This is a genomic window from Lelliottia sp. F153 (assembly GCF_002870005.1).
GTDB classification, from domain to species: Bacteria; Pseudomonadota; Gammaproteobacteria; order Enterobacterales; family Enterobacteriaceae; genus Enterobacter; species Enterobacter nimipressuralis.
Window position 1 is genome coordinate 115,344 of sequence record NZ_PKFT01000003.1, and the last position, 230,686, is coordinate 346,029.

Annotated in this window: 194 protein-coding genes, 4 tRNA genes, 4 pseudogenes, 1 riboswitch and 1 other annotated feature (1 of these 204 running past the window's edge); of the genes and pseudogenes, 92 read left to right on the plus strand and 110 right to left on the minus strand. The window is 55.3% G+C overall.

Annotation, left to right across the window (positions count from 1 at the left end):
- The 14 genes from murG to leuO all read right to left on the minus strand — a co-directional run.
- Positions 1-595, minus strand: partial view of an undecaprenyldiphospho-muramoylpentapeptide beta-N-acetylglucosaminyltransferase gene (gene murG / locus F153LOC_RS10280; protein ID WP_102104596.1) — the 5' portion only. 470 nt of this gene lie to the left of the window's left edge; the window shows 595 of its 1,065 coding nt (coding positions 1-595); its start codon is at positions 593-595; its stop codon lies beyond the left edge, outside the window.
- The gene (gene ftsW, locus F153LOC_RS10285) at positions 592-1,836 is read right to left on the minus strand and encodes a cell division protein FtsW (protein ID WP_102104595.1); all 1,245 of its coding nucleotides are present in this window, start codon (positions 1,834-1,836) and stop codon (positions 592-594) included. The genes murG and ftsW overlap by 4 nt, the downstream gene beginning before the upstream one ends.
- Positions 1,836-3,152 (minus strand): UDP-N-acetylmuramoyl-L-alanine--D-glutamate ligase, encoded by a 1,317-nt coding sequence (gene murD, locus F153LOC_RS10290; RefSeq protein ID WP_100777625.1) that lies wholly within the window; start codon positions 3,150-3,152, stop codon positions 1,836-1,838. Before murD ends, ftsW begins: the two co-directional genes overlap by 1 nt.
- A gap of 2 nt (positions 3,153-3,154) precedes the next feature.
- A complete protein-coding gene (gene mraY, locus F153LOC_RS10295; protein ID WP_095280770.1) occupies positions 3,155-4,237 on the minus strand; it encodes a phospho-N-acetylmuramoyl-pentapeptide-transferase in 1,083 nt (360 codons plus the stop codon).
- A complete protein-coding gene (gene murF / locus F153LOC_RS10300; protein WP_102104594.1) occupies positions 4,231-5,589 on the minus strand; it encodes a UDP-N-acetylmuramoyl-tripeptide--D-alanyl-D-alanine ligase in 1,359 nt (452 codons plus the stop codon). Before murF ends, mraY begins: the two co-directional genes overlap by 7 nt.
- Positions 5,586-7,073 (minus strand): UDP-N-acetylmuramoyl-L-alanyl-D-glutamate--2,6-diaminopimelate ligase, encoded by a 1,488-nt coding sequence (murE, locus tag F153LOC_RS10305; RefSeq protein ID WP_100777627.1) that lies wholly within the window; start codon positions 7,071-7,073, stop codon positions 5,586-5,588. The genes murF and murE overlap by 4 nt, the downstream gene beginning before the upstream one ends.
- The gene (locus F153LOC_RS10310) at positions 7,060-8,826 is read right to left on the minus strand and encodes a peptidoglycan glycosyltransferase FtsI (protein WP_100777628.1); all 1,767 of its coding nucleotides are present in this window, start codon (positions 8,824-8,826) and stop codon (positions 7,060-7,062) included. The genes murE and F153LOC_RS10310 overlap by 14 nt, the downstream gene beginning before the upstream one ends.
- Before the next feature lie 15 nt (positions 8,827-8,841).
- The gene (gene ftsL, locus F153LOC_RS10315; protein ID WP_014068894.1) at positions 8,842-9,207 is read right to left on the minus strand and encodes a cell division protein FtsL; all 366 of its coding nucleotides are present in this window, start codon (positions 9,205-9,207) and stop codon (positions 8,842-8,844) included.
- Positions 9,204-10,145, minus strand: coding sequence for a 16S rRNA (cytosine(1402)-N(4))-methyltransferase RsmH (gene rsmH, locus F153LOC_RS10320; RefSeq protein ID WP_100777629.1), 942 nt, complete (start codon positions 10,143-10,145; stop codon positions 9,204-9,206). The genes ftsL and rsmH overlap by 4 nt, the downstream gene beginning before the upstream one ends.
- Before the next feature lie 2 nt (positions 10,146-10,147).
- On the minus strand, positions 10,148-10,606 hold the full coding sequence (gene mraZ / locus F153LOC_RS10325; RefSeq protein ID WP_100777630.1) for a division/cell wall cluster transcriptional repressor MraZ: 459 nt from the start codon (positions 10,604-10,606) through the stop codon (positions 10,148-10,150).
- Between the two features lie 601 nt (positions 10,607-11,207).
- Positions 11,208-12,212 carry a catabolite repressor/activator gene (gene cra, locus F153LOC_RS10330; RefSeq protein WP_100777631.1) on the minus strand — a complete coding sequence of 335 codons (1,005 nt, stop codon included), beginning with the start codon at positions 12,210-12,212 and terminating at the stop codon, positions 11,208-11,210.
- 179 nt (positions 12,213-12,391) lie between these two features.
- Positions 12,392-12,883 carry an acetolactate synthase small subunit gene (gene ilvN, locus F153LOC_RS10335; RefSeq protein WP_100777632.1) on the minus strand — a complete coding sequence of 164 codons (492 nt, stop codon included), beginning with the start codon at positions 12,881-12,883 and terminating at the stop codon, positions 12,392-12,394.
- Complete coding sequence (gene ilvI / locus F153LOC_RS10340; RefSeq protein ID WP_102104593.1) at positions 12,883-14,607, minus strand: acetolactate synthase 3 large subunit; 1,725 nt, start codon at positions 14,605-14,607, stop codon at positions 12,883-12,885. The genes ilvN and ilvI overlap by 1 nt, the downstream gene beginning before the upstream one ends.
- A gap of 383 nt (positions 14,608-14,990) precedes the next feature.
- A complete protein-coding gene (gene leuO / locus F153LOC_RS10345) occupies positions 14,991-15,935 on the minus strand; it encodes a transcriptional regulator LeuO (RefSeq protein ID WP_102104592.1) in 945 nt (314 codons plus the stop codon).
- Positions 15,936-16,568: 633 nt separating this feature from the next.
- On the opposite strand from leuO, the gene leuL reads away from it, so the two are divergent.
- The 5 genes from leuL to leuD all read left to right on the plus strand — a co-directional run bounded on the left by leuL (position 16,569) and on the right by leuD (position 21,427).
- Positions 16,569-16,655, plus strand: coding sequence for a leu operon leader peptide (leuL, locus tag F153LOC_RS21870; protein WP_100777635.1), 87 nt, complete (start codon positions 16,569-16,571; stop codon positions 16,653-16,655).
- A 90-nt stretch (positions 16,656-16,745) separates the two neighbouring features.
- Complete coding sequence (gene leuA / locus F153LOC_RS10355) at positions 16,746-18,317, plus strand: 2-isopropylmalate synthase (protein WP_100777636.1); 1,572 nt, start codon at positions 16,746-16,748, stop codon at positions 18,315-18,317.
- Entirely contained in the window at positions 18,317-19,408 is a 1,092-nt protein-coding gene (gene leuB / locus F153LOC_RS10360; RefSeq protein ID WP_100777637.1) for a 3-isopropylmalate dehydrogenase, read from the plus strand. The genes leuA and leuB overlap by 1 nt, the downstream gene beginning before the upstream one ends.
- A gap of 2 nt (positions 19,409-19,410) precedes the next feature.
- Positions 19,411-20,811 carry a 3-isopropylmalate dehydratase large subunit gene (gene leuC, locus F153LOC_RS10365; protein WP_102104591.1) on the plus strand — a complete coding sequence of 467 codons (1,401 nt, stop codon included), beginning with the start codon at positions 19,411-19,413 and terminating at the stop codon, positions 20,809-20,811.
- A gap of 10 nt (positions 20,812-20,821) precedes the next feature.
- Positions 20,822-21,427 (plus strand): 3-isopropylmalate dehydratase small subunit, encoded by a 606-nt coding sequence (gene leuD / locus F153LOC_RS10370; RefSeq protein WP_102104590.1) that lies wholly within the window; start codon positions 20,822-20,824, stop codon positions 21,425-21,427.
- 32 nt (positions 21,428-21,459) lie between these two features.
- Here leuD and F153LOC_RS10375 read toward each other — a convergent pair whose 3' ends face one another.
- Positions 21,460-22,638: a sugar efflux transporter gene (locus F153LOC_RS10375; protein WP_102104589.1), complete on the minus strand. Its 1,179-nt coding sequence runs from the start codon at positions 22,636-22,638 to the stop codon at positions 21,460-21,462.
- A 120-nt stretch (positions 22,639-22,758) separates the two neighbouring features.
- Entirely contained in the window at positions 22,759-22,911 is a 153-nt protein-coding gene (gene sgrT / locus F153LOC_RS10380; RefSeq protein ID WP_100777656.1) for a glucose uptake inhibitor SgrT, read from the minus strand.
- Between the two features lie 87 nt (positions 22,912-22,998).
- Here sgrT and sgrR point away from each other — a divergent pair, with 87 nt between their 5' ends.
- The 4 genes from sgrR to thiQ all read left to right on the plus strand — a co-directional run bounded on the left by sgrR (position 22,999) and on the right by thiQ (position 28,080).
- Positions 22,999-24,654, plus strand: coding sequence for an HTH-type transcriptional regulator SgrR (gene sgrR / locus F153LOC_RS10385; RefSeq protein WP_102104588.1), 1,656 nt, complete (start codon positions 22,999-23,001; stop codon positions 24,652-24,654).
- A gap of 36 nt (positions 24,655-24,690) precedes the next feature.
- A riboswitch (TPP riboswitch) is annotated at positions 24,691-24,791 on the plus strand.
- Positions 24,792-24,822: 31 nt separating this feature from the next.
- Positions 24,823-25,806, plus strand: a complete 984-nt coding sequence (gene thiB / locus F153LOC_RS10390; protein WP_102104587.1) for a thiamine ABC transporter substrate binding subunit — start codon at positions 24,823-24,825, stop codon at positions 25,804-25,806.
- Positions 25,782-27,392: a thiamine/thiamine pyrophosphate ABC transporter permease ThiP gene (gene thiP, locus F153LOC_RS10395; RefSeq protein ID WP_102104586.1), complete on the plus strand. Its 1,611-nt coding sequence runs from the start codon at positions 25,782-25,784 to the stop codon at positions 27,390-27,392. Before thiB ends, thiP begins: the two co-directional genes overlap by 25 nt.
- A complete protein-coding gene (gene thiQ, locus F153LOC_RS10400) occupies positions 27,376-28,080 on the plus strand; it encodes a thiamine ABC transporter ATP-binding protein ThiQ (RefSeq protein WP_102104585.1) in 705 nt (234 codons plus the stop codon). The genes thiP and thiQ overlap by 17 nt, the downstream gene beginning before the upstream one ends.
- A 57-nt stretch (positions 28,081-28,137) precedes the next feature.
- On the opposite strand, the gene F153LOC_RS10405 is transcribed toward thiQ, so the two are convergent.
- Complete coding sequence (locus tag F153LOC_RS10405; RefSeq protein ID WP_102104584.1) at positions 28,138-28,905, minus strand: DedA family protein; 768 nt, start codon at positions 28,903-28,905, stop codon at positions 28,138-28,140.
- A gap of 128 nt (positions 28,906-29,033) precedes the next feature.
- On the minus strand, positions 29,034-29,876 hold the full coding sequence (gene araC, locus F153LOC_RS10410) for an arabinose operon transcriptional regulator AraC (protein WP_100777662.1): 843 nt from the start codon (positions 29,874-29,876) through the stop codon (positions 29,034-29,036).
- A gap of 337 nt (positions 29,877-30,213) precedes the next feature.
- Between araC and araB the strand changes: the two genes are divergently transcribed.
- From araB to rluA, 6 genes are all read left to right on the plus strand, one after another.
- The gene (gene araB, locus F153LOC_RS10415) at positions 30,214-31,923 is read left to right on the plus strand and encodes a ribulokinase (RefSeq protein ID WP_102104583.1); all 1,710 of its coding nucleotides are present in this window, start codon (positions 30,214-30,216) and stop codon (positions 31,921-31,923) included.
- 10 nt (positions 31,924-31,933) lie between these two features.
- On the plus strand, positions 31,934-33,436 hold the full coding sequence (gene araA / locus F153LOC_RS10420) for an L-arabinose isomerase (protein ID WP_102104582.1): 1,503 nt from the start codon (positions 31,934-31,936) through the stop codon (positions 33,434-33,436).
- An 82-nt stretch (positions 33,437-33,518) separates the two neighbouring features.
- Positions 33,519-34,214, plus strand: a complete 696-nt coding sequence (gene araD, locus F153LOC_RS10425) for an L-ribulose-5-phosphate 4-epimerase (protein ID WP_100777665.1) — start codon at positions 33,519-33,521, stop codon at positions 34,212-34,214.
- Between the two features lie 131 nt (positions 34,215-34,345).
- Complete coding sequence (polB, locus tag F153LOC_RS10430; protein ID WP_102104581.1) at positions 34,346-36,703, plus strand: DNA polymerase II; 2,358 nt, start codon at positions 34,346-34,348, stop codon at positions 36,701-36,703.
- A 129-nt stretch (positions 36,704-36,832) separates the two neighbouring features.
- The gene (gene rapA / locus F153LOC_RS10435; protein WP_102104580.1) at positions 36,833-39,739 is read left to right on the plus strand and encodes an RNA polymerase-associated protein RapA; all 2,907 of its coding nucleotides are present in this window, start codon (positions 36,833-36,835) and stop codon (positions 39,737-39,739) included.
- Between the two features lie 12 nt (positions 39,740-39,751).
- On the plus strand, positions 39,752-40,411 hold the full coding sequence (gene rluA / locus F153LOC_RS10440) for a bifunctional tRNA pseudouridine(32) synthase/23S rRNA pseudouridine(746) synthase RluA (RefSeq protein ID WP_102104579.1): 660 nt from the start codon (positions 39,752-39,754) through the stop codon (positions 40,409-40,411).
- A gap of 30 nt (positions 40,412-40,441) precedes the next feature.
- Here the strand turns inward: rluA and djlA are convergent, their stop codons facing one another.
- On the minus strand, positions 40,442-41,263 hold the full coding sequence (gene djlA / locus F153LOC_RS10445) for a co-chaperone DjlA (RefSeq protein WP_102104578.1): 822 nt from the start codon (positions 41,261-41,263) through the stop codon (positions 40,442-40,444).
- 239 nt (positions 41,264-41,502) lie between these two features.
- Here djlA and lptD point away from each other — a divergent pair, with 239 nt between their 5' ends.
- From lptD to apaH, 6 genes are read left to right on the plus strand one after another with little or no spacing between them, the layout of a single operon-like run.
- The gene (gene lptD / locus F153LOC_RS10450) at positions 41,503-43,851 is read left to right on the plus strand and encodes an LPS assembly protein LptD (protein WP_102104577.1); all 2,349 of its coding nucleotides are present in this window, start codon (positions 41,503-41,505) and stop codon (positions 43,849-43,851) included.
- Between the two features lie 53 nt (positions 43,852-43,904).
- Positions 43,905-45,191 (plus strand): peptidylprolyl isomerase SurA, encoded by a 1,287-nt coding sequence (surA, locus tag F153LOC_RS10455; protein WP_100777671.1) that lies wholly within the window; start codon positions 43,905-43,907, stop codon positions 45,189-45,191.
- Complete coding sequence (pdxA, locus tag F153LOC_RS10460) at positions 45,191-46,177, plus strand: 4-hydroxythreonine-4-phosphate dehydrogenase PdxA (protein WP_102104576.1); 987 nt, start codon at positions 45,191-45,193, stop codon at positions 46,175-46,177. Before surA ends, pdxA begins: the two co-directional genes overlap by 1 nt.
- Entirely contained in the window at positions 46,174-46,995 is an 822-nt protein-coding gene (gene rsmA / locus F153LOC_RS10465; protein ID WP_100777673.1) for a 16S rRNA (adenine(1518)-N(6)/adenine(1519)-N(6))-dimethyltransferase RsmA, read from the plus strand. The genes pdxA and rsmA overlap by 4 nt, the downstream gene beginning before the upstream one ends.
- A gap of 3 nt (positions 46,996-46,998) precedes the next feature.
- Positions 46,999-47,376: a Co2+/Mg2+ efflux protein ApaG gene (gene apaG, locus F153LOC_RS10470; protein ID WP_100777674.1), complete on the plus strand. Its 378-nt coding sequence runs from the start codon at positions 46,999-47,001 to the stop codon at positions 47,374-47,376.
- Positions 47,377-47,380: 4 nt separating this feature from the next.
- Positions 47,381-48,229 carry a bis(5'-nucleosyl)-tetraphosphatase (symmetrical) ApaH gene (gene apaH / locus F153LOC_RS10475; protein ID WP_100777675.1) on the plus strand — a complete coding sequence of 283 codons (849 nt, stop codon included), beginning with the start codon at positions 47,381-47,383 and terminating at the stop codon, positions 48,227-48,229.
- A gap of 90 nt (positions 48,230-48,319) precedes the next feature.
- On the opposite strand, the gene folA is transcribed toward apaH, so the two are convergent.
- From folA to F153LOC_RS21770, 17 genes and pseudogenes are all read right to left on the minus strand, one after another.
- A complete protein-coding gene (gene folA, locus F153LOC_RS10480; RefSeq protein ID WP_100777676.1) occupies positions 48,320-48,799 on the minus strand; it encodes a type 3 dihydrofolate reductase in 480 nt (159 codons plus the stop codon).
- A 114-nt stretch (positions 48,800-48,913) separates the two neighbouring features.
- On the minus strand, positions 48,914-50,779 hold the full coding sequence (gene kefC, locus F153LOC_RS10490; protein ID WP_102104575.1) for a glutathione-regulated potassium-efflux system protein KefC: 1,866 nt from the start codon (positions 50,777-50,779) through the stop codon (positions 48,914-48,916).
- Complete coding sequence (gene kefF / locus F153LOC_RS10495; RefSeq protein WP_102104574.1) at positions 50,772-51,302, minus strand: glutathione-regulated potassium-efflux system oxidoreductase KefF; 531 nt, start codon at positions 51,300-51,302, stop codon at positions 50,772-50,774. The genes kefC and kefF overlap by 8 nt, the downstream gene beginning before the upstream one ends.
- 96 nt (positions 51,303-51,398) lie before the next feature.
- Positions 51,399-52,250 (minus strand): 4Fe-4S binding protein, encoded by an 852-nt coding sequence (locus F153LOC_RS10500; RefSeq protein ID WP_102104573.1) that lies wholly within the window; start codon positions 52,248-52,250, stop codon positions 51,399-51,401.
- Complete coding sequence (locus F153LOC_RS10505; protein ID WP_102104572.1) at positions 52,250-53,074, minus strand: DmsC/YnfH family molybdoenzyme membrane anchor subunit; 825 nt, start codon at positions 53,072-53,074, stop codon at positions 52,250-52,252. Before F153LOC_RS10505 ends, F153LOC_RS10500 begins: the two co-directional genes overlap by 1 nt.
- The gene (locus tag F153LOC_RS10510) at positions 53,067-53,696 is read right to left on the minus strand and encodes a DMSO/selenate family reductase complex B subunit (protein WP_102104571.1); all 630 of its coding nucleotides are present in this window, start codon (positions 53,694-53,696) and stop codon (positions 53,067-53,069) included. Before F153LOC_RS10510 ends, F153LOC_RS10505 begins: the two co-directional genes overlap by 8 nt.
- The gene (locus tag F153LOC_RS10515) at positions 53,683-56,079 is read right to left on the minus strand and encodes a DMSO/selenate family reductase complex A subunit (RefSeq protein ID WP_102104570.1); all 2,397 of its coding nucleotides are present in this window, start codon (positions 56,077-56,079) and stop codon (positions 53,683-53,685) included. The genes F153LOC_RS10510 and F153LOC_RS10515 overlap by 14 nt, the downstream gene beginning before the upstream one ends.
- 119 nt (positions 56,080-56,198) lie before the next feature.
- Positions 56,199-56,432, minus strand: a complete 234-nt coding sequence (locus F153LOC_RS10520) for a YgdI/YgdR family lipoprotein (protein WP_100777684.1) — start codon at positions 56,430-56,432, stop codon at positions 56,199-56,201.
- A 208-nt stretch (positions 56,433-56,640) separates the two neighbouring features.
- Positions 56,641-59,865 carry a carbamoyl-phosphate synthase large subunit gene (gene carB / locus F153LOC_RS10525; protein WP_100777685.1) on the minus strand — a complete coding sequence of 1,075 codons (3,225 nt, stop codon included), beginning with the start codon at positions 59,863-59,865 and terminating at the stop codon, positions 56,641-56,643.
- An 18-nt stretch (positions 59,866-59,883) separates the two neighbouring features.
- Entirely contained in the window at positions 59,884-61,032 is a 1,149-nt protein-coding gene (carA, locus tag F153LOC_RS10530) for a glutamine-hydrolyzing carbamoyl-phosphate synthase small subunit (RefSeq protein WP_102104569.1), read from the minus strand.
- A gap of 454 nt (positions 61,033-61,486) precedes the next feature.
- A complete protein-coding gene (gene dapB, locus F153LOC_RS10535) occupies positions 61,487-62,308 on the minus strand; it encodes a 4-hydroxy-tetrahydrodipicolinate reductase (RefSeq protein ID WP_100777687.1) in 822 nt (273 codons plus the stop codon).
- Between the two features lie 246 nt (positions 62,309-62,554).
- Positions 62,555-63,505, minus strand: a complete 951-nt coding sequence (ispH, locus tag F153LOC_RS10540; RefSeq protein ID WP_100777688.1) for a 4-hydroxy-3-methylbut-2-enyl diphosphate reductase — start codon at positions 63,503-63,505, stop codon at positions 62,555-62,557.
- Positions 63,486-63,956, minus strand: a complete 471-nt coding sequence (gene fkpB / locus F153LOC_RS10545; RefSeq protein ID WP_095280714.1) for an FKBP-type peptidyl-prolyl cis-trans isomerase — start codon at positions 63,954-63,956, stop codon at positions 63,486-63,488. Before fkpB ends, ispH begins: the two co-directional genes overlap by 20 nt.
- Positions 63,957-64,064: 108 nt before the next feature.
- Positions 64,065-64,565 carry a signal peptidase II gene (gene lspA, locus F153LOC_RS10550; protein ID WP_102104568.1) on the minus strand — a complete coding sequence of 167 codons (501 nt, stop codon included), beginning with the start codon at positions 64,563-64,565 and terminating at the stop codon, positions 64,065-64,067.
- Positions 64,565-67,381 carry an isoleucine--tRNA ligase gene (gene ileS, locus F153LOC_RS10555; RefSeq protein WP_102104567.1) on the minus strand — a complete coding sequence of 939 codons (2,817 nt, stop codon included), beginning with the start codon at positions 67,379-67,381 and terminating at the stop codon, positions 64,565-64,567. Before ileS ends, lspA begins: the two co-directional genes overlap by 1 nt.
- A 37-nt stretch (positions 67,382-67,418) precedes the next feature.
- A complete protein-coding gene (gene ribF / locus F153LOC_RS10560; protein WP_102104566.1) occupies positions 67,419-68,357 on the minus strand; it encodes a bifunctional riboflavin kinase/FAD synthetase in 939 nt (312 codons plus the stop codon).
- A gap of 7 nt (positions 68,358-68,364) precedes the next feature.
- Positions 68,365-68,586: pseudogene (locus F153LOC_RS21770) on the minus strand (DUF2575 domain-containing protein).
- A gap of 98 nt (positions 68,587-68,684) precedes the next feature.
- On the opposite strand from F153LOC_RS21770, the gene rpsT reads away from it, so the two are divergent.
- A complete protein-coding gene (gene rpsT / locus F153LOC_RS10570) occupies positions 68,685-68,948 on the plus strand; it encodes a 30S ribosomal protein S20 (RefSeq protein WP_100777693.1) in 264 nt (87 codons plus the stop codon).
- A gap of 58 nt (positions 68,949-69,006) precedes the next feature.
- Here the strand turns inward: rpsT and nhaR are convergent, their stop codons facing one another.
- The 4 genes from nhaR to dnaK all read right to left on the minus strand — a co-directional run bounded on the left by nhaR (position 69,007) and on the right by dnaK (position 74,472).
- Complete coding sequence (gene nhaR, locus F153LOC_RS10575) at positions 69,007-69,909, minus strand: transcriptional activator NhaR (RefSeq protein WP_100777694.1); 903 nt, start codon at positions 69,907-69,909, stop codon at positions 69,007-69,009.
- Between the two features lie 60 nt (positions 69,910-69,969).
- On the minus strand, positions 69,970-71,148 hold the full coding sequence (gene nhaA, locus F153LOC_RS10580; protein WP_100777695.1) for a Na+/H+ antiporter NhaA: 1,179 nt from the start codon (positions 71,146-71,148) through the stop codon (positions 69,970-69,972).
- 172 nt (positions 71,149-71,320) lie between these two features.
- The gene (gene dnaJ / locus F153LOC_RS10585) at positions 71,321-72,466 is read right to left on the minus strand and encodes a molecular chaperone DnaJ (RefSeq protein ID WP_102104565.1); all 1,146 of its coding nucleotides are present in this window, start codon (positions 72,464-72,466) and stop codon (positions 71,321-71,323) included.
- A gap of 86 nt (positions 72,467-72,552) precedes the next feature.
- A complete protein-coding gene (gene dnaK, locus F153LOC_RS10590) occupies positions 72,553-74,472 on the minus strand; it encodes a molecular chaperone DnaK (protein ID WP_100777697.1) in 1,920 nt (639 codons plus the stop codon).
- A gap of 294 nt (positions 74,473-74,766) precedes the next feature.
- Here dnaK and satP point away from each other — a divergent pair, with 294 nt between their 5' ends.
- The 5 genes from satP to F153LOC_RS10615 all read left to right on the plus strand — a co-directional run bounded on the left by satP (position 74,767) and on the right by F153LOC_RS10615 (position 79,877).
- A complete protein-coding gene (satP, locus tag F153LOC_RS10595; protein WP_100777698.1) occupies positions 74,767-75,330 on the plus strand; it encodes an acetate uptake transporter in 564 nt (187 codons plus the stop codon).
- A 117-nt stretch (positions 75,331-75,447) separates the two neighbouring features.
- A complete protein-coding gene (locus tag F153LOC_RS10600; protein WP_102104564.1) occupies positions 75,448-76,698 on the plus strand; it encodes a chloride channel protein in 1,251 nt (416 codons plus the stop codon).
- A gap of 256 nt (positions 76,699-76,954) precedes the next feature.
- Positions 76,955-77,956, plus strand: coding sequence for a FecCD family ABC transporter permease (locus F153LOC_RS10605; protein ID WP_369804796.1), 1,002 nt, complete (start codon positions 76,955-76,957; stop codon positions 77,954-77,956).
- A complete protein-coding gene (locus tag F153LOC_RS10610) occupies positions 77,956-78,729 on the plus strand; it encodes an ABC transporter ATP-binding protein (protein WP_102104562.1) in 774 nt (257 codons plus the stop codon). Before F153LOC_RS10605 ends, F153LOC_RS10610 begins: the two co-directional genes overlap by 1 nt.
- A gap of 29 nt (positions 78,730-78,758) precedes the next feature.
- A complete protein-coding gene (locus tag F153LOC_RS10615; RefSeq protein WP_100777702.1) occupies positions 78,759-79,877 on the plus strand; it encodes an ABC transporter substrate-binding protein in 1,119 nt (372 codons plus the stop codon).
- Here the strand turns inward: F153LOC_RS10615 and F153LOC_RS10620 are convergent.
- From F153LOC_RS10620 to tal, 3 genes are all read right to left on the minus strand, one after another.
- On the minus strand, positions 79,864-81,165 hold the full coding sequence (locus F153LOC_RS10620) for an MFS transporter (protein ID WP_100777703.1): 1,302 nt from the start codon (positions 81,163-81,165) through the stop codon (positions 79,864-79,866). The genes F153LOC_RS10615 and F153LOC_RS10620 overlap by 14 nt on opposite strands.
- A 120-nt stretch (positions 81,166-81,285) precedes the next feature.
- On the minus strand, positions 81,286-81,873 hold the full coding sequence (gene mog, locus F153LOC_RS10625; RefSeq protein ID WP_100777704.1) for a molybdopterin adenylyltransferase: 588 nt from the start codon (positions 81,871-81,873) through the stop codon (positions 81,286-81,288).
- A gap of 116 nt (positions 81,874-81,989) precedes the next feature.
- On the minus strand, positions 81,990-82,943 hold the full coding sequence (gene tal, locus F153LOC_RS10630) for a transaldolase (protein ID WP_100777705.1): 954 nt from the start codon (positions 82,941-82,943) through the stop codon (positions 81,990-81,992).
- 376 nt (positions 82,944-83,319) lie between these two features.
- Between tal and F153LOC_RS10635 the strand changes: the two genes are divergently transcribed.
- Entirely contained in the window at positions 83,320-84,750 is a 1,431-nt protein-coding gene (locus tag F153LOC_RS10635; protein ID WP_102104561.1) for a sodium:alanine symporter family protein, read from the plus strand.
- Between the two features lie 66 nt (positions 84,751-84,816).
- Complete coding sequence (gene yaaA, locus F153LOC_RS10640; RefSeq protein WP_102104560.1) at positions 84,817-85,590, plus strand: peroxide stress protein YaaA; 774 nt, start codon at positions 84,817-84,819, stop codon at positions 85,588-85,590.
- A 67-nt stretch (positions 85,591-85,657) separates the two neighbouring features.
- Here the strand turns inward: yaaA and F153LOC_RS10645 are convergent, their stop codons facing one another.
- The 7 genes from F153LOC_RS10645 to yjjY all read right to left on the minus strand — a co-directional run bounded on the left by F153LOC_RS10645 (position 85,658) and on the right by yjjY (position 92,464).
- Complete coding sequence (locus F153LOC_RS10645) at positions 85,658-85,954, minus strand: DUF2502 domain-containing protein (RefSeq protein WP_102104559.1); 297 nt, start codon at positions 85,952-85,954, stop codon at positions 85,658-85,660.
- A gap of 239 nt (positions 85,955-86,193) precedes the next feature.
- Entirely contained in the window at positions 86,194-87,480 is a 1,287-nt protein-coding gene (gene thrC, locus F153LOC_RS10650; RefSeq protein ID WP_102104558.1) for a threonine synthase, read from the minus strand.
- Positions 87,481-87,483: 3 nt separating this feature from the next.
- Complete coding sequence (gene thrB / locus F153LOC_RS10655) at positions 87,484-88,413, minus strand: homoserine kinase (RefSeq protein ID WP_102104557.1); 930 nt, start codon at positions 88,411-88,413, stop codon at positions 87,484-87,486.
- 1 nt (position 88,414) lies between these two features.
- A complete protein-coding gene (thrA, locus tag F153LOC_RS10660) occupies positions 88,415-90,877 on the minus strand; it encodes a bifunctional aspartate kinase/homoserine dehydrogenase I (protein WP_102104556.1) in 2,463 nt (820 codons plus the stop codon).
- A gap of 23 nt (positions 90,878-90,900) precedes the next feature.
- Positions 90,901-91,019 (minus strand) — a sequence feature (Thr leader region).
- A complete protein-coding gene (gene thrL, locus F153LOC_RS21525; RefSeq protein ID WP_107704209.1) occupies positions 90,958-91,026 on the minus strand; it encodes a thr operon leader peptide in 69 nt (22 codons plus the stop codon). It overlaps the preceding feature by 62 nt.
- A gap of 211 nt (positions 91,027-91,237) precedes the next feature.
- Positions 91,238-91,924 (minus strand): tRNA/rRNA methyltransferase, encoded by a 687-nt coding sequence (locus F153LOC_RS10670; protein WP_102104555.1) that lies wholly within the window; start codon positions 91,922-91,924, stop codon positions 91,238-91,240.
- A 399-nt stretch (positions 91,925-92,323) separates the two neighbouring features.
- Positions 92,324-92,464, minus strand: a complete 141-nt coding sequence (yjjY, locus tag F153LOC_RS10675; protein ID WP_001303782.1) for a protein YjjY — start codon at positions 92,462-92,464, stop codon at positions 92,324-92,326.
- Positions 92,465-92,559: 95 nt separating this feature from the next.
- Here yjjY and arcA (F153LOC_RS10680) point away from each other — a divergent pair, with 95 nt between their 5' ends.
- Positions 92,560-93,276, plus strand: coding sequence for a two-component system response regulator ArcA (gene arcA / locus F153LOC_RS10680; protein ID WP_006174002.1), 717 nt, complete (start codon positions 92,560-92,562; stop codon positions 93,274-93,276).
- Positions 93,277-93,321: 45 nt separating this feature from the next.
- Here arcA (F153LOC_RS10680) and creD read toward each other — a convergent pair whose 3' ends face one another.
- The 4 genes from creD to creA are packed head-to-tail and all read right to left on the minus strand — an operon-like array spanning position 93,322 to position 97,330.
- The gene (gene creD / locus F153LOC_RS10685) at positions 93,322-94,674 is read right to left on the minus strand and encodes a cell envelope integrity protein CreD (protein WP_102104554.1); all 1,353 of its coding nucleotides are present in this window, start codon (positions 94,672-94,674) and stop codon (positions 93,322-93,324) included.
- A 57-nt stretch (positions 94,675-94,731) separates the two neighbouring features.
- Positions 94,732-96,156: a two-component system sensor histidine kinase CreC gene (creC, locus tag F153LOC_RS10690; RefSeq protein WP_102104553.1), complete on the minus strand. Its 1,425-nt coding sequence runs from the start codon at positions 96,154-96,156 to the stop codon at positions 94,732-94,734.
- Positions 96,156-96,845: a two-component system response regulator CreB gene (creB, locus tag F153LOC_RS10695; RefSeq protein WP_100777715.1), complete on the minus strand. Its 690-nt coding sequence runs from the start codon at positions 96,843-96,845 to the stop codon at positions 96,156-96,158. The genes creC and creB overlap by 1 nt, the downstream gene beginning before the upstream one ends.
- 14 nt (positions 96,846-96,859) lie before the next feature.
- Positions 96,860-97,330 carry a protein CreA gene (gene creA, locus F153LOC_RS10700; protein ID WP_100777716.1) on the minus strand — a complete coding sequence of 157 codons (471 nt, stop codon included), beginning with the start codon at positions 97,328-97,330 and terminating at the stop codon, positions 96,860-96,862.
- A gap of 211 nt (positions 97,331-97,541) precedes the next feature.
- On the opposite strand from creA, the gene robA reads away from it, so the two are divergent.
- Positions 97,542-98,411: an MDR efflux pump AcrAB transcriptional activator RobA gene (robA, locus tag F153LOC_RS10705; protein ID WP_100777717.1), complete on the plus strand. Its 870-nt coding sequence runs from the start codon at positions 97,542-97,544 to the stop codon at positions 98,409-98,411.
- Here the strand turns inward: robA and gpmB are convergent.
- On the minus strand, positions 98,408-99,055 hold the full coding sequence (gpmB, locus tag F153LOC_RS10710; RefSeq protein ID WP_100777718.1) for a 2,3-diphosphoglycerate-dependent phosphoglycerate mutase GpmB: 648 nt from the start codon (positions 99,053-99,055) through the stop codon (positions 98,408-98,410). The genes robA and gpmB overlap by 4 nt on opposite strands.
- A gap of 50 nt (positions 99,056-99,105) precedes the next feature.
- Here gpmB and yjjX point away from each other — a divergent pair, with 50 nt between their 5' ends.
- Entirely contained in the window at positions 99,106-99,621 is a 516-nt protein-coding gene (gene yjjX, locus F153LOC_RS10715; RefSeq protein ID WP_100777719.1) for an inosine/xanthosine triphosphatase, read from the plus strand.
- A 93-nt stretch (positions 99,622-99,714) separates the two neighbouring features.
- Here the strand turns inward: yjjX and trpR are convergent, their stop codons facing one another.
- Both trpR and sltY read right to left on the minus strand, forming a co-directional pair.
- A complete protein-coding gene (gene trpR / locus F153LOC_RS10720) occupies positions 99,715-100,041 on the minus strand; it encodes a trp operon repressor (RefSeq protein WP_100777720.1) in 327 nt (108 codons plus the stop codon).
- A gap of 56 nt (positions 100,042-100,097) precedes the next feature.
- Complete coding sequence (sltY, locus tag F153LOC_RS10725) at positions 100,098-102,035, minus strand: murein transglycosylase (protein ID WP_102104552.1); 1,938 nt, start codon at positions 102,033-102,035, stop codon at positions 100,098-100,100.
- Between the two features lie 226 nt (positions 102,036-102,261).
- On the opposite strand from sltY, the gene ettA reads away from it, so the two are divergent.
- Positions 102,262-103,929 carry an energy-dependent translational throttle protein EttA gene (gene ettA, locus F153LOC_RS10730; protein ID WP_100777722.1) on the plus strand — a complete coding sequence of 556 codons (1,668 nt, stop codon included), beginning with the start codon at positions 102,262-102,264 and terminating at the stop codon, positions 103,927-103,929.
- 83 nt (positions 103,930-104,012) lie between these two features.
- Here the strand turns inward: ettA and F153LOC_RS10735 are convergent, their stop codons facing one another.
- On the minus strand, positions 104,013-104,912 hold the full coding sequence (locus tag F153LOC_RS10735; protein WP_102104551.1) for a LysR family transcriptional regulator: 900 nt from the start codon (positions 104,910-104,912) through the stop codon (positions 104,013-104,015).
- Positions 104,913-105,018: 106 nt separating this feature from the next.
- On the opposite strand from F153LOC_RS10735, the gene F153LOC_RS10740 reads away from it, so the two are divergent.
- The gene (locus F153LOC_RS10740) at positions 105,019-106,020 is read left to right on the plus strand and encodes a zinc-binding alcohol dehydrogenase family protein (RefSeq protein WP_102104550.1); all 1,002 of its coding nucleotides are present in this window, start codon (positions 105,019-105,021) and stop codon (positions 106,018-106,020) included.
- 62 nt (positions 106,021-106,082) lie between these two features.
- Here F153LOC_RS10740 and nadR read toward each other — a convergent pair whose 3' ends face one another.
- From nadR to serB, 3 genes are all read right to left on the minus strand, one after another.
- Complete coding sequence (nadR, locus tag F153LOC_RS10745; protein WP_100777725.1) at positions 106,083-107,315, minus strand: multifunctional transcriptional regulator/nicotinamide-nucleotide adenylyltransferase/ribosylnicotinamide kinase NadR; 1,233 nt, start codon at positions 107,313-107,315, stop codon at positions 106,083-106,085.
- A 67-nt stretch (positions 107,316-107,382) separates the two neighbouring features.
- Entirely contained in the window at positions 107,383-108,765 is a 1,383-nt protein-coding gene (gene radA, locus F153LOC_RS10750; protein ID WP_100777726.1) for a DNA repair protein RadA, read from the minus strand.
- Positions 108,766-108,776: 11 nt separating this feature from the next.
- Entirely contained in the window at positions 108,777-109,745 is a 969-nt protein-coding gene (gene serB, locus F153LOC_RS10755; protein WP_100777727.1) for a phosphoserine phosphatase, read from the minus strand.
- Between the two features lie 117 nt (positions 109,746-109,862).
- On the opposite strand from serB, the gene F153LOC_RS10760 reads away from it, so the two are divergent.
- Positions 109,863-110,507 (plus strand): YtjB family periplasmic protein, encoded by a 645-nt coding sequence (locus tag F153LOC_RS10760; protein WP_100777728.1) that lies wholly within the window; start codon positions 109,863-109,865, stop codon positions 110,505-110,507.
- Between the two features lie 38 nt (positions 110,508-110,545).
- Positions 110,546-111,562, plus strand: coding sequence for a lipoate--protein ligase LplA (gene lplA, locus F153LOC_RS10765; RefSeq protein ID WP_102104549.1), 1,017 nt, complete (start codon positions 110,546-110,548; stop codon positions 111,560-111,562).
- Positions 111,563-111,632: 70 nt separating this feature from the next.
- On the opposite strand, the gene deoD is transcribed toward lplA, so the two are convergent.
- The 4 genes from deoD to deoC form a co-directional block, all read right to left on the minus strand.
- Positions 111,633-112,355 carry a purine-nucleoside phosphorylase gene (deoD, locus tag F153LOC_RS10770; protein WP_100777730.1) on the minus strand — a complete coding sequence of 241 codons (723 nt, stop codon included), beginning with the start codon at positions 112,353-112,355 and terminating at the stop codon, positions 111,633-111,635.
- A gap of 103 nt (positions 112,356-112,458) precedes the next feature.
- On the minus strand, positions 112,459-113,682 hold the full coding sequence (gene deoB / locus F153LOC_RS10775; protein ID WP_100777731.1) for a phosphopentomutase: 1,224 nt from the start codon (positions 113,680-113,682) through the stop codon (positions 112,459-112,461).
- A gap of 60 nt (positions 113,683-113,742) precedes the next feature.
- Complete coding sequence (deoA, locus tag F153LOC_RS10780) at positions 113,743-115,065, minus strand: thymidine phosphorylase (protein WP_102104548.1); 1,323 nt, start codon at positions 115,063-115,065, stop codon at positions 113,743-113,745.
- 162 nt (positions 115,066-115,227) lie between these two features.
- Positions 115,228-116,007 (minus strand): deoxyribose-phosphate aldolase, encoded by a 780-nt coding sequence (gene deoC, locus F153LOC_RS10785; RefSeq protein ID WP_103947176.1) that lies wholly within the window; start codon positions 116,005-116,007, stop codon positions 115,228-115,230.
- 261 nt (positions 116,008-116,268) lie between these two features.
- Between deoC and F153LOC_RS10790 the strand changes: the two genes are divergently transcribed.
- Positions 116,269-117,816 carry a YjjI family glycine radical enzyme gene (locus F153LOC_RS10790; protein ID WP_102104547.1) on the plus strand — a complete coding sequence of 516 codons (1,548 nt, stop codon included), beginning with the start codon at positions 116,269-116,271 and terminating at the stop codon, positions 117,814-117,816.
- Complete coding sequence (locus F153LOC_RS10795) at positions 117,791-118,651, plus strand: YjjW family glycine radical enzyme activase (RefSeq protein ID WP_102104546.1); 861 nt, start codon at positions 117,791-117,793, stop codon at positions 118,649-118,651. Before F153LOC_RS10790 ends, F153LOC_RS10795 begins: the two co-directional genes overlap by 26 nt.
- On the opposite strand, the gene F153LOC_RS10800 is transcribed toward F153LOC_RS10795, so the two are convergent.
- From F153LOC_RS10800 to F153LOC_RS10835, 8 genes are all read right to left on the minus strand, one after another.
- Positions 118,646-119,428, minus strand: a complete 783-nt coding sequence (locus F153LOC_RS10800; RefSeq protein WP_102104545.1) for a TatD family hydrolase — start codon at positions 119,426-119,428, stop codon at positions 118,646-118,648. The genes F153LOC_RS10795 and F153LOC_RS10800 overlap by 6 nt on opposite strands.
- A complete protein-coding gene (locus F153LOC_RS10805; protein ID WP_102104544.1) occupies positions 119,425-120,477 on the minus strand; it encodes a patatin family protein in 1,053 nt (350 codons plus the stop codon). Before F153LOC_RS10805 ends, F153LOC_RS10800 begins: the two co-directional genes overlap by 4 nt.
- Before the next feature lie 143 nt (positions 120,478-120,620).
- A complete protein-coding gene (locus F153LOC_RS10810) occupies positions 120,621-120,782 on the minus strand; it encodes a DUF1328 domain-containing protein (protein WP_002887716.1) in 162 nt (53 codons plus the stop codon).
- 83 nt (positions 120,783-120,865) lie between these two features.
- Positions 120,866-121,483, minus strand: a complete 618-nt coding sequence (gene osmY, locus F153LOC_RS10815) for a molecular chaperone OsmY (protein ID WP_102104543.1) — start codon at positions 121,481-121,483, stop codon at positions 120,866-120,868.
- Positions 121,484-121,788: 305 nt separating this feature from the next.
- Positions 121,789-123,378 (minus strand): peptide chain release factor 3, encoded by a 1,590-nt coding sequence (gene prfC / locus F153LOC_RS10820; protein ID WP_102104542.1) that lies wholly within the window; start codon positions 123,376-123,378, stop codon positions 121,789-121,791.
- A 91-nt stretch (positions 123,379-123,469) separates the two neighbouring features.
- Positions 123,470-124,147 (minus strand): pyrimidine 5'-nucleotidase, encoded by a 678-nt coding sequence (gene yjjG, locus F153LOC_RS10825; protein ID WP_100777741.1) that lies wholly within the window; start codon positions 124,145-124,147, stop codon positions 123,470-123,472.
- Between the two features lie 17 nt (positions 124,148-124,164).
- Positions 124,165-124,608, minus strand: a complete 444-nt coding sequence (gene rimI, locus F153LOC_RS10830; RefSeq protein WP_102104541.1) for a ribosomal protein S18-alanine N-acetyltransferase — start codon at positions 124,606-124,608, stop codon at positions 124,165-124,167.
- A complete protein-coding gene (locus F153LOC_RS10835; RefSeq protein ID WP_100777743.1) occupies positions 124,577-124,990 on the minus strand; it encodes a DNA polymerase III subunit psi in 414 nt (137 codons plus the stop codon). Before F153LOC_RS10835 ends, rimI begins: the two co-directional genes overlap by 32 nt.
- 102 nt (positions 124,991-125,092) lie before the next feature.
- On the opposite strand from F153LOC_RS10835, the gene rsmC reads away from it, so the two are divergent.
- The 4 genes from rsmC (at position 125,093) to F153LOC_RS10855 (ending at position 126,600) form a co-directional block, all read left to right on the plus strand.
- The gene (gene rsmC, locus F153LOC_RS10840; protein ID WP_102104540.1) at positions 125,093-126,121 is read left to right on the plus strand and encodes a 16S rRNA (guanine(1207)-N(2))-methyltransferase RsmC; all 1,029 of its coding nucleotides are present in this window, start codon (positions 125,093-125,095) and stop codon (positions 126,119-126,121) included.
- 156 nt (positions 126,122-126,277) lie between these two features.
- Positions 126,278-126,364 (plus strand) — tRNA-Leu (locus F153LOC_RS10845).
- Between the two features lie 29 nt (positions 126,365-126,393).
- Positions 126,394-126,480, plus strand: a tRNA-Leu gene (locus F153LOC_RS10850).
- Between the two features lie 33 nt (positions 126,481-126,513).
- Positions 126,514-126,600 (plus strand) — tRNA-Leu (locus F153LOC_RS10855).
- Between the two features lie 42 nt (positions 126,601-126,642).
- Here F153LOC_RS10855 and F153LOC_RS10860 read toward each other — a convergent pair.
- Positions 126,643-126,912 (minus strand): DUF1435 domain-containing protein, encoded by a 270-nt coding sequence (locus F153LOC_RS10860; RefSeq protein WP_102104539.1) that lies wholly within the window; start codon positions 126,910-126,912, stop codon positions 126,643-126,645.
- 216 nt (positions 126,913-127,128) lie between these two features.
- Between F153LOC_RS10860 and F153LOC_RS10865 the strand changes: the two genes are divergently transcribed.
- Together F153LOC_RS10865 and fhuF are read left to right on the plus strand one after the other, a co-directional pair.
- Positions 127,129-128,193 (plus strand): GGDEF domain-containing protein, encoded by a 1,065-nt coding sequence (locus F153LOC_RS10865; RefSeq protein ID WP_102104538.1) that lies wholly within the window; start codon positions 127,129-127,131, stop codon positions 128,191-128,193.
- A gap of 98 nt (positions 128,194-128,291) precedes the next feature.
- Positions 128,292-129,080, plus strand: a complete 789-nt coding sequence (gene fhuF / locus F153LOC_RS10870) for a siderophore-iron reductase FhuF (RefSeq protein ID WP_102104537.1) — start codon at positions 128,292-128,294, stop codon at positions 129,078-129,080.
- 83 nt (positions 129,081-129,163) lie between these two features.
- On the opposite strand, the gene F153LOC_RS10875 is transcribed toward fhuF, so the two are convergent.
- Entirely contained in the window at positions 129,164-130,507 is a 1,344-nt protein-coding gene (locus F153LOC_RS10875) for a PTS sugar transporter subunit IIC (RefSeq protein WP_100777747.1), read from the minus strand.
- 328 nt (positions 130,508-130,835) lie between these two features.
- Between F153LOC_RS10875 and F153LOC_RS10880 the strand changes: the two genes are divergently transcribed.
- Positions 130,836-131,294 carry a YbaK/EbsC family protein gene (locus F153LOC_RS10880; protein ID WP_100777748.1) on the plus strand — a complete coding sequence of 153 codons (459 nt, stop codon included), beginning with the start codon at positions 130,836-130,838 and terminating at the stop codon, positions 131,292-131,294.
- 46 nt (positions 131,295-131,340) lie between these two features.
- Here F153LOC_RS10880 and bglJ read toward each other — a convergent pair whose 3' ends face one another.
- Entirely contained in the window at positions 131,341-131,964 is a 624-nt protein-coding gene (gene bglJ, locus F153LOC_RS10885; protein ID WP_102104536.1) for a DNA-binding transcriptional activator BglJ, read from the minus strand.
- A gap of 11 nt (positions 131,965-131,975) precedes the next feature.
- Entirely contained in the window at positions 131,976-132,698 is a 723-nt protein-coding gene (locus tag F153LOC_RS10890) for a response regulator transcription factor (protein WP_100777750.1), read from the minus strand.
- Between the two features lie 400 nt (positions 132,699-133,098).
- Between F153LOC_RS10890 and F153LOC_RS10895 the strand changes: the two genes are divergently transcribed.
- The 9 genes from F153LOC_RS10895 (at position 133,099) to opgB (ending at position 140,588) form a co-directional block, all read left to right on the plus strand.
- Complete coding sequence (locus tag F153LOC_RS10895; protein WP_100777751.1) at positions 133,099-133,875, plus strand: threonine/serine exporter ThrE family protein; 777 nt, start codon at positions 133,099-133,101, stop codon at positions 133,873-133,875.
- Positions 133,866-134,339 (plus strand): threonine/serine exporter, encoded by a 474-nt coding sequence (locus F153LOC_RS10900; RefSeq protein WP_100777752.1) that lies wholly within the window; start codon positions 133,866-133,868, stop codon positions 134,337-134,339. Before F153LOC_RS10895 ends, F153LOC_RS10900 begins: the two co-directional genes overlap by 10 nt.
- Before the next feature lie 65 nt (positions 134,340-134,404).
- Positions 134,405-135,046, plus strand: a complete 642-nt coding sequence (locus tag F153LOC_RS10905) for a TetR family transcriptional regulator (protein ID WP_102104535.1) — start codon at positions 134,405-134,407, stop codon at positions 135,044-135,046.
- A gap of 41 nt (positions 135,047-135,087) precedes the next feature.
- Complete coding sequence (locus F153LOC_RS10910) at positions 135,088-135,540, plus strand: MarR family winged helix-turn-helix transcriptional regulator (protein WP_100777754.1); 453 nt, start codon at positions 135,088-135,090, stop codon at positions 135,538-135,540.
- Between the two features lie 84 nt (positions 135,541-135,624).
- A complete protein-coding gene (locus tag F153LOC_RS10915; RefSeq protein ID WP_100777755.1) occupies positions 135,625-136,053 on the plus strand; it encodes an organic hydroperoxide resistance protein in 429 nt (142 codons plus the stop codon).
- A gap of 124 nt (positions 136,054-136,177) precedes the next feature.
- Positions 136,178-136,717: a primosomal protein DnaT gene (gene dnaT, locus F153LOC_RS10920; RefSeq protein ID WP_100777756.1), complete on the plus strand. Its 540-nt coding sequence runs from the start codon at positions 136,178-136,180 to the stop codon at positions 136,715-136,717.
- A 1-nt stretch (position 136,718) separates the two neighbouring features.
- The gene (gene dnaC / locus F153LOC_RS10925; protein ID WP_100777757.1) at positions 136,719-137,456 is read left to right on the plus strand and encodes a DNA replication protein DnaC; all 738 of its coding nucleotides are present in this window, start codon (positions 136,719-136,721) and stop codon (positions 137,454-137,456) included.
- An 83-nt stretch (positions 137,457-137,539) separates the two neighbouring features.
- Positions 137,540-138,025 carry a DUF2501 domain-containing protein gene (locus tag F153LOC_RS10930; RefSeq protein ID WP_102104646.1) on the plus strand — a complete coding sequence of 162 codons (486 nt, stop codon included), beginning with the start codon at positions 137,540-137,542 and terminating at the stop codon, positions 138,023-138,025.
- Between the two features lie 271 nt (positions 138,026-138,296).
- On the plus strand, positions 138,297-140,588 hold the full coding sequence (gene opgB / locus F153LOC_RS10935) for a phosphatidylglycerol--membrane-oligosaccharide glycerophosphotransferase (RefSeq protein ID WP_102104534.1): 2,292 nt from the start codon (positions 138,297-138,299) through the stop codon (positions 140,586-140,588).
- A 94-nt stretch (positions 140,589-140,682) separates the two neighbouring features.
- Here the strand turns inward: opgB and tsr are convergent, their stop codons facing one another.
- The gene (gene tsr / locus F153LOC_RS10940) at positions 140,683-142,353 is read right to left on the minus strand and encodes a methyl-accepting chemotaxis protein (protein WP_102104533.1); all 1,671 of its coding nucleotides are present in this window, start codon (positions 142,351-142,353) and stop codon (positions 140,683-140,685) included.
- Positions 142,354-142,592: 239 nt separating this feature from the next.
- Here tsr and F153LOC_RS10945 point away from each other — a divergent pair, with 239 nt between their 5' ends.
- The 5 genes from F153LOC_RS10945 to F153LOC_RS10965 all read left to right on the plus strand — a co-directional run bounded on the left by F153LOC_RS10945 (position 142,593) and on the right by F153LOC_RS10965 (position 148,031).
- Positions 142,593-143,495: a YafY family protein gene (locus tag F153LOC_RS10945; RefSeq protein WP_102104532.1), complete on the plus strand. Its 903-nt coding sequence runs from the start codon at positions 142,593-142,595 to the stop codon at positions 143,493-143,495.
- A 211-nt stretch (positions 143,496-143,706) separates the two neighbouring features.
- Positions 143,707-145,860 carry a carbon starvation CstA family protein gene (locus tag F153LOC_RS10950; RefSeq protein WP_100777761.1) on the plus strand — a complete coding sequence of 718 codons (2,154 nt, stop codon included), beginning with the start codon at positions 143,707-143,709 and terminating at the stop codon, positions 145,858-145,860.
- A 97-nt stretch (positions 145,861-145,957) separates the two neighbouring features.
- Positions 145,958-146,161 carry a YbdD/YjiX family protein gene (locus F153LOC_RS10955; protein WP_100777762.1) on the plus strand — a complete coding sequence of 68 codons (204 nt, stop codon included), beginning with the start codon at positions 145,958-145,960 and terminating at the stop codon, positions 146,159-146,161.
- Between the two features lie 10 nt (positions 146,162-146,171).
- Positions 146,172-147,125 (plus strand): GTPase, encoded by a 954-nt coding sequence (yjiA, locus tag F153LOC_RS10960; RefSeq protein WP_102104531.1) that lies wholly within the window; start codon positions 146,172-146,174, stop codon positions 147,123-147,125.
- A 360-nt stretch (positions 147,126-147,485) separates the two neighbouring features.
- Complete coding sequence (locus F153LOC_RS10965; protein WP_100777764.1) at positions 147,486-148,031, plus strand: YfaZ family outer membrane protein; 546 nt, start codon at positions 147,486-147,488, stop codon at positions 148,029-148,031.
- 59 nt (positions 148,032-148,090) lie between these two features.
- Here the strand turns inward: F153LOC_RS10965 and F153LOC_RS10970 are convergent, their stop codons facing one another.
- The 3 genes from F153LOC_RS10970 to F153LOC_RS21685 all read right to left on the minus strand — a co-directional run bounded on the left by F153LOC_RS10970 (position 148,091) and on the right by F153LOC_RS21685 (position 152,495).
- Positions 148,091-150,631 (minus strand): penicillin acylase family protein, encoded by a 2,541-nt coding sequence (locus F153LOC_RS10970; RefSeq protein WP_102104530.1) that lies wholly within the window; start codon positions 150,629-150,631, stop codon positions 148,091-148,093.
- Positions 150,632-150,847: 216 nt separating this feature from the next.
- Entirely contained in the window at positions 150,848-152,218 is a 1,371-nt protein-coding gene (locus F153LOC_RS10975; protein WP_102104529.1) for an NAD-dependent succinate-semialdehyde dehydrogenase, read from the minus strand.
- 136 nt (positions 152,219-152,354) lie between these two features.
- On the minus strand, positions 152,355-152,495 hold the full coding sequence (locus F153LOC_RS21685) for a hypothetical protein (RefSeq protein WP_164971804.1): 141 nt from the start codon (positions 152,493-152,495) through the stop codon (positions 152,355-152,357).
- A gap of 401 nt (positions 152,496-152,896) precedes the next feature.
- On the opposite strand from F153LOC_RS21685, the gene xapA reads away from it, so the two are divergent.
- From xapA to F153LOC_RS10995, 4 genes are read left to right on the plus strand one after another with little or no spacing between them, the layout of a single operon-like run.
- Complete coding sequence (xapA, locus tag F153LOC_RS10980) at positions 152,897-153,730, plus strand: xanthosine phosphorylase (protein ID WP_102104528.1); 834 nt, start codon at positions 152,897-152,899, stop codon at positions 153,728-153,730.
- A 44-nt stretch (positions 153,731-153,774) separates the two neighbouring features.
- Positions 153,775-154,974 carry an MFS transporter TsgA gene (gene tsgA / locus F153LOC_RS10985; protein WP_102104527.1) on the plus strand — a complete coding sequence of 400 codons (1,200 nt, stop codon included), beginning with the start codon at positions 153,775-153,777 and terminating at the stop codon, positions 154,972-154,974.
- Positions 154,975-154,994: 20 nt separating this feature from the next.
- On the plus strand, positions 154,995-155,930 hold the full coding sequence (locus tag F153LOC_RS10990) for a LysR family transcriptional regulator (protein WP_233210362.1): 936 nt from the start codon (positions 154,995-154,997) through the stop codon (positions 155,928-155,930).
- A gap of 47 nt (positions 155,931-155,977) precedes the next feature.
- Positions 155,978-157,249 carry a DUF445 domain-containing protein gene (locus F153LOC_RS10995; RefSeq protein ID WP_102104526.1) on the plus strand — a complete coding sequence of 424 codons (1,272 nt, stop codon included), beginning with the start codon at positions 155,978-155,980 and terminating at the stop codon, positions 157,247-157,249.
- Between the two features lie 26 nt (positions 157,250-157,275).
- Here the strand turns inward: F153LOC_RS10995 and F153LOC_RS11000 are convergent, their stop codons facing one another.
- The 8 genes from F153LOC_RS11000 to F153LOC_RS11035 all read right to left on the minus strand — a co-directional run bounded on the left by F153LOC_RS11000 (position 157,276) and on the right by F153LOC_RS11035 (position 168,530).
- On the minus strand, positions 157,276-158,904 hold the full coding sequence (locus F153LOC_RS11000; protein WP_102104525.1) for an alpha-glucoside-specific PTS transporter subunit IIBC: 1,629 nt from the start codon (positions 158,902-158,904) through the stop codon (positions 157,276-157,278).
- Positions 158,905-158,937: 33 nt separating this feature from the next.
- Positions 158,938-160,026 carry a glycoside hydrolase family 105 protein gene (locus tag F153LOC_RS11005; RefSeq protein WP_102104524.1) on the minus strand — a complete coding sequence of 363 codons (1,089 nt, stop codon included), beginning with the start codon at positions 160,024-160,026 and terminating at the stop codon, positions 158,938-158,940.
- Positions 160,023-162,410 (minus strand): hypothetical protein, encoded by a 2,388-nt coding sequence (locus F153LOC_RS11010; protein WP_102104523.1) that lies wholly within the window; start codon positions 162,408-162,410, stop codon positions 160,023-160,025. The genes F153LOC_RS11005 and F153LOC_RS11010 overlap by 4 nt, the downstream gene beginning before the upstream one ends.
- Positions 162,411-162,660: 250 nt before the next feature.
- Positions 162,661-164,334: a hypothetical protein gene (locus F153LOC_RS11015; RefSeq protein WP_102104522.1), complete on the minus strand. Its 1,674-nt coding sequence runs from the start codon at positions 164,332-164,334 to the stop codon at positions 162,661-162,663.
- Between the two features lie 69 nt (positions 164,335-164,403).
- Positions 164,404-165,471 (minus strand): DUF2955 domain-containing protein, encoded by a 1,068-nt coding sequence (locus tag F153LOC_RS11020; RefSeq protein ID WP_100777774.1) that lies wholly within the window; start codon positions 165,469-165,471, stop codon positions 164,404-164,406.
- Positions 165,461-166,528 (minus strand): HlyD family secretion protein, encoded by a 1,068-nt coding sequence (locus F153LOC_RS11025; protein ID WP_100777775.1) that lies wholly within the window; start codon positions 166,526-166,528, stop codon positions 165,461-165,463. The genes F153LOC_RS11020 and F153LOC_RS11025 overlap by 11 nt, the downstream gene beginning before the upstream one ends.
- A 2-nt stretch (positions 166,529-166,530) precedes the next feature.
- Complete coding sequence (locus tag F153LOC_RS11030; protein WP_102104521.1) at positions 166,531-166,995, minus strand: MarR family winged helix-turn-helix transcriptional regulator; 465 nt, start codon at positions 166,993-166,995, stop codon at positions 166,531-166,533.
- Between the two features lie 125 nt (positions 166,996-167,120).
- Positions 167,121-168,530, minus strand: a complete 1,410-nt coding sequence (locus F153LOC_RS11035; RefSeq protein WP_102104520.1) for an aldehyde dehydrogenase family protein — start codon at positions 168,528-168,530, stop codon at positions 167,121-167,123.
- A gap of 99 nt (positions 168,531-168,629) precedes the next feature.
- Here F153LOC_RS11035 and F153LOC_RS11040 point away from each other — a divergent pair, with 99 nt between their 5' ends.
- The gene (locus F153LOC_RS11040; protein ID WP_102104519.1) at positions 168,630-169,532 is read left to right on the plus strand and encodes a LysR family transcriptional regulator; all 903 of its coding nucleotides are present in this window, start codon (positions 168,630-168,632) and stop codon (positions 169,530-169,532) included.
- Here F153LOC_RS11040 and F153LOC_RS11045 read toward each other — a convergent pair.
- Positions 169,519-169,998 (minus strand): carboxymuconolactone decarboxylase family protein, encoded by a 480-nt coding sequence (locus F153LOC_RS11045; protein WP_100777779.1) that lies wholly within the window; start codon positions 169,996-169,998, stop codon positions 169,519-169,521. The two genes, F153LOC_RS11040 and F153LOC_RS11045, sit on opposite strands and share 14 nt — an antisense overlap.
- A gap of 101 nt (positions 169,999-170,099) precedes the next feature.
- Here F153LOC_RS11045 and F153LOC_RS11050 point away from each other — a divergent pair, with 101 nt between their 5' ends.
- Both F153LOC_RS11050 and F153LOC_RS11055 read left to right on the plus strand, forming a co-directional pair.
- Entirely contained in the window at positions 170,100-171,491 is a 1,392-nt protein-coding gene (locus F153LOC_RS11050; protein WP_102104518.1) for a PLP-dependent aminotransferase family protein, read from the plus strand.
- 105 nt (positions 171,492-171,596) lie between these two features.
- Positions 171,597-171,851 carry a DUF4282 domain-containing protein gene (locus F153LOC_RS11055; protein WP_102104517.1) on the plus strand — a complete coding sequence of 85 codons (255 nt, stop codon included), beginning with the start codon at positions 171,597-171,599 and terminating at the stop codon, positions 171,849-171,851.
- 45 nt (positions 171,852-171,896) lie between these two features.
- Here F153LOC_RS11055 and F153LOC_RS11060 read toward each other — a convergent pair whose 3' ends face one another.
- The gene (locus F153LOC_RS11060; protein ID WP_100777782.1) at positions 171,897-172,067 is read right to left on the minus strand and encodes a DUF1127 domain-containing protein; all 171 of its coding nucleotides are present in this window, start codon (positions 172,065-172,067) and stop codon (positions 171,897-171,899) included.
- Between the two features lie 176 nt (positions 172,068-172,243).
- Between F153LOC_RS11060 and F153LOC_RS11065 the strand changes: the two genes are divergently transcribed.
- Positions 172,244-173,659, plus strand: a complete 1,416-nt coding sequence (locus F153LOC_RS11065; RefSeq protein ID WP_102104516.1) for a PLP-dependent aminotransferase family protein — start codon at positions 172,244-172,246, stop codon at positions 173,657-173,659.
- Between the two features lie 40 nt (positions 173,660-173,699).
- On the opposite strand, the gene foxA is transcribed toward F153LOC_RS11065, so the two are convergent.
- From foxA to F153LOC_RS11095, 5 genes are all read right to left on the minus strand, one after another.
- Entirely contained in the window at positions 173,700-175,808 is a 2,109-nt protein-coding gene (gene foxA, locus F153LOC_RS11070; RefSeq protein ID WP_102104515.1) for a ferrioxamine B receptor FoxA, read from the minus strand.
- A gap of 121 nt (positions 175,809-175,929) precedes the next feature.
- Positions 175,930-176,901, minus strand: coding sequence for an AraC family transcriptional regulator (locus tag F153LOC_RS11075; protein WP_102104514.1), 972 nt, complete (start codon positions 176,899-176,901; stop codon positions 175,930-175,932).
- 85 nt (positions 176,902-176,986) lie between these two features.
- Positions 176,987-178,108, minus strand: coding sequence for a cupin domain-containing protein (locus F153LOC_RS11080; protein ID WP_102104513.1), 1,122 nt, complete (start codon positions 178,106-178,108; stop codon positions 176,987-176,989).
- Positions 178,109-178,638: 530 nt separating this feature from the next.
- Positions 178,639-179,244, minus strand: coding sequence for an ATP-dependent Clp protease proteolytic subunit (locus F153LOC_RS11090; protein ID WP_102104512.1), 606 nt, complete (start codon positions 179,242-179,244; stop codon positions 178,639-178,641).
- A 64-nt stretch (positions 179,245-179,308) separates the two neighbouring features.
- Positions 179,309-180,079, minus strand: a complete 771-nt coding sequence (locus tag F153LOC_RS11095) for a DeoR/GlpR family DNA-binding transcription regulator (RefSeq protein WP_102104511.1) — start codon at positions 180,077-180,079, stop codon at positions 179,309-179,311.
- A 268-nt stretch (positions 180,080-180,347) separates the two neighbouring features.
- On the opposite strand from F153LOC_RS11095, the gene F153LOC_RS11105 reads away from it, so the two are divergent.
- Positions 180,348-180,734 carry a VOC family protein gene (locus F153LOC_RS11105; RefSeq protein WP_102104510.1) on the plus strand — a complete coding sequence of 129 codons (387 nt, stop codon included), beginning with the start codon at positions 180,348-180,350 and terminating at the stop codon, positions 180,732-180,734.
- A 101-nt stretch (positions 180,735-180,835) separates the two neighbouring features.
- Positions 180,836-181,654, plus strand: coding sequence for a GNAT family N-acetyltransferase (locus F153LOC_RS11110; protein WP_102104509.1), 819 nt, complete (start codon positions 180,836-180,838; stop codon positions 181,652-181,654).
- Here F153LOC_RS11110 and F153LOC_RS11115 read toward each other — a convergent pair.
- Positions 181,639-182,061 (minus strand): FosA family fosfomycin resistance glutathione transferase, encoded by a 423-nt coding sequence (locus F153LOC_RS11115; RefSeq protein ID WP_102104508.1) that lies wholly within the window; start codon positions 182,059-182,061, stop codon positions 181,639-181,641. The genes F153LOC_RS11110 and F153LOC_RS11115 overlap by 16 nt on opposite strands.
- Positions 182,062-182,265: 204 nt before the next feature.
- On the opposite strand from F153LOC_RS11115, the gene trpS reads away from it, so the two are divergent.
- The gene (trpS, locus tag F153LOC_RS11120) at positions 182,266-183,270 is read left to right on the plus strand and encodes a tryptophan--tRNA ligase (RefSeq protein ID WP_102104507.1); all 1,005 of its coding nucleotides are present in this window, start codon (positions 182,266-182,268) and stop codon (positions 183,268-183,270) included.
- Between the two features lie 38 nt (positions 183,271-183,308).
- On the opposite strand, the gene F153LOC_RS11125 is transcribed toward trpS, so the two are convergent.
- The gene (locus tag F153LOC_RS11125; RefSeq protein WP_102104506.1) at positions 183,309-184,703 is read right to left on the minus strand and encodes an MFS transporter; all 1,395 of its coding nucleotides are present in this window, start codon (positions 184,701-184,703) and stop codon (positions 183,309-183,311) included.
- A 45-nt stretch (positions 184,704-184,748) separates the two neighbouring features.
- Positions 184,749-185,837 carry a cellulase family glycosylhydrolase gene (locus F153LOC_RS11130; RefSeq protein WP_102104505.1) on the minus strand — a complete coding sequence of 363 codons (1,089 nt, stop codon included), beginning with the start codon at positions 185,835-185,837 and terminating at the stop codon, positions 184,749-184,751.
- Positions 185,838-186,034: 197 nt separating this feature from the next.
- On the opposite strand from F153LOC_RS11130, the gene F153LOC_RS11135 reads away from it, so the two are divergent.
- The 7 genes and pseudogenes from F153LOC_RS11135 to F153LOC_RS11170 all read left to right on the plus strand — a co-directional run bounded on the left by F153LOC_RS11135 (position 186,035) and on the right by F153LOC_RS11170 (position 191,825).
- Positions 186,035-187,045, plus strand: coding sequence for a LacI family DNA-binding transcriptional regulator (locus F153LOC_RS11135; RefSeq protein ID WP_102104504.1), 1,011 nt, complete (start codon positions 186,035-186,037; stop codon positions 187,043-187,045).
- A gap of 211 nt (positions 187,046-187,256) precedes the next feature.
- Positions 187,257-187,367, plus strand: a pseudogene (locus tag F153LOC_RS21775) (restriction endonuclease); the annotation flags it as partial.
- 252 nt (positions 187,368-187,619) lie between these two features.
- Complete coding sequence (locus F153LOC_RS11150; RefSeq protein ID WP_004131894.1) at positions 187,620-187,877, plus strand: YjhX family toxin; 258 nt, start codon at positions 187,620-187,622, stop codon at positions 187,875-187,877.
- A 7-nt stretch (positions 187,878-187,884) separates the two neighbouring features.
- Complete coding sequence (locus F153LOC_RS11155; RefSeq protein WP_102104503.1) at positions 187,885-189,525, plus strand: class I SAM-dependent methyltransferase; 1,641 nt, start codon at positions 187,885-187,887, stop codon at positions 189,523-189,525.
- Positions 189,526-189,651: 126 nt separating this feature from the next.
- Positions 189,652-189,903, plus strand: coding sequence for a zinc ribbon domain-containing protein (locus F153LOC_RS11160; protein ID WP_102104502.1), 252 nt, complete (start codon positions 189,652-189,654; stop codon positions 189,901-189,903).
- Between the two features lie 62 nt (positions 189,904-189,965).
- The gene (locus tag F153LOC_RS11165; protein ID WP_233210361.1) at positions 189,966-190,343 is read left to right on the plus strand and encodes a VOC family protein; all 378 of its coding nucleotides are present in this window, start codon (positions 189,966-189,968) and stop codon (positions 190,341-190,343) included.
- 542 nt (positions 190,344-190,885) lie between these two features.
- A pseudogene (locus F153LOC_RS11170) lies at positions 190,886-191,825 on the plus strand (glycosyltransferase).
- 167 nt (positions 191,826-191,992) lie between these two features.
- Here F153LOC_RS11170 and F153LOC_RS11175 read toward each other — a convergent pair.
- The gene (locus F153LOC_RS11175) at positions 191,993-195,508 is read right to left on the minus strand and encodes an AAA domain-containing protein (RefSeq protein WP_102104501.1); all 3,516 of its coding nucleotides are present in this window, start codon (positions 195,506-195,508) and stop codon (positions 191,993-191,995) included.
- Between the two features lie 255 nt (positions 195,509-195,763).
- Between F153LOC_RS11175 and F153LOC_RS11180 the strand changes: the two genes are divergently transcribed.
- The 9 genes from F153LOC_RS11180 to F153LOC_RS11220 all read left to right on the plus strand — a co-directional run bounded on the left by F153LOC_RS11180 (position 195,764) and on the right by F153LOC_RS11220 (position 212,155).
- Complete coding sequence (locus F153LOC_RS11180) at positions 195,764-196,381, plus strand: DUF1819 family protein (protein ID WP_102104500.1); 618 nt, start codon at positions 195,764-195,766, stop codon at positions 196,379-196,381.
- Positions 196,378-196,980, plus strand: coding sequence for a DUF1788 domain-containing protein (locus F153LOC_RS11185; protein ID WP_102104499.1), 603 nt, complete (start codon positions 196,378-196,380; stop codon positions 196,978-196,980). The genes F153LOC_RS11180 and F153LOC_RS11185 overlap by 4 nt, the downstream gene beginning before the upstream one ends.
- 12 nt (positions 196,981-196,992) lie before the next feature.
- The gene (gene brxC, locus F153LOC_RS11190; protein ID WP_102104498.1) at positions 196,993-200,607 is read left to right on the plus strand and encodes a BREX system P-loop protein BrxC; all 3,615 of its coding nucleotides are present in this window, start codon (positions 196,993-196,995) and stop codon (positions 200,605-200,607) included.
- Between the two features lie 49 nt (positions 200,608-200,656).
- On the plus strand, positions 200,657-204,316 hold the full coding sequence (gene pglX, locus F153LOC_RS11195) for a BREX-1 system adenine-specific DNA-methyltransferase PglX (protein ID WP_102104497.1): 3,660 nt from the start codon (positions 200,657-200,659) through the stop codon (positions 204,314-204,316).
- Entirely contained in the window at positions 204,316-205,437 is a 1,122-nt protein-coding gene (locus F153LOC_RS11200; RefSeq protein ID WP_102104496.1) for an AAA family ATPase, read from the plus strand. The genes pglX and F153LOC_RS11200 overlap by 1 nt, the downstream gene beginning before the upstream one ends.
- A complete protein-coding gene (locus F153LOC_RS11205) occupies positions 205,431-206,000 on the plus strand; it encodes a hypothetical protein (protein ID WP_102104495.1) in 570 nt (189 codons plus the stop codon). Before F153LOC_RS11200 ends, F153LOC_RS11205 begins: the two co-directional genes overlap by 7 nt.
- Positions 206,000-208,597, plus strand: a complete 2,598-nt coding sequence (gene pglZ / locus F153LOC_RS11210) for a BREX-1 system phosphatase PglZ type A (protein ID WP_102104494.1) — start codon at positions 206,000-206,002, stop codon at positions 208,595-208,597. Before F153LOC_RS11205 ends, pglZ begins: the two co-directional genes overlap by 1 nt.
- Before the next feature lie 10 nt (positions 208,598-208,607).
- Entirely contained in the window at positions 208,608-210,683 is a 2,076-nt protein-coding gene (brxL, locus tag F153LOC_RS11215; RefSeq protein WP_102104493.1) for a protease Lon-related BREX system protein BrxL, read from the plus strand.
- A 122-nt stretch (positions 210,684-210,805) separates the two neighbouring features.
- A complete protein-coding gene (locus F153LOC_RS11220) occupies positions 210,806-212,155 on the plus strand; it encodes a phospholipase D-like domain-containing protein (RefSeq protein ID WP_102104492.1) in 1,350 nt (449 codons plus the stop codon).
- 302 nt (positions 212,156-212,457) lie between these two features.
- Here F153LOC_RS11220 and F153LOC_RS11225 read toward each other — a convergent pair.
- The 5 genes and pseudogenes from F153LOC_RS11225 to rraB form a co-directional block, all read right to left on the minus strand.
- Positions 212,458-213,720: pseudogene (locus F153LOC_RS11225) on the minus strand (tyrosine-type recombinase/integrase).
- Positions 213,721-213,918: 198 nt separating this feature from the next.
- Positions 213,919-214,003, minus strand: a tRNA-Leu gene (locus tag F153LOC_RS11230).
- Between the two features lie 106 nt (positions 214,004-214,109).
- Positions 214,110-214,841, minus strand: coding sequence for a topoisomerase II (locus F153LOC_RS11235; RefSeq protein WP_102104491.1), 732 nt, complete (start codon positions 214,839-214,841; stop codon positions 214,110-214,112).
- A gap of 27 nt (positions 214,842-214,868) precedes the next feature.
- Positions 214,869-215,627 carry a tRNA isopentenyl-2-thiomethyl-A-37 hydroxylase MiaE gene (miaE, locus tag F153LOC_RS11240; RefSeq protein ID WP_102104490.1) on the minus strand — a complete coding sequence of 253 codons (759 nt, stop codon included), beginning with the start codon at positions 215,625-215,627 and terminating at the stop codon, positions 214,869-214,871.
- A 182-nt stretch (positions 215,628-215,809) separates the two neighbouring features.
- Complete coding sequence (gene rraB, locus F153LOC_RS11245) at positions 215,810-216,235, minus strand: ribonuclease E inhibitor RraB (protein ID WP_100777805.1); 426 nt, start codon at positions 216,233-216,235, stop codon at positions 215,810-215,812.
- A 164-nt stretch (positions 216,236-216,399) separates the two neighbouring features.
- Between rraB and argF (F153LOC_RS11250) the strand changes: the two genes are divergently transcribed.
- Positions 216,400-217,404: an ornithine carbamoyltransferase gene (gene argF / locus F153LOC_RS11250; RefSeq protein WP_102104489.1), complete on the plus strand. Its 1,005-nt coding sequence runs from the start codon at positions 216,400-216,402 to the stop codon at positions 217,402-217,404.
- A gap of 153 nt (positions 217,405-217,557) precedes the next feature.
- Positions 217,558-218,316, plus strand: a complete 759-nt coding sequence (locus tag F153LOC_RS11255) for an IclR family transcriptional regulator (protein ID WP_100777807.1) — start codon at positions 217,558-217,560, stop codon at positions 218,314-218,316.
- Positions 218,317-218,320: 4 nt separating this feature from the next.
- Here the strand turns inward: F153LOC_RS11255 and F153LOC_RS11260 are convergent, their stop codons facing one another.
- The 5 genes from F153LOC_RS11260 to F153LOC_RS11280 all read right to left on the minus strand — a co-directional run bounded on the left by F153LOC_RS11260 (position 218,321) and on the right by F153LOC_RS11280 (position 225,232).
- Positions 218,321-219,940: a glycoside hydrolase family 43 protein gene (locus F153LOC_RS11260; RefSeq protein ID WP_102104488.1), complete on the minus strand. Its 1,620-nt coding sequence runs from the start codon at positions 219,938-219,940 to the stop codon at positions 218,321-218,323.
- A 12-nt stretch (positions 219,941-219,952) separates the two neighbouring features.
- Positions 219,953-221,335, minus strand: coding sequence for an MFS transporter (locus tag F153LOC_RS11265; RefSeq protein WP_100780771.1), 1,383 nt, complete (start codon positions 221,333-221,335; stop codon positions 219,953-219,955).
- 354 nt (positions 221,336-221,689) lie between these two features.
- Positions 221,690-223,657 carry a YjhG/YagF family D-xylonate dehydratase gene (locus F153LOC_RS11270; RefSeq protein ID WP_102104487.1) on the minus strand — a complete coding sequence of 656 codons (1,968 nt, stop codon included), beginning with the start codon at positions 223,655-223,657 and terminating at the stop codon, positions 221,690-221,692.
- A 14-nt stretch (positions 223,658-223,671) separates the two neighbouring features.
- On the minus strand, positions 223,672-224,580 hold the full coding sequence (locus tag F153LOC_RS11275; protein ID WP_102104486.1) for a dihydrodipicolinate synthase family protein: 909 nt from the start codon (positions 224,578-224,580) through the stop codon (positions 223,672-223,674).
- 199 nt (positions 224,581-224,779) lie between these two features.
- Complete coding sequence (locus tag F153LOC_RS11280; protein WP_100777811.1) at positions 224,780-225,232, minus strand: YhcH/YjgK/YiaL family protein; 453 nt, start codon at positions 225,230-225,232, stop codon at positions 224,780-224,782.
- A gap of 675 nt (positions 225,233-225,907) precedes the next feature.
- Between F153LOC_RS11280 and arcA (F153LOC_RS11290) the strand changes: the two genes are divergently transcribed.
- The 4 genes from arcA (F153LOC_RS11290) to F153LOC_RS11305 all read left to right on the plus strand — a co-directional run bounded on the left by arcA (F153LOC_RS11290) (position 225,908) and on the right by F153LOC_RS11305 (position 230,610).
- Positions 225,908-227,128 carry an arginine deiminase gene (arcA, locus tag F153LOC_RS11290; RefSeq protein ID WP_100777812.1) on the plus strand — a complete coding sequence of 407 codons (1,221 nt, stop codon included), beginning with the start codon at positions 225,908-225,910 and terminating at the stop codon, positions 227,126-227,128.
- A 10-nt stretch (positions 227,129-227,138) separates the two neighbouring features.
- Positions 227,139-228,050, plus strand: coding sequence for a carbamate kinase (arcC, locus tag F153LOC_RS11295; protein ID WP_102104485.1), 912 nt, complete (start codon positions 227,139-227,141; stop codon positions 228,048-228,050).
- Positions 228,051-228,154: 104 nt separating this feature from the next.
- Positions 228,155-229,159, plus strand: a complete 1,005-nt coding sequence (gene argF / locus F153LOC_RS11300; protein WP_102104484.1) for an ornithine carbamoyltransferase — start codon at positions 228,155-228,157, stop codon at positions 229,157-229,159.
- A gap of 47 nt (positions 229,160-229,206) precedes the next feature.
- Positions 229,207-230,610 (plus strand): YfcC family protein, encoded by a 1,404-nt coding sequence (locus F153LOC_RS11305; protein WP_100777815.1) that lies wholly within the window; start codon positions 229,207-229,209, stop codon positions 230,608-230,610.
- Positions 230,611-230,686 lie beyond the last annotated feature (76 nt).

Sequence of the window (230,686 nt, forward strand, 5' to 3'; positions counted from 1 at the left end):
TCTGGTTCAAAATCCGCGCGCCCTGAGAGCCGCCGACAACCAGCACCCGCACCGGGCCTTCGCGCCCGATCAGGCGTTCCTGCGGCAACGGGAGCGCCAGCACATCCACGCGCACCGGATTACCCACTACGTCTGCGTCAGGAAACGCCCCCGGGAAAGCCTGCATCACTTTGGTGGCAATTTTTGCCAGCCATTTGTTGGTCAGCCCGGCGATACCGTTCTGCTCATGGAGTACAACCGGGATCCCAAGCGACCAGGCCGCCAGCCCACCCGGGCCGGAAACATATCCGCCCATCCCCAGCACCGCATCAGGCTTAAAGCGCTTCATGATTGCACGCGCCTGACGCCAGGCATTGAAGATACGCACCGGAGCCAGCAGCTGCGCTTTGATGCCTTTGCCGCGTAAGCCTGAAATCCGAATAAAGTCGATCTCAATACCGTGCTTCGGCACCAGATCGGCTTCCATGCGATCGGCGGTTCCCAGCCAGCGCACTTGCCAGCCTTGATCCATTAAATGGTGCGCAACCGCAAGCCCCGGGAAAACATGTCCGCCGGTACCGCCTGCCATCACCATTAACCGCTTCGGTTGATTCATCGTGAACCTCGTGTAAACGCCTGGGCTTTTTCCAGACGCGTCTCATAATCTATGCGTAACAAGAACATAATCGCCGTCGACATAATCAACAGACTCGAACCACCGTAACTGATCAACGGCAACGTCAGGCCCTTCGTCGGCAGCATACCTGCTGCGGCGCCAACGTTGACCAATGCCTGGAAGCTAAACCAGATACCAATTGAGCAGGCCAGGAAACCTGAGAAGCGGTGATCGATTTCCAGCGCTTTTCGGCCAATCGACATAGCACGGAAAGCGACGAAGAATACCATTAAAAGTGCCAGTACCACACCGATATAACCCAGTTCTTCCCCAATAATGGAGAAGATGAAGTCCGTATGCGCCTCGGGCAGATACTCCAGTTTTTGAACTGAATTGCCTAAACCCTGGCCCCACACTTCACCGCGACCAAAGGCCATCAAAGACTGAGTCAGCTGATAACCGCTGCCGAACGGATCTTCCCAGGGGTTCCAGAAAGAGGTCACACGGCGGATACGATACGGCTCGGCGAGGATCAGCAGGACCACGGCCGAGATGCCCATGCCGATAATCGCGATGAACTGCCACAGCTTGGCACCCGCCAGGAACAGCATCGCCAGCGTGGTGACGAACAGCACCACCACCGTACCGAGGTCCGGCTGCGCCAGCAGAAGCACTGCCAGCACCAGAATCACACCCATCGGTTTTAAGAAGCCGCGCAGGTTATTTCGCACTTCATCAACCTTGCGCACAAGGTAGTTAGCGAGATAGCAAAATAGCGACAGCTTGGTGAATTCCGCAGGCTGAATACGCAGCGGGCCAAAGGCGATCCAGCGCGATGCACCGTTAACGGAGCTACCCACCACCAGCACGATCAACAGCATAATAATGGAGGCGATCAGCATCGCGGTACTGTGGCGCTGCCAGAACTCCATTGGCAGACGCAGCGTAATCAACGCCAGGCAGAATGCCAGGATGATGTACAAACCGTCACGCTTGGCGAACAGGAAAGGATCGTTCGCCAGACGCTGCCCAACGGGCATTGAAGCCGAGGTCACCATGATAAAACCGACGGCCGCCAGACCCAGCGTGAACCACAGGAGCGCACGGTCGTACATGACCAGGCTATCGGAATCTTTCGTCCGCGAGCCCATCACCCAGCCTTTCAGCGCCGCAAACAGCCAGCCCAGGATTCGGGACCCCGGCATGCGCGGCATTCTCAGGCGAGGGAGAGATAAACGCATCAGCCTAACTCCCTCGCGAGGCGGGTAAACAGATCACCACGCTGTTCGAAATTCTTAAACTGGTCGAGGCTGGCACATGCCGGAGAGAGCAGCACCATATCACCCGGTTTAACCTGAGGCGCGATGAGGCGGATAGCCTGTTCCATCGTTTCAGTTTGTTCAGCAATTTCCGGGCGCAGCTCCGCCAGCTCAGCGCCGTCACGGCCAAAGCAGTACAGGCGGATGTTATCGCTCATCAGATACGGTTTCAGGGACGAGAAATCCGCCGATTTTCCATCGCCGCCCAGCAACAGATACAGCGTGCCATCGACGCGTAATCCTTTCAGTGCAGCTTCGGTGCTGCCCACATTGGTTGCTTTTGAGTCGTTAATCCAGCGCACGCCGTTGTGCTCCAGCGCCAGCTGGAAACGGTGCGCCAGACCGGTAAAGGTTGTCAGCGCTTTGAGGCTGGAGGCACGCGGTAAACCTGCGGCATCAGCCAGCGCCAGCGCCGCGAGCGCGTTGGTGTAGTTGTGCTGCCCGGAAAGGGTCATCTCTTTCACATTCAACACTTTTTCGCCCTTCACACGCAGCCAGGTTTCGCCCTGCTGGTGATTCAGGTGATAGTCACCCATATTCACGCCAAAGCTGATGCAACGTTCGTCCGCACCACGCACCGGCATGGTCAGCGCATCGTCCGCGTTCACCACACAGACTTTCGCATTTTCATAGACGCGCAGTTTGGCCGCGCGGTACTGCTGCAGGCCAAACGGATAGCGATCCATATGATCTTCAGTCACGTTGAGGATCGTGGCTGCCACGGCCTGCAGACTAGAGGTGGTTTCCAGCTGGAAGCTGGACAGTTCAAGCACATACAGCTCGCGAGCCGGATCGAGCAGCATCAGTGCAGGCAGGCCAATATTGCCGCCGACGCCGACGTTAACGCCCGCCGCTTTCGCCATATCGCCGACCAGCGTCGTAACCGTACTTTTGCCGTTAGAGCCGGTAATCGCCACAATCGGCGCCTGGGCTTCACGGCAAAACAGTTCAATATCGCCGACAATTTCAACGCCCGCATCTGCTGCCGCGCTTAATGACGGATGCGCCAACGCCATCCCAGGGCTGGCGACAATCAGATCGGCATCGAGCAGCCAGGTATCATTCAGACCACCAAGGTGGCGTTCAACCTGTTCTGGCAGCTTGTCCAGACCAGGCGGAGAAACACGCGTATCCATCACACGCGGCGTAACGCCGCGCCCGAGGAAAAAGTCCACGCAGGAAAGGCCCGTTAGGCCTAACCCGATGATAACGACTTTTTTACCCTGGTAATCTGCCATGATTAACGTACCTTCAGCGTGGCCAGGCCAATCAGGACCAGCATCAGCGAAATAATCCAGAAGCGCACAATCACGCGCGGTTCCGGCCAGCCTTTCAGTTCATAGTGGTGGTGAATCGGCGCCATACGGAAGATGCGCTGACCGCGCAGCTTGAAGGAGCCGACCTGCAAAATTACCGAGAGGGTTTCAACCACAAACACGCCGCCCATAATCACCAGCAGGAACTCCTGACGCAGCAGTACGGCGATAATGCCGAGCGCGCCGCCCAGGGCCAGCGAACCGACGTCGCCCATAAAAACCTGCGCCGGATAGGTGTTGAACCATAAGAAACCGAGGCCCGCGCCGACAATTGCCGTGCAGACAATCACCAACTCACCGGCGTGGCGCAGATAAGGAATGTGCAGGTAGCTGGCAAAGTTCATGTTACCGCTCGCCCATGCCACCAGCGCAAAACCACCGGCGACAAACACGGTTGGCATAATCGCCAGGCCATCGAGACCGTCAGTCAGGTTAACGGCGTTCCCCGTTCCGACAATCACGAAGTAGGCCAGCAGGATGTAGAACAGGCCCAGCTGCGGCATCACATCTTTAAAGAACGGCACCACCAGCTCAGTCGCCGGCGTGTCTTTCCCTGCCAGATAGAGCGCAAATGCCACGCCGAGGGCAATGACCGACATCCAGAAGTATTTCCAGCGAGCAATCAGGCCCTTGGTGTCTTTGCGCACTACTTTGCGATAGTCATCGACAAAACCGATAATGCCGTAGCCGATAAGAACGGTCAGCACGCACCAGACGTAAGGGTTTGACGGGTAAGCCCAAAGCAGAACAGAAACGACAATCGCGGTGAGGATCATGATCCCACCCATAGTCGGCGTGCCGCGTTTGCTGAAGTGCGATTCCGGACCGTCGTTACGCACGACCTGGCCAAAGGAGAGTTTTTGCAGACGGGCGATCATGCGCGGGCCCATCCACAAAGAGATGAACAGCGCGGTCAGCAGGCTGACGATGGCGCGAAACGTCAGATAGGAAAAGACGTTAAAGCCTGAATAATATTTGACCAAATGTTCGGCCAGCCAAACTAACATGTTCCGTTCTCCTGTAATGCGTGCACGACCTCTTCCATGGCGGCACTACGTGAACCTTTCACTAAAACCGTCACAATTTGGTGTTCTTTAACAAGCGTTTTAAGGCGCTCAATCAGCGCTGTTTTTTCTGCGAAATGCTCACCGACACCGCTCGCCTGGCTAATTGCCTGGCTCAGCGTCCCAGCGCTCAACACCCGATCGATGCCAGACGCTTTTGCCGCTTCACCGACCTGGATGTGACAGGCTTCGCTTTCAATACCAAGCTCAGCCATGTCGCCCACCACCATCACGCGGTAGCCGGGCATTTCTGCCAACACCTGCACAGCGGCAGTCATGGAACCGACGTTAGCGTTGTAAGAGTCATCCAGCAGCAGTTTGTTTTCTGCGAGCTGAACCGGGAACAGACGCCCCGGCACCGCTTTCAGATTCGCAAGACCCGCTTTGATCGCCTCATGCGTGGCCCCCACCGCCATCGACAGCGCGGCAGCCGCCAGTGCGTTGGCGATGTTGTGGCGTCCCGGCAGTGGCAGTAAAACGTCCACGCCACCCGTCGGGGTCTGCAGCGTAAATTCAGTCCCGTGAGAGGTCACGTGGATGTTGGTCGCGGTGAAATCGCTGTTGGCCGCATTTGGCGAGAAACGCCAGGTTTTGCGAGAACCAATCACGCTTTTCCAGTTCAGCCAGTCGTTGTTATCGGCATTCATAATGGCGATGCCGTCTTTCGGCAGACCGGTGTAGATCTCACCTTTGGCTTTTGCCACGCCTTCCAGCGAGCCAAAGCCTTCAAGATGTGCGGCGGCGAGGTTATTCACTAACGCCGCTTCAGGACGCGTCAGGCTGACGGTCCATGCAATCTCGCCCTGGTGGTTGGCGCCTAATTCGATCACGGCGTAATCGTATTCTTTCGTCAGACGCAGGAGCGTCATCGGTACGCCGATATCATTGTTCAGATTGCCTGCGGTGTAGAGCGTATTGCCGCACTGGCTCAGAATGGCCGCCGTCATCTCTTTTACAGAGGTTTTACCGGAAGAGCCGGTCAGTGCCACAACGCGTGCCGGAACCTGCTGACGCACCCAGGCCGCCAGCTCGCCAAACGCCAGACGGGTGTCTTTCACCACAATCTGCGGCAGGTCGATATCCAACTTACGGCTGACCAGCAGGGCGCCGGCCCCGTTTTCTTTCGCCTGATCGGCAAAATCATGGGCGTCGAAGCGCTCGCCTTTTAGCGCCACAAACAGACAGCCCGCAGTGATTTTGCGGGTGTCGGTAGTTACGGCATCAATAGTCAGATCCTGGCCCAGCAGCTCGCCCTTGAGTAAAGAAGCAGCCTGGCTTAGCGTTAAGCTAATCATGCCACCACTCCCAGCAGGCGTGCCGCTGTGACGCGATCCGAGTAATCCAGGCGACGTGCGCCGACGATCTGGTAATCTTCGTGGCCTTTACCGGCCAGCAGCACAACGTCGTTTTCTTTAGCCTGCATGATGGTATTCGTCACCGCTTCAGCACGGCCTTCCATCACACGAGCACGCCCGGCATCGAGCATACCCGCGAGAATATCGTTGATAATCGCGCGCGGCTCTTCGGTACGCGGGTTGTCATCTGTCACCACCGGAATATCCGCGAACTGCTCGGCAATCGCCCCCATCAGTGGACGCTTACCTTTGTCTCGATCGCCGCCACAGCCAAACACGCACCACAGTTTACCGGTGCAGTGCAGACGGGCCGCCTGCAGCGCTTTTTCTAGCGCATCCGGGGTGTGAGCGTAATCGACGACAACCGTGGGTTTGCCCGGTGCGCTAAACACTTCCATGCGGCCACAAACGGGTTGCAGACGCGCGGCGGTTTTCAGCAGATCGGCCAGCGGATAACCCAGCGCCAGCAGCGTCGCCAGCGCCAGCAGCAGATTGCTGACGTTAAACGCGCCCATCAGGCGGCTTTCGATTTCGCCTTCGCCCCAGGTGGAGTCAAAGCGAATCGTTGCGCCGCTATCGTGATACTTCACGTCCGTCGCTTTCAGCCAGCGGCCATGACAGTTCGGATTAATGTGGTCTTCCATCGACACAGCCACCGCATCCGGCAGCTTAGCCAGCCAGCGGCGGCCCACTTCATCGTCAGCGTTAACAATCGCCTGGCCGCAGTGGTGCGTGGAATAAAGCAGCCATTTCGCGGCTTCGTAGCTTTCCATGTCGCCGTGATAATCGAGGTGATCGCGGCTCAGGTTGGTAAAGACCGATGCCGCAAATTTCAGGGCGGCCACGCGGTGCTGGACCAGACCGTGAGAAGAGACTTCCATCGCAGCAAAGGTCGCGCCCTGCCCTGCCAGACCGGCAAGTACATGCTGCACGTCTACTGCAGAACCGGTGGTGTTTTCCGTCGGGTTTACTTTACCCAACAGACCGTTGCCGACGGTGCCCATCACTGCACTGGTTTCACCCAGCAGCTCGGCCCACTGCGCCATCAGCTGCGTGGTGGTGGTTTTACCGTTGGTGCCCGTGACGCCAACCAGACGCAGCCGATCGGACGGCTCATCATAAAAACGTCCCGCAAGGGCCGAGAGACGCTCGTTTAACTGGCTGAGATAGATGACCGGTACGCCGTGCATTTCACGGACTTCGCCGTCGGTTGCCTCATCTTTTGCCTCAGCAATAATGGCAGCTACACCTTGCGCTATCGCCTGCGGGATATACCGACGCCCGTCCGCCTGATGACCGACTACTGCTACAAAAAGATCGCCCGACGCAGCCATACGGCTGTCGAGTACCATCTCCCGCAGTTCTCGCGCGGGCAGCGTTTGCACCCACGGAGCAAGAAGGTCGCGCAAATTACGATCTGCCACCTGTTCCCTCGCCTTGATTAGTTACAAATTCATTTTTATCGCCCGTGGCCAGCGCATCAGGCTCGATGTTCATGGTGCGTAACACACCGCCCATGATGGCACCGAACACTGGCGCGGAGACGGCGCCGCCGTAGTATTTACCCGCCTGTGGATCGTTAATGACGACCACCAGCGCAAAACGCGGATTGCTGGCAGGCGCGACGCCTGCGGTGTAAGCAATGTATTTGTTGATGTAGCGGCCGTCCGGCCCCACTTTTTTCGCGGTACCGGTTTTAATCGCGATACGATAGCCCTTGATGGCGGCTTTTACGCCACCGCCGCCCGGCAGGGCGACGCTCTCCATCATGTGCACGACGGTACGCACGGTGGCTTCCGGGAAGATACGCTCGCCGGGAACCGGTGGATCAACTTTGGTAATCGACAGCGGTCGATAGACCCCGTAGCTGCCAATCGTTGCGTAGACTCGCGCTAACTGTAACGGCGTTACCATTAGCCCGTAGCCGAAAGAGAAGGTGGCCCTCTCTATGTCAGACCACCGTTGTTTTTGAGGATATAAGCCACTGCGTTCTCCGACCAACCCCAAATTGGTCGCCTTTCCTAGCCCAAAACGTGAGTAAGTCTCTACTAACGCTGAGGACGGCATCGCTAACGCCAGCTTTGAAACACCGACGTTACTCGACTTCTGCAAAACCCCGGTCAGGGTCAATTCGCTGTAACGCGCCACGTCTTTGATTTCGTGACCGTTAATTCGGTAAGGGATCGTATTCAGAACGGTATTTTCGTTGACGATGCCACGCTGAAGCGCAGTCATCACCACCATCGGTTTGACGGTCGAACCAGGCTCGAAGACGTCAGTGATGGTACGGTTACGCATCACATCTTTTTGCGTCCCCGTCAGGTTATTTGGGTTATAGGACGGGCTGTTGGCCATCGCCAGCACTTCACCGGTGCTGACATCCACCAGCACGGCGCTGCCGGATTCGGCTTTGTTGAACGCCACAGCGTTGTTCAGCTCGCGGTAAACCAGCGCCTGCAGACGTTCATCGATACTCAGGGCCAGGTTGTGCGCGGCCTGGCTGTCGGTTGAGGAGATATCCTCAATCACGCGGCCATAGCGATCTTTACGCACCACGCGCTCACCCGGCTGACCCGTTAGCCATTTATCAAAGCTCTTTTCGACCCCTTCGATCCCCTGGCTATCAACGTTGGTGAAGCCAATGAGGTGAGCGGTCACTTCTCCCGACGGGTAATAACGGCGTGATTCTTCGCGCAGATGGATGCCCGGCAGTTTCAGTTTTTTGATGTAATCGGCCATATCAGGGTTCACCTGACGCGCCAGATAGATAAAGCGCCCTTTCGGGTTTGCGTTAACGCGGGCCGCCATCTGATCGAGCGGCATTTTCAGCGCATCGGCGAGCGCCTTCCAGCGGTTGTCGAGGGTGACCCCTCCAGCGTCATGCAGCTCTTTCGGATCGGCCCAGATCGCTTTCACCGGCACACTCACCGCCAGCGGGCGACCAGAACGGTCAGTGATCAGCCCGCGCGAAGTGGAGACCTCCTGCACGCGCAGGGATCGCATGTCGCCCTGACGCACCAGCATGTCCGGTGCAATGATCTGCAACCACGCCGCACGGCCCAGCAGGAACACCAGCGCCAGTAAAATACAGCCACAAAGCAACGCAAAACGCCAACTCACAAAGTTGGCCTGTTCTTCCTGACGTTTCGGTTTTTGCGTTTTCGCCGCTGCTCTCATGCGTCGCGTGTTCCCTTATTTTTGTACTACAATATTTTCCTGCGAAGGATCAACATGCTGCAGCTGCAGCTTTTCCGTTGCGATCCGTTCAACCCGGCTGTGATCGCCGAGCGCGTTTTCTTCAAGAATCAGGTTTCGCCATTCGATATCCAGCGCATCGCGTTCCAGCACCATCTGCTCGCGTTGCGCGGTCAATAAACGGGTATGGTGCGCGGTGGTCACCACCGTCACAGCCGTCACAATGATGCAAATGAACAGGCAGAGTGGCAGCTTCCCAAACCGCAAGAGATCGTCGCCGATCACGCCAGGCAAGGCATGGCGCTCGTTGCTTCCTAACGATCCTTTAACCTTGCTTAAGGTCTCTGTCACTCTGCTGATCATGCGTTCGTCCTCTCTGCAATGCGCAGCACTGAACTACGGGCACGTGGATTCTCTGCCACCTCTTCTTCGCCCGGCATCAACTTGCCTACTACTCGCAACTGACGGCCACCCAGCTTCCTGAGTTGCTCTTCCGTCATCGGCAGTCCAGCGGGCACCTGAGGACCGCGGCTTTGTTCACGCATAAAGCGCTTCACAATACGGTCTTCCAGCGAGTGGAAGCTGATGATGGATAGCCGCCCACCTGGGGCCAGCACGCCGAGCGAGCTTTTTAGCGCCTGCTCTATCTCCTCCAGTTCACTGTTTACCCAGATGCGCACCGCCTGGAAGGTACGGGTCGCGGGATGTTTGAATTTGTCTTTGACCGGCGTTGCCGCGGTCACAACTTCTGCCAGCTCTTTGGTACGCGTCATCGGCTCGATGCGGTTACGCTCCACGATGCCGCGGGCGATACGCTTGCCGAAACGCTCTTCGCCGAAGGTTTTGATCACCCAGGCGATGTCAGCTTCGTCAGCCGTTTGCAGCCATTCTGCCGCAGACTGACCGCGAGTCGGGTCCATACGCATATCCAGCGGCCCGTCACGCATAAAGGAAAAACCGCGTTCTGCATCATCAAGCTGTGGTGAAGAGACGCCAAGATCGAGAAGAATGCCGTCGATCTTGCCCGTCAGGCCGCGCTCGGCGACATAGTCCGCCAACGCAGAGAAAGGTCCATGGACGATGGAAAAGCGTGGATCATCGATGGTCTTCGCCACGGCAATTGCCTGCGGATCGCGATCGATTGCCAGTAAGCGGCCTTCCGCTCCCAGTTGGGAGAGGATCAGACGCGAGTGACCACCGCGACCAAAGGTTCCATCGATATAGATGCCATCAGGACGAATATTCAGGCCGTTAACAGCCTCATCCAGTAGCACCGTTGTATGTTTATAATTTTCCATCATATTTATAGAGACAAGTCCTGCAATCGATCCGACAACACTGCGGATTCAGACTGCTCAGCGTCGATATCTTCCTTGACCTGTTGATACCAGGTCGTTTCATCCCACAGTTCAAACTTATTGAACTGCCCGACCAGCATCACTTCTTTTGTCAGACCCGCATGCTGGCGCAACACAGGCGCTATCAATAATCGCCCTGCGTTATCCATCTGACATTCACTGGCATGTCCCAATAACAACCGCTGTACGCGGCGTTCCTGCGGATTCATGCTCGACAGTCGCGACAGCTTTTGCTCAATAATTTCCCATTCGGGCAAGGTGTAAAGCAGCAGGCAGGGGTGGTTGATGTCAATGGTGCAAACCATTTGACCAGACGCGTTTTCGATCAGCTGATCGCGATATCGGGTTGGTACCGATAAACGCCCTTTGCTGTCGAGATTGACCAACGCCGCCCCACGGAACATGCCAGCCTCACCCCTTATCACCACTTTAACCCACAAATTCCCACATAAAGGAGTTTACGGAGCGAAGGAAAAGCTTGTCAAGCCAGGACTACCGCGATACAGGACGGAAAGCCCCCTATTTACGGACATAACCCAACTTGATTAATTACTGCACAACTGGCGAGGCAAAATTAACGTCATGAATATTTGTAAGAAAAAAAACAGATATGCATTCGAATGTTAAAAATCACTCCATACCACCACGGGCAAATATAAAGTGTCAGTTTGCGACGCGGGCGGCATTTTAAGACATTACGCACGGGGATAACAGCGCCAGATTCACCGGAGAAGCGTGAATACACAAGACCTGGCACGCAGGTGGGCATCAAAGAAGAAAAAATGGCTGATAATTCAGCATGAGAGGAGGCTTTGTAACAAAACAATACAAAAAAGAGTGCTTACTGTTGCCGAAATAACCTTAAAAAGCCTCCGATGAATGCGATATGAATTAATAAGAATAGCAGGCTATGAATCTTAGAGAATTATCCTAATTTTAGTCCGGATATTATTTGCCGTGATAATGAGAAACAATCAGGGCAGTTGACCTGCCCTAAAATGATAATTAACGACGATTCAATACACCGCGTCGATAGAGATTACGTTTGATACGCGTCAGCCCTGGTTTTGGCTTGCGCGGTTCATCCAGACTCGCCAGCACAATCTCCAGTACGCGCTCAGCCACGTCACGATGACGCTGGGCTACGGCCAGCACCGGACACTGCAGGAAATCGAGCAGTTCGTTATCCCCAAAGGTCGCAATAGCCAGCTCAGAAGGGAGTTTCCCTTCGCGGCGCAGCGTCACGTCCATCACGCCCTGTAACAGCGCGAAAGAGGTAGTGAACAACGCCTGAGGCATCGGGTGCGTCTCGAGCCATTTCTCAAACAGCTGCGCCGCGGCTTCGCGCTCGTAGCTGTTAGCGTAGAGATAGTGCACTTCACGCGGATCGTCTTTCCAGGCAGTACGGAACCCCTGCTCGCGCAGGAAGCTGACGGACAGCTCCGGCAATGCGCCAAGATAGAGCACGGTTTCTGCCGGGAAGGTACGCAGCTCGGCGGCCAGCATCTCGGCATCATCCTGATCGGCGCCCACGACGCTGGTGAAGTGCTCGCGATCCAGCGCACGATCCAGCGCGACGATCGGGAACGAGCCATTCGCCCAGCGCTGATAGAAGGGGTGCTCTGGTGGCAGAGAGGTGGAAACAATGATCGCGTCGACCTGGCGCTGGAGCAGATGCTCAATGCAGCGCATCTCGTTATCGGGTTGATCTTCCGAGCAGGCGATCAGCAGCTGATAGCCACGCTGGCGCGCCTGACGTTCGAGATAGTTCGCAATACGGGTGTAGCTGGTGTTTTCCAGATCCGGAATAACCAGACCAATAGATCGGGTGCGCCCGGCACGTAGCCCGGCCGCGACAGCATTCGGATGGTAGTTATGCTCACGAACCACCGCCATGACTTTTTCAACGGTTTTGTCGCTAACACGGTACTGCTTTGCTTTACCGTTAATCACATAGCTCGCCGTAGTTCGTGACACGCCGGCTAGCCGGGCGATTTCATCCAGTTTCACAATTGCCCCTTAAACGAAATAAAAGAGTCCATGGCCTTGTCAGGTTTATGGTTATATCTTTTAACATCTAAACGCAGAATAGTCGTTGCGGCAACCGCTTTTCTCTTCCTTAGGGTCCGTTTAGGCAAAAAAAACCCGGCTTTGCAGACCGGGTCGAAAGAGGCGAACTTTTTTGACGACTAACGCATAATTTTATCGCCGCGAGACAAGCCCACGACACCCGAGCGCGCCACCTCAACAATTTTGGCGACATCACGCACGGAGGCCAGAAACGCATCGAGTTTATCGCTGGTTCCGGCAAGCTGAACAGTATAGATAGAAGGCGTCACGTCGATGATCTGCCCACGGAAAATATCCGCGTTGCGTTTGACCTCCTCGCGTCCGTATCCGCTGGCCTGAATTTTGACCAACATCACTTCGCGCTCAACGTACGCCCCCTGCCCTAATTCACTCACTCGCAGCACATCCACTAATTTATGCAGCTGCTTTTCAATTTGCTCAAGGACTTTCGCATCACCAACGGTCTGAATGGTCATCCGCGACAGCGTCGGATCGTCCGTCGGTGCCACGGTCAGGCTTTCAATGTTGTAACCGCGCTGGGCGAAAAGCCCAATGACGCGCGATAACGCGCCCGATTCGTTTTCCAGAAGAACAGATAATATCCGGCGCATCAGGTTCTCTCCGTTTTGCTCAACCACATTTCATCCATACCGCCGCCGCGAATATGCATTGGGTAGACGTGCTCCGTCCCATCGACAATCACATCCACAAAGACCAGGCGGTTGTTCCTGACGTGCTCCAGCGCTTCGCCAAGCTTCGCTTCCAGTTCATTCGGATCGCTGACACGCATGCCGACGTGGCCATAGGCCTCCGCCACGCGCACAAAGTCCGGCAGCGATTTCATGTACGACTGGGAGTGACGACCGGAATAGATCATGTCCTGCCACTGCTTCACCATGCCCAGGTAGCCGTTATTCAGATTCAGGACCAGCACCGGGAGATCGTACTGCAAGGCGGTAGAAAGCTCCTGAATGTTCATCTGGATACTGCCATCGCCGGTCACGCATACGACGATCTCATCCGGGAGCGCCAGTTTGACGCCCAATGCAGCAGGCAGCCCAAACCCCATGGTGCCCAGACCGCCGGAATTTATCCAGTGGCGCGGTTTATCAAACGGGTAGTAGAGGGCGGCAAACATCTGATGCTGGCCTACATCCGAGGTGACGTAGGCATCCCCTTTTGTCAGTCGCCAGATCGTTTCGATCACCGCCTGCGGCTTAATGTGTTCGCTTTGCGTGTCATATTTCAGGCATTGACGTCCACGCCACTGCTCAATCTGCTGCCACCAGTCGCGAATGTCATCCAGCGGCTGCGCGGCAGGCTCTTGCGCCAGCAGATCCAGCATCTGTTCCAGCACCTGCAGCGCATCGCCGACAATCGGCACATCGGCAGGCACCGTTTTGGAAATAGAGGTCGGGTCGATATCAATGTGCAGCACCGTCGCATTCGGACAGTATTTCGCCAGATTGTTGGTGGTGCGATCGTCAAAGCGCACGCCGACGGCAAAAATCACATCGGAATTGTGCATGGTCATATTGGCTTCATAGGTGCCATGCATACCCAACATACCCAGCGCCTGAAGATGCGTGGCCGGAAAAGCACCCAGCCCCATCAACGATGAAGCCACAGGCAAGTTTAATTTTTCGATTAATTCGCGCAGCTGCGTGTGACAGTGGGCATTCACAGCACCACCGCCGACATAGACCACCGGTTTTTTCGCCGCAATCAGCGTTTGCAGCGCGCGTTTGATTTGGCCTTTATGCCCCTGGGTCGTTGGATTATAGGAGCGCATGCTCACGGAATCGGGCCAGACGTAAGGCAGTTTATTGGCCGGATTCAAAATATCTTTTGGTAGATCGACCACCACCGGGCCAGGACGCCCGCTGGCCGCCAGCCAGAAGGCTTTTTTCAGCACCCCTGGAATGTCTTCCGTTTGTTTAACCAAGAAGCTGTGCTTCACCACCGGGCGGGAGATCCCCACCATGTCACACTCCTGAAAGGCGTCGTAACCAATCAGCGAGGTGGCAACCTGTCCGGATAAAATGACCAGTGGGATGGAATCCATGTAGGCGGTGGCAATGCCGGTAATGGCGTTGGTTGCCCCAGGCCCTGAGGTGACGAGCACCACGCCCACCTCGCCGGTGGCGCGTGCCAGACCATCAGCCATATGCACAGCGGCTTGCTCATGACGCACCAGCACATGATCGATACCGCCGACGGTGTGTAACGCATCGTAAATATCGAGGACCGCGCCTCCGGGATAACCGAATACTTGCTTGACGCCCTGATCGATAAGTGACCGGACGACCATTTCGGCGCCAGACAACATCTCCATGGTTTGCCTCCAGGCTTCTTGTTATAGACGAACAGAGGAATTCATTTCCTCGCCGTCTTGCTTTCCAGGGTTTCCCCTGTCTTTCATTTTTGCAGAGTGACCTTCACCTTAACCGCTCCCCATGAGGCAGGCAATCAGCAAACGGAGGCGCGAAAAGAGGCGTAAAAGCAGAATACACAGGCATTATGACAAGATATGGTGAATTCCACTGGAATAGACTTTTGTGATGATGGTTCATCGCTTAAATAGGCGGGGAATCAGTAATTCATCTATTTTTGCATGGAAAAAAGCGAAAGGAAAAATTCAATTCAGAATAAAATACTACCCATTAAAAAAATAACAGGATAAACCGGATGCATTGCACCGATTTATCCTGATGGGGATTAGCGCCGACAAACACTGACTAACAGCTCTTCCATCCACTGATGGCCTTTATCTCGCCCGGCCGCTTCGTGCCACGAAAGATAACACGTTCGGCTATTGAGCTTCAGCGGCAGCGATAATATTTGCAGATTAAGCTGGGCAGAGAATTCTTCCGCCAGCCAGCGCGGAGCAATAGCAACAAGTTGAGTCTGCGAAACAATATTTAATACGCTCACCATGGCCATCCCCTGATACGCCACGCAGGCTTGTTTATCCGGTGTGTCATACCACGGCTGGCTAAATGAAGCATATCTGTCGAGTGCCACAACCGCGTGCTGCTCATTATAAACATCATTTTCCAGTAATGGCCCGTTGATGCGCGGGTGAGATTTACTGGCGACTAACACCATTTCATCGTTAAACAGCGGCACACAAGAAAACTCCGGACGGCGAAACTCTTCGTAACCCAGAACAAATTCCGTTTCCTGATAGCGTAACTGATGTTCAGTATTGTGGTTTAAGGAGGACTTAAATATGAGATGAATATTTGGGGCTATTTCTTCCACTTTATTATAGATAACGGAAGTCAGGTAATTATCCAGCGGACTGCACACGCAGAGATGAAAAACGCGCTCGCTACTTAAAGGTTCGAAACCGGACCCCGGCAGCTCATTCTGCACCAGTTGCAACGCCTGGCGAACAGACGCAAAAAGCTGATAAGCCCTTGCCGTAGGCTGGATGCCGCGGCCATATCGCACGAATAGCTCGTCGTTAAACATTATCTTCAGCCTGGCGACGGCATTACTCACTGCAGGCTGGGACATTCCCAACGCCTGTGCGGCTCTGGTAATATTTTGTTCCTGCATAACAGCATCAAAAACGGTTAATAAGTTAAGATCCACCGTACGTAGCTGAGGCCTGTTTGCTTCAATGGCGTGAGGCCGTTCATTTGTTTTTTCTAACATATCTAACTCCACTGTCACGCTAAACTCCCTTTGACTTGGCGCAATAATAACTTTTAAAAATATTATTTATCATGCAGATAAAACCAGACAAAGAGAAAAGTTTAAAATTCGGAATATATAAACACTCACGCCAAATAACAGGTGCAGGTATACACAAGCTCAAGCGTTAAAAATTTAAAAGTAATAACTAAAACATTAGGAATGGAATGAAACCATAAATCCAATGAATAAACAACAAGCCTACAGGTAAACAATTATTTAAGTTTTCTTAAACTAATCCATCCTATCAACGATTGTCCGTTAACATGTCATTATCATTGCTTGATCTTCATTCACCATTACCGCAACCAGACAGAATCCAACCTAATGATTTCAATGGATTTAATAACCACGCCCTTTAAATTTCAGAAAATAATTAATTGAAACCAATTATATTAAATTTATTCCGGAAACGGTTTTAAAGTCCAAAATTAGACAATTTAAATAACGCCGTAGGGAAAACCTAGCACAATACGCTAAAGAACCAGGACCACAGTTATCATGGATCGCGGACGTTTTTCGCCTCAGGGGTTGACTTGATTCCGCATATCCAGTACCACTAAAAGCATAACGCATTCATCTGGAGCCTGATTCATGATTCGTACCGTTCGTTTCCTCAGCCTACTACTACTAAACGCATCCACTGTGCGCGGTAGGCTGGCGGGCGAAATTCAACGTTGAATCGTCTCCGGTAAACAAAAAACCCGCGCCATTGCGCGGGTTTTTTTATGCTCGTAGCAAGGCGCCCCAGGACAGACAAGGACCAAACCCATGAGCCAGCAAGTCGTTATTTTCGATACAACTTTACGTGACGGTGAACAGGCGTTACAGGCAAGCCTGAGTGTGAAAGAGAAACTGCAGATTGCGCTGGCCCTGGAACGTATGGGTGTCGACGTAATGGAAGTGGGCTTCCCGGTCTCTTCACCGGGTGACTTTGAATCCGTCCAGACCATTGCGCGCACCATCAAAAACAGCCGCGTGTGTGGTCTGGCCCGCTGCGTCGAGAAAGATATCGACGTGGCCGCCGAATCCTTGAAAGTGGCTGAAGCCTTCCGAATTCACACCTTTATTGCCACCTCCCCGATGCACATCGCAACCAAACTGCGTAGCACCCTGGATGAAGTGATCGAACGCGCGGTGTACATGGTGAAACGCGCCCGTAACTACACTGACGATGTCGAATTCTCCTGTGAAGATGCTGGCCGCACGCCGATTGCCGATCTGGCCCGCGTAGTAGAAGCCGCGATTAACGCGGGTGCCACTACTATCAACATCCCGGACACCGTCGGTTACACCATGCCGTTCGAGTTCTCCAACATCATCACCGGCCTGTATGAACACGTGCCGAACATTGATAAAGCCATTATTTCTGTCCATACCCACGACGATTTGGGCCTGGCCGTGGGCAACGCCATTGCCGCAGTCCACGCCGGGGCTCGCCAGGTGGAAGGCGCCATGAACGGCATCGGTGAACGTGCCGGTAACTGTTCACTGGAAGAGGTGATCATGGCGATCAAAGTGCGCAAAGACATCATGAATGTGCAGACCCGCATTAATCACAACGAAATCTGGCGCACCAGCCAGACCGTCAGCCAGATTTGCAACATGCCTATCCCGGCGAACAAAGCGATTGTCGGCACCGGCGCCTTCGCCCACTCCTCAGGTATTCATCAGGACGGCGTGCTGAAGAACCGTGAAAACTACGAAATCATGACCCCGGAATCCATCGGTCTGAATCAGGTGCAGTTAAATCTGACCTCCCGCTCTGGCCGTGCGGCGGTGAAACACCGCATGGAAGAGATGGGTTACAAGGAAAGCGACTACAACATGGATCACCTGTACGACGCGTTCCTGAAACTGGCCGATAAAAAAGGCCAGGTCTTCGACTACGACCTGGAAGCATTAGCCTTCATTAATAAACAGCAGGAAGAGCCAGAGCACTTCCGTCTGGACTACTTCAGCGTGCAGTCCGGCTCCAGCGATATCGCGACCGCCTCGGTCAAACTGGCCTGCGGCGATGAAGTTAAAGCCGAAGCCGCCAACGGTAACGGCCCGGTAGATGCGATTTATCAGGCGATCAACCGCATCACCGACTACAACATCGAGCTGGTCAAATATGATTTGAGCGCCAAAGGTCACGGCAAAGATGCGCTGGGTCAGGTCGATATTGTTGTCACTTATAACGGCCGTCGTTTCCACGGCGTTGGCCTGGCGACAGATATCGTCGAATCCTCAGCCAAAGCCATGGTGCACGTCCTGAACAACATCTGGCGCGCCGCAGAAGTCGAGAAAGAGTTACAACGCAAAGCTCAGAATAAAGAGAACAATAAGGAAACCGTGTAATGTCGAAGAATTACCATATTGCTGTGTTGCCGGGCGATGGCATTGGCCCGGAAGTGATGACACAAGCCCTGAAAGTCCTGGAAGCAATCCGCGCCCGTTTCGCGATGAAAATCACCACCAGCCACTACGATGTGGGCGGTATTGCGATTGATAACCACGGCACCCCGCTGCCGAAAGCCACCGTTGAAGGCTGCGAAAACGCCGATGCGGTCCTGTTTGGCTCCGTCGGCGGCCCGAAATGGGAACATCTGCCACCCGCAGAGCAACCTGAACGCGGCGCGCTGCTGCCGTTGCGTAAGCATTTCAAACTGTTCAGCAACCTGCGTCCGGCGAAGCTGTATCAGGGGCTGGAAGAGTTTTGCCCGCTGCGTGCCGACATTGCCGCCAACGGCTTCGACATTCTGTGCGTGCGTGAATTAACCGGCGGGATCTACTTCGGCCAGCCGAAGGGCCGCGAAGGCAGCGGTCAGCACGAGAAAGCATTCGATACCGAGGTTTATCACCGTTTTGAAATCGAACGTATTGCCCGCATCGCGTTTGAATCTGCGCGCAAACGTCGTCACAAAGTGACCTCTATTGATAAAGCCAACGTCCTGCAATCCTCGATTCTGTGGCGCGAAATCGTCAACGAGATCGCCAAAGAGTACCCGGACGTTGAGCTGGCACACATGTACATCGACAACGCCACCATGCAGCTGATCAAAGACCCGTCGCAGTTCGACGTGCTGCTGTGTTCCAACCTGTTCGGCGATATTTTGTCCGATGAATGCGCGATGATCACCGGCTCCATGGGCATGCTGCCCTCCGCCAGCCTGAACGAAGAGGGCTTTGGCCTGTATGAGCCTGCGGGCGGTTCCGCGCCGGATATCGCCGGTAAAAATATTGCGAACCCGATTGCACAGATCCTCTCCCTGGCCCTGCTGCTGCGCTACAGCCTGGACGCGAACGACGCGGCCGATGCAATCGAAAGCGCCATTAACCGCGCATTAGAAGAAGGTATCCGCACGGGCGATTTAGCGCGCGGCGCGGCGGCCGTCAGTACCGATGAAATGGGCGATATCATTGCCCGCTATGTCGCTGAAGGGGTGTAATCATGGCGAAGACGTTATATGAAAAATTGTTTGATGCGCACGTAGTCTACTCGGCACCAAACGAAACCCCGCTGCTGTACATTGACCGTCATCTGGTGCACGAAGTGACATCACCGCAGGCCTTTGACGGTCTGCGCGCGCACAATCGTCCCGTTCGCCAGCCGGGTAAAACCTTCGCCACGATGGATCACAACGTGTCGACTCAGACCAAAGACATCAACGCGTCGGGCGAGATGGCGCGTATCCAGATGCAGGAGCTGATTAAGAACTGCAACGCCTTCGGCGTTGAGCTGTACGATTTGAACCACCCGTATCAGGGCATCGTCCACGTAATGGGTCCTGAGCAGGGCATCACTCTGCCGGGAATGACCATCGTCTGCGGCGACTCCCATACCGCCACGCACGGCGCGTTCGGTGCGCTGGCGTTTGGTATCGGAACCTCCGAAGTCGAGCACGTTCTGGCGACGCAAACCCTGAAACAGGGCCGCGCGAAAACCATGAAAATCGAAGTCAAAGGTCAGGCGGCGGCAGGTATCACCGCGAAAGATATCGTGCTGGCGATTATCGGTAAAACCGGCAGCGCAGGCGGAACCGGTCACGTGGTGGAGTTTTGCGGCGATGCTATCCGTGCATTGAGCATGGAAGGCCGTATGACCCTGTGCAACATGGCGATCGAGATGGGTGCTAAAGCCGGTCTGGTCGCACCGGACGAGACTACTTTCAACTATGTGAATGGCCGTCTGCACGCGCCGAAAGGCAACGATTTTGACGAGGCGGTGGAATACTGGAAAACCCTGCAAACCGACGACGGCGCGACATTCGATACCGTTGTCACCCTGCAGGCAGAAGATATCGCACCGCAAGTTACCTGGGGCACCAACCCAGGCCAGGTGATTTCCGTTAACGACAACATTCCCGATCCGGCCTCCTTTGCCGATCCGGTGGAACGCGCAAGCGCCGAAAAAGCGCTGGCGTACATGGGCCTGAAACCGGGCATTCCGCTGACCGACGTGGCAATCGACAAAGTGTTTATCGGCTCCTGCACCAACTCTCGCATTGAAGATTTGCGTGCAGCGGCGGAAATTGCCAAAGGCCGTAAAGTCGCGCCCGGCGTGCAGGCGCTGGTCGTGCCAGGCTCTGGCCCGGTGAAAGCCCAGGCTGAAGCTGAAGGGCTGGATAAGATCTTTATCGAAGCCGGTTTTGAGTGGCGCTTACCGGGCTGCTCCATGTGTCTGGCCATGAACAACGACCGTCTGAACCCGGGCGAGCGCTGCGCCTCCACCAGCAACCGTAACTTTGAAGGCCGTCAGGGCCGGGGTGGACGTACCCATCTGGTCAGCCCGGCAATGGCAGCGGCTGCCGCTGTGACCGGCCATTTTGCTGATATTCGTGGTTTGAAATAAGGAGACAATCATGGCAGAGAAATTTACCCAACATACGGGTCTGGTTGTCCCGCTGGATGCGGCGAACGTCGATACGGACGCCATCATTCCCAAGCAGTTCTTACAGAAAGTGACCCGCACAGGCTTTGGCGCGCACCTGTTCAACGACTGGCGTTTTCTCGACGATCAGGGCCAGCAGCCGAATCCCGAGTTCGTTCTGAACTTCCCGGAATTTAAAGGCGCATCGATCTTGTTAGCCCGCGAAAACTTTGGCTGTGGCTCATCCCGCGAACACGCCCCGTGGGCGCTGACGGACTACGGTTTTAAAGTGGTGATCGCCCCGAGCTTTGCCGACATCTTTTACGGCAACAGCTTCAACAACCAGTTGCTGCCGGTGACGCTGACCGACGAACAGGTCGATGAGCTGTTCGCGCTGGTGAAGGCGAATCCGGGCATTTCGTTCGAAGTGGATCTGGAAGCGCAGGTGGTGAAAGCGGGTGACAAAACTTACAGCTTTAAAATCGACGACTTCCGCCGTCACTGCATGATCAACGGCCTCGACAGCATTGGTTTGACCCTGCAGCACGAAGCCTCCATTGCAGCCTACGAAAACAAACAACCGGCGTTTATGCGCTAACGAAAAAGGCCCGCGCAAGCGGGCCTTTTTGTTTAACTCTCTTTGACGCGAAGCGTCAGCGCCAGCGTCACCAGCGAGATCCCCGCAATCACCCAATACACGGCAAAGTGACCATAGCTTTGCGCCAGCGCCCCCTGAATCACCCCCGCCAGAATCACCCCGGTCGAAATACTGTTGGTGAATAACGTCGTGGCTGAGCCCGCCCGTCCGGGCATCAGGTCCTGGAACCACAGCATCCCAATCCCGGCGACAATGCCGATAAAAATCGCGTTAAACAGCTGCAACGCCAGCAGCGCTTCGCGACTGTGAAACAGGATCAATCCCAGGTAAAACAGGACGCCAGCCGCCACCGCAACCACCATCATCCGGCGTTTGCCAAAGCGCTTCACGTAAAAGCCCGCGAGGATCATTGCCGGGATTTCCAGCCCGGCGGCGGTACCCATTAAGATCCCGGCGAGCTTATCCGGCAGCCCCAGATCGCTGCTGATCCACAGGGGCATATCGATGATATACATGGTGTTGCAGGTCCACATCAGCGTCGAGGCAATAAACAGCATGCGCACGTTTTTATTGTGCCAGCCGCTCACCTGGGTGACGGGCGTATCCGCCGCCTGCTCCACCCGGGCGACCGACGGCAGCACAAAGGCGATCAGCGCCAGGCTGATGGCAAAAATCCCGGCCGCAATGGAGAACATCACCGTAAAGCCGTAATTCAGCGCCAGCATAAAGGCCAGCGGCGGGCCGATCACCCACGCCAGGGAGAGCTGTGCACGCATCACCGAGCTGAACATCACCACTTCCCGCGCCGAGCTGTCCGCGTACTCACGGGCGAGCGCAAAAAGCTGCGGCATGGCGGTATTGGCAAGCGAGGCCAGCAGCACCCCGCAGGTGAGCAGCGTCAGATAGTGACGGTTGAAGGCAAACAGCAGAGCGTTGCCGATGGCCATCGCGCAACAGAACAGAATTAATTTGCGGCGATCGCCCTGGCTGTCGGATCGTTTTGCCAGCCACAGGCTAACCAGGATCCCGGCAATGGCGTTGACCGTGTAAAACAGGCCCACCCAGAAAGGCTGTGCGCCCACCTCACGACTCAGGAACAGGCTCAGGGTCGGCGCCTGTAGCGCCCCCGCGACGCCCATCATAAAGGCCACCAGCATAAAAGCGGCATACACGCCGTTCAGGCGGCGGCCCATCGTCATCAACCAGAGCATGCGCAGTTCCTTGTCAAAGAGGAGCGAAATGGAGAGGCAGTGTAAACGAAAAAAGCCAGCAAAAACATTTTGCTGGCGGGTGATAAGCACCAATACTCAGTCACACATGGTCGAGGCGAGTCAGCGGTCAGAGGTCGATTTCGTAACGTCCCACTGCATCAGATCTTCAAGCATTTTCAGGCGCTGTTCTGCGCACTGGCGGGCCAGCCAGGACACTCCCTTTGTCGCTGAAAAGTAGTGCTGATAAAACTGACGTGCGGTAGACCTCTTCATATTTACCTCCTCACTTCAACAAGGAGGATTATTGGCTTAATATGAGGATTAATAAATTGCTGATTTTTTGTCAGGAGTTCCCCTTTTATGCCGTCTGGTCGTCTGCAACAACAATTTATCCGCCTCTGGCAGTGCTGCGAAGGCCAGTCAAAAGAGACCACGCTGAACGAGCTAGCGGAACTGCTGAACTGCTCGCGCCGCCACATGCGCACGCTGCTGAACACCATGCAGCAGCAGGGCTGGCTGAACTGGGAGGCGGAGGCAGGGCGCGGAAAGCGTTCGCGCTTAACCTTCCTGTATACCGGTCTGGCCTTACAACAGCAGCGCGCTGAAGACCTGCTGGAGCAGGACCGCATCGATCAGCTGGTGCAGCTGGTGGGCGATAAAGCCGCCGTCCGCCAGATGCTGGTCTCCCATCTGGGCCGCAGCTTCCGCCAGGGAAAGCACATCCTGCGCGTGCTCTACTACCGTCCGATGAAAAACCTGCTGCCGGGCACGGCGCTACGCCGCTCCGAAACGCACATGGCGCGACAAATCTTTAGCGGCCTGACGCGCATAAATGAGGAAAACGGGGAACTGGAAGCCGACATCGCGCACCACTGGCAGCAACTTTCTCCGCTGCACTGGCGCTTTTTTTTGCGTCCCGGCATCCATTTTCACCATGGCCGCGAGCTGGAGATGAACGATGTGATCGCTTCTCTGCAGCGCGCCCGCGGGCTGCCGCTCTACTCCCACATCGCACACATTCACTCCCCCACCGCCTGGACGCTGGATATCGAGCTTTCCGAGCCTGACCAGTGGCTGCCGTGGCTGATGGGCTATGTCCCGTCGATGATTTTGCCTCATGAATGGGAGAGCATGCCCAGTTTCGCCAGCCAGCCCGTCGGCACCGGCCCTTACGCCGTGATGCGCAATAACAGTAACCAATTGAAAATCCGCGCCTTCGATGACTACTTTGGCTACCGCGCGCTGATTGACGAGGTGAATGTCTGGGTGCTGCCGGACATCAGCGAAGAGTTCAGCCCCGGCCTGACGCTGGAAGGCCCGACCGAAGGCGAAAAAGCCGTCGAAAGTCGCCTCGAAGAGGGCTGCTACTATCTGCTGTTTGACGCCCGCACCCACCGGGGTGCCAGCAGCGAGGTGCGTCAGTGGGTCAGCCAGATCCTCGCCCCCGCCAATCTGATCTATCAGGCGGAAGACCAGCACCAGACCTACTGGTTCCCGGCCTACGGGCTGCTGCCTCGCTGGCACCACGCCCGTCCTGGGCGCGGCGAAAAGCCCGCCGGGCTGGAAACCATTACCCTCACCTATTATCGCGAACACGTTGAGCACCGCTTTATTGCGCGCATTATGAGCAAACTGCTGGCCGCGGAAGGCGTGACGCTGGAAATTCAGGAGGTGGATTACGATGAATGGCATCGCGGCGAAGCGGTGAGCGATATCTGGCTCAACAGCGCGAACTTCACTCTGCCGCTCGATTTCTCACTCTTCTCGCACCTGTATGAGATCCCGCTGATCCAGCACTGCATTGCCCGCGACTGGCAGCAGGACGCCGCTCAGTGGCGCGCCGGAGAGATGAATCTGGCGGTCTGGTGCCAGCAGTTGTTGTCCCAGCAGGCGATGGTACCGCTGATCCACCACTGGCTGATGATTCAGGGACAGCGCAGTATGCGCGGCTTACGCATGAACACGCTCGGCTGGTTTGACTTTAAATCCGCCTGGTTTGCGCCGCCGGAACCATAACACTTTCGTAATATTCACCAAATCATTACAATACCGCCGTTCTCAACGGGGTGCTGCATCGATGATGTGCGCTGAGATAATACCCGTCGAACCTGATCCGGATAACGCCGGCGAAGGGATTTGAGGCTGTCGCTCAAAATCCTTTGCCACTCAACTTTGAGGTGCAAAGTGTTAAAAAAAGTTCTCCCCCTGCTGGCGCTCTTCGCGCTGCCTGCGTTTGCCAAGCCCGTTTTAACGGTCTACACCTACGACTCCTTTGCCGCCGACTGGGGCCCAGGCCCGGTGGTCAAAAAAGCCTTTGAAGCCGACTGTCACTGCGAACTGAAATTCGTGGCGCTGGAAGATGGCGTTTCGCTGCTCAACCGTCTGCGGATGGAGGGCAAAAACAGCAAGGCCGACGTGGTGCTGGGCCTGGATAACAACCTGCTGGAAGCGGCCTCGCAAACCAAACTCTTTGCCAAAAGCGGTATCGCCGCCGATGCGGTGAACGTTCCGGGCGGCTGGAAAAACGACACCTTTGTCCCCTTCGATTACGGTTACTTCGCCTTCGTCTACGATAAAAACAAGCTGAAGAATCCGCCGAAAAGCCTGAAAGAGCTGGTCGAGAGCGACCAGAAATGGCGCGTGATTTATCAGGACCCACGCACCAGCACACCGGGCCTTGGTCTGCTGCTGTGGATGCAAAAAGTGTACGGCGACAAAGCGCCGGAAGCCTGGCAAAAACTGGCGGCGAAAACCGTCACCGTCACCAAAGGCTGGAGCGAAGCCTACGGCCTGTTCCTGAAAGGCGAAAGCGATCTGGTCCTGAGCTACACCACCTCGCCGGCCTACCACATTATCGAAGAGAAAAAAGACAACTACGCCGCCGCTAACTTTGCCGAAGGCCACTATCTGCAGGTGGAAGTCGCCGCCCGCACCGCGGCCAGCAAAGAGCCGGAACTGGCCGAGAAGTTCCTGAAATTTATGGTCTCGCCTGCGTTCCAGAACGCCATCCCGACGGGCAACTGGATGTACCCAGTGACCGACGTCAAACTGCCTGCGGGTTTCGATCAGTTGAGCAAACCGCAAACCACGCTGGAGTTCACCCCGCAGCAGGTTTCCACTCAACGCGCCTCCTGGATCAGTGAATGGCAACGCGCCGTCAGCCGCTAATTCCCGGCTGGCTGCTCCCTGGGCTGACTGCCGCCACGCTGATGGTGGTGGTGAGCCTGGGGGCTTTTCTTGCCCTGTGGCTGAACGCACCGCAAAGCGATATTGCCGCGCTGTGGCACGATAGCTATCTCTGGCACGTGGTGCGGTTCTCCTTCTGGCAGGCATTTCTCTCAGCCCTGCTCTCGGTCGTCCCGGCGATCTTTTTGGCGCGGGCGCTTTATCGCCGCCGTTTTCCCGGAAGACAAGCGCTGCTGCGCCTGTGCGCGATGACGCTGATCCTGCCCGTACTGGTCGCCGTCTTCGGTATTCTGAGCGTGTATGGGCGCCAGGGATGGATCGCCTCGCTGTTGAGTGCGTTTGGCATCGAATGGACATTTTCGCCTTACGGCCTGCAGGGCATCCTGCTGGCCCACGTCTTTTTCAATATGCCCATGGCGACGCGACTGTTCTTACAGGCGCTGGAAAATATCCCTGGCGAACAGCGACAGCTGGCCGCCCAGCTCGGAATGCGCGGATTTGCCTTTTTTCGCTTTGTTGAATGGCCGTGGCTGCGGCGGCAGATTCCGCCCGTTGCAGCATTAATTTTTATGCTCTGCTTCGCCAGTTTTGCCACGGTGCTGTCGCTGGGCGGCGGCCCGCAGGCCACCACCATTGAGCTGGCGATCTATCAGGCCCTGAGTTACGACTACGATCCGGGTCGTGCGGCGCTGCTGGCGATGATCCAGATGTTCTGCTGCCTGGGGCTGGTCCTGCTCAGCCAGCGACTCAGTAAAGCCATTGCAGTGGGGAGCCATCAGGTAAACGGCTGGCGCGATCCGCAGGACAGCCTGCGCAGCCGCCTGAGCGATCTCCTGCTTATTGTACTTGCGCTGCTGTTACTCCTCCCGCCGCTGCTGGCCGTGGTGGTGGATGGTCTCAATCTGAATCTGATCTTGGTGCTGCAACAGCCGGTGCTGTGGCAGGCATTGTGGACGTCGCTACGGATCGCCCTCGGCGCCGGGCTGCTGTGCGTCCTGCTGACCATGATGCTGCTCTGGAGCAGCCGCGAACTTTACGCCCGACACTCCCGAATCGCCGGGCAAGCGCTGGAGCTGAGCGGGATGTTGATTCTGGCGATGCCGGGCATTGTGCTGGCGACCGGGTTCTTTTTGCTGTTTAACAGCACCATCGGATTACCCGAGCACGCCGACGGGATCGTCATTTTCACCAACGCGCTGATGGCGATTCCCTATGCCCTGAAAGTGCTCGAAAACCCGATGCGCGACCTGAGCGCCCGCTACACTCTGCTCTGTCAGTCGCTGGGGATGCGCGGCTGGCAGCGAGTGAGGGTTGTTGAACTCCGCGCCCTGAAACGCCCTCTGGCGCAGGCGCTGGCCTTTGCCAGCGTGCTGTCGATTGGCGATTTCGGCGTGGTGGCGCTGTTTGGTAATGACGATTTCCGCACGCTGCCGTTCTGGCTGTATCAGCAAATCGGCTCGTATCGCAGTCAGGATGGTGCCGTGACGGCCCTGCTCTTGCTGCTGCTGTGCTTTACCCTCTTCACCGTTATCGAAAAACTTCCGGGGCGCGATGCTAAAACTGACTGATGTAACCTGGCTTTATCAGCACCTGCCAATGCGCTTTACGCTCTGTGTCGAACGCGGAGAGATGATTGCCATTCTCGGCCCAAGCGGTGCCGGGAAAAGCACGCTGCTCAATCTGATTGCCGGTTTCCTGCCTCCGGCGCGCGGCGAGATGTTGATCGACGGGCAAACGAACACCCACACGCCGCCGTCCCAGCGCCCGGTGTCGATGCTGTTCCAGGAAAATAATCTGTTTACCCATCTGACGGTGCGACAGAATATCGGCCTGGGAATGGACCCCGGCCTCAAGCTGACGGCGCTTCAGCGTGAGAAACTCGAAGCGATTGCCCAGCAGATGGGGCTGAATGAATTTCTTGAACGTTTACCTGGTGAGCTTTCTGGCGGGCAGCGTCAGCGCGTCGCGCTGGCTCGCTGTCTGGTGCGGGAACAGCCGATTTTGCTCCTCGACGAGCCGTTCTCGGCTCTCGACCCGGCCCTGCGTCAGGAGATGCTGTTGCTGGTAAAAGAGGTGTGTCAGCAGAAAAATCTCACCATGCTGATGGTTTCGCACAGCGTGGAAGACGCCGCCAGAATCGCGGCGCGCTCCGTCGTGATTGCCGACGGGCGCATCGCCTGGGATGGGGAAACGCAGGAGCTGATAAGCGGGAAGGCAAGTGCTTCAGCGTTGTTGGGAATAATGCAGCCGCAGTAAGCCCGGAAAACAATGCGCCACCGGGCAATCTCAGGCCTGGTGGCGGCTGAAAATCGCCTATCGGCTCACCACCTTCAACAAAATCTCGCCATACACCGGCATCAGCGGATGACGAATCAGCGCCACCAGCGCCACCACGGCCACCCCGAGCGTCAAGGGCGCCAGCCACAACAGGCGGCCACGCGGCAGATATTGGGTGAGGCGATCCGTACCGGCTTTCGCACTGCGCCACAGGCGCCAGCACAGCCACACCGCGACCCACAGCAGCAGCGCGGTGGCTAACAGCAGCCATTTAAAATGGCCGCTTTGCGCATCGGCGGGGATATCAATCGCCGCACCGGCCAGAATGCCCGGCAGGAAATAGAACGGCGGCCAGAAGACGCAGCCGATGATATTGGGCAGAATAAATTTTGAAACGGGCAGATCCAGCATCCCGGCAACCATCGGCACCAGCGGACGCGTCGGGCCGACAAAACGCCCGACCAGAATGGTAAACATACTGTGCTGATGGAGGGCATGCTCGGTTTTGTCGAGCAGCGCTTTGTTCTTTTTCATGAACGACCAGCGGTGCAACGGCTTTTTGAAGCGCCAGCCTAACCAGAAAGAGATCCAGTCGCCCAGCAGACAGCCAACGATACCGGCCATCCACGCCTGCCAGAAGTTCACCTCGCCGCTGCCAATCAGCGCACCGAGGCCCGCCATCATGACAGTGCCAGGTAAAATCAGCCCCACCAGCGCCAGCGATTCCAGAAAGGCGACCAGCGCGACAGCGATCAGCGAGTAGGCCACGGACTGCGTAATAAAATGTTCCAGCAATGCCTGCATAACGATTCCGGTCAGATAACAGAGCAGGGATTCTGCGAAGTGCTTCCTGCCTCGTCAAGACAACAATTGTCTGAATAGTTTACCGGGTGCCGCCAGACTTCACCTGTTTGTTTCGTTTTATTTACGTTTTACTCACATCCGGCGCGGAATTCGCTCGGGCTGGCGCCGGTGCATTTCTTGAAGACGCGGGAAAAATAGAGCTGATCCTCAAAGCCGACGTTACGCCCCACGGTGGCAATCGGCATACGCGTGGTGCTGAGAAGCAGTTTGGCCTGGCTGATGCGCTGATCCTCGCGCCAGCTCAGAACGCTCACCCCCAACTGCTGACGGAAGAGGTGCGACAGGCGCGACGGCGACAGGCAGACGTGCTGCGCGACCCCCGCGATATCAAACTGGCTGTCCGACAGATGATCGCTGATGTACTGGCAGGCGTCGCGCACGCGATTGTCCAGCGGCGGATTAAGGGAGGCGTTAATCGCCTCCATGCGCCGCAGCAACAGCTGTTCAAGCAGATTAATCGCCAGCAGCTCGGCGTAACGCCCGCCCGCCTGTGCTTCGATGATCTGGGCAAAAAGCTCGCGGAACTGCGCCTGATGCGCTTCGTCGGGCCGGTAAAAACCGGTGTGGGCGAAAATCGACGGCCAGGCCAGCCACTCCTGCCAGTAAGCGCGCGGTCGGAAGTAGACCCACTGGTGATACCACTCTTTCGCGTCGGGATGGCGGCCGTAGTGGTGAATTTCTCCCGGCGGGAACAGCAAAATATCGCCAGGGCGACAGACAAATTGCCGATCGTTATTTTTGATCACCCCCTCACCGCGCACGGTGATATTCAGGATATAGCCTTTCATGCCCAGCGGGCGATCGACGAAAAAGTCGAGGTAACCCTCGGCTTCGATAGGGGTCAGCCCCGCCACCAGATGGGCGTTGAAGGAGTACCCCGGCAACAGGGGATCGTTTTGTGTTTCGGCCATAAACAGGTCACTCCCGACGGTCAATAAGGAAACAAATTGTCCATATCTATAAAAGCGGTATAAAAACGGGTCGTTAAGAGAATCACATCGCCTGCCCTCTCTTTTAACTCCGCTTTGTCTCGGCCTTTACCCCAGATTCATCCACGATCTCGTGCAAATCAGCAGTAACAAAAGTGTCTATAACTGCGGCAGAAATGTCCACATTGAATATTTGCACAACGTCACACTTTCCACCTCAACAGCAATTTAATCCATAAGATTAGCGGATCCTGCCTGACGATTTTCTCCCTCAATCTCTAATGTTGATCCATACCCGTTTTTTGATGGAGCAACATAAATGGCAATTGCGATTGGCCTCGATTTTGGCAGTGACTCAGTACGCGCCCTGGCGGTGGAGTGTCGTACGGGCCAGGAGATAGCGACCAGCGTTGAGTGGTATCCGCGCTGGCAAGAGGGGCGTTATTGCGATGCGCCAAATAATCAGTTCCGCCATCATCCGCGCGATTACATCGAATCGATGGAAGCGGCGATCAAAACCGTTCTGGCCGAATTGAGCGAAGATCAGCGTGAACAGATCGTCGGTATTGGCGTGGACAGCACCGGCTCAACGCCTGCTCCCGTCGATGCCGAAGGCCGCGTGCTGGCGCTGCGCCCTGAGTTTGCCGACAACCCGAACGCTATGTTTGTGTTGTGGAAAGACCATACTGCGGTTGAAGAAGCCGAAGCCATCACCCGTTTGTGCCATCAGCCCGGAAAAGCAGACTACTCCCGCTACATTGGCGGCATTTATTCCAGCGAATGGTTTTGGGCCAAGATTTTGCACGTCACCCGTGCCGACCGTGACGTGGCGCAGGCCGCCGTGTCATGGATTGAGCTGTGCGACTGGGTACCGGCCCTGCTATCGGGCACCACCCGCCCGCAGGATATTCGCCGTGGACGCTGCAGCGCTGGGCATAAATCCCTGTGGCATGAGAGCTGGGGAGGGCTGCCTCCTGCCGCGTTCTTTGATGAACTCGACCCGATTATCAATCAAAGCCTGAAATATCCGCTGTTTACCGACACTTATACCGCCGACATTCCGGTCGGAACCCTGAGCGCAGAGTGGGCGCAGCGTCTGGGCTTGCCGCAAAACGTGGCGATTTCCGGCGGCGCGTTCGACTGCCATATGGGTGCCGTCGGCGCGGGCGCACAGCCTAATACGCTGGTGAAAGTGATTGGCACCTCCACCTGCGACATCCTCACCGCTGATAAAGCCAGCGTCGGCGACCGCGCCGTGAAAGGTATTTGCGGCCAGGTGGACGGTAGCGTGGTCCCTGATTTTATCGGGCTGGAGGCCGGACAATCCGCCTTCGGCGATATCTACGCCTGGTTTGGCCGCGTGCTCGGCTGGCCGCTGGATCAGCTGGCGGAAACACATCCGGAGCTGAAAGCGCAGATCGCGGCCAGCAAAAAACAGCTTCTCCCGCAGCTGACGGAAGCCTGGGCGAAAAACCCGTCCCTTGATCATCTCCCGGTGGTGCTCGACTGGTTCAATGGTCGTCGTACGCCATTTGCCAACCAGCGTCTTAAAGGCGTGATTACCGATCTCAACCTGGCAACTGACGCCCCTGCGTTGTTCGGCGGTCTGATTGCGGCCACCGCCTTTGGCGCGCGCGCCATCATGGAGTGTTTCACCGAGCAGGGCATCGCCGTGAACGAAGTGATGGCGCTCGGCGGCATCGCGCGTAAAAACCCGGTGATCATGCAGGCCTGCTGCGACGTGCTGAACCGTCCGCTGCAGATCGTCGCCTCCGATCAGTGCTGTGCCCTCGGGGCCGCCATTTTCGCGGCAGTCGCGGCGGGTGTTCACGCAGATATTCCGACCGCTCAACAGCACATGGCGAGCGCCGTCGAGAGCACGCTCCAGCCTCGTCCTCAGCAGGCCCAACGCTTTGAGCAGCTTTATCAGCGCTACCTGCAATGGTCAAAAAGCGCCGAACAACACTATCTCCCTGTCGCCGCCCCGGCCAAAAACACCGCGGAAAAACCGGCAACCCTGACACATTAAGGACACGATAATGAGCATTTTTAATAATTATGAAGTGTGGTTTGTCATTGGCAGCCAGCATTTATACGGCCCGGAAGCGCTGCAACAGGTGACGAAACACGCGGAGCATGTGGTTAACGCCCTGAACGCTGAGGCCAAACTGCCGTGCAAACTGGTGCTGAAACCGCTCGGAACCACGCCAGACGAAATCACCCACATCTGCCGCGACGCGAACTACGACGACAAATGCGCCGGGATGGTGGTGTGGCTGCACACCTTCTCCCCGGCCAAAATGTGGATCAACGGCCTGACTATCCTCAACAAACCGCTGCTGCAGTTCCATACCCAGTTCAACGCTTCCCTGCCGTGGGACAGCATCGATATGGACTTTATGAACCTGAACCAGACCGCGCACGGCGGCCGCGAGTTCGGCTTTATCGGCGCGCGTATGCGTCAGCAGCAAGGGGTGGTAACCGGACACTGGCAGGATCAACACGCGCAGCAGCGCATCGGCTCGTGGATGCGCCAGGCTGTCTCCAAACAGGATACTCGTCATCTGAAAGTGGTGCGTTTTGGCGACAACATGCGTGAAGTGGCAGTGACGGACGGCGATAAAGTCGCTGCACAGATTAAATTTGGTTTCTCCGTTAACACCTGGGCCGTGGGCGATCTGGTGCAGGTGGTGAACGAAATCAGCGACGGCGATATCAGCGCGCTGGTGGACGAATACGAAAGCAGCTACCGCCTGACCGCTGCGGCACAGATCAACGGCGATAAACGCCAGAACGTCATCGATGCGGCGCGCATTGAACTGGGGATGAAACGCTTCCTGGAACAGGGCGGCTTCCACGCCTTTACCACCACATTTGAAGACCTGCACGGCCTGAAACAACTGCCAGGCCTGGCGGTACAACGTCTGATGCAGCAAGGCTACGGCTTTGCGGGCGAAGGCGACTGGAAAACCGCCGCCCTGCTTCGCATCATGAAGGTGATGTCGACCGGTCTACAGGGCGGCACCTCATTTATGGAGGATTACACCTACCACTTCGAGAACGGCAACGATCTTGTGCTCGGCTCGCACATGCTGGAAGTGTGTCCATCCATCGCCGTCGAAGAGAAACCGATCCTCGACGTGCAGTACCTGGGCATTGGCGGCAAGGCCGATCCGGCCCGACTGATCTTCAACACCCGCACCGGCCCGGCGATAAATGCCAGCCTGATCGATCTGGGCGATCGTTTCCGCCTGCTGGTGAACTGCGTGGATGCCGTGGAGACCCCACATTCATTGCCGAAACTGCCCGTCGCGAACGCCCTGTGGAAAGCGCAGCCGGATCTGCCGACCGCGTCTGAAGCCTGGATCGTGGCCGGAGGCGCGCACCACACGGTCTTCAGCCACTCGCTGGATCTGAACGATATGCGCCAGTTCGCGGAGCTGCACGACATCGAGCTGACCGTCATTGATAACGACACCCGTCTGCCAGCGTTTAAAGACGCGCTGCGCTGGAACGAAGTCTATTACGGTTCAAAACGTTAAGCGCGTGCCCGGCGGCACGTCGTCTGCCGGGCTTATAACCCCAGGCCGGATAAGCAAAGTGCCATCCGGCAAGGAGAACAGAATGCTTGAAGCATTAAAGCAGCAGGTGCTGGAAGCCAACCTGGCCCTGCCGAAACACCATCTCGTCACCCTCACCTGGGGCAACGTCAGCGCTGTCGATCGGGAGAAAGGGGTGTTTGTGATTAAGCCGTCCGGCGTGGATTACAGCGTGATGACCGCCGAGGATATGGTGGTGGTGAGCATCGCGACCGGAGAAGTGGTCGAAGGGAAGAAAAAGCCCTCTTCCGATACGCCAACCCATCGCCTGCTCTATCAGTCATTCCCGTCGATTGGCGGTATCGTGCATACCCACTCGCGCCACGCCACCATCTGGGCGCAGGCCGGACAATCCATTCCGGCGACGGGCACGACCCATGCCGACTATTTTTACGGCACCATCCCCTGCACCCGTAAAATGACCGATGCGGAAATTAACGGCGAGTATGAGTGGGAAACGGGCAACGTGATCGTCGAAACCTTTGAAAAAGCGGGAATCGATGCAGCGCAAATGCCGGGCGTGCTGGTGCACTCCCACGGGCCGTTTGCATGGGGCAAAAACGCCGAAGATGCGGTGCATAACGCCATCGTGCTGGAAGAGGTCGCCTATATGGGGATCTTCTGCCGCCAGCTGGCGCCACAGCTTCCGGATATGCAGCAAACCCTGCTGGATAAACACTATCTGCGCAAGCACGGTGCGAAAGCGTATTACGGGCAATAAATCGGGAACAGGGACATTATTGGCCGGATAAGCTCAGTGCCATCCGGCATAATCACACCTGTATATAAACCCAGCAAAAAATCCGTAACCAGGCTATAATCACGCCTGGTTTTGTTTTTTGGGATGACGGTGTGACGCAGGCGCGAGAAGGCTTTTTACTGACCCGACACTGGCGGGATACGCCGCAGGGTACTGAAGTGGAATTCTGGCTGGCGACGGACGAGGGTCCGCTGAACGTCACGCTGCCGCCACAGGAGTCCGTGGCGTTTATCCCGGAACAGCACGTCGAAAAAACGCGCGAGGTGTTACGCGGGGAAAACGGCTGGCGCATCACGCCGCTTAAGCTGAACGATTTCCACCGCCAGCCTGTTTACGGGCTTTACTGCCGCGCCCATCGCCAGTTGATGCGCTTTGAAAAGCTGCTGCGAGAAGCCGGAGTAACGCTGTACGAAGCGGATATTCGCCCGCCGGAACGTTTTCTTATGGAGCGTTTTATTACCGCTCCCGTCTGGGTCGACGGTACGCCGCAGGGCGGCAAACTGCTCAACGCCCGCCTCAAACCCAATCCCCACTACCGCCCGCCTCTGAAATGGGTATCGCTGGATATCGAAACCACGCGCCACGGCGAGCTGTATTGCATCGGCCTTGAAGGCTGCGGGCAGCGGATTGTCTATATGCTCGGGCCGCCAAACGGTGATGCCTCAGCCCTCGATTTTGAACTGGAGTATGTCACCAGCCGCCCACAGCTGATTGAAAAGCTAAACCAGTGGTTTGCCATTCACGATCCTGATGTCCTGATTGGCTGGAATGTGGTGCAGTTTGACCTGCGCGTGCTGCAAAAGCATGCCGAGCGTTACCGTATTCCACTGATGCTGGGCCGCGGCAACAGCGAGCTTGAGTGGCGCGAGCACGGTTTTAAGAACGGCGTGTTCTTCGCGCAGGCTAACGGGCGGGTGATTATCGACGGTATCGACGCGCTTAAATCCGCCTTCTGGAGTTTCTCCTCGTTTTCGCTGGAAGCCGTCTCTCAGGAGCTGCTCGGCGAAGGGAAATCCATCGACAATCCCTGGGATCGGATGGATGAGATTGACCGGCGCTTTAATGAAGACAAACCGGCGCTAGCCACTTATAACCTGAAGGACTGCGAGCTGGTGACGCGGATTTTCCACAAAACGGAGATCATGCCGTTCCTGCTGGAGCGCGCGACCGTCAACGGCCTGGCGATCGATCGTCACGGCGGCTCCGTCGCTGCGTTCGGCCATCTGTATATTCCACGCATGCACCGCGCGGGCTATGTCGCGCCAAATCTCGGCGAGGTCCCGCCTCAGGCCAGCCCTGGCGGCTATGTGATGGACTCCAGGCCTGGCCTGTATGACTCGGTCCTGGTGCTGGATTATAAAAGCCTCTATCCGTCGATCATTCGCACCTTTCTGATCGATCCCGTCGGTCTGGTCGAGGGGATGGCCCAGCCGGATGAGGCGCACAGCACCGAAGGATTTCTCGGCGCGCGTTTCTCGCGGGAAAAGCACTGCCTGCCTGAAATCGTCGGCCAAATCTGGCACGGGCGTGAGGAAGCTAAGCGTCAGCACAATAAACCGCTCTCTCAGGCGCTGAAGATCATCATGAACGCCTTTTATGGCGTGCTCGGCACCAGCGCCTGCCGGTTCTTCGATCCCCGTCTTGCCTCGTCGATCACCATGCGCGGGCATGAAATTATGCGCCAGACCAAAGCGCTGGTGGAATCTCAGGGCTATGACGTGATTTACGGCGACACGGACTCAACGTTCGTCTGGCTGAAAGGCGCTCACAGCGAAGAAGACGCCGCGCAAATCGGCCAAAATCTGGTGGCGTTCGTCAACGACTGGTGGCGCAATCATTTGCAAAAAGAGCGGTTAACCAGCGCGTTAGAGCTGGAATTTGAAACCCATTTCAGCCGCTTTTTGATGCCGACAATTCGCGGTACCGAGCAGGGCAGCAAGAAGCGTTACGCCGGTTTGATTCAGGAGGGCGAGAGCCAGCGCATGGTATTTAAAGGGCTGGAAACGGTGCGAACCGACTGGACGCCACTGGCGCAACAGTTCCAGCAAACGCTCTATCTGCGCGTGTTCCGCAACGAGCCGTATCAGGATTATGTCCGCGAGACTATCGCCAGCCTGCTGGCCGGTGAGCTGGACAGCCAGCTGGTCTACCGCAAGCGCCTGCGCCGCCCGCTGGCAGAGTATCAGCGCAATGTGCCGCCGCATGTTCGCGCCGCGCGGCTGGCCGATGAAGAGAACGTACGTCGCGGCCGCGCGCCGCAGTATCAAAATCGCGGCACCATTAAATACGTCTGGACCACCAGCGGCCCGGAACCGGTGGATTATCAGCACTCCCCGCTGGACTACGATCACTATCTGACACGACAGCTTATGCCTGTCGCCGATGGAATTTTACCTTTTGTCGACGATGATTTTGCTACACTCATGACAGGGCAACTGGGGCTATTTTGACGCGTGACGAAAACGCCGCCATCCAGTACCATAGCGCCCTTTCCATTCCCGGACCCATTTTTCGATGGCCGTCACTTTGCGACGGTGGTCGAACTATTGCCTGCAATTAAAGATTAGAGCCAAACAACTATGCCTTTTACACTTGGTCAACGCTGGATCAGCGATACAGAAAGCGAGCTTGGATTAGGAACTGTGGTTGCGCTGGATGCGCGCATGGTCACTATCCTTTTCCCGGCCACAGGTGAAAACCGTCTGTATGCACGCAATGACTCCCCTGTTACCCGCGTCATGTTTAACCCGGGTGACACCGTTACCAGCCATGAAGGCTGGCAGCTGAAGATTGAAGACGTAAAAGAAGAGAACGGGATCCTCGCCTACATCGGTACGCGAGTCGACACGGAAGAAACAAATGTCATCCTGCGCGAAGTGCTGCTCGACAGCCGACTGGTCTTCAGCAAGCCGCAGGACCGTCTGTTTGCCGGTCAGATCGACCGCATGGACCGTTTTGCCCTGCGCTATCGCGCGCGTAAATTCCAGAGTGAACAGTACCGCATGCCGTGGAGCGGCCTGCGTGGTCAGCGTACCAGCCTGATCCCGCACCAGCTGAACATCGCCCACGACGTCGGCCGTCGCCATGCGCCGCGCGTGCTGCTGGCTGATGAAGTCGGCCTCGGTAAAACCATCGAAGCAGGGATGATCCTGCATCAACAGCTGCTCTCCGGCGCTGCCGAGCGCGTGCTGATCGTGGTACCTGAAACCCTGCAACACCAGTGGCTGGTCGAGATGTTGCGCCGCTTCAACTTGCGCTTCTCCCTGTTTGACGACGAGCGCTACGCCGAAGCCCAGCACGACGCCGATAATCCGTTCGAAACGGAACAGCTGGTGATTTGCTCTCTGGACTTCGTGCGCCGCAGCAAGCAGCGCCTTGAGCATCTGTGCGATGCCGAGTGGGATCTGATGGTCGTCGATGAAGCCCACCACCTGGTCTGGAGCGAAGATGCGCCCAGCCGTGAATATATGGCGATCGAACAGCTGGCCGAACGCGTGCCGGGTATCCTGCTGCTGACCGCTACGCCGGAGCAGCTGGGGCTGGAAAGCCACTTTGCGCGTCTGCGCCTGCTCGATCCTAACCGTTTCCACGATTTCGCTGTGTTTGTCGAAGAGCAGCAAAACTACCGCCCGGTTGCCGATGCGGTCGCCCTGCTGCTGGCTGGTAAGCACCTGTCCAACGATGAACTCAACACCCTGAGCGAGCTGATTGGCGAGCAGGATATTGAACCGCTGCTGCACGCCGCCAACAGCGACCGCGACGACGCGGAAACCGCGCGTCAGGAGCTGGTCTCCATGTTGATGGACCGCCACGGCACCAGCCGCGTGCTATTCCGTAACACCCGTAACGGCGTGAAAGGCTTCCCGAAACGCGAGCTGCACACCATTAAGCTGCCGCTGCCGACACAGTACCAAACCGCGATTAAAGTCTCTGGCATCATGGGGGCGCGCAAAAGTGCTGAAGAGCGCGCGCGCGATATGCTCTATCCGGAACAGATTTATCAGGAATTTGAAGGCGATACCGGCACCTGGTGGAACTTCGATCCGCGCGTCGAATGGCTGATGGGCTATCTGACCGCTCACCGCTCGCAGAAAGTGCTGGTGATTTGCGCCAAAGCGGCCACCGCGCTGCAGCTGGAGCAAGTCCTGCGCGAGCGCGAAGGTATCCGCGCTGCCGTGTTCCACGAAGGGATGTCGATCATCGAACGCGACCGCGCGGCGGCCTGGTTCGGTGAAGAGGACAGCGGCGCGCAGGTGCTGCTCTGCTCCGAAATCGGCTCCGAAGGCCGTAACTTCCAGTTCGCCAGCCATCTGGTGATGTTCGATCTGCCGTTTAACCCGGACCTGCTGGAGCAGCGTATCGGCCGTCTGGACCGTATCGGTCAGGCGCACGATATTCAGATCCACGTTCCGTTCCTGGAAAAAACCGCCCAGTCGGTGCTGGTGCGATGGTTCCACGAAGGTCTGGACGCGTTTGAACACACCTGCCCGACCGGGCGCACCATTTACGATCAGGTGCACAGCGATCTGATTGGTTATCTGGCGGCACCGGAAGAGACTGAGGGCTTTGACGATCTGATCAAATCCTGTCGCGAAAAACACGACGCGCTGAAACTGCAGCTGGAGCAAGGGCGTGACCGTCTGCTGGAGATCCACTCCAACGGCGGCGAGAAAGCGCAACAGCTTGCCGAAAGCATCGAAGAGCAGGACGACGACACCAGCCTGATCAGCTTCGCGATGAACCTGTTTGATATCGTTGGTATCAACCAGGACGATCGCGGCGAGAACATGATTGTGCTGACGCCGTCCGATCATATGCTGGTCCCCGATTTCCCTGGTCTGCCGGAAGATGGCTGCACCATCACCTTTGAGCGTGACGTGGCCCTTTCCCGCGAAGATGCGCAGTTCATTACCTGGGAACATCCGCTTATCCGCAACGGTCTGGATTTGATTTTGTCTGGCGATACCGGCAGCAGCACCATTTCCCTGTTGAAAAACAAAGCCCTGCCTGTTGGGACGCTGCTACTGGAGCTGATCTACGTGGTTGAGGCGCAAGCGCCGAAACAGCTGCAGCTCAACCGCTTCCTGCCCGCCACCCCGGTGCGTTTGATGCTCGACAAAAACGGCACTAACCTCGCTGCCCAGGTCGAGTTTGAGAGCTTTAACCGCCAGTTGAGCGCCGTTAACCGCCACACGGGCAGCAAACTGGTGAATGCGGTCCAGCAGGATGTGCATGCCATTTTGCAGCAGGGTGAAGCGCAGATTGAGAAAGCCGCGCGCGCACTGATTGATGCGGCTCGCAGCGAAGCAGACGAAAAGCTCTCTGCCGAGCTGTCGCGTCTGGAAGCGTTACGCGCGGTGAATCCAAACATCCGTGACGACGAGCTTGCAGCCATTGAGAGCAACCGTGAGCAGGTGCTGGAAAGCCTGAATCAGGCGAGCTGGCGACTGGATGCACTGCGTCTGATCGTTGTGACGCATCAGTAAACGGAGCGCGACATGATCATGGAGACCTACAATCCGCCGATGGACCCGTGGCTGGTCATTCTGTATCAGGATGACCACATTATGGTGGTCAACAAGCCCAGCGGCCTGTTGTCCGTGCCGGGACGTCTGGAGGAGCACAAAGACAGCGTGATGACGCGCGTACAGCGCGATTATCCGCAGGCAGAATCCGTGCACCGCCTGGATATGGCGACCAGCGGCGTGATTGTGGTGGCTCTGACGAAAGCGGCTGAGCGCGAATTAAAGCGCCAGTTCCGCGATCGTGAACCGAAGAAACAGTATGTCGCGCGCATCTGGGGACACCCGGAAAAGGCGGAAGGTCTGGTGGATTTACCGCTGATTTGCGACTGGCCGAACCGGCCTAAGCAAAAAGTCTGTTTTGAAACCGGCAAGGCGGCGCAGACCGAGTATGAGGTGCTGGATTACGCTGCGGATAACACCGCGCGTATCCTGCTCAAACCGATTACTGGCCGTTCACATCAGCTGCGCGTGCATATGCTGGCGCTGGGCCATCCGATTCTGGGGGACCGTTTTTACGCCACCCCGGAAGCGCTCGCAATGGCGCCGCGTCTGCAATTACACGCTCAGATGCTGACGATAACGCATCCGGAATTTGGCAATCTGATGACGTTTAAAGCCCCTGCCGATTTTTAACGTAGTGCCCGGCGGGTGCCGGGCTTACGCTTATTTAAAGCCCTTCTGCTCTTTAATGAGCTCGTACGCTTTCTGAATTTCCTGCGCTTTCTGCTTCGCCATTTCCATCATCTCCGGCGGTAACCCTTTCGCCACCAGTTTATCCGGATGATGTTCGCTCATCAGCTTGCGATAGGCGCGTTTAATGGTGGTCGCATCGTCGGTCGGTTTCACGCCCAGTACGTTACACGCATCTTCCAGCGTCGGGCCGCGCTGCGCCTGCTGCCAGCCACCGCCAGCAGACTGCTGCTGGTGTTGATAGCCGCCACCAAATTGCGCGCCGCCCTGCATCATGCGCAGGAACTGGTCGAACTGCATGCGGGAGATACCCAGCTCTTCGGCAATCACGTACAACACGTCACGTTCGTTAGGGTGCAGTGACCCATCCGCAAACGCCGCCTGAATCTGGATTTCCAGAAACATCCGAATTAAATCAAAGCGTCCGAAACAGATGCTGCGGAACTGACGCATTTTCTCGCGCAGCGGATAGTTATCCGCCTTACCGATCCGAAACGCATTTTGTGCCGCCACGCGGGACTCACCGTGCAGGCTCATGCGATCCATAAATACGCTGGCAATTTGAATGTCTGCTTCGGTGACGCGTCCCTTCGATTTGGTTAAATGCCCCATCACCTCGAAGGTGGTCGCAAAAAAGAGCGCCTGACGTTCGCGCTGGTTGGCAAACCAGGCCATTTTACGACTGCGCGCCTTATCGAACATATGCCCGATAATCAGGCCCAAAACGATGCCCCAAAACCCTGCGCCCATCAACAAAGCGAATGCGACGCCAATAATTTTACCCCAATACTGCATAGACTCCCCGTATGGTCATAGTCCTGATTCGACGCAACTCCATCATCTCAGTGGTCGAGCCACGGTCAATTGAGGGACATCGCCTATAATTTGCATTATCATACTCGTCATTCGATAGCGAGCCTAACACTCTGACTCGTAAACGGGCAGGATTAACGCTGGCACTGCGCAGATGAGTAAGATAGTCTCTGAGCGTTTGTAAGCCGTAGCCACTGATGACGGAACACTAAATATAACGTATGAAAAAACGTATCCCCACCCTCCTGGCCACCATGATCGCCGCCGCTCTGTACAGTCAACAGGGCATGGCTGCCGATCTCGCCTCACAGTGTAAGCTTGGCATCCCAAGCTATGATCGCCCATTGGTGCAGGGTGATACCAATAGCTTGCCCGTCACGATTAATGCCGACCATGCCGGTGGCAATTATCCGGATAACGCGACATTTACGGGCAATGTCGATATTAATCAGGGCAACAGCCGTCTGCGGGCGGACGAAGTCCAGCTGCATCAAAAGCTGCCTGAGGGCGCGGCAGAGCCGGTTCGCACAGTCGATGCTCTTGGCAATGTGCACTATGACGACAATCAGGTCATCCTGAAAGGTCCGAAAGGCTGGGCAAACCTGAATACCAAAGATACCAACGTCTGGGAAGGTGATTACCAGATGGTGGGTCGCCAGGGACGCGGTAAAGCAGACCTGATGAAACAGCGCGGTGAAAACCGCTACACCATTCTGGAGAATGGCTCCTTTACCTCTTGTCTGCCGGGTTCTGACACCTGGAGCGTCGTCGGTAGCGAAGTGATCCACGACCGCGAAGAGCAAGTGGCGGAAATCTGGAATGCGCGCTTTAAACTTGGCCCAGTGCCGGTGTTTTATAGCCCCTACTTGCAGTTGCCGGTCGGCGATAAGCGTCGTTCAGGTTTCCTGATCCCGAACGCCAAGTACAGCACCACGAACTATTTTGAGTTCTACCTGCCGTACTACTGGAACATCGCGCCGAACATGGACGCCACGATTACGCCGCACTATATCCATAAGCGCGGCAATATCATGTGGGAAAACGAGTTCCGTTACCTGACCAAAGCGGGTACAGGTCTGATGGAGTTGGATTACTTGCCATCGGATAAAGTGTTTAACGATGAGCACCCGACAGAGGGCGATCGTCACCGCTGGTTATACTACTGGCAGCATGCCGGTGTGATGGATCAGGTCTGGCGTTTCAACGTCGACTACACCAAAGTCAGCGATCCTTATTACTTTAACGATTTCGATTCCAAGTACGGCTCAAGTACCGATGGCTACGCGACGCAGAAATTCAGCGTCGGTTACGCGAATCAGAACTTCAACGCCACGGTTTCTACCAAGAAGTTCCAGGTCTTTAGCTCTCAGACAGCCAGTACCTATGGCGCTGAGCCACAGCTGGACGTGAACTGGACGCAGAATGACGTCGGTCCGTTTGATACCCGCGTTTATGCTCAGGCCGTCCACTTCGTGAACACCAATTCCGATATGCCGGAAGCGACGCGCGTCCACCTTGAGCCGACCATTAATCTGCCGCTCTCTAACGACTGGGCTAGCCTCAATACCGAAGCCAAGATGATGGCTACCCACTATCAGCAGAAGAATCTGGACTGGTACAACAATCGCTACAATACCGATCTCGAAGAGTCCGTTAACCGTGTGCTGCCACAGTTTAAAATGGACGGTAAGCTGATTTTCGAACGTGATATGAACCTGGCGAGCGGCTATACCCAAACGCTGGAACCGCGCATGCAGTACCTGTATGTGCCGTATCGCGATCAGAGCAAAATCCAGAACTACGACTCCTCTTTCCTCCAATCCGACTACAGCGGCCTGTTCCGCGATCGTACCTATGGCGGACTTGACCGTATTGCTTCCGCGAACCAGGTGACGACCGGCGTCACGACTCGCGTATATGATGACGCTGCGGTTGAACGTTTTAACGTTTCTGTTGGTCAAATCTACTACTTCACTGAAGCACGTACCGGTGATGACGACATTAACTGGGAGAAAGACAATAAAACGGGTGCCCTGGTATGGGCCGGTGATACCTACTGGCGCATGACCGATCGTTGGGGTCTGCGCGGTGGCCTGCAGTACGATACACGTCTGGATAACGTCGCCACCAGCAGCGCAAGCGTTGAGTATCGTCGTGATGAAGACCGGATGGTGCAGTTGACTTACCGTTACGCCAGCCCGGAATATATTCAGGCGACGCTGCCAAACTACGCCAACGTCGAACAGTATAAAGACGGTATTTCGCAGGTGGGTGGTGCCGCAAGTTGGCCGATCGCCGATCGCTGGTCCATTGTGGGCGCCTACTACTTTGACACGAACACCAGCAAGCCTGCGGATCAGATGGTTGGCTTGCAATACAACTCCTGCTGTTATGCGCTTCGCGTAGGCTACGAGCGCAAACTTAACGGCTGGAATACCGACAATAATCAGAGCAAATACGATAACGTCATTGGCTTCAATGTCGAATTGCGCGGCCTGAGTTCCAACTACGGCCTGGGCACGCAGCAGATGCTGCGCTCGAACATTCTGCCATATCGTAGTTCCTTGTAATGTGCTTGATTTACAACGCCATCCGCTTTGCGGTTAATTGAAATGGAAAAAGTATGAAGAACTGGAAAACGCTGCTGCTCGGTATCGCTATGGTTGCGAACACCAGCTTTGCCGCGCCACAGGTTGTTGATAAAGTCGCCGCCGTGGTGAACAACGGTGTAGTACTTGAAAGCGACGTAAATGGCTTAATGCAATCTGTGAAGCTCAATTCGGGTGAAGCAGGTCAGCAACTTCCAGATGACGCGACGCTGCGTCATCAGATCCTCGAGCGTTTGATCATGGATCAGATCGTGCTGCAGATGGGTCAGAAAATGGGTGTGAAGGTGACCGATCAGCAGCTCGATGAAGCGATCGCCAACATTTCTAAGCAAAACAACATGACCCTCGATCAGATGCGCAGCCGTCTGGCCTACGATGGGATCAGCTATGCGACCTACCGCAACCAGATCCGCAAAGAGATGCTGATCTCTGAAGTGCGCAACAACGAAGTGCGTCGCCGCGTATCGATCCTGCCGCAGGAAGTGGATCAACTGGCGAAGCAGGTGGGCAACCAGAACGATGCCAGCACCGAACTGAACCTGAGCCACATCCTGATTCCACTGCCGGAAAACCCGACTTCCGATCAGGCTGCTGAAGCGGAAAGCCAGGCACGTTCTATAGTGGATCAGGCGCGTAACGGCGGTGACTTCGGCAAACTGGCGATCAGCTACTCCGCTGACCAGCAGGCGCTGAAAGGCGGCCAGATGGGCTGGGGTCGTATTCAGGAGCTGCCGTCTATTTTTGCGCAGGCGCTGAGCACTGCGAAGAAAGGCGATGTTATCGGTCCTATCCGTTCCGGTGTCGGCTTCCACATTCTGAAAGTGAACGATATGCGCGGTCAGAGCCAGAGCATTTCCGTAACGGAAGTGCATGCTCGCCACATCCTGCTTAAGCCGTCACCGATTATGACCGACGACCAGGCGCGCGTGAAACTGGAGCAGATTGCTGCCGATATTAAGAGCGGTAAAACTTCCTTCGCCAATGCGGCGAAAGAGTTCTCTCAGGATCCCGGCTCTGCGAATCAGGGCGGCGATCTGGGCTGGGCGGCTGCGGATATCTACGATCCTGCCTTCCGCGATGCGCTGATGAAGCTGAACAAAGGCCAGATGAGCGCCCCGGTTCACTCCTCCTTCGGCTGGCACTTAATCGAACTGATGGATACCCGCAACGTAGATAAAACCGACGCGGCCCAGAAAGACAGAGCCTACCGTATGCTGTTCAACCGTAAATTCTCTGAAGAAGCGGCGACCTGGATGCAGGAACAACGCGCCAGCGCTTACGTGAAAATACTGAGCAACTAATGAAACAACATCGTGTTGTTATCACTCCCGGCGAACCCGCCGGGATTGGTCCTGACCTCGTCGTCCAGCTTGCACAACAGAGCTGGCCGGTGGAACTGGTCGTCTGTGCTGATGCAACACTGTTAAAAGACCGGGCTGAATGGCTCGGTCTGCCTTTAACGCTCCTGCCTTACGACGCCAGCCAAACGCCTGTTCCCCAGCAGGCGGGTACCTTAACGCTTCTCCCTGTTGCTCTTCGTGCCCCTGCGCAGCCAGGCCTGCTCAACATCGAAAACGGGCACTACGTTGTCGATACGCTGGCGCGCGCCTGTGATGGTTGCCTGAGCGGTGAATTTGCCGCGCTGATTACCGGTCCGGTACATAAGGGCGTGATTAACGATGCGGGTGTGCCGTTTACTGGCCACACGGAATTCTTTGAAGCGCGCTCCCACAGCGACAATGTGGTCATGATGCTGGCGACGGAGGAACTGCGCGTCGCGCTGGTGACGACCCATTTACCGCTGAAAGCCATTGCAGAGGCGATCACGCCTGATCTTCTTCGCGACATCATCACCATATTGCATCACGATCTGCAAACCAAATTCGGTATCAAAGCGCCGCATATTCTGGTCTGTGGGCTGAATCCCCACGCGGGTGAAGGCGGGCATATGGGCACGGAAGAGATCGAAACCATCATCCCAGTGCTCGAAGAGATGCGCGCCAAAGGGATGAATCTCAGCGGGCCGTTGCCGGCTGATACCCTTTTCCAGGCTAAATATCTTGATAGTGCGGATGCTGTGCTCGCGATGTACCACGATCAGGGCCTGCCCGTGCTAAAATACCAGGGATTTGGCCGCGCCGTGAACATCACGCTCGGTTTACCCTTTATTCGAACGTCCGTTGACCACGGTACTGCGCTGGATCTGGCAGGAAAAGGCAAAGCGGATGTCGGCAGTTTTATTACGGCGCTTAATCTCGCCATCAAAATGATTGTTAATACTCAATGAATACTAGAGTCCATCAGGGCCACTTAGCCCGCAAACGCTTCGGGCAAAACTTCCTTAACGATCAATTCGTTATCGAAAGCATCGTTTCCGCCATTAATCCACAAAAAGGCCAGGCGATGGTCGAAATCGGTCCAGGCCTTGCCGCGCTGACCGAGCCGGTGGGTGAACGCCTCGACGAAATGACGGTTATCGAGCTGGACCGCGATCTGGCGGCCCGTCTGCAAACGCATCCGTTCCTCGGTCCTAAGCTGACGATTTACCAGCAGGACGCCATGACCATGAATTTCGCCGAGCTGTCCGAGAAGCTGGGCCAGCCGCTGCGCGTGTTCGGTAACCTGCCGTATAACATCTCTACGCCGCTGATGTTCCATCTGTTTAGCTATACTGATGCCATTGCAGACATGCACTTCATGCTGCAAAAAGAGGTCGTCAACCGACTGGTTGCAGGGCCGAACAGTAAAGCGTATGGTCGATTAAGCGTAATGGCGCAATACTATTGCCAGATTATCCCGGTACTCGAAGTGCCTCCGACCGCCTTTACCCCGGCGCCGAAAGTGGAATCTGCGGTAGTGCGTCTGGTCCCCCATGCCGTGATGCCGTACCCGGTCAAAGAGCTGCGCGTACTGAGCCGCATCACCACGGAGGCCTTTAACCAGCGCCGTAAAACGATTCGCAACAGCCTGGGTAACTCGTTTACCGTTGAGGTATTGACCGAATTAGGTATCGATCCGGCAATGCGTGCGGAAAATATTTCCGTTGAGCAGTACTGTAAGTTGGCTAATTACATCAGCGACAACGCACCGCCAAAGGAGAGCTAAGCCATGATTGATTCGCCCCGCGTATGTGTTCAGGTGCAAAGCGTTTACGTCGAGTCTCAGTCCACTCCGGACGACGAGCGTTTTGTTTTTGCTTACACCGTAACCATTCGCAATCTGGGGCGGATGCCTGTGCAACTGCTCGGGCGCTATTGGCTTATCACCAACGGCAATGGCCGTGAAATTGAAGTCCAGGGTGAAGGTGTGGTGGGAGAACAACCCCACATCGCCCCTGGCGAAGAGTATCAGTACACCAGCGGTGCCGTCATAGAGACACCGATGGGCACCATGCAAGGCCATTATGAAATGGTCGATCCAGACGGCAATACCTTCCGTATTGCCGTGCCTGTTTTCCGTCTCGCCGTTCCTACATTCATTCACTAAGAAAATGTCTACATATCTCATTGGCGACGTTCACGGTTGCTACGATGAACTGATCGCATTGCTAAAACAGGTCGATTTTACGCCTGGACAAGACACCCTCTGGTTGACGGGCGATTTAGTGGCGCGCGGCCCTGGGTCGCTGGATGTCTTACGCTTCGTCAAATCGCTGGGCGACAGCGTGCGTGTGGTGCTGGGCAATCACGATCTGCATCTGCTGGCGGTGTTTGCCGGAATCAGTCGCAACAAGCCTAAAGACCGCATCACGCCGCTGCTTGAAGCACCCGATGCCGACGAGCTTCTCAACTGGTTGCGTCGACAGCCTTTGCTACAGGTCGACGAAGAGAAAAAGCTGGTTATGGCCCATGCCGGGATCACCCCGCAGTGGGATCTGCAGACCGCCAAAGAGTGCGCGCGCGACGTCGAAGCGGTGCTGGCGAGCGACTCCTATCCGTTCTTCCTCGACGCGATGTATGGTGATATGCCGAACAACTGGAGCCCGGAGTTAAGCGGTCTGGCGCGCCTGCGCTTCGTGACCAATGCCTTTACCCGCATGCGCTACTGCTTCCCGAACGGTCAGTTGGATATGTACTGCAAAGACACGCCGGAAAACGCCCCTGCGCCGCTAAAACCCTGGTTTGCCATTCCTGGCCCGGTGACGGATGAGTACAGCGTTGTGTTTGGCCACTGGGCATCGCTCGAAGGCAAAGGCACGCCGGAGAACATTTACGGGCTGGATACGGGATGTTGCTGGGGCGGAGATTTAACCTGCCTGCGCTGGGAAGATAAGCACTATTTTGTGCAGCCGTCGAACCGGCATCTGGAGTTAGGGGATGGCGAGGCGGTTGCCTCCTGATATTAATGACGGATAGTGGCGGCTTTGCCTTATCCGGCTTATGTTCAGTCGTAAAACCCCGGTCAGCGAAGCGCCACCGGGGAATAAGACTTAACGACGTTCTAAAACTTCGAAGCAGTAGCTGTGCGAGTTCTGCGCATCAGCGTCGTGGAATTCGCTGAAGACAGATTCCCACTCGTCAGGATCGTAGTCAGGGAAATGCGTATCCCCTTCCACTTCTGCGTCAATGTGGGTCAGGTAGAGCTTCTGTGCTTTTGGCAGGAACTGCTCGTAAACACGCCCCCCACCAATCACCATAATCTCTTCCGCGTCGCCACAGGCGGCAATCGCGTCGTCGACGGATTTTACCCATTCAACGCGATCGTCCGTGCCCGGCTGGCTACTGATAACGATATTTTTACGACCCGGTAGCGGGCGACCGATTGACTCCCAGGTCAGGCGGCCCATCACTACCGGCTTGTTTAGCGTGGTGCGTTTAAACCATGCCAGATCGGCAGGCAGGTTCCACGGCATGGCGTTTTCCATACCGATAACGCGGTCTACCGCCAGCGCTGCAATCAGACTGATCATTGAAAATTTCCCGGATGCAAAAAATTGCCGCCACTATACGGAAAGCTTAATCTTTCGTCGACTGGCGGCAGAGTAAAGAACGGGAAATATTTCAATATTGCTGGCAACTCCTCTTCACGCGACAGGTTTACTCTCTGGCTCATCCTTCGGATCGCCAGTATGTTTACCCTCTTCCGTGCCTTGCCAGCCGTGACGCTGGGTCAACGACAGATGATTACGGTCTTCGTTGATGATCTCTGTCAGCATCGCGCTGGTGCGTTTCACGGCGGCGGCGCGGGACGTCGAATCATCATCGGCCATCTCAACCATCTCTTCGACCATATCGGTGTTAAAACGACGGAACAGATCGGCACGCTCACGCGCCTCATAGGCGCCAAGCCCCAAACCTTCCAGCGCCATACGCCCGGATTTCAGCGCCCCTTCGAATGTTTCACGCTCTGGCGCGTCCACCCCTGCCTGACGCAGCTTGATGTAATGGTCCACGTCGCGCGCCCGGGAGATGATTTTCAGGTTAGGGAAATGCTCCATGGCCAGTTCAGCTAACTGCAGGCTGGCCTGCGGATCGTCAATCGCATTGATCAGCACTTCGGCTTTCGCCGCTCCGGCGGACTCCAGCAGATCGACGCGTGTCGCATCGCCGTAGAAGACCTTCATACCGAATTTACGCAGGGTTTCGATATGATCGGGATCGTGATCCAGAATGACCATTTTCACGCCGCTGGAGAGCAGCAAACGGCCAGCGATCTGCCCGAAGCGGCCAAACCCGGCGATGATCACCCGCGGCTGTTCTTCGTCAATCTCATCGGCTTCGCGATCCTGCCCGCTGCCTGATTGTTCAAGACGCGTCAGGAGCACCAGCAGAATCGGCGTGGCGGCCATCGAGAGCGCCACCGCCAGCGTCAACGCTTTCGCCCACTCCGTATCCAGCACGTTCGCCATCTGCGCCGCGCCAAACACCACGAAGGCGAACTCGCTCCCCTGCCCCAGCAGCACGGCAAACCAGCGGCGCTGTTTATTCGGCACATTCAGCGGACGGGCGATCAGCCACAACATCCCCATTTTGATCACCAGGAAACCGGCCAGCAGAATGAGAATGCGCAGCGGGTGCGTCACCAGCGTCCCAAAGTCGATAGACATCCCGACGCCGATGAAAAACAGCCCCAGCAGCAGGCCTTTGAAGGGCTCGATATCGCTTTCAAGCGCATGTCGGTATTCGGAGCTGGCCAGCAACACGCCCGCCAGGAAAGCACCCATCGCCATCGACAGACCGGCCTCCTCAAGCAGCAAACCAAAGCCGAAGACCAGAAACAGCGCCACGGCGCTGAACACTTCGCGCAGGCCGGAGCGAGCCACAAAGCGCAGCAGCGGACGGGTCACATAGCGCCCTAACAAAATCACCAGCGCCAGCGCGCCTGCCACCTTTAGCGCCGACAGGGCAAAAGCACCCAGCGTGGTGGACGAACCGCTCGCCGCCAGCAGTGGGATCATTGCCACCAGCGGAATGGCGGCAATATCCTGGAACAGTAAAACGGAAAACGTGCTGCGCCCCATCTGGGAAACCGTCAGGTTGCGCTCATTCATCGCCTGCATGGCAATCGCCGTCGAGGAGAGCGCGAGCGTCATGCCGATAAGCTCGGCCACCTTCCAGTCCATCCCGAGCAGCATACAGAAGCCGCCCAGTAGTGCGCCGCAGGCCACCATCTGCAGTGCGCCGCCACCAAATACCGAGGCGCGCAGTTTCCACAGACGCTGCGGATCGAGTTCCAGGCCAATGACAAATAGCATCAGCACTACGCCGATCTCAGCGAAATGCAAAATGGACTCAGCGTCCGTAACCAGCCCCAGCCCCCACGGGCCGATGGCGCAACCGGCAATCAAATAGCCGAGAACCGATCCCAGACCCAGACGCACGGCAACCGGAACAATCAGCGCAGCGGCCCCCAGGTAGATCAGCGCCTGTATTAGCGTGTGGCTATCCATGGTGGTGCTCCTGCCAGTCGAGTAAACGTTGTTTATAGTGACGCGCCTGCGCCTGTAGTGTTTCGTCGTCACAGACAAAGGTGCAGTGCATGGCGAAAGGCGGCAGCCACTGCAATCCGCAGTAGATTGCCGTCGCCTGCAGCGGCTGAGACAGCACCTCAAACCCGGGATGTTGGCCGATCTCGAAATGGCTTTCGCCGCCGCCAGTGGTAACGGCCCACATCAGGCTTTTACCTTTTAGCGCGTGGCCGTTGTGCCCGTACGCCCAGCCGTGGGAGAAGACTTTGTCGATCCACAGTTTGAGCAGCGGCGGCGTGCTGTACCACTGCATGGGATGCTGCCAGACGATAAGATCCGCGCGGGAGATGGCCTCCTGTTCGGCGGCGATATCGATGTTGAAGTCGGGGTAGAGTTGATAGAGGGAGCGTATCTCAACGCCGTCGATTTCCCTGGCTTGTTCAAGCATCCGCTTATTCGCGTGCGAGTGCTGCGGATAAGGATGCGCATAAATTATCAGAATCATTCGGAGCTCTTAACGAGAGGAACATCTGATCAAGCATATCCCATTGGCGGTAAAACAAAAACGAGATACATAAGCCCGGTTAATATGACAGGGGCGTCACCGCATTCCGTGATGATGCTGGCGGCAAATCGGACACAGCGACGCCTGCGGGTGCCAGGCATAAAATGGGCGGGAGCACGCCGGGCATGAGGTCTCAAACAGAGCGTGAACGGCAGGAGCCGCTCTCCCCGTCGCAGGCGCTATGGAAATGGCATCGACAGGACAGACCGCCTCGCACGCTTTACAGCCGTGACACTGCCGGGCATCGAGGGTAAAGGAACCCGCCTTGAGCACGACGGCTTTTGAGGAACAGACCCGGCTGCACGCCGCGCAGGCCACACACGTTTCAGTGTCGAGGTGCAGCGTAAACTGATGATACTGCGGAAATGCCTTTGACAGCGGCTCCACCGCGACCGAAACGCCCTTCTCCAGACCAGACAAACGGCGGCGTCCACGATTGAGGGACGCGTGCTGCGGCGGATAAATTTGCCAGGTTGGCTCATCCAGCTCGCGCAGTTTTAGATTGAGCGCCGCGATAGCAACGCCCCAGTGAGGATGTTCATCCAGATCAATTTCGACGCCACGAATATGATGCTGGACATGCCACAGCAACAGTTCATTGATTTCCGGTGCAATGGATGTGAAAGGTGCGATTAAGCGTTGCGCGCTGAGGTGTCTTCGGGGCGGCTCCAGGTGCGCAATGGCCTCCACGGGGCAGACAAACAGACAGCGCCCACAGCCCAGGCAAAGATCTTGGTTCAGCGCCGCGCCCTCACGGGTGATACTCAGCGCACCTGCCGGACAGGTGTCAACGCAGGCACGGCAGGTTGCACGTCGAAGCGAGCGGCGTAAACATGACTCGCCCACCGCAGGAGGCGGTGGGGAGTCAGCGAAAGCAAAACGAAACATCAGTGAATGCTAAAGAACACAAAGCGCAGCAGGACTTCTGCTACCAGCAGTAACACGCCCCCCACATACAGCCACACCTGGCGACGGCCAAGTGCGCCATATGCAAAGGCCAGCATGCCGACGACAGAAAGGCTCCAGCCCCATAAACGCAGCTGTGCGGTTGCCTGAAACGCCTCCAGCGGCTGATGCGGGAACGTCAGCGCGTCAGTCAGTCCGGCTCCGGCCAGCCACGACAGGTAAGGCATTTGCACCAGCAACCGAACCAGAACGGCGGCCACGATCAGCCCCATCATCCAGCGTGTCAGGGAGCTATTGCGTATAGGCAGCACCGCACTCGCCACCACCGCACCGACAATGACGACCGAGCCATAGAACATGACCAGGGTGTTGGCATGCATCCAGGTGATCACCGAGGTATGCATGTAGATTTGGCTCATGCAAAACACATCAACCAGCCCTGCCAGCAGCGCCAACGGCATCAGCACTTTCCACAGCGCAACGTTCATCAGCGAGGCCAAAAAACCCAATCCGGCGACGGCCAGGAACAGACTGGCAAATACGATTTCCCGGCTTAGCCACGAGCTACTGAAATGGCGCAGCGCGTTGAAGGCGTTAAGCGGATACCCCAGATGGAATACCGATGCCAGCAGGCCAAGTCCGGCCATTACGCAGACAATGAAGACCGGCATACGCGTGCGTTCCGTTGGCATTCGTGCGGAATAGTTCTGCGTTGTGCCAGCGCACAGGTTTAAGCTCACAAACAGCGTCAGCCCGACGGCCCCCTGCAGCAGCAGGGTAAACATTAATAGCGGCCACTCATGCATGAGGCTTCTCCTTTTTCTCCGCACCCTGATGCGCTTTGATCACCAGGTTTGGCTGCGTGATCGCCGAATCAGGCAATCCCTTCACATCGCAAAAGTCGCCATATTTTTGGCGTAATTCCTCAATCGGGCCGAACTGAATTGCCCCCAGCGGGCAGGTTGCAACGCAGATCGGCTGCTCGCCCTTCGCCTGCAGATCCACACAAAAATCGCACTTCGACATTTGTCCGGTCTGCTCATTCAGCTGCGGCGCGCCATAAGGGCAGGACCATGCGCAGTATCCGCAGCCCACGCATTTATCCGTGTTCACCCTGACAATCCCGTCGCCAGGCCGTTTGTGCATCGCGGTGGTTGGGCAATTTTTCGTACAGACAGGATCTGCGCAATGATTGCAGGAGATAGAGAGCGTGTACGCGAAGACATTATTCTGCATGCCTCCCTGCCCCGTAGGCATAAAACCGCCGCCAGTCACTTCGTAAACCCGGCGAAAACGGCGCCCCACGTCCAGATTATTTTTATCTTTGCACGCGACCTGGCAGGCCTTGCAGCCGGAACAGCGTGAAGAATCGATAAAGAACCCGAGCTGCTTATCGCTCACGGGCGCAAAGTCCTTAAACTGACTCATGCTTCGCTACCTCCACCAGCATGGTTTGATGAGAATTCCCTTTCGCCAGCGCCGTAATTCGCGACGAGCTAAGTACGTTGGCACATCCGCCATGATCGATCCCTTGCGCATCGGGCTGCCACCAGGCACCAGCCTGCATGGCGACGACGCCTGGGATAATACGCGGCGTCACTTCCGCCTCTACCAGGCTCACACCGCGAGCGTTATGAATGCGCACCTTGTCGCCTTGCACGATCCCGCGCGTCTCAGCATCCCGTGGGTTAATCCACAGTTTTTGTGTCTGCACCTCCTGCAGCCAGGGGTTAGCGTACTGAGTTGAGTTCGCCCGGTTTTTGCCTTTCCAGGTAATGAGCTGCAAAGGGAACTGCTTCGCTAAAGGATCTTCCGGCCCTTCGTGCGCGGGCACATAGTGGGAAAGCGCTGGAATTTCCGGATGCTGCATGTCATACAACCGCTTCGAAAAAATTTCGATCTTGCCGGACGGCGTCGGGAAAGGATGGTTATCCGGATCGCGGATGTTCTCCTCAAAGGCCACCCATGGGGCGCTCTTAAACAGATGACGGCGCTGGACCTGCAGTTGTTCAAAGGTCGGAAGATGTTCATCCGGCATCGACAGCCGGGTGTTTTCCCAGATGTGCTCGATCCACTGTTTCTCATCCCGTCCCTGACTGAACTCTGCTTCCACGCCAAGTTTTGCCGCTACTTCGCGCTGCCACTCATAGTCGCTCCGGCGCTCAAACTCCGGATCGATGAGCTTTTCTGATAGCACCAGATAATTTGCCGTCCCCCAGGTTTCACCGATATTCCAGCGCTCCATAAAGCTGGTTTCTGGCAAAAGCAGGTCGGCATATTTCGCGCTGGGGCTCATGTTGAGATCGCTGACGACGATAAACTCGATTTTCGATTCGTCCTCAAGCACTTTCACCGTCTGGTTAACGTCCGGGTTTTGGTTCGCCAGATAGTTACCTGCCAGCGAGAACAGGATGCGGATGTTGCTGCTGAGTTTCTCGGCCCCTTTCAGGCCATCGTCCGGGCTGACTTTACTGGCATCTTCTGCCGCCTGGACCCAGTTCATGATGGAGATACTCTCCTTAACAGGGTTCTCCAGCGTTTCGGTGCCGGTGGTGAATTTTCGGTTGGCACATCCGCCGTAGCCTGCGGCCCAACCGCCCATCACGCCGACATTGCCGGTCAGCGTGGCTAGCAGCGTGGAGCCTCTGGCGGTACGTTCACCGCAGTTATGTCGTTGCGGACCCCAGCCCTGAATCAGCGCCGCCGGTTTGGTGGTAGCGTAATCGCGCGCCAGCTGGCGAATCGTCTGCGCGGGAACGTGGGTGATTTTCTCGGCCCATTCGGGGGTCTTCACCACGCCGTCTTTTTTCCCCATCAGATAGGCCATCAGCGACTCATTCGCCGGAACGCCCTCTGGCATCGAATCCTCGTCGAAGCCGAGCGTGTGACGGGCGATAAAGTTTTTGTCGTGCAGATCCTCGCTGATGATGACGTACATCATCGCATCCATCAGCGCATTGTCGGTCGTCGGCAGCAGCGGGATCCACTCATCCGCCAGCGACGACGTGGTGTCAGAATAACGTGGGTCAACCACGATGAAGCGGGTGCCGTTTTGCTTCATCTGTTGGAAATAGTGGTTGGTGTGACCAAAAATCGTCTCGGTAGGATTGTGCCCCCAGAGGATCACCAGCGGGGTGTCTTTCAGGGTATCGAGGGAGTTTCCGCTGGCCGCGATGCCGTAAGTGTACGGCGTGGCCGCCACGGTATTCCCGAGGCTGACGGAGTGGTAGTACGAGAGATACCCGCCGGTGAGATTCAGCAGGCGTTTCATCATCCCGTCGCCGGAAAACGCCCCGCCGCTGGTGGCGGTATTGTTATGCATAAACCGCGATGCCGGGCCATATTTCGCCGTGATCCGCGTGAGGTTATCCGCAATCATCGTCGTGGCTTCATCCCAGGAGATGCGCTCGAACTTCCCTTCCCCGCGCTTGCCCACGCGTTTCATCGGGTATTTGAGACGATCGGGATGATAGACGAATTTACGGTATCCACGACCACGCACGCAGGCGCGCATAATCGGCATATCAGGATCGAGTTCATTATCGGGGCGAGTGGTGATTCGCGTGACAACGCCCTCTGAAACATGAGCGCGAATATCACATTTTCCGCCGCAGTCGAAGGTGCTGCAGGTTGCGACCACTTTTTCCATCGACGGTGAGTCCGGTACGACGGCAGTCGTGTCAGCGACATCAGCGGAACGTGCAGTGCGGGATACAAAAGGAAGGGTCAGGAGTAAAGAACCCGATTTGAGGACGTTACGCCGTGAAATTTCTAAACCTTGCTTATCTGGTGCTTTTTGATGTTCTTCCATAATCACTCTCCATTTTTCAGAGCGTGATTCTCGCTTACCTCCTAAGGATTACGGTTGATATTCGTCAAGGATTAGATACAGCGGCGAAGCGCCGCTGTAAGAAAAAAAATGAATGAGAATTAGTTATCTAATTCACTCATGTTCTTAACCTGATCGCGGTTAATTTGCTCGGTTTTACCGGTTTGTGCATTTTTATAGGAAACCAGACCGGTGTCGTCATCGACCTGTGGTTTACCGTCGGTGACGATGGTTCTGCCATCCGTGGTTTCCACTGCCTGGTTAGATGAACAACCAGCAACGGTGAAGAGAGCTGCGGCAGCAAAAATTGAGGTGGCCAGAAGTTTATTTCGCATGGTGTTCTCCCTGCTTTTCAGTTGAATTTAATTATCGACCTAACCATTTTAGGCTAACTGACTGAAGAGAGATGGAAAACCAGAAGACTCTGAAGTGGAACGAAGAGGCGTTTATTGTAGGCGGGTAAGCGAAACGCCACCCGCCAGAGGCTTGCGCGAACAAAAACGTGCCGGGTGACAGCTTCGCCTTTCCCGGCCTGCAACACCGTTACTTGTTAATCTGCGCGTGCATTTCCTGCACCGAAATCACTTTCTCGGTGGCATCCGCGTTCAGCGCCATGGCTGTCGCGAAACCGCCGTTCAGGGTGGTGTCGTAATGCACTTTGTACTGCAGCGCGCTGCGGCGAATCAGCTTGGAGTCTTCAATCGCCTGACGACCTGCGGTGGTGTTGATGATGTAGGTGTACTCGCCATTCTTGATACGGTCCTGAATGTGCGGACGACCTTCATGAACCTTGTTGACCAGACGCGGGTTGATACCAGCTTCACCCAGTACGATAGCCGTACCATGGGTGGCATCCAGTTCAAAGCCCTGTTTCAGCAGTTTCGCTGCAAGGTCAACCACACGTTCTTTATCCCCTTCACGCACGGAGAGCAGCGCGCGGCCCTGCTTTCTCATGGTTGAGCTGCTGCCCAGCTGCGCCTTGGCGAAAGCTTCTGCGAAGGTACGACCCACACCCATAACTTCACCGGTGGAGCGCATTTCTGGCCCTAACAGCGGGTCAACGCCCGGGAATTTGTTGAACGGCAGCACCACCTCTTTCACCGAGTAGTACGGTGGGATGATCTCTTTGGTGACGCCCTGCTGGGTCAGCGTCTGGCCCGCCATCACGCGTGCCGCCACTTTCGCCAGCGGGATACCGGTGGCTTTGGAGACGAACGGTACGGTACGCGCCGCACGCGGGTTAACTTCAATCAGATAGACTTCGTTATCTTTCACCGCGAACTGGACGTTCATCAAACCGCGCACCTGCAGCTCGAAGGCCAGTTTCTGCACCTGCTGGCGCATCACATCCTGAATTTCCTGGCTCAGGGTGTAGGCTGGCAGAGAACATGCGGAGTCACCGGAGTGTACGCCTGCCTGTTCGATGTGCTCCATGATGCCACCAATCAGCACCATTTCGCCGTCGCAGATGGCATCCACGTCCACTTCTACCGCGTCGTCGAGGAAACGGTCGAGCAGCACTGGCGCATCGTTAGAGACGCTCACCGCCGTCTGGAAGTAGCGACGCAGGTCGGCTTCGTCGTAGACGATTTCCATCGCACGGCCGCCCAGCACGTAGGACGGGCGCACCACCAGCGGATAACCAATCTCTTTCGCTTTCTCAACAGCCATCTCAATCGCAGTGACGGTGGCGTTGGCCGGTTGCTTCAGCTTCAGACGGTCTACCGCCTGCTGGAAACGCTCGCGGTCTTCTGCGCGGTCAATCGCATCCGGGCTGGTGCCGATAACCGGTACGCCTGCCGCTTCCAGCGCGCGCGCCAGTTTCAGCGGGGTCTGGCCGCCGTACTGCACGATAACGCCCTTCGGCTTCTCGATGCGCACGATTTCCAGCACGTCTTCCAGGGTCACCGGCTCGAAATAGAGGCGGTCAGAGGTGTCGTAGTCGGTCGATACCGTTTCCGGGTTACAGTTGACCATGATGGTCTCGTAACCGTCTTCACGCAGCGCCAGAGAGGCGTGTACGCAGCAGTAGTCAAACTCGATGCCCTGGCCGATACGGTTTGGACCGCCGCCCAGCACCATAATTTTGTCGCGGTCTACGGACGGATTCGCTTCGCACTCGTCTTCATAAGTGGAGTACATGTAGGCGGTGTCGGTTGCGAACTCGGCGGCGCAGGTGTCCACGCGTTTGTAGACCGGGTGCAGGTTGTACTGGTCACGCAGCTTGCGGATTTCAGATTCACGCACGCCCGCCAGTTTAGCCAGACGCGCATCGGCAAAGCCTTTACGCTTCAGCATACGCAGGAAGTCCGCGTCGAGACCGGTGATACCCATCTCAGCCACTTTCTCTTCCAGTCGCACCAGCTCTTCAATTTGCACCAGGAACCAGCGGTCGATGTTGGTCAGGTTAAAGACGCCATCCACGGAGAGGCCCGCGCGGAACGCATCGGCGATGTACCAGATACGCTCAGCGCCTGCGTCTTTCAGTTCACGACGGATTTTGGTCAGCGCTTCCGGGTCATCGAGGCTCACTTTCGGGTCGAAGCCCATTGCGCCCACTTCCAGGCCACGCAGCGCTTTCTGCAGGGATTCCTGCTGAGTGCGGCCAATCGCCATCACTTCGCCGACGGATTTCATCTGGGTCGTCAGACGGTCGTTTGCGCCCGCGAATTTCTCGAAGTTAAAGCGAGGAATTTTGGTCACAACATAGTCGATAGACGGCTCAAACGACGCCGGAGTGCGACCACCGGTGATGTCGTTCATCAGCTCGTCGAGGGTGTAACCTACCGCCAGTTTCGCCGCCACTTTCGCAATCGGGAAGCCGGTCGCTTTGGATGCCAGCGCCGAGGAGCGTGAAACGCGCGGGTTCATTTCGATAACAATCAGGCGACCGTTTTTCGGGTTCACGGAGAACTGCACGTTAGAACCGCCGGTTTCGACGCCGATTTCACGCAGTACCGCCATCGAGGCGTTACGCATGATTTGATACTCTTTGTCGGTCAGCGTCTGGGCTGGCGCGACGGTGATGGAGTCACCGGTGTGGATGCCCATCGCATCGAAGTTTTCGATTGAGCAGACGATGATGCAGTTGTCGTTTTTATCACGCACCACTTCCATCTCGTACTCTTTCCAGCCAATCAGCGACTCATCAATCAGCAGCTCTTTGGTTGGGGACAGATCCAGACCGCGTTCGCAAATTTCTTCGAACTCTTCGCGGTTGTAAGCGATACCGCCACCGGTGCCGCCCATGGTGAAGGACGGACGGATGATGCACGGATAGCCCACGTCAGCGGCAACCGCCAGCGCTTCTTCCATGGTGTGTGCGATGCCGGAGCGCGCGGTGTCGAGGCCGATTTTTTTCATCGCCACGTCGAAACGGCGGCGGTCTTCAGCTTTATCAATCGCGTCGGCGGTGGCACCTATCATGGTCACACCGAATTCCGCCAGCACGCCCTGACGTTCCAGTTCCAGCGCACAGTTCAGCGCGGTCTGGCCGCCCATGGTTGGCAGTACGGCGTCCGGACGCTCTTTTTCGATGATTTTGCGCACCACTTCCCAGTGAATCGGCTCGATGTAGGTCGCATCGGCCATTTCCGGGTCGGTCATGATGGTGGCTGGGTTAGAGTTCACCAGGATTACGCGGTAACCCTCTTCGCGCAGGGCTTTACACGCCTGTGCTCCGGAGTAGTCGAATTCGCAGGCCTGGCCGATGACAATCGGGCCAGCGCCAAGGATCAGGATGCTTTTTATATCTGTACGTTTTGGCATGGTGTTCTCGGCTCCTGATTATTTAGCGGTCTGACGGTATTGCTCGATAAGTTCGATGAAGTGATCGAACAGCGGCGCGGCATCGTGCGGGCCTGGGCTGGCTTCCGGGTGACCCTGGAAGCTGAACGCCGGTTTGTCGGTGCGATGGATACCCTGCAGGGTATGGTCGAACAGCGACTTGTGGGTGACGCGCAGGTTGGCGGGCATTGACGCCTCATCCACCGCAAAACCGTGGTTTTGCGCGGTAATCATCACCGTGTTGTTGTCGATATCTTTCACCGGGTGGTTTCCACCGTGGTGGCCGAACTTCATCTTGATGGTTTTCGCACCGCTCGCCAGCGCCAGCAGCTGATGGCCGAGGCAGATACCAAACACCGGAATATCGGTTTCGAGGAAGCGTTTAATCGCTTCAATCGCGTAATCACACGGTGCCGGGTCACCCGGGCCGTTGGAGAGGAAGATCCCATCCGGGTTCATCGCCAGCACGTCTTCGGCCGGGGTTTTCGCCGGAACGACTGTCAGGCGGCAGCCGCGATCCACCAGCATGCGCAGGATGTTGCGCTTCGCGCCGTAGTCGTAAGCCACCACGTGGAACGGCAGCTCGTCTTCTTTTTTGGCTTCTGGCAGTTCACCTGCCAGCGTCCAGCTCCCCTGGGTCCAGCTGTAGGCTTCCGCTGTGGTCACTTCTTTCGCCAGATCCATCCCGTTCAGGCCAGGGAAAGCTTTCGCTTTTTCCTGCGCCAGTGCCGCATCCAGGTTGTCGCCTGCGATGATGCAGCCGTTCTGTGCGCCCTTCTCGCGCAGCAAACGGGTCAGCTTACGGGTATCGATATCGGCAATCGCCACGATGTTGTGACGCTTCAGGTAAGAAGAGAGGTCTTCAGTATTGCGGTAGTTGCTGGCAATCAGCGGCAGGTCGCGAATAATCAGACCTTGCGCGTGAACCTGAGAGGATTCTGCATCGGCTTCGTTGGTGCCGACATTACCAATATGAGGATAAGTAAGGGTGACGATTTGGCGGGAATAGGAAGGATCAGTGAGGATTTCTTGATAACCGGTCATTGAAGTATTGAAAACGACTTCCCCAACCGCCGAACCTGTTGCCCCTATGGCCCGACCGATAAACTGGGTTCCGTCTTCCAGAACCAATAGCGCTGACTTAATCAAAACACCCTCCAGAGAATATTCACTCACTTTATCTGCATATTAATTCACAACGGCGTTATGAATCAATGCAAATTTGTTTCCCGCGGATTTTCGGCAAACGGCGGCATTCTGGGGATTTAGAGGGGTAAAGTCAACTCAAAATGGCTTTTTTGTTTATTATTTTACGCAGCTTTGGCGTTTAACGGAGTTTAAGCCATAAAAAGATCAACAAAATCACGTTAGAAAACGTTTGTACGCTGAGTTTAGTGAGATTTGATGAGGTAGCACAACAAAAACCAGACCAAATGGTCAAAATTTACAGTGCGATAACAAAAAAAAGAGAGATAACTGTAACTTTACTCAACAATATTACGAAATACACTTCAAACTGGAAAAATAAAAGGGCAATAAAATATTGCCCTGTGCAATCAATCAATTAAGACTGCAATAACCACATCACGATGGGTAATAACACTTATAAATCGTTAAGATTAAGCACATCTCTCATGTCAAAAAGACCATTATCTAAACTTTTTAGCCACAATGCGGAGCGCACAGCGCCGTTGGCAAAGGTCATGCGGCTGGATGCTTTATGGGTAATCTCCACGCGCTCGCCGATATCGGCGAAGATCGCCGTATGTTCGCCGACGATATCCCCCGCTCGCACCGTAGCAAACCCAATCGTGCCCGGAACACGCTCGCCCGTATGCCCTTCGCGAGAATAGACCGCGCAGTCCTTTAAATCCTTATCAAGTGCATAAGCAATCGCTTCGCCCATCGCCAGCGCCGTACCGGATGGGGCATCCACTTTGTGGCGGTGGTGCGCTTCGATAATTTCGATATCCGTGTAGTCGCCCATCACTTTCGCGGCTTTCTCCAGCAGCTTGAGCATGACGTTAACGCCCACGCTAAAGTTAGCGGCGAAGACAATCGCAATCTCCTGGGAAGCGTCTTTGATCGCCTGTTTGCCCGCGTCGTCAAAACCGGTGGTGCCGATGACCATTCCTTTACCGTGCTGACGGCAAAAGGCCAGATGGTGTAGCGTCCCTTCCGGGCGCGTGAAATCGATGAACACGTCAAAATCGTCTTTCACCGCATCCAGACTGCTTTGCACGGTTACGCCCGTCTTGCCCACACCCGCCAGTTCACCCGCATCGGTTCCAAGAAGCGAGGAGCCGTCGCGCTCCAGCGCCGCGCCAAGCGCAACGCCGTCTAACTGCAGCGCTGCCTGAATTAACTGACGGCCCATACGGCCACCCGCGCCCGCTATCGCGACACGCACCTGTGCATCATGCATAGTTATTCTCTTACGTTAAAAGTATGTAAATCGTTTTCAGATTAACCAGCCTGTGACGAAGCCGCTATCTTAAAACGCCGATAATTAGAATTTTATGATAAACAGGCGGCAGTATCAGTAAAAGACATGAGGATCAGCGAAAACCGCATGATTCACGCAAAGGGTGGAACTGTCGGGTTCATCACAGGGAATCAGACAAAAAAATGCCGGTCTCTTTCGGGACCGGCATTTTCTAAACAGAGAGGATTATTCGACTTCTTTCGCGTCGATGCGCAGCTCTTTCGGCACTTCAAAAACGATATTCTCTTCGCGACCTTCCAGCGGAACAGCTTCGCCGCCGCCCAGCTCCTGCAAACGCTTAATCACGTTTTGCACCAGAATGTCCGGCGCGGAGGCACCGGCGGTCACGCCGACACAGGCTGCGTTTTTGACCCACGCTTCCTGAATGTCCGTGGCGTCATCAATCAGAAACGCGGTTTTCCCCATACGCTGCGCCAGTTCGGCCAGACGGTTGGAGTTGGAAGAGTTTTTGGAACCGACCACCAGCACCACATCCGCCTGCTCGGCCAGCGCGCGCACCGCTTCCTGACGATTGGTGGTGGCGTAGCAGATGTCATCTTTGCGCGGCCCGACGATTTTCGGGAACCGACTGCGCAGGGCATCGATCACATCAGAGGTGTCGTCTACCGAGAGCGTCGTCTGGGTCATGAACGACAGGCGCGCTTCGTTTTTCACTTCCAGCGACAGCACATCGTCCGGCGACTCAACCAGGTACATTCCCCCTTCCGGGTTGCTGTACTGGCCCATCGTGCCTTCCACTTCTGGATGGCCGGCGTGGCCAATCAGAATCGACTCTTCACCACGACGGCTGGCGCGGGCGACTTCCATATGCACTTTGGTCACCAACGGACAGGTGGCGTCGAAGACCGTCAGGTCACGACTTTTCGCTTCGTTACGCACCGCCTGCGAGACGCCGTGCGCCGAGAAGATCAGGATCGCGCCGTCAGGCACTTCACTGATCTGCTCGATAAAGATTGCGCCGCGCTCGCGCAGGCTGTCTACCACATAGCGGTTGTGGACCACTTCGTGACGGACATAAATCGGCGCGCCGTAAATTTCCAGCGCGTTTTCAACAATGCTGATAGCGCGGTCTACTCCGGCACAAAAACCGCGCGGGTTAGCCAACAGGATCTGCATTTACTTCCTCCAGCGCCGGGTCGATCTCCAGCACTTCAACATCAAAATGGACGGTACGCCCGGCCAGCGGATGGTTGAAATCAACGGTGATGGAATCGCCATTAATTTCACGGATCACGCCAGGCATTTCGCTGCCATCCATAGCGGTAAAGAGCATAATCGCGCCGATTTCCGGCTCGCCCGCGTCCATGAATTCACGGCGCGAGAAATACTGGATCAGATCCGGGGTTGGCACGCCAAACGCCGCATCAGGCTCGAGAGAGAAGGCTTTTTTCTCACCCTCTTTCAGCCCAAGCAACTGCTGCTCCAGACCTTCCGAAAGAGAGGTGTCACCCAGGCGGAACAGCGCAGGTTTGCCGTTATTGCGGGTCGATTCCGCAGTGGAACCGTCGTCCAGTTTCAGCGTGAAATGGACCAGCACCGCGCTATTGCTCTGTATGGATTTTGACATGCCGATTTGCTCGCTTGTTTTGCCTCAACGGTTTGCCCGATGGCACCTGGCTTCCGGGCTTACGTGAGGCACATATTCTGTAGGCCGGGTCACACCCGGCCTTTACATTTACGCCTGCTCTTTCGCTGCGGGTTTAGGCAAGAAACCTTCCAGCACAATCAACGCGGCGCCGATGCAAATTGCGCTATCAGCCAGGTTGAAGGTGGCGAAGTGCCAGTTACCGACGTAGAAGTCGATCATATCGACCACAAAGCCGTGCCACAGACGGTCAAACAGGTTACCCAGCGCACCGCCAATGATCAGCGCGTAGGCGATGTTGGTCAGCTTCTGCGTCGCTTTTGAGCGATACATCAGCACCGCGAGGATCACGCAGATACCGATAGCGATACCTGCGAAGAACCAGCGCTGCCAACCCCCGCTGTCGGCGAGGAAGCTGAACGCCGCGCCGTAGTTGCGCGCGTAATGCAGATTAAGTGACGGGAACAGCGGAACCGTATCCCCCAGAGCAAAGTTCTGGAGGATCAGGAACTTGCTGCCCAGATCAATAATCAGTACGACGACGACCAGCCACAGCCAGCGCAGTCCTGTTGCACAGAGACATTTACTCATCAGGCAAACTTACGTTTTTCGCCATCACCGGCGATGTTGCTGACACAGCGTCCACAGATATCTGCGTGTTCCGCCACCTGGCCAATATCGTTGGTGTAATGCCAGCAGCGCGGACATTTCTCACCTTCGGCTTTGCTCAGCGCCACTTTCAGCCCTTTGAGCAGCTCGCTCTGCTGGGCATCGGCAGTCGCCTGTGCATAATCGGCAACGCTGGCACCTGAGGTCAACAGGACAAATCGCAATTCATCGCCCAGCGCCGTCAGTTTCGCCGCCAGCTCAGGTTCTGCGTACAGGGTCACTGCCGCTTCCAGAGAGCCACCGACTTTCTTGTCAGCACGCGCCTGTTCGATAACCTTGTTCACTTCGCCACGCACTTTCAGCAGCTCGTCCCAGAAGGTATCGTTCATGGCTTCAGTCTCAGCCAGACCAAACAGGCCAGTGTACCATTCGCCGGTGAAGACGTACTTCTCGCGCTCGCCTGGCAGGTAGCCCCAGATTTCGTCTGCGGTGAAGGACATGATCGGTGCCATCCAGCGAACCAGCGCTTCTGCGATGTGATACAGCGCAGTCTGGCAGCTGCGACGCGCCACGCTGTCTGCTTTCGCGGTGTACTGGCGGTCTTTAATGATGTCGAGGTAGAACGAGCCCATCTCGATGGAGCAGAAACGCATCAGGCGCTGCACCACTTCGTGGAAGTCGTAAGACTCGTAGGCTTTCAGAATGTCTTCCTGCGCCGCTTGCGCGCAGCCCACAGCCCAACGATCCAGCACGACCATCTCTTCCGGTTTCACCATGTCTTTGACCGGGTCGAAACCGTTCAGGTTAGCGAGCAGGAAGCGCGCGGTGTTACGGATACGACGATAGCTGTCGGCAGCACGTTTGAGGATCTCATCGGAAACCGCCATTTCGCCGGTGTAGTCCGTAGAGGCCACCCACAGACGCAGAATGTCCGCGCCCAGTTTGTTCATCACATCCTGCGGAGAAACGGTGTTACCGATGGATTTGGACATCTTGCGTCCCTGACCATCCACAGTAAAGCCGTGCGTCAGAACCTGACGGTATGGCGCTTTACCTTTCATCGCGGTGGAGATCATCAGAGATGACATGAACCAGCCGCGGTGTTGGTCAGAACCTTCCAGGTACATATCCGCCGCATGGCCATAGAACTCAGGGCGCACATCCACTACAGAAGAGTGGGTAGAGCCGGAGTCGAACCATACGTCGAGGGTGTCTGGTACTTTCTCGTAGTTGGCCGCGTCATCGCCCAGGATCTCTTTCGAGTCCAGATCCCACCACGCCTGGATGCCATCCACTTCAACGCGTTTGGCGACTTCTTCCATCAGCTCCAGCGAGCGAGGGTGAAGCTCCTGCGTCTCTTTGTGAACGAACAGGGACATCGGCACGCCCCAGGTACGCTGACGGGAGATACACCAGTCAGGACGGTTCGCGACCATGGATTCGATACGCGCCTGGCCCCAGTCTGGGATCCACTGCACGCCTTTGATCTCTTTTAGAGACTGCTCGCGCAGGCCTTTCTGATCCATGCTGATGAACCACTGCGGGGTCGCACGGAAGATGATTGGCGACTTGTGACGCCAGCAGCACGGATAGCTGTGCTGCATCTTCTCAACGTGCAGCAGAGCACCGCTGGTGCGCAGCATGTCGACAATGATGTCGTTCGCTTTAAAGACGTTGATACCGTCCAGCGCCGGGTAGGTGCCTGGCAGGTATGCGCCGTCTGGCCCGACCGGGTTGGCGATTTCCAGACCGTATTTCAGGCTGATGTTGTAGTCATCCGGGCCGTGGCCACCGGCGGTGTGTACCGCACCGGTACCAGCGTCCAGCGTAACGTGATCGCCAAGAATGGCCGGCACGTCGAAATCGAGGAACGGGTGTTTGAAGCGCATCAGTTCAAGCTCAGCGCCGTTCACGGTGCCCAGCACGGCGTATTCGCTGATGTTTGCGCGTTTCAGGACACTCTCAACCAGATCTTTAGCCAGAATCACCGCCTGGCCTTCAACCTGTACCAGCGCGTAATCGAAGTCCGCAGACAGGGAGATTGCGCGGTTCGCAGGCAGGGTCCACGGGGTAGTGGTCCAGATAACCAGGGAAATTGGGCCGTTGACGGAGGTCACGCCGAATTTGGCTTTCACCGCGTCCTGATCTACCGCGTGGAACGCCACGTCGATAGACGGAGAGGTTTTGTCGTAATATTCCACTTCCGCTTCTGCCAGCGCAGAACGGCAGTCAACGCACCAGTGCACAGGCTTCGCGCCTTTATGCAGATGGCCGTTACCGATGATTTTGCCCAGAGCGCGAATAATGTTGGCTTCAGTTTTGAAGTCCATCGTCAGGTATGGACGAGACCAGTCGCCCAGCACGCCCAGACGGATAAAGTCTTTACGCTGGCCATCAACCTGCGCGGCCGCGTATTCGCGGCATTTTGCACGGAACTCGGCGGCGGTGAATTTCTCACCTGGCTTGCCGTATTCCTGCTCCACTTTCAGCTCGATCGGCAGACCGTGGCAGTCCCAGCCCGGAACGTAAGGCGAGTCAAAACCGGTGAGTCCTTTGGACTTCACGATAATGTCTTTCAGAATCTTGTTTACAGAGTGACCAATATGAATGCTGCCATTCGCATATGGAGGGCCATCATGCAGAATGAAGGTTTTTTTGCCTTTTTTGGCTGCACGGATGATGCCGTACAGGTCATCATCGGTCCAACGCGCCAGCATTCCCGGTTCACGCTTGGCGAGATCGCCGCGCATCGGGAACCCTGTTTCCGGCAAATTCAGGGTTGATTTATAGTCACTCATCAGATTCTCGGTTCCGTATTTAAAACTCGTTCAGGCATTAAGCCGGGTTCGATAGCCCAAAAAATTCGCGGGCCGTTAACTCATCACGCGCAATTTGTGCTTTCAGCTCATCGAGCGAAGCAAATCGCTGCTCATTGCGTATTTTTTTACGCAGGATTACATCTATATGGCGACCGTAAAGGTCCATTACAACGTCAAGCAGATGCACTTCGAGCTGCTGACGCACACCTGCTACCGTTGGACGGGTGCCGATATTGGCCACGCCCGGCAACGGTTTATCACCCAGTCCGGTGACTTCTACCGCATACACCCCTTTTACCGGGGAAACCTGACGACGCAGCGGGACGTTCGCCGTCGGGAAACCTATTGTGCGACCGAGTTCATCGCCATGCACGACCCGCCCGGAAATGGCAAACGGATGCCCTAACAGGTTCTCCGCCACGTCCAGCTGATCGTCGGCTAAGGCCATACGCACTGCCGTGCTGCTCACGCGCACGCCACCTTCGCAGAAGGTCATGGTGCTGGTGACATCAAAGCCATACTCCAGACCCGCCTTCTGTAATAACAAGAAATCGCCCTGACGACCAGCGCCGAAGCGGAAATCATCGCCCACGGCGAGAAACTGCACGCCCAGACGTTTTACCAGCAGATCGCCGACAAAATTTTGCGCCGTCAGTGCCGCAAAACGTCGGTCGAAGCGCACGCAAAGTACGTAGTCCACGCCGCATTCCGCCAGATAGCGCAATTTTTCACGCAGGCGAGTTAAACGCGCGGGCGCTTTATCACCGGCAAACAGCTCCAGCGGCTGCGGTTCGAAAATCATCACCACGACCGGCAGCCCACGGGCCTCGCCCTCTTTACGCAATCCCTGCAACAGCGCCTGATGCCCACGATGCACGCCGTCGAAATTACCAATGGTCAGTACGCACCCGTGCGGGGCGTGACTGAGATTATGTATGCCGCGTATCAGCTTCATGACAGGCTCAAAACAGTGAAAATCGCCCGAGTATACCTTGTACAGCGGTTAAGGTTAACCGGCGATTGTTGCCTCAAATCAGAAAGCCGTAATGATTTCATGATGCTTAGCTTTCGGAGGGAAAAAATCTGCCCGTTACTGCGTTTTTTTACATCGAAAGACTGTATTCAGCTGAGACAAGCTGGTAGAATCCTGCGCCATCACTACGTAACGTAGCGTCGCCATTCAACGGCGCTTATTTGCACAAATCCATTGACAAAAGAAGGTATAGAGGGCATATTCCTCGGCCTTTGAATTGTCCACATAGATCATATTTGGGAGTTGGACTTGGCTAATATCAAATCAGCTAAGAAACGTGCTATTCAGTCTGAAAAGGCTCGTAAGCACAATGCAAGCCGTCGCTCTATGATGCGTACTTTCATCAAGAAAGTATACGCAGCAATCGAAGCTGGCGACAAAGCTGCAGCGCAGAACGCATTTAACGAAATGCAACCAATCGTGGATCGTCAGGCTGCTAAAGGTCTGATCCACAAAAACAAAGCAGCGCGTCATAAAGCAAACCTGACCGCGCAGATCAGCAAACTGGCTTAATCGCCACTTGTTGTTGCTTGTTATAAAGAACCCGCTTAATGCGGGTTTTTTTATTGGCTCATTTTGACGCTGGCGGCGTAAAGAGCGCCGAGTAGTCGCGGTTACAGATACGCTGCACCGCCGGATGCTGAATCATCCTTTCGGCAAAAATCGCGTGATACTCTTCCATCACGTTGTCCACCCGCCCAATCTCTGTGACCCTGTCATCGGTGTACAGATCGTGCGCGTAAAGCGTTGGGGCGACGAAGATCGCGTTATGCGCTTCGCCAAAAGCTTTCATGAGCGCCGCATCATCAAATTCTCCCAGAATCTCTACCTTCAGACCCTGCGAGTTAAACCAGTTCAGCAGCTTGCGGCCTAACATCGAACGTCGTCCCGGCACGAGCAGGCGTCGCTCCTCAAGGCAGGCGGGAAACGGTTTATCTGGCGGCGGATTGATGCACCAGAAGCTCACGCCGCATTCGCCAATCTTGACCGAGAACAGCCCTTCCTGTTGAGTAGAGTCTATCGGGCAGTCCGAGATGATGATGTCCAGCTTATGCTGGCTCAGCTGCTCCAGCAGCATCTCGTGCGTCGATTCAAAGCAGCGCAAATGGATCTGCTCATCTTCCACCACCGCCGCGTCCAGCACGCCGCTCACCAGCCGTTTAGACAGCGCATCCGCAACGCCCACATCAAACAGCAGGTTTGACTCTTTGCGGTAGTTCACGATATCGAGCATCTCCTGGCTCAGGGTGAACATCTTATCCGCGTAACGAAAAACCAGTTCACCCAGTTCGCTCGGCTCAATACCACGACCTTTACGCTTAAACAGCTTCCCCTGCAGGCGTTCTTCGAGTGCCTTTATCTGACCGGTAATGGTCTGGGGCGTCAGATAGAGCGCCTCTGCTGCGCCGACCACTGAGCCTTCTTTGTAGACGTGCCAGAAATAGTACAGATGGTTGTAATTGATGTGAGACATAGCATTTCGCTCCCTGAGAGTATTGTCAGGAGAGGGCCTCTGCCCTCCCCCTTTTAACTGTTAGGCCGGTTGCACCTGTCCGGACAGCTTCACTTTCAACAGTGTGTATCCCGTGAACGCGGCCAGTAACGAGCCGATCAAGATCCCGAGTTTTGCCCACACGATGAGCTGAGGGTCATATGACGCAAAGGCCAGGGTCGAGATGAAAATCGACATCGTGAAGCCAATTCCACACAGCACGCCGACCGCCGCGATTTGCCGGAAGGTCGTCCCCTGCGGCAATGACGCGAACTTCAGCTTAAGAGCCAGCCAGCAGAACAGGCCGATCCCCAGCGGCTTACCGATAAACAGGCCAGCGACGATGCCCATCGGCAGCATGGACGTCAGGCCGCTCAGGGTGACGCCCTGCAGCGACACGCCCGCATTCGCGAATGCAAACAGCGGCAGGATCATAAAGGCGACCCAGGGATGCAGGACATGCTCCAGCTGTTTGGCCGGGGATTTGCCCTTCTCATCCGCTTTCAGCGGCACAAAGAAGCCGATGATAACGCCCGCCAGTGTTGCATGAACGCCCGATTTCAGTACCGCGGTCCATAGCACCACACCCACCAGAATGTAGATCCCGGTTCGACGCACATTAAACAGGTTCAGCAGTGCCAGCACAGCGATAGCGCCCGCCGCCACGCTCAGAGATAACACCGACAGCTCGCTGGTATAGAACAAAGCGATAATTACGATCGCGCCCAGGTCGTCGATAATCGCCAGCGCCATCAGGAAAATCTTTAACGCCACCGGCACGCGGCTGCCCAGCAGCGCCAGCACGCCCAACGCAAAAGCAATATCGGTTGCCGCCGGAATCGCCCAACCATGGCGAGCGACCGGGTCATGGTAGTTAAACACCAGATAGAGCAGCGCAGGCACCACCATACCGCCCAGCGCGGCAATAACCGGGAAAGCTGCCCGCTGGCGGCTGTTAAGCGACCCAAGAACCAACTCACGTTTTACTTCCAGGCCCACCAGCAGGAAGAACACGGCCATCAGCGCGTCGTTAATCCACAGCAGCATGTTCTTGTTGATCTCTAATGCACCTACGCGCAGCTCAACGGGCGTGTCCAGAAATGCACGGTACAGGCCCTGAGTCGCATCCATATTCGCCAACACCATGGCGGCAAGTGCAGCGATAATCAAAATCACGCCGCCGGACGCCTCATTGCTGAAGAATCGTTGTAAAAGTTTCACTTTAGTTCTCTCTCTAAGACCATACCTCGATAAAACCATAATACCAAGGCAAACAGCTCGAAAAAATCAGATTAATATTGCGGATATACTCGGTTTTGCCGAGTCATTCGCCACCAAAAGAAAAAGCCCGGAATCGCTTCCGGGCTTTGAAAAATTCACACTCGCTAAGGGATTAGCGGGTCAAATCATCGAAGAATTTTTTCACGCCATCGAAGAAGCTTTTGGAACGCGGGCTGTTATTCTCGCCCGTTGGACCGCCGAAGCTTTCCTGCAACTCTTTCAACAGCTGTTTCTGTTTGTCGTTCAGACCGACCGGCGTTTCGACAACCACACGACACAGCAGGTCACCCTGCGCACCGCCGCGAACGGATTTCACGCCTTTGCCGCGCATGCGGAACAGCTTGCCAGTCTGGGTTTCGCCCGGAACCTTCAGGTTCACGCGCCCGTCGAGCGTAGGCACTTCGATCTCACCGCCCAGCGCCGCCATCGCGAAGTTGATCGGCACTTCACAGTACAGGTTGTTGCCTTCACGCTCAAAGATGGCGTGCTGCTTCACCTGAACCTGAACGTACAGATCGCCCGCTGGTGCGCCGTGCTCGCCTGCTTCGCCTTCACCGGACAGACGAATACGATCGCCCGTATCCACCCCTGCCGGAATTTTGACGGACAGGGTTTTGGTCTTCTCAACGCGACCGTGACCGTGACATTTGTTGCACGGATCTTTAATCAGCGTACCGCGACCATGACAGTGCGGACAGGCCTGCTGCACCGCGAAGAAGCCCTGGCGAATCTGTACCTGACCGGAGCCGTGACAGGTTGGACAGGTCTGCGGCTTGGTACCCGCTTTCGCGCCGCTGCCGTGGCAGATATCACACTCTTCCAGCGTCGGAATGCGAATCTCTTTCGTGACACCGCGTACAGCCTCTTCCAGCGTCAGATCCATGTTGTAGCGCAGGTCCGCGCCGCGCGCTGCGCGCTGACGACCACGGCCACCGCCGAAGATATCACCGAAAACATCGCCAAAGATGTCGCCGAAATCAGCACCACCGCCACCAAAGCCACCGCCGTATCCGCCGCCGCCCATGCCGCCTTGTTCAAACGCCGCATGACCGTACTGATCGTAGGCTGCACGTTTCTGAGCGTCGGTCAGGATTTCATACGCTTCTTTGATCTCTTTAAATTTGGCTTCGGCCTCTTTGTCACCCTGGTTACGGTCCGGGTGAAATTTCATGGCCAGGCGCTTGTACGCCTTTTTGATTTCACGCTCTTCCGCGGTTTTCGGAACGCCTAAAATCTCGTAGTAGTCTTGCTTTGCCATTGGTTTTTTCAGCCCCTTAACATGCGAGCACGGGCGGAGAGGAAACCTCTACGCCCGTGCCGATTAATTACCCTGCATCAGGGCGATTATTTTTTGTCTTTTACTTCTTCGAACTCAGCGTCGACAACGTCATCGTCTTTCGCATTGTTCGCGGAAGCACCAGCTTCAGCGCCAGCCTGCTGCTGTGCGTGCTGTTGCTGAGCAATTTCCATCAGCTTCTGGGACGCCTGCGCCAGCTCCTGCATTTTCGCTTCGATGTCCGCTTTGTCTTCGCCTTTCAGGGAAGTTTCCAGCGCGCTCAGTGCAGCTTCGATAGCGGTTTTGTCATCAGCTGGCAGCTGATCGCCTGCTTCTTCAACCTGCTTACGAGTGCTGTGCAGCAGATGGTCACCCTGGTTACGGGTCTGAACCAGCTCTTCGAATTTACGGTCAGACTCAGCATTTGCTTCTGCTTCACGAACCATTTTTTCGATCTCTTCTTCGTTCAGACCAGAAGATGCCTTGATGGTGATCTTCTGCTCTTTACCGCTGTTTTTGTCTTTCGCGGAAACGTGCAGGATACCGTCAGCATCGATGTCGAAGGTAACTTCGATCTGTGGCATACCGCGCGGTGCCGGGCTGATACCGTCGAGGTTAAACTGGCCCAGATCTTTGTTATCCGCAGCACGTTTACGCTCACCCTGCAGCACATGGATGGTTACCGCAGACTGGTTGTCTTCAGCGGTAGAGAACACCTGGCTGTGCTTGGTCGGGATAGTGGTGTTTTTGCTGATCAGCGCAGTCATCACGCCGCCCATGGTTTCGATACCCAGCGACAGCGGGGTAACGTCCAGCAGCAGAACGTCTTTCACTTCGCCGGTCAGTACGCCGCCCTGAACCGCTGCACCGATTGCCACAGCTTCGTCCGGGTTAACGTCTTTACGCGGCTCTTTACCAAAGAATTCAGCAACTTTCTTCTGAACCATTGGCATACGAGTCTGACCACCTACCAGGATAACGTCCTGAATGTCAGAGACAGACAGACCAGCATCCTGCAGAGCAACTTTCAGCGGCTCAATGGAACGGTTGACCAGGTCTTCGACCAGGCTTTCCAGTTTCGCGCGAGTCACTTTGATGTTCATGTGTTTTGGACCAGACGCATCTGCAGTGATGTACGGCAGGTTCACGTCGGTCTGCTGCGCAGAAGACAGCTCAATTTTGGCTTTTTCTGCGGCTTCTTTCAGGCGCTGCATGGCCAGCGGATCGTTACGCAGGTCAATGCCCTGATCTTTCTTAAATTCGTCAACGAGGTAGTTGATCATACGGCTGTCGAAGTCTTCACCACCCAGGTGGGTATCACCGTTGGTTGCCAGAACTTCGAAGGTTTTTTCGCCGTCAACTTCGTCGATTTCGATAATAGAGATATCGAAAGTACCACCACCGAGGTCGTAAACCGCGATAGTACGGTTGCCAACTTCTTTATCCAGACCGTAAGCCAGTGCAGCTGCGGTTGGTTCGTTGATGATACGTTTGACTTCCAGACCTGCGATACGACCGGCATCTTTGGTTGCCTGACGCTGAGCATCGTTGAAGTAAGCAGGTACAGTGATAACCGCTTCAGTTACCGGTTCACCCAGGTAATCTTCAGCCGTTTTCTTCATTTTCTTCAGCACTTCAGCAGAGATCTGCGGTGGTGCCATTTTCTGGCCCTTCACGTCGATCCATGCATCACCGTTGTCAGCACCGATTATTTTGTACGGCATGATGGCTTCATCACGCTGAACTTCTTCGTCCTGGAAGCGACGGCCAATCAGGCGTTTAATCGCAAACAGAGTGTTTTGCGGGTTAGTCACGGCCTGACGTTTAGCCGGCTGGCCAACCAGAGTTTCACCATCCTGGGTATAAGCAATGATAGAAGGCGTGGTGCGATCGCCCTCGGCGTTCTCCAGCACACGTGCAGTAGTGCCGTCCATAATCGCTACACAAGAGTTGGTAGTACCCAGGTCGATACCAATAATTTTACCCATCTAAACGTCTCCACTAAAAATTTGTTCATCATGTGGTTGTGAATCTGTAATAAGGGCGAAACGTGCGGTTTCAACTGCCCAGATTTGATTTTTTTCAGCTTCACTCACTGCGGTTGACTACAAGATGGGGTCGTAACGGCATCCATCAAGGGGGAAGGATAAAAAATTTTTTAATTTCACCCTGCTCAGATCATAGACGCCGAGTGTCGCGGTGATTATTATGCCGCGCCACGCCTGGGAGAGTGGGCGTGGTAAAACCATTTCACCATACTAATGATGATTTTTTGAGGACTTATGGGCAACACTAAGTTGGCTAATCCGGCTCCGCTGGGCCTGATGGGTTTCGGCATGACCACTATTCTGCTGAACCTGCATAACATCGGCTTATTCCCGATGGACAATGTTATCCTGGCGATGGGCATTTTTTACGGCGGTATCGCGCAAATCTTCGCGGGCCTGCTGGAGTATAAAAAAGGCAACACCTTCGGTTTAACCGCATTCACCTCTTACGGTTCTTTCTGGCTGACGCTGGTCGCCATTCTGGTTATGCCGCAAATGGGCTTTGATGCATCAAACGGCCACTTCCTGGGCGTATACCTGGGTCTGTGGGGCGTGTTCACTCTGTTCATGTTCTTCGGTACGCTGGTTGCTAACCGCGTTCTGCAGTTCGTCTTCCTGAGCCTGACCGTGCTGTTCGCCCTGCTGGCGATTGGCCATCTGGCGGAAAACGAAAGCATCGTTCACGTTGCTGGCTGGGTAGGTCTGGTCTGTGGCGCAAGCGCAATTTACCTGGCAATGGGTGAAGTGCTGAACGAGCAGTTTGGTCGCACCGTTCTGCCGATTGGTGAAAAACACTAATCCCCCTTCGTGCCCGCCTCGCGGGCACGAATCTCCAGCATTAATTCTTCTGATTGATACCTCGTTCATGCGCTTTATGGGACACTGTGGCTCCCTCTTTTTATCAAGACGCTCGCTATGATGGCTTACGATCCGTCTCGTACTGACTGGCTGCAACGCTGGGCCGCGCTACTCCTCACCGGGATTCTGGCCGGGCTGGGCGGCATGCTGCTCGCCATGCTGCTGCATGAAGTTCAGCACCTCGTTTACGGCTACAGCCAGACCATCCTCATCAGCCCGCAGACATTTTTAGAGGGCGTGACGGATGCCAGCGCGCAGCGACGTTTTCTCGCCCTCACCGCTGCGGGTCTGGTAGCGGGTATCGGCTGGTGGTCGCTTGCGCGCTACGCCAAAAAACGCATCAGCATTGGCGAGGCGATAAAAAATCCCGACAAACCAATGCCAGCCGTCACGACGCTCATTAACGCTCTGCTGCAAATTATCACCGTCGCGATGGGTTCGCCGCTTGGCCGCGAAGTCGCACCGCGCGAAGTGGGCGCACTGTTTGCCAGCGGCGTCGCCCGTCGTTTACGTCTGAGTTCCGCGGATATTCAGCTGATGATTGCCTGCGGCGCCGGAGCCGGGCTGGCGGCGGTCTATAACGTTCCTCTGGCCGGGGCCATATTTACTCTGGAAGTGCTGCTGGTCAGTTTCAGCTGGGAGAAAGCCATCGCCGCGCTGGTGACCTCGGCGCTGGCGGCGTGGATCGCCACATTAGGTCTTGGCGATGAGCATCAGTACCATTTCACCACCGAAATTGCCGCCACCTCGCTTGTTTTCTGGGGCGCGCTTTCTGGCCCGCTGTTTGGTGCGGCGGCGTTTCTGTTTCGTCGTGTGACGCAGCACGCACGCAGTAGGGTACGCAGTAACTGGCAAATGCCGGTCTTCAGCCTGATCGCCTTTACGGCCCTCGGCGCGTTATCCGTCTGGTTCCCGCAGTTGCCCGGCAATGGTAAAGGCCCGACGCAGCTTGCCCTCAACGGCGCTATCACGCTACAGCTCGCCACCGCGATCCTCACTCTTAAAGTGGTGGTGATCTGGGCGGTACTGCGCGCCGGTGCTCAGGGCGGGTTACTGACGCCGGGCCTCGCCGTCGGTGGTCTGTTCGGTTCAGTGCTGTTTATCCTGATGGGGCGCTGGTTTCCCGGCACCGATATGGCAAGCTTTGCTCTGACGGGTGCGGCCGGTTTTCTCGCGGCCTCCCTGCAAATGCCACTGACCGCCATCGTGCTGATCATGGAATCCACCCGCATGGACCACAGCTTCCTGGTGCCGGTAGCCCTCTGCGTGACGGGCGCGTACATGACCTGCCGCCGTCTGGAAGGTTGATTTTTGCGCACAACAGAAACCACGGCTAAACAAGTTGCGCTATTCACATCATTTTAATTGATAAGCATTATCATCCCGAATATTGTCACCGGGAGCATCCCGGATATTGGATATCAGGCAGCATTAAGGACAGGAACGTTTCGGGATAAACTACGATTCTGCTTTTGTTGCATAAGGTAAGCCAATGAGTTCCCCTCTTGTCGCCAGCGTGAAACCTGACGGGTCAGTGGTGGCGTCACAGTACCGAAAAGTCGTGATGCGCCGCTTTATCGTTGCGGGTGTAATCCTGCTCATGATCATCTTCTCGCTGCTGCTCGATTTTACCCTCGGCCCTTCCGGGATTTCCGTCTCAACCCTATGGCACACGCTGTTTGATGCCGCCTCGGCCGATGCGGGCACACGGGTGATTGTCTGGGATTTACGCCTGCCCTTCGCGCTGATGGCGGTGGTAGTTGGCATGGCGCTGGGCCTCGCGGGCGCAGAGATGCAAACCATCCTGAACAACCCCCTCGCCAGCCCGTTTACGCTGGGTGTCTCTTCCGCCGCCTCTTTTGGCGCGGCGCTGGCTATTATTCTCGGGCTGGGAATCCCCGGTATTCCCGATCAATGGTTTATCTCCGCCAACGCCTTTGTCTTTGCGCTAATGGCTTGCTTCGTGCTCGACGGCATCAGCCGCTGGACGCGCGTCGCCACCTCCGGCGTGGTGCTGTTTGGCATCGCGCTGGTCTTCACCTTTAACGCGCTGATCTCCATTCTGCAATTTGTCGCCAGCGAAGATACGCTCCAGGGGCTGGTGTTCTGGACGATGGGCAGCCTGGCCCGCGCGTCCTGGGATAAGCTCGCGATTCTGGTGGTAGTGCTGCTGGTTGTCGTTCCCCTGTCGTTGAAAAATGCCTGGAAGCTCACGGCTCTGCGCCTCGGGGAAGACAGGGCCGTCAGTTTTGGCATTAACGTGCGCAAACTGCGGCTGGCAACGCTCCTGCGCATCAGCATTATTTCGGCGCTGACGGTGGCCTTTGTCGGGCCGGTCGGCTTTATCGGCCTGGTCGCGCCGCATATCTCGCGCATGATGTTTGGCGAAGACCACCGCTTTTATCTGCCGGGAAGTATGCTGATCGGCGCGCTGGTGCTCTCCCTCGCCTCGGTGCTCTCCAAAAATATCGTTCCCGGCGTCATTATTCCGGTCGGCATCGTCACCTCGCTGGTCGGTGTGCCTTTCTTCCTGAGCATTATTATCCGCCATCGGGGGACGCTGTAATGGATGGCTTGATCGTCACCGACCTGCACACCGGCTATCGCAAAAAGAAAATCATCGACGGGCTGAATACGCCCCTGCTGCCACGCGGGAAAATTACCGCGCTGCTTGGGCCAAACGGTTCGGGGAAATCGACGCTGTTGCGGGCACTGGCCGATCTGAACCCGGCGCAAGGCACGCTGGAGCTGAACGGCGAAGATCTGATGACATTACCTTCCGCCCAGCGGGCACAGAAAGTGGTCTATCTGCCGCAGTCGCTCCCGGCGGGAGTGCATCTGCATGCGCTGGAGTCAGTGATCGTCGCGCGACGCGCCAGCGGCTTTTACGCCGACGGCAACGCAGAACAGGAAGCGTTCGATATCCTGCAAAAACTCGGCGTCGCCCATCTGGCAATGAGCTATCTCGACCAGCTCTCCGGCGGGCAGAAACAGCTGATTGGCCTTGCGCAGTCGCTGATCCGCCAGCCCGACCTCCTGCTTTTGGATGAACCCCTGAGCGCCCTCGATCTCAACTACCAGTTTCACGTCATGGATATCGTCGCCCGCGAAACGCGGCTGCGCAATATCGTGACGGTGGTGGTTATCCACGACATCAACATCGCCCTGCGCCACGCCGAATACGCCGTGATGCTCAAAGAGGGTGCCCTGGTCGCCAGCGGAATTCCGGGTGAAGTGGTCACACCCGCAAATCTGGCAACGGTCTACGGAGTGAGGGGCCGGGTGGAATATTGTTCGCAAGGACTGCCGCACGTGGTGGTCGATGGTTTAACCGCATAACAAGCATCATGAAACGGGGAAGTAAGACGATGAAGAAGATGATATTCGCCGCGGTACTGCTGCTCTCGCCGCTGCTGGCGATGGCCCAGAACTGGCCGGTGACCGTAAAAGACAGGGATAACCGTACGGTCACCATTCCTAAGGAGCCGCAGCGCATTATTTTGCAGGATGGCCGCGATATCCTGACACTGGCGATGCTTGAGCGGGACGATCCCTTCGCCAAAGTCGTGGCGTGGAACAACCTGCCGAAGAAACAGGACACTGAAACCTGGAACGTGCTGAAGCGTAAATGGCCGGAAGCCGAGAAGATCCTTGATATGCAATTCTCGGATCAGGGGAACGTCGATCTGGAGACGGTGATTTCGCGCCATCCGGATCTGATGATCGCCCAGCTGCGCGCGAAACCTTCGCTGACGCAAAGCGGCGTGCTGACTCAGCTGGAAGCCCTGCACATTCCGGTGGTTTTCGTCGATTACGAACTGCATCCGGTGGAGAACACGCTGCCGAGTATTGATCTGCTGGGCAAGGTGTTAGGTCAGACGGAGCGCGCGCAGGCCTACATCGATTTCTACCAGCAGCGTCTGGATCGGATTCATCAGCGCCTAGCTACAGCAGAGAAAAAGCCGCTGGTGTTTATCGAACCGATCGCCGGAGTGGCTGGCCTGGATAACGGCTGTTGCTTTACCCACGCGCACAACGGCTGGGGCGGGCTGGTAGAGGCCGCAGGCGGCGTGAACATTGGCTCGCAGCTGCTGCCGGGCGCAACCGGAAATATCTCGGTGGAGAAAATTATCTCCCTGAACCCGGATTACTACCTGATGACCGGTTCAAAACGCTCGGGGAAAGGAACGGCGATTATACCGTTTGGCTACAACGTGCCGGAAAGCGATGTCGCCGCCGCGTTTAAGGCGCTGGTGTCGCGCCAGGGCGTGAGCAGCATTCCGGCTGTCGCGGAGGGCCGAACCGGCGCGCTGTACCATCACTTCTACAATAATCCGTACAACATCATCGCCATTGAAGCGTTGAGTAAACGCTTCTACCCAACGCTGTTCAAAGATGTGGATCCGCTGGCGGATTATCACGAGCTGATCAAAAGCTTCACCCACATTCCGGATGACAACATCATCCTGAGTTTTACCCCTCGTTAGTCTGCGCGTGCGCCATCAGCTGATGGCGCTCACCGCGAAGCCAGATCCCAAGCCCCATTCCCATCAACGCCAGCGCCAGCACGTACCAGGCAGGTGCCATCGGCGACACCCCCATCAGCAGCGTGACGGCAATCGGCGTCAGGCCACCGAAAATGGCGTACGAGACGTTGTACGAGAACGAAATCCCCGTGAAACGCACTTCTGCCGGGAAGGCGCGGACCATCACATAAGGCACCGCACCGACCACGCCGACGCATAGCCCCACGACGCCGTAGAGCAGGAACAGCTGTTCCGGATGTGCTCCCGCCAGATGATAGAACGCCCAGCTCGACCCGGCGAGCAACAGGCTGCCGACGATGAACGTCCGGCTGGCGCCAAAGCGGTCAGCCGCCAGACCGGCAATCAGACAGCCAAAGCAGAGCATGATGGTTGCAATGCTGTTGGCCTGCAGCGTCACCGCCGGGGCAAAGCCGTACTGTTTTTGCAACCAGACCGGCGACATCAAAATCACCACCACAATCCCGGCAGACAGCAGCCAGGTGAGCAGCATGGAGATCACCACCGCTTTCTGATGGCGCACCACAACTGATTTCACCGGCAGTTCCTGCGCCAGCGCTTTACGCTGCTGCATTTCGAGGAAAATTGGCGTCTCCTGCAACCAGCGGCGCAGGTACATCGCCACCAGGCCAAACGCGCCGCCCAGCAGGAACGGAATACGCCAGCCCCACTCATGTACGGCCTGGGTGGTCATGCTGGTGTTGATCAGGGTCGCCACCACCGAGCCGAGCAAAATCCCGACCGTCAGCCCGGCGGTTAAGGTTCCGCAGGCAATCCCGATGCGCCGCGCCGGAACGTGTTCAGCGACAAACACCCACGCCCCCGGCACTTCCCCGCCGATTGCCGCCCCCTGCAAAATGCGCATCAACAGCAGCAGAACTGGCGCCACAATGCCCATTGAGGCATAGGTCGGCAGCAGACCGATGGCCAGCGTCGGCACCGCCATCAGCAAAATGCTGAGGGTAAACATCTTTTTACGCCCGACCAGATCGCCAAAGTGGGCCATTATGATGCCGCCCAGTGGGCGCGCGAGATAGCCTGCGGCAAAAATGCCGAAGGTCTGTACCTGGCGCAGCCATTCCGGGATATCCGCCGGGAAGAAGAGTTCGCCCACGACGGCGGCAAAGAAAACGAAGATGATGAAATCGTAAAACTCCAGCGCGCCGCCAAGGGCCGCGAGCGTGAGCGTTTTGTAGTCCTGACGATTCAGAGGCCGGGTGTAATGTGACATAGCAAACCTTTACTGGCAGTGTTGATTTAATTTTACAGTAATCGTAAAGAAAAAATGACTATACCGTAAATGTATCACCACGCCATTGAGGCTACAGCTTATGTCACAAATACACTAATTTCAGGAGATTGTTTCGCGTCGCGCGCTTTTCGGGCGAAAAGCTGCTACCACTTGCGGATCGGTCTCAACGTACGGGCCGTCCAGTAACTGTATACAATACGGTACACTGGCAAAAATCCCTGCCACCGCCACTTTCCCGTCTTCGGCTTTCACACCCTCAAGCGTCTCTTTGATCGACTTCGGCTGGCCCGGCAGATTGAGAATCAGCGCCTGTTTGCGGATCACCCCTACCTGGCGCGAAAGAATCGCCGTCGGCACAAAGTGCAGGCTGATCTGGCGCATCTGTTCACCGAAACCTGGCATCTCGCGATCGGCCACCGCCAGGGTCGCATCCGGCGTCACATCGCGGCGCGCAGGCCCGGTACCGCCGGTGGTCAGCACCAGATGGCAGCTCATTTCGTCCACCAGCTCGCACAGGGTTTGCTCGATGATCGGCTGTTCATCCGGGATTAAGCGGGTTTGCACTTCAAATGGGGTGGTCAGTGCGGCAGCCAGCCACTCTTCTAACGCCGGGATGCCTTTATCGGCATAAACGCCGCTGGAGGCGCGGTCAGAAATCGACACTAAGCCGATGCGTAAGGTATTCATATCCATTCCCTTCATAACAATACTGATTAAGGGGAATGATACACGCAGAGGGGAAAATCAGACAGGGGACGAAAGAAGTAACGTGGCCGGGAGAGGCTCCCGGCCATGAAAAATGATTACAGCAGATCGCCGATCATTTTTTCCAGTTTTTCCTGGTCAACAGCAAACTTACGGATACCGTCCGCCAGTTTGTCTACTGCCATTGGGTCCTGGTTGTGCTGCCACAGGAACTCGGACTCGGTGATACGCTCTGGACGCGCTTTCACTTCGCCGGTGTAGCTCAGTTTACGCTCCAGTGCGCCTTCGCTCTCTGCCAGCTCTTTCAGCAGCGCAGGGGCGATGGTCAGACGGTCGCAACCCGCCAGCTCGATGATTTCGCCGACGTTACGGAAGCTTGCGCCCATCACGACAGTCTCATAACCGTGCTGTTTGTAGTATTCGTAGATTTCAGTGACGGAAACCACGCCTGGATCTTCAGATGCTGCGTACTCTTTCTTGTCGGTGTTGGCTTTATACCAGTCCAGAATACGGCCCACGAACGGAGAAATCAGGTACACGCCCGCTTCTGCACAAGCACGTGCCTGAGCGAAGGAGAAGAGCAGAGTCAGGTTACAGTTGATACCTTCTTTTTCCAGCTGCTCTGCAGCGCGGATGCCCTGCCAGGTAGAAGCCAGTTTAATCAGGATACGATCGTTGCTGATGCCCGCATCGTTATACAGTTTGATCAGGTGTTTGGCTTTCGCGATAGACGCTTCGGTGTCGTAGGACAGACGCGCGTCAACTTCGGTAGAGATACGACCCGGAACCAGTTTCAGGATTTCCAGACCGATGTTCACAGCCAGTTTGTCAGTTGCATCCACAACCTGCTGCGCACGATCGTTGCTCTGGCCTTTCGCCCAGGTGACAGCTTCGTCGATCAGTTTGCGGTACTCAGGGATCTGCGCGGCGTTAAGAATCAGAGAAGGGTTAGTTGTGGCATCCTGCGGCTGGTACAACTTCATTGCCGCGATATCTCCGGTGTCAGCTACGACAGTGGTGAACTGACGAAGGGAGGTCAATTTATCCGTCATGATAGTGTTTCTCTTTTAACGTGCCCTGGATAATTCACGCTACCGACAGCCTGCCAGCAGCGGAAAAATGACAGGTTTACTTGTTAGGGGGATGTAACCGGTCTGCCATGATGATAACACGACGGAATGACAGCGCAACCGCAGACAGTGCGCTTACGGATAGTATGGTAAACTCTGAATATTAACAGCGTGCTAATTAACAGCAGGCTTACTCAACAATCTAACCTTACCCTAAAACATTCGCGTTGCAGACAGGCGGCAGGCGAGCGAATCCCCGGAAGCGATACGTCCGTCACTGGGGTGAACGAGCACAGCCAACGCACCTGTGGCCCGAAGCAGGAGGGGTAAGAAGGTGGCATCAACAAGAGGGACGTTAATGCCGGACTATTTCTCGTTTATCAATGAAGTCCTGTGGGGCTCAGTAATGATTTATCTGTTACTGGGGGCCGGGATTTGGTTTACCGTTCGCAGCGGTTTTATTCAGTTTCGCTACATTCGCCAGTTTGGCAAAAGTCTTAAAAACAGCGTCAGCCCCCAGCCCGGCGGATTAACGTCCTTCCAGGCGCTCTGCACCAGTCTTGCGGCACGCGTCGGCAGCGGGAATCTCGCCGGTGTGGCACTCGCCATCAGCGCGGGCGGCCCTGGCGCCGTGTTCTGGATGTGGGTCACAGCCATTATCGGAATGGCGACCTCCTTTGCAGAGTGCTCGCTGGCGCAGCTCTACAAAGAGCGGGACAAGCACGGTCAGTTTCGCGGCGGCCCGGCCTGGTACATGGCCCGAGGCTTGGGCATGCGCTGGATGGGCGTTCTGTTTTCCCTTTTCCTTCTCGTCGCCTACGGTCTTATTTTTAACACCGTTCAGGCCAACTCCGTGGCCCATGCAGTGCGCTATGCCTTCGACTTCCCGGAATGGATAACGGGTGTCGTCCTGGCGGTACTGACGCTGCTGGTGATCGTGACCGGCATCAAAGGCGTCGCGCGCCTGATGCAGTGGCTGGTTCCGGCCATGGCCCTGCTGTGGGTTATCGCAAGCCTGGTGGTCACCGCCGCGCATCTCGAACAGGTTCCAGGGGTGATCGCCACCATTTTCAAAGCCGCGTTTGGCTGGCGAGAAGCCGCCGCTGGCGCACTGGGATACACCCTCAGCCAGGCGCTGACCGCGGGGTTCCAGCGCGGTATGTTCTCAAACGAAGCCGGTATGGGTTCGACGCCAAATGCGGCCGCGGCGGCAGCGTCATGGCCCCCTCACCCGGCGGCTCAAGGGATCGTGCAGATGATCGGTGTGTTTACTGACACCATTATCATCTGTTCAGCCAGCGCGATGATTGTGCTGCTGGCGGGGCCAGTGCCTCATTCCGCGGATGCCGTTGGAATTCAGATCATCCAGCAGGCGCTGGTAAATCTCTCAGGCAGTTGGGGCGCGGGTTTTGTCTCGCTGATTGTGATTCTCTTCAGCTTCAGTTCCATCGTCGCCAATTACATTTATGCCGAAAATAACCTGATATTCCTGCGCATCGATTCACGCAACACCCTGTGGTGTCTGCGCGTCGCGCTCGTCGGTATGGTGTTGACAGGTTCGGTGATGAGCCTGCCGCTGGTCTGGCAACTGGCGGATGTGATTATGGCGCTGATGGCAATCACGAATCTGACAGCCATTCTGCTGCTGTCGCCGGTGGTGACGCTGATTGCCAGTGATTATCTACGCCAGCGGAAACTGGGCGTGAGGCCGGTGTTTGACGCCACCCGCTATCCCGAAATCGAGTCACAAATTGCCCCGGGCAGCTGGGATGATTTGCCACGGCAATAACAGTCATCGATCAAATCAGGCCGTTTTTTTGCTAAAGTCGCACTAAATTTCCTGCAAGGACTGGATATGCTGATTCTGATTTCACCTGCAAAAACGCTCGATTACCAGAGCCCGCTCGCCACCGAGCGCTATACCCAGCCCGAACTGCTGGATCATTCCCAGCAGCTGATCCGTGAGGCGCGCAAACTTTCCGCCCCGCAGATTGGCAAGCTGATGAGCATCAGTGACAAACTCGCCGATCTCAACGCCACCCGCTTCCACGACTGGCAGCCGGACTTTACGCCGAAAAACGCCCGCCAGGCGATCCTCGCCTTTAAAGGTGATGTGTATACCGGCCTGCAAGCGGAAACGTTCAGCGAAGCCGATTTCGATTTTGCCCAGCAGCACCTGCGTATGCTCTCGGGTCTTTACGGCGTGCTGCGCCCGCTGGATCTGATGCAGCCGTACCGCCTGGAGATGGGCATTCGTCTGGAAAACGCCAAAGGCAAAGATCTGTACCACTTCTGGGGCGATATCATCACCGAGAAGCTGAACGACGCGCTGAACGCTCAGGGCGATAACATCGTGATCAACCTGGCATCTGACGAATACTACAAATCCGTGAAGCCGAAAAAGCTTAACGCCGAGATCATCAAGCCGGTATTTTTGGATGAGAAGAACGGTAAGTTCAAAGTGATCAGCTTCTACGCCAAGAAAGCGCGCGGGCTGATGAGCCGCTACATCATCGAAAACCGCCTGACGAAGCCAGAACAGCTGACTCACTTTAACAGCGAAGGGTATTTCTTTGACGGCGAAGCGTCAGGGAAAGGCGAACTGGTGTTTAAGCGTCACGAGCAGTAATTCCCCGTGGCGCTACGCTTCCCGGAGCGACTCGTCGCTCTGCTAAGCGCAGCGCCATCAGGCAAGGTTAATGATGTTTCCAGTCCGGCCCCTTGCCGTGGTTATCATGCTTATCGCCATGACGATTATCGTGAGGCTCGCGATGCTCATCATGCGGGTGCCAGCGGTTGTCGCGCCATTCGTAATGCAATTTCCACCAGTCATGGTCGCGCCAGCGGCCGCCATCCCAGTAGTGTCCGCTTTTATCCTGATCGCCAATCTGTAATTTAACCGCCGGGATCAGCGTGATCTCTCCGGCCTGTACCACTGCGGGAGCGACCAGCATCAGCGAAAGTGCGAGCATTGCAGGTTTCAGTTTAGACATAGGTGACTCCTTCATATTCTTGCCCAACGTGGGCCGATGTAAGGAGATTACGTGAGGGAAGTCGGGGATGTTATTCTCTGCAATCCTAATCTCTAAGTGAGCGCATTTATTGGGAATTTCTGCTTTTTCCCTGCATTTTTTCTCCTTATTTTCTCCATAAAAAAACCGGGCGAACCCGGTTTAGCTGGCTATGTGCGTTCTGTTAGCCGGTTTGGCGAAGCCGCCACCCGGCACAACCCTCACCCGCGCGCCATCATCAGCTGACGCAGCGCCGCAAAATCTGCTGGCAGAGTGTGGGACAGCAGCGGCAGATCGGCGCGATCGGCCAGCTCTTTCGGCAACGGCAGCGATTCACCCAGGATCTCATCCACGCTCTCTTTGAACTTCGCCGGGTGCGCCGTTCCGAGGAACAGGCCGTACTCGCCCGGATTAAGCTGGTCGCGCAGCGCACGATAGGCAATCGCCGCGTGCGGCTCAGAGGTATACCCCACCGCTTTCAGCTCACGCATCGTCGCTTTGGTGGTGTCATCACTCACCGCCGCATAGCCGAGATCGCCCAGACGCCAGATCTTACGGCGGAACAGCTCTTCCACGCGCGGCCAGTTGTTCGGCTGGCTCACGTCCATCGCGTTAGAGAGCGTCGCCTGCGTCGCGTTTGGCGTCCACTTGCCATCCTTCAGGAAGCGTGGAACGGTGTCATTGGCGTTGGTCGCCGCGATAAAACGCTTCACCGGCAGGCCCAGGGATTTGGCCAGCAGCCCGGCGGTCAGATCGCCAAAGTTGCCGCTTGGGACAGAAATCACCAGCTGATTGCGGGCTTCCTGCGGCAGTTGCGATACCGCCTCGAAGTAGTAGCAAATCTGCGCCAGCAGACGGCTGATGTTGATTGAGTTCGCCGAGTTCAGCCCCAGCGCCACTTTCAGCTCTTCGTCGTCGAAGGCCTGTTTCACCAGCGCCTGACAGGCATCGAAATCGCCGTCGATGGCGACGGTTTCAATATTGCCGCCGAGGGTACAGAACAGTTTTTCCTGCAGCGGGCTGATTTTGCCCTGCGGATAGAGGATCACCACGCGCACGTTTTTCAGGCCGTAAAACGCGTGAGCCACCGCTGCACCAGTATCACCAGACGTCGCCGTCAGAATGGTGACCGGTTTGTCGCCGCTGATGTGCGTCAGCATCTGCGCCATAAAGCGCCCGCCGAAATCTTTAAACGCCAGCGTAGGGCCGTGGAACAGCTCCAGACAGCCGATGTCCGGCTCAACGGATTTCACCGGTGCCGGGAAGGCAAACGCATTGCGCACGCGCGCTTCCAGCAGTTCGTGAGGAATTTCATCGCCAATAAAGGCAGAGAGGATTTTCGCGCTGCGGCTGACGAAATCCTGCTTCAGCATGTCATCGACTTCCGTCAGGCTAAACTCCGGTAAATCATGCGGAAAAAACAGCCCCTGATTTTTGCCCAGCCCCTGAGTCACCGCCTGCGCGAAGCTCACCTGCTCGTTATGATCTTTAAGATTGTAGAGTTTCATCGTTTATCCCAGTACTCGTGCGCCTGCCGTGTCCAGACGGCAAATATGAACAAAGCCTTCCTGATTTTGCAGGTAATTTTTCGCCAGCCAGTCTTCCACGCGCTGCGCGGTGTCCGGCTTATCACAAAGGGCGAACAGCGTCGGGCCTGAGCCAGAAATACCGCACGCCTGCGCGCCGATATCCAGTGACGCCTCACGCGCTTCATTGAAGCCCGGCAGCAGTTTGGTGCGGTACGGCTCGGCAATCACATCTTTCATCAGCTTCGCGGCGAGCGCAGGCTGACGGGTATAGCAGGCGTGAATAAAGCCCGCCAGATGACGACCGTGCGCGATACAGTCCTGACGACGATACTGCGCAGGCAGAATTGCACGCGCTTCGGCGGTCGAAACTTTAATCCCCGGATAGGCCAGCACCCACAGCCACTCATCAAAGCCTGGCACCTGCTGGCTGATAATGCCGTTCTCTTCGATCATCAGCTGCATCCCGCCAAGGAAGCACGGCGCGACGTTATCATAGTGAATGCTGCCAGAGATGCGCCCTTCTAGTTCGCCCATCAGTGACAGCAGGCGGGTGTTGTTAAGCGGTTTGCCGCAGTGTTCGTTCATCGCCACCAGCGCGGCGACGACAGAACAGGCGCTGGAACCCAGCCCGGAGCCAATCGGCATACTTTTTTCAAGGGTCATGGCGACCGGCACGTTTTTACCGATCTCCTGACAGAAGCGTTCCCAGCACTGGTAGACAATATTCTCGCGCGGTTCTGGCGGCAGCTTGTTGGCGAAGCGGCCAATATTATTGAGGCTGAAACTGTCCGCCGCTTCAACGGTGACGGTATCACCCAGCAGCGAACCGTCGAGGGGCGTTACCGCCGCACCCAGCACATCAAATCCGACGCTCATATTAGCGCTGGAAGCCGGGGCATAAACTTTGACCATGTTAAACTCCTAACTTCCATGACAGGGTACGCAGCAGATCGGCAAACACGCCCGCCGCCGTCACATCATTCCCTGCGCCATAACCGCGCAGTACCAACGGTAATGGCTGATAATAGTGGCTGTAAAACGCCAGGGCGTTTTCGCCGTTTTTCACTTTAAAGAGCGGATCGTTCCCGTCCACTTCAGCAATCTTCACGCGGCACACGCCGTCGTCTTCGATGTTGCCAACATAGCGCAATACTTTGCCTTCATCACGGGCTTTTGCGATACGTGCCGCAAAGTCGTCATCGAGCTGCGCTAAGCGATCCATAAAAGTAGCGACATCGCCGCTGTCATCAAAACTTGCAGGCAGCACCGGCTCGATGACGATATCCGACAGCTCCAGCTCACGGCCGGTTTCACGGGCAAGGATCAGCAGCTTACGCGCGACATCCATGCCCGAGAGATCGTCACGCGGGTCTGGCTCGGTATAGCCCAGCTCACGCGCTTCACGGGTGGCTTCCGAGAGGCTCATCCCTTCATCCAGCTTGCCGAAAATAAACGACAGGGAACCGGAGAGAATGCCGGAGAAGCGCTGCAGTTCATCACCCGCGTTCAGCAAGTTTTGCAGGTTCTCAATGACCGGCAGCCCCGCACCGACGTTGGTGTCGTAGAGGAACTTACGGCGAGACTTGCTGGCCGCGGTGCGCAGCTGATGGTAGTAATCCATCGACGAGGTGTTGGCCTTTTTGTTCGGCGTCACCACGTGGAAACCTTCGCGCAGGAAGTCAGCATACTGATCGGCGACGGCCTGGTTTGAGGTACAGTCCACAATCACCGGATTAAGCAGGTGATACTCTTTCACCAGACGAATCAGGCGGCCAAGATTAAACGGCTCTTTCGCCTGCGCCAGTTCATCCTGCCAGCTTTCCAGATTCAGCCCGTGGACATTGGTCAGCAGCGCTCGGGAGTTCGCCACGCCGCAGACGCGCAGATCGATATGTTTGTTCTTCAGCCAGCCCTGCTGACGCTTCACCTGCTCCAGCAGCGCGCCGCCCACACCGCCGACGCCAATGACGAATACTTCGATCACCTGATCGGTGTTGAAGAGCATCTGGTGCGTGACACGCACCCCGGTGGTCGCGTCATCATTGCTCACCACAACCGAAATTGAGCGCTCGGAAGAGCCCTGGGCAATGGCCACGATGTTGATGTTGGCGCGTGCCAGCGCGGCAAAGAATTTGGCGGAGATCCCGCGCAGGGTGCGCATTCCGTCGCCGACGACCGAGATAATCGCCAGGCGTTCCTGGATCGACAGCGGTTCCAGCAGCTCTTCTTTCAGCTCCAGATAAAACTCATCTTCCAGCGCGCGACGCGCACGGCCACAATCCGCCTGCGGCACGCAGAAGCTGATGCTGTATTCAGAGGAGGACTGCGTGATGAGCACAACGGAGATACCGTTGCGCGACATCGCGGCAAACACACGTGCGGCCATGCCGACCATGCCTTTCATCCCCGGACCGGAGACGCTGAACATCGCCATGTTATTGAGGTTAGAGATGCCTTTGACCGGCAAATCGTCTTCATCATGGCTCGCGCCAATCAGCGTGCCTGGCGCCTGTGGGTTGCCGGTATTTTTGATGAGGCAAGGGATCTGGAACTGAGCAATCGGGGAGATGGTGCGTGGATGGAGGACTTTTGCGCCGAAATACGACAGCTCCATCGCTTCCTGATACGACATCGATTTCAGCAGCCTTGCGTCCGGCACCTGGCGCGGATCGCAGGTATAGACGCCGTCAACGTCAGTCCAGATTTCGCAGCAATCGGCGCGCAAACAAGCAGCCAGCACGGCGGCAGAGTAGTCGGAGCCGTTACGGCCTAGCACCACGAGTTCGCCCTTCTCGTTACCGGCAGTGAAGCCCGCCATCAGAATCATATGGTCAGCCGGGATTTTACTGGCAGCGATGCGACGGGTAGATTCGGCGATATCAACGGTGGATTCGAGGTAATGGCCCACCGCCAGCAGTTTTTCGACCGGGTCGATCACCGTGACATGGTGACCACGCGCTTCCAGCAGGCCCGCCATGATGGCGATTGAGAGTTTTTCACCGCGGCAAATCAGCGCCGCGTTGATGCCATCCGGGCATTGTCCCAGCAGGCTGATGCCGTGCAGGACATGTTTGATCTGTGCGAACTCTTGTTCCACTAAGGCTTTCAACCGGGCGAGCGGGAAGCCTGGCTGGATATCTGCCAGCCCCTGAAGCAGCTCGGTAAAAATGCGCTCGGCATCGCTGATGTTCGGGAGAGCATCCTGGCCACCGATGGTTTTTTCAATCATCGCCACCAGGTGGTTAGTAATTTTCGCCGGGGCAGAGAGCACGGTTGCCACCTGCCCCTGCCTGGCGTTGCTTTCCAGGATATCGGCAACGCGCAGAAAACGTTCTGCGTTTGCCACTGATGTACCGCCGAACTTCAAGACTCGCATGGTTTACCTCGTGATCTTTGGTCGAAAAAAAAGCCCGCACTGTTCAGGTGCGGGCTTTTTTCTGTTTTTCCTGTTACGCGTCAGCCCGCATCGTTACCTGTGGTAATGATGATGGTTGTTGTAATGGTGGTGGTGCTAACGCGATTCATGGATGTTGTGTGCTCTGTGTTGTTTTCTGTCTGTCCTGTATTCTTTTAGGGTTAAAGTATCCGGCACCTTAAGTCAATGAATTTTTAATTTGATCACAATTTGTAACCCTTTCACGACCCGCTGCTTGCGGTTTTATTTTTATCCGGATACGACCAGTTGCAACCCTTATAGACAGACGGTTAAGCCATACGAAAAACAAATGTCAGGTTTTTATTCTGCCAATTTTTTTTCGATATCGTGCAGCAATCGGTGCAACATTGCCGTGTCGCGCTGCTCAAGCAACCCCAGTCGCTGATGAAGCCAGTCCACCATTTTCTGATCGTCAGCCACCCCAAGCTGGGTTAAGAGCGAGTGCGTTCGCGCGCGCAACGCCAACAGCTGGTTTTCATCCCCGCCGTTCACGTCGGGCGCGGGAATTTGCATTAAAGATGCTAATTGATAGCAATAGACCATCACCGCCTGGCCGAGATTGAGGGACGGATAATCTGCCACCATCGGCACACCGGTCAGCACGTCTGCCAGCTCCAGCTCTTCATTGGTCAGGCCCGAATCTTCGCGGCCAAAAACCAGTGCCGCTTTGGTTAGCCACGTGCTTTTTTCCTCCAGCAGCGGCACCAGTTCGGTTGGCGTCGCGTAATAATGATACTTCGCCCGGCTGCGGGCGGTGGTCGCGACGGTGAAAGAAATGTCATGCAGCGCGTCGGCGAGTGTCGCGTAAGTGGTTATGTTATCGAGGATTTCACCCGATCCATGTGCAACCCAACGGGCGGCTGGCTCGAGGTGCGCCTCGCTGTCTACGATGCGCAAATCGGTGAATCCCATGGTCTTCATTGCCCGGGCGGCAGCGCCAATATTTTCTGCTCTTGCTGGCGAAACCAGCACTATCGATAAGTGCATTTTTGCTCTCTTTTTAATCAGTTAGCCGGTAAAAGTGTGACGCAGCTCAACATATTACGCAGCGCGAATTTACAAAATTGCAACACAAATCACCGAAATAGCGTTTCACCATGAATTAAAAGCGCTAAACTGTTCCGTAACGGAACTAGTGATTCAAATGTTAACAGACATTAGTTATCCGTATGTTTAATAATGATAATACTCGTATTGATTGGTTTTTCGAATTGGATTCGCGTTGTTTATTAATCAATATCTGCAACTAGTTGGTTTATTGAAAAATTGTGACAAAGGCTAGCAATCAGATACGATGATTTCATCAAACTGTTAACGTGCTACAATTGAACTTGATATATGTCAACGAAGCGTAGTTTTATTGGGTGTCCGGTGTCACTTAGCCTGTTATGTTGCTGTTAAAATGGTTAGGATGACAGCCGTTTTTGACACTGTCGGGTCCTGAGGGAAAGTGCCCACGACCAAGCTAATGATGTTGTTGACGTTGATGGAAAGTGCATCAAGAACGCAATTACGTACTTTAGTCACGTTAGGCCGATCATGTTAATTTGCGACATGTATCAGGCAGGTCAGGGACTTTTGTACTTCCTGTTTCGATTTAGTTGGCAATTTAGGTAGCAAACATGCAGACCCCGCACATTCTTATCGTTGAAGACGAGTTGGTAACACGCAACACGTTAAAGAGCATTTTCGAAGCAGAAGGCTACGATGTCTTTGAAGCGACCGATGGCGCAGAGATGCATCAGATCCTTTCTGAAAATGATATCAACCTGGTCATCATGGATATCAACCTGCCCGGGAAAAACGGCCTTCTTCTGGCACGCGAGCTGCGTGAACAGGCGAACGTGGCGTTAATGTTCCTGACAGGCCGTGATAACGAAGTTGATAAAATTCTTGGCCTGGAAATCGGCGCTGATGACTACATCACCAAGCCGTTTAATCCTCGCGAGTTAACCATTCGTGCACGCAACCTGCTGTCCCGCACCATGAATCTGGGTACGGTGAGTGAAGAGCGTCGTAGCGTAGACAGCTACAAATTCAACGGCTGGGAACTTGATATCAACAGCCGTTCGCTGGTTAGCCCGAACGGTGAACAGTACAAACTGCCGCGCAGTGAATTCCGCGCCATGCTGCACTTCTGCGAAAACCCGGGCAAAATTCAGTCCCGTGCAGAGCTGCTGAAGAAGATGACGGGCCGCGAGCTGAAGCCGCACGACCGTACTGTTGACGTGACGATCCGTCGCATTCGTAAACACTTCGAGTCTACGCCGGATACGCCAGAAATCATCGCCACTATCCATGGCGAAGGCTATCGTTTCTGCGGCGACTTGCAGGAATAATCCCGCTTTCAATGCAGTAAAAACGGCGCTTAACGCGCCGTTTTTTTATTTCCAGATCCGTAACGAATCCGGGTTCTCTTCACTTTTCGGCATACTGCGCTTCACCTGTGTGAGCGAGTACCAGTCAAAGTGCCGCGTCAGATACATCACCGCAAACAGCGCTATCGCCAGCACGCCCGACCCCAGCAGCAGCGCGCTGTCTTCCGAACGCAGCAGGAACCACATCACACCGTCCAGGCCTAACAGCGCCACGACAAACACCGCGCTTCGCTTCCAGCCCTTCAGCACCGCCTGCAGATAAACCCCATTCATCAGCGCCCCGACCAGGCTTGCGATAATCCAGGCAGGGGTAAAGCCCACATGTTCTGACAACGCCAGCAGTACCAGGTAGAACAGCACCAGCGACAGCCCCACCAGCAGATACTGCATCGGGTGCAGACGAAGGTGAGAGAGCGTTTCGTAGACAAAGAAAGCCATAAACGTCAGCGCAATCAACAGAATGGCATATTTAATGGCGCGGTCAGTTAACTGATACTGATCGGCAGGCGTCGCCACCGTCACGCTAAAGGCTGGAACGTCACGAAACGAAGGCGTTTCACTCGCGCTGAACACGCTTTCAAGATTGTTCGCAAACCAGCTGCTTTGCCAGTGGGCCTGAAATCCTGAGGCGCTGATTTCGCGCTTCGACGGTAAGTAATCGCCCATAAAACCAGGGTGCGGCCAGTTGCTGCGCAGTGTCAGCTCGCTGTTACGCCCGACCGGCACGACGGAGAAACTGCCCGTCCCATTGAGATTTAACGCCATCTCCAGTTCGATGTTTTTTGCATTAAGCGTCTCCCACGTCAGCGGAATGTGAATCCCCGCCTGCTCCCCCAGGATGCCGGAACCCGGCTCTACGGTCATGGTTTCGCCGTTCACTTTCGACACGTTCACCGCGCCGATCCCACGCGCATCACCGACGCCAACGGCCACAAACGGCTGGCCCAGCGTGATGGTTTCCCCTTTGAGCTGGTCCAGCTTATCCGTATTAAATTGCGCTTTCAGTTTCAGATCAGTGCTCCAGATCTGCCCATCGTAGATGCCGATGCTTCGGGATTCGACCTGCTGATTGCCATCAATCACCAGCGATTCCGGCAGCAAGAAGTGCAGGAAACTGCGCTTATGCTCAACCTGAACCTTATCTTCAATCGTGTAATAAATTTCCGTTACCGGAATCGCGATTAACGGGCCGGTGAGCTGCTGCGGGCCGCTGGTGCTTTGGCGCAGCGTATCTTCGACGTCATCGCGATAGCTGGCACGCTCCGAAATCAGGTTGCTTACCATAAACAGCGGAACTAACAGCAGCAGGATGCACCCCATCAGGGTGCTAACTTTCCAGAACAGGGGGGATTTTTTCATTGCCTTCTCCTTAGTAATGGAGAGAGCGTAACGTGGCTATGTGCGCGGAATTTGAAGTTATGTGAAGGGACGGTGAAGTGCCAAAATAGCCTCGACGCCACCCGCTTCGCGATTGCGAAGTTGAATATCGCCGTGATGCAGACGCGCCACCTCCTGCACAAACGCCAGCCCAAGGCCGCTGCTCTTCAGGCCCGTTTCGCGCGGAAGAGAATAAAAGCGCTCAAAGATGCGGGCCAGGGCGTAATCCGGAATACCGCTGCCGCTGTCGGTCACTTTCAGCAGGATCTGCTTGTGCGCCGCTTCGGCGGTGAGCGTGATGCTCCCGCCATGCGGCGTAAAGTCGATGGCGTTATCCAGCAGGTTGCCCAGCGCCTGCTCCAGCAAATCCGCGTCGCCCTCGACCGTCGGCACGTCGACCTGGGAACTCAGGTGGATATTTTTTGCCGCCAGCAGCGTTGCGCGCGCGTCGCTGATGCGCGTAAACAGCGCAGTAATATTGACGGTGCCGGGGATAATTTCCACGCGGTTTTCCAGTTTCGCCTGCTCCAGCAGCTTTTCGACCAGCGACTGCATCCGCGCGTTCTGCACCAGGATATTGTCGATAAACCGCGCGGCTACCGGCGGTGGCGGCTGCTCTGACAGGATCTCCGCCGCGCCGCGAATCGCCGCCAGCGGGCTTTTCAGCTCATGGGTCAGAGCGTGAACGTAATGCTCAATATAATTTTTGCCTTCGAGGCGGATACGCATGTTTTCCAGCGCCTGCGCCAGCTTGCGCAACTCGCTGCTGCCCGGATCGGGCAACGGCAGCGGCGTCTCGTGGGTCACAGAATCCGCGTAGCGCGACAGGGAGCTGATGGAACGGTTGATCCACCACGCCACAATCAGCCCTATCAGCAGGGCTATCCCCAGCAGCGCGCCGCCCGCCCAAAGAATGCGCCGCTCGCTGCGGTGGATCACCGGCGCCATAGCGCTGTTCGGTTTCCCCACCGACAGCACGCCGATGATTTTTCCCCGATCAACAATGGGTGCCGCCACGTACATCACGGTGCTCTCAGGGTCGTTGGGATCGTCCTGGGTACTGCGCGCGCCGTACTGTCCGCGCAGGGTGCGCCAGACATCATTCCAGCGCGAATAATCCTCTCCCAGCCCTTTTCCGGTGGAATCAAACACCACTTTGCCCTGCGCGTCGGTCATGTAGACGTGATATTCGTTGCGCACTTTGTAAATGCCGCCAATGTTGGCGCGAAACGGGCGTTGATGCAGCTGCGAGAAGGCCTGCGCAACTCTGCCGTTTTGGGGATCATTCGCCAGCAGATCGTCGCGCCCCACTTCCGCCAGCAGCGTGGCGGTATCAATCAGTGTCCCCTCGGTAGCCCTGCGTACGCCGGGTTTCACCTCCTGCACAAAGATCGACAGCACAAACCAGGCGGCGATTGCGACAATCAGGAAATAGCCCAGCAGCAGCCGCATGCCGATGCGCATTACGACAGCCCCAGGCTGTAGCCCATGCCGCGATGGGTGCTGATGGGCGAAAGGTCCGCATTCACGGCGCGCAGTTTGGCGCGCAGGGTTTTGATATGGGTATCCACGGTGCGATCGAAGCTGTCGCCATCCTCGCCCCAGACTTTGTCCATCAGCTGCTGGCGGGAAAATACTCGGCCAGGCGCGTGGAGCAAGGTCTTAAGCAGCAAAAATTCGTAGCGCGTTAAAAGTAATGCTTCGCCGCACCAGCTGATCTGCGCGGCGGGTTCGTTGAGTTCAAACTGCCCGATGCGCAGGATCTCCGAAGGCAACGCCGATTTCTGCATCCGTCGCAAAATGGTCCGCACCCGGGCGCACACTTCGCGCGGCGAGAAGGGTTTGGCGACGTAATCATCGGCCCCCATTTCGAGGCCCAGCAGTTTATCCACCTCATCGCTGCGAGCCGTGAGGAACAGCACCGGCAGCGACGGATGTTGCGCCAGCAGCTGACGACACAGCTCGAAACCGCTGATATCCGGCAGACCCACATCCAGAATCGCGAGCGCAGGCGCCTGACGCCGCGCCTCTTCGAGCGCAGGCAGCCCGCGTTCGAAGGACTTCACCGCAAAGCCTTCCTGCGAAAGCATGTAGATTAGCGTCTCGGCGATGCTGATTTCGTCTTCCACCAGCCAAATCAACGGTTGCTGCATCCTGTGCCCCTGAGTTAGCGCCACGGCATGATCGGCACGGCGCTCAGTGCGTTTTTCGGCGATCCCTCAACCACTTTATCGGAGTACGCGAGGTACGCCAGCGTGTTTCGTTTTGCATCATAGAAACGCACGACCTGCAGTTTTTTGAACACCAGCGAAGTGCGTTTCTGGAACACCACATCGCCCTGCGCTTTGCCGTTTTTAATTTTGTCGCTCAGCTCCACCGGCCCCACCTGCTGACAAGAGATCGCCGCATCGGCCGTATCTTCGGCCAGCCCCAGCCCCCCTTTGATCCCGCCCGTTTTCGCGCGGCTGATATAGCAGGTGACGTTCTTCACATCGGGATCGTCAAAGGCTTCGACCACGATTTTATGGTCCGGGCCAAAGATTTTAAACACGGTATCGACGGAGCCAACTTCTTCGGCCAGCGCGTTACGACCCACTAACAGCATCAGAGCGGTGAAGATCAATGTCTTGTATTTCATATTGTTACCATTCTTTAAAATTGCATTGAGCGATTATTCAACAAACAGGATAAAAATGTAGCAAGATCACAGGATTAGCAATTTGATGCCCATAATGTGCGGCAAAAAGCATTAATGCGCAAAAAAAACACTGAATGCTAAAACATCAAAAAATGCTATTATCCGCTACCCTGTTATCAGGCACCTGCTGTTTTAAGGATGAGGATAGTATATGGATCAGGCTGGAATTATTCGCGATCTGCTTACCTGGCTAGAAGGTCATCTGGACCAGCCTTTGTCACTGGATAATGTGGCGGCAAAAGCAGGTTATTCCAAGTGGCATTTGCAAAGGATGTTCAAGGATGTCACCGGTCATGCTATCGGTGCCTATATTCGTGCACGTCGTCTCTCAAAATCGGCGGTGGCCTTGCGCCTGACAGCGCGTCCGATTCTGGATATTGCGCTGCAATACCGTTTTGACTCGCAGCAGACCTTTACCCGCGCCTTCAAAAAACAGTTTTCGCTGACGCCTGCGCTCTATCGTCGTTCACCCGACTGGAGTTCGTTTGGCATGCGCCCGCCGCTGCGTCTGGGTGAATTTGCGATGCCAAAATACGAATTCGTCACCCTACCAGAGACGCACCTGATTGGCACGACGCAAAGCTACTCCTGTTCACTGGAACAGATTTCTGAATTCCGTCATCAGATGCGCACCCAGTTCTGGCGCGATTTCCTGAGCCACGCCCCGGCGATCCCGCCGTTGCTGTATGGCCTGAACGAAACGCACCCAAGCCAGGAAAAGGACGACGAGCAGGAAGTGTTCTACACCACCGCGCTCACGCCTGAGATGGCCAATGGCTATATTCAGGGTTCGAAGCCGGTCGTGCTGGAAGGCGGTGAATACGTGATGTTCAACTATGAAGGGCTGGGAACGGGTGTTCAGGAGTTTATCCTGACCGTTTACGGTACCTGCATGCCGATGCTGAATCTGAACCGCCGTAAAGGTCAGGACATTGAGCGCTACTATCCGGCCAGCGATGCTAAACCGGATGAAGGCCCAATCAATCTGCGTATGGAATTCTTAATTCCTATTCGCCGCTAACGCTGCAGTTCATCCAGCGCAGGGGCGTCCAGATGCGAGATGTCCCCTGCCATTTCCACCACCCAACCAGACGCCAGCCACGGGCTTTCCTGATAGTCGATGCGGGAAATAGAGCAGTTGCGCAGACGCAAACGGCGCTCGGCATAGGCCGGCAGCCCAAGAATGGTGCTCACCAGGCAGCCCAATGCGATACCGTGGCTCACCAGCAGCGGTCGGCTACCTGCCGGTAGCTTGAGGCAATCTGCCAGTGCCGCCTGAACGCGCACGCTCAGCTCCTGCATGGACTCCCCCTCAGGAATACGGCCATCTTCGGTGCCGTTGACCAGCGTACGACGCCAGCCCTCTTCCTGCTCCGTCAGAGAATCCACATGACGTTTTTCCAGCACGCCCATGTCGAGCTCACGCAGGCGAGGATCGAGGATAATGTCGCACCCGCAGGCCTCAGCGATAATGCGCGCCGTTTGCTGCGTGCGCCCTAAATCGCTGGCGATAATGTGCGTGATGCCCAGGGTTCTGGCGCGCTCCGCAACCTGCCATGCTTGTTGCTCACCTTTGGCGGTGAGAGGACTGTCTGACTGGCCTTGAATACGTCGCTCGGCGTTCCACTGCGTTTCACCGTGGCGAACAAGGTAAACCTGTAACATGTTTTTTTCCGTTATACTGCGATGAGTTTTTTTTCGAATCGAGCTTAATTATGCACCATGTTGTCTCTGCTACCACTAATCCTGCCAAAATTCAGGCAATTCTAAGGGCATTTGAAGAGATCTTCGGCGAAGGATCCTGCCATATCGACGCCGTCGGCGTCGAGAGCGGCGTCCCTGAACAACCTTTCGGAAGCGAGGAAACGCGCGCTGGCGCACGAAATCGCGTCGTGAATGCGAAAGCTCTGCGCCCGCAGGCCGATTTTTGGGTCGCGATTGAAGCGGGAATTGACGAAGGGGCAACCTTTAGCTGGGTGGTGATTGAGAGCCGCGAGCAGCGCGGAGAATCCCGTTCAGCGACGTTGCCTTTACCGGCTACCATTCTGGAAAAAGTGCGGGCGGGAGAAGCGCTCGGACCAGTGATGTCGCACTACACCGGCATCGACGAGATTGGCCGCAAAGAGGGTGCCATCGGCGTGTTTACCGCCGGGACGCTGACGCGTTCGAGCGTTTACCATCAGGCAGTGGTGCTGGCGTTAAGCCCGTTTCATAACGCGGTTTACCGTTAAAACACCACGAAGAGAGCTGATCTTTTGCAGGTCTGATAAGCGCAACGCCATCAGGCCTGCAATTGCACTCTTTCCCGATTACAGGAAATCCCCTCAGGCATTTTTCAGCAGAACTTCCTCAAGCCACTGGCGCAGCTCTACCGGGGCTGATTTCAGGCTGTTCGAACCACGGGTAATCGTAGCAATCCCCGCCCCCAGCTCATTCTTCAGCTCACGCTGGCTCATCTCACCCCGCAGCAACTCTTCAATAATGCGCACGCGCGTCCCTAGCGCTTCGCGCTCGTCGGGCGTCAGGATCAGCTGCATCAGAGGCAGATGCAGATCTTTCTCGTAGGACTGGCGAAGCAGCTCCACAAAACGAAGCCACTCCTGGTTGCGCTGTTCGGCCATCGCCGATGAATAAGGGGAATGCTGGGTCATGTTATGCCGCCGTTTGTACTCTTAGACGAGTACAAGCATAACACAACCCATCCGGATTAATACTTTCTCTGCCACTCCGCGTCGCTCATCAGGGTATCTTTCTGCCCCATGAAGTAGCGGTAGTAGGCGTCATAGGCCAGCACATTCTTCACATAACCGCGCGTTTCGGAGAACGGAATGCTCTCGATAAACGCCACCGCGTCGATGCGCCCGGCGCTGTTGCCAAGCCAGGTGCGCACACGCCCAGGCCCTGCGTTATACGCCGCCGAAGAGAAGATGCGGTTATTGCCGAACTGCTGATACACATACTGTAAATAGCTGGTGCCGATGTTGATGTTGGTATCCGGATCCAGCAGCTGTGACGGGCTGCTGTAGCCTGGAATATTAAACATCTTCACCGTATGCGTGGCGGTGCCCGGCATAATTTGCATCAGGCCACTGGCCCCCACCGGCGAGCGCACTTTCGGGTTCCAGGCACTCTCCTGACGGGCAATCGCCATCGCATAGCTCTGCGGGATATCTTTGCCGCTGGTGTAGCGATCAAACAGATCGTTGTAGGCCAGCGGGAAACGCTCTTCCAGATGATCCCACAGTTTCCCGGCGATCGTCGCCTGCACGCTCAGATCCCACCAGCGGTTATCGAACGCATAACGCGCCAGCTGGGCTTTTTCGTCAGTCGTGCGGCTGGTCACCAGGTTGGCCCACTCGCTGCGCGCGGTGTTATCCATGCTCCAGTACATCAGCTCGCGCACGCGCGCCATTTCCGGTCCCTGCGTCAGGGCTGGATTGGCATTTGTCGGGGCTTTGTCGATCTTCAGCGTGTACTCTTCGCCCAGACGCTGCGCCGCCGCCATCGGATAGAAACCGCGCTGCTGCATTAGAGAGTGGAGGATCTCTTTCGCTTCGTCATCACGCCCGCGCTCCATCAGCAAATCGGCCTGCCAGTAACGCCACTCGTCTTTTTCTTTCGCATCCATCGGCAAGCGGGAGAGCCAGGTGTTTAGACCACGGCGATCGCCGGTTCCGAGCGCCATACGCACACGGCGTTCAACCAGCGAGGTCGAGTTTGAGCGCATGATCGCATCGTCACGCCAGCGCGCCTGTTCGTCGGTCACATCGGTGCCCATCAGACGCCACGCGACGATATCGCGCAGCTCCTGGGTTTGATCGTCGTTGAGCTGCTGCGCCTGCACCAGCTGCGGGATCATCAGCCGTGCGTTTTCCACATCGTCACGCGCCACGCTGGTAAAGGCCACCGCCGCCATCTGGCGGGTGAAATCGGTCGCGCCCGTCGAGCGAGCAAACGTCAGCACAGAATTGGGATCGTTGGCGAGCTGAAGAACCGCTGTGGAAATGGTCTGGTAATCGGAGGGCATCTGCCCGGCCAGCGTGGTCACGAGACGCGTGTTGCCTGCTTTCATCGCCAGGCGAATACGTTCGAGATAGGCCAGCGGATCTTGCTGACCCGATGCGCGCCAGGCGCCAAACAGCGAGTCACAGGCGTTTGGCAGATTTTTGCCTGTCAGCCACAGATCTTTCGCCCCGCTCCAGGCTTCCTGCTGCTGCCCGGTCGCCCATTTGGCGTAATAGAAATTACACTGCGCTTCGGTGGTGCCCGGTTTTTCCGGGCTGAACGCCAGCAGACCGCGCCAGTCTTCACGACGCGCCAGCTCGTTCACAAAGCGCGATTGCAGAGTGCGGGCGGGCGGTAGCGTCGGATTCGCCTGGATAAAATTCGCGACGGTGAGGGTCGGCTGGTTCATGAGATCGTCGGTGATCTGGCGGTATTCCAGATACGGATAGAGCGGATACTCTTTCAGCGTCGGCATCAGTGCCTGCACGGTATCCATCTGCTTACTGTCCCACGCCTGTTTGATTTGCGCATAGCGGTTACGCTGTTCATCCAGTGAATCGGCATGCGCTGCGTGGCTTATCGTCATCACGCATACGCTGGCAGCCAGCAGACGCCAGACCACCTGTTTGGCTTTTTCCACAAGCTCTTCCTCATTTTGTTGAATACCGTTGCGGCGTCGTGCCACATAAAAATGTAATGGATCTATGCTAACCAGGCATACCGCAACACGCCACGTTATGGACACTTTTTTACCTTTCTTGCGTGCTTTAACACTCCCGACGTTCCTGGCTGGGATTAGGCACTGAAAAAGGCTACACTTCGCAGCTGAATTCTATTTTCTTCACGATAAAAGAGGCGAAGTCCACGTGGCTCAATTCGTTTATACCATGCATCGTGTCGGCAAGGTCGTTCCGCCGAAACGTCATATTCTGAAAAATATCTCGCTGAGCTTCTTCCCTGGCGCAAAAATTGGTGTTCTGGGTCTCAACGGTGCCGGTAAGTCCACCCTGCTGCGCATTATGGCCGGCATCGATACAGACATCGAAGGTGAAGCTCGCCCGCAGCCTGGTCTCAAAATCGGTTACCTGCCGCAGGAACCGAAGCTGAACCCGGAACACACCGTTCGCGAATCCATCGAAGAAGCCGTTTCTGAAGTTGTTAACGCACTGAAAGGCCTGGACGAGGTGTACGCGAAGTATGCTGAGCCGGACGCTGACTTCGACAAACTGGCGGCGCAACAGGGTAAATTTGAAGAAATTATCCAGGCGCACGACGGTCACAACCTGAACGTCCAGCTGGAGCGTGCGGCCGATGCCCTGCGCCTGCCAGACTGGGACGCGAAAATCGAAAAACTGTCCGGTGGTGAACGCCGCCGCGTCGCGCTGTGCCGTCTGCTGCTGGAAAAGCCAGACATGCTGCTGCTCGACGAACCAACGAACCACCTGGATGCCGAATCCGTCGCCTGGCTGGAACGTTTCCTGCACGACTTCGAAGGGACCGTTGTGGCAATTACCCACGACCGTTACTTCCTTGATAACGTGGCAGGCTGGATCCTGGAGCTGGACCGCGGCGAAGGTATTCCGTGGGAAGGCAACTACTCCTCCTGGCTGGAGCAGAAAGATCAGCGTCTGGCGCAGGAAGCGTCTCAGGAAGCCGCTCGTCGTAAATCGATTGAGAAAGAGCTGGAGTGGGTTCGTCAGGGTGCTAAAGGCCGTCAGTCTAAGGGCAAAGCCCGTCTGGCACGCTTTGAAGAGCTGAACAACTCCGAATACCAGAAACGTAATGAAACCAACGAACTGTTTATTCCACCAGGCGCGCGTCTGGGGGATAAAGTCGTTGAAGTGAGTAATCTGCGTAAATCCTACGGCGATCGCCTGCTGATCGACGACCTGAGCTTCTCCGTGCCGAAAGGGGCGATTGTCGGGATCATCGGTCCGAACGGCGCCGGTAAATCAACCCTGTTCCGCATGATGTCTGGTCAGGAACAGCCTGACAGCGGCACCATCACGCTGGGTGATACCGTGAAACTGGCCTCCGTTGACCAGTTCCGTGACGCGATGGACAACAGCAAAACCGTGTGGGAAGAAGTCTCCGGCGGGCAGGATATCATGCGTATCGGTAACACCGAGATGCCGAGCCGCGCCTACGTTGGCCGCTTCAACTTCAAAGGTGTGGATCAGGGTAAACGCGTCGGCGAGCTGTCCGGCGGTGAGCGTGGCCGTCTGCATCTGGCGAAACTGCTGCAGGTTGGCGGTAACGTACTGCTGCTCGATGAACCGACCAACGACCTGGATATCGAAACCCTGCGTGCGCTGGAAAACGCCATGCTGGAGTTCCCGGGCTGTGCGATGGTGATCTCGCACGACCGTTGGTTCCTGGACCGTATTGCCACCCACATTCTGGATTACCAGGACGAGGGTAAAGTGGAGTTCTTCGAAGGTAACTTTACCGAATACGAAGAGTACAAGAAACGCACGCTCGGCGCCGATGCGCTGGAGCCAAAACGTATCAAGTACAAGCGTATCTCCAAATAAGTGCCTGATTTGCCCGGCGGCGTTTTGCCTGCCGGGCAAACGAAAGAAAGCAGGCCGGGTAAGGCGTCACCGCCTCCCGGCATTCACACCCCAACGTAAAACCGCTTCACCTCATCAAACTGCATCGCAAACTGGATATAGCTCATCAGCGCAGGCGAATTCAGCTTCCGGCTCGGGTAGACCAGCCATAGCTCATTCCCCTCCACGCGCCATTCTGGCAGCACGGGTACCAGCGCCCCCTTCTCGATTTTATCTTCCAGCAAAAACGCGGGCAGTAGCGTGATTCCCGCCCCCGCAATGGCACTCTCCCTGGCGTAAACCAGGTTATCCGTCACATGCGCGTTGTCAGGCAGATGCCGATAATCCTCGTCGTTACGACGCAACAGCCACTCCGGCCAGGCTTTGTGAGTGATACAGCGGTGATCCACCAGCTGCCGTGGATGTTCCAGAGGAGCAAAACGCGCCAGATAATCGGGCGAGGCCAGCAGGTAGCGCGGACAGTTACCAATCATACGGCCAATCAGGGAAGAGTCCTGCGGCTTGCCGGTGCGCAGCGCGACGTCATAGCCAGACTCCACCAGATCCTGCACATCATCTGAAATACAGACATCGAGCGACACATCCGGATAACGGCGCTGAAACTCCGCATTCAGATGCGCCAGCAGCGTGGCACCAATCCCCGCCGGGCTTGTGATCCGCAGCCGACCGCCGGGATTATCGCGCAGACGCTGAATGGCGTATTCCGCGCGCTCGCTCGCCGCCAGCATCTCGCGGCAGTGCACCAGATAGTGCTCTCCGGCATAGGTTAAATTGAGTTTGCGGGTGGTGCGGTTCAGCAGGCGGATACCGACCTGCTGCTCAAGCTGGCTGATTCGCTGGCTGACGCTTGATTTTGGCAGGCTCGCTTTTTGCGCCGCCGCGGTAAAACTCCCCATCTCGGCCACCAGCGCAAACAGGGCCATATCCTGTAGCTGTTTAAACATGATTGTTCATCTCAAGCGAACACTTTGTTATTGATTGTCCATCTTATCACGCAACTGGTGACTTAATAGACTAGCCTCAACAAACGCATTCCATAAGGAGTTCACCATGTCCGTTAAAGCCATTGCCGTTAATCCAGACCAGCCTTCTGCTTTTATTGAGATCACGCAGCCCATGCCGCAGCCCGGCGAGCATGATTTGCTGGTTGAGGTGAAAGCCGTTTCTGTAAACCCGGTCGATACTAAAGTTCATGCCAGCCTGAGCAAAAACGGTCTGCAAGCGCCGCGTATTCTGGGCTGGGACGCCAGCGGAATTGTGAAGGCGGTCGGGACGAGCGTTACGCAATTCAAAGCCGGTGACGAAGTGTGGTACGCAGGGGACATCACCCGTCCGGGCAGCAATGCCACGCACCAGCTGATTGATGCGCGCATCGTCGGCCACAAACCGCAAAACCTCGACTGGGCCGCCGCTGCGGCGCTGCCGTTAACCGCCCTGACGGCGTGGGAAGGATTGTTTGAACGGCTGAATATCCAGGACGCCGGATCGGACAAAACGCTGCTGATCATCGGGGGCGCGGGCGGCGTCGGATCGCTGGCGATCCCCTTTGCCAAACACAACAGCCAGATCAAGGTGATCGCCACGGCGTCCCGGGAGGATTCGGCCCAGTGGTGTCGGGATCGCGGTGCGGATCTGGTGGTGAATTACCGCGACCTGCAAGGTGAACTGGCGAAGCACGACATTACCTTTGTGGATTACATTTTCATTCTTAACGATACCGACGGGCACTGGGCGGCGGTCAGCGAATTGATTGCGCCGCAGGGGCATATTTGCACCATCGTTGAGAACGACCATCCGCTGGATCAAAGCAAGCTGAAGTCTAAATCTGCCGCGCTGCACTGGGAGTTCATGTATACCCGAAGCATGTATCAGACTGCGGACATGGCGCGTCAGGGTGAGATTCTGAATGAGGTCGCGAAGCTGGTCGAAAACGGTGTAGTGGAGAGTTCGCTGAGTGAGACGCTGCAGGGATTAAGCGTGGAGAGCATTAGCGAGGCGCACCGCAAAGTGCTGGACGGGCATATGCGCGGGAAAGTGGTAGTGCAGTTCTGAGGTCATACCCCTCTTTCTGCCCCTCTCCCTGTCTGGGAGAGGGGATCGTTCGGAGCAGCGCTTTACGCCTGCTCACCCATCAATGTCTTCACCAGCTCCACACAGCGCAGGAAGCGGCCATCGTAGTCCGACTCCTCCACATGGACAAACTCCACGTTATTCTCACGCAGCATATCCACCAGCATGGTCTGGAACTCTTTGCGGTCGACGGAGCTGCCCAGGCTGCGCATCCCGTCGGCGACCCACGGCGTGTTGTTTTCCAGCAAAATCACCAGATCGAAGCGATACTCATCGATCAGCGCCTGAACAAACGGATGCTCACGGCCCTCGTACTTTTTACAGAACGCCTGAGTGGTCACGAAATCCGTATCCACAAACGCCACTTTGTTCGCGTATTTCACCGCGAAATCAATGTACTGCGCATGGCCCAGCGCGATTTTGTCGTAATCGGAATACTGGAGCGCCATCTCGTCGCCGCCCAGGTGTGAGAAGACGTAATCTCGCCCATACTCCCAAGCACTGGTGGTGTTGAAGATATTCGCCAGCTTGTTGACCAGCGTAGATTTACCGCTCGATTCACCGCCCAGAATCGCCACCGTGCGCACGAAGAACGGCTTCACTTCCGTTGGGATGTAATCCCAGTAGCGGAAGGGGTTTTCGCGGATTTGTGCGCCGCTGATGTTCATGAAGGTGCGCTTAGGATCGATCAGCACTGTTTCCGTTCCGAGATGTTCGCGGAACTGCGGCGCATCGGACTCCTCAGAGGTATAGATCCAGTTCGGGGCTATCCCCTTCTCTTCCATAAAGGCTTTGATGCCGTTACTCCACACATCCCAGCCGTGCGGATACGGCTCCATGCCCTCTTCGTTAAAGGCATGAATACGAATGTTTTTTTGGTATTTGAACGTCTGCAGCAGCCAGCGCAGACGATCTGAGACAGTCGGCTGCTGGGACATGGCGCTGTCTTCGAACAACGCGCGATCACGCGTGTCATCGTAACCCATGATGATATGCAACTCATCCACCTGGCTACAGGCGCGCTGAATCAGATAGATATGGCCGGTATGCAGCGGATAAAACTTGCCAAATACCACGCCGATATTCTTTTGCATGCGCGGAAATTCGAGGCCAAGAAAGCGGTGCAGCGCCTCAAGTTTTTGCGCGCTCGGGCTTTTGATTTTAGCATTCAGAAGCTGGCTTAAATAGCCCTTGGTCATCCCGCTGGCTTCCGCCACCTGCTGCAACGTACAGCCTTTCTGGCGGATCGCGGTTTTAAGATAGTCAAATGTTGACACAAGAGCCTCCTGCTAAGTGAGGCGGGTCAGCAAAACGCTCCCGCCAAAAAAGATACGCACGTTAATATTATAAGTCGTCAAAGACGCTTAACGCATCCGACAGTTTTTTCACCGGGAAAATTTTCATCCCTTCCGGCACTTTTTTCGGCACGTTAGCAGCAGGGACAATGGCACGACGGAAACCGTGTTTCGCCGCTTCGGAGATACGCTCCTGGCCGCTCGGGACCGGGCGAATTTCTCCGGCCAGCCCCACTTCGCCAAACACCACCAGATCCTGCGGGAGCGGTCGGTTGCGCAGGCTGGAGACCATCGCCAGCAGCAAGGCCAGATCGGCACTGGTTTCTGTCACTTTCACGCCGCCCACCACGTTGACGAACACATCCTGATCCGCCATTTGCAGGCCGCCGTGACGGTGCAGCACCGCCAGCAGAATCGCCAAACGGTTTTGCTCAAGCCCGACCGCCACGCGACGAGGGTTGCCCATCATGGATTGATCCACCAGCGCCTGAATCTCCACCAGTAGCGGCCGCGTCCCTTCCCAGAGCACCATCACCGAGCTGCCGGCGGTCTCTTCGTCGCCGCGGCTCAGGAAGATGGCCGATGGGTTGCTCACTTCACGCAGACCCTGTTCAGTCATGGCGAAAACGCCCAGCTCATTCACCGCACCAAAACGGTTTTTATGGCTGCGCAGGGTGCGGAAACGGGAATCCGCATCGCCGTCGAGCATCACGGAGCAGTCGATACAGTGCTCAAGCACTTTCGGACCGGCCAGGGAGCCGTCTTTGGTGACGTGGCCGACCATCACGATAGCCACGCCGCGCGTCTTAGCAAAGCGCGTCAGATAGGCGGCGGTTTCACGCACCTGCGCCACGCTGCCCGGCGAAGACTGAATATCCGCCATGTGCATGACCTGGATGGAGTCGATGACCATCAGCTTCGGCTGCTCTTCGTCAGCAATCATACAGATTTGCTCGATGCTGGTTTCCGATAGCATATTCAGATTGCCGGTCGGGAGACCGAGACGGTGCGCGCGCATCGCGACCTGCTGCAAAGACTCTTCACCGGTCACGTACAGGGTTTTCATCTGTTCCGCGAGTTTGCACAGCGTTTGCAGCAGCAGCGTCGATTTACCGGCGCCGGGGTTACCGCCGATCAGAATCGCGCTGCCCGGCACCACGCCGCCGCCCAGTACGCGGTCAAACTCTTTAAAACCGGTGGAAAAACGCGGCACTTCATCGAGGCTGATCTCGGAAAGTTTTTGTACCTTCGAGACGCCAGCGTTGCCCGCATAGCCGCTCAGACGCTCGTTACGGGCCACGGTTGGCGAAGCGGCCACACGCACTTCGGTGATGGTGTTCCAGGCATGGCAGGCGCTGCACTGCCCCTGCCAGCGCGGATAATCCGCACCACATTCATTACAGACAAATGCGCGTTTTGGAGCTTTCGCCACGGTTTACCTCTTTATTTCTGATTCACGCTGCCGGAGAGGATGCAGAACACCCCCATCAGATCGGCGTGACGAATGGTGACTTCCGTCTTTTCGTTTACTTTTGGCTTGGCATGATAGGCAATGCCCAGCCCGGCCACTTTGATCATTGGCAGATCGTTCGCGCCGTCACCGATGGCGACGGTCTGCGTGACCGGAATTTCATATTTTTCCGCCAGACGCGTCAGGGTGTTGGCTTTGTACTGGGCATCCACGATATCGCCGATCACTTCGCCGGTCAGTTTACCGTCGCGGATCTCCAGTTCGTTCGCCACAACGGTGGTCAGGCGCAGTTTGTCGCGCAGGTAGTCCGCGAAGAAGGTGAACCCGCCGGAGGCAATCGCCACTTTCCAGCCGAGGGTTTCCAGCTTCAGTACCAGTTGAGTGAGGCCAGGCATCAACGGGAGTTCGTCACGCACCTGACGCAGGATGTTGGCATCAGCCCCTTTCAACGTGGCGACGCGCTGCTTCAGGCTGGCGGCAAAATCGAGTTCGCCGCGCATGGCGCGTTCGGTCACTTCCGCCACCATCTCGCCACTTCCGGCCAGTTTCGCGAGTTCGTCGATGCACTCGATCTGAATGGCGGTCGAATCCATATCCATCACCAGCAGTCCTGGCGTTTTCAGATGCGGGATTTTACCCAGCGGCGCCACATCCAGCCCGGCTTCGTGGGCCAGGCGGGTTGCGCGTTGTGTCAGCGATCCGGCCAGACGCAGCACCTGATAATCTTCCACGCACCAGGCCGCCACAATCACCATCGCCGCGCCGAGCTTGGTTTGGTATTGCGTCAGGCGTTGCTTATCCAGGCCACGGCCATACAGCAGCCAGCCGCTACGCCCCGCATGGTAGTCCAGAGGCATGACCTCGTCGCCACTTAATGAGAGCGGCAATCCTGGCCATAAAGAGACGTCATCGGTCAGGTCGCACCAGGTAATGTTCGGCATTGAAGCTCCTGTAAATTGGTTCGCGCCGGAAGGTTCCAGGGGGAAAATAACGCATGAGGCTACCCTGTAACCATCACTTCTGGCAACATTAAGCCGTAAATTTTCAGCAGGTGGAATATGGCTCGCGCAAAACTGAAATTCCGGCTTCATCGTGCAGTGATTGTCCTGTCCTGCCTCGCGCTTCTGGTGGCGCTGATGCAAGGGGCATCCTGGTTTAGCCAGAATCATCAACGACAACGTAATCCGCAGTTCGAAGAGCTGGCGCGAACCCTGGCGCGTCAGGTCACCCTGAGCGTTGCGCCCGCAATGCGCACCGAGACGCCGGACGATAAACGCATCGCCCAAATACTGCGTCAGATTACGGAAAACAGCCGTATTCTGGATGCGGGCGTCTACGACGAACAGGGCGATCTGATTGCCCGCGCCGGTGAGCACGTTGACGTGCGCGACCGTCTGGCGCTCGACGGCAAAAAGGCCGGCGGCTATTTCAATCAGCAAATTATCGAGCCGATTCAGGGCAAGAATGGCCCGCTGGGCTACCTGCGTCTGACCCTCGACACCCATACCCTGCCGACCGAAGCCAAGCAGGTGGATAACACCACGAATATTCTACGCCTGATGTTACTCCTTTCGCTGGCGATTGGCGTCGTGTTAACGCGCACGCTTTTGCAGGGCAAACGCACGCGCTGGCAGCAATCGCCTTTCCTGCTGACGGCCAGTAAATCGGTGCCGGAAGAGGAAGAGAGCGAGAAGAAGGATTAATGGTAAAGTGGGTGGACGATTCGGAAAGGAAATCTGCCATGACGACACTACGCCTGCTTATCTCTGACTCTTACGATCCCTGGTTCAACCTCGCGGTGGAAGAGTGCATCTTCCGCCAGATGCCTGCCACACAGCGCGTCCTGTTCCTCTGGCGCAACGCCGATACGGTAGTCATTGGCCGCGCGCAGAACCCATGGAAAGAGTGCAACACCCGGCGCATGGAAGAGGATAATGTGCGTCTGGCCCGTCGCAGCAGCGGCGGCGGCGCGGTATTCCATGACCTCGGCAATACCTGCTTTACCTTTATGGCCGGGAAACCGGAGTACGATAAAACCATCTCCACCGCGATTGTGCTCAATGCCCTGAACGCCCTCGGCGTGACAGCAGAAGCCTCCGGGCGAAACGATCTGGTGGTCAAAACCCCTGAAGGTGACCGTAAAGTTTCCGGCTCGGCCTATCGGGAAACCAAAGATCGCGGTTTTCATCACGGCACTTTACTGCTTAACGCTGACTTGAGCCGTCTGGCGAACTATCTCAATCCCGACAAGAAAAAGCTGCAGGCCAAGGGGATTACCTCGGTGCGCGGTCGCGTGGCGAATCTGGTGGAGCTGCTGCCAGGCATTACCCATGAGCAGGTTTGCGCGGCAATTCGTGAGGCGTTTTTCGAACATTATGGCGAGCGCGCCGAAGCGGAAGTGATCTCCCCGGACAAAGCGCCGGATTTGCCCAACTTCGCCGAAACCTTTGCCCGACAAAGTAGCTGGGAGTGGAACTTCGGTCAGGCGCCGGCGTTCTCGCATCTGCTGGACGAGCGTTTCATCTGGGGCGGCGTAGAGCTGCATTTCGACGTTGAACGGGGCATTATCACGCGCACGCAGGTGTTTACCGATAGCCTCAATCCGGCCCCGCTGGAAGCGCTGGCGGCCCGTTTGCAGGGATGTTTGTATCGCGCGGAGAGTCTGCAGCAAGCGTGTGACGCGCTGTTAGGCGAGTTCCCGGAGCAGGAAAAAGAGTTGCGGGAGCTGTCGGCGTGGATAGCGAAAGCGGTGCGGTGACAGAAAAGCCCGCAAGCGGGCTTTAACATTGCAGGCCGGGTAAGGCGGAGAAGCCACCCGGCAAACAGACTTACTCTTTATCGCCCAGCAGAACGGATTCCAGCGCGATTTTGATCATGTCGTTGAAGGTGGTCTGACGCTCAGCGGCAGTGGTCTGCTCGTGGGTACGGATGTGGTCAGACACGGTGCAGATGGTCAGCGCTTTCGCACCAAACTCAGCCGCTACGCCGTAGATGCCCGCCGCTTCCATTTCCACGCCCAGGATGCCGTATTTTTCCATTACGTCGAACATTTCGCCGCCGTCCGGTGCATAGAACAGGTCAGCAGAGAAGATGTTACCGACGCGCGCATCAACGCCCAGCGCTTTCGCCGCATCCACCGCGTTACGCACCATACCGAAGTCAGCGATGGCTGCAAAGTCGTGGTCTTTGAAACGCATACGGTTGACTTTGGAATCGGTGCAAGCACCCATACCGATGACGACGTCACGCAGTTTCACGTCCATACGCACTGCACCGCAAGAGCCGACGCGGATGATTTTCTTCACGCCGAAATCGGTGATCAGCTCTTTGGTGTAGATGGAGCAGGACGGGATACCCATACCGTGACCCATCACAGAGATTTTGCGGCCTTTGTAAGTACCCGTGAAGCCCAGCATGCCACGCACGTTGTTCACTTCACGTACGTCTTCGAGGAAGGTTTCCGCAATGTGCTTCGCGCGCAGCGGGTCACCCGGCATCAACACTACGTCCGCGAAATCGCCCATTTCTGCATTAATGTGTGGGGTAGCCATCTTCAGATCCTTTTAAAATTGTCGTTTTGTCGGGCGGCTGCTGCGCCTGACCCGATCTACTAAATCGTAGGCCCGGCGAGCGCAGTGCTGCCGGGCATGTGCATCACAGCATGTTTTTGCCGTAGTCCATTGGCGAAGTACCGAAGTAGCTCGCAATGGTCTGGCCGATATCCGCGAAGGTTTCGCGGTGGCCCAGCGATCCTGGTTTCACTTTCGGTCCGTACACCAGCACAGGAATATGCTCGCGGGTGTGGTCGGTACCGGTCCAGGTTGGGTCGCAGCCGTGGTCAGCGGTGAGGATGATAATGTCATCTTCCCCCACCAGCTCCAGCAGCTCCGGCAGACGGCGGTCAAACAGTTCCAGACCGGCAGCATAACCGGCGACGTCGCGACGGTGGCCCCAGGAGGAGTCGAAGTCTACGAAGTTGGTGAAGACGATAGTCTTGTCGCCCGCTTCTTTCATCTCTTTGATGGTGGCGTCGAACAGCGCGTCCAGACCGGTGGCTTTCACTTTTTTGGTGATGCCGCAGTTGGCGTAGATGTCTGCGATTTTACCGACAGAAACCACTTCGCCCGCTTTCTCATCAACCAGTTTCTGCAACACGGTCGGTGCTGGCGGTTCTACGGCCAGATCGTGACGGTTGCCGGTACGCTGGAAGTTGCCTGGTTTGTCGCCGATAAACGGACGAGCAATTACGCGGCCAATGTTGTAGCCGCCTTCGGTCAGCTCTTCACGCGCGATTTCGCACAGCTCGTACAGACGATCCAGGCCGAAGGTCTCTTCGTGACAGGCAATCTGGAACACGGAGTCAGCGGAGGTGTAGAAAATCGGCTTGCCGGTTTTCATGTGCTCTTCGCCGAGCTGATCCAGAATCACCGTACCGGAGGAGTGGCAGTTACCGAGGTAACCCGGCAGATTGCCGCGCTCAACCAGCTTGTCCAGCAGCTTCTGCGGGAAGCTGTTTTCGTGATCGGAGAAATAGCCCCAGTCGAACAGAACCGGTACACCGGCAATTTCCCAGTGACCAGACGGGGTGTCTTTACCTGAGGAAAGCTCGTGCGCCCAGGCGTATGCGCCGATCACTTCTGCGTTAGCGTCCATACCGGCCGCCACTTTACCAGTCGAACCTTCATGCGCCTTCACCAGACCCAGGCGAGTCAGGTTTGGCAGAGTCAGTGGGCCCTGACGGCCATTGTTCGCTTCGCCTTTCGCACACGCTTCTGCGATATGGCCCATGGTGTCGGAACCGACATCACCAAAGCGGTCTGCATCTTCTGTAGCGCCGATGCCGAATGAGTCCAGCACCATAATAAATGCACGTTTCATATGTTCTCCGTACTTATGTGCTTCAAAAATTCATAAAAAACCGATCAGATCAGTATACCGCTATTCGGTGATACGACGATAGACGGTTGGTGTGGTTTCGGGAGCTGTGTCGTCAAGTTTAATGGCCGCTTTCACCGCTTTCGCTGCTTCCTGCCAGCTGGCTTCGTCTTTGGCATGGATGACTGCCAGCGGACGCTGCCCGTCAACGCTGTCACCCAGACGGGTCATATCGGTAAAGCCGACGCTGTAATCAATCGTGTCCGATGCCTGACGGCGTCCGCCGCCCATCGATACCACGGCCATGCCCAGCGCACGGGTGTCCATGGCGGAGACAAAACCTTCCGCATCGGCGTAAACCGCTTTGCTGAGCGTCGCGGTCGGCAGGTATTTCGCGTAGTTTTCGACGAAATCGGTTGGACCTTTTTGCGCAGCCACCATGCGACCGAAGATCTCTGCCGCTTTGCCGTTATCCAGCACTGCCTGCAGTTTCGCGCGCGCGTCGGCGTCGTCTTTGGCGAGCTTACCGGAGATCAGCATCTCAACGCACAGCGCCATCGTGACGTCGAACAGACGCGGATTGCGGTATTCGCCGGTCAGGAACTGCACGGCTTCGCGCACTTCGACGGCGTTACCCGCGCTGGAGGCCAGCACCTGGTTCATGTCGGTGAGCAGCGCTGTCGTGCGCACGCCCGCACCGTTGGAGACGCCAACGATCGCTTCGGCCAGTGCCGCAGAGAGTTCATAGGTCGGCATAAACGCGCCGCTACCCACTTTCACATCCATCACCAGGGCATCCAGACCTTCTGCCAGCTTTTTGGCGAGGATCGAGGCGGTGATCAGCGGAATGGAATCCACTGTCGCGGTGATATCGCGGGTGGCGTAAAAACGTTTATCTGCCGGCGCGAGAGAGCTGGTCTGGCCGATAATCGCCACACCAACGTCTTTAATAATTTCGCGGAAGCGCTGGTCATCCGGGAAGATATCGAAGCCCGGAATGGCTTCCAGTTTGTCGAGCGTACCGCCCGTATGCCCCAGGCCGCGCCCGGAGATCATCGGGATATAGCCCCCACATGCGGCGACCATTGGGCCGAGCATCAGGGAAGTGACATCGCCCACGCCGCCCGTGGAGTGTTTATCCACAATCGGGCCGTTGAGGTTAAGGCTTTTCCAGTCCAGAACGGTTCCTGAATCCCGCATCGCCATGGTCAGCGAGACACGTTCCGGCATCGCCATATCGTGGAAGAAAATGGTCATCGCCAGGGCGGCAATCTGCCCTTCAGAGATGGTGTTGTCACGAATACCGTTGATAAAGAAGCGGATCTCTTCGTCGCTTAATGCATGACCATCACGTTTTTTACGAATAATTTCTTGTGCGAGAAACACGGTAACCCCCGGGGAATCAGGTTAAATGCGGCGGTAAACCCGCCGCGATAATAATATTACTCTACATAATTCGAGCTGCCGGAGGGCGGCAAGAAAGTGCCCCCCAGGCGCCTACACAAGTAAGAGACTGGGGTGAAAGTGCAGCCTGATTATGACGAGTAATTAGTAGCTGCTGGCGCTCTTACCGTCGCCGTGACCCAGCGCTTTCAGCAGGCTTGCCAGCAGGCTGGATGCGCCGAAGCGGTAGTGACGGGAATCCGCCCAGTCGGCGCCAAACAGGTCGTCAGCGATGGCCAGGAACTGCTGCGCGTCCTCTGCAGTACGCACGCCGCCCGCAGGTTTGAAACCAACGGTTTTAGACACGCCCATGTCGCGAATCACTTCCATCATGATGCGAGCGCTTTCTGGCGTTGCATTGACCGGCACTTTACCGGTAGAAGTTTTAATGAAATCCGCACCCGCTTTGATGGAGATTTCAGATGCTTTACGAATCAGCGCTTCTTCTTTCAGCTCGCCCGTTTCGATAATCACTTTCAGCAGCACGTTCGCCGCCGCACAAGCGTCCTTACAGGCTTTCACCAGGTCAAAACCGACCTGCTCGTTGCCGGCGATCAGCGCACGGTATGGGAACACCACGTCAACTTCATCAGCACCGTAGGCAATCGCCGCGCGGGTTTCAGCCAGCGCAATGTCGATGTCGTCATTGCCGTGCGGGAAGTTGGTGACGGTAGCGATACGCACGTCAGGCGTGCCCTGCGCGTTCAGCGTCTTACGTGCAATCGGGATAAAACGCGGATAGATGCAGATGGCAGCGGTATTGCCCACTGGCGTTTTCGCCTGATGGCACAATGCGATCACTTTTTCATTGGTGTCGTCATCGTTCAGGGTGGTCAGGTCCATCAGTTTCAACGCGCGCAGGCTGCTTGCGGTTAAATCGGTCATAACATTCTCCAACGGCTTCGCCGTATAAATTTTCACCGTGCGGGTCTGTGAGTATTCTAACATTCACCCGCATTCACACTTCGACATTCATCACAGTTAATGAAAACTGCGTACAAATTTGCATTACTGTAATGAGATCAACTTCAAACTTTAGTCCTCAGGCTGCTGGCTAAAACAGCAATCACCCGCGTCGGATCAAATGGTTTCGCATGATGAGTTCCTACAATCTGCCCATCAACCGCAGAATAAAAGGAAGCGAACATGTCCACCTCCGGTCTCGATGCTTTGCAACAACGTTGCCAGCAAATTGTGACAAGCCCGGTACTGACAGCCGAGCAAAAACGTCATTTCCTGGCGCTGGAAGCGGAAAACAATCTGCCCTACCCCGCGCTGTCACAGGCCGCGCGTGCGGCTCTGGACGAGGGTTTCATCTGCGATATGTTTGAAGGCCATGCGCCCTTCAAACCGCGCTACGTTCTGCCGGACTACGCTAAATTCCTGGCAAACGGCTCAGAGTGGTTAGAGCTGGAAGGGGCGAAAGATCTCGATGACGCCCTGTCGTTACTCACTATCCTCTACCACCATGTTCCATCCGTCACATCGATGCCGGTGTTTCTCGGCCATCTCGACGCGTTGCTGCAACCCTATGTTAGAATTCTAACACAAGAAGAAATTGATAGCCGAATAAAACGTTTCTGGCGTTATCTCGACAGAACTCTGCCAGACGCGTTTATGCACGCCAACATCGGCCCTGCGGATACCCCAGTCACCCGCGCTATTTTACGCGCCGATGCAGAGCTGAAGCAGGTCGCACCGAATCTCACCTTTATTTACGACCCGGAAATCACCCCTGATGATTTGCTGCTAAGCGTGGCGAAAAATATTTGCGAATGCAGTAAACCGCATATTTCCAACGGTCCGGTGAATGATAAAATTTTCACAAAAGGCCGTTATGGCGTAGTGAGTTGTTACAACTCCCTGCCGCTGGCGGGCGGTGGCAGTACCCTGGTTCGCCTCAACCTCAAGGCTATTGCCGAGAGCAGTGAATCAGTGGACGATTTCTTTACCCGCACGCTACCGCACTACTGCCAGCAGCAGATCGCGATTATCGATGCACGCTGTGATTTCCTGTATGAGCAATCCGGCTTCTTTGAGAATAGCTTCCTGGTAAAAGAGGGGCTGATTGATGCGGATCGTTTTGTGCCGATGTTTGGCATGTACGGTCTGGCCGAAGCGGTGAATACCCTGTGCGAGAAAGCCGGGCTGAACGCGCGTTACGGCAAGGATGAGCAGGCCAATGCGCTGGGCTATCGCATTAGCGAACAGCTTGCGGAATTTGTCGAAAATACGCCGGTGAAACACGGCTGGAAGCAGCGCGCCATGCTGCATGCCCAGTCCGGAATCAGCTCTGACGCGGGTACTACGCCGGGTGCGCGTCTGCCGTATGGCGATGAGCCGGATCCGATTAGCCATCTGCTGGCCGTCGCGCCGCATCACAAACATTATCATTCGGGCATCAGTGATATTCTGACGCTGGACGAAACCATCAAGCGTAACCCGCAGGCCGTGGTTCAACTGTGTCTTGGGGCGTTTAACGCCGGGATGCGCGAATTCACGGCCAACGTGGCCGGGAACGATCTGGTGCGTGTGACCGGGTATATGGTGCGCCTGTCGGATCTGGAGAAATACCGCGCGGAAGGCTCTCGTACCAACACCACCTGGCTTGGCGAAGAGGCCGCACGCAATACACGTATCCTTGAACGTCAGCCGCGCGTGATAAGCCATGAACAGCAGATGCGCTTTAGTTAGTCAGGTTATCCCCTTCTCCTGCGTGGACGGGCCGGGCAGCCGCCTGGCGCTGTTCCTGCAGGGGTGTAACCTGCGCTGCAAAACCTGCCACAATCCGTGGACCATTGGCCGCTGCAACGATTGCGGCGACTGCGTGCTTCACTGTCCGCACGACGCCCTGAACATTCAGGCCGGGCGCGTCTGGTGGCAGGAGAGTATCTGTCAAAAATGCGACACCTGTTTGCACGTCTGCCCGCAACAGGCCACCCCGATGGCGCAGCGTTTCAGCGTAGAGGAAATCCTCGGGCAGATTCGCAACGTCGCGCCCTTTATTGAAGGCATAACCGTCAGCGGCGGCGAAGCCACTACCCAGCTGCCGTTTGTGGTGGCGCTATTTCGCGCCATCAAAGCGGACGCCTCCCTGAAGCATTTAACCTGTCTGGTAGACAGCAACGGGCTGCTGAGTGAAACCGGCTGGCAAAAGCTGCTGCCGTTTTTTGATGGCGCCATGCTGGATCTGAAAGCCTGGAACAACGAGCACCACCGTTTCCTGACCGGGCGCGAAAATCCGCAGATCAAACACAGCATTCGCTGGCTGGCACACCATCAGCGTTTAACGGAACTGAGGCTGCTGGTGATCCCGGATCATTGTGATTATCTGAAACATCTGGAGTCGCTGATCGCCTTTATTCACGCTCTCGGCGATGTGCCTGTCAGGATCAACGCTTTTCACGCCCACGGGGTGTACGGCGAGGCGGCCAGCTGGCGCAGCGCCACGGCGGAGGATGTAGAACCTCTGGCCTGCGCGCTGGAGAAACAGAGGATCGCGGTGATCCGCCCGGCGCTCTATTTATAGGGTGATGCCAAACAGATCTTCCGTGTTTTGCAGCAGCGCATCGGCGAGGGTTTCTGCCGGCTCAGCACGTAATTCACACAGCGTCGTAAAGACGCGCGCCGCCTGCTCCGGGCGATTCGGCTGGCCCTGAAAACCATTCAGCGGCATGTCCGGCGCGTCAGTTTCCAGCAGCAGGGATGACAGGGGCAACTGCGCCATCACGTCGCGGGTTTTACTGGCGCGCGGATAGGTGATTGTGCCGCCGACGCCAATTTTGTAGCCCAGCTCGATAAAACGTTGCGCCTGTTGCAGGCTTCCGGAAAAACCGTGCACTACGCCGGTTCGCGGCAGATCGGCGCGTTTGATATGCATCGCCAGTTTGTCATGAGTGCGTCTCGAGTGGAGGATCACCGGCAGATCGTGACGTTTTGCCAGTTTTAGCTGCGCATCCAAAAGCGCCTGCTGGCGGTCGAATTGCGGATCGTCACGATAGAGATCGAGACCGATCTCACCGATCGCCACCAGCTTGTTTCCGGCGGTGAGAATACAGGCTTCCAGCTGGTCAAGATGCGCATCCTGATGCGTTTCCACCACAATGGGATGCAGGCCCAGCGCGGCGTAGAGTGCCGTGTGGCTGCGGGCCAAATCGAGCACCCGTTCAAAATTTGCCGCTTCGATGGCAGGCACGATAATTGCCTGCACACCCGCCTTCGCTGCCTGCGCGATACTTTGCGCTTCGTTGCTGGTAAACGGCGGAAAATCAAAGTGGCAATGGGTGTCGACAAAGCGAAAAGTCACGCCAGATCCTCGTTATCAAAGGTCGTATCGTTCGCCTGCGGGGCATCCACCAGCGGCATCGTCAGGGCGTCGTTTGCCACAATCGCCGGTGGCGTGATGATGCGCTTATGCCGATAAATAGGCGGATTTTCGGCCAGCAGTTTCCCCACCGTTGCCAGGAAATAGCGAGCGCACAGACGCCCGGTTTTATAGTCATCGCGCAGCGCAGGTATGCGACTGCCCAGCGCCATGCTGTTAAGGGGTTTCGGCGGATAGATTTCAAAGATTTTCAGCTTGCCCGGCGGCTTTTCGATAAACCGCTGCATTGCGCTGTAGCTGGCTTCATGCTGATGAGCGATGTTCACCAGCGGCTGCAGGCTACTGTCCCCCAGCCATTTTTCCATGCGCTTAAACCACTGCGGGGTGTAGTACATCTGCGACGGCACGGTGCGGATCACCACGATAGTTTGCGCGCCACGGCGGGCGGCTTCCTGAACGGGGACGGCGTCGCTGATCCCACCGTCCAGATAGTTGATGCCGTCGAGGGCTGCTGCGGTCCGGTAGAAGCCAGGAATTGCGCTGGATGCACGCAGAATATCCAGCCAGTTCTCTTTTTGCGGTGAGAAGTAGCCCGGCGTGTAGTCATCGCCCCGGCTGGCGCACATCCAGAACTCTTTTCCCGTATCAAAAAGGCGAGAAGCGGTGTCCATCGCCAGCGGCATCTGGCTGGAAGTGGAGTCTAAGAGCCAGTCCAGATCGATGAGATTTCCGCCGCGTACAAAGCGCAGCGGATTGAAGAAATCGCGAGAAGTGGTGTAGCGCATGATCACTTTGCGGGCGTAACCGGGCTGGTTACAGACGTAGGCAGAGAGGTTTTGCGCCCCGGCGGACGTGCCAAAGAAGAGATCGAAGGGGTTAAATTGCGCGCGCATGAATTCATCCAGCACCCCGGCCGTGAAGATGCCTCGCTGCCCACCGCCTTCGCATACCAGCGCCAGCCGGCCGACGCGAAAGGGTTTTAACGCCAACGGCGCGATATTGCCGAGCGTAACCGGAATTCTCTGCCCCACTGCAACACCTGTTTTTTATTCTTCTGTTATTACACAGTAGCGCAAACTGCCCCTATGACTCAAACCAGAAAAAGCCAGTCGCAAGGACTGGCTTTTAGTGTGGTGTTGTCGGCGATGTTTTCCGACGGGCTGATTACGCTTATCTAGGGACGACGGCGTCCGGTAAACAGGCTGACCAGGAACAGGATAATACCGACAACGAAAACAATTTTCGCCGCGCCGGCCGCTGTACCCGCCAGACCACCAAAGCCCAGAGCGGCGGCAATTAACGCGATAACCAGAAATATAATGCCCCAACGAAACATAAAACTCTCCTTTACCATAGTTAATATCAGCCGCTATATGTGAGCGCTCAGGTGCTCACAAGCGTTGTGTCCAAAAGTCGTTCTTATTTCGCTTTCAGATCGTTTTTGACGCTTTTAACGCCATCGACGGCTTTAGCGATAGTTTCGGCGCGTTCCACCTGCGCCTGGGAATCAACCGTACCGGAGAGCTGGACCACACCGTCGGTGGTTTCAACTTTCACTTTACGAGACGGTACGATGTCATCTGCTAATAGTTTAGCTTTGATTTCGCTGGTGGTTGCGGTGTCGCCTGCATAGCCTTTCACAGACGCGTCTTTAGCATCACGCACGTGCAGTTTGTCGCTGACTGAGGTGACGCCTTCAACGCCTTTCGCCACGGTGACGGCTTGTTCAGCCTGCGCCTGGCTTTCCACGAAGCCACTCAGGGTGACCACTTTTTTGTCAGTTTTTACGGAAATGTCGGTGCTCTTGATGTTTTCATCATCCACCAGAGCCGCTTTCACTTTTGCTGTGATAGAGCTGTCATCCATGAAATTACCGACTTTATTCATAGAGCTATCGATTTTTTGCCCTGCGCTGTCCGCGGTGGATTGCGCCTTATCCGTAGTAGTGCTTTCTGCCAGGGCAGAACCACTTACCAGGAGGCCACCCAGAGTGACTGCCAGCAGAGTTTTAGAAATCTTAAGTCTTGTCATATTCATCGATGTATTCCTGTAGTTTGCTCGGAAGTTGAGCGTCAAAACATCCCTTCATACTAGTTTTTAATCTTGCGAATAAACACACGGCCGGGATGAGAGACTCATGAACACGCATTGAACAGGACTATCATCCGCGCCCGGTGTTAAACACTGAGTTAAATATAGATCACATTGACAAAGCCGCTTTCAGAATCGGGCAAAAAACGAGCAATAACGCTAAAATCGCGTTGAATTAAGAACATTCCGCAAGGGATTAATAAGGCTGGAGTTTAAGAAGAGCACGGCGGGCGCCGTGCTCTGAGAAAGGATTAGTGCTCGCGGGTTTTGCGGAACTGAACGTCAGGATAGCGTTCCTGGGTCAGATTCAGGTTAACCATGGTTGGAGCGATGTACGTCAGGTTATCGCCGCCATCCAGTGCCAGCTGGATTTCGTTCTTACGTTTGAACTCTTCGAATTTCTTCACGTCAGCACACTCGACCCAGCGCGCCGTCGCCACGTTCACCGATTCGTAGATCGCTTCCACATTGTACTCGCTCTTCAGACGCGCAACGACCACGTCGAACTGCAGCACACCGACCGCGCCCACGATCAGATCGTTGTTGGCAATTGGACGGAAGACCTGCACCGCGCCCTCTTCGGAGAGCTGGACCAGACCTTTGAGCAGCTGCTTTTGCTTCAGCGGATCTTTCAGACGGATACGACGGAACAGTTCCGGCGCGAAGTTCGGGATACCGGTAAACTTCATCATTTCACCCTGGGTGAAGGTGTCGCCGATCTGAATGGTGCCGTGGTTATGCAAGCCGATGATGTCGCCCGGATAGGCTTCTTCAACGTGTGAACGGTCGCCCGCCATAAAGGTCAGCGCGTCGGAAATCACAACATCTTTCCCGATACGCACCTGGCGCAGCTTCATGCCCTTTTCATACTTACCGGAAACCACACGCAGGAAGGCCACGCGGTCGCGGTGTTTCGGGTCCATGTTGGCCTGAATCTTAAAGACGAAGCCGGTGAATTTCTCTTCTGCGGCTTCGACCAGACGGGAGTCAGTTTTGCGCGGCATCGGCTGCGGCGCCCACTCCACCAGACCGTCGAGCATATGATCCACACCAAAGTTACCCAGTGCGGTACCGAAGAATACCGGCGTGATTTCCCCGGCCAGGAACAGCTCTTTGTCAAACTCGTGAGAAGCGCCTTTAACCAGCTCCAGCTCATCGCGCAGCTGAGAGGCCAGCTCTTCGCCCACCGCCACGTCCAGATCCGGGTTATCCAGACCTTTTACGATACGCACGTCCTGGATGGTGTGACCTTTACCGGTCTGGTACAGATACACTTCATCTTTATAGAGGTGGTAAACACCCTTGAACAGCTTACCGCAGCCGATCGGCCAGGTAATTGGCGCACAGGCGATTTTCAGCTCGCGCTCCACTTCGTCCATCACTTCCATCGGATCGCGGATGTCACGGTCGAGTTTGTTCATGAAGGTCAGGATCGGCGTATCGCGCAGACGGGTGACTTCCATCAGCTTACGGGTACGATCTTCTACCCCTTTCGCAGCGTCGATGACCATCAGACAGCAGTCAACCGCCGTCAGGGTACGGTAGGTATCTTCGGAGAAGTCTTCGTGGCCTGGGGTGTCGAGCAGGTTCACCAGGCAGTCGTGATACGGGAATTGCATCACGGAGGTGGTAATGGAAATACCACGCTGCTTTTCCATCTCCATCCAGTCCGATTTGGCGTGCTGGCTGGAGCCACGGCCTTTTACCGTACCGGCGGTCTGAATCGCCTGTCCGAACAGCAGTACCTTTTCGGTGATGGTCGTTTTACCGGCATCCGGGTGAGAAATAATGGCAAAAGTACGGCGCTTCGCCACCTCTTGCAGATAAGGAGACAACGTCATAATCAAATCTTCTTATATAAGCGCGGCAGCAGGCCACGCATCATGGAATACGAAATTGCGGCTATTTTACCCATCAATGGGGGGCAGGCAATCATTGTTTACACAGGAGTTGCTCCAGTTCGTTCAATGACGATACGGTCCAGGTCGGTTCGATGCCTTCAGGCAGCGCGCGACCGTGTGCGTTCAGCCAGCAGGTTGCCAGCCCGGACTTCATCCCGCCCAGAATATCCGACTCGGCGGTGTCTCCGACCATCAGCACGCGCTCACGTGCGGGATGGCCGGCTTTTTCCAGCGCATAGTCAAAAATACGCGGATCGGGTTTTGGCACGCCTACCTGTTCAGAGATCACCAGCGCGTCGAAATGATCGCGCAGGCCCGTGCGTTCAAGGCGGATCTGCTGCAGGGCGGTAAAGCCATTGGTGATGATCCCGAGCTTCACTTTGCCTTTAAGGGCATTAAGCAGGGAAATCGCCCCAGGCAGCGGTGCGCAAATCTCCGCCATCGCGTTGAGAAAAGCCTCGTTCAGCGCACCGGGAGAGACATTCAGACGCTCGGACCAGCCCTGAAAACGCTGATGCTGGAGCTGTAACGCCGAGATGGCACCGTTCTGGTAATCCACCCAAAGCGGTTTGTTCACCGCCTGATAGTCCTGAAAATCTTCTGCGGTAAAGGTGACGCTATAGTCTAAAAACATCCGCTGTAGGCCGCCAAACGAATCAAACGTAAACAGCGTTTCGTCGGCGTCAAAGAAAATCCAGTCCCATTTCATCGTTACAACCTTATTTGTTATCCAAGCGGCAGCGCCATGATGATGGCGTCTTCGCGTCCCTCGGCAGTCGGGTAATAATTACGGCGAATCGTCGCCTCGTTAAAGCCTAAGCTTTCGTAGAGTGCGATGGCGGCCGCATTGGAGGCGCGAACCTCCAGCCACAGCGTGAAGACATCACGTGTCTCCAGCTCGCGTATTACATGTTCCAGCAGTTCCCGGGCCAGGCCACGGCGCTGGTATGCGGGATCGACGGCAATGTTAAACAGCGTCGCTTCATCCAGCACGACCTGCGTAATGGCAAATGCCGCCATTTCGCCATCGACATCCAGATGGAAATTCAGATAGCGCTCGCCCTGATTGCTGGCGAATGTTTTTTCGCTCCATGGAAAGGCATGGGCGCGCGTCTCGATCGCGAACGCTGATGCCAGATCAGACGTCGTGAGGGAAGAAATCGTGTTCATATTCACAGATTTGTTGCCATAGCGCGCTTCGCGCCTTTGGGTTTGCTTTCAATTCTTCCAGTGGCGGCGTAAGCAGCTGGCCGCCCTCAAGGGGAGTCTCATCCGCAACGCCAAGCCGCCAGCTATTGCAGCGGCTCTCCGGCGGCAGCATCGCCACGCGCTCGGGCGTCAGCTGTAACACCTGATCGGCGCTCACTTTCAGCGTACGCAGAACGTCGCTGACCAGCGTCTCAGTGAGCGAGGGCAGCTCTTCAGCCACCATGACCAGACGAACGTGTGCCGGAATGGAGATAGCGATTTCACCCTGCAACGCCGTCGGGCGACGCAGAGACCACTGGGTGATGCCCAGTTGCTGTAACTGCCAGTCACGTCGGGATGTCATAGGGAAAACTCCTGTCTGTCAGGCGCGCAAATATAGCAAATTCGTCGTATATCCGCCAACAAACTACTATAATCCCCGGCTGAGTTTATTGAGGAACAATTCATGTCTGCATTTACCCCGGCAAGTGAAGTCTTGCTGCGTCACAGTGATGATTTCGAAGAAAGCCGTATTCTGTTTGCCGGAGATATGCAGGACGATCTGCCTGCCCGTTTCGAATGCGCCGAAAGCCGCGCCCATACCCAGCAATTCCATCACTGGCAGGTGTTAAGCCGTCAGATGGAAGATCGCGTGCGCTTCAGCCTGGTGGCGGAGCAAAGCGATATCGCCGACTGCGATACGCTGATCTACTACTGGCCAAAGAACAAACCTGAAGCGCAGTTCCAGCTGATGAACCTGCTCTCCATGCTGCCGGTTGGCTGCGACATTTTCGTCGTCGGCGAGAACCGCAGCGGCGTGCGTAGCGCCGAGCAGATGCTGGCGGAATACGCGACGCTGAACAAAATCGACAGCGCGCGTCGCTGCGGTTTGTACCACGGTCGTCTGGAAAAACAGCCTGAGTTTGATGCCGAAAAAGCCTGGGGCGAATATCAGCTCGAAGGGCTGACAATCAAAACGCTGCCGGGCGTCTTTAGCCGCGACGGTCTGGATGTGGGCAGCCAGTTGCTGCTCTCCACCTTTACGCCGCACACCAAAGGCAAAGTGTTGGATGTTGGCTGCGGCGCAGGCGTGTTGTCTGCCGTGCTCGCCACCCACTCCCCGAAAGTGCGTCTTACCCTGTGCGACGTGAGCGCGCCAGCCGTCGAAGCCAGCCGTGCCACCCTTGCCGCCAATGAGCTCGAAGGCGACGTTTTCGCCAGCAACGTGTTCTCAGAGGTGACAGGGCGTTTCGATATGATTATCTCCAACCCGCCATTCCACGACGGCATGGAAACCAGCCTTGAAGCGGCACAAACGCTGATTCGTGGTGCGGTACGTCACCTCAACAGCGGCGGTGAGCTGCGCATCGTGGCCAACGCCTTCCTGCCTTATCCTAACCTTCTGGATGAGATTTTCGGCTTCCATGAAGTGCTGGCGCAGACCGGTCGCTTTAAAGTTTATCGTACAGTTATGACACGTCAGGCGAAGAAGTAATTTGCCGCCAGCCCGGCTGCGCATCGCGCTCCGGGCTATACAAATGCCGATTTTTGCAGCAATCAAAACATCCTGGGCAATTATCTGTTGACGGAAAGCTGAAAACATCTAGAATGCGCCTCCGTGGTTGCGATACTTTTTAAGTATTGATGGTATGCGACGGTGGCGGAATTGGTAGACGCGCTAGCTTCAGGTGTTAGTGTCTTTACGGACGTGAGGGTTCAAGTCCCTCCCCTCGCACCACAAACCATGTTTGATATTGTTCTCACCGGGCGACGGTGGCGGAATTGGTAGACGCGCTAGCTTCAGGTGTTAGTGTCTTAACGGACGTGGGGGTTCAAGTCCCCCCCCTCGCACCAACGAGGCAATATCAACAAGAATAAGATAACAGTGCGAAGGTGGCGGAATTGGTAGACGCGCTAGCTTCAGGTGTTAGTGTTCTTACGGACGTGGGGGTTCAAGTCCCCCTCTTCGCACCACTTATCTTATCTCCCCCCTGATTAACTCCCTGTCATTTCCCTTTATTTCAAACTCATCATTATTACCAGCATCCCACTGATCAGCGCGACGCATGACGGCAGCAGAACGAAATGACGCAACTGCTTATGCCAAATCATTCCTGATGTCACCAGCAGACCCGACACGATAATCGCTTTCCAGACGTCCAATGAGAGATCGGCAAATGTCAGCCCAGCGATGACGATCCCCGGCAGCAACACACCCCATCCACTTCCCAGCGCCTTGCTCAACATGTTTTTCTCTCTCAATACGATAATGATAACCAATATCATATGATAGGTTTTCTCATTTGTCAGCACTGGCCGATACAATCCGGCAACCTTTACCTTTCCCGTAATGACAGGAAATGAGTAAGGTGATAAATTGCACACCTGTTAACTATTTATAATAAATTTCTGATATTTTAGTCCCTGATTATTGCGCAGTATTTCATTCACATCGGCAGCCATTAGTTTGATTTAATTCAGAATTACTAAAAATATACCGACATGACAGCACAATCCTGGCGTTCATTACGTCACAAGAAATATCAGTTATCTTTACGTTTATTTTTATTCCTGAACGCCGTGTCAGCACTTTTTACTGTGTTCAATCCCTTATACAGCGTGCATACGCTGACCCTGCCTGTCGCGCTCATTTTCACGCTCAGCCTGTCGCTGCTGGTCTGGCACTGGAAGAATAAAACCCGGCAGATCAATATTCCGCTGATTTCATTCATCTTTGGTGGAATTTGGGCCTGGCACATCGCCTGGAAGTTTATGCTGGTCACGCAGGATCCTTATACCTTCCTGCTGCTGGCCCTGTTAAGCGTCCTGTTTATCGGCTCGCTGGCGTTTGCCAGTGATATCAAAGCGTTTACTATCCACTCACTGCCGACTTTTCTGGTCTGTCTGTGGTTTTGCCCTCCCGAGTACTGGCCACGCATCGTTTACTCCCTCGCGCTGCCGATGATTGGGATTGCAATCCATCACGTGATTCAAAGACGTAACGACCGTTTTGCTCAGGACTTGCTGTACCGACTGCTTGAGGAGCGGGAAACGCTTAACGATCTGAGCATGATGGATCCGCTGACCGGCCTGTATAACCGCCGTGGCCTGCAAAGTCGGCTGGAGAATCTGCCTACGCTTGAGCAGGGAGAACATTTCGTTCTGCTGCTGGATATCGATCATTTCAAGGCCTATAACGACCACTACGGCCATATGATGGGCGATCAGGCGCTGATTCGGGTTTCCGCTGCGATCCGCGACGCCGTGCGCTCGCGCGATATCGTCGCCCGTTTTGGCGGGGAAGAGTTTATGGTGCTGCTGACCAGCGTCACGCTCGATCAGGCGCGCCAGACCGCCGAACGTATTCGCCAGAAGGTCTACGACCTGAAGATCCCGCATATGTTTAATGAGAGCGTGGCGACCAACGTCACCATCAGTATTGGCATTGCGATTTATGAATCAGAGGATATCGAAGCGGCGCTCGAAAAAGCGGATAAAGCGCTCTACGAAGCCAAGCACATGGGCCGCAACAATATCCTCTTAAGCCCTGAACTCCAGGCAGGATAAGCCCCACCTCCCGCTTTACCGACAAAAGGCTTGCGATCGGTTTGCTCTATAGCTAGGATTGGCAATCATTATCATTTAGATTTGTATCCTATTCTCCTATGGCTACTCGTTCCGCACAAATCGTTGATCCTGTCATCTGGCTAGCCCCTCCTGGCGCCGGGCGTTCAACGCTTGCGGATTCCGTACGGGAAACCATCGCCGAACATCGCGCTTACCTGCTCGATTTCATCAAGCTGGATGAACCCCATCCGCACCAGGCCATGACGCTGGCGCAGTGGTCTCGCCCGGCAGAAATGCACTCTTTGCTCGCGGTCTACTCCGATCATATCTATCGAAACCAGCCTAATCTTGCGCGAGAAAATAAACCGTTACTCTCCCTGTGGGCGCAATGGTACATCGGGCTGATGGTGCCTCCGCTGATGATAGCCCTGTTAACGCAGGACGCCGCGCTGGACCTTTCCCCGGAGCATTTCTTCGTCGAGTTTCATGAAACCGGCCGCGCGGCCTGCTTCTGGATTGACGTCCATGAGGATCGGAATACGACGGTGTTGTCCGCGCAGGAGCGTATGGAAACGCTGGTGAAACAGGCGCTCATTCCAGTGGTAAATGCGCTGGAAGAGACTGGCGATATCAACGGGAAGCTTATCTGGAGTAATACCGGGTATCTCATTCACTGGTATCTGACCGAGATGAAAGCGGTGCTGGGCGATGAGACCGTCGAGGCACTGCGTCAGTCCTGTTTCTTTGCCAAACAGCTTTCAGATGGCCAGGATAATCCGTTGTTCCGCACCGTGGTTCCGCGTGACGGATTACTGGTCCGTCGGACCTGCTGCCAGCGCTATCGCCTGCCGGATGTTCAGCAGTGTGGTGATTGTACGCTGAAGTAATATCTTTACAGGCTGCCCTCTTTTAACGGGGGGGAAAATGCAAATACAAAAACGGCAACCGAAGTTGCCGTTTTGCTTTTTGATTAAGCCACCTGCTGGCTATCTTCTTCAGCACGCTGTGCTTCTTCGGCTTCCTGCTCCAGCAACTGCTTCTCGTACACTTTAAAGAACGGGTAGTAGATGATGGCAGAGACCAGCGCCAGCAGGATGACCAGCACCGCCGCACGGAAGTCCCAGCCCAACGCCCACGCAGCACCCACAGGGGCCGGAGCGGTCCACGGCACCACAGAAATCACGCGTCCAATCAGATCCAGCTTCATGGCGGCCCATGCGAGCACCGCGTTAACCATCGGTGCCAGCAGGAATGGAATGAAGAACACAGGGTTCATCACGATTGGCGTACCGAAAATTACTGGTTCGTTAATGTTAAAGAAGCTTGGTACAACGCTTAAACGGCCAATGGATCGCAGGTGTGCGGAACGGCTGCGCAGATAGCAGATCACCAGCCCCATCGTGGCGCCCGAGCCACCGATGACGATAAAGAAGGTCCAGAACGCTTCCATAAAGATATGCGGCAGTGGCGCACCCTGAGCCAGCGCGGTCTGGTTCATGCCCAGATTAGTCAGCCAGAACATCTGCAGCATGCCTGACACAATCGCAGCGCCGTGGATCCCAGCAAACCACAGCAAGTGACCAATCAACACAGCCAGCAGAATTGCAGGCAGAGAATCCGCCGCCGACACCAGCGGTTTAAAGATCGACATAATCGCCTGAGGGATCAGCATGTCGAACTGAGACTGAATAAACAGGCTCAGGGGATAAAGCGTAAGTACCACGACCAGCACCGGGATCAGCAGATCAAATGAGTTTTTGATCATCGGTGGCACCTGGTCCGGCAGACGAATGCCAATATTGTGTGCCTTCAGGAAACGCATCATCTCCACGCAGTACACGGCCACCAGAATCGCAGTAAAGATCCCGGTCCCGCCCAGGCTATCGACCGGCATCGCCCCTTTGGTTTTCGGTGCAGCAACCAGTAAAAATGCCATCAGCGACAGCATCGCGCACATGAACGGGTCGAGCTGATGCGACTTAACATAGTGCTTACCCAGGTTGTAGGCGATAGCCGCACAGATGTAGATCGACATGATTCCCATGGTCATATCGAACGGGGTCAGGATCTGCCCTTCGAACTGCTTCGCCATATCCAGCCACGCACGGGCAAAGCCCCATGTAGTGTCCGGTGAGAAAGGCGGGTAAGCAAACACCAGCAAGAAGGAGCCGACAATCATAAAGGGCATCGCGGAAATAAATCCGTCACGAATCGCCATCACGTGGCGCTGGGAGGAGATACGCCCGGCGACGGGGCTGACATAGTTTTCAACGAACCGGAAAATAAGATTAAACGCAGCATGGTTGGCAGACATAGTGAGGCTCCTGTCAGACGTTCAGTTTGGACGCAGACGCGCCACACGGTGATCCATACATCATTGTCACCACCTTGCTGGTTCGTGTACCAGCGGTACCGCTCGGACAAATTGGTTTCATATTCGACTCTTATTATTGGATACAGGGGAAGTTACATCGTCAGTATTAATCTCTCCATCACACTCTGCAACCGGTTACTGTAACCGGTTTCCGTGAATGTGAAGGCGATCCAGAAAACGAGTGAACAGAATATTTGTTACCTAAGAGATATTTACAGAGCATAATTTCTTATGACAGATTACGCAGGATATTTGTCAGGAGATAACAATGAGTTTGCAGTCCGTACGGCAATTTTTTGCTGACAATGCCCCGGATATTGATGTCATCGAGCTTAGCCAAAGCACCGCAACGGTTGCACTGGCCGCAGCCGCCCATCATGTCGAGCCGGGACAGATAGCGAAAACCTTATCACTGAAGGTTAAAAACGAGGTGATTCTGGTGGTCGCAAAAGGCGATGCACGCCTGGATAACAAAAAACTGAAAAATGCGTTTGGCGCGAAAGCGCGAATGCTGTGCAGTGATGAAGTGGTGACGCTAACCGGGCATCCCGTTGGTGGAGTTTGCCCCTTCGGCCTGGAGACTCCGCTGGCCGTTTACTGCGACGTTTCCCTTAAACAATATGAGGAAGTGCTTCCTGCGGCCGGGTCAATTCACAGCGCAGTGCGTATCGCGCCTGAGCGAATGGCTGAGCTTACTTCGGCTAAATGGATTGATGTCTGCATCTGATCGCTGCGCCAGGTTCCTCTGGCGCAATGATGCACAATGAAAAGCACTACGCCGCCTTAACAGTCAGTTTCAGCTCACGTATGGGCAACTGCCCCAGAATATCTGCCGCATGCAGCAGCCCCACATCGGAACTCACCCCCAGCTTCACCATCACATTATATTTATGCGCGCGAACGGTTTTGATATTGCGTTTAAGCTGCTCCGCAATTTCGGGAATGGAAAGGCCCGCCGAAAGATGGCGCATAATCGCCCGCTCCATTGGGCTTAACATTCTGGATAAGCTTCCTTGCCAGTGGGCAAACGCGTTGTTATTGACTCGCTCTGTTTCGCTTAACAGAATGATCAGCAGTTTTTGCAGCTCCGCCAGTGAGGCCGACTTACTGATTATTCCGTGAAGACGGGAAGGCGTCAGTTGACCAATCAATCTTGCCTCAACGTCGTCTGCCGCCAGAATAATGCGCTGTATACCACTGTGGGTTAGGGCCAGTTCTCGCAGTGACACCAGACAATTTCTTCGTTCTTCTCGCACATCTGAAAGCGAATAGATCACTGAGAAAAAAGGAGTCTGTGAAAGCGCAGCCTTGAAACTGCTAAAGTTTTTAAACAGATGAAGGCGATATTCGCTAAATGGCGCGATGGCAAAGAGATGTTCAAGCCCCACGGCACTCATCGTGCATTGGTCTATGACAGCAATATCTCTTCCTGAGGCATTTGTTTCCATTCCTTTTGCTCTCCATAGGCTGAGATTAAGTTCAGCTCTCTCATTCCCTGTGTACTATTGATCCATGCGTACATTTCTGCATTTCCGTGCAGAGATAAACGACGCATCGCACTATTTTTTTGTGCACTGACGGTTTTATTGCTTTTTTTCAGTAATGTGGCGATTTGGTTTATTCCCCAGCCTTTTCCAAGCAGACGTAATACTTTACGTTCCGAGAGGGTCAGTATTACAGGGACTTTATACTCATTATCGTCAACTCGCGGCTCAGGTGATAACAGCGTCTGACTTATCCGGTCGGAATACTCGCTCCCCGCGCGGATCGCGTTGATGACGCCTTCGATAGGTTCCATATCCGAAAGCAGTGTGCTTTCGGGGCGTATGAGCAACTCAACAGCGAGAGGGTAAAGAGGACGTGAGACCAGAAAAATCCAGTGGATATCCCGGTACTGACTTAATAACAGATAATAGTGTTCAAGCGCGCCGCGAGGGTTGACGTAATCACCTGAAATATCAGCAACCACGACAGATGCACGATTTAAATTCTGTAAAGTCAGATCGTCATGTGTGCGGCAAAAAGACACGTCATATTCTGGAAAATGGCTGGCCATGATGCCGCCCAGACCGGTTTGCATCACCGGGATTTTACTGATAACGATTACTGATTTTCCCTTCACTGGTGACATAGATTCTCCGAATCCTTTCTTCATCTAATTAATGATATTAAAATCACGGCTCAGACATGGGCATTATCCTGACCCTAAGTTATTAGTACAGGTTATATTAACGAGAACAACTATAATCCTGACATTGTTAAATCCGAGGATAATATAATACAAAAATCAGAATAACATAATAGTCCTTGCACAAAATATTAAACGCATCAAACTAAATTAATAAATTATATATATCATCAATTAGTATTCACGAAATAAATAAAAAACACCCCAGACCGCTCTGCGCCTGCCGTTGCATCCTGCCACTGATTGCACAAATGTTGATCTGACCCAGAGCCAGACAGGCCGCCGTTTGTGCTAAAAGTAAACATTCCAGACACTCTGGCAGTTCTCATTTTCAGGGCAACCAATGCAGGCAGATCAGTCGTCACAACGCGCCGCCACGCGACTATGCATACAGTGCGGTCTTTTCTTATTACAACACGGCGCAGAGAGCGCATTGGTCGAAGAGCTGTCGACCCGCCTGGGTCTGGCGCTGGGGATGGACAGCGTAGAGAGCTCAATCTCGTCTAACGCCATCGTGCTGACCACCATAAAAGAGGGCCAGTGTCTGACGTCGACGCGCAAAAACCAGGATCGCGGCATCAATATGCACGTGGTCACCGAAGTGCAGCACATTGTCATTATGGCTGAACACAAGCTTCTGGACTTGCCCGGCGTTGAAAAACGGTTCAACCAGATTAAGCCGCTGCGCTACCCGCGCTGGTTAGTGGTGCTGATGGTGGGGCTGTCCTGCGCCTGCTTCTGCAAACTGAATAACGGCGGATGGGACGGCGCGGTGGTGACCTTTTTCGCCAGCGCCATCGCCATGTACGTGCGCCAGCTCCTGACGCAGCGCCATATGCATCCGCAGATTAACTTTTGTCTCACCGCCTTTGTCGCAACAACCGTCTCCGGTCTGCTGCTGCGCCTGCCTGTGTTTGTCAGCACACCGAGCGTCGCCATGGCGGCCAGCGTCCTGCTGCTGGTACCGGGTTTTCCGCTGATCAACGCCGTCGCTGATATGTTCAAAGGGCACATCAATACGGGTCTGGCACGCTGGGCGATTGCGAGCCTGTTAACCCTCGCGACCTGCATCGGCGTGGTCATGGCCATGACACTCTGGGGGCTGCGCGGATGGGCATAATCGACTTTTTATTCGCTCTGGCACAAGACATGGCGCTGGCTGCCATTCCTGCCGTGGGCTTTGCGATGGTCTTTAACGTGCCGCAGCGCGCGCTGCCCTGGTGCGCCCTGCTGGGTGCTATCGGTCATGGTTCGCGAATGGTGATGATGACCGCCGGGTTTAACATCGAATGGTCAACGTTTATGGCCTCGATGCTGGTCGGCTGTATCGGCATTCAGTGGTCGCGCTGGTATCTGGCGCACCCGAAAGTGTTCACCGTGGCGGCGGTGATCCCGATGTTCCCCGGCATATCCGCCTACACAGCGATGATCTCGGCGGTGAAGATCAGCCACTTCGGCTACAGCGAGCCGCAAATGATCCTGCTGTTGAGCAATTTCCTCAAAGCCTCGTCCATCGTCGGCGCGCTCTCCATCGGTCTGTCGATTCCCGGTTTGTGGCTCTACAGAAAGCGCCCACGCGTTTGAATTTGTGTTCTCCCGCTGCCATGGCGATAATCCCTGCATTCTGTTTGGCGATGTAAGGAGTGGAAGTGGCTAACCCTGGCAGCGAATTCCCCGACCACCAAGATGATTCCAGCCTGAAGGACAAAATTTTTCAGAGCGCGATTACCCTGTTTGCCGAATACGGTCTGAACGGCGCGCGAATGGAGCAGATTGCCGAAAAAGCCGGCACCACCAAGCGCATGGTGGTTTATCACTATAAAAACAAAGAGAACCTCTATCTCCAGGCGCTGGAGTACGTTTACACCGAGATCCGCGCCAGCGAAAAACAGCTCAGCCTGTCAGGGCTGCCGCCCGTTGAAGCGCTGGTCCATCTGGTCGAAGCGACCTTTGATTACCACGCCGATCACCCGGATTACATTCGCATTATCTGTATGGAGAACATGCAGCGTGGCCGCTTTATGCAGCAGTCCAGCTATCTGCGTCAGGTTAATCGCAGCGCGCTCGAACTGCTGGAAGCGATCCTGCAGCGTGGCAAAGAGAAGCAGCTGTTTAATCAGACCGTTGATGCGCGCGACCTGCACCGTTTGATCAGCAGCTTCAGTTTTCATTACGTCGCCAACAGCTATACCTTCACGCTGCTGTTTGAAGACGGCGCCGATGAGCAGGCCCAGCGCCAGCACTATCGCAAAATGGCCGTTCAGGTGGCCCTTCGCTATACCTGTCCATAAAATTGCTTGCAATTAAATCGCGCACTACCTATATTCATTTCATGAACGCGAAAACGAACGACACCACCGCTGCGCTGATGCTGGATAACCAGCTCTGTTTTGCCCTCTACTCGGCAAATCTGGCGCTCAATAAGCTGTACCGGCAACTGCTGGCACCGCTTAACCTGACCTACCCACAGTATCTGGTGATGCTGATTTTGTGGGAGCAGGATGACATTACGGTGTCAGAGATTGGCGAACGTCTGTTCCTGGATTCCGCCACCCTCACCCCGCTGCTGAAGCGTCTGGAAAGCGCTGGTCTGCTTGTCCGTCAGCGCTCGCGCCAGGACGAACGCCAGGTCGCCGTCACCTTAAGTGATGAAGGCCGCGCCCTCCAGCAGCAGGCGAAAAGTATTCCCCAGGCCGTGGGCTGTGCCGCACAATGCGATGCAGATTCCATGCTCGCTCTCAAGCAGCAGCTTGAGCAACTGCGCCAGCAGCTTCATCGCGCCTGAGGCTATAGTTAATAAGATTTTGTTTACCCATATATATCGCGCACTATTTAATAGCACACATAACCGTAAGATGAGGAACCTGCCATGTCTTTAGAAAAAGTTGTTTATACCGCCAAAGCCAAAGCCACCGGAGGCCGTGATGGTCGTGCGACCTCTTCCGATGGCGTTCTGGATGTCAAACTGGGCGTACCGAAAGAGATGGGCGGTATGGGCGGCGAAGTCACCAACCCAGAGCAGTTGTTTGCGGCGGGGTACTCTGCCTGCTTCCTGGGCGCGATGAAATTTGTCTCTGCCCGTGACAAAATCGCGCTGCCGAAAGATGCGTTTATCGAAGGCGAAGTTGGCATTGGTCCACTGCCAACCGGTTTTGGTATCGAAGCCAAACTGAATATCCACGTGCCAGGTATGGATGAAGCCGAAGCCAAAAAGCTGGTCGACGCGGCGCATATCGTTTGCCCGTACTCTAACGCAACCCGCGGCAATATTGATGTGACGCTGAATATCATCGCCTGATAAGCCCCGTCGTATGCAGCCCCGGTGCGCGCAGTGTCACCGGGGAAATCCCCCTCCGTCCCCCCTTCTCTCTGTGCTACTATGACCCCATATCACGACGTCGTATCCCAGTAGAGAAAGTGTTATGTCATCCAGACTCCTGACCACCAGCGTCGCCGGAATCGATGCCTTTGTGCGCGATCCCCGTGGCATCTTAACCAAAGCCGATGGCGGTACTCTCGCCGTGTTTGCCGACAACGCGCCCGCGTTTTACGCCATCACGCCTGAACGCCTGGCACAGCTTTTGGATATTGAAGCGCGTCTGTCGCGCCCGGTCAGTGACGTCGCGTTAGATACACAATTCTTTGAAGAACCGACCAGTGCGCCGGTTGCCGTCCCGATGGGCAAATTTGCGATGTACTCTGGCTGGCAGCCGGATGCGGATTTCCAGCGCCAGGCCGCCCTGTGGGGCATCGCCCTGACGCAAACCGCCACGCCGGAAGAGCTGGCCGCGTTTGTCGCGTACTGGCAGGCCGAAGGCAAAGTGTTCCACCACGTGCAGTGGCAGCAAAAGCTCGCGCGCAGTATTCAGATCAACCGCGCCAGCAACGGCGGCCAGCCTAAGCGCGATATCAACACCATTTCCGAACCCGATAATCAGATCCCACCAGGATTCAGAGGATGATATGAAAAACGTCGGCGACCTGATGAAACGTCTGCAAAAAATGATGCCTGCCAACGTGAAGCCAGCCTTCACCTCGGGTGAAGAGCTGCTGGCCTGGCAAAAAGAGCAGGGAAAGATGCGCTCAGAAGCCCTGACGCGGGAAAACCGCGCCATGAAAATGCAGCGTACCTTCAACCGCTCCGGCATTCGTCCCCTGCATCAGAACTGTTCCTTCGATAACTATCGCGTGGAAAACGACGGTCAGATGATGGCCCTCGCCAAAGCACGCCAGTATGTCGAAGAGTTCGACGGCAGCATCGCCAGCTTTATCTTCAGCGGCAAACCGGGCACCGGCAAAAACCACCTTGCGGCGGCCATCTGTAATGAGCTGTTGCTGCGCGGAAAATCGGTTCTGATCATTACCGTCGCAGATATCATGTCGGCGATGAAAGACACCTTCAGCAACCGCGAAACCACGGAAGAGCAGTTGCTGAACGATCTGAGCAACGTCGATCTGCTGGTCATTGACGAAATCGGCGTCCAGACCGAATCCCGCTACGAAAAAGTAATTATCAATCAGATCGTTGACCGTCGCTCCTCGTCGAAGCGCCCGACCGGTATGCTCACCAACCATAAAGCGGAAGAGATGACCAAGCTGCTGGGTGAGCGCGTCATGGACCGCATGCGTCTTGGCAACAGCTTATGGGTGAACTTCACCTGGGATAGCTACCGCGATCGCGTTACCGGCAAAGAGTATTAGGATATTTCCAGGAAGGGCGCGCCTTTCACAGGTATATACTGAAGCCACTTCCAGCCCGATCAGGGCCTTTTAGAGTGCATTTTATGAAAAAAAATCTTCTTCTCGGCACAGCATTTAGCGTCGTTCTGCTCACCGGTGCCGCCCACGCGGCCTCATGGCAGGAGTCACTCTCCAGCGCAGCGAACGAACTGAGCAAAAGCAGCGGTAGCGCACAGAGTGGCGGGCTGTCTGCTTCGTCCCTCACCAGCCTGCTGGGCGGCAGCAATCAGAGCCTGAGCGCTGGCACCATGAACAACGCGGCCGGTATTCTGGGCTACTGCGCCAAGCAGAAGCTGGCATCGGTCACTGACACGCAGAACATTAAAAACCAGGTATTAGATAAACTGGGGCTGGATACGCAAGAGCAGAAGCAGGACACCAACTATATGGATGGGATCCAGGGTCTGCTGAATGCCAAAGACGGCCAACAGCTGAACCTGAGCACCCTCGGTGACTCCGCGCTGGCGAAACAGGTGAAGACCAAAGCCTGCGATCTGGTGCTGAAACAAGGCGTTAATTTCCTCTCCTGATCCATCCCATTTTATGCCACAACACGCCGCGATTGTTCCGTTACTCTGACAACGCGGCGCCAGACTCGTATTTTGCTCATTCTTTTACGTCTCAGCCCGCGTATAACGCGATGCGACGGCGATCAAAATTTCCACTTTCTAAACCAAATCCTAACAACAGCACATTTTAGTGACACTAGAATTGCAGCTATGTGACTTCGCCATTAAATTGTATCAACCAAAAAATAATCAGTTAGCCAGCTAAGCGACTGGCGCTATTGAGGATAAGCTGTTGTCAGAGTTTATTTCCCTTGCCCTGTTCCTGGCTTCCGTTGGCATCTATGCCTGGAAGGCCGGCCGCAACACCTGGTGGTTTATTGCCACATTACTGGTGTTGGGTATTTTTATTGTTTTAAACATTACCCTGTACGCCAGCGATTACTTTACCGGTGACGGCATTAACGACGCCGTGCTATACACACTCACCAACAGTCTGACGGGCGCAGGAGTTAGTAAGTACATACTTCCTGGCGCAGGGCTGGTTCTGGCGCTGGTGGCGGTGTTTGGCACCCTCGGCTGGGTGCTGCGTCGCCGCCGCCATCTTCCGCATCATATGGGTTATAGCCTGTTGGCCCTGGTGCTGGCGCTCGGTTCCGTCGATGCCAGCCCGGCGTTCCATCAGATTACAGAACTGGTGAAATCCCAGTCCCGCGACGGCGATCCCGATTTCACGGCGTATTACAAAGAGCCGTCGAAAACCATCGCGCACCCAAAACTGAATCTGGTTTATATCTACGGCGAGAGCCTTGAGCGTACCTATTTCGATAACGACGCCTTCCCGAACCTGACCCCAGATCTCGGCCCGCTGAAAGACGAAGGGCTGGACTTCAGCCACACGGCGCAGTTGCCGGGCACCGATTACACCATCGCCGGGATGGTCGCCTCTCAGTGCGGTATTCCACTGTTTGCGCCGTTCGAGGGTAACGCCTCCGCGTCGATGTCGAGCTTCTTCCCGCAGAATATTTGTCTCGGCGATATTCTCAAAAACTCCGGCTACGAAAACTACTTCATGCAGGGCGCCAACCTGCGCTTCGCCGGGAAAGACGTATTCCTGAAATCCCACGGTTTCGATCACCTTTACGGTGCTGAAGAGTTAAAAACCACCGTCGCCGACCCGTCTTATCGCAATGACTGGGGCTTCTACGACGACACGGTGCTGGACGAAACCTGGAAGAAATTCGAGGAGCTATCTAAATCCGGCAAACGCTTCTCGCTGTTTGCCTTAACCGTGGATACACACCATCCGGACGGCTTTATCTCGCGCACCTGCGAGCGCAAAAAATATGCGATCAACGGCAAGGACAATCAGTCGTTCAGCGCCGTGACCTGCAGCCAGGAACACATCGCCGCCTTTATCAATAAAATCAAAACCTCGCCATATTTCAAAAACACGGTGATCGTGGTCTCTTCCGACCATCTGGCGATGAAAAACACCGCGTGGGATGAGCTGAACAAGCAGGATCGAAGCAACCTGTTCTTTGTGATGCGCGGCGACCAGCCTCAGCAGGAGGTTATCGCCACGAAGCGTAACACCATGGATAACGGCGCAACGGTGCTGGATATTCTGGGAGGCGATAACTTCATCGGGCTGGGGCGCAGCACGCTCTCCGGCCAGTCGCTCTCTGAAGTCTTCCTCAATATGAAAGAGAAGATTCTGGCGTGGAAACCGGACGTGATCCGCCTGTGGAATTTCCCGAAAGAGATGAAAGATTTCACCATCGACCAGCAGAAAAACATGATTGCCTTCTCGGGCAGCCACTTCCGTCTGCCGCTGCTGCTGCGCGTCTCCGATAACCGCGTCGAACCGCTGCCGGAGAGCGAATACTCCGCGCCGCTGCGTTTCCAGCTGGCCGACTTCGCCCCGCGCGATAACTTCGTCTGGATCGATCGCTGCTACAAAATGGGCCAGCTGTGGTCCCAGCCGCTGTCGATTTCAACGGACTGGTGCGTGTCGCAAGGCCAGCTCGGCGGCGAACAAATCGTGCAGCGCGTCGATAAAGATCAGTGGAAAGGCAAAACCGCGTTCAAGGATACGGTAATTAACACCGACCGCTATCAGCGCAACGTGGATATGCTGAAAGTGGTCGATAACGATATTCGCTATAAAGCCGACAGCTTCGTGTTTAACGTGGCGGGAGCGCCGGAAGAGGTGAAGCAGTTTAGCGGTATTTCGCGCCCGGAATCCTGGGGACGCTGGTCCAACGCACAGCTCGGCGATGAGGTGAAAATCGAATACGCCCAACCGCTGCCGGCGAAATTTGATCTGGTGATCACCGCAAAAGCCTTCGGCCCGAATGCCAACAAACCGATCCCGGTGCGTATCGGCGACAAAGAGCAGACGATAACCCTTGGCAACGAAGTGAGTACCACCACGCTGCATTTCGAGAACCCGTCTCGCAGCAATACGGTCGTGATCGTTCCGCCCGATCCGCAATCAACGAACGAGGGCAATATTCTCGGGCATTCGCCGCGCAAACTGGGGATTGGGATGGTCGAAATGAAAGTGGTACAGAACGCCGGTTAACGGCACATCTGCGTGTATGTCGGGTAAGCACAGCGCCACCCGACAACATCACAAATGCCTAAAGCGCCCCGCCTGAACAGGGCGCTTTTTTACATCAGAAGGTTTCCCAGTTTTCACTGGACGCGGTCGTCGCGGCAGCGGCTTTACGCCCCTTCGCCGAGATCACTGGCGTTTTCAGACCGGCGTTATCACGTGATTTCTGCTGCTCTTGCTGAATGCGGAAGACCGCCACAGCCTGCGTCAGACGGCTCGCCTGCTCTTCCAGCGCGGCGGCTGCCGCTGCGGACTCTTCCACCAGCGAGGCGTTCTGCTGCGTCACACGGTCCATCTCCGCCACAGCCAGGCCGACCTGGTCTATACCGCGGCTCTGCTCATCAGACGCAGAGGCGATTTCGCCCATAATGTCGGTCACGCGGGTCACCGCATTCACGATTTCACCCATCGTTTCACCGGCGCTTTCCACCAGAGTAGAACCCAGCTCAACGCGGCCTACGGAGTCCTCGATCAGGCTCTTGATTTCGCGTGCCGCCTGGGCGCTACGCTGTGCCAGGTTACGCACTTCGCCTGCCACCACCGCAAATCCACGGCCCTGCTCACCTGCGCGCGCAGCTTCGACGGCGGCGTTCAGCGCCAGGATGTTGGTCTGGAAGGCAATACCGTCGATCACGCTGATGATGTCAGCGATTTTCTGCGAACTGCCGGCGATGTCACGCATGGTTTGCACCACGTTATCCACCACTTTCCCGCCTTTCTGCGCGGTCTCGGACGCACTCAGCGCCAGATTGCTCGCCTGACGGGCGTTTTCGGCGTTCTGCTTCACGGTAGCGGTTAGCTGTTCCATGCTGGCAGCGGTCTCTTCGAGAGAAGCGGCCTGCTGCTCGGTACGGGAAGAGAGGTCGTTGTTACCGACAGAGATTTCGCTCGCGCCGCTGTAAATCGCGTTCGCGCCGTTACGCACGTCGCCCACGGTGCTCACCAGTTCGCTCTGCATATGACGCAGGGTATCGGCCAGCTGTCCCATCTCGTTGGTGCCTTCGACGTCAATGCGCTTCACCAGATCGCCGCTGGCGATATGACGGATGCTGTCGATCAGACGATTCAAAGGCGAGATCAGGGATTGCTTGATGCCCAGCCAGACGCCAACGATCACCACCAGCACCGCGATCAGCACGCTGATCAGCACCCAGATCGCCTGAGTGTAAGAGCTGTTGCTGTCATCCACGGCGGTCTGATATAGATGATCGTTTTGCTGCAGGTAGTTCACATACTGCTTCTCAAAACCATCCTGATAGCTCTGGGTCGGCTGATCGAAGAAGTCATTGATCTTGCCTGCGCCCAGCAGCTGAATCAGCTCGGCCAGCGCACCGTGATAGATATCATAGTTACGCTTGATCTCCATCGCGGCAGCGTCGCTCTGACGCGGATCGCGCGGCAGTGCTTCGTAGTCGGCCCAGTTTTTCTCCGCCTGCTTCAGGGAAGCGGACGCAATCTGCATCAGCTCTGCAACGGTTGCGCCACTGCCGATATTGCTCTGATCCATCATGTAGCGAATACCCGCGCGGTTCAGGGTATTACGGGTTTGCAGCAACGCGACCCAACTGCCATTCAGCGTGGATTGTTGCTGGCGAATAGTTTGTAGGACAGTGAAGTTTTCTTTGTCATGCTTCAGGGCATTAAAGAAAAGACCACCGGATGTCAGTTGTAACAGGCCAAAAATAGCCAAAACCAGCAACAAGCTGGTGACAATCTTGATACGATTTAACATGTTTTCTCTTTCCATCAGACAGATAACAGAATTTTCGGCCTGGTTAGGGAAAACTTTACGAAAATCGTGTTGATGATTTGAACATTTACGGATGATTTCGCAAAAAACTATTAATGTTTATCCTAAATCGCGCCGTTATATATTCCATAAGATAAATTTTATCTCTGTCGCACTGACATATTCTGTCAGTGGCATCCTTATTCTTCAGAGATCCTCACCGCACTAAACGGGAATATAATATGACAACTCCAGCCCGCAGCCGCTCTGCTGAACGACTCGTCGATATTCTTATGGAGCTGCATTTAAACGGCGTCGTTAACCGCAGCGATCTGATGCAAAAATATAAAATAACCGAACGTACGGTATATCGGGATCTGAATGCGCTGTCGCCGATTGTTCAGCATACGGGAAATGGTCTGTATCGCCTGATTCACGCCCAGCAAAATCCCAGCGGGCAAGGGCTGCACAACGCTGTCGCTAACTTTTTGAATGCTGACAGTTATTTCCCAGACAGAGGCACCGCGTTCTGGCAGAGTCTGGAAGCGCGCGTGGAAGAGAATCATATTCTGATCCTCAACAACGGCGCTGAGCACTCGGTTCAGAATGATATTCGTCGCCATCTCACTGCAATTGAAAAATCGATAAAAGAGCGTCACGTTTGCCAGATAGTTTATAAAGACAAAACCCGGCTCATTAATCCATACAAATTAATTAACAAAAAAAATATATGGTATTTACAAGCTACGGAAAATGGCAGGCTGAAATCCTTTTCATTAAGCCAGATCAGTTGGCTGGATATTCAAAAAGAGACTTTTTCGCTGGATCGCGATACGGCTGAATTACTGGAAAAAAATCTCGACCCGTGGGTGAGTGAAGAGACGTTCGAGGTAAAAGTGTTTACCAACAATCGTATCTCGCACTACTTCACCCGCCGGGACCTGTTGCCGGAGCAGGAGGTGGTCGCTGAAAGCGACGACGGGGTGACGATCCGCTGTCATGCGGCACATGAAAATCAGATCCTGCCGCTCATCTTCTACTGGCTGCCGAACATTCAGGTTCTGGAGCCTCAGTGGCTGCGGGACAAACTCTTCGACACGCTCGAAGGTTACATGACAGCTGCTACCGCCGACGCCCTCGAATAAACGATGTGATCTCAATCACATAAACCAGACCGCTGGCGGCGAGCCTTAACCACTCGCCCCGGTCTTTGACCGCTTAACCACCGCAATCAACCACTCACCTATTTACCTTCCTTTACACGCGCGACGATCTGGCAAGATCGCCACAGCATTAATCAATACCTCCTCAAAACAAACTCAGGCCCTTTTTCCAGCTAAAAAACCAGGTCTAACTATGGATACGAAAAAACTACTTAAGCACGTACCCTGGGCGCTCCTCGGGATCCTCGGTGCTTTCTGTCTGGCGGTTGTCGCATTACGCCGGGGCGAACACGTAAGCGCCCTGTGGATCGTGGTCGCGTCGGTTTCCGTCTATCTGGTAGCGTACCGCTACTACAGCCTTTACATCGCGCAGAAGGTCATGAAACTCGACCCGACGCGTTCCACTCCGGCGGTCATTAACAATGACGGCCTGAACTACGTTCCTACCAACCGCTATGTGCTGTTTGGTCACCACTTTGCCGCGATTGCCGGTGCAGGCCCGCTGGTTGGGCCGGTGCTTGCCGCGCAGATGGGTTACCTGCCGGGTACCCTGTGGCTGCTTGCCGGCGTGGTTCTGGCAGGCGCGGTGCAGGACTTCATGGTGCTGTTCATCTCGACCCGTCGTAACGGGGCCTCTCTGGGTGAGATGATCAAAGAAGAGATGGGCCGCGTGCCGGGCACCATTGCCCTGTTTGGCTGCTTCCTGATCATGATCATCATCCTTGCGGTGCTGGCGCTGATCGTGGTGAAAGCCCTGGCAGAAAGCCCGTGGGGTGTGTTCACCGTCTGCTCGACCGTACCGATTGCGCTGTTCATGGGTATCTACATGCGCTTTATCCGTCCGGGCCGTGTCGGTGAAGTGTCCGTGATTGGTATCGTGCTGCTGGTGGCGTCCATTTACTTCGGCGGTATCATCGCTCACGACCCGTACTGGGGCCCGGCGCTGACCTTCAAAGACACCACCATTACCTTCGCATTGATCGGCTACGCGTTTATCTCCGCCCTGCTGCCGGTCTGGCTGATTCTGGCCCCGCGTGACTATCTGGCGACGTTCCTGAAAATCGGTGTCATCGTCGGTCTGGCGATCGGTATCGTGATCATTAACCCGGAACTGAAAATGCCAGCCGTGACTCAGTACATTGACGGTACCGGTCCACTGTGGAAAGGCGCGCTGTTCCCGTTCCTGTTTATCACCATCGCCTGTGGCGCCGTCTCTGGCTTCCACGCCCTGATTGCCTCCGGCACCACGCCGAAGCTGATGGCCAACGAAACCGACGCGCGCTTTATCGGTTACGGTGCAATGCTGATGGAATCCTTCGTGGCGATCATGGCACTGGTTGCAGCGTCCATCATCGAGCCAGGTCTGTACTTCGCGATGAACACTCCGCCTGCGGGCCTTGGCATCACCATGCCAAACCTGCATGAGATGGGTGGCGACAACGCAGCGCTGATTATGGCGCAGCTGAAAGACGCCAGCGCACACGCGGCGGCGACCGTCAGCTCCTGGGGCTTTGTGATCTCGCCTGAGCAAATCATGCAGACCGCAAAAGACATCGGTGAGCCATCGATTCTGAACCGTGCCGGTGGCGCACCAACCCTGGCCGTCGGTATCGCACACGTGTTCCACAAAGTGCTGCCGTGGGCTGACATGGGCTTCTGGTATCACTTCGGTATTCTGTTCGAAGCGCTGTTCATCCTGACCGCGCTGGACGCCGGTACCCGTGCGGGCCGCTTCATGCTGCAGGACTTGCTCGGTAACTTCGTGCCATTCCTGAAGAAAACCGACTCTCTGGTGGCGGGTGTTCTGGGTACTGCGGGCTGTGTGGGCCTGTGGGGTTACCTGCTGTATCAGGGCGTCGTTGACCCGCTGGGCGGCGTGAAGAGCCTGTGGCCGCTGTTCGGTATCTCTAACCAGATGCTGGCTGCCGTGGCGCTGGTCCTGGGTACCGTGGTGCTGGTGAAGATGAAACGCACCAAATACATCTGGGTGACGGTCGTTCCGGCTCTGTGGCTACTTCTGTGCACCACCTGGGCGCTGGGTCTGAAACTGTTCAGCACCAACCCGCAGCTGGAAGGCTTCCTGTTTATGGCTAACCAGTACAAAGCGAAAATTGCCGCAGGCGGCGGTGACCTGACTGCACAGCAGATTGCCAACATGAACCATATCGTGGTGAACAACTACACCAACGCCGGTTTGAGTATTCTGTTCCTGGTCGTGGTCTATAGCATCATCTTCTATGGCATCAAAACCTGGATGAAAGTGCGTAACGCCGAAGGGCGTACGGATAAAGAAACCCCGTATGTGCCTGTACCGGAAGGCGGCGTGAAGACCTCTTCACACCACTAAAACCCTGGCGGGTGGCGGCTACGCTAACCCGCCCTACGCAATACCTGTAAGCCCGGCAAGCGTAGCGTCGCCGGGCTTTTTCTATCTGGATGGCACAATGTTTGGTAACTTAGGCGAAGCAAAAAAATACCTCGGTCAGGCGGCGAAAATGCTGATTGGCATTCCGGACTATGACAACTACGTTGAACATATGCAGACCAACCATCCGGATAAACCGTACATGACCTACACAGAATTCTTCCGCGAGCGCCAGCAAGCGCGCTACGGCGGCGATGGCAAAGGCGGCGTACGCTGTTGCTAAAGGAGAGAACATGACCCCCATTGCAGTCACCCTGTTAACCGGCTTTCTCGGCGCGGGCAAAACCACTCTGCTGCGCCACATCCTCAACGAACAGCACGGCTTTAAAATCGCGGTGATCGAAAACGAATTCGGCGAAGTCTCTGTTGACGACCAGCTGATAGGCGATCGCGCCACCCAGATCAAAACCCTGACCAACGGCTGCATCTGCTGCACCCGCTCAAACGAGCTGGAAGACGCTCTCCTCGATCTGCTGGACAGCCGCGATCGCGGCGATATCGCCTTCGACCGCCTGGTGATCGAATGCACCGGCATGGCCGACCCCGGCCCGATTATCCAGACCTTTTTCTCCCATGAGATCCTCTGCCAGCGCTACCAGCTGGACGGCGTGATTGCGCTGGTGGATGCGGTCCATGCCGACGAGCAGATGAACCAGTTCACCATCGCCCAGTCGCAGGTGGGTTACGCGGACCGCATTCTGCTGACCAAAACCGACGTGGCTGGCGACGCCGAAAAACTGCGTGAACGCCTGACGCGCATCAACGCCCGCGCGCCGATTTATACGGTGGTTCACGGCGATATCGACCTGGCGCAGCTGTTCAACACCAACGGCTTTATGCTGGAGGAGAACGTCACCTCAAAACCACGCTTCCACTTTATCGGCGATAAGCAGAACGACGTCACCTCTATCGTGGTCGAGCTGGATTATCCGGTCGATATCAGCGCCGTGTCCCGCGTGATGGAAAATCTGCTGCTGTCGTTTGCCGACAAACTGCTGCGCTACAAAGGGATGCTGTGGATTGACGGCGAGCCAAACCGCCTGCTGTTCCAGGGCGTTCAGCGCCTCTACAGCGCCGACTGGGACCGTCCGTGGGGTGATGAAACGCCGCACAGCACCATGGTCTTTATCGGGATTCAGCTGCCCGAAGAGGAAATCCGGGCGGCGTTTGCCTCACTCAAGCCCTGATCGCAGGACAACATAACCGCCCTATCTTTGGGCGGTTATGGCAAATATCGCGTAATGTCGATTAGAGAAATGTAATTTTTCGTCATTTACAAAATTATTTTGAAATAATGATAATCCTCATTAATTCACTTCTCATCATTATTTCCGCGATATTCAGGCTTTGTTTAGCTAATAAATAAAACGAAGTCTAAACACGAAAAGATAAATAGTTGACGCCGTGACAAACCCACTTTAGCTCAACAACAATCATACCGAAAAGTAACAAAACCAGCATAAAACCGCGAGTCACGTCACATTTGCAGTCATAAACATCGCTTGTTAAGGTGTCCTCAGATTAATTTGATGACGAGGAAATACACCATGAAAAAGATTAACTTCATTCTGCTTTCTGTCCTGACCGTAACATCTGGCTCCGCACTGGCGATGGGCGCATCTATTGAGCAGGGTAAAAACTTCACCAACTTAAATATCGAAATGGGCAAATCCACCTCCGGTATTTATGCTGAAAGTAACTGGCTCAAAAATACCGATGACGGTACTCAGACGGGTGGTGTGGGTGCAGGTTATAACCTGGAAGTGGGTCCGGTAATGCTGAATGCAGGTGCGAAAGCCCTCTATCTCGGCCCGAAAAAAGGCGATAACGGTGTCGCATTCCCTGTCGGCGGTGGTGTAAACGTGGCTCTGACCGACAGCATTAACGTCTTCGGCGAAGGTTATGTAGCGCCTAACGGCCTGAACAACAGCGTGAAAAACTACGTCGAAGCCAATGGCGGCGTGAGCTGGACGCCAGTTAAACCGGTTACGCTGAAAGTGGGCTATCGCCACGTAAGCGTTGACGGCAAAGACGGTCGTCCAAACCACACCCTGATTGACGGTGCCTACGTCGGCGGCGGCGTAAGCTTCTAAGGCTTGCGAACAAAACAAAAAACCTGCCCCAGGGCAGGTTTTTTTATATGAGAGATTCGCTAACGCTGAACCTGCAAAATCTCCTGCGATTCCTGATTGGCACTCACCTCCTGCGGCGTTAACCACAGCGGCTTCCTGCCAAAGGTTTCGTACATTTTCAGCTGATCGTCATAATGCTTATCCGGCGTCCCATCCGGGGCCACAAACCCGCTTTGACCGGGCGCAACCACGTCCCACGCCAGCACCGGGCTTGCTCCCGATTGAGGGGAGAAGACAATCATGTCGTTTTCCGTTCCCCGGTTCTGATATTCGGCCTGATGACGCGCCTCTTTCGCCGCCGCCTGCGGCACGCCAAAGAAGTTGTTCGCGCGGAAGGTCAGCGCCATGGCAGGTGTTTCCCAGGCGTTGATATCCGTGCCGTAGCGCGACGAAAGCGTCTGCCACGCATCCTGCAGGGCCGCGAGGACGACCGTCTCCTGCGACTGTCCGGCAAAGAGATCGACCTCCTGTGGGATCGCCGATTTCTCCCCCTCCAGCGCTTCGAACAGGATCTTGGCCCCGACGCTGATGTTCAGCGAGCCGGTCGGCCCGTCCTGCGTCGTTTCATAGCCGCTGGCGCTGTACCAGGTGTTAAAGGGTGCCGGTACGGCGGCAACCAACGTGCGCTTCAGCATACTGGTCAGCCAGGCATTGAGAATGGCGGAACCGGGCTGATCATAGGTTTTCCCGTCGTCGCGTAAGCGATTTTGACCGTCCCAGCTCGTCAGCTTTTGCACCAGCTGCTGGCGGGGATCGCTTTGCGGCAAACTGGCCGCCGCTTTTTGCAGGGCAGGCAGGAACAGACGCAGGTTCAGATCCTGACGGCTGGTTTTTTGGATCAATCCCCAGGCTTGTTCGTAGGTCAGCGTGGGCTGTTTATCGATAAGCTGCGTGATTTCAGTGACGCGATCCGCCCCGCCCCATAAGAACGCGAACAGATCCGAGGCCGGATAATCTTTCTGCGGAGCGTTGTTCCAGTTAGCGATATACCCCGACTGCGGGTTATATACCTTCGGATTGAGATCAAACGACAGCAGCCCCTGCCAGTCCCACTTTCCGGTGCCAGGCACTGGCAGGCGCGGATCGTGCCCCGGCTGGCGTTTCGGATATGCGCCCCCATGAACGTAACCGATGTTGCCGTCGATATCCGCGTAATACCAGTTGATAGTGAGCGCCTGCTTCGCCGCCTGCGCCGTCCAGCTCGGCCAGTCTTTAGCCTTCATCTGGTGCGTCCACGCCAGCAGGGAGGCCACCTCTTTCCCCTCCCATGCGCGCGCTTTGGCGTAGGCGGTGTGTGTCGTCGGATCGACGTTGATCACATTGCCGTGAACGGTTCGCCAGACGGTAAACGTCTCCGGCTGCCCGTCTTTCACGGCGATCGTCTCTTCGCGACGCTGCATTTTGATCCACTCGCCGTTATGCAGATATTCACCCGGTTTGCTCTCGGAGGTCTGCTCCGCAAAGATATCCACATCGTCGCCGAATCCCGCCGTCGCGCCCCATGAAATGGTCCCGTTGTGGCCGAATACCAGCCCCGGATAGGCAAACGGCGTGTTGCCGGTCACGTCATAACCCGCGCCGTGCAGCCCAATGCCATAGGTATACGCCGGGGCGTACCAGCCAAACTGCGGGCCGTTGACCATAATCGCTTTCGCGTCCTGCGCCTTTTTCTTGCCAATCACCCACATATTGCTGGTGGTCGGGTAACCCGCCAGGCCGTTGGCCCCGCTACGGGCAAACTGGGCGGCGATCGTTTCGCGGTTTTGCCCGGCGGTGAGTGCCAGCAGTGCGCCATCCCTGCCTTTCGCCGGTCGGTCGAGCATCGGTGCGGGAAGATCGTAGCGCGGGAGCAGCGCGGCGGTTTGGCTGTTTTTCAGAACGACAGTGATTGGATAGCGACTCTCCTGCGCGGCGATGGTGGTCGGCGCCGCCGGATTCACCAGCCATTTCAGCTGGTTAAACACCCCCATCCCTTTTTGCGAGCCGTATCTATCTTTTAACGCCGTGAGAAGCGCCAGGTTGTCGATTTCACTGGTGCTGTCGGAGAAACGGTTGGCCATCGTGCCGACAAAAACCATCGCCACATCAAAGGGCTGCCAGTGCCCAGGCTTAAAACCAAACTCGGTAAATTGCGCAGGCAGACGTTTACCCGGCTCGGCGTTCACTTTATCAATCCAGGCGTTCATGCCGTCGGCATAACCCTGAAGGATCGCTTTGTCATCGGCGGAGAGCGCGGCGATCTGCGCGTGAATCGACGCCGGCCAGTAGTTCTGGCGGATATCCTTATCAAAACTCACAAAAGATTTTCCGAGCACTTCAGACACCGTGCCCTGGGTGCTGCGACGGGCCATCTCCATCTGGAACAGGCGATCCTGCGCCACCACATAGCCGTAACCGTAAAAAAGACGATAGGTATCATCGGCGTAGATATGTGGCATGCCGTAGCTATCGCGAACGATCTTGACCTCTGTCGGGGCGGTATTCGCCAGCGCCGCGAGGCTCCAGCTTAGCGTCAGGGAAGCCACAACACAGTTCACGATCATACGATTTGTATTTTTCATTGTATCCTCTTGCAGGTGTATGATTTTCGATTTGATACTAGCAAGAGGCGAATTGTTATCCAGAACAGCCAGTTTGTTTCACTGCGAACTGTGAGTCTGGTAACTAATTCATGATACGAATATATTCATTATGTGATATCAGGCGAATCACAATCATTTGTTGATTGCAAAAAAAGGGCGGCTCGTAAGCCACCCTGTTTACTGCTGTGAAATCGGTTAGCGGCGGACGACCACCAGCTTCTGATTCACAAACTCTTTAATGCCCAGATCCGACAGCTCGCGACCGTAGCCGGAGCGCTTCACGCCACCGAACGGCAGTTCAGCCGCCGTGTCAGTCAGCCAGTTGATGTAGACCATCCCGGTTTCGATTCGCGAGGCCATTTTCTTCGCACGCTCAATGTCCTGGCTGAACACCGCTCCGCCCAGCCCGTAGTTCGAGTCGTTCGCCAGGCTCACCGCTTCGTCGTCGTTTTTGACGACATAGAACTGCGCCACTGGCCCGAAGAACTCTTCAAAATAGGCCGGATTCTCACGGGAGATATGGGTCAGGATTGTCGGCTCAAAGAAGTTGCCGTCGCGCTGCACCGGCTTGCCGCCCACGTGCACTTTCGCGCCGTTTTTCACCGCCTCGTTAACCTGTTTGGTTAACGTCTCCAGCGCATCTTTCGACGACAGCGGCCCCAAAGTGGTGCTCTCAGCCAGCGGATCGCCGATTTTGACCTCGCGGAACGCCTCGGTGAAAGCCGTCAGGAACTGATCGGCCACTTTTTCATGGACGATAAAACGTTTCGCGGCGGTACACACCTGCCCGGCGTTGTTGAGTCGGGCATTGACGCCGATCTTCACCGCTTTCTTGAGATCCGCATCGTCGAGCACGATAAACACGTCGTTACCGCCCAGTTCGAGGGTCGATTTTTTGATGTGCTTCGCCGCCTGCGCTGCGACCACGCTCCCGGCCTTCTCAGACCCGGTCAGGGCTGCACCCTGCACGCGCGGATCGGCAATGATCTTCGCGACCTGATCCTGCGAGATAAAGAGGTTCGTCCAGGCGCCGTCCGGCGCACCGGCTTCACGCACCAGATGGGCGAACGCCTCCGCGCAGTGCGGCACGATGCTGGCGTGTTTCGCCACCACAGGGTTGCCCGCTGCCAGGTTTGGCGCCAGCACACGCATCAACTGATAGAACGGGAAATTCCACGGCTCAACGGCCATCACCACGCCGATAGGATGGTGCTCCACCCAGGCGTCACCCAGTTCCGATTTGTACTTCACTGGGGCGAGAAACTGTTTCGCATTGTCTGCGTAATAGCGGGCGATTTGCGCGCAAAGCTTCACTTCCCCGCGGCTTTGCCCGATGAGTTTCCCCATCTCCTGACTGGCGATTTTTGCCAGCTCTTCGCTCCGGCTATCGATCAGATCCGCCAGCTTATGCAGCACCGGCAGACGCTGTTCGATAGCACCTTTCGCCCAGTCGGAATGGTAAAGGGCATCCGCCGTTTTTAGCGCCGCCTCGACATCAGCGTCGGTATGGGATTTGTACTCTTTAATGAGCTTGTTGTTAGCAGGATTCACTGTCTGGTAAGCCATGTAGGTCTCCTTAATTACCGCTTAGGGTATTAAGGGTAGTCAAAATGGCCGGGGGTGGGCGTAAAGTTGGGTATATACGGACGTTTCTTAGAAACATGTTGTAAAAAAGGCACATCACCCGATGTGCCTTACCTGTTTATTCGTCAAAAGAGCAGTAACCGCCTTTATGATGCGAGCCGGTCCCGCCGTGAGGGTGCTGTCCTTTTGGGCAGGCCAGTGCTGTAAATGAAGTCATCGTAAATAAAGCCAAAAACATTGCTACAATAATCTTTTTCATGTATTCCATCCGCGAAATTAATAATTCCTATTTATATTTCCCCGCATAAACAAACGGGAAGGGAAATTATACTCCCGGTGAATAGGGTTATTAATTAACGGATGTCGCAAATAGATTAACGATCGTGCTGCGCGATGAATTTTTTATGAAAAAGAGGAATACCCCGTTCAGAATGGCAGCGGCAAAACCGCAAAGCCACAACGCTCACCATTGACTTCCATCACAATTCCTCTGCGTCATTTCCCCCACTACCTTTGGGCTGCTCATCCTAACCCGTTGAAAATCCACATGCCCAACAACCATCCATTCGAAAAATACTATCGATAACCCATTTTATCCAATTGGATCTGCAATCACTCTCTCCACAGAATGTGTATAAACCTACGCATTCAGGAGTTCCCATGTCTATTTCCGTGATTAACAACACCCCGTATGAAGCCGTTGAAATCATTCAGGCTGCCAAACCCGGCTTTAAACCGCGCATCGCGTTTATCCTTGGCTCCGGCCTTGGCGCGCTGGCGGATAAGCTTGATAACAAAACCGTTATCTCTTACGAAAAACTGCCGGGCTTCCCGGTCAGCACCGTGATTGGTCACGCGGGTGAAGTGGTGATGGGTTCGCTGCACGGCGTGGATCTCATCTGCATGAAAGGACGCGGGCATTTCTATGAGGGCGTCGGGATGGGCATCATGACCCACGCGGTGCGCACCTTTAAGCTGCTCGGCTGCGAATTCATGTTCTGCACCAACGCCGCCGGTTCACTCAACCCGAACATCCCGGCAGGCAGCCTGGTGGCGCTCAATGACCACATCAACACCATGCCGTCCACGCCGCTGGTTGGGCCGAATGACGACCGTTTTGGGCCGCGCTTCTTTAGCCTCGCCAACGCCTACGACAACGATCTGCGCGCAAAACTGCACCACACAGCGGGTGATCTCAACATCACTCTGCACGAAGGCGTGTTCGTCTCCTACCCAGGGCCAAACTTCGAAACGGCGGCAGAAATCCGCATGATGCAGAACATGGGCGGCGATGTGGTCGGCATGTCGGTGGTGCCGGAAGTGATTGTCGCGCGCCACTGCGGCCTGAAAGTGCTGGCAGTCTCGGCCATCACCAACATGGCGGAAGGGCTGAGCGACGTGGAACTCTCCCACGAACAAACCCTGAAATGTGCGGCGATGGTCACCGACGATTTCATTCGCCTGATTAGCCAGTTCGTGAAGAACTGCCGCTAACTTCCCGTCCAGCGGCGGGCACGCGCCCGCCAGGAGAAATGCAGATGTCAGAAAATTACTCTCGCGGCAGTCTGAATGCGATTTCATATCTGAGCTACTACTTCGTTGGCGCGTTGGTCTCGACGCTGGGGATTGTCCTCGGCCCGCTGTGCGCCGCGTTCAATAAGGATCCGAGTTTCATCGGCCAGGTGTTTACCCTGATGAATATCGGCATGTTCGTGCCGATCATGCTCGGCGGCATTCTGATGAAAAAATGGGGTCTGCAAAAGCCGCTGGTGATCGCCGCCGCGCTGACGATCCTCATCAGCGCCCTACTGTTCGCCACCCCGACGCTGACCATGTTCAGCGTGGCGGTCGCCATTATCGGCGCCTGCGGCGGTATTTTTATGACCATCGGAAGCTACCTGGTGGTGCGCATCAATCCGGACGAAAAAAGCCGTTCATCGAGCCTGATCTTCACCGATTTCTTCTTCAGCCTGGCGGGCGCGACGCTCTCCTTCCTGCTGGCGTGGCTGTTTAAAATGGGTGCGAGCTGGATTGCCATGTACGGCATCATGGGCGGGCTGGGCGTGCTGATGCTGATCCTCACCCTGCGCAGCCGTTACCCAAGCACCGTTGCGCCAGAACCGGCGCATCAGGACACCACCCGCAAAGAGCCGTGGGGTCGTTCCGTCTGGCTGCTGTGCGGCGCGCTGTTCCTGTTCCTGCTGGCGGAGCCGATTTTCACCATGTGGACGCCAGGCTATCTGCAGTGGCGTTTCCAGATGCTGCCAGAACAGGCGGCGCTGTACACCACGGTCTACTGGGTGGCGAAAGCGACCGGACTGTTCCTCAATCAGTTCACCGTCAAATGGATGAAACTGCGCACCTTCCTGCTGATCTGCACCGCCGTCGGTCTGGTGGCGATTGCGCTTATCAGCAACAGCGCCAATACCACGCTGATTCTGATTGCCTGCGGCGCGTTCGGTTTCTTCAACTCCGGCCTGTTCTCCGGGCTGATGAGCTACGGTTCGCTGCAGGTCAGCCGCAGCTCCCCGACGCTTATCTCCGCGCTGCTCACCTGCGGCACCGTCGGCACGCTGCTGTTCGCCACTGTCTCGTCGCTGGTTAACAGCCGCTACGGCCTGCACGGCGCGGTGAATGCCTCAACCTGTGCCTACGCGCTGCTGATGGTGACGCTGCTGGCGGCCATCGCCTGCAGCAAGGCTGAACGCCTGCACCGGGGCGAGGCAGTCGCGGTTTGACAGGCTCCAGGGAGGGTTGCATGATATCGCCACCCTCCTTTTTCTCGGTGCCCGGTATGCTCGATTCACAGGCCAACAGCCGCATTCGCTTCCGGATGCTGCGCTATTTCCAGACCCTCGCCGATGAGCTGCATTTTGGGCGCGCTGCCGCCAGGCTGAATATCTCCCAACCGCCGCTGAGCATGCAAATCAAAGAGCTGGAAGAGCTGCTGGGCGTGGAGTTGTTTGAGCGTACCAGCCGCAAAGTGGTGCTGACTCACGCCGGAAAAGTGCTGAAAGCGGAAGTCGACCGTCTGCTCAGCGCCACCGAACAGTCCCTGAACTATGTGCGCCAGATTGGCCGCAGTGAAAAGCAGCACATCAATATCGGGGTGATTGGCAGCGCGATGTGGGGGCCGTTGCTGACGCGCATGAAAGCATTCCGCGAGGCCAATCCGGACGTCAACTGGACGCTGCACGAGCTGGGCCAGCAGGAACAGACCGAGGCCCTGCGGGCGCGCACCGTGGACATCGCCATCAACCGCAACGTGATCCCTCACGTCGAAGCCAAAATTCGCTGCCAGATGATTGCCCGTGAAGCGGTGTGCGTGGCGGTGCATGAGAGCGATCCGTTGTGTCGTCGCAGCAAAATATCCCTGAAAGATCTGGTTGATCGGGCGTTTATCTCCCTCTCTTTCACCCACAGCGACTTTGCCCGTCAGGTGTATGACAGCTGCCTCGCGCTGGGCGTCTCGCCGCTGGTGACGCATCAGGTCTTTGAACCGCAGACCGCGCTGGCGCTGGTCAGCACCGGTAATGGCGTATCGCTGTTACCCGAATCCTGCGCGCTGATCCACTGGCCGGGCGTGGTGTTCCTGAAACTTACCGAAACCATCCCCGCCGATCTCTACGCGCTGTGGTACGACGAGCCGCTGCCGGATCTGTTCAGCCGTTTTCTGGCAGCCCTGCGCGACTGATCACACTTTTTTGCACTCCTCCCACGTTCCGCTCTATCCTTAACCCTATGGAAAAATTAGCTGAACTCAAACGCGCCAAGTTGTTGGCGCTGTCGCTGCTGCTGGTTGCCGCCGCGATTTTCATTGCCACGCTGTTTCTGCCGCAGACGATCTGGGTACGCGGCGCGAAGGCGATTGCCGAGGCGGCGATGGTCGGCGCGCTGGCGGACTGGTTCGCCGTGGTGGCCCTGTTCCGTCGGGTGCCGATCCCGTTTATCTCGCGCCATACGGCGATTATCCCGCGCAACAAAGATCGGATCGCCGACAATCTCGGCCTGTTCGTGCAGGAAAAATTTCTCGATACCCAGTCTTTAGTTGCGCTGATCCGCCGCTACGAACCCGCACAGATGATCGGTAACTGGTTCAGCCAACCGGATAACGCCCAGCGTGTCGGGCAGCATCTGATTCAGGTAATGGGCGGGTTCCTGGAACTGACGGACGACGGGCGCATTCAGCGCTTACTGAAACGCGCCGTACACAAAGCCATCGATAAGGTCGATTTTACGCAAACCAGCGCGGCGATGCTGGAGAGCATGACCAAAAACAACCGTCATCAGGTGCTGCTGGACGCGGTGATTAACCGGCTGATCACTCTGATACAGCGCGACAGTACGCGGGACTTTATCGCCGCGCAGATCGTTCACTGGCTCAAAACCGAACATCCGCGCAAAGCGATGATGCTGCCGACCGAGTGGCTCGGCGATCAAAGCGCCGAGCTGGTCTCCGATGCGGTGAACGCGATCCTCGACGATATCAGCCACGATCGCACGCACCAGATCCGCCAGGCGTTTGATCGCGCCACGCTGAAGCTTATCGACAACCTGAAAACCGATCCGGAGATGGCGAACAAAGCGGAGAACATCAAACACTACCTGAAGAATGACGAAGCGTTTAACCGCTATCTCGGCGAGATGTGGGCCGACCTGCGCGCGTGGCTGAAAGCCGATATGCAGAGCGACGACTCCCGCGTGAAGCAGCGCATCGCCAACGCCGGGCAGTGGTTCGGCGAAACGCTGGTGGCCGACGCCAGCCTGCGGGCCTCGCTGAACGAACATCTGGAGCAGGCGGCGCATCGCGTGGCACCGGATTTCGCGGCCTTCCTGACGCGCCATATCAGCGATACGGTGAAGGGCTGGGATGCAAAAGACATGTCACGACAGATCGAGCTGAATATCGGCAAGGACCTGCAGTTTATCCGCGTTAATGGCACGCTGGTCGGCGGAACTATCGGGTTGATTCTGTTTCTGCTGTCGCAAATTCCGGTGCTGCTCCCCCACTAAAAAATGGGGCAGAGCGCCCCATTTTGTTATGAGTTTACCGGTTGCGGCGCAGGCGAATCTCTCCCCGCCTCGCGCACACGAATCACTTCCGCCTCAAAGAATTCCCGGACCACGGTGACCGACAGTCCGATCACGATTTGCAGGTTCCTGCCATTACGAATCGTCCCTAACGCCCCCGCAGCTTTCAACGCATTATCATCCATCACACACGACGGATCGTGGATCACCAGCCGCAGGCGGGTCTGGCAGTTGCTGATGGTTTCAACGTTTTCCGCGCCGCCGACGCACTGCAGGATCGCAATCGCCTTCTCGCGATCGGGTTGTTTGCCCGCCGCCTTTTTATCGCGGTAATCCTGTTTCGAATAGAGACGCACCTCGTCTTCATCCTCGTTACGCCCCGGCGTCAGGATGTTGTATTTGAGGATCACGTAGCGGAAGACCATAAAGTTGATCGCCGCAAAACCAAAGCCGATGGCCAGATGGATCCAAATCAGGTCCGCGTGGTTTTGCGCGTAGAAGATCCAGTTGAACAGGATCATGTCGTTCATCCCGCCGCCCATAAAGCCCACCACCCCGGCCATGTACAGCGCCATGCACAGCACCGCGCCGATCAGCGCGTTGAGCAGATAAAGCACCGGCGAAATAAACAGATAGGTGAATTCGATCGGTTCGGTAATGCCCACGCTCATCGCGGTGATGATCGCCGGGATCACCAGAGCCGCCACTTTTTTCTTCTGGCTTTTCTTCGCCGTGGCGTAAATCGCCAGCCCGGCACCTAACGAGCAAAAGACGCTGATATTGCCGTAAAGGGAGTAGCCCGCCGCCGGAAACTGCTCGCGCAGCGGCACGGCAGAGGCCGCGTAGGTCGAGACGTTCTCGATCCAGTGGGTGTAGAGACCGCCATCCACCACCGCCGGGCCGAAGAAGAACGGGAAATAGACGAAACGGTGTAGCCCCGTCGGCACCAGAATACGCTCCACAAACGCAAACAGCCCCATTCCCAGCACGTCGGCTTCGATGTAGAACGTTTGCATGGCGTTGATGCCCAACTGCACTTTTGGCCACACCAGACAGGTGAGCCACGCCAGTGGGATCATCAGGAAGAAGGCGATAATGAACACCAGCGCCATCCCCTGGAAAATCGAAAAGTAGTCGTGGAGTTTTTTCTCGAAAAAGCGGTTGTGGATCCAGGTGACGATCCCGCCGACGATCAGGGAGAAGACGATACTGGTATCCAGCGTTTTGATGCCGCCCACCAGCGCCAGCCCGCTCTGCCCGCCCACTTCCTGGCTGAAGTTGACGCCAAAATCAGCACCCCAGAAGGTGAGCATCCCGTTGGTAAAATAGTTAAACGCCATGTAGGAGAAAAAGGCCACCAGCGCCGCGCGCGCCTGGGCGGATTTCGCCAGGCCAATCGGCAGGGCCATACAGAACAGCAGCGGGAAGTTGCGGAAAATCGTCCAGCCGCCGGACTTCAGAATCGTCATTACCTTGTAAAAAGTCGCGTCCGGATGGGCCAGATCGCCCATGATATCGGGCATGGTGAGGATGTTGGTGACGGCCAGCAGCAACCCTGTGAACGGCAGGAATGCTATCGGGACCGCCATCGCGCCGCCAAACGTCTGGAAGGCGCCCATGATGTTGAGTTTTTTCATTTATTATTATCTCCAGCTATCCGCTCTCGCGGGTCAGGTCACAGAGGTTTTGCCAGGCCAGTCACCCTGCTCCCTCTCCAGCAGGAGCAGCATCGTTAACGCCTGAGCGTAGGGAACGGGGGCCATCGCGATATCGCAGTAATACTGAATATCCCAGCCCAACATGGTGCCGCGTGAGGCTTCGAGGACAATGCCGCCCTCGTCTATGCGCGCCATTACGGCGTCAAACGCCCGCAGCGCGTAAACGCTGACGGAATCATCCAGAATGCCCATCCGAACGCCGCGCAGCATGCCGTAGGCAATCCCCGCCGTGGCGGAGGATTCCTGAGGTGAGAGCGGATCGTCGAGCACCGTGTGCCACATGCCGTTGTCAGCCTGGAGCGTGCACAGGGATCGCACCTGGCGTGCCGCCACCTGCGACAGATAGCGACGCACGCCGGTGTCCAGATGCCCGCCCATCAGTTCGATAAATTCAGGGATTGCCACGGTGATCCACGCGTTGCCGCGCGCCCAAAACGCCCCGGCAAAGTGGTGTTTATCGACAAACGTCCAGCCGTGATACCACAGCCCACTGGCCGGATCGCTGAGATAGCGGGTGTGCAGCAGAAACTGGTATCCCGCCTCGTCAATCAGGTCTCGACGCTTGAGCACAATCCCCGCCACGCCAAGGAAAAGGCAGGTCATAAACAGCGTGTCGTCCCAGAGTTGGCCGGTGTTGGGCTGCTCTTTCACCACGTGCTGGAAGCCGCCCTCTTCAGTTTTGGGCAGATCACGCAGCAGGGCGTCGGCCCAGTCGTTGACCGTTTTCAGCAGATCCTCACGCTGATGCTGCCCCGCCACCAGCGCCAGCACGATCATCGGTGCGGTGGTGTTGATCTGTATCTCCGGCAACCCTTTGGCGATCTGCGCCTCATACCATGCGAGGATCGACTGCTGCAGCGCCGCGTCCTGCTGGTGCGCGGCGTAACGCCAGAATCCGTAAAGCCCGACGCCGATTTCCCACTCCCACTCCTCAAAGTGGATCGCAAAACCGTCGCCAACGCCCACTTCATTCAAATTCTTCAGACGGCAAAACCCGCGCACCACGCGGTCCAGCGTGCTCATCCGTTCATCCTTGTTCATGCGTTTACGTCCTTGAAAATAATGCGTGGGGCAGTGCTGTGCAGAGCGGGAAACGTCGCGGCGAGATCGTGATTTTTCTCGATCGTCATTGCGCTCATTCTGGCGCTGAACGCCGCAAAAGCCACGTCGTCGCCGTAGCCCGCTTCCACGTACCACGCCACGTCGCGTCCCGCCGCGCGACACTCGGTTCCGGCCGTGAGTCCATGCTCAATGGTGTGCAGAGGAGCAGAGCAGATCACCGCCGCAAAAGCCTGACCGGCGCGAACGATACGAGCGTGCGTCGAGGCGATGACAAGATCAAAGGCATGTACCGACAGGTGAAGATGCGTCCACGGCAGGGCCTCTTCGTCAGCGATGTGCCAGCGCATCACAGCGCCGTTTTCCTGCTGCATGACATGCGGCATTACGCCGTTTCCCGCCCAGAATGAAGGCCGCTTTTCGCCGCCTGGCTCGGCTTCACCCGGATGATTAATCCAGATTTTGGCGTCAGGACGCGAAGCAAATTGCAGATCGAGCAGATGCTGCTGATGGCCTGGCTCCCCCGTGTGGTGATCGACGCAGGAGGACAAACTGACGCCCGGCGCTTTCCAGAGGCAAATATTCCCGCCGCCGCAGGTGTACCACGCGGCCAGTTCGCCTTCGCAGAGCGTGGCGTACTTCTCTGACTCGGCAGGCGGCACGTAGTCGCTGGCGCAGAACAACGGCAGCGAGGCGCATTTGCGGTTATAGCTGCCGCCACCCCAGGCCACCGCGCCGTAAGCCGACAGCTCGGTGAGCCTCCCTGCCAGCAGCTCTTTTTCGTAGACGCGGCCCATGGTTCCGGCGGCGACGCCGTTCTGGTAATGCAGCGAGCTTAATAGCATTAAGCGGTCAATGAGCTGACCTGCGCGGGTGCGAATCGCCTGGCTCTCGGCCAGCTGATACAGCGCGAACAGGCCAATATAATCAACGGGATAATAGGGCGCGGAGTTCCACTCGACGAAACCATGCTCGTCGATGGCGTCGAACCACTGCATCAGACGCGCTTCGGCAATCGCCTGCTGTTCGCGCCCGAAGCGGCCCGAGGCGATAAACTGTTCGTCCGGGAAAAACTGCCCCGCCAGATACTGGGCGGTGTGGAAACAGAGCGCGTGGTTTTCGCTCCAGAACCACATCACGTCGCAGCCCTGTTCGTCGAGCCAGTAGCGATAGCCCAGCAGAGTCGATTTCACCCGTCGCCAGAGGGCTGGCGGGAAATGCTCCCCCTGGTGATAGCGCCAGATCCACAGCAGCGGCACCAGCGAAAAATCAGAGCAGTCTTCGCGCGCACTGATGCGCTTGAGAGTGCTGTTCAGCAGGGTTTCACACTGAGGGCCGTATTCGTGCAGGTGCATCATCGCCAGCAGGCGGCAGGTGCGATCCATGCCATGCGCGGCGATATAGCGCAGCGCTTCCTGTTTGCGCCCTGCAAGGGTGGTGGCGCGGGCAAGCACCGGCGCATCGGGCATGACGTTGATGCCGACGTGACGCGTGAGTGTCACTTCACCGCGCTGGAGCGTCAGACGTAGCTGATAGTGCGCCTCACCGATATCCGCCGGTAACGGCAGGGCGATCGTCGTTTCTCCGGCGTTTAGCGCGCCAAAATCGAGGGTTCTCGGCGTAAAATTGTCGTTGCCCATGCCGCGCAGTTCACCGCAAAGCACAACCCCCGCAGGGACTGGCACACTGCCGTGCAGCCGCACGCAGTGGTCAATGGCCGCCAGTTCCGGTCGCAGCCCGCCCGCAAACTCACTCAGACAATCGACCGCAGCCCCCGACATGCCGGGCAGTGCCACGCCCAGGGGCGCGTCATCCAGATAGACCATCTGCAGAGCAAAAAGGGTGTCGCGCTCAAACAGCTCGTCGAGATGGATCAGCAGGCTATTTTTGCCCGCGTTCAGCGGCAGGCGTACCTCGACATGCTGCAGGGTATTGCGCGTAAACGGCGTATGGCAGAGGATTTCTGCTCCCTCAATCCATATCCGTACGCCGCCGCAGGTACCCACACGAAAAGAGAACTCCCCGGTGTATGGCGCGAAAAGATCAACCGTCAGCCAGCGCTGAAGGTGGAAAGGCAAATGGCGAAAATCAGAAAATGAAACGCTGTCGTTCTCACCGCTAAAAGTCACTTCTCGGCACGGCAGCGCCTGGGCGGGATCGACCGCGCGCCGGGCGTGCGTCTGGCGAAAGACGCGGCGGCAGAACGCCTCCGCTTTCGGGCCGGAGCCGTTGCGAAAGTGATAGTCTATTTCCGGGTCGATGGCTTCGCCGGTATAGAATTCAGCAAAGCGCTCTTCCTTTGCCGCGGAAAAGAGAAAACGCGTCAGCGCTTCGCCCTGTTTAAGTTGCCAGTCACCCTGTGACATATTTTCCTCGCCTTCATACGACTTATCGATTGCGGGCCAATCATCAGCGGGATTGCACTCTTCGGCGAGCAGCCAATAGTGGGGATTGGCCGGAACTGCCTGGCAACTCACAAAGCGAGCCACCACCGGGGAGACGACGTGACGACGATCACGCCTTACGTGAAATGAAAAAAGAGAATGTGACGATGGGCGCACAGCCATCGCGCCATGCGCGTGTCTTGCGCGACGTTCGTCACATTTTTGGCCGGTTTTAGCCCTTCAGCGCCTTAAGCTCCTCGCCCAGGCTATCGGCCAATGCCCGTACGCGTGAGGCATCAAACAGCACGTGCAATCCCGGCGAGGCGTCTGCGTGTTTCGCGCAGTAGTCTTCCATTTCTGACGCGCTGCGATACAGCTCCTGAATGTTGATCTGGCAGATCTCGCGCATGCTCCAGCTGTTTTCCACCTCACGGGCAAAGCGCAGAGTGAAGAAGGCTTTCTGAGCGTGCAGGAACAGGTGGCAGTAGAGCGCAAAGCCTTGCCACTCCTCCAGCCAGCGGTTTTTCAGGGCATACGGGAACGCGGCGATCTCCGCGAAACGCAGCGCGCGTTCACGTAAGCTCACAGAGGCGTCGCGGGCGTCATCTTTCTCTTTGGCGATGCGCGTCAGGCAGGCGGCGGATGTCTCCACATCGCTGGCGTCAAAGGAGATATCGCGCTCGGAGCCTGGCAGCCAGTGGTTGCGATTGAGCTGTCCGTAGAGGCTCCACACCGCCTGACCGTAGCTTTCCGGCACCTGGCTGTGGCGGTGAAACACGTGGTCGCGGACGTAAATCGCGTTATAGAGCACCTGTCCGGCCTGCTCCAGCAGGGCGGTGAACTGGTGAAACACCGGCGGTTCAGGGCGCCAGCCGTAGCTTTCGTCGAGCCAGTACGTCAGCAGCTGATCGCGCGACAAATGGGCGCCATCATTCGCCAGCATCCGGCTGCATGCCAGCAGATTACATTCGCTCAGGGTGCCCATGATCCAGTGGTTATCGACCCCTTCCCAGCTGGTTTTGCACACCGCGCCGCGAATCGCTGGATTGCTGCGACACCACAGCAGACGGCCCTGCAGCTCGTCGATGCGCGGGAACGGGAAAATCCCCCAGCCCACCTCTTCGCCCACCAGATCGATATCCGCCCACACTTCGCGCTCGCGGACTGCCAGCAGCGCCGGGTTATTCGGAAACGATGGCCAGAAGCGCTCGGGAGTCAGTTTGATGGAGACGCTAACGCTTTCGGGCAGCGGGCGGATCGCCTCCAGCACGTTGCCGAGATCGTGATTGCTCGCCGGGAACACGCGCAGCACCAGATGCTTGTTCTCTTTCTGCATCGTCCGGGAAAGCGCGCTGAAACAGCGGCTGTAGAGGGAAAAACTGCGCTCGTCACGCTCGGGAAGCCGGGCATTGTCTTGCCCCTGTAGCGCCCAGTTCGGGCGCGAAATGGGCAGCAGGCCGTCGGTATTGGAAATCGCCACCAGCAGGCCGCTCAGTGCCGGAATGCGCTGGCAAATCAGCGACACTTTCTCGCTCAGATACGCGCACCAGAAATCGACGTCAAAGCGCACGCCGTGCCCCGGCTCGAACAGATGCGGATGCGCCAGCAGCAGGTCGGTCGGGAAGTTGAACTCTTTGGCCTGCAGATAAAAACGCAGCCCTTTTTGCTGGCACAGTTTACCGAGTCGATTGAGATGGACGCAGCGGGCGCGCTGCTGGCTGGAGAGGCGATCGTTGTACTGAAGCGGGGTGTAGCCCTTGGGCGAAACCAGCATGTCGAACAGGTCCACCTGCCCGACAATCACGGTATTGAAATCATGCGCGACGGCGTAATCCACCAGCTCGCAGGCCTTATCCCAGTTCCAGTAAGCCTGATTATTTAGCTCCAGCGCCCTTGTCTGCCACATCTCCCTGCTCCTTTTGTCGCCCAATTGACCGGCCGACAGTCATAGCACAGAACGCAGAAAATAGGTGTGTCACGGTTCTCGAATGACGTAGCGGGTCGGCTCAAAAAGGTTCAGGAACAGATGCACCAGGAACACCAGCGTCAGCGTGGAGACCAGCGCCACCGTCACCGAGACGATGCGGTAGAGATCGCTGAACACCAGATCGCCGTCAGGATGCATGTTCTGACCAAACATAATGCCAATGGTGGTGATGCTGGCAAACCCGACGCCCGCGCCGACTTTTTCCATGACGTGCAGACGTGCGCCAAACGCCAGCCCGAGGCCAATCAGCGGCATCATCAGCAACATATGGCTGCTGTGATCGTAAAGCACCAGCTGCATTACCAGAATGTACAGACAGCCGAGGATCACCCCGACCACGCGCCACAGAGAGCTTATCACCGCGCCGCGATAGTTCATCGGGAAGAGGATCAGCACGCCCGCCATCAGCGCCGAGAGGGAATCGCTGAGATCGCTTATCTGAAAGACGACAAAAATCAGCGTTGCCACGGTACCGGAGAGCAGGGATTCGTGGCGCACGCGGGCAGCGTTTTTCTCAATCAGCGGCGGCGGCTTTCGCGGTTCGACATCCGGCAGCAGGTAGTTCATTAGCGCGCTTAAACAGACCGCCATGATGCTGGCCTCGACGTTTGAGAACAGCAGCGTGTGCCAGTTCGTGGTCGGGTAACTCATGAAATTGAGCATCACGCTCTGACACACCACCCCCATCGAGCCAAACAGGAACAGCGGCCCCTTACTCATAAACCGAAAACGCATCACGTAGAGGGCAAACACCACCAGCGTCATGATCAGCGGCCATTGTGAGAGATAGCCGATGATAATTACCATTTCGATGCAGTTCAGCGACGCGCTAAAAATAAACTGCTTCGCCACGTGGCGGTTAAACACCGGCACCAGGGACAGCAGCATGATCGGGTAGACGACGTAAAAGACGCCGTAGCTGGTGTTGTAAAACGTCGAAATGCTCAGCGCGATCATCCCGGCAAAGACGATGCGCAGGGTCTGGCGAAAGTCGTTCGCCGTGTAGACGATGTTGCCGTGCGGGGTAAAGACCCGCGCGAGCGTATTAATAGACATAATGCAGCAGGCTCACGAGGTGAATTTGCAGCCCGGAGAAGAAGCGGGCGAATGGCCCTTCGCTGTTGTACAGCTGCACCGTGGCGCGGGCGCCGGTTGGCAGGTGTTTTGGCAGCGTTTCGTCCAGCGCGATGTGAATGCGCATGCGTTGCGCGTCTCGCACCCAGCGGTTGGAGGTTTCAGGCTGAGATAATTCGCCGTTCACCGCCTCCTGTCCCGCCAAAATCCCGGCGTCACTACTGGTGACGTGCGCGCGGAAAACGCGGCCCGGGAAGGCGTCAAACACCACCGCAGCGTCGGTGCCCTGATGGGTATGGCGCAGGCTTTTCTCGCGGAAATCGGCGACGATATCAGTCTGGTTATTCACCAGCGCCAGCGCGGCAGAGCCTGACGAGGCGTAAAAACCGGGGCTAAGCTGCACGTTGCTCACGGTGCCGTCGGCCAGCGCGTAGACCTTCGTCCAGCTCAGGTTTAGCTCCGCCTCTTCCAGTGCGTTGCGATATTTTTGCAGCGTTACGTTGCGCTTCTCATCCCGCTCACCGCGCTCGATGCGCAGGTTATGGATATTAGCTTCCAGATTCGCCACCGACTGTTCGCTGCTCTGCCAGGTGGTGCGCACTTTATCCAGATCCGATTGCGAGACGTTCTGCAGGGTGCTCAGGCGCTGATAGCGGTCAAAAGTGACTTTATCGTTGCGGGCGGTCAGCTGCGCCGTTTTCAGATTGGCCTGCGCGGCGACAATCTGCGCGTCCAGCTGCTGGTTAGCGAGCCGGGCCTGTTCCAGAGCGATCTGGGCGGCTTCGACCTTATTGCGAAACGGCGTCGGGTCGAGTTCAAACAGCACATCGCCTTTTTTAACCTGGCTGTTGTTGTGGACGTACACCGCTGCGACGTTGCCGGAAACGCGCGCGGAAACCGGCGTCACCACACGCATCACGGTGGAGTCCGGCGTCAGCGGGATCCAGATATCCGCGACGATAAAATAGACAAACATCAGCAGGAAAGAGGCAATACTCACCCTAACCCAGCGGGCAAACTTTTGTTCAGGAGTCATTATTTTTAGATCTTGTTGTCTTCTTCGCGGATTGACCGCAAATTGCAGGCGATTTGATTTAATGTTGCGCAGAAAATCTCAAGATGTTCTGGCGCGATATTATACGACACACGTTGCTGAAAATTTTCGACCACCTGGGTGAGCGTTTTCAGGACCGCGTGACCTTCCGGCGTGAGGGTGAGCAAGCGGATGCGCTTGTCATAAGGTGATACCGTGCGCAGCAGATAACCCTGCTTTTCCAGCTGAGCCAGGGTGCGCATCAACGGCGGCAGTTCGATACCCTGCACTTCCGCCAGTTCGCTGACCGAGACGTTATCGCCAAGCGATTTGAGCTGCATCATTACCGTCCAGCTCGACTGGGTGAGTCCCGTATCGAGAATGGCATCATCAATAACCGCGCGCCATTGACGCACAATCATCGCCATCCGCATGCCCATCGGCCTGCGGCAAAACAGATCATCTTCGCTCACGGAAACCCCCTCTCATCACCGTAAGCAAGATAATAGTTATCAGGGTAACTATCAAGAAACGAGAGGGGAAAGAGCAGGAATTGCGAATTCATAGGCCGGTGGGCAGGCGCCCACCGGGCGGGGTTTTATTCAATCATCGTTTTAGGCTCCATAAACGCGCTGATCCCCCACGCGCCCATCTCGCGGCCTACGCCCGAGTGTTTGAATCCGCCGAAAGGTGCTTTCGGTTCGTGGGCGAGCGTATTAACCAGTACCCGGCCAGCCTCAATTTGTTGTGCAACGCCACGCGCACGCTCGCCGCCCAGCACCAGCGCGCTCAGGCCATAATCCGTATCGTTGGCAATGGCGATGGCTTCGGCCTCATCGCGATAGGCGATAATCGACAGCACCGGGCCAAAAATCTCCTCGCGGGCGATGGTCATTTGGTTATCGACATCCGTAAACAGCGTCGGACGGACAAACCAGCCGTTTTGTGTGCCCTCCGGACGCCCTTCGCCCCCTGCCAGCAGACGCGCCCCCTCTTCTGTACCTTTGCGGATGTAACCCTGCACGCGCCGCCACTGTTTTTCGCTGACCATCGGCCCCACTTCCGTCGCCGGGTCACGCGGATCGCCCGATTTTACTGCCGCCATCGCCTGCGCCAGCGCCGCTTCGCATTCCGCTTTGCGCGAGAGTGGTACCAGAATACGCGTTCCGGCCACGCACGCCTGGCCGCTGTTCATCAGGCCAGCCTGGATTGCCAGCGGAACCGCCTGGCTTAAATTGGCGTCTTCCAGCACGATCGTCGGCGATTTACCGCCTAACTCCAGCGTTACGCGCTTAAAGCTCTCAGCGGCGTTGCACAGAATCGCTTTGCCGGTGGCGGTTGAACCGGTAAACGATATTTTTGCCACGTCCGGATGACGGCTGATAGTCTCCCCCACCGTCTCGCCGCGCCCGGTGACAATGTTAAACACGCCCGGCGGTAATCCGGCTTCGCTCAGGGCTTCGGTGATAATCTGCGTCTGCCATGCGCTCATTTCGCTCGGTTTGATCACTGCCGTACAGCCCGCCGCCAGCGATGCCGCCAGCTTGCCGCAGATAAACCCTGCATCGCTGTTCCACGGCGTGATAAGCCCCGCCACGCCAAGCGGCACCATCTGTACCGTGGCGGCGCCGACCTCGGTCGTGAATTCAAACGCCGTCAGCGCGTCGATGGCCTGGGCTATCACCTCTGCCGGATAACTCGCCATCCACGCCGATCGCGACGCCGGAGCACCGTACTCTTCGATAATCGCCTCCAGCAAATCGTCATGACGCGCCGCGACTGCCGCATGCATCCGTTTGAGGGCAGCAATGCGCGCCTCGCGTGTGGTCCTCGCCCATGCCGGAAACGCAGCCTTGGCCGCGCTGATGGCGCGTTCCGCGTCGAGTTCATCCGCAAGCCGGACCTGCCCGAACACCTGTGCGGTCGCCGGGTTGTAGAGATCAAAACGCTCTGTGCCGTGCGGTGTGACAAATTCACCATTGATAAAAATCCGATCGATATGACGCATAACACCTCCTCAGGCTGGAAGAGCCCAGTCTGGCACGCCTTTTACGTTTCGATAATCCACGCTATCCTGCAAAGGTTATTGCGATTTTCAGGACAATCTATGCACCGTTCAGGACTGACAGAGCTGGAAGTGGTGATGGCCGTAGTGCGGCGCGGGAGTTTTCGCAGCGCAGCGCAGGAACTCAACATGTCGGCAACAGCAGTGAGCAATGCCATCGCCGGGCTGGAAAGCCGCCTGCAGACGCGGCTGTTTAACCGCACCACCCGCAGCGTTGCGCTGACGGACGCCGGGCAGCGCTATGTGGCGCGTATCGGCCCGGCATTGCAGGCGATCCGCCAGGCCAGCGAAGAGATCCACAGCGAGACGGACGAACCTGCCGGAACGCTGCGCCTGAACGTGCCGAACAATATCGGCACCCTTTTTCTGGACGATCTGCTGATCGACTACATGATCCGCTACCCCAAAATGCGCGTGGAGACCGTCAGTGAAGCGCGTCTGATCGACATTGTCGCCGAGGGGTTTGACGCCGGGATCCGCCTGGAAGAGTCTGTCCCACAGGACATGATCGCCATCCCACTCACCGGCGATATCCGCCAGCTTGTCACTGCCACACCGGACTATTTTTCCCGCCACGGCATTCCGCAAACGCCGGATGATTTGCGCCACCATCAGGGGATTGGAATGCGCATGTCGCACGGCGGGATTTATCGCTGGGAGCTTGAACGGCGCGGCGAACGCTATGCCCTGGCCGTCCCGCCGCGTTTTGCGACGTCGGATCTGTTTGCCTCGATACGGGCGGTGAAAGCGGGGCTGGGAGTCGGTTTTTTACCGGAACTTTATATCCAGCAAGAGCTGGCATCGGGGGAACTGGTGAGCGTGTTAAATGACTGGACGCAGCCCTTTGCCGGACTGCGCCTCTACTATCCCGGCCACCGGCACGTCCCGCCGGGGTTGCGGGCGCTGGTGGCGCTGATTCGCGAACGCGGGATTATTCCAGGTTAGCTTTGTTCAGGCCGTAAGCCGCATCCATTGCACCCGGCTCCATGCGCGAGGTAATGCCCAGACGGTTCCAGGCATTGATCGCCACGATGGCGAAGTTAAGCTCTGAAATCTCGGTGTCGGAGAAGTGCTCTGCCACGCTGCAGTACAGTTCGTCGCTGATGCCGTGGACGCTGATTTGGGTCAGCGCTTCGGCAAAAGCCAGCGCCGCTTTTTCACGGGCACTGAACAGCGGCGATTCGCGCCAGGCGGTCAGATGATACAGGCGCAGCTCGCGCTCACCGGCAATTTTCGCCTCTTTCGAGTGCATATCCAGACAGAACGTGCAGCCGTTCAGCTGAGAGACGCGGATATCGATCAAGTGCTTCAGGGCCGGATCGATGGAGGTTTTGCCGATCGCCATGCTCAGGTCGGACAGGGCTTTGGCAAGTGCAGGTGTGGCTTTATGGTGGTTAACGCGAGTGCTCATTGTCTTTCCTCTTTTTGTGCGGCATATCAAATGCGATGGGGCAAATCTACGCCGATCATGACATAGTAAAAAGATACAAAATCCAGGAAATGAGGTAGGACATGAAATCGGGCTATCACGATATCTACACCCGCTATCGCGACAACATCACGCGCGGCGTGCTGAAGCCCGGCGACAAAGTGCCTGCCATCCGCGTGCTGGCCGAGGAGCTGAAAGTGGCGCGCAAAACCGTCGAAACGGCTTACGCTATCTTGATCGGAGAGGGCTATCTGGTGAGCGAGGGGGCGCGCGGGACGCGGGTGAATCCCCATTTAACCCTCCCGGCGAAACAACCGGCTCCCGCTGAGCAGGCCACCGGCACGCTGCCGGAATCGCTCATCAGCCAGCGCGAGCGCGCCGGCTTCCTGCGTCCAGGTATTCCGGCGCTGGACAGTTTTCCCTACAAAAAGTGGCTGCTGCTGGCAGGCCAGGCGACGCGATCGATGCGTCAGGAAGAGATGCTGAATCCGCCGGTCATGGGCTGGTATCCCCTGCGCCAGGCGATTGCCAGCTACCTGAACATTTCGCGCGGATTGTCCTGCACGGCAGAACAGGTGCTGATCACCAGCGGGTACAGCGGCAGCCTGCGGCTGATCCTCGATACGCTGGCAAGCCGCAGCGATAAAGTGGTGTTCGAAGATCCGGGCTATTTTATGGGGCAGCAGCTTTTAAAGCGGATCGTCCCGCGCCTGCACACGGTGCCCGTGGATCGCGCCGGGATGGACACGGAGTATCTTCTGCGCCACCACCGCGACGCCCGTTTTGCCATCGTCACCCCTTCACATCAAAGCCCGCTGGCGGTAACGCTTTCCCTGCCACGCAAACAGCAGTTGCTCGACTGGGCAACGCATAACGAGGCGTGGATCATCGAGGACGACTACGACGGCGAGTTTCACTACACCCGCAAAGTGCTGCCGTCGTTGAAAAGCCTCGATCGTCACGACCGGGTGATCTTTATGGGCACGTTCAGCAAAACCGTGATGCCCTCCCTGCGCATGGGTTATCTGGTAATGCCCACCAGCACCGTGGAGGCCTTTACCGACTGCGCGGATATTGTTGCCAGCGGCCAGCCGGTACTGACGCAAAAAATTCTCACCACCTTTCTTAACGATGGCCACTTTTTCCGCCATCTGAAAAAGATGCGCACACTCTACCAGCAGCGTCGCGACTGGATGATCGCCGCGCTGCAGGAGGTGTATGGCGAGCGGTTTTTCACTGAGCAAAACGATGGCGGAATGCATATCGTGGCATTCCTGAGCGCAGGCAGTTGCGACCGCGAGATCGCCCGCTGCTGGCAGGCGCAGCAGCTGCAGGTCAATGCGCTTTCAGAGTGGTATCGCGGTTCCGGTAAACGCTACGGGCTGGTGATGGGCTATAACAACGTGCGCAGCTATGACGAGGCGCTGGAACTGCTGCGACGCCCGCAGGCCGAGACCCTGCGCCTGCTGGAGTAGCCAGTATCGGACCCGATAAATTTCGTAGGTGTGCGTGGCAGAACATCTCTTTATACTCTGCGGGCTTATTTCGTCGGGTTCCGACATTTTTCTAAGGACAAGAAAATGAAGTCAATTTTAGGATTTGATTATCTGTTAACGCCGCGCGTGCTGGTCTTTTTCTACTGGATCGCCATGGTGCTGATTCTGATCGGCGGTGTGTATTCCATGTTCACCGAGCATCTGTTTACCGGTTTTATCGGCATGATTTTCAGCCTGATCGGCTGTCGCGTGATGTTCGAGCTGATTATGGTGGCGTTTAAAAATAACGAATACCTGCGCCGCATCGCGGAGAACACCAGCAAAACCACCGCAGAGTAATCTTCAGGCATTTATCTGCTCCCCCGCAGATAAATGCCCTGCCATTCAGATATTGCATGCATCATTTCGCGTTAATCCGACATCCTTCAGCTGTTCGTCGCTCATGCCCTGCAACACACGTCGCGTCTGCTGGCGGCGACGCCATTTGATAAACGCCTGCCAGATAAAAACGAAGCCGATAAAAGGTCTGTTTGGGCGGTTTTCGTTGAATTCCATGATGTTCTCCTCACGCTGTTTGAGGCTCTATCATCGTCGGAAACCGGCTTTACAATACAGATTCAAAAACAACTTTTCTTTAACATACAGATCCGCTAAAAATGAATCTGCATGGCGATTTTCGCCCTTATCTGTACTGGTTTAACCATCTGTATGGTCACATTCGAGGATACAGCATGACGCGCTACCAACATCTGGCCAATCTTCTGGCGCAACGCATTGAACAGGGGCTGTATCGCAGCGGCGAGCGGTTGCCGTCGGTGCGTGCCCTTAGCCAGGAGCATGGCGTCAGCATCAGCACCATTCAGCAGGCCTATCAGATCCTCGAAAATCTTCAGCTGATTACCCCCCAGCCGCGCTCAGGCTATTTTGTCTCGCAGAAAAAAGCCCTGCCGCCCGTTCCGGCGATGACCCGCCCGGTGCAGCGCCCGGTGGACGTCACCCAGTGGGATGAAGTGATGATGCTGCTCGATGCGCGCGGCGATCGCGAGATGGTCTCCTTTGGCGGCGGCTCGCCGGATCTGACCCAGCCGAGCCTGAAACCCCTGTGGCGCGAGATGAGCCGCATCGCGCAGCATAATCCGGCGGAAATGCTGAGCTATGACGTGCTGGAGGGGCGTAAAGAGCTGCGTGAGCAGATCGCGCGCCTGATGCTCGACGGCGGATCGACCGTCGCGGCAGACGAGATCGTCATCACCAACGGCTGCCACGGCGCGCTCTCTCTGGCGCTGCTCTCCGTGTGTAAGCCGGGGGATATTGTGGCGGTTGAGTCGCCGTCGTTTCACGGCACCATGCAGATGCTGCGCGGGTTTGATATCAAAGCCATTGAGATCCCAACGGATCCTGAAACCGGGATCAGTATTGAAGCGCTGGAACTGGCGCTGGAGCAGTGGCCGATCAAAGCGGTGATCCTGGTGCCGAACTGTAATAACCCGCTCGGCTTTATCATGCCGGAATCGCGCAAACGGCAGGTTCTGGCGCTGGCCCAGCGACACGATATTGCGATCGTCGAAGATGATATTTACGGTGAGCTGGCGGCGGAATACCCACGCCCGCGCACCATTCACTCTTTCGATATCGACGGGCGCGTGCTGCTGTGCAGTTCATTTACCAAAACCGTCGCCCCTGGGCTGCGCGTCGGCTGGATTGTGCCAGGTCGCTATTACGACCGGGTGATGCACATGAAATACGCGGCGGGCGGGTTTAACGTTCCCGCCACGCAGATGGCGGTGGCGGCGTTTATCCGCGACGGGCATTACCACCGGCATGTGCGGCGTATGCGTCAGATTTATCAGCAGAATATGGAGCGTTACACCTGCTGGGTGCGGCAATACTTCCCGGCTGAGATTTGCGTGACGCGCCCGCAGGGAAGTTTTTTGCTGTGGGTGGAATTACCGGAGCAGGTGGATATGGTGTGCGTCAGTAAGCAGCTGTGCGCGCTGAAGATTCAGGCTGCGGCGGGATCGCTGTTTTCCGCATCCGGGAAATATCGCAACTGTCTGCGGATTAACGTCGCGTTGCCGCCCAACGAGAGAAATCGTGAGGCGCTGAAGAAAATGGGCGAGGCGATCTATATCGCCATGGAGGAGTAGTGTTGCCGGGGGGGTGGCAACACTCTCCATGAGCCTCACATCAGAACTTCCAGGACACACTTCCGACGATACTGCGCTCTGCGCCGAAGTAGCAGTAAGAGAGCGAGTTACAGGCCGCCACGTAGTTTTCGTCCGTCAGGTTGTTCACGTTAAGCTGCGCGCTCAACCCTTTCACACCCAGTTTCGACAGATCGTAGCCCACCGCCACGTCCACCAGCGTATAGGACGGCAGCGTGTGCGTGTTCTGGCGATCGCTCGTCACACCGTTCACGTAACGCACGCCGGAACCGAGCGTCAGGCCGTCAAACGGACCGGTTTTGACGTCGTAGCTCAGCCAGGTGCTGGCCATATTGCGCGGGGCGTAGACGGCGCGTTTGCCCTCCTCTTCCGGGCTGCTCTTCTTATAACGAATGTCCGTGTAGGTATAGGCCGCCTGCACGCGCAGGCTGTCGGTGAGCTGGCCTATAGCTTCCAGCTCCACGCCTTCCGATTCGATCTCCCCGATGGAGCGGTACGGATCTGTCGGCTCCTCTTTGGTGGCGATGTTTTTCTGGTTAATGCGGAACACCGACGCGCTGAACTGGCTGTTCATCCCCTCCGGCTCCACCTTCACGCCTGCTTCCCACTGCTTGCCCTTCATCGGGTCTAGGATCTGGCCGTTCTCATCGGCAAAGCTGGTCGGCGTAAAGGCCGTGGAGTAGCTGATGTACGGCGCAATGCCGTTATCGAACAGGTACAGCAGCGCCGCACGGCTGCTGAAGTTGTTCTTATCCAGATCGCTGCGGCTGCTGTTGAGCTTGTCGATATTGGAGACGCTCACCTGGTCGTAACGCCCGCCCAGCGTCAGACGCCAGCGGTCGATGGACATCTGATCCTGCAGGTAGTAGCCCGTCTGGCGCAGCTTGTGCTTCTCTTTGCTGTACATGGTGATGTAATCCGGCTTCGCGCCGTACACCGGGTGGAAGGCATTGATCGGCGGGAAACCGCCGTAGTAGCCGGTGGTATTGTTGCTGCGATCCTGATAATCCAGACCGATCAGCACGCGGTGGTTCACCGCCCAGGTATCGAAGCTGCCGTCCACCTGGTTATCCAGCGTGATAGCGTTCATCTTCTCGTCGGAACCAGAGTAGCCGCGATTCAGATCCGTTTCGTTCAGCCATCCTGCGGCATAGACCTGATTCAGCTCGACTTTGGTATGCAGGTAGCGCAGCTTCTGACGCACCGACCAGCCGCTATCAAACATATGTTCGATGTTGTAGCCGACCATGTTCTCGCGGCGATCATATTTGTCGTAATCGTCTTCGCCTTCAAAGAACGTATTAGAAATCTTCTTGCCGTCGTGGGGAACCACGGTGCCTTCGTACGGCAGGCCAGAGTGGCTCCCGCCTTCCGGATCGCGATGCAGATAGGCCATCAGATCGAGACGCGTGTTGTCGGTGATACGCCAGGTGAGGCTCGGCATCAGCGCGTAGCGCTCTTCCTTCAGCGGGCCAAACTGCGAATCGGCGTAGCGGGTCATCCCGCTCAGACGTGCGGCCACGCGGTCGTTATCGTCCAGCGGCCCGGTGACGTCGAACATCGCCCCGCGCTGATCGTTATTCCCGGCGAAGAGTTTGATCTCACCGCCCGCATCAAATGAGGGTTTGCGCGAGGTCAGCGCCACAATACCGCCCGGCGAGGAGCGCCCGTACAGCACGGATGCCGGGCCACGCACCACTTCGATATTTTCCAGGAACCAGGGATCGACGACCAGCGAGCTGTGGGAGTTGGTGTCCCCCATCATTTTCAGACCGTCGAGATAGACGTTATCCAGGCTGCCGTCGGAGAATCCGCGCAGCACGATGTAATCAAAGCGGTTCGACGCACCAATCTGGTTGCTGTAGACGCCAGGCGTATAGCTCACCGCCTGGCGCACGCTGGTCGCGCCCTGCTCTTCGAACTGCTCGCGCGTCACGATCGACACCGACTGCGGGGTTTCGATATCCGGCGTTTCGAGTTTGGTGGCGCCACTCTGCATTTGCGAGGTGACAACGACGGTTTCGGTTTTCGGCGTATCCTGCGCCAGCAAAGGGAACGCAACGCTGCCGGTCACCCATCCCACCAGCAGTGCCAGCCGTGATTTAGCGAACATGAAAGTCTCCAAAGGTATTTCTAATTGTTAATAAGAATTATTACCTTTTTGAGATCGCAAACAGCTATGCGCGACGCCAGGTGACGTATGCGAAATGACAAATCGTATGCGGGAGATTCGCGCGATGGCGAAAAGTGAGTTAGCCGTGTCGGCGCAGATCGCCGGGGGAGATACCGTATCGACGGCGAAACGCAGTGGCGAAATTGGTCGCGTGCTGATAGCCGGACATCCACGCAGCCTGCTGCACGCTGTGCCCTTCCAGCAGATAGCGGCGTGCCAGCTCCAGACGGCAGTCGCGCAGGTAATCAAACACCGTTTTGCCATAGGCGTGGCGGAACTTCGTCCGCAGGCTGCCAGAGCTCATCGCCGCCTGCGTCGCCAGCTGTGCGAGGGTGTACTCCTGTTCCGGCGACTGTTCCAGCATGCGCCGGATACGTTCCAGGCGGGCATGTTCTCCGCTCGGCGGCAAAGCACCGCGTCCTGTTTGCGGCTGGCACTGGTTCAGACCGTGGCCGAGCAACTGGTACATCAGCCCTTCGAGCAACAGCGTGCGCACCACGGCGCTCAGCCCCTTCTGCTGCGCATGCTGAATGCCGATCAATACAAATCCAGGCACCGGCCAGACAAACGTTGGCGCATCCAGACGCTGCCATTCCTGGAGCAGCGTTTCCAGTAAGCTCTGGCGATCGGCATTATTCGGATAGACGCCAAAAGAGAGGGTTTTCAGAGTGCAGTCTGCGTCGTGACGGGCGCTCATCGCCTGCTGTTCGCTCAGCTGCGAGCTAAAGGCCATCCCCGGCAACACCTGATATTCCTGGCCGTTCAGCGTCAGCGTGACGCAACCTTCCAGCACCACCAGCATATAAAGCGGGCTGCTGTGGCGGGAGGTGGTTTCGTAGGGCTGGAGCACGCGCACGTCGGAGTGCGTCAGGGAAATACCGGAGGAGAGGGTCATCTCTTCGACATCGCCGTGCAGAACGGGGCTGTCCCAGGCGTTATCTGCCAGATGCGGAAAGCGATAATCAATACCGTAGCGCTCGCCGAAGCCAATAAAATCCTCAACGCAGAACAGGCGTTTGGTTGAGCTATCAGGCTGTGCGGCAAGATTCATGATGGCGTTTGCGTGGGCGGATGACACACGAACATTAACACTGCAGCGGCGCAAAGGCTACGCCGCCGCAGGTTCATCGTTCGGATTACTCTTCGAAGTACCAGTAACCCTGGTTAATCAGATCCGTTAGTTCCGCGATAAACGCCGGGTTTTGCAGCGCGTCGCCGAGTTCGTCCTGGCCAAACTCGGTGTAACGGCACAGCACATCGGCCGCTTTCGCATCCACCGTTTCGAGCAGTTCGCTGTTGATAAAGAAACTGCCGCCCACGTTCAGCACGCGCAGACCGCTCAGGCGTGAGAGCGTTTCGCCGCCCTGCAGGGCATCCAGCACCTCTTCGGGTTCATAAGCCGGTTCCGCCGCGGCGATATCCAGCTCGTGACGCGGAGTGCTGACAAAGCTGCCGAACCATTTTTTGAAATCTTCCGGCTGGCTGATCATCTCGATCATCATGTTGCGCAGACGATCAAGTTCGTACTGCTCTACGCGGCCAGGGTGTTCGCGACAGGTCAGATCCGGATCGCTGTAGTGCTCGCCGCCCAGATCGTTTTCCAGCGCGTAGTCGGCAAAGCTGCTGATCAGATCACGACCGTTAGGCCCACGGAAGCCCACGGAATAATTCAGCGCGGTTTCGTGGGTAAAGCCGTCGTGCGGGAATCCAGGCGGAATGTAGAGGATATCGCCCGGCTCCAGATCTTCGTCGATAATCGGCGTAAAGGGATCAACGTGCAGCAGCGCCGGATGCGGGCAGAACTGACGCATCGGCAGCTTGTCGCCCACGCGCCAGCGGCGGCTGCCCATCCCCTGAATGATAAACACATCGTACTGATCGATATGCGGGCCAACGCCGCCGCCAGGCACGGAGTAGGAGATCATCAGATCGTCCAGACGCCAGTCTGGCAGCACGCGGAACGGGCGTACCAGCTCTGCGGACGGCATGTGCCAGTGGTTCACCGCCTGCGCCAGCAGCGACCAGCCGTTTTCACCCAGTCCGTCAAAATGCTCGAAAGGACCGTTGCTCGCCTGCCACTCACCGTTGAAATGGCTGACCAGACGGCTGTCGACTTCTGGCTCCATCGCCAGGCCCGCGAGTTCATCAGGCGTGATCGGATCGACAAAATTCGGGAAGGCATTTTTCAGCACAACGGGTTGTTTTTGCCAGTATTTTTCGAGAAATTCTGGCCAGTTGAGATTCAGTTGATTCGCCATGGAAAGCACCAGTGAGAAGGGAAACAGGTCCGATTATGAGAGACGAGCCGTGAGGCTGCTTTGTCGTGGGTCAATTGGCCGCCAAATCCCTTCCTTCAGCCGTTCGCATGACACACCGTGACAGTTTCAGCCTTTAAGGTTATCGCCCGATCCCTGGCGACTTATATCGTTAATGACTATGAGCGCGCTGTTACGAGGCCTGATATGAGCCATTACACTGAACTTCCTGTTTCAGGAACGGTTAGCACCACGATGGGCGTTTTCATACGCAGGGAAAATCCGTCGGTTTTTTCGCCCGTTGCGAATGCGCTACCTGCCGGGAGTCGCGTGACGGTTCAGGGGGCGGTGGTGGGAGATGCGGTGGAAGGCAATGCACACTGGTATCGGGTGGGCGAGGATACCTTTATCTGGGCCGGGGCTTGTACACGGCTGGAGCCGTATCCGGAATTTCCGGAGGTCATAAGACCCAACTGGACAGCGATTATTTTACATGAACGTTAGCGCCCGGAACCGGGCGCTAACAGGAACACTTAATCCAGTTTCAGTTCATCATACTGGGTGATGATTTTGCCCACGACGCCGTAATCCAGCGCCTCGGCAGGAGACATCCAGAAGTTACGGTCGGTGTCTTTCTTCACTTTTTCCAGCGGCTGGCCGGTCGCATCGGCGATCAGCTTGTTCACGCGGTCCAGCATGCGAATGATTTCACGCGCTTCGATTTCAATATCCGTTGCCTGACCACGCACGCCGCCCAGCGGCTGATGGATCATGAAACGGGTATTCGGCAGCGCATAGCGGTGCTCTTTTTTCGCCGCCAGGAAGATGGTGATCCCGGCGCTCGCCACCCAGCCGGTCCCGATCACGTGCACGTCCGGGCGGATAAACTTGATAAAGTCGTGAATGGTATCACCCGCTTCCACGTGGCCGCCCTGGCTGTTGATGTACAGCTTGATCGGATCGTTGCTCACGCTTTGCAGCAGGATCAGTTGGGTGATCACTTTTTCGGCCAGCGCCTGGTCAATTTCACCGGAGATAATGATCGAGCGAGACTCGAGCAGTTTTTGCTGAAGCGCGCCCGCGCCGTTTTTCCCTTCTGATTTTTCTGTGTTGTCGCGATCTTTCTGTGTGAAGTGCATTGTTATTATCCTCGGCTTTTAGCGCTCAAAGTGAGAGTGTAGCCTGTTTTGCCTGGCAAAGTCGTCAGGCGCGCGCAATGCGAACATCCTGGGTCGCGAACGCGTTAAGAACGTCCTGGTTCATACTCGCTTCAACCACCAGCACATCGATATCACCGGTTTTAGCGACCACGAAGCGCGCGACGCCGGGGATCTTGTCGGTGGTCAGCGCCACGATGGTCTGATTGCTTTGGGCAATCACCGTTTTCTTGAACTCGCAGTCGGCAAAATCAAAGCCGGTCAGCCCCATTTCTGGGTCCATTGCGCAGCCGCCGATAAAAGCCTGATCGAAGATAATCCCCTGGATCTGGCTGGCCGCCGTCGCCCCAACCGCGCCGCCGGAGGCGCGCTGAATCTGCCCACCGGTCATGATCACCTCACACAGCGGGTGGCGGAGCAGCTCCGCCGCAATTGCCGGCGAATTGGTCACGATAGTCACCTTGAGATCGGCAGGCAATGCTTTCGCCAGGGCCAGATTGGTGGTGCCGGTATCCATAAAAATGCAGCTGCCGGGTTTGATCAAGGTTGCCGCTTTCTGCGCGATCATGTCTTTTTTTGCAGGATTTTTTTGCTCGCGGCTAAGGAAGTTTCCCGCATCCGGCAGCTGAAGCACCGCGCCACCGTAGACCTTTTTGCATAATCCCTCTTTGCTAAGCTCATGTAAATCACGGCGAATCGTGTGCTCAGACACCTTCATCTGGGTGGCTAACTCCGTGCAGACCACCCGGCCCTTCTCCTGAAGGATCTTGCGGATCAGGTCTTGTCGTTGTTCCGGAAAAGCAGCATAATCGAGCATAAAGAGTCCTGTTAAAATCCAAATCGAGCATCAATGCGCATAATGTTGCATGGCGCTCACCCTGTCAACAATGCAGCCTGGAAGGGAGCGTGATGATAAAACGCAGCAAGCCGTCTCACCCGCTTGTGGCTACTCAGCCTTACGACGGATTCTGGTTCCAGCCCGTCAGCCACACTGAGCGATCGCAGCAAAAAGTGCAGCGGGAAGAGTTGCCCGCCCGGTTCCAGGAACATCACCCAACAACGCGCAGCAAACAACGAGGCTTAATATGAAAATTGCACATGTCGCCCTCTGGACCCGCAACCTGTCCGCGCAGGTTCAGTTCTGGGAAACGGTTTTCGGGGGTCGCAGCAACGAGATTTACATCAGCAAAAATCGCCCCGGCTTTGCGTCGCACTTTATTACGCTCACCGACGGCCCGACGATTGAGCTGATGACGGTCCCGGAGCTGGCCGATGCGCCCGACCACCTGGAATTTGTCGGCTGGGCGCATATCGCCCTCGACGTCGGCAGCAAAGCGAATGTGGATCGTATGGCGGAACAGGCGCGGCAGAACAGTACCCTGCTCAGCGCACCGCGCATGACAGGCGATGGATTTTATGAAGCGGTGATCGCCGATCCCGACGGGAACAGGATTGAGCTGGTGGGGGAGTAATTCCTGAGTTTGCCGGTGAAGTAAAACCCGGGACGTTCAGAAATACAGGAGAGGATTCACGCGCTACACTGATTTCCTCTCCCTTACTGAGGATGACCCTCATGGAACTGACCGCAGTCAGCGCCCTTCACTTCAGCGTGACGGAACTTACTCGCATTCTGGAGCGCTGTTTTCAGCACTATTTCGTCCCGTTTTCGCTCACGCCCGAGGCTTTTGCCCTGCGTTTTGCCGCAGAGGGAATGAGCATGGAAGACTCCTGCATCTGGCTGCAGAACGGTGAGCCGGTGGCAATCGCCATTATCGCCCGACGCGACGCCCTCGCCCGTCTCGCGGCGTTTGCTATCGTTCCGCCACTTCGCGGGAAAGGGCTGGCCCGCACGATGCTCGCACCGCTGTTCGCTACATTGAAAACCAAAGACGTAGCGCGTTTTTATCTGGAAGTGATCGCCGAGAATCACGCCGGGATTGCGCTGTACCGATCGCTGGGTTTCCGCTATTTACAGGCGCTGTACGGCTTTAAAGCCATCGTGACGGAGCGTACGCCGGGCGCAGAACTGCACACTACCACGCTGGATGCGCTCTACCGTGCGCTCTTTTCTGCGCCACGGGAGACCACGCCCTGGCAGCTCGATCCGCTGGCGCTGCGCTCGTTACCCTGCAAGGTGTTAACCACCGGAGGCGCATGGGCAGCCATCACGACTCACGGCCCTGCGCCGCAGCTGCGCTATCTGTTTGTGGAACCGGCATCGCGGCACAAGGGAGAGGCGCTGCGCCTGTTGCAAACACTGATCGAGCAGTATCCAGCAATCAGCACCCCGGTCGCGGTGCCGGAGCGTTTTGCGCGGCTATTTTTGGCGGCAGGCTACGCGCAGATGGACATTTCGCAGCGTGAGATGGTTTGCGATCACGCCGGTGAATAAAACTGCATCCCGGCATAGGGCTTTTCCCGACACGCCGCCAGTCGCGCGGCGAGATCGCCCACATGCAGTTCCAGCTTATGCCCGTCTGGATCGAGAAAATAGAACGACGCCCCTTCGCTTTTATTGCTTTTCCAGACGGTGACGCCCGCCTGCTCAAGCCTATGTGAAAACGAGTCAAAATCTGCGGGCGCGACGCTGAACGCATAGTGGGTATAGTCGCTTTCGTTGGGCGGAACATAGTCGCGTGTCTCGTCAAACGACAGGCACAGCCAGAGATCGCCGCAGGTAAGATACGCGCCGGTGTCCCACTGCGCATGCAGTGACAAACCCAGCAGATCGCGCCAGAACGCCACGCTGGTTTGCAGGTTGCTGACGGCCAGCGTGAGGTGGTTGAGTGATTGCAGCATACGATCCCCTGTTGTGTTTCGCTCAGAACATGATACGGTAATTCGATGAACAGAAAACACCTCCCCGCTTTACATCACACCCTGTGGTGGCTGCCTTCTTAAAGGCGGCCCGGAAGTGTTTTCCCTCTTTTCAGATAGCCGCCGAAAGGCGGCTATTGCATTTCAGAGACGTCTTTCGGCTTTTAAAACCTTAAGGAGTCTTTCATGAACCCTAAAACCACTATTCTCACCGGCGACCGTCCGACTGGTCCTTTGCATCTCGGCCACTATGTTGGATCGCTGCGCCAGCGTGTTGCGTTGCAGCACGACTATCAACAGTTTGTGCTGGTCGCAGACCTACAGGGCCTGACGGATAACGGCAGTAACCCGCAAAAAATACGCGACAACATCCCCGAAGTGCTGGCCGATTATCTGGCCGCAGGTATCGACCCCGACCTCACCACCCTCTGCCTGCAATCCGCCCTGCCGGCGCTTGCCGAGCTGACGATGCTGTATATGAACATCGTCACCGTGGCGCGCGTGGAGCGTAATCCGACGGTGAAAAATGAGATCGCGCAGAAAGGGTTTGCCCGCTCGCTGCCCGCCGGTTTCCTGGTGTACCCCATCAGCCAGGCGGCGGACATTACCGCGTTTAGAGCCGAAGTGGTGCCCGTCGGCGATGACCAGTTGCCGATGATCGAACAAACAAACGAAATCGTACACAAGATGAATAGCCTGCTGCCCGTCCCGGTGCTGCGCCACTGCAAAGCGATGCTGAGCGACACCAGCCGCCTGCCGGGCGTCGACGGTAACGCCAAAATGTCAAAATCCCTCGGCAACACGCTGCACCTTTCGGCCAGCGAAGAGACGATTCACCGCGCCGTCAGCGCCATGTATACGGACCCTAACCATTTGAAAGTGAGCGATCCGGGCCAGATCGAGGGCAACGTGGTGTTCACCTGGCTGGATGCGTTTCACGCGGATAAAGCCAAAGTCGCAGCGATGAAAGCCCACTATCAGCAAGGCGGGCTGGGCGATAGAACTTGCAAAAACGAGCTGGAAGCGTGCCTGCAGGAGCTGATCGCGCCGATGCGCGAGCGGCGGGCGACCTACATCCAGGACAAAAGCCAGCTGATGGAGATACTGAAAAAAGGCAGCGAACGCGCCCATGAAGTCACACAGGCGACCTTAAAAGAGGTAAAACGGGGGCTGGGCGTACCGGTGTTCTGAGAGCGCATTGACGCCTGGCAAGCAGGCGTCAATATCGGTTAGTTGACTGATACCGGACGATCCAGACGCTCGTCGCCCTGATTCTCCTGCGTCGTCGCATGACGCCGCTCCGCCAGCAGACGGCAAATCTCAGCGTGTTTCTCTTCGGTAAAGGTGAAGCGCGACATGCAGCCCAGACGGATCAGCGAGCCAATGGCCGGAAGCAGGCAGATGCCAAAGAATAACCCGGTGAGCACGCCGTCGCTCTGGGTTTGCGCCTGCGGCACGTAGCCGATCATCGTCAGGAACACGCCGATTAAGCCCCCACCCACGGCTACCGACATTTTGCCGGTAAAGGTCTGCCCGGAGAAGGTGATCGCCGCGCAGCGTTTATGGGTGTGGTACTCGGCGTATTCGATGGTGTCGGCGATCATCGACGAGGTGAGGATATTGCTCATCATCACGAACAGCGTGCTCAGGCCGAGCAGCAAGAACAGCAGCGCCGTGTGCTGATAGCCCGCGAACCACATTACCGCGCGCACGGCGATATCCAGCCCGCAGAGGATCATAAACAGTTTTCGTTTCTGCATTTTGCGCGTCAGCATCGGCGCAATCAAACACACCACCGCCGCCACGATCCCCATCACGCCAATCGCCATCTGCAGGCTGCCGTCGCCCAGATTGTAGATAAAGAAGTAGATGTAAATCCCGTTGGCGACGTTGTGGAATACGCAGAAAAAGAACGACAGCAGGATGATAAACAGCGGCTTGTTCTGGCGTAGATTGTGGAAGGTGTCTCGCATCGTCACCTTCTCGGTGCTCGGTGGCACGCGCTCTTTAATCTGCATAAACCCGTTCAGCATCAGCGGCAGGCCGAACAGCATCATCACCAGCGCCGCCATAAAATAGCCTTTGTCGTTGCTATACTGGGCGAAAAACGCCGCCAGTTTCGGGAAGAAGATATTCGCGCAGGCAATACCGGCGTTAACCCCGAGCATGGCCGCCGTCACCGCGCGGGTGCGCTGGCCGGAGTCATTAGTCATCACCGATGACATGGACCAGAACGGGATATCGGAGATGGCGTACAGCGTGCCCCACAGAATGTACGTCACCCCGGCGTAGAGGATTTTGGTGGTCATGTCCGCTTCGATTTTATAGAACGAGAGCAGCGTGACGCCGGTAATCAGCAGCGGTGCGATAAGTAAAAAATGCCTGAACTTACCGAAACGACTGTTAATGGTGTCCATAAAACTGGCGAACAGCGGATCGTGAACCGCATCCCAGACGCGGGCAATGAGGAAGATCGAGCTTGCCGCCAGCGCCGAGATCCCCAGCACGTCGGTGTAAAAATAGTTAATAAATGAACCCACTAAACCAAAACTAAAACACTGACCTAAACCATAGCCAAAATAGGACCACAACTCGCGAGACGGTATTTTCATTGTCGTTGCCATAGTGCGTACCTTGTTGTCCGGCGGCGTACCGCCGGATCGTTATTGTTATGCCTGCGGCTGCGGGGCGATTTGGCGGAGCTTGCGCATCAGGGCGATTTCGCTACGCGAGAACGGGATGCCGTTCTCTTCAAAGACGTCGTGGAACCACAGGCGGCAGTAGTCGGTGGCGCCAGTCATGATCACCGGCCACGGCAGCCAGGTCTGGGTTTTGCCGCGCACCAGGCCCCACTGATAGGGCGCGACCTTCGCGGTGTACATCAGCGGAAGCTGCTCTTCGATGGTGCTGCCGACGTGACGCGCCAGCCATTCGGTGCAAAACAGGGGGCGGCCAAGCTGCTGTAACTGCTGAATAATCGCCGTCATACGCCCGGTATTGGTGTAAGCGTGATAACTCACGACATCCGACAGATCCAGCGCGGTTTGATCGAGCGGATGCTGGAAGAACGTCTCCCCTGCCTCTTCTGCTGGCACGCGCCATGCGCAGACTGTCAGGGGTTGCTCAGGATCTTCTTCCCGCGCCCACTGGAACGCCAGTTTCATCAATTCATGCGCGTAGGTTTCCAGTTTTTCGTCATAGAGCACTTCCACGGTGCCCGTCGCAAAAATCCCGCGGTTGCCCGGTTCGTTATAGAGATCCCAGAGCAGAACGCGCTTATCATCGCGGAACTGGCGGATAACGTCGCGGATATAGCGCTCAATTTGCGGCCAGCAGTCGCGATCGCATACTTTATCGCGCCCTGGGCTTGCCGCCGCCTGGCTGTTGTGTTTGCCCGGCACCGGTGGCTTTTGTGGGCCGAGATACGGCTCGTCACCCGAGAACCCGCAGTCGTCCATCAGCGTCAGCATAGTGCTGAACCCGTGGCGGTCAGCCAGCGTCAGGAAGTGCTCAATGCGCGCCAGCAGCCCGTCGCGATCGTGCTCCCAGACGATAAACGGCAGATTTATGCGCAGGGTGTTGTAGCCCGCCTCCGCCGCCCAGCCCAGCTCGCGGTCGATGGTTTCGGCATCGAACGTCTCCTGCTGCCAGATATCGGTCCAGTTCACCGCCGTCGACGGCAGATAGTTAAATCCGCACAGCCACCCTTTTTGCTGATACCACGCCTGCGCCTGTTCCTTGCTCCACTGCTGTTTCATCGTCGCCTCGCTTGCTGATAATATTTAGCTAATAAATATTAGTTGCGTTATAAATGAGCAAACAGGCGCATTCAGAAAAGCGACAGCAATCACAAAGTTCAGGCTTGAGCGCGTAAGAAACGTGATCGACCACGCTTTCGCCTGACCGATATTAAAGCCGTGAGGTATGATGCTGTTTCTGAAGGGGGAGCGGACGGATGAAGCGGAAAAACAAAATCACAATGAACGATATTGCGCGGGCGGCGGGCGTGTCGCAGGCGACGGTATCGCTGGTGCTTAACCAGTCCCGCAACATCAAACTCAGCGACGAGACGCGCCAGCGGGTGATCGGCGTGGCCGCAGAGCTGGGCTACGATCGCCTGCCCGCCATTCACACGCCGCGCAACCAGGAAGAGGTGGCGCTGCTGGTCAGCTCCCTGCAAAGTTACGATCCGTTTATCGACGCCATCAGCCAGGCGCGGGATGCGGCCTGGCGCAATGAGACGCTGCTGACCGTGTACGATTACGGCGACGACGTGGAGCTGGCCCTGAACATTATTCGCCAGCTGGAGAAGCGCAACTGCGTGGGGATTATCCTCGCCTCCCCCGTCACCACGCTGGTGGACATGACCGATTTCCAGGACTGCACCCAGCTCCCGCTGGTGCTGCTGAATCAGCGCGATCCCGGCTCTCCGCTGCTGCCATCGTTCATTCCCGACGACTACGCCAACGCCTTCCAGGTGACGCGTCATCTGATTGCCCAGGGGGCAACACGCATAGCGCACATCACCGGCGAGAGTTGGATGGAAGCCACCCGCCAGCGTCAAGCGGGTTACCAGGCCGCCCTCGAACAGGCCGGGCTGGCGTACGACGAGAGCCTGGTTCGTCCGACCAACTGGCAGTTCAGTGAGTCCTACACGGCCACCGAGTCCCTGCTGCAACTCCCCACCCGCCCGGATGCGATCTTCTGCGCCAGCGACTGGCTGGCGATCGGCTGCTATCAGGCGCTGGCCGTCAACCACGTGCAGATCCCGCAGGACATGCTGCTGGCGGGCTATGACGATCAGAAAATTTCCGAACAGCTCACCCCGGCGCTAACCAGTATTCAGCTGCCGTACAGCGAGCTGGGACGACTGGCGGTGGAGTATTTGTGCAATCAGGAAGATGCGGCGACGCATGTGACGCTGGCGGGGCGGTTGCGGGTGAGGAGATCGAGTGAGCGTCTTTGAATAAAAGCTTTATTCAATACAACACTAATCATGCTTATTACGTTTTATATTCCTCTGGGCTTTATCGACGGAAATTATAAAAGGCTGTAAAATCAGTTAAGTGGAAAAGGTGCCGGTGGCGCCTTTTTTTGTGGGTAGTGAGAAGCACGTAGGTTGATTGAGAGGGGTTTTGCGAGCATCATCGCAATTATTTTTCTTATTTCGTAACGCGATGACATCCAGTAAAACCCTTGAACAGGCAATTGCCAATATCAATATCTGGCGCAAAGGCGGTGAACGTGCGCCACATAAACCGTTATTGCTCTTGTATGTGCTGGCAAACTAACGTGGACTGCCCCTGTCTGGATCACACTTTTCAACTCAGGATATTCACTTACAATAACCAGGTGTTATTATTCACCCCGTAAATACCTTTCAACTCTACCCGAGGCTTTGATGCTGGAGAATGTAATCATCCGATAATCAGTTCCCCGACCTTTTCAGGCCGGACTGATTATCAATGCGCCGAAATCGAATGCGGACACCGCTGTGTGTTTGCACGTTTTGCACATGATGATTAAACAGGTTTTCCAGTATGAATTTATCCCGTCAGGAACAACGTACCTTACACGTTCTCGCCAAAGGTGGCCGAATCGCGCACGTCCGCGATGCGTCTGGCCGCGTCACCGCCGTTGAATGCTACACCCGCGAAGGGCTGTTGCTGACCGACTGCACCCTTGCCACCTTCAAAAAACTCAAAACCAAAAAACTGATCAAGTCCGTCAACGGTCAGCCCTACCGCATCAACACCACCGGGCTGAATAACGTTCGCGCGCAGCTTGATAACCGCTAAGGAGAGCATGATGGATATCAGCACCCTTATTTCCTCATCCCGACACATCCAGCTGTCAGCGGAGGAAAGTAAAATCCCCTGGGACGAACCGGCCTTCAGCCAGCGCATGCTGGCGAACCATTTGTCGCAGGATCACGACTGGGCCAGCCGCAGGCAGGAGGTCATTGAGCAGCAGGTCGAGTGGATCGCCAGCCAGTTATCCCCTGGCGCACATATCCTCGATCTCGGCTGCGGCCCCGGCTTTTATACCCACCGCTTAGCGGAGCGCGGATTTCACTGCACCGGCGTGGATTTCTCACCGGTATCCGTGAGCTGGGCCCGTCAGCAGGCGCAGAATGCCGGATTGAACATCGACTATGTCCAGCAGGATATCCGCGCATACTGGCCGGATAAATCTTTCGATTTCATCATGATGATGTTCGGGGAACTGAATGTTTTCAGCGCGGCAGATGCGCGCTCACTCGTCAGCCGCTGCGCGCTGTGGCTGGAGCCGGGTGGCAGGCTGCTCACTGAAGTCCATGCTTTCGACGAAGTTAAGCGTCAGGGAATGGCGGAAGCGAGCTGGCAACGCTGTCCGGACGGGCTGTTTCTGAGCGTCCCTCACCTGCTGCTGACGGAACATGGCTGGGATGAAGAAGCACAGACCAGCTCAACGCAGTTCTGGGCCATAGAAGCAAACGGTCAAATCACCCGTTTCGGCAGCCAGATGACGGCCTGGCGCAATGATGAGTACGTCAGCCTGCTCGGTAATGTCGGTTTTACCCTGCTTCCTCCTCCTGAAAGCCACGACTGGCCAGTCAGCGAGACATTTGAAGGAAAGCTGTTTGCTCTGCTGGCTGAAAAAGCAAATACCGCAGAGGAACTTCCTCTTAATACTCAACGCAATAAAAGGAATTCCACATTGGATATCCCACGTATTTTTACCATCAGTGAAAGCGAACACCGCATTCACAACCCGTTCACCGAAGAGAAGTACGCCACGCTGGGCCGTGTGCTGCGCATGAAACCGGAGACCCGCATTCTTGACCTCGGCAGCGGCTCGGGGGAAATGCTCTGTACCTGGGCCCGAGACTACGGTATTACCGGTACCGGCATCGACATGTGCCCGCTCTTTACCTCAAAGGCAAAGCAGCGTGCTGAAGCACTAGGGGTCAGCGAACGCGTCCATTTTATGCATAACGATGCGGCGGGTTACGTCGCCAATGAGAAATGTGACGTGGCGGCCTGTGTCGGCGCGACCTGGATTGCCGGAGGCTTTGCCGGGACGGTCGAACTGCTGGCGCAGAGCCTGAAACCGGGCGGGATCATGCTCATCGGTGAACCCTACTGGCGTCAGGTGCCTGCAACGGACGAGATAGCCCAGGCCTGTGGCGTCAGCTCGACGACCGATTTCCTGACGCTGCCTGAGCTTGTCGTCGCGTTCGATGAACTCGGCTACGACGTGGTGGAAATGGTACTGGCAGACCAGGAAGGCTGGGACCGATATGAAACCGCGAAATGGCTGACCATGCGCCGCTGGCTGGAGGCTAATCCTGACGACGACTTCGCCGCAGAAGTCAGGGCCGAGCTAAACATCTCGCCGAAACGCCACGTGACGTACGCGCGGGAATACTTTGGCTGGGGCGTGTTCGCGCTCATCGCCAGGTAATAACAGGTTCCCGGTATTTCTGACTGGAGATACCGGGGCTTCGCCTTTGCTTTGATCTGTTGCATCACCTGCACAATACATATTCTGTATGTTTATTAATCAGGACGTCACCATAAGGAGCATCATATGTCACAACATGAAAAGTTCTGTCAGGCTTGCGGAATGCCGATGTCTGCACCCGATGCACACAGTGCCAGCGATCAATATTGCGCGTACTGCTGTGACAGCAACGGCAATCTCAAACCCTGGGAAGAAGCGGTATCAGGCTTAGACAGCTTCCTTGATTCCTGGCAAAAAGTCGGCCCGGAAGAAGCCCAGAAGCGGGCAAAACGTTATCTGACGGCAATGCCCGCATGGGCTCATAAAGCGGATGAGTGATTTGAGCTGATTATCTACACTCCCCCGGAATCCATTAAGGAGAGCCAGTGTTTTCTTAAATTATGCTGGGAACCAACGGCCTGCCACGCGCCATTAGATTCTACGAACCGCTGATGGAGATGCTGGGATATCCCCGTGGCGGCCGGAATGAGGAGATCACATGGTGGGGCGTATTCAACGGTAATAACACGACGGCACTGGGTATCGGCAGACCTTTTGATAAACAGGATGCCACGACCGGAAATGGTGTGATGGTCGCCCTGATTGCGCGGTCTGCCGAACATATCCAGCAGCTTCACGCGCTCGCTTTAAACCACGGTGGCATGGACGAGGGAACACCTGACCTGCGCCCGCATTACGGCGAAGGTTTTTACAGCGCTTATGTTAGAGACCCCGATGGCAACAAACTGGCTTTCGTTTATTACACTTCGCAATCCTGAGTACGATTAATCGGGGGCCTTAGCGCCCCTACCTGCCGCTCGTATATCCTATAAAACCCGTTCCAGACCACACAGCCGCACATTCTAAAAGTCATTCTCACATTCAAAAACCCAGTCGCCATTTTGCCTGAAGCCATGAACCTCCCGGTAATATAAGTCGCGCAACCGCATTTCATATCGATCGGCTCTAACGATCAATATCGAAAAACTGATCTATCAAAACGATTATCTTTCTTGCGCCCTGCCTGGTTATCCTTGACTTACATTACTCGCAGAAATGCCTTTTATTACGGTTAGTTATCTAGCTGAGACTTGTTGCGTCCATTTTCCATGTAATCCAAACAATGAGTTCACTAGGGTGCAAAAAGATGAAGAGATGTGCACGTTGCAACAAAAAAAGAAGCGTCCTTGATCAGTGGCTCTCTCTCGATAAAGGATTTTGTGACGAGTACTTATTCGACATGGACGAGGAAATCAGGGAAAGACTGGTTATTCCGATCAGGCACCTCAAAGATGACAACGAAGGGAAATAGTTACTCGTGATGAAGAATAAAATCGACGTCAGCATCATTATCCCTGCTTACAACGCCGCTGCGACCATTGGTCGTCTGGTCAATAAAATCCTCAGTGAAACCCGCGTGGCTATTGAACTTATCGTTATCAATGACGGTTCTACTGATGGAACAGACCACGCTCTTCATCAAATCCATGATGACCGGCTCATTCTGATCGAGCAGGCCAATCAAGGTGTCTTTGCTGCCCGAAATACTGCTCTAGCCTTGCACCAGGGAGAGTGGGTTATATTCCTTGATGCGAACGATGATATAGCAGATGGGTTCATTGAAAAAAGATGGCAAGCAGCTACTGCGTTGCAAGCCGACGTCATGATCTTTAATGGCTGGCATTCTGGCGCTGACAACCATCGAAGAGCTGTCCACCGAAAGCAGTCCTATGGGGCGACTCTGTCAGGGCATGAGTGGATAAGGCACTGTGTAACACGCCGTGAATGGTCACATTACCTGTGGCTGCAAATGGTCAGGTCATCTTATGTAAGGCAGCATTCACTGCGCTTCCAGCCCGGCAGGAGCCATAAAGACATTCTATGGACGGTTCATCTTGCGGCCAGCAATGGTCGGTTCTGCGCATTGGATGTTAAGGACTATATCTATATCAGCAATAAGACCTCTATCACCCACCGACCGGATTACTATGATGTTCGTGCAATAAGCTATGTTGAAGTGATCGCAGGAATTACCCAGCAAGCGGAACAGGAACAAAACCAAAAAATAAAGGTGTTTTTGCTCAGACATGCGCTGGTGGAAGCGCATCATTTGTTGGGATTGTATAGGGAAAAAGGATCTGGATAATTCCAACATTAAAACTAGTTTCAATACAAATATATCCTTTATCAGTTTATTCCAAGGTATTAGCAGCCTGAGTGACATATTTTTCTTTATCAAGCTAATGCGTAATATTTTATAGCGTGCATAAAATAATGCTCTGTTGGTACTGTCTAACCTTCTTAAGTGCTGGGCAATTGTAGTCCTACAGCTACAAAATCCTGCAGTAAGTAACCACCAGGTAGCATCCCTAAAGCGATGTTACCTGGTAGTGTCGCGGAAGTTAACCTGGAAAACGATGCTTGAGAATTACAACTGACGTTGTTCCAGGCTAGAATATATCGTTTTAATTTCGCTTTTTAAACTTTCGCCAAGGTATACCATCGACGTATCGTATCGTTGATACTTTTCATCTCGCGTAGCGCTAAACCAGTTAAAGGAACCGACGCAGAGCAGCCCCTCATCACCAATCACAATCTTACTGTGAACACGGTTAACCAGCTTCGTCGTGATGCCCATTTCATTCAACCTTTCCATTGCTTCATTCAGGCGCTGATGTTTCTCTTTGCGCTTTTCAAAATCTGCATGCTCTGTATTAAACGTTTTATCTGTTACTACAGTGATATCAATACCACGGGCACGCGCCTGAGACATAGATGCCAGAAAACCTGTCTGTTCCAGTTTTTGCCATGTGAGCCACGGGGAAACGATAGTAATGCTCTGATTTATAGTGTCAAAAGTCTGATTCAGAAACGCATCATGTTGCTCCACCCCGTGTAGGGTTGAAATCTGCGTTTGTGAGGTACTTAAATCCTGACGCTCCTGAAACTCAAACTGCAATGCATTATCACTGGAAGCAAACAGGTATTTCGCCAGCAATCCCCGAGGTGACGATCCGGGTTGGATCTCAAACAAATCCATATCACCAAAGGCCAGGAAGCTGTCTTTAGCTCGTGAAACGGCGACGTTCAGCATGCTACTGTCGCTGTCAATAAAACTGCCATCTTCATGCTTCGAATATACAGGAGAGAAAAGCACAATCGCCCTTTCCGCCCCCTGCAATGAATGGACAGTACCGACTGTCAGCGAATTTTCATCGCCACTACAATTAATATCCAGCTTACGTAATGACGATTTAATCATACTGACTTGTGCAGAAAATGGGGTAACAACCCCCACTACTTTATGTAGGGGTTCGCCATAATGGCGCTCGATTTCCTCTTTGTGCGCCGCAAGCCACGCAGCTATCGTCTCAGCTTCAAAGGCGTTATAACGGCTTCCTCCATTGGCCTGCATACCTTTACCATCAATATGCAAATATCCCATTGCAGGAAATATTGTCTCTTTTTCTTCCCCTCGTTTGGGCTGCAACTTACCGTGATAGCAGAGGGTGTTACAGTAGCCAATGATGTTATTGAAGCAGCGACGATGTTCGTACAGATACATCCCCCTCGCAAAGTCCGGATCATATTGATAGCGCGAGTTAAACTGAGCGACCTTCATGACACTGCCAGATGCAGCACTCTTTCCTGAGTCACACACCAAGGCATAAGATTCGGTAAGTTCCTCTTGAGTACCACCAGGAAGGATGTTCTCCTCAACCATGTTGCCGATATCAATACCGGGCAAGCTATTCCAGATAGGCGCAATCTGTTCTGTGTCACCAATCACCAGGGCTTTCTTCGCCAGTGCGAAAGAGGCTGCCGCAACCTCAGGCAACACCTGCCCCGCTTCATCGACAATTAGCAAATCGGCAAAGTTATATAAATAACCATCATCAAACTTCTTGCCGCCAACATGCTCCCTGATGAGCATATGGTGAGGAAGCATAAAGCAGGTCATCACGACACAAGGGGTGAGCTTCATTCTACGCTGCCAGCGGGCTTTAATGGCCTTCGCCCCTTTGAGACCTTTTTCTTTTTGAAGGTTATCGATAGCAGACATATCCATCAGCCACCGGCCTTCCCAGTAATGCGTCGCCAGCAAAAACGCCGGGAAACGGAGCTGTGTATCAGCAAGCTCATCGGCTTCGTGCAGGCTCAACTCTGTTTCGCCCGGATTTCCCAGTGAGTGAGTAATATCGTGCCAGCGTATAGCTGCTTCACTTTCACGTCGGGAAATGTCCTCAGCAAGATCAATTTGCTGTTGATACCCGGCCTGCTCTTTATGAGTTTGTTCAATCAATCCATCGATAAAGGCATCAATTCCATCAGGCTGAGATCCCTGGAATGCTGTCATTCTTTCGCCAAACGTATCCTCCAAAAACAGCTTCATTTGATAGTGACGCTTAGTACGAACGGCGGGAAGCCAAGAGAAGAGAGCGAACATGATCGATTCACCGGCTCGATATTGTTCCCACTGTTTTTTGCCCTGTGTTAATAGCGAGATTTCATTTGTACTATTGAGCAGTAACGTTCTCTTATCCTGAATATACTGCTCGAGATCGTCACTGATGGCATGCCTCTCCTGACGGATTGCGTTCAGGTCATCCCACGCAGGCTCGATTTGCTCAAGCTCTGCAGAGAGTTCAACCAAACGCTGATGCACGAGCTCCACAACCAGTTCAGGTGAATGACATTCCTCATTCGGAAAAGCTGCCCTTGCCTTTTCAAGGAAGAAACACCGAGCATCTTCAACATATTCTAGGGATTCAACACGGTTAAAAAAGTCTTCCGTCTGGTATTTTTTTACCGCCTCGGCTCTTCGTCCCGAAGACGGGAAGTAAGCGCCAAAGCTTTTTACATCAGGTAACCAACGCCCGGCCATAGACCCAGTGCCGGTAGCAAAATCTTTACCGAAGGCCTCGATAATGTTGGTAACGGCCTGATTGTTGGTTGATGTCGCAATCACCACTGGCGGTTCGGTTTTGTTTACAGCCGCTCTCGCCCACTCAGTAGCTATGATTGAGAGAACCAGAGTAGTTTTCCCGGTTCCCGGAGGACCGTTCACGGCAAGAATATCGCCCGGCTGTTGAGTGAGATAATGGCTAAGGGCATCGCGCTGCGCCACAGCCAGCGGAAATTTATCACCGGAATGCCCCAGACGCTCACTGAACATGGCATTGCTAGCAAGGAGCGGTTCAACAGGAGACTTCTCTTTCGAGGCAAAGCGCGCCAGTAATGGCACTTCTTTTTTGCACGACAGCAAATGATCGTACATAGGCAGGATATGGATGCTGGCCCCTCCAGACTGATTGGCTTTAATGATGTAGCCATATCCAGCTGATTCATATTGCTCAGGTGAAGCGAGCCATTCGCCAGCAACATGTTTTAAAAGTTCATCTGAATCTTTAAGGTACTTTTGCCACAACTGCTGATAACGAGCATATCGTTCCGCTCGTTTTTCGTCAGTCTCCTCATGCAGCTCATCTTCATTACCGGGACTAAAAGTGATCGAATCATGCGTGGTTTTGTATTTGTCATATTCCGCCATTTCACCAACAGAAAAGGTACCTTTAGGGAGAGGTTCAAGTAGGTCACGGGGAATGGTGGCTGGCGATGCGGGAAACAAAAATCCTTCACGGTTCAACAGTGCGGAAGTCACCAGAGGCGTAACTATCCCTGGTGCGCCTGCCGTACGTTCCTTGCCATGCTTTAACAGGCGGATCCATACCTGCGGCCGTAACAGCACCTCGACTGTTTTAACCTGCTCGTCTTCGCCCTCGAAGAACGATTGCACGATCTCTTCACCCAACCTTCCCTGATCAACGTTCATCCATTGCGTGAATGAATCTTCATCTTTGCGCTCAAATGCCCCTTTTCCAGACTCGGCATCAGCTAAGGTATTACGCCAGTATGAAGTGAATCCTTGAGTATTGCTGTCCATTCCCCGTCCCGTGACTTAAATAAAACTATTGATTTCGTTGATATAAAACCCTCATGGTTAAACATTGTCCACGATGCGGACACGATCGCAAGAATATGTTTGTGTAGGGAAAGATACCGGAACAGGTTAACCCTCCTATTTTTGTGACCGCACTCGTACTGTGAACGTATATTGAGCTGACCATAGTCATAGCATCTATCTTGCATGCCGATTACAATCATTACTTGATTTTTGCGAGCAGCATTCCGGATTTTGATGACAAACACCATGAAAAAAAATGACAAACGCTGGATTGGCGATCTGCTGGGCGGTTCGTTGATGGTCCGGGAGAGCCGAACCATTGCTGAACTGTTGCTTTCTGAACCAGATGAAACGGCTTGGCAGCAGCAAATAATCAATGAAAACATTCTTCAGGCGTCCTCTACCAGTACCGCAAATCGTTATGCCCGAACCTTAAGGCTGCGATTGATGACCCTGGATCGGGAGTGCTGGAAACTGATTGCTGATGGTAGTGAAAGCGAACGTCTACAAATGCTATTGGTTGCATTGATGATCCAGTCTCCAATTGTTGCGGAGTTTATTGCTGAAGTTGTAAATCCGGCTCGTCAACAGTTTAAAGAAAAACTTGGTATGAACTGCTGGAGTGAATTTGTGGATGAGAATCTGCGATTGCACCCGGAGCTGGCTGCTTTCTCTGATTCATCTATCCAAAAGATGGGCAACAATCTGATTAAGGCTCTGGCAGAAGCTGGTTACCTGGATAGCCCACGCCGCCGCAATTTACAAAACGTTTTCCTTCTACCAGATGTTGCAACGGCCTTGCATCGTTTAAACAAAGCCGTACTGCTCCCTATTCTGGAGGGTAACGCATGAATGACCCGATCCTTGAATATCGATTAAAGCAGTTAGAAGAACGTATCGGCGACGACCGTTTTTTGAAAAACCAAGGTTCCGGCAATGAGATTGGCTTCTGGATTTTTGACTATCCGGCAAAGCAAGAGCTTCAGGTCCGCGAATACCTTCACTTTTTATTCAAAAAACTGGATAAAAAGTACACCTATAGAACGCTAAATATCTTCCAGGTCATCATCGATATGCTTGAAGAACGTAGGCTCTTTGACCGTATCTGCCAGCGAGAGCCTGAACTTGGCCTGGAAACACTGAAAAAGCATCTGGCAGCCCCACTGAGCCAGAAAAAAATCGCGGAATATATTGCGCGCACTGTCGATCTTCCGGCGCAGCAATTTGTTATTCTGACAGGCCTCGGTAACGCCTGGCCGTTGGTTCGTGGTCATGAGCTAATGAGCGCGCTTCAGGACGTGATGGGGTTTACACCACTGCTGATGTTCTATCCAGGCACCTACAGCGGATATGATCTTTCACCACTCGATGGCATTCACTCCCGTAACTATTACCGCGCCTTCAGACTGGTACCCGAAACCGGACCGGCGGCGACTTTGACTCCTCGTTAAAAGACGACAGCAATGAATATTGAACAAATTTTTGAGAAACCGCTAAAACGTAATATTAACGGCGTGGTTAAAGCCGAGCAGACCGACGACGAAAGCGCCTGGATAGAACTGGATGAGTACGTCATTACTCGGGAGCTCGATGGTCACCTGCGTCAGTTCTTTGAAGTCTATGCCCCTGCTACTGGACCAGGCAGATTACAGCTTGCCGACAAAATGGGCGTCTGGGTTTCAGGCTTCTTTGGGTCCGGTAAATCACACTTCATTAAGATCCTTTCCTATCTGCTGGCGAACCGCGAAGTTAGCCACAATGGCGTCACGCGTAATGCGCTCTCCTTCTTTGAAGAGAAAATTGATGATGCACTGCTATTGGCCGATATTCGGAAATCGGTTCAGCATCCGACTGATGTCGTACTATTCAATATTGACTCACGTGCGAATGTTGAAGATGGCGTTGATGCCATCCTCAAAGTCTTTCTGAAAGTCTTTAACGAACTGGCTGGTTATTGTGGGGACTTCCCGCATATTGCACACCTGGAGCGTGAGCTCGATAAGCGTGGACAGTTTGATACCTTTAAAGCTGCCTTCGCGTACATCACTGGCTCTCGCTGGGAAGATGAGCGTGATGTTTATCTGATGATAAACGATCAGATGGCTCAGGCGCTGAGTGTTGCTACAGGCCAGAGTGAAGAGTCTTCTCGCCAGTGGATCGAGCAACTGGATAAGAACTTCCCTCTGGATATCAAAAATTTCTGCACATGGGTGAAAGAGTGGCTCGACAGCCAGGGCAACCGTAACATCCTGTTTATGGTCGATGAAGTAGGTCAGTTCATTGGCAAAGATGGGCAGATGATGCTGAAGCTGCAAACCATCACAGAAGATCTGGGCGTTATTTGCGGTGGCCGCGCATGGGTAGTTGTGACCTCCCAGGCAGACATCAATGCTGCAATCGGCGGTATGAGCAGCGGAGATGGCCGTGACTTCTCCAAGATTCAGGGACGTTTCTCAACGCGCTTACAGCTCTCAAGTTCTAATACCTCAGAAGTTATCCAGAAACGTTTGTTGGTGAAAACCGATGCCGCAATTCCGGCGCTGGAAGCTGTCTGGCAAGAAAAAGGCGATATTCTGCGTAACCAGTTGGCGTTTGACACGACAACCACGGCTACGCTGCGTGCCTATACCAACAGCCGCGAGTTCGTGGATAACTATCCGTTTGTACCGTGGCATTACCAGATTCTGCAAAAGGTCTTTGAATCCATTCGTACCAAAGGGGCGGCTGGTAAGCAGTTAGCAATGGGGGAGCGTTCTCTGCTGGATGCCTTCCAGTCGGCAGCAGTCCAGATTTCTGAAGATGGCCTGGATAGTCTGGTCCCGTTCTGGCGTTTCTACTCTGCGATTGAAAGCTTCCTGGAACCTGCAGTTAGCCGCACTATTATTCAGGCCTGCCAGTCTCCGTCACTGACGGAGTTTGACGGCAAACTACTAAAGACGCTGTTCCTGATCCGCTACGTCGATGTGCTGAAAAGTACTCTCGACAATCTCGTCACGCTCTCTATTGAGCGTATTGATACTGATAAAGTGGAACTCCGTCGACAGATTGAAGCCAGCCTTAATCGTCTGCAGGCTGAGATGCTGATCTCGCGTATTGATGACAAATTTGTTTTTCTCACTAACGAAGAAAAAGAGATTGAAAACGAAATTCGCAATATTGACGTGGAATTCACCACCATCAATAAGCAACTCTCAACGATCATTTTCGAAGAGATCCTGAAAAACAAAAGATTTCGCTATCCGGCCAATAAGCAGGATTTTGATATCAGTCGTTTTTGTAACGGACATCCGTTGGATGGTGCGAATCTTAACGATCTGGTGGTTAAGGTGCTCACACCACTGGACTCGAACTACGAGAGCTATAAGGGTGCGCATTCTAATAGTCTGCTGATGACGGACAGTAAGGACTGCATCTTAATTTGTCTGCCTGATGAGGCTCGTACCTGGCAAGACCTGACCATGTACGCGCAGACTAAAGCCTTCCTTAGCAAGCAAAGCGGACAGCGTCCGGAACAGGCAACTCTGTTGGCAGAAAAAGGCCGTGAAAATGGCATGCGCGAAAAAACGCTGAAGGCGCAGATTGAAGGCTTGCTGGCTCAAGCTGATGTCTGGGCGCTGGGCGAACGGCTGGATAAGAAATCCTCTTCGCCGTTAGCTATCGTGGATGCAGCCTGCGGTTACGTTATCGAGAACAGTTTCTCTAAACTAAAATTGCTGCGTCTTAGCACCGGAGACGTAAATCGTGAAACTCACGCGCTGTTGACAGTAGAAAATGATACCCAGCTCGACCTCGGGGAAATGGAGGAATCCAATCCTGAGGCAATGCGTGAAGTGGATAACTGGATCAGTATGAGTATTGAGACTCATAAGCCAGTTTACCTGCGGGATATACTCACCACTTTTGGCCGTCGCCCATTTGGCTGGCCGGAAGATGAAGTCAAATTGCTGGTTGCTCGGCTGGCACGCAGCGGTAAATACAGCTTCACTCTACAAGGCAGTGAAATCGCACTGAAGCAGGCGTGGGATGCGTTTAATAATTCACGTCGTTACAGCGATTTGCGTCTGCATAAAGTTCGTCGCCATGACGAAGCACAGCTGACTAAAGCTGCGCAGCTGATGGCTGATATTGCTGGAGAACCGTTTAACGAGCGTGAGGAGCAGCCGCTGGTCTCTCATATTCGCGAACTCTTTGGCCGCTGGAAGAGCGAACTGACCGTTTTTAAAACTCGTGCAGAGGGTGGACAAAACCCTGGCCGTAAAGAGATAGAAGAAGGGCTGGTATTGCTGAACGGGATCCTCAACGAGAAAGAGGAATACGCGGTCATTGAAAAAATCACCGCAGCGGCTGACGATCTTAAAGATTTCTCGGAAGACTGGGACGATTTGGTCAGCTTCTACAAAAACCAATACGCCACATGGCAGCGCTTGAGTATGGCGTTCAATGGAAGTTTTAAAGCTAACCGTAACGCGCTGGATAAAGACGAAACGGCCCAAAAGGCTTTGCAGGAGTTGGAAGGTATCTACAGCAAGGCACGACCTTACGGAGAGCTACACCGGATTATTCCACTGATTGAAACCGTTGAAACCATCAACCAGCGTCTGGTGGAAGAATACCGAAGCCATGCGCTGCAGCAGATAGATAACCATATCAATGAGCTGAAGCAAAGCATGCAGGAGATGCACGTCCCTGCTGAATTGCAGCACTCGCTTTTACACCCGATGCAGCAATCGCGTAAGAAAGTGGAGCAGAACGGTCTGATCCCACAGATTATGGAAGAACAGGCTGAGGTTCGGGCGCTACAATTCAAAGCAAACGAACGACTGAACGGCTGGGTTGAAGAACAGCGTAAGAAAGTGCCTGAACCAAAAACCGTCCCTCAGCCAGGGATTATCGATCCAGTAGTTAAGCCTGAACCCAAGCTGAAAAAGACCATCTACGTGAACACGCGTAAAACGATGGAACGAGCTGCGGGTGTGACAACGCTGGATAACGCCGAACAGGTAGACAAAGCCCTGGAGCAACTCCGTAAAACGCTAATGGATGCCATTAACGCAGGCGAACGCGTTCAGCTTCAGTAATATTCCCCACTTTCAGGGCAGACGTTGTCTGCCCTTTTCAGGACTTCACATGAATACGTCCAACATCAAAAAATATGCCCCGGTGGCACGTAAACAGTTCCGCGATGCGGTCATGCAAAAACTGACCACGCTGGGTATTGAGGCCGATAAAAAGGGCAACCTGCAAATTGCTCAAGCAACCGATCTTGGCGACAGTGTGCGTTATGGTCAGTTCTCACTGGATAAATCACTGGCGTCACGCCGTGAGCGTCTGGTCAAGCGTGCAGAAAAGCAGGGCTACGACGTGCTGGTGGAGCACATTGCTTACACGTGGTTTAACCGCTTCTGCGCTATTCGCTATATGGAGCTGCATGGCTATCTTGATCACGGTTTCCGTATGCTGTCTCACCCGACGCTGGAAGGGGGTTTTGAGGTTCTGGATCATGTGCCGGAAGTGGCTGATGCTCTGGGGCTGGACAAAGCGCGTCTGGTGGAGATGAAGCTGGCGGGCGATCGTGACGAAGAGCTGTACCGAGAGCTGTTGCTTGCACAGTGTCATGCTCTGCATGGCGCGATGCCTTTCCTGTTCGAAGCAGTTAATGATGAAATTGAGCTAGTGCTGCCAGATAACCTGACCCGCACCGACTCTATTCTGCGTGGTCTGGTGGACGAGAAAGCGATACCGAAAGAGGACTGGGACCAGATCGAAGTGATCGGCTGGCTGTATCAGTTCTATATTTCCGAGAAAAAAGACGATGTGATTGGCAAGGTGGTGAAGAGCGAAGATATTCCTGCCGCTACTCAGCTGTTTACCCCGAACTGGATTGTGCAGTACCTGGTGCAGAACTCGGTGGGCCGCCAGTGGCTGCAAACCTACCCGGACTCGAGCCTGAAAGGTAAAATGCCGTATTACATTGAGCCAGCGGAGCAAACGCCGGAAGTGCGGGCACAGCTGGCAGCTATCACCGCATCCAGCATTGAGCCTGAAAGCATTAAAGTGCTAGATCCGGCCTGCGGCTCCGGGCATATCCTGACTGAAGCCTATAACGTACTGAAAGCGATTTACGAAGAGCGCGGCTATCGTACCCGTGATATTCCGCAGCTGATTCTGGAAAACAATATCTTCGGCCTCGATATCGACGACCGTGCAGCCCAGCTGTCTGGTTTTGCGATGCTGATGCTGGCGCGTCAGGATGACCGTCGTATTCTGGGCCGTGGTATACGTCTGAATATTGTTTCCCTACAGGAAAGTAAGCTGGATATCGCAGAACTGTGGACCAAGCTGAACTTCCACCAGCAGGTGCAGCGTGGCAGCGTGGGAGATATGTTTGCAGAGGGGGCGGCACTGACCAATACCGACAGCGCGGAATATAAGCTGCTGATGCGAATGCTGGCATTGTTTACCAGCGCAAAAACGTTGGGATCGCTGATTCAGGTTTCACATGAAGATGAAGAGGCGCTGAAAGCGTTTCTGGATGGATTGTATCGCCTGGCGGTTGAAGGTGATATTCAGCAGAAAGAGGCGGCGGCAGAGCTGATCCCGTATATCCAGCAGGCGTGGATTTTGGCGCAGCGTTACGATGCGGTTGTTGCGAACCCGCCGTATATGGGGGGGAAGTTCCAGGCTCCAGATGTAAAAAAATACCTAAAAGATAATTTCTCAGGGTATGAAAAAGATCTTTTCTCTGCATTTATTGTTAGGAACTTAGAACTTTCTAAAAATGGTGCCCAGCTTGGATTTATGACACCATTTGTTTGGATGTTTATTTCCAGTTATGAAGAGCTTCGTTCTCACTTGATTAATCAGGAAATTATAACTTCGTTAATTCAACTGGAGTACTCAGGTTTTGATGGCGCAACTGTACCTATCTGTACATTCACTTTACAGAAAGGACATATTGATGATTTTACAGGGAGTTATGTTCGCCTTTCAGATTTTCGTGGTGCAGCAAACCAAGGGCCGAAAACACTTGAAGCAATTCAAAATCATAACTGTGGCTGGTTCTTCGAAGCTAAATCGGATAACTTCAATAAAATCCCATTTAAACAAATTTGTTTTGATTTACCTAAAAGTGCCTTGGCATGCTTTTCACTTAAAGATAAGTTATCTTCTGTGTCTTCAGCCAAGGCTGGCTTGACCACTGGTGATAATAATCTTTTCCAAAGATATTGGTACGAAGTAGATCTCAGTAAATTTTCACTAAAAAATCAAAATAATAAAAAATGGTTTCCATGCAATAGTGGTGGAGAGTATAGAAAATGGTACGGTAACAATTTGGTAGTTGTGGATTGGGAATCTGATGGTTATTCAATAAAGAATTTTTTTGACTCTAATGGACGAAGGAAATCAAGCCCAAGAAGTACGGATAGATATTTTCAGGAGGGTGTTACATGGTCGAAAATCGGTTCAGGGAAATTTTCTGCACGTTATTTCCCGGAGGGTTTTATATTTGACGACACGGGTCAGTCTGTATTTCCAGAGAAAATAGATGTTTTTTCACTTCTAGGGTTGTTATGCAGCAATATAGGCTCCTATTTTTTGGGTAAAATCAGTCAAACATTATCCTTTAATAAAGGTGAAATTGAAAGTATTCCTTACGTCACTCCATTGGTGGATATATCAAAAAAATCAAGAGAAGCAATTGAGTTGTCGAAAGCTGACTGGGACTCTAAAGAAATAAGTTGGGACTTTGATGGAAGTGAAGTAATTGAGTGTAAAAATTCCATATTGAAAAATGCATTCCAAGAAATGCTTAGAATGCAGGAATCTAAAACCGAGGAATTACGTAAGATTGAGGAAGATATAAACTCTATTTTAATAGAAAGCTATGGCCTCAGTGAGGTTTTGACACCTTATGTAATGAAAGAAAATGTGAGTCTTTTCAATAATCCTAGCTACTTGTATGGTGGGGGGGATGATTTAGAGATCGTCTCACTCCGTTTTTTAAGTGAACAGCTTATCGGCTTGATATCCTATATTATCGGCTGCCAAATGGGTCGCTACTCCCTCGATCGAGAAGGTCTTGTCTATGCTCACGAAGGCAACAAAGGTTTCGCGGAGCTAGTCGCCGAAGGCGCCTATAAAACTTTCCCTGCCGATGAAGACGGCATTCTGCCATTAATGGATTCAGACTGGTTCGATGACGATGTTACAGCGCGCGTTAAAGAGTTTGTCCGCACCGTCTGGGGTGAGGAACACCTGCAGGAAAATCTCGATTTCATCGCCGAAAGTCTCTGTTCGTACGCAATCAAGCCGAAAAAAGGCGAATCTTCGCTGGATACTATTCGTCGCTATCTTTCCACCCAGTTCTGGAAAGATCATATGAAAATGTACAAAAAACGCCCAATTTACTGGCTATTCAGCTCCGGGAAAGAGAAGGCGTTTGAATGCTTGGTGTATCTGCATCGTTATAATGAAGGCACGCTGTCGCGTATGCGTACCGAATACGTAGTTCCGCTGCTGGCGCGTTATCAGGGCAATATCGATCTGGTTAACGATCAGCTTAAGAATGCTGAATCTGGCGCGGCCACCACGCGTCTGAAAAAAGAGCTGGATGGGTTGACTAAAAAATTCAACGAGCTACGCAATTTTGACGATCGCTTGCGTCACTATGCTGATAGACGTATCACTATTGATCTGGATGACGGCGTTAAGGTTAACTACGACAAATTTGGCGATCTGCTGGCGGATGTGAAGGCAATCACCGGCAGTGCTCCACAGGAGGCCTAATGGATCAATATCCCCTGATTATTAAAGGCTACAAGAGTATCGCGGAGCTTTCCCTTGTGGAAAGCCCACCGTTTATTACTTTTGCCGGGGCTAATGGTGCGGGCAAAAGTAACATTACCGATGCTCTGGCTTTTTTTGGTGCTGTGGTCAAGACCGGAGCGACTCAAGCTATTCGCGATTTCGGTGGTTTTCAGCAGATTCATTGCTACAAACTGCGTAAAGAGAAGCGGACCACGGCGTCAATTCATCTTACGATTACGCTGAACAAGAAACAATTCGTCTACGATCTGGCGATTAAAAATATGGATGCAAAACCAGCCATCTCAGAACGACTGGAGATTGATGGTGAGCTGTTCATCGAGCGTAAACAACCGGACAAACTCTCCGTTCGCTTGGGGGAGAATGAAAAATCGTCAACCACTTCTCTTCCTGGCTACTCTCAGGACATGACCGCGTTGATGTTGCTTGGCAAAAGTGAACTCTATCATTTTTTAACAAATATCAGCGTATTCCGTATCGACCCGTTACAGGCAAAAAAATCAGATAGTGCCACGACGGATGCCACCTTTCTGGATAGATACGGTACGAATATCGCCTCTGTACTTGCTGAACTGGAGTCCAATAGCAACTTCACAGACCAGATTCTGGAATGGATGGAGTTGATTGTTCCTGGTATGGAAGGGATAGCAACTAAAAAACAAAAGCTGGATGGCTCAACGATACTTACTTTCAAAGAGCATGGAACTAAAGCGCGCTTTCCAGCACATCTTATCTCGGATGGCACGATTTATACCTTGTGCATTATGACTGCAATCCTGAGTCGAGCGAAGCATACTGGAATGACCATCATTGAAGAGCCAGAGCGAGGCATCCACCCTAAAGCCATCGGTGAGCTGGTGCAGTTGATGCGTGAAAACGCCTCGCTGGATCATCCCATTATCATTACCACACATAGCGAGTCGGTAATCAGAAATCTAGAGCCGAAAGAGCTGTGGTTTGTCAGCAAGCAAGAGGGGAAAACCCAACTAAAACACGCCTCAGATGCAGGGATTGATAAAAAGGAAATCCCACTGGATACCGCGTGGCTGATGAATATGTTTGATGGTGGTTTGCCATGGTGAAAGTAGGGTTTATTGTAGAGGGCGATACCGAGTCAATTATTGTCAATTCGCCAGCATTTATTTCATTTCTACGCGCTAAAAATTTTGAACTGGTGACACCCGTCATTGATGCTAAAGGCGGGGGCAATCTGTTGCCAAAGTATGTTGATAACTTCGTTGTAAGGCTCAGAAATGCTGGAGCGCAACAGATCTGTATTCTGACCGATCTGGAAGATGCCGCATCTACTGCTGATGTGCAGGCCCGAATTGCCCATCAAGATGTCGACATCTCGTTTATCGCGGTCAAAGCTGTTGAAGCTTGGTTTCTTGCCGATTCAGAGGCAATGAAAAAATGGCTTAAGGTAGACGCATTTAATGAAGCGTTACCTGAAGCGACAACGGAAATGCCATGGGATCGTTTAAAAGAAATTTCACGTGAGCTAGGAAAGCAGGGGCCGGGGAGTTCTAAAACCGCATTTGCCAAGAGAATGGTAACGCATCACGGTTTTGATATTCAGGGTTCGGCCAGACACCCAGCCTGCCCTAGCGCCCATGAATTGGTCGACTGGTTTGAGAATCAATAATGCAATTTAAAGAACTGGAATCCGGACTTCGTCAGAAGTTTACCGACAACCGCATCGTCTTCTGGCATGACCCGGAACAACGCTTCACTGATTCACTCAATGAGCTGGATCTCGACAATGTCACGTTGCTGGATATGCGTGGTGTTTCTGTGCTCGCAACAAAAAAACGACTCGAAATCGACGAGCCTGAGCAAAAATTTTTACTCTATTTCACCAGTGAGGTTCCCGCTCGCGAGCAGGACTGGTTGCTGGATATTCGCCTCTATAGCACCGAATTCCACGCTGATTATGCGGCGATCACTCTGAATTCGCTGGGTATCCCGCAGCTTGGTTTACGCGAACATATTCAGATCCGCAAAGCCTTCTTTACCGTTAAGCGAACTCAGATCCTGAAGGGATGGGTTACCGAGCGCGAAACGGAAAACTCTCTCGATAAGAAAATGCTGGCAGTGGTGGTAGGGGCCAGTACCTTTGAAACCAAAGAGATTCTGTTTGCTTTGGTTCAGCAATTTGTCGCGGCACGGCAGCAAGATGATAGCGCGCTGGAGAACACCTTCGCCGTACTGAAGAAACTTGGCCTGGATGAGGTGCTCTGGGAAATTCTTCGCCTAGAGCTCGGGTACCAGTCTGAATCCCCGTCACTGGCAAACCTGCTTCTGAAACTGTTCTGTACCGATCTCTGGGCGCAGGGTGATGAAGCGCATCGTGACTGGTTGAGTAAAAATGTGCTGGTTACCGCTGCTGGACGGGCGTCTTCACTTGCCTTTATGGGGGCGTGGCGCAACGATCGTCGCTATAAAGCAGAATACGATTATTGTGCAGAGGATTTGCAACAAACACTGCAGCCAAAAGAGCATTACAACTTCAGCTCACCGTACGCCCTGGCAAAATGTGAAACCTTCGAGGCCATTGAACAACTTATTATCCGTGGTCTGGTGACCCAGTTGCAGGAAGAGAGCACCACTCTTGATAGAGATGCGTTTAAAGCGTTGGTTTCAGAGCGCAGTGCGAAATACTGGAGCCAGACACGTCCAGAGTATCTCTCTATCTGGAATGCCATTCGACAGGCGGAACGCTTACTGAATTTGCGTAACCGTTATACCGATGGGTTTAATTTCCCCGATACGGGCGCGTTCTGGAAAGCCTACTGCGATGAAATCTATCGCTTCGATCAGACCTATCGTTTGTTCAATGAATATGCCGCGCCGGTGCACAGCAAAGGGGCGATGATCCTGCATGAACTGGATAAATTTATAGAAGAGTTATACAGCAATTGGTATCTGGCTGAGCTAAGTCGCGGCTGGAACAAACTGCTTGAAGCGGAAAAACGTATGCAGGCATGGCAATTTAGTGGCATACCCCTGCAGCGCAATTTCTACAAAGAGAATGTTAAACGTCAGTTTGACACCTCTCAGGTGAAACGCATTTTTGTCGTGATCTCGGATGCACTGCGCTATGAAGTGGCCGAAGAGCTGGGCAGGCATATTAACCATGAGAAACACTTCAGCGCAGAGCTACGCTCCCAGACCGGAGTGCTCCCAAGCTATACTCAACTGGGCATGGCCGCACTGTTGCCTCATGAGTCGTTGAGCTACCTTCCTGATAATTCTGGCGTAGTTTACGCCGATGGGATGTCCACTTCCGGGTTTGAAAAACGAGCCGCTATTCTGGCGAAGGTGAATGGTGTGGCGCTGAAAGCAAAGGACTTGCAGAACGCTAATAACCAGGAAGTGAACGAGCAAATCCGCAACGCTTCCGTAGTTTATATCTGGCACGACACTATCGATGCCATGGGTGATAAGGCTGCTACGGAAGATAAAACGTTTGAGGCCTGCCGAAGTGCAATCACTGAGCTTAAAGATCTGGTTTCACGCCTGCGTAGCCGATTTAATGCCAGCCGAATTTTTGTTACCGCCGATCACGGGTTCCTGTTCCAACAACAAGCGCTGGTGGAGCAGGATAAAACGAAGCTTGAAAGTAAAGCCAAAGACACGATTGAAGCGAATAAGCGTTTTATTGTAGGTCATCAACTGCCTGAAAGTGAATTTTGCTGGCACGGTAAACTGGCAGATACTGCAGGCTCAAGCGATGAGAGTGAATTCCTGTTACCCAAAGGGGTACAGCGTTTCCACTTCGTAGGTGGTGCTCGTTTCGTTCATGGCGGAGCCATGCTGCAGGAGGTGTGTGTTCCTGTGTTAAAGATTCGTGCGCTTGAGAAGAAAGCTGCTGAGAAGCAACCCCAGCGGCAGCCCGTGTCCGTCGTTGCGCGGGATCAGGTGATCAAACTGGTTAACAGCATTGATAAAGTTGGTTTTATTCAGACTTCGGCAGTGAATGATTTAAATGAGCCGCGCACGCTGAATATCTTTATCGTCGATGAAAACAACCAGGTCGTCTCCGGCACGGAAACAGTATGCTTCGACAGTGATAACGAAGATATGGGTAAACGCACCCGCGATGTAACCATGAAACTCATGGGGACGGCATTCAATCGTAAAAACAAATATGTTCTGATCCTGGAGAATGTGGACAGCGCAACAGAGTATGGTCGCTACCCGATCACGATCGACCTGGCATTTCAGGATGACTTCTTTTAAGTGAGGCGTTATGCAACAGCAGGATAACTCAGCCAATAACATGGAAACGGCCTCTGTGTTGGCTCAGGACCTGGATTCATTGTTGAATCAGCACTTTCGCGGTCGCGTGGTGCGTAAGGATCTGACTAAGCAACTTAAAGAAGGGGCTAATGTTCCGGTTTACGTACTGGAATATCTACTCGGTATATACTGTGCCTCCGATGACGATGAGGTTGTCGAGCAGGGGCTACAGTCGGTTAAGCGTATTCTTTCTGAGAACTATGTTCGCCCAGATGAAGCTGAGAAGGTGAAGTCGTATATCCGTGAACGCGGATCGTACAAAATAATCGATAAGGTGACTGTTTCTTTAAAAGAAAAGAAAAATGTCTATGAAGCACAGTTATCTAACCTCGGCATCAAGGATGCCCTGGTACCGTCGCAGATGGTGAAAGACAACGAGAAACTGCTGACGGGTGGCATCTGGTGCATGATCACCGTGAACTACTTTTACGAGGAAGGGCAAAAAACGTCACCTTTTTCACTGTTCACCTTGAAGCCTATCCAGATGCCAAACATGGATATGGATGAGGTGTTTGAAGCTCGCAAGCAGTTTGATCGCGACCAGTGGATTGACGTGCTGTTACGTTCTATTGGGATGGAGCCCGCGAATATCGAACAACGCACCAAGTGGCATCTGATTACTCGCATGATCCCCTTCGTGGAAAACAATTATAACGTCTGTGAGCTTGGCCCTCGTGGGACCGGTAAGAGTCACGTTTATAAAGAGTGCTCACCAAATTCGCTGTTAGTTTCTGGTGGACAAACGACAGTGGCTAATTTGTTTTACAACATGTCCAGCCGCCAGATTGGTCTGGTGGGAATGTGGGACGTCGTCGCGTTCGATGAAGTGGCAGGGATCACCTTCAAAGACAAAGATGGCGTGCAGATCATGAAGGACTACATGGCATCAGGCTCATTCTCTCGTGGTCGGGACTCCATTGAAGGCAAAGCCTCCATGGTGTTTGTTGGCAACATCAATCAGAGCGTAGATACACTGGTCAAAACCAGCCATCTGCTTGCACCGTTCCCGGATGCGATGATTGATACTGCATTTTTTGACCGCTTCCATGCCTATATTCCTGGTTGGGAAATTCCTAAGATGCGCCCGGAATTTTTCACCAATCGCTATGGTTTGATTACGGATTATCTCGCTGAATATATGCGCGAGATGCGTAAACGTAGCTTCTCCGATGCAATTGATAAATTCTTCAAGCTGGGAAATAACCTCAATCAGCGTGACGTGATTGCCGTACGTCGCACGGTATCCGGTTTGTTGAAGCTAATGCACCCAGACGGCGCTTACGACAAAGAAGATGTACGGGTTTGCCTGACCTATGCATTGGAGGTCCGCCGTCGAGTTAAAGAGCAGCTTAAGAAACTCGGTGGCCTGGAGTTCTTTGATGTGAACTTCAGTTATATCGATAACGAGAGTCTTGAAGAGTTCTTCGTGAGCGTACCGGAGCAGGGCGGCAGTGAATTGATTCCCGCCGGTATGCCGAAACCTGGCGTAGTGCATCTGGTCACGCAGGCGGATTCAGGCATGACGGGCCTCTATCGTTTTGAAACACAGATGACTGCAGGCAACGGCAAACATGCGGTGTCAGGTTTGGGGTCGAACACAGCAGCGAAAGAAGCGATCCGCGTGGGGTTTGACTACTTCAAAGGTAACCTGAGCCGTATCAGCGCTGCGGCTAAATTCTCTGAACATGAATACCATCTTCATGTGGTGGAGCTGCACAGCACCGGTCCGAGTACAACCACCAGTCTGGCCGCGTTAATCGCGTTCTGTTCGGTATTGCTGGCAAAACCGGTTCAGGAACAAATGGTCGTATTGGGAGGCATGACATTGGGCGGTGTGACGAACCCCGTTCAGGATTTAGCAGCCTGCCTGCAGGTAGCATTCGATAGCGGTGCTAAAAAGGTATTGCTCCCTATGGCCTCAGCTATGGATATTCCGACCGTGCCGACTGAATTGTTCACAAAGTTTCAGGTTAGCTTTTATGCCGATCCGGTGGATGCTGTATATAAGGCACTGGGTGTCAACTAAATATATCGAGGAGTGAGTCACACTCCTCAGTTAAATAATCCGTAAGTCTTTTCTTGTTTATTTTTTTAAACTATATTCTTTAATCCTGTTTTTCATCTGGAATGATGTACGGTTAAAAAATAATGAAACTAATTGCAAATGGATTGAACAAACAGTTTTTTAGTTCTTTTTTACCTCCTCCGGATTGCGAAATTGACGGTGTCGTTGCAGCCATAGCCTATGGTGATGATAAAACTGCTCTACTTGACCATTGTCTAAAAAATCATCATCGCCTTGATATCTGGATGCGATATGATCACACCGTCCCTGTATCCCCCTCACTCTTGGCGAAATTTCTTGCTAATACAAAAAATAATATCTTCTGCAAACTTGTTCCGGATCGTCTTCACAGTAAAGTCATCTGGTGGAAGGGTTATGGCGCATATATTGGATCGGCTAACTTAACCGATCGTGCATGGCATACAAACATAGAAGCAGGTATCTTCTTCACTGAGAGTGATTTATATAGTTCTAATCTAATTGAGCAACTTGAGGAATTCTTCGATAGCTTAGTGTCTCTTGACTGTTGTGTTGATCTTAGTGACGATATCATTAATGAACAAAGACTATTTTTAAAATCAAAACTCGAGTTAGAGAAAAAAGAGCAAGAGCTTATCAAAAAGAGAAAAATTCCTGAATGGGGCGGCGTAAACTTTATTGATAACAAAAAAAACAAAGATAAAAGAAAAGAGAATTTTCATAAAGAATGGGAAAGCACACTTTCAATCATTCATAATATCTCAAGCCAGATAAATGATTACAGGCCTATATGGGTATCAGAAGATACACCGATATTCTGGCAAACCGATCAGTTTTTACATGCTTATTATTATAAGCAAGTTCATCAGCAAGATAATACTTATCCTTTTGAGGATTTTAATCGTACTAACAGTAAAAACCCACAAGCAGCATTGATGAGTATGCTCTCCTGGTGGAAAAGCCTTTCAGCCCCGCCGTCTAATGAGGATATTCATCTTGGGATTTACGCTCCCTATATTCGCGAAAACTTGTCAAAAAATAATATTGGCTCATTGACTGAGGATAAGATCCATCAAATATTCTCTTATACACATGCAACAATGGACCATGTGATAAAAATGAGTGCTGAAACATTTGGCCAACCTGCCACAAAGTCCTTAAACAAGGAAGAACGTGCCGTTTTATTTACAAAATGGATCATGGGCCAAACAAATCAAAAAGGCATGACTATTGCTGAATTACTCAATTATGTGCTCTACGGTGGAACGCCTTCTTTTATGTGGGAAAGGATCTATCAGGCAGGGAAAGATGAGCAATATAAATTCCAGCATTACGGTATTAACTCCATTGCTGAAGTTGTTGGCTGGGCCAGACCTGATGATACGCCTCCCAGAAATGGCAGAACCAATAAAGCATTGCGGGCATTGGGCTATCCAGTTCAAGTGAATATTTGAACATATCTCTCCCAACTCCAGTAAATATCATTATCACTCAATGAAGCAGTCCAAAGGCGTGCTCAGTTTACTAGAACACGCCTACCGGTGACAGATAGTACAGCATAGAGTTAATTTACATATCAATACTCTATCCAATCGGCCAAGATCACTCTGTATATTACTTTGAACCCAGAATGATTTTTCCCATTAAAGCATGCTTTGATTCAGGCACTTCGCGGCGTTTATGTGACTTTATGGAAGAAATGTACTCCCATACTGCAAGTTTCTCTGAAACTAATTTGCCACATAAGTCTCTTTTCTTACATGGAGCCATGGAGTTTTGCAAAATCAAACGGACTTACTCCCTTCTCTCGGTTAGCATCTAAAAAATCAGCCCATCACTGCAGCATCAACCTGCGCTCCCCCAGATGCTCCGCCTTGTGGATGTAAGCTGCTCGTACAGAGCTACGCTCCTGGTGACTCATCTGCCGTTCTACCGCATCCCTTGACCACAATCCCGATTCGATCAATGAACTACATGCCATAGTCCTGAAACCATGCCCGCAAACCTCAACCTTCGTATCGTAGCCCATCACACGCAAAGCCTTGTTAACCGTGTTCTCACTCATCGGCTTACGCGGATCGTGATCGCCGACGAAGATCAGCTCTCGGTTCCCATTCATGCTTTTGATCTTTTCCAAAATAGCCAGAGCCTGCCGCGACAAAGGAACAAGATGGGGAGTCCGCATCTTTGAACCACGCTGAGAATGTTTAACGCCTTCCAGCGGTTCACGCTCACCTGGGATTGTCCACATGGCAGTATCAAAATCTACTTCTGACCAGCGGGCAAAACGCAGCTCGCTTGAACGGATAAAAACCAACAAAGTGAGTTCAACAGCCAATCGGGTTAACGGCCTGCCGGAGTAATGATCAATACGATGAAGTAACTCAGGAATGCGGTTGAGATCTAGCGCAGCGCGATGCTTTCGTTTAGCTGTTGCGATCGCACCAGCGATCTCTTGTGCAGGATTGTAATCAATTAAGCCGTTCTGTACCGCAAAGCGCATTATTGCCGTTGTTCGCTGTTGAAGACGCGCAGCCACTTCAAGGCGTCCTGACTTTTCCACCGCTTTAATTGGGACCAGTAAGTCACGAGTACCAATATCTTTGATATTTCGCTTCCCAACTGAAGCAAATAAATTGTCTTCGAGACTTTTCAATACACGAGCACTATGCGATGCCGACCACTTCTGATTGCTGGCGTGCCAGTCTCTGGCTACCACTTCAAACGTTATCGCCTCTTGCTCCTGCTCTACCTTAACGGCTTTCTTGTTCTCACTGGGATCTACACCATTAGCTAACAGCTTACGGGCTTCATCCCGACGAGCCCTGGCATCCGCCAGCGAAACTTCAGGGTATTTCCCCAACGCCAGCATCTTTTCTTTGCCGCCAAAGCGATAACGCAGCCGCCAGTATTTGGAGCCGTTAGGGTGAACCAGCAAAACCATGCCATCACCATCGGTAAGCTTATAGGCTTTTTCTTCAGGCTTGGCCGTACGAACCTTCACATCACTCAGAGCCATAATGAGTATCCTTTCAAGGGTTCTGTGTGGGTACAAACATTATCGAACCGGGATATACCCGCAGTTGTACCCGCATCAGTAAGTTGATGTAGATTGAATCAGGTTGACTTAGGTTGAGTGAAAAAGCGAGGAAGGCCTTGCGGATACTGGATTTCAGGCACAAAAAAAGACGTCCTTTGACGTCTATTGATGTTCCGATGGTGCCGAAGGCCGGACTCGAACCGGCACGTATTTCTACGGTTGATTTTGAATCAACTGCGTCTACCGATTTCGCCACTTCGGCACTGAAGGGGATGCGGAAACGTTGTGGATTATACCTGTCGCGCGCCGCCATGCAAGCGACGACGCGCTAAACCCGCGCTAAGTGCCCAAAAAACCAGCGCCCATCGTCACTCCAGCTCGGAAACCGCCAGCCGAATCACGCCGGCGGCATGGCTTTCAGGCAGTTGCAGCACTTTGGCCCACATCTCCTGCACCATATCGCACGACAACTTCTCTTTGCCCATCGCCTTGTCCGGCATCTGCAGCAGCTGAATATCCTCGCCGTACTTTGCGGCCAGCTCTTTCATGATCGGGCGCACGTCGGCGACGGCGGTATCGCGCTCCTGCGCCGTCACGGTGTGGCGGTTTTTGCCGTAGGCGGCGCGCATCATGTCGGCGTCGGCCTGCATGCGGCGCTGCATCATCGGCTTATCCAGCACCCGCATCGGGTTGATGCCGCCCTTTACGTCCGGGTAGAGAAAACGGAAACAGGCGTCGTCGCTCACCTTCTGAATGGCGGCAGTTTGTTCCATATTCGCCTTCATGTAATCCACCACGTTCGCGTCCGGCGCGGTCTGCAGGCGCGACATCTGCAGGTGCAGGATCTGCGGTTGAATCACATCGATGATCTGTTGCTCGGAATCACCCTCTTTTTGCATCGCGAGGATCTGTTCACGGATGCGCTGCTGGAATGCGGGTTCTTGCTCCTTCAGCACCTGCCAGGCAGGCATACTGTTGAGCGTGGTGTCGAGTTGCTGTTCGGGGTTTTGTTGCAGGCGTTGTTTATCGTAATAGACCCAGCACGCCACGGCAGCGGCCAGTACGGCAACAATCACAATCGGTTTCCAGGCTCTCTTCATCGTCTCGCATCCTTTTGATCTGTCGGATTACACCGGCACGCCGCTATGAAAACGAAACTCACTGTCCGGTGTCGAGATAAGTGTGGCTTCAATTTCACCAAAAAGCTGTACGCGTGAAGAGATATCGTTGTCGCTCACCTGTTGGGCAAGTGTCAGATAGTCCTGGTAATGGCGTGCTTCCGAGCGCAGCAGCGACAGATAGAACTTCTGCAGGTCGTCGTCGAGGAATGGCGCCAGCGCGGCGAAACGCTCGCAGGAGCGCGCTTCGATGTACGCTCCGCAAATCAGCTTGTCGATCAGCGTCAGCGGTTCGTGAGTGCGCACTTCCTTCAGCATCCCTTTGGCGTAGCGGCTGGCGGTGATTTTGACGTACGGAATATTGCGCGCTAGCATCGCCTCACGCACCTGCCAGAAGTGGTGCAGCTCTTCTTTTATCAGCAGCACCATACTGTCGATCAGCGCCTGACCCCACGGGTCGTCGGTTTTGGGCATCACGCTTTTACCAATCTGCTTGTGCAGGGCGATAAAATCCGGTTCCGGCCCTTCACGGAAGGTGAAGGCTTCATAGGGTTTGAGCCACTCGAGCAGCGCGTCGGCCCCACTTTTGTCGGCGACATATTTACGCACCAGCAGAAGCGCCGTCTGGGCGGCTTTGAGTTCACACACCATGTGGTCGGTGAGCAGGAGCGGCAGGTTTGCCGGGTCGCGGGCTTTATCAATCCATGCTTGCGAGGTCGGGCAGTGGAGGAAGTTAAGAACGGGGGTGAGTATCTGCGGGTAGTCCATGATGAAACCTTACAAAGCGGCAACAGCTGCGGCAGCCGAAGCTGCCGCAATACACTTTATCCTTCACGCTGCCTCTTCGTTGGCTGCCCTCGTTCCCCCAGGTCACTTACCTGTGTAAGCTCGCTGGGACTCACTCGGTTGCCGCCTCGACGCAGCGTGAATGATGTTGTGTATTTTATTAATTAGTGGCGCACGCCGTCGTCATCTTCGTCGACGAAATCTTCATCGTCTTCGTCATCGCCGTCTTCGCCGTTTGGATCTTCGTAGTAGGTTCCCCAGCCGTCGTATTCCACTTCAAACTTCTCGGCCAGATCCATCAACTGCTCAACCTGCGCATCGATCAGCTCTGCTTTCAGCGCCCCTTCGCTCAGGATGTCGCAGCAGATGACGGTTTCGCCCTCTTCCACTTCCAGCTCTTCCGGCTCGGTCACTTCGTAACCCATTTTGAACGCTTCTACCGCCAGTTTCTCCAGCGATTCAAAGTCATCTGCAGAGAAATGGTGCTCGATGGTGTACAGCGCGTCCGGATCGCTGCCGTCTTCCAGCAGCTCTTCAATGATCAGGCGCGTCTCTTCGCGTTGCTCTTCCAGCAGTTCTGGGTTTGCCATGGCTCGTTCCTCTTTAAGTTCGGCAGATACTTCTATTTTCACACACGGACGTGTTTGCCTCCACCTAATGTAAGAAAGAATTGTGAAACAGGGTTGCAAATGAATATTCATACATATAAAGTGAATTTTAATTCAATAAGTGGCCTTTGCCATGTGAGGATAACATGTCTGAACTGTATAAAAAGCACTTCCTGAAATTGCTCGATTTTACGCCTGCACAGCTCAACTCTTTGCTGACGCTCGCGGCAAAGCTTAAAGCGGATAAAAAAAATAACACTGAAGTTCAGTCGCTTACTGGCAAAAATATCGCGCTCATCTTCGAAAAAGACTCAACCCGTACACGATGCTCTTTCGAAGTTGCCGCATTTGACCAGGGCGCGCGCGTCACTTATCTCGGCCCGAGCGGCAGCCAGATTGGGCATAAAGAGTCAATTAAGGATACGGCCCGCGTACTCGGGCGGATGTACGACGGAATTCAGTATCGCGGCCACGGCCAGGAGGTGGTCGAAACCCTGGCGGAATATGCCGGTGTACCCGTGTGGAATGGGCTGACCAACGAGTTCCATCCTACCCAGCTGCTGGCGGATTTGCTGACCATGCAGGAGCACCTGCCGGGCAAAGCGTTTAACCAGATGACGCTGGTGTATGCGGGTGATGCGCGCAACAACATGGGCAATTCGATGCTGGAAGCGGCGGCGCTGGTCGGGCTGGATCTGCGTCTGGTCGCGCCTAAAGCCTGCTGGCCGGAGGAGAGCCTGGTGGCGGAGTGCAGCGCGCTGGCGGTGCAGAATGGCGGCAAAATCACCCTGACCGAAGATGTGATCGCCGGGGTGAAAGGCGCGGACTTCATCTATACCGACGTTTGGGTGTCGATGGGCGAGCCAAAAGAGAAGTGGGCGGAGCGTATCGCACTGCTGCGTAACTATCAGGTGAATTGCGAAATGATGGCCCTGACGGGCAATCCGAACGTCAAGTTCCTGCACTGTCTGCCGGCGTTCCATGACGATCAAACGACCCTCGGCAAGCAGATGGCTAAAGAGTTCGATCTGCACGGCGGAATGGAAGTGACCGATAAAGTGTTTGAGTCGGCGGCGAGCATCGTCTTTGACCAGGCGGAAAACCGGATGCATACCATTAAAGCCGTCATAGTGGCGACACTTGCGGAGTAAGCCTTCACTCTCGCTTTCTCCACACGGCAGAAAGAATCATCAGTAAAAACGGCGACCTGGGGTTGCCGTTTTGCTTTTACCGCCATTCGATTGATTTTTCAGCGAAAAAAAGGTACTTTTTCACCTGAACTCCAGCGTGGACGGTCCTTAATTATGCCTATTATTCAGTCTGTTGAACGTGCCTTGCAGATCCTCGACCTGTTTAATGAACAGGCGACGGAGCTGAAAATCACTGACATCAGTAAACAGATGGGTTTGAGCAAAAGCACGCTTCACTCGCTGCTCAAAACGCTCCAGCTGCACGGCTATATCGATCAGAATCCAGAAAATGGCAAATATCGCCTCGGCATGAAACTGGTAGAGCGCGGCCATTTTGTGGTGAGTTCGATGGATATTCGCCAGAAGGCGAAGGGCTGGCTGACGGATCTGTCGCAGCGCACCGGACAGACCACCCATCTGGGCATTCTCGACGGGCGCGAAGGCGTCTATATCGAGAAGATCGAAGGTAAGCTGGCAGCCATTGCCTATTCACGCATTGGCCGTCGTCTTCCTGTCCATGCGACTGCCATCGGGAAAGTGTTGATCGCCTGGCTCAACGATACCGACCTCAACGCCCTGCTCGACGGCTATCAGTACACCTCTTTCACCCCGGCGACGATAACCTCGCGCGAGGCGCTGCTGGCAGCGCTGGCGCAAACCCGCGCCCAGGGTTACGCCCTCGATAGCGAAGAGAACGAACAGGGTGTGCGCTGCGTCTCGGTGCCGGTGTGGAATCATGAATCCCGCGTGATTGCGGCGCTGAGCCTTTCGACCTTAACATCGCGGGTCGATGATGACGCGTTCGCCCGCTTCCGGGGAATGCTGGAAGAGGCCGGGCTGCAGCTTTCAAAAGCGCTGGGCTACCCGGCCTGAAGCGTCACGCGGTGGCAGGCGTATAGCTGAAGTAATCAAAATCGGCAAAACAGCCATCGCCGCTGATGTCTTCACAGTGCAGTCCGACAAACGCCCCCGTAAAGAACCCACGGCCGCCGATGTAATCATCCGACAGTTTCCACGCGTCATAGGTGACGGGCACAGTCTGCCACTGCTCGCCGTCAAACGAATAGCTGTAGCGATAAACTAAATGCTCGACGTCAACACGCAGCCACACGCCCAGCGCGTCGTCCGGCACGGGGATCGGCTGCTCGTGCAGCGGCCACAACGGCACGTTCTGATCGAGCTGAATCACCTTGAGCGTCCTGCCCTTCCCTTCCTCGTAGTCGACAAAGCAGTAGCTCCAGTTTTTGCTGTTGTAGTAGCAGGTTAACCCGGCACTTTGCTGGAAATGGCGCGGGGCAAACTCCATGCGCGTCTCGGCGCGAAACGCGAAATGCTGCCAGCGCCGCGCCACGGTGGACTGGGTGAAGGTCGAGTTGAGGGAGTCGTTGCCATACAGCCGCAGGAATCCCCGACGTGCCGTCAGCGATCCGAGAGAATCGTCGAACGGAATGCGCAGGGTTTGCAGCTCCGGGTTAAGCGTTGATGTATCAAAATCATCACGCCAGTTCGCCGTCGACATGCTTTGACTCTCCACCATCTGCGGACCCGGTACGTGGACCTGCGCGTGTTTCCCGCCCTCGACATAGGGCCAGCCGTCACGCCAGGTGATGCGTGCGATCCCGGTTTCACGCCCTAACGAACAGTACCCGCGTCCGCCAGTGGCCAGCAGCGGCACGCCCGGTAAACGCTGCGGTCGGCTGGTCAGATACGCCATATACCACTCGCCGGTGTGCGTCTCCAGCAGCGATCCGTGCCCGCTCTTTTGCAGCGGATTTTCCGGCAGATGCCAGCTGGTCATCATCGTCACCTCGGGGTGCAGCTCGTAAGGGCCATCGATGTTTTTGGATCGCAACACGACCACGGCATGTTCGTAGCTGGTGCCCCCCTCCGCAACCATCAGATAGTACCAGCCCTCCTTGCGATAGAGATGCGCCCCTTCCGTGTAGCACAGCGGCGTGCCGGTAAACAGCGTTTTGCGCTCCGGCGAAAGCCGCTGCGTCTGCGGGAAATACTCCTGCATCACGATGGTGTTATGCGGATTGCTGTGGTGGCGAGGCCCCCACGGTCGGTAAATGTAATATTTACGGCCATCGTCATCGTGGAATAGCGACGGATCAAAGCCACCGTTGCCCATCGGAATCGGCTCGCTCCACGGCCCTTCGATGGACGGCGCGGTGACGAGGAAATTTTTGCCATTCTTCCACGGTGAATCGACGATTTTCACGTCCGTGTACAGCAGCCAGAACTGCCCGTCGGCATAGCTCAGACACGGCGCCCAGATGCCGCCAGAATCAGGATTGCCTTTCATATCCAGCATCGACACACGATTCAGCGGCGTGCTCACCAGCGACCAGTTTTTCAAATCGCGCGAGTGATAAATCCGCACGCCGGGGAACCACTCAAAGGTCGAGGTGGCAATGTAATAATCCTCACCCTGCCGGCACAGGGACGGGTCCGGGTTGAATCCGCTCAGAATCGGGTTAGTGATAGTGTACATAGCGTCTCCTTCTTAATGGGATGCCGCCGTCGCCGCAGCGGGAAGATCCTCGCCCTGCGCCGCACGGTGTTTAAGCAGTTGCTGGCTGATGGCCTCGACGCGGTCATCGCTGAGTTTGTAGAGCGAGAGCATGATGAACATGCCGACGTAGAGCACCACCGGAACCACGCAGAACAGGATTTTGATGGTGGTCAGCACTTCGATGGGCTGCACGCTGCTGCTGGCGGAGTAATTGACATAGGCGAGGATCCAGCCGACCACCGCGCCGCCAATCGCCAGGCCGATTTTCAGGCTGAACAGATAGGTAGAGAACACCAGCCCGTCCAGACGGCGGCCGCTGCGACTCTCTTCATAATCGACAACGTCGGAGGCCATCAGCCATTGCAGCGGCGTGGTGGTGTTAAAGACAAACAGGAACAGGATATTGAGGGCGAAAATCAGGCCGATATACGCCACCGGCGTGATGAAAATCAGCAGGCTGATCAGGGAGTACGCCACGATAATCCACTTGAAGGATTTCACGCGGTCGAAGCGACCTAACAGCCGGGATGAACAGAGCGAGCCAAACATGGTGGCGATGCTGCCGTAGAGTAAGAACTGCGTGGCCATCTCCGGATGGTCCATCACGTATTTCACGAAATAGAGCGTGGCCCCACCGCGCACCACGTTTGAGCAGGTCGCCATCATTTTGAACGCGCACATAATCCGCCACTGGCTGTTGCCCCACAGCAGCTTCAAATCTTTTGATACCGACGAACCCGGCTGCACCTCAAAGGTATAACGCTCTTTGGTGGTAAAGAAGCAGACATACAGCAGCACCACACCGCTCAGACCGAGCACGCACATCGCGCCAAAGTAGCCCAACTGTTCGTTGCCTTTACCGATGATCCCCACCAGCGGCAGCGCAATCCCACTGATCGCCAGCGATCCCGCGGCGGCGAGGAAAAAACGCCACGACTGGAGCGCATGACGCTCTTTCGGATCGGCGGTGATCACCCCGGGCATGGCGCAATAAGGGACGTTCACGAAGGTGTAGACCAGCGTCAGCAGAATGTAGGTCACGCAGGCGTAGATGATTTTACCGTTGGCGGAAAAGTCCGGCGTGTAGAAGGTCAGCATGCAGACGACGCCAAACGGGATCGCGCCCCAGAGCAGGAACGGGCGGAACTGGCCGTGACGCGTGCGGGTGCGATCCACCAGCAGCCCCATCAGCGGATCGGTGACGGCGTCGAGTATGCGCGACACTAAAAACAGCGTCCCCATAATGCCCGCCGATAAACCAAACACATCCGTATAAAAATAGGCCAGCAAAAACATGGTGGCCTGCCAGACAAAGCCACAGGCGGTATCACCCAGCCCGTAGCCAATTTTATCTTTCATGGTTAATTGCATGATTACCCCCAACGCAGAAAGTGAAAAAGTGCAAACGTCAGGGACCTGTTCCAGGCAAAAGCAATACCTGGTGCATCGTCAGGAATACACCCTTTTTTCGTGTGCTGTTCGGACTATTTCGTGTTAATTGAGTGTAAGTAAATGATCGATTAACCAGCAATGGTCATATCTTATTTATGAATTATGATATTTTGCTTTTGTGATAATCGTCGTTATATACCCACAAATTAAAAAATAGTTTTAGCTTTTATTTTTAATGCGTTACGAAAACAGAAATTTATTAAATATCGCTATATTACAGGCGCAATAAAACCGCCCGTAAATTATCATCACAGGCAGTTAAATTTATTTTATGCTTTATATTCCAAGTGCTTTTTTACCGGCGTTAATCACCTCGATAATTTTATCGGTATCATAAATACAGCCTTTCCAGGTTCCGCCGCTCACCGACTGCAACGCCGCCCAGAGCCGTGTATCGTCCGGCAAGAAATCGTGGGCATGTAACTCCGGGTGCGGCGCCCGACGCGCCAGCTCTGCAGCGCCCTCTTCCGGCGTAAGCGGACGTTGCGCCGTGCCGATAAAATTCACCCGGCCAGTTAACGAAAGCCTGCCCACCTCGATCTCGATGATGTCGTTATCGCGCAGCTTGCCAATCGGCCCACCGGCCAGCGCTTCGGGTGCCACGTGGCCAAAACAGGCGCCGGTCGATACGCCGGAGAAACGGGCGTCGGTGATCAGGGATACGCTCTTGCCCCAGGAGACGTGTTTTAGCGCCGAGGTCAGCTGGTAAGTCTCTTCCATTCCGGTACCGGACGGGCCTCCGCCGATAACGACCATGATATCGCCGCGCACGATCTCCCCGCTTTTGATGGCTTTGATTGCCCTCTCTTCGGAGACAAATACCCGCGCCCGGCCAGTATGACGATACACACCGTCCTCACCCACCACCGACGGATCGATCGCCGTGGCTTTTATCACCGATCCTTCCGGCGCGATATTCCCCACCGGGAACGCCACGGTGGAGGTCAGCCCTCGGGCTTTGGCCCGTTCCGGCGGCAGGATCACATCATCAGGATCAACACCGTCCTGCTCGCGCAAACACTGACGGAAACGTTCGCGACGCTCGGAGGCCTGCCACCAGTCGAGGTTTTCCCCGACCGTCTGGCCCGTCACCGTCATGGCATCCAGATGCAGCAGGCCAAGATCGCGCAGATGGAGCATCACTTCCGGCACGCCGCCCGCGAGGAACGCTCGCACGGTCGGATGATAATCCGGCCCGTTCGGCAGCACGCTCACCAGGCGCGGCACGCTGCGGTTGATCCGCGTCCAGTGGTCGACATCCGGGATCGTGCAACCCGCCGCATGGGCGATCGCAGGAATATGCAGCAGCAGATTGGTCGATCCCCCAAACGCGGCGTGGATCACCATCGCGTTTTCAATGGCTTTGTCCGTCAGGATATCGCGCGTGGTGATCCCGCGATCGTCGAGCTGCGCCACAGCGCGGGCCGACTGGCGCGAAATTTCCAGCCACACATTCTGCCCGGATGGAGCCAGCGCTGAATGGGGTAATGCCAGCCCGAGCGCTTCGGCCACTACCTGTGATGTTCCGGCGGTGCCCAAAAACTGGCAGCCACCGCCCGGTGAAGCACAGGCGCGGCAGCCCAGTTCAGCGGCTTCCTGTAATGAGAGTTCATGGTTAGCGTAGCGCGCGCCGATGGTCTGCACCTTTCCGGCATCTTCGCCGAACGTTGGCGGCAACGTCGCGCCACCCGGCACCAGAATGGTCGGCAGATGGTGCATGGAGGCGAGTGCAATCATGGTCGCGGGCAGGCCTTTGTCACAGGTGGCGACGCCAATCACCGCCCTGCGCGTGGGAAGCGAACGAATAAGACGACGGAAAACGATGGCGGCGTCGTTGCGGTACGGCAGAGAATCGAACATCCCGTGCGTCCCTTGCGAGCGCCCGTCGCAGGGATCGCTGACAAAGGCCGCGAACGGAATTCCCCCGTTGCGGGTGATCTCTTTTGCCGCCGCCTGCATTTGCAGGCCGATTTCCCAGTGGCCAGTGTGATACCCAAGCGCCACCGGGCGGCCATCTCCCGCGCGAATCCCGCCCTGAGTGCCAATAATCAGCACCTCTTTACCCGTGAGTTTATTGGCGTCCCAGCCCATGCCCGCGTTCTGCGTCATACCAAACAGGTTGCCACTCGGCGACTCCATCAGCATTTGCGGCGTCAGCGGCAGCGCGCCCTGCGGTCCGGCCGCATGGGTGATAACGGAATAAAATGCATCATCCTGCGGGGTAAAAATCGTCTCTATCGCCATCTTATCCTTCCGGTTCAGCAGAGTTTCAGCTGTTGCAACAGCGATTTCAGCTGCGCCTTGCGTGACTCATCCAGCGGGCTGGCTGGCGGCAGCACATAGGTCGAAACCGGCCGCCCGCACAGAGAGATCGCCTCTTTGATCACATTCACAAACGGCGTATCGAGCTGATACATCTGCGGGATTTGCAGCATCGTCTGGTGATACTGCGCGGCCTGGGCCAGATCGCCGTCGCGGAACGCCTGCAGCAGTTTGACCGAGACCTGCGGCGCAAAGTTGCCGCTGGCAGAAATGGCCCCGTCGCCGCCCAGCAGCAGCGTATTGAACAGGTGATCGTCATACCCGCAGAGCACAGTGAAGTGCGGATACGCCCCTTTCACGGTCTGGATCATGCTGCGCAAATGGGTCACAGAGTCGATGGTGTCTTTGATGCCGACAATATTGGCGCACGTATCGGCCAGCGTTTTCACCAGCGCGGGCGTTAAGTCCTGGCCGGTCAGCGCCGGGAAGTTATAGAGGATCACCGGGAGCGTCACGCTGGCAGCCACCTGCTGGTAATAGCGGATCAGATTCTGCTCTGACACTTTCCAGTAATAAGGGTTAATCACCACAATGCCATCGGCACCCGCACGCTGGGCATGCTGGCTGAGTTCAATGGTTTCCCGGGCATTGGTTCCACCGGTGCCAATCAGCACCGGCACCCGGTGATTAACATGCTCAATCGCAAATTCGGCAATCGCTTTACGCTCGTCGGCGTTGAGCTGAGAAAACTCGCCCCCGCTGCCTAAAAAGAACAGTCCGTCGACGCCCGCATGAATCATGTCGTCGATGAGCGCGGCGGTGCCGGATTTATCGAGCTGGCCTTCGGCGGTGAAAAGGGTGGAGACAGGAGGAATAATCCCCGAGAACTGCACGGTCTGCTGCATGTGATCTCCCTGTTGATACAGTTTGTTCTACATTATAGAACAGCGTTCATTTATTTAACTCTCATACTAAGCCGCGACGCGCAAAGAGGTAAACCGGGAAAAATCAGTAAGGGGCGATTTTTTAGACTGGATCACGAAATGATGAAACGAGGGATAAAAGTTGTAGCCCGGTGAGCGAGGCGCCACCGGGCGAGGGAAATTAAGCCACCAGCATCTTCACAACGACCTTACGCACCTGCGCCGGGCTGCCCACCGCACACAGCGGTTTATGCACTTCGCCCGGGTAAAACACCACAAAATCCCCTTCGCTTAACACCACGGTTTTTTCCTGATCGCCTTCCGGCAGGAACGCGATGTCTTTATCCGCCAGCCAGTCGGTGTCCGGCGTGCCGTGGGGCAGCGTGCTGAACGTCATCCCTTCCTGGCCTTTCATGATGATTTGAATGTCCAGATAGCGGGCATGGTACTCCGCGCGGCGCTCGGCGAACGGCTGCGTCATGTCTTCTGAGACCAGATAAAACAGATTGTTACCGTCGATATCGTGCTTGCCGAGCGAGGTGGCGTCGGTGACGTGCGCTTTGACATGTTCGATAGCCTGGCGCAGCTCTTCCGGCAGCCAGGACTGGAGGTGATGAATGTTGCCAACGATCATGAGTAAACCCTCAATATAAAACAATGTTTCATTTTCAACTTTTATACGAGAATTCTCTCTGCCATACCACCCCTTTTTTCACCCTCTTTGCGCCAGCGCATGTTTATCGGGAAATGTGTTATGCGCCTGTTAAACCCTGCCAGGCAACTATGCACCGATTATGCATAACCACGGTCAGAGGCTTTGCGTAGATTCTTATAACCCACTGATTTCGCGGTGCTAAGTAAAAAACGCCTTGTCGGGTCACAGTTTATCAATCCGTTTATTTTCAATTAATCTGGATAGTTATTTATTAATTTACCTTAGGACAAAAATAGTTAACGCAGATAAGTGCATATTCATTCTTAGTGAAAATTTTTATCCTTTTAAATCATACTGTTAGTTATTTATGCCTGATTATTTCATTATACATAACAATAACAATCTCAAATAACCCCAGCCAATTATGCTTAATGATTCATTCCCGAATTTAACCTAATTAAGCATAATCTGACGCGAATCATGCAATAGAAAACAAAGCCGACAATATCCGATTTCACGTGAGCCACATCACAAAATACAATTCTTAACTGCCTACTATGGGCCTTGAAATCAATTGAGCTTAAAGGGCTATGAATTAATAACGATTCATAGCACAGCCCTTTTTATTCTGAAAAAACAGTTAAAGGAATAATTATGGAAAAGCATTACGTCGGTTCTGAAATTGGTCAATTGCGTAGCGTTATGCTGCATCGCCCGAATTTAAGTCTGAAACGCTTAACGCCGTCGAATTGTCAGGAGCTGTTGTTCGATGACGTTCTGTCCGTCGAGCGGGCGGGTGAAGAGCACGATATCTTCGCAAATACCTTACGCGAGCAGGGAGTGGAAGTCCTGCTGCTAACCGATTTACTCACCCAAACGCTTGATAACAAAGACGCAAAAGCCTGGCTGCTGGACACCCAAATCTCTGACTATCGCCTTGGCCCCACCTTCGCCAACGATGTGCGCGGCTGGCTGGCGGATATGTCCCATCGCGAACTGGCCCGCCGTCTGAGCGGGGGTTTGACCTACGGCGAAATCCCGGCCTCGATTAAAAATATGGTTGTCGATACCCATACGGCCAATGATTTTATTATGAAGCCGCTGCCCAACCATTTATTTACGCGCGACACCTCATGCTGGATTTATAACGGTGTTTCAATTAATCCGATGGCAAAACCGGCCCGTCAGCGTGAAACCAATAATCTGCGCGCAATATATCGCTGGCACCCGGCGTTTGCCGACGGTGATTTTATTAAATACTTTGGCGATGAGAATATTAATTACGATCACGCCACATTAGAGGGCGGCGACGTATTAGTGATTGGTCGCGGCGCCGTATTAATTGGCATGTCTGAACGCACCACTCCGCAGGGCGTCGAATTCCTGGCCCAAAGCCTGTTTAAACACCGCCAGGCAGAACGCGTAATTGCCGTCGAACTGCCGAAACACCGCTCCTGTATGCACCTCGACACGGTCATGACCCACATCGACGTCGACACCTTCTCCGTCTACCCGGAAGTGGTGCGCAAAGACGCCCAGTGCTGGACGCTCACCCCGGACGGTCGCGGCGGCCTGCTGCGCACCCAGGAAACAGACCTGCTCCACGCCCTCGAAAAAGCCCTCGGCGTTAACCAGATACGACTGATCACCACCGGCGGCGACGCTTTCGAAGCCGAACGCGAGCAGTGGAACGACGCCAACAACGTGCTGACCATTCGCCCCGGCGTGGTGATTGGCTACGAGCGCAATATCTGGACCAACGAGAAATACGACAAAGCCGGGATCACCGTGCTGCCTATTCCAGGCGACGAACTCGGACGCGGTCGCGGCGGTGCGCGCTGCATGAGCTGCCCGCTGGAACGCGACGGAATTTAAAGGAGCCATCATGGAAAGAAAACCCACTCTGGTCGTGGCGCTGGGCGGTAACGCGCTGCTCAAACGCGGCGAACCGCTGGAAGCGGACATTCAGCGCCAGAACATCGAGCTGGCGGCCCGCACTATCGCCGGACTCACCGCCCAGTGGCGCGTGGTGCTGGTCCACGGCAACGGGCCGCAGGTCGGGCTGCTGGCGCTGCAAAACAGCGCCTACGACAAGGTCACGCCCTATCCGCTCGACATTCTCGGGGCTGAAAGCCAGGGGATGATCGGCTACATGCTCCAGCAAGCGCTGAAAAACAACCTGCCGCAGCGCGAGGTGAGCGTCCTGCTGACGCAGGTCGAAGTCGATGGCAACGACCCGGCGTTTCGCAATCCGACCAAATACATCGGCCCGGTGTACAGCGAAGAGCAGGCCAACACCCTGCGGTCAGAAAAAGGCTGGGTATTTAAAGCCGACGGCAGCTATTTCCGCCGCGTGGTGCCGTCGCCACAGCCGAAACGCATTGTTGAGAGCGACGCCATTACCGCCCTGATAGCGCGCGATCATCTGGTGATTTGCAACGGCGGCGGCGGCGTCCCGGTGGTGGAGAACGCCAACGGCTACCGCGGTATTGAAGCGGTCATCGACAAAGATCTCTCCGCCGCCCTGCTGGCCCGCCAGATAGAGGCCGACGCGCTGTTGATCCTCACGGACGCCGACGCGGTGTACCTCGACTGGGGCAAACCGACCCAACGCCCGCTGGCGCAGGTCTCTCCGGAGGTGCTCAAAACCCTGCAGTTCGACGCCGGTTCGATGGGGCCGAAAGTTGCCGCCTGCCGTGAATTTGTCGAGGCCTGCAACGGTATCGCCGGTATCGGCGCGCTGGCCGACGGAGCCGCGATTCTGGCAGGCGACAAGGGGACGTTGATTCGCAATTGATTCCTATTTTTCCCTTCACCCTGCTCCGGGCATTTCCCCTCTCCCGTTAAGAGAGGGGCGGGTGAAGGGCACCAGACAGCTCAACATTTAACAAGGATCGCCACATGACCATTAACCTGAAAAACCGCAACTTCCTCAAACTGCTGGACTACACCCCGGCAGAAATCCAGTACCTGATCGATCTGGCCATCGACCTGAAAGCCGCAAAAAAAGCCGGGCGTGAAAAGCAGACCTTAGTCGGCAAAAACATCGCCCTGATCTTCGAAAAAACCTCCACCCGCACGCGCTGCGCCTTTGAAGTGGGCGCCTTTGACCAGGGCGCGCAGGTCACCTACCTCGGCCCAAGCGGATCGCAGATTGGCCACAAAGAGTCGATGAAAGACACCGCCCGCGTGCTGGGCCGCATGTATGACGGCATCGAGTATCGCGGCTACGGCCAGGCCATCGTAGAAGAGCTGGGCGAATACGCGGGCGTGCCGGTGTGGAACGGGCTGACCGATGAATTCCACCCGACGCAAATCCTCGCCGATCTGATGACCATGCTCGAACACGCGCCGGGCAAAACCCTGCCGGAGCTGAGCTTCGCCTATCTGGGCGACGCGCGGAACAACATGGGCAACTCCCTGATGGTCGGCGCAGCGAAGATGGGCATGGATATCCGTCTGGTGGCGCCGAAATCCTTCTGGCCGGAAGCCGGGCTGGTCGAGCAGTGCCGCGCCATCGCCAAAGAGACCGGCGCACGCATCACCCTGACTGACGACGTGAATGAGGGCGTTCACGGCACCAATTTTCTCTACACGGACGTGTGGGTGTCGATGGGCGAACCGAAAGAGGCCTGGGCAGAGCGTGTAAGCCTGATGAAACCGTATCAGATCAACGGCGACGTCATGAAAGCCACCGGCAATCCGAACGTGAAATTCATGCACTGCCTGCCCGCGTTCCACAACGAACACACCAAAGTGGGCCGTGAAATCGAAATGGCGTACGGCCTGAAAGGGCTGGAGGTGACGGAAGAGGTCTTCGAATCCCCGAACTCTATCGTCTTCGACGAAGCAGAGAACCGCATGCACACCATTAAAGCGGTCATGGTGGCGACACTCGGCGACTAATCACCGCCCGGCGCGGCCACAGGCTGCGCCGGGGCAAGGAGAACATCATGGGCAAGTTCAAATTTCCTTCCGCTTACACCATTCTCTTTTTCCTGATCGCCGTGGTCGCCGCCCTGAGCTGGATTGTTCCGGCCGGGCAGTACCAGATGGCAATGAATGCCGCCCTCGGCAAAGAAGTGCCCATTGCCGGAACCTACGCACACGTCGCCGCGCATCCGCAGGGGATCGTTGCGGTGCTGATGGCGCCGATCGCCGGGCTGTACGATCCTGAGTCCGGCCAGGCGGGGGCGATCGACGTCGCGCTGTTTATTCTGATCATCGGCGGTTTTCTCGGGATCGTCACCAAAACCGGGGCGATTGACGCCGGGATCGAACGCGTCACCACCCGGCTGCGTGGCCGCGAAGAGTGGATGATCCCGATCCTGATGGCGCTGTTCGCCGCCGGTGGGACCATTTACGGCATGGCGGAAGAGTCGCTGCCGTTCTACACGCTGTTAGTGCCGGTGATGCTGGCCGCCCGTTTCGACCCGGTGGTCGCCGCCTCCACGGTGCTGCTCGGCGCGGGGATCGGCACGCTCGGTTCAACCATTAACCCCTTCGCTACGGTCATCGCCGCCAACGCCGCGGGGATTCCGTTCACCAACGGGATCGCCCTGCGCGTCGCCCTGCTGGCGATCGGCTGGATCATCTGCGTGTGGTGGGTGATGCGTTACGCCCGCAAAGTGCGCCAGGACCCGTCCCTGTCGATTGTCGCCGACAAAGAGGCCGAGAACCGTGCGCATTTCCTCGGCGATAAAGGCCAGCAGTCGCTGGAATTTACCCCGGTGCGCAAAGTTATTCTGGTGATTTTCGCCCTCGCCTTCGCGGTGATGATCTACGGCGTGGCGGTGCTCGGCTGGTGGATGGCAGAGATCTCCGCAGTCTTCCTCGCCAGCGCCATTATCGTCGGCCTGATCGCCCGCATGAGCGAAGAAGAGCTGACATCAACATTTATCAACGGGGCGCGGGATTTGCTGGGCGTCGCGCTGATTATTGGTATTGCGCGCGGTATCGTAGTCATCATGGATAAGGGCATGATTACGCACACGATTTTGCACAGTGCCGAAGGCCTGGTGACCGGACTGTCGACGGTGGCGTTTATCAACGTGATGTACTGGCTGGAAGTGGTGCTGTCGTTTCTGGTGCCTTCTTCTTCGGGCCTTGCCGTTCTGACGATGCCGATCATGGCACCGCTTGCCGATTTCGCTAACGTCAACCGCGACCTGGTCGTGACGGCGTACCAGTCAGCCTCCGGGATTGTCAATCTGGTCACACCGACGTCCGCCGTGGTGATGGGGGGTCTTGCGATCGCGCGCGTACCCTACGTGCGTTATCTCAAGTGGGTTGCCCCGCTGCTGGGTATTTTGACGGTGGTGATCATGGTGGCGTTGAGCCTGGGTGCGCTTATCTGATTTGCCGGATGGCGCTGCGCTTATCCGGCCTGCGGTAATCTTTTTGTAGGCCCGGTAAGCGTTGCGCCACCGGGCA

Coding starts and splice junctions, on each gene's coding strand:
- creD (WP_102104554.1), bottom strand. CDS start 94,674: ATGAAAAAATCCCCCCTGTTCTGGAAAGTTAGCACCCTGATGGGGTGC.
- F153LOC_RS11035 (WP_102104520.1), bottom strand. CDS start 168,530: ATGCGTCATATCGATCGGATTTTTATCAATGGTGAATTTGTCACACCG.
- F153LOC_RS11255 (WP_100777807.1), top strand. CDS start 217,558: ATGCCTATTATTCAGTCTGTTGAACGTGCCTTGCAGATCCTCGACCTG.
- murD (WP_100777625.1), bottom strand. CDS start 3,152: ATGGCAGATTACCAGGGTAAAAAAGTCGTTATCATCGGGTTAGGCCTA.
- F153LOC_RS11125 (WP_102104506.1), bottom strand. CDS start 184,703: ATGGCAACGACAATGAAAATACCGTCTCGCGAGTTGTGGTCCTATTTT.
- F153LOC_RS11160 (WP_102104502.1), top strand. CDS start 189,652: ATGTCACAACATGAAAAGTTCTGTCAGGCTTGCGGAATGCCGATGTCT.
- yjjG (WP_100777741.1), bottom strand. CDS start 124,147: ATGAAATGGGACTGGATTTTCTTTGACGCCGACGAAACGCTGTTTACG.
- F153LOC_RS10995 (WP_102104526.1), top strand. CDS start 155,978: ATGGAAAAATTAGCTGAACTCAAACGCGCCAAGTTGTTGGCGCTGTCG.
- F153LOC_RS11060 (WP_100777782.1), bottom strand. CDS start 172,067: ATGGAATTCAACGAAAACCGCCCAAACAGACCTTTTATCGGCTTCGTT.
- thiP (WP_102104586.1), top strand. CDS start 25,782: ATGGCAACGCGCCGTCAGCCGCTAATTCCCGGCTGGCTGCTCCCTGGG.
- murF (WP_102104594.1), bottom strand. CDS start 5,589: ATGATTAGCTTAACGCTAAGCCAGGCTGCTTCTTTACTCAAGGGCGAG.
- F153LOC_RS10760 (WP_100777728.1), top strand. CDS start 109,863: ATGGCTCGCGCAAAACTGAAATTCCGGCTTCATCGTGCAGTGATTGTC.
- F153LOC_RS10810 (WP_002887716.1), bottom strand. CDS start 120,782: ATGTTTCGTTGGGGCATTATATTTCTGGTTATCGCGTTAATTGCCGCC.
- sgrT (WP_100777656.1), bottom strand. CDS start 22,911: ATGAAGAGGTCTACCGCACGTCAGTTTTATCAGCACTACTTTTCAGCG.
- F153LOC_RS10895 (WP_100777751.1), top strand. CDS start 133,099: ATGCAGGCAGATCAGTCGTCACAACGCGCCGCCACGCGACTATGCATA.
- F153LOC_RS11280 (WP_100777811.1), bottom strand. CDS start 225,232: ATGATCGTTGGCAACATTCATCACCTCCAGTCCTGGCTGCCGGAAGAG.
- pdxA (WP_102104576.1), top strand. CDS start 45,191: ATGAAACAACATCGTGTTGTTATCACTCCCGGCGAACCCGCCGGGATT.
- leuB (WP_100777637.1), top strand. CDS start 18,317: ATGTCGAAGAATTACCATATTGCTGTGTTGCCGGGCGATGGCATTGGC.
- yjjX (WP_100777719.1), top strand. CDS start 99,106: ATGCACCATGTTGTCTCTGCTACCACTAATCCTGCCAAAATTCAGGCA.
- rsmC (WP_102104540.1), top strand. CDS start 125,093: ATGTCTGCATTTACCCCGGCAAGTGAAGTCTTGCTGCGTCACAGTGAT.
- F153LOC_RS10945 (WP_102104532.1), top strand. CDS start 142,593: ATGACAACTCCAGCCCGCAGCCGCTCTGCTGAACGACTCGTCGATATT.
- F153LOC_RS11005 (WP_102104524.1), bottom strand. CDS start 160,026: ATGAACAAGGATGAACGGATGAGCACGCTGGACCGCGTGGTGCGCGGG.
- leuA (WP_100777636.1), top strand. CDS start 16,746: ATGAGCCAGCAAGTCGTTATTTTCGATACAACTTTACGTGACGGTGAA.
- F153LOC_RS11220 (WP_102104492.1), top strand. CDS start 210,806: ATGAAACTAATTGCAAATGGATTGAACAAACAGTTTTTTAGTTCTTTT.
- F153LOC_RS10735 (WP_102104551.1), bottom strand. CDS start 104,912: ATGTTTAAACAGCTACAGGATATGGCCCTGTTTGCGCTGGTGGCCGAG.
- rluA (WP_102104579.1), top strand. CDS start 39,752: ATGATCATGGAGACCTACAATCCGCCGATGGACCCGTGGCTGGTCATT.
- argF (WP_102104484.1), top strand. CDS start 228,155: ATGACCATTAACCTGAAAAACCGCAACTTCCTCAAACTGCTGGACTAC.
- arcA (WP_100777812.1), top strand. CDS start 225,908: ATGGAAAAGCATTACGTCGGTTCTGAAATTGGTCAATTGCGTAGCGTT.
- pglZ (WP_102104494.1), top strand. CDS start 206,000: ATGCAATTTAAAGAACTGGAATCCGGACTTCGTCAGAAGTTTACCGAC.
- F153LOC_RS10970 (WP_102104530.1), bottom strand. CDS start 150,631: ATGAAAAATACAAATCGTATGATCGTGAACTGTGTTGTGGCTTCCCTG.
- miaE (WP_102104490.1), bottom strand. CDS start 215,627: ATGGACTACCCGCAGATACTCACCCCCGTTCTTAACTTCCTCCACTGC.
- ftsL (WP_014068894.1), bottom strand. CDS start 9,207: ATGATCAGCAGAGTGACAGAGACCTTAAGCAAGGTTAAAGGATCGTTA.
- F153LOC_RS21685 (WP_164971804.1), bottom strand. CDS start 152,495: ATGAAAAAGATTATTGTAGCAATGTTTTTGGCTTTATTTACGATGACT.
- xapA (WP_102104528.1), top strand. CDS start 152,897: ATGTCTATTTCCGTGATTAACAACACCCCGTATGAAGCCGTTGAAATC.
- creC (WP_102104553.1), bottom strand. CDS start 96,156: ATGCGCATCGGCATGCGGCTGCTGCTGGGCTATTTCCTGATTGTCGCA.
- ilvI (WP_102104593.1), bottom strand. CDS start 14,607: ATGGAGATGTTGTCTGGCGCCGAAATGGTCGTCCGGTCACTTATCGAT.
- lspA (WP_102104568.1), bottom strand. CDS start 64,565: ATGAGTAAATGTCTCTGTGCAACAGGACTGCGCTGGCTGTGGCTGGTC.
- F153LOC_RS11020 (WP_100777774.1), bottom strand. CDS start 165,471: ATGTCTATTAATACGCTCGCGCGGGTCTTTACCCCGCACGGCAACATC.
- apaG (WP_100777674.1), top strand. CDS start 46,999: ATGATTGATTCGCCCCGCGTATGTGTTCAGGTGCAAAGCGTTTACGTC.
- apaH (WP_100777675.1), top strand. CDS start 47,381: ATGTCTACATATCTCATTGGCGACGTTCACGGTTGCTACGATGAACTG.
- rsmA (WP_100777673.1), top strand. CDS start 46,174: ATGAATACTAGAGTCCATCAGGGCCACTTAGCCCGCAAACGCTTCGGG.
- bglJ (WP_102104536.1), bottom strand. CDS start 131,964: ATGAGTGCCGTGGGGCTTGAACATCTCTTTGCCATCGCGCCATTTAGC.
- F153LOC_RS11105 (WP_102104510.1), top strand. CDS start 180,348: ATGAAAATTGCACATGTCGCCCTCTGGACCCGCAACCTGTCCGCGCAG.
- F153LOC_RS10860 (WP_102104539.1), bottom strand. CDS start 126,912: ATGATATTGGTTATCATTATCGTATTGAGAGAGAAAAACATGTTGAGC.
- F153LOC_RS11040 (WP_102104519.1), top strand. CDS start 168,630: ATGCACCGTTCAGGACTGACAGAGCTGGAAGTGGTGATGGCCGTAGTG.
- F153LOC_RS10975 (WP_102104529.1), bottom strand. CDS start 152,218: ATGGCTTACCAGACAGTGAATCCTGCTAACAACAAGCTCATTAAAGAG.
- araC (WP_100777662.1), bottom strand. CDS start 29,876: ATGGCCGAAACACAAAACGATCCCCTGTTGCCGGGGTACTCCTTCAAC.
- F153LOC_RS11115 (WP_102104508.1), bottom strand. CDS start 182,061: ATGCTGCAATCACTCAACCACCTCACGCTGGCCGTCAGCAACCTGCAA.
- F153LOC_RS10520 (WP_100777684.1), bottom strand. CDS start 56,432: ATGCGAAATAAACTTCTGGCCACCTCAATTTTTGCTGCCGCAGCTCTC.
- sgrR (WP_102104588.1), top strand. CDS start 22,999: ATGCCGTCTGGTCGTCTGCAACAACAATTTATCCGCCTCTGGCAGTGC.
- rimI (WP_102104541.1), bottom strand. CDS start 124,608: ATGAACACGATTTCTTCCCTCACGACGTCTGATCTGGCATCAGCGTTC.
- F153LOC_RS10605 (WP_369804796.1), top strand. CDS start 76,955: ATGCGCCGCTTTATCGTTGCGGGTGTAATCCTGCTCATGATCATCTTC.
- F153LOC_RS11270 (WP_102104487.1), bottom strand. CDS start 223,657: ATGGCGATAGAGACGATTTTTACCCCGCAGGATGATGCATTTTATTCC.
- tal (WP_100777705.1), bottom strand. CDS start 82,943: ATGACGGATAAATTGACCTCCCTTCGTCAGTTCACCACTGTCGTAGCT.
- rapA (WP_102104580.1), top strand. CDS start 36,833: ATGCCTTTTACACTTGGTCAACGCTGGATCAGCGATACAGAAAGCGAG.
- F153LOC_RS11075 (WP_102104514.1), bottom strand. CDS start 176,901: ATGAATCTTGCCGCACAGCCTGATAGCTCAACCAAACGCCTGTTCTGC.
- F153LOC_RS11205 (WP_102104495.1), top strand. CDS start 205,431: ATGGTGAAAGTAGGGTTTATTGTAGAGGGCGATACCGAGTCAATTATT.
- F153LOC_RS11150 (WP_004131894.1), top strand. CDS start 187,620: ATGAATTTATCCCGTCAGGAACAACGTACCTTACACGTTCTCGCCAAA.
- F153LOC_RS11080 (WP_102104513.1), bottom strand. CDS start 178,108: ATGGCGAATCAACTGAATCTCAACTGGCCAGAATTTCTCGAAAAATAC.
- araB (WP_102104583.1), top strand. CDS start 30,214: ATGGCAATTGCGATTGGCCTCGATTTTGGCAGTGACTCAGTACGCGCC.
- yjiA (WP_102104531.1), top strand. CDS start 146,172: ATGACCCCCATTGCAGTCACCCTGTTAACCGGCTTTCTCGGCGCGGGC.
- dnaT (WP_100777756.1), top strand. CDS start 136,178: ATGTCATCCAGACTCCTGACCACCAGCGTCGCCGGAATCGATGCCTTT.
- F153LOC_RS11200 (WP_102104496.1), top strand. CDS start 204,316: ATGGATCAATATCCCCTGATTATTAAAGGCTACAAGAGTATCGCGGAG.
- folA (WP_100777676.1), bottom strand. CDS start 48,799: ATGATCAGTCTGATTGCAGCGCTGGCGGTAGACCGCGTTATCGGTATG.
- F153LOC_RS11235 (WP_102104491.1), bottom strand. CDS start 214,841: ATGAAGAGAGCCTGGAAACCGATTGTGATTGTTGCCGTACTGGCCGCT.
- F153LOC_RS10965 (WP_100777764.1), top strand. CDS start 147,486: ATGAAAAAGATTAACTTCATTCTGCTTTCTGTCCTGACCGTAACATCT.
- deoB (WP_100777731.1), bottom strand. CDS start 113,682: ATGAAACGTGCATTTATTATGGTGCTGGACTCATTCGGCATCGGCGCT.
- F153LOC_RS10915 (WP_100777755.1), top strand. CDS start 135,625: ATGTCTTTAGAAAAAGTTGTTTATACCGCCAAAGCCAAAGCCACCGGA.
- F153LOC_RS11260 (WP_102104488.1), bottom strand. CDS start 219,940: ATGTACACTATCACTAACCCGATTCTGAGCGGATTCAACCCGGACCCG.
- F153LOC_RS10600 (WP_102104564.1), top strand. CDS start 75,448: ATGATGGCTTACGATCCGTCTCGTACTGACTGGCTGCAACGCTGGGCC.
- serB (WP_100777727.1), bottom strand. CDS start 109,745: ATGCCGAACATTACCTGGTGCGACCTGACCGATGACGTCTCTTTATGG.
- brxC (WP_102104498.1), top strand. CDS start 196,993: ATGAATATTGAACAAATTTTTGAGAAACCGCTAAAACGTAATATTAAC.
- F153LOC_RS10865 (WP_102104538.1), top strand. CDS start 127,129: ATGACAGCACAATCCTGGCGTTCATTACGTCACAAGAAATATCAGTTA.
- F153LOC_RS11090 (WP_102104512.1), bottom strand. CDS start 179,244: ATGCACTTCACACAGAAAGATCGCGACAACACAGAAAAATCAGAAGGG.
- F153LOC_RS10645 (WP_102104559.1), bottom strand. CDS start 85,954: ATGTCTAAACTGAAACCTGCAATGCTCGCACTTTCGCTGATGCTGGTC.
- dnaC (WP_100777757.1), top strand. CDS start 136,719: ATGAAAAACGTCGGCGACCTGATGAAACGTCTGCAAAAAATGATGCCT.
- F153LOC_RS10875 (WP_100777747.1), bottom strand. CDS start 130,507: ATGTCTGCCAACCATGCTGCGTTTAATCTTATTTTCCGGTTCGTTGAA.
- ileS (WP_102104567.1), bottom strand. CDS start 67,381: ATGAGTGACTATAAATCAACCCTGAATTTGCCGGAAACAGGGTTCCCG.
- leuL (WP_100777635.1), top strand. CDS start 16,569: ATGATTCGTACCGTTCGTTTCCTCAGCCTACTACTACTAAACGCATCC.
- F153LOC_RS11155 (WP_102104503.1), top strand. CDS start 187,885: ATGATGGATATCAGCACCCTTATTTCCTCATCCCGACACATCCAGCTG.
- F153LOC_RS10505 (WP_102104572.1), bottom strand. CDS start 53,074: ATGCATGAGTGGCCGCTATTAATGTTTACCCTGCTGCTGCAGGGGGCC.
- deoD (WP_100777730.1), bottom strand. CDS start 112,355: ATGGCTACCCCACACATTAATGCAGAAATGGGCGATTTCGCGGACGTA.
- F153LOC_RS11065 (WP_102104516.1), top strand. CDS start 172,244: ATGACGCGCTACCAACATCTGGCCAATCTTCTGGCGCAACGCATTGAA.
- F153LOC_RS11165 (WP_233210361.1), top strand. CDS start 189,966: ATGCTGGGAACCAACGGCCTGCCACGCGCCATTAGATTCTACGAACCG.
- F153LOC_RS10950 (WP_100777761.1), top strand. CDS start 143,707: ATGGATACGAAAAAACTACTTAAGCACGTACCCTGGGCGCTCCTCGGG.
- F153LOC_RS10910 (WP_100777754.1), top strand. CDS start 135,088: ATGAACGCGAAAACGAACGACACCACCGCTGCGCTGATGCTGGATAAC.
- surA (WP_100777671.1), top strand. CDS start 43,905: ATGAAGAACTGGAAAACGCTGCTGCTCGGTATCGCTATGGTTGCGAAC.
- F153LOC_RS11015 (WP_102104522.1), bottom strand. CDS start 164,334: ATGTGGCAGACAAGGGCGCTGGAGCTAAATAATCAGGCTTACTGGAAC.
- nhaR (WP_100777694.1), bottom strand. CDS start 69,909: ATGTCTCACATCAATTACAACCATCTGTACTATTTCTGGCACGTCTAC.
- F153LOC_RS10510 (WP_102104571.1), bottom strand. CDS start 53,696: ATGAGTCAGTTTAAGGACTTTGCGCCCGTGAGCGATAAGCAGCTCGGG.
- F153LOC_RS10610 (WP_102104562.1), top strand. CDS start 77,956: ATGGATGGCTTGATCGTCACCGACCTGCACACCGGCTATCGCAAAAAG.
- F153LOC_RS10955 (WP_100777762.1), top strand. CDS start 145,958: ATGTTTGGTAACTTAGGCGAAGCAAAAAAATACCTCGGTCAGGCGGCG.
- trpR (WP_100777720.1), bottom strand. CDS start 100,041: ATGACCCAGCATTCCCCTTATTCATCGGCGATGGCCGAACAGCGCAAC.
- F153LOC_RS11010 (WP_102104523.1), bottom strand. CDS start 162,410: ATGTCACAGGGTGACTGGCAACTTAAACAGGGCGAAGCGCTGACGCGT.
- lptD (WP_102104577.1), top strand. CDS start 41,503: ATGAAAAAACGTATCCCCACCCTCCTGGCCACCATGATCGCCGCCGCT.
- F153LOC_RS10615 (WP_100777702.1), top strand. CDS start 78,759: ATGAAGAAGATGATATTCGCCGCGGTACTGCTGCTCTCGCCGCTGCTG.
- deoC (WP_103947176.1), bottom strand. CDS start 116,007: ATGACCGATTTAACCGCAAGCAGCCTGCGCGCGTTGAAACTGATGGAC.
- creA (WP_100777716.1), bottom strand. CDS start 97,330: ATGAAATACAAGACATTGATCTTCACCGCTCTGATGCTGTTAGTGGGT.
- F153LOC_RS11305 (WP_100777815.1), top strand. CDS start 229,207: ATGGGCAAGTTCAAATTTCCTTCCGCTTACACCATTCTCTTTTTCCTG.
- brxL (WP_102104493.1), top strand. CDS start 208,608: ATGCAACAGCAGGATAACTCAGCCAATAACATGGAAACGGCCTCTGTG.
- mraZ (WP_100777630.1), bottom strand. CDS start 10,606: ATGTTCCGTGGGGCGGCGTTGGTCAATCTCGACAGCAAAGGGCGTTTA.
- fkpB (WP_095280714.1), bottom strand. CDS start 63,956: ATGTCAAAATCCATACAGAGCAATAGCGCGGTGCTGGTCCATTTCACG.
- djlA (WP_102104578.1), bottom strand. CDS start 41,263: ATGCAGTATTGGGGTAAAATTATTGGCGTCGCATTCGCTTTGTTGATG.
- leuO (WP_102104592.1), bottom strand. CDS start 15,935: ATGTTAGAAAAAACAAATGAACGGCCTCACGCCATTGAAGCAAACAGG.
- gpmB (WP_100777718.1), bottom strand. CDS start 99,055: ATGTTACAGGTTTACCTTGTTCGCCACGGTGAAACGCAGTGGAACGCC.
- prfC (WP_102104542.1), bottom strand. CDS start 123,378: ATGACGTTGTCTCCTTATCTGCAAGAGGTGGCGAAGCGCCGTACTTTT.
- F153LOC_RS10635 (WP_102104561.1), top strand. CDS start 83,320: ATGCCGGACTATTTCTCGTTTATCAATGAAGTCCTGTGGGGCTCAGTA.
- F153LOC_RS11000 (WP_102104525.1), bottom strand. CDS start 158,904: ATGAAAAAACTCAACATCATGGGCGCCTTCCAGACGTTTGGCGGCGCG.
- F153LOC_RS10990 (WP_233210362.1), top strand. CDS start 154,995: ATGATATCGCCACCCTCCTTTTTCTCGGTGCCCGGTATGCTCGATTCA.
- F153LOC_RS11055 (WP_102104517.1), top strand. CDS start 171,597: ATGAAGTCAATTTTAGGATTTGATTATCTGTTAACGCCGCGCGTGCTG.
- F153LOC_RS10515 (WP_102104570.1), bottom strand. CDS start 56,079: ATGGAAGAACATCAAAAAGCACCAGATAAGCAAGGTTTAGAAATTTCA.
- F153LOC_RS11275 (WP_102104486.1), bottom strand. CDS start 224,580: ATGCAGCAGACCGTGCAGTTCTCGGGGATTATTCCTCCTGTCTCCACC.
- ilvN (WP_100777632.1), bottom strand. CDS start 12,883: ATGCGCCGGATATTATCTGTTCTTCTGGAAAACGAATCGGGCGCGTTA.
- rsmH (WP_100777629.1), bottom strand. CDS start 10,145: ATGATGGAAAATTATAAACATACAACGGTGCTACTGGATGAGGCTGTT.
- F153LOC_RS10375 (WP_102104589.1), bottom strand. CDS start 22,638: ATGCTCTGGTTGATGACGATGGGCCGCCGCCTGAACGGCGTGTATGCC.
- carB (WP_100777685.1), bottom strand. CDS start 59,865: ATGCCAAAACGTACAGATATAAAAAGCATCCTGATCCTTGGCGCTGGC.
- satP (WP_100777698.1), top strand. CDS start 74,767: ATGGGCAACACTAAGTTGGCTAATCCGGCTCCGCTGGGCCTGATGGGT.
- F153LOC_RS10890 (WP_100777750.1), bottom strand. CDS start 132,698: ATGTCACCAGTGAAGGGAAAATCAGTAATCGTTATCAGTAAAATCCCG.
- F153LOC_RS10620 (WP_100777703.1), bottom strand. CDS start 81,165: ATGTCACATTACACCCGGCCTCTGAATCGTCAGGACTACAAAACGCTC.
- arcA (WP_006174002.1), top strand. CDS start 92,560: ATGCAGACCCCGCACATTCTTATCGTTGAAGACGAGTTGGTAACACGC.
- ftsW (WP_102104595.1), bottom strand. CDS start 1,836: ATGCGTTTATCTCTCCCTCGCCTGAGAATGCCGCGCATGCCGGGGTCC.
- mraY (WP_095280770.1), bottom strand. CDS start 4,237: ATGTTAGTTTGGCTGGCCGAACATTTGGTCAAATATTATTCAGGCTTT.
- F153LOC_RS11130 (WP_102104505.1), bottom strand. CDS start 185,837: ATGAAACAGCAGTGGAGCAAGGAACAGGCGCAGGCGTGGTATCAGCAA.
- fhuF (WP_102104537.1), top strand. CDS start 128,292: ATGGCTACTCGTTCCGCACAAATCGTTGATCCTGTCATCTGGCTAGCC.
- ribF (WP_102104566.1), bottom strand. CDS start 68,357: ATGAAGCTGATACGCGGCATACATAATCTCAGTCACGCCCCGCACGGG.
- osmY (WP_102104543.1), bottom strand. CDS start 121,483: ATGAATATGACAAGACTTAAGATTTCTAAAACTCTGCTGGCAGTCACT.
- F153LOC_RS11185 (WP_102104499.1), top strand. CDS start 196,378: ATGAATGACCCGATCCTTGAATATCGATTAAAGCAGTTAGAAGAACGT.
- F153LOC_RS10310 (WP_100777628.1), bottom strand. CDS start 8,826: ATGAGAGCAGCGGCGAAAACGCAAAAACCGAAACGTCAGGAAGAACAG.
- thiQ (WP_102104585.1), top strand. CDS start 27,376: ATGCTAAAACTGACTGATGTAACCTGGCTTTATCAGCACCTGCCAATG.
- kefC (WP_102104575.1), bottom strand. CDS start 50,779: ATGGATAGCCACACGCTAATACAGGCGCTGATCTACCTGGGGGCCGCT.
- F153LOC_RS10500 (WP_102104573.1), bottom strand. CDS start 52,250: ATGTTTCGTTTTGCTTTCGCTGACTCCCCACCGCCTCCTGCGGTGGGC.
- thrB (WP_102104557.1), bottom strand. CDS start 88,413: ATGGTCAAAGTTTATGCCCCGGCTTCCAGCGCTAATATGAGCGTCGGA.
- mog (WP_100777704.1), bottom strand. CDS start 81,873: ATGAATACCTTACGCATCGGCTTAGTGTCGATTTCTGACCGCGCCTCC.
- lplA (WP_102104549.1), top strand. CDS start 110,546: ATGACGACACTACGCCTGCTTATCTCTGACTCTTACGATCCCTGGTTC.
- dapB (WP_100777687.1), bottom strand. CDS start 62,308: ATGCATGATGCACAGGTGCGTGTCGCGATAGCGGGCGCGGGTGGCCGT.
- F153LOC_RS11050 (WP_102104518.1), top strand. CDS start 170,100: ATGAAATCGGGCTATCACGATATCTACACCCGCTATCGCGACAACATC.
- F153LOC_RS10405 (WP_102104584.1), bottom strand. CDS start 28,905: ATGCAGGCATTGCTGGAACATTTTATTACGCAGTCCGTGGCCTACTCG.
- F153LOC_RS11180 (WP_102104500.1), top strand. CDS start 195,764: ATGACAAACACCATGAAAAAAAATGACAAACGCTGGATTGGCGATCTG.
- thrC (WP_102104558.1), bottom strand. CDS start 87,480: ATGAAACTCTACAATCTTAAAGATCATAACGAGCAGGTGAGCTTCGCG.
- F153LOC_RS11110 (WP_102104509.1), top strand. CDS start 180,836: ATGGAACTGACCGCAGTCAGCGCCCTTCACTTCAGCGTGACGGAACTT.
- F153LOC_RS11135 (WP_102104504.1), top strand. CDS start 186,035: ATGAAGCGGAAAAACAAAATCACAATGAACGATATTGCGCGGGCGGCG.
- F153LOC_RS10740 (WP_102104550.1), top strand. CDS start 105,019: ATGTCCGTTAAAGCCATTGCCGTTAATCCAGACCAGCCTTCTGCTTTT.
- araD (WP_100777665.1), top strand. CDS start 33,519: ATGCTTGAAGCATTAAAGCAGCAGGTGCTGGAAGCCAACCTGGCCCTG.
- F153LOC_RS10880 (WP_100777748.1), top strand. CDS start 130,836: ATGAGTTTGCAGTCCGTACGGCAATTTTTTGCTGACAATGCCCCGGAT.
- F153LOC_RS10900 (WP_100777752.1), top strand. CDS start 133,866: ATGGGCATAATCGACTTTTTATTCGCTCTGGCACAAGACATGGCGCTG.
- araA (WP_102104582.1), top strand. CDS start 31,934: ATGAGCATTTTTAATAATTATGAAGTGTGGTTTGTCATTGGCAGCCAG.
- trpS (WP_102104507.1), top strand. CDS start 182,266: ATGAACCCTAAAACCACTATTCTCACCGGCGACCGTCCGACTGGTCCT.
- arcC (WP_102104485.1), top strand. CDS start 227,139: ATGGAAAGAAAACCCACTCTGGTCGTGGCGCTGGGCGGTAACGCGCTG.
- F153LOC_RS11175 (WP_102104501.1), bottom strand. CDS start 195,508: ATGGACAGCAATACTCAAGGATTCACTTCATACTGGCGTAATACCTTA.
- dnaK (WP_100777697.1), bottom strand. CDS start 74,472: ATGGGTAAAATTATTGGTATCGACCTGGGTACTACCAACTCTTGTGTA.
- F153LOC_RS11095 (WP_102104511.1), bottom strand. CDS start 180,079: ATGCTCGATTATGCTGCTTTTCCGGAACAACGACAAGACCTGATCCGC.
- creB (WP_100777715.1), bottom strand. CDS start 96,845: ATGCAGCAACCGTTGATTTGGCTGGTGGAAGACGAAATCAGCATCGCC.
- F153LOC_RS10835 (WP_100777743.1), bottom strand. CDS start 124,990: ATGACATCCCGACGTGACTGGCAGTTACAGCAACTGGGCATCACCCAG.
- leuD (WP_102104590.1), top strand. CDS start 20,822: ATGGCAGAGAAATTTACCCAACATACGGGTCTGGTTGTCCCGCTGGAT.
- pglX (WP_102104497.1), top strand. CDS start 200,657: ATGAATACGTCCAACATCAAAAAATATGCCCCGGTGGCACGTAAACAG.
- leuC (WP_102104591.1), top strand. CDS start 19,411: ATGGCGAAGACGTTATATGAAAAATTGTTTGATGCGCACGTAGTCTAC.
- dnaJ (WP_102104565.1), bottom strand. CDS start 72,466: ATGGCAAAGCAAGACTACTACGAGATTTTAGGCGTTCCGAAAACCGCG.
- yaaA (WP_102104560.1), top strand. CDS start 84,817: ATGCTGATTCTGATTTCACCTGCAAAAACGCTCGATTACCAGAGCCCG.
- thrA (WP_102104556.1), bottom strand. CDS start 90,877: ATGCGAGTCTTGAAGTTCGGCGGTACATCAGTGGCAAACGCAGAACGT.
- F153LOC_RS10790 (WP_102104547.1), top strand. CDS start 116,269: ATGTCCACCTCCGGTCTCGATGCTTTGCAACAACGTTGCCAGCAAATT.
- F153LOC_RS11045 (WP_100777779.1), bottom strand. CDS start 169,998: ATGAGCACTCGCGTTAACCACCATAAAGCCACACCTGCACTTGCCAAA.
- ispH (WP_100777688.1), bottom strand. CDS start 63,505: ATGCAGATCCTGTTGGCTAACCCGCGCGGTTTTTGTGCCGGAGTAGAC.
- argF (WP_102104489.1), top strand. CDS start 216,400: ATGTCTGAACTGTATAAAAAGCACTTCCTGAAATTGCTCGATTTTACG.
- F153LOC_RS10930 (WP_102104646.1), top strand. CDS start 137,540: ATGAAAAAAAATCTTCTTCTCGGCACAGCATTTAGCGTCGTTCTGCTC.
- F153LOC_RS10795 (WP_102104546.1), top strand. CDS start 117,791: ATGAACAGCAGATGCGCTTTAGTTAGTCAGGTTATCCCCTTCTCCTGC.
- robA (WP_100777717.1), top strand. CDS start 97,542: ATGGATCAGGCTGGAATTATTCGCGATCTGCTTACCTGGCTAGAAGGT.
- tsr (WP_102104533.1), bottom strand. CDS start 142,353: ATGTTAAATCGTATCAAGATTGTCACCAGCTTGTTGCTGGTTTTGGCT.
- kefF (WP_102104574.1), bottom strand. CDS start 51,302: ATGATTCTGATAATTTATGCGCATCCTTATCCGCAGCACTCGCACGCG.
- tsgA (WP_102104527.1), top strand. CDS start 153,775: ATGTCAGAAAATTACTCTCGCGGCAGTCTGAATGCGATTTCATATCTG.
- rraB (WP_100777805.1), bottom strand. CDS start 216,235: ATGGCAAACCCAGAACTGCTGGAAGAGCAACGCGAAGAGACGCGCCTG.
- F153LOC_RS10670 (WP_102104555.1), bottom strand. CDS start 91,924: ATGCACTTATCGATAGTGCTGGTTTCGCCAGCAAGAGCAGAAAATATT.